At 64.0% G+C, this 227,998-nt stretch carries 208 protein-coding genes, 1 tRNA gene, 1 other RNA gene and 1 pseudogene (1 of these 211 only partly in view); 90 read left to right on the forward strand and 121 right to left on the reverse strand.

The genetic code is table 11. The features are described from left to right. Positions 1 to 92: 92 nt before the first annotated feature. From LB515_RS09835 to LB515_RS09850, 4 genes are all read right to left on the reverse strand, one after another. Positions 93 to 1,376: an O-antigen ligase family protein gene (locus tag LB515_RS09835; protein ID WP_224707570.1), complete on the reverse strand. Its 1,284-nt coding sequence runs from the start codon at positions 1,374 to 1,376 to the stop codon at positions 93 to 95. Positions 1,377 to 1,394: 18 nt separating this feature from the next. Next, positions 1,395 to 2,489 carry an acyltransferase family protein gene (locus tag LB515_RS09840; RefSeq protein ID WP_224707571.1) on the reverse strand — a complete coding sequence of 365 codons (1,095 nt, stop codon included), beginning with the start codon at positions 2,487 to 2,489 and terminating at the stop codon, positions 1,395 to 1,397. 116 nt (positions 2,490 to 2,605) lie between these two features. Beyond that, positions 2,606 to 3,784, reverse strand: coding sequence for a polysaccharide biosynthesis/export family protein (locus LB515_RS09845; protein ID WP_224707721.1), 1,179 nt, complete (start codon positions 3,782 to 3,784; stop codon positions 2,606 to 2,608). A gap of 184 nt (positions 3,785 to 3,968) precedes the next feature. Then, entirely contained in the window at positions 3,969 to 4,646 is a 678-nt protein-coding gene (locus LB515_RS09850) for a sugar transferase (protein WP_140544958.1), read from the reverse strand. 607 nt (positions 4,647 to 5,253) lie between these two features. Between LB515_RS09850 and LB515_RS09855 the strand changes: the two genes are divergently transcribed. Continuing rightward, on the forward strand, positions 5,254 to 5,526 hold the full coding sequence (locus LB515_RS09855; protein ID WP_140544959.1) for an exopolysaccharide production repressor exox: 273 nt from the start codon (positions 5,254 to 5,256) through the stop codon (positions 5,524 to 5,526). On the opposite strand, the gene LB515_RS09860 is transcribed toward LB515_RS09855, so the two are convergent. From LB515_RS09860 to LB515_RS09885, 6 genes are all read right to left on the reverse strand, one after another. Beyond that, a complete protein-coding gene (locus LB515_RS09860; protein ID WP_224707572.1) occupies positions 5,500 to 7,392 on the reverse strand; it encodes an ABC transporter ATP-binding protein in 1,893 nt (630 codons plus the stop codon). The two genes, LB515_RS09855 and LB515_RS09860, sit on opposite strands and share 27 nt — an antisense overlap. An 8-nt stretch (positions 7,393 to 7,400) precedes the next feature. Beyond that, positions 7,401 to 8,381 carry a serine kinase gene (locus LB515_RS09865; protein ID WP_318012619.1) on the reverse strand — a complete coding sequence of 327 codons (981 nt, stop codon included), beginning with the start codon at positions 8,379 to 8,381 and terminating at the stop codon, positions 7,401 to 7,403. After that, positions 8,378 to 10,288 (reverse strand): lasso peptide isopeptide bond-forming cyclase, encoded by a 1,911-nt coding sequence (locus tag LB515_RS09870; protein WP_224531383.1) that lies wholly within the window; start codon positions 10,286 to 10,288, stop codon positions 8,378 to 8,380. Before LB515_RS09870 ends, LB515_RS09865 begins: the two co-directional genes overlap by 4 nt. A 3-nt stretch (positions 10,289 to 10,291) precedes the next feature. Then, the gene (locus tag LB515_RS09875; protein WP_140845612.1) at positions 10,292 to 10,708 is read right to left on the reverse strand and encodes a lasso peptide biosynthesis B2 protein; all 417 of its coding nucleotides are present in this window, start codon (positions 10,706 to 10,708) and stop codon (positions 10,292 to 10,294) included. Then, complete coding sequence (locus tag LB515_RS09880) at positions 10,692 to 10,991, reverse strand: PqqD family protein (protein ID WP_095769315.1); 300 nt, start codon at positions 10,989 to 10,991, stop codon at positions 10,692 to 10,694. The genes LB515_RS09875 and LB515_RS09880 overlap by 17 nt, the downstream gene beginning before the upstream one ends. Before the next feature lie 156 nt (positions 10,992 to 11,147). After that, complete coding sequence (locus tag LB515_RS09885; protein ID WP_095769314.1) at positions 11,148 to 11,300, reverse strand: lasso RiPP family leader peptide-containing protein; 153 nt, start codon at positions 11,298 to 11,300, stop codon at positions 11,148 to 11,150. Positions 11,301 to 11,800: 500 nt separating this feature from the next. Between LB515_RS09885 and LB515_RS09890 the strand changes: the two genes are divergently transcribed. The 9 genes from LB515_RS09890 to LB515_RS09930 all read left to right on the forward strand — a co-directional run bounded on the left by LB515_RS09890 (position 11,801) and on the right by LB515_RS09930 (position 22,285). Beyond that, entirely contained in the window at positions 11,801 to 13,033 is a 1,233-nt protein-coding gene (locus LB515_RS09890; RefSeq protein ID WP_224707573.1) for a nucleotidyltransferase family protein, read from the forward strand. 22 nt (positions 13,034 to 13,055) lie between these two features. Continuing rightward, positions 13,056 to 14,066 carry a glycosyltransferase family 2 protein gene (locus LB515_RS09895; protein WP_224707723.1) on the forward strand — a complete coding sequence of 337 codons (1,011 nt, stop codon included), beginning with the start codon at positions 13,056 to 13,058 and terminating at the stop codon, positions 14,064 to 14,066. A 123-nt stretch (positions 14,067 to 14,189) separates the two neighbouring features. Beyond that, positions 14,190 to 14,567, forward strand: a complete 378-nt coding sequence (locus LB515_RS09900; RefSeq protein WP_224602429.1) for a hypothetical protein — start codon at positions 14,190 to 14,192, stop codon at positions 14,565 to 14,567. A 138-nt stretch (positions 14,568 to 14,705) separates the two neighbouring features. After that, positions 14,706 to 15,590, forward strand: a complete 885-nt coding sequence (locus LB515_RS09905) for a glycoside hydrolase family 16 protein (RefSeq protein ID WP_224707574.1) — start codon at positions 14,706 to 14,708, stop codon at positions 15,588 to 15,590. A gap of 128 nt (positions 15,591 to 15,718) precedes the next feature. Continuing rightward, complete coding sequence (locus LB515_RS09910) at positions 15,719 to 17,050, forward strand: UDP-glucose dehydrogenase family protein (RefSeq protein ID WP_224707575.1); 1,332 nt, start codon at positions 15,719 to 15,721, stop codon at positions 17,048 to 17,050. 88 nt (positions 17,051 to 17,138) lie between these two features. Then, positions 17,139 to 18,359 carry a glycosyltransferase family 2 protein gene (locus LB515_RS09915; protein WP_224707576.1) on the forward strand — a complete coding sequence of 407 codons (1,221 nt, stop codon included), beginning with the start codon at positions 17,139 to 17,141 and terminating at the stop codon, positions 18,357 to 18,359. A gap of 49 nt (positions 18,360 to 18,408) precedes the next feature. Further along, a complete protein-coding gene (locus tag LB515_RS09920; RefSeq protein ID WP_224707577.1) occupies positions 18,409 to 19,488 on the forward strand; it encodes a glycosyltransferase in 1,080 nt (359 codons plus the stop codon). Between the two features lie 143 nt (positions 19,489 to 19,631). Continuing rightward, a complete protein-coding gene (locus LB515_RS09925; RefSeq protein WP_224707578.1) occupies positions 19,632 to 20,822 on the forward strand; it encodes a glycosyltransferase in 1,191 nt (396 codons plus the stop codon). Beyond that, on the forward strand, positions 20,819 to 22,285 hold the full coding sequence (locus LB515_RS09930; RefSeq protein ID WP_224527084.1) for a lipopolysaccharide biosynthesis protein: 1,467 nt from the start codon (positions 20,819 to 20,821) through the stop codon (positions 22,283 to 22,285). The genes LB515_RS09925 and LB515_RS09930 overlap by 4 nt, the downstream gene beginning before the upstream one ends. On the opposite strand, the gene LB515_RS09935 is transcribed toward LB515_RS09930, so the two are convergent. Further along, on the reverse strand, positions 22,187 to 23,557 hold the full coding sequence (locus LB515_RS09935) for a polysaccharide pyruvyl transferase family protein (protein WP_224707579.1): 1,371 nt from the start codon (positions 23,555 to 23,557) through the stop codon (positions 22,187 to 22,189). The genes LB515_RS09930 and LB515_RS09935 overlap by 99 nt on opposite strands. 278 nt (positions 23,558 to 23,835) lie before the next feature. On the opposite strand from LB515_RS09935, the gene LB515_RS09940 reads away from it, so the two are divergent. The 6 genes from LB515_RS09940 to LB515_RS09965 all read left to right on the forward strand — a co-directional run bounded on the left by LB515_RS09940 (position 23,836) and on the right by LB515_RS09965 (position 31,412). Continuing rightward, positions 23,836 to 25,008, forward strand: coding sequence for a glycosyl transferase family 1 (locus LB515_RS09940; protein ID WP_224707580.1), 1,173 nt, complete (start codon positions 23,836 to 23,838; stop codon positions 25,006 to 25,008). A 26-nt stretch (positions 25,009 to 25,034) separates the two neighbouring features. Further along, positions 25,035 to 26,024 (forward strand): glycosyltransferase family 2 protein, encoded by a 990-nt coding sequence (locus LB515_RS09945; protein ID WP_224707724.1) that lies wholly within the window; start codon positions 25,035 to 25,037, stop codon positions 26,022 to 26,024. After that, positions 26,024 to 26,962, forward strand: coding sequence for a glycosyltransferase (locus LB515_RS09950; RefSeq protein ID WP_224707581.1), 939 nt, complete (start codon positions 26,024 to 26,026; stop codon positions 26,960 to 26,962). The genes LB515_RS09945 and LB515_RS09950 overlap by 1 nt, the downstream gene beginning before the upstream one ends. After that, on the forward strand, positions 26,952 to 27,938 hold the full coding sequence (locus tag LB515_RS09955; protein WP_224707582.1) for a glycosyltransferase family 2 protein: 987 nt from the start codon (positions 26,952 to 26,954) through the stop codon (positions 27,936 to 27,938). Before LB515_RS09950 ends, LB515_RS09955 begins: the two co-directional genes overlap by 11 nt. Before the next feature lie 28 nt (positions 27,939 to 27,966). Next, positions 27,967 to 28,863, forward strand: a complete 897-nt coding sequence (galU, locus tag LB515_RS09960) for a UTP--glucose-1-phosphate uridylyltransferase GalU (protein ID WP_095766145.1) — start codon at positions 27,967 to 27,969, stop codon at positions 28,861 to 28,863. 167 nt (positions 28,864 to 29,030) lie between these two features. After that, on the forward strand, positions 29,031 to 31,412 hold the full coding sequence (locus tag LB515_RS09965; RefSeq protein ID WP_224707583.1) for a polysaccharide biosynthesis tyrosine autokinase: 2,382 nt from the start codon (positions 29,031 to 29,033) through the stop codon (positions 31,410 to 31,412). Between the two features lie 62 nt (positions 31,413 to 31,474). Here the strand turns inward: LB515_RS09965 and LB515_RS09970 are convergent, their stop codons facing one another. The 4 genes from LB515_RS09970 to LB515_RS09985 all read right to left on the reverse strand — a co-directional run bounded on the left by LB515_RS09970 (position 31,475) and on the right by LB515_RS09985 (position 35,922). Next, on the reverse strand, positions 31,475 to 32,188 hold the full coding sequence (locus LB515_RS09970) for a metallophosphoesterase (protein WP_224707584.1): 714 nt from the start codon (positions 32,186 to 32,188) through the stop codon (positions 31,475 to 31,477). A 150-nt stretch (positions 32,189 to 32,338) separates the two neighbouring features. Continuing rightward, positions 32,339 to 32,704: a hypothetical protein gene (locus LB515_RS09975; RefSeq protein WP_224707585.1), complete on the reverse strand. Its 366-nt coding sequence runs from the start codon at positions 32,702 to 32,704 to the stop codon at positions 32,339 to 32,341. 121 nt (positions 32,705 to 32,825) lie between these two features. Next, positions 32,826 to 34,733 (reverse strand): propionyl-CoA synthetase, encoded by a 1,908-nt coding sequence (locus LB515_RS09980; RefSeq protein ID WP_224707586.1) that lies wholly within the window; start codon positions 34,731 to 34,733, stop codon positions 32,826 to 32,828. Positions 34,734 to 35,244: 511 nt separating this feature from the next. After that, a complete protein-coding gene (locus tag LB515_RS09985) occupies positions 35,245 to 35,922 on the reverse strand; it encodes an outer membrane protein (RefSeq protein WP_224707587.1) in 678 nt (225 codons plus the stop codon). Between the two features lie 229 nt (positions 35,923 to 36,151). On the opposite strand from LB515_RS09985, the gene LB515_RS09990 reads away from it, so the two are divergent. Genes LB515_RS09990 through LB515_RS10000 form a run of 3 tightly spaced genes read left to right on the forward strand, consistent with a single transcriptional unit; the run spans position 36,152 to position 37,847 of the window. Continuing rightward, entirely contained in the window at positions 36,152 to 36,439 is a 288-nt protein-coding gene (locus tag LB515_RS09990; RefSeq protein WP_095766141.1) for a PqqD family protein, read from the forward strand. Further along, the gene (locus tag LB515_RS09995) at positions 36,439 to 36,870 is read left to right on the forward strand and encodes a lasso peptide biosynthesis B2 protein (RefSeq protein ID WP_224707588.1); all 432 of its coding nucleotides are present in this window, start codon (positions 36,439 to 36,441) and stop codon (positions 36,868 to 36,870) included. The genes LB515_RS09990 and LB515_RS09995 overlap by 1 nt, the downstream gene beginning before the upstream one ends. Further along, positions 36,867 to 37,847, forward strand: coding sequence for a serine kinase (locus LB515_RS10000; RefSeq protein ID WP_224707589.1), 981 nt, complete (start codon positions 36,867 to 36,869; stop codon positions 37,845 to 37,847). The genes LB515_RS09995 and LB515_RS10000 overlap by 4 nt, the downstream gene beginning before the upstream one ends. 7 nt (positions 37,848 to 37,854) lie before the next feature. Here the strand turns inward: LB515_RS10000 and LB515_RS10005 are convergent, their stop codons facing one another. From LB515_RS10005 to LB515_RS10080, 16 genes are all read right to left on the reverse strand, one after another. Continuing rightward, on the reverse strand, positions 37,855 to 38,838 hold the full coding sequence (locus LB515_RS10005) for a formyltransferase family protein (RefSeq protein WP_224707590.1): 984 nt from the start codon (positions 38,836 to 38,838) through the stop codon (positions 37,855 to 37,857). Positions 38,839 to 38,845: 7 nt separating this feature from the next. After that, a complete protein-coding gene (locus LB515_RS10010) occupies positions 38,846 to 39,871 on the reverse strand; it encodes a nucleotidyltransferase family protein (protein WP_224707591.1) in 1,026 nt (341 codons plus the stop codon). Between the two features lie 266 nt (positions 39,872 to 40,137). Further along, complete coding sequence (dhaK, locus tag LB515_RS10015) at positions 40,138 to 41,124, reverse strand: dihydroxyacetone kinase subunit DhaK (protein ID WP_224707592.1); 987 nt, start codon at positions 41,122 to 41,124, stop codon at positions 40,138 to 40,140. 78 nt (positions 41,125 to 41,202) lie between these two features. Next, positions 41,203 to 41,634 carry a hypothetical protein gene (locus LB515_RS10020; protein WP_224545101.1) on the reverse strand — a complete coding sequence of 144 codons (432 nt, stop codon included), beginning with the start codon at positions 41,632 to 41,634 and terminating at the stop codon, positions 41,203 to 41,205. A gap of 7 nt (positions 41,635 to 41,641) precedes the next feature. Further along, a complete protein-coding gene (gene ptsP, locus LB515_RS10025) occupies positions 41,642 to 43,216 on the reverse strand; it encodes a phosphoenolpyruvate--protein phosphotransferase (protein WP_224707593.1) in 1,575 nt (524 codons plus the stop codon). 41 nt (positions 43,217 to 43,257) lie between these two features. Beyond that, positions 43,258 to 43,560, reverse strand: coding sequence for an HPr family phosphocarrier protein (locus tag LB515_RS10030; RefSeq protein WP_224707594.1), 303 nt, complete (start codon positions 43,558 to 43,560; stop codon positions 43,258 to 43,260). A 19-nt stretch (positions 43,561 to 43,579) separates the two neighbouring features. After that, the gene (dhaM, locus tag LB515_RS10035) at positions 43,580 to 43,969 is read right to left on the reverse strand and encodes a dihydroxyacetone kinase phosphoryl donor subunit DhaM (protein ID WP_224707595.1); all 390 of its coding nucleotides are present in this window, start codon (positions 43,967 to 43,969) and stop codon (positions 43,580 to 43,582) included. Next, a complete protein-coding gene (gene dhaL / locus LB515_RS10040; protein WP_224707596.1) occupies positions 43,969 to 44,568 on the reverse strand; it encodes a dihydroxyacetone kinase subunit DhaL in 600 nt (199 codons plus the stop codon). The genes dhaM and dhaL overlap by 1 nt, the downstream gene beginning before the upstream one ends. Before the next feature lie 10 nt (positions 44,569 to 44,578). Next, complete coding sequence (locus tag LB515_RS10045) at positions 44,579 to 46,219, reverse strand: dihydroxyacetone kinase subunit DhaK (RefSeq protein WP_224707597.1); 1,641 nt, start codon at positions 46,217 to 46,219, stop codon at positions 44,579 to 44,581. 60 nt (positions 46,220 to 46,279) lie between these two features. Further along, positions 46,280 to 47,293 (reverse strand): ABC transporter ATP-binding protein, encoded by a 1,014-nt coding sequence (locus LB515_RS10050; RefSeq protein WP_224707598.1) that lies wholly within the window; start codon positions 47,291 to 47,293, stop codon positions 46,280 to 46,282. Beyond that, entirely contained in the window at positions 47,286 to 48,392 is a 1,107-nt protein-coding gene (locus LB515_RS10055; protein ID WP_224707599.1) for an ABC transporter ATP-binding protein, read from the reverse strand. The genes LB515_RS10050 and LB515_RS10055 overlap by 8 nt, the downstream gene beginning before the upstream one ends. Positions 48,393 to 48,394: 2 nt before the next feature. After that, positions 48,395 to 48,598: a hypothetical protein gene (locus LB515_RS10060; RefSeq protein ID WP_224707600.1), complete on the reverse strand. Its 204-nt coding sequence runs from the start codon at positions 48,596 to 48,598 to the stop codon at positions 48,395 to 48,397. 214 nt (positions 48,599 to 48,812) lie between these two features. Then, positions 48,813 to 49,763 (reverse strand): carbohydrate ABC transporter permease, encoded by a 951-nt coding sequence (locus tag LB515_RS10065; protein WP_224707601.1) that lies wholly within the window; start codon positions 49,761 to 49,763, stop codon positions 48,813 to 48,815. Beyond that, positions 49,760 to 50,707: a carbohydrate ABC transporter permease gene (locus LB515_RS10070; RefSeq protein ID WP_140544131.1), complete on the reverse strand. Its 948-nt coding sequence runs from the start codon at positions 50,705 to 50,707 to the stop codon at positions 49,760 to 49,762. Before LB515_RS10070 ends, LB515_RS10065 begins: the two co-directional genes overlap by 4 nt. Positions 50,708 to 50,813: 106 nt before the next feature. Further along, the gene (locus LB515_RS10075) at positions 50,814 to 52,145 is read right to left on the reverse strand and encodes an ABC transporter substrate-binding protein (protein ID WP_224707602.1); all 1,332 of its coding nucleotides are present in this window, start codon (positions 52,143 to 52,145) and stop codon (positions 50,814 to 50,816) included. Positions 52,146 to 52,414: 269 nt separating this feature from the next. Next, complete coding sequence (locus LB515_RS10080; protein ID WP_224707603.1) at positions 52,415 to 53,080, reverse strand: PIG-L deacetylase family protein; 666 nt, start codon at positions 53,078 to 53,080, stop codon at positions 52,415 to 52,417. A 23-nt stretch (positions 53,081 to 53,103) separates the two neighbouring features. On the opposite strand from LB515_RS10080, the gene LB515_RS10085 reads away from it, so the two are divergent. From LB515_RS10085 to nhaA, 5 genes are all read left to right on the forward strand, one after another. Then, positions 53,104 to 53,994, forward strand: coding sequence for a DMT family transporter (locus LB515_RS10085; protein WP_224707604.1), 891 nt, complete (start codon positions 53,104 to 53,106; stop codon positions 53,992 to 53,994). A 55-nt stretch (positions 53,995 to 54,049) separates the two neighbouring features. Continuing rightward, the gene (hrpB, locus tag LB515_RS10090) at positions 54,050 to 56,512 is read left to right on the forward strand and encodes an ATP-dependent helicase HrpB (RefSeq protein ID WP_224707605.1); all 2,463 of its coding nucleotides are present in this window, start codon (positions 54,050 to 54,052) and stop codon (positions 56,510 to 56,512) included. A gap of 101 nt (positions 56,513 to 56,613) precedes the next feature. Next, the gene (locus LB515_RS10095; RefSeq protein WP_176476965.1) at positions 56,614 to 57,939 is read left to right on the forward strand and encodes an ActS/PrrB/RegB family redox-sensitive histidine kinase; all 1,326 of its coding nucleotides are present in this window, start codon (positions 56,614 to 56,616) and stop codon (positions 57,937 to 57,939) included. 293 nt (positions 57,940 to 58,232) lie between these two features. Next, entirely contained in the window at positions 58,233 to 58,796 is a 564-nt protein-coding gene (locus LB515_RS10100) for an ActR/PrrA/RegA family redox response regulator transcription factor (RefSeq protein WP_040993706.1), read from the forward strand. Positions 58,797 to 59,123: 327 nt separating this feature from the next. Further along, positions 59,124 to 60,314 (forward strand): Na+/H+ antiporter NhaA, encoded by a 1,191-nt coding sequence (gene nhaA / locus LB515_RS10105; RefSeq protein ID WP_224707606.1) that lies wholly within the window; start codon positions 59,124 to 59,126, stop codon positions 60,312 to 60,314. A 53-nt stretch (positions 60,315 to 60,367) separates the two neighbouring features. On the opposite strand, the gene LB515_RS10110 is transcribed toward nhaA, so the two are convergent. After that, entirely contained in the window at positions 60,368 to 60,868 is a 501-nt protein-coding gene (locus tag LB515_RS10110; RefSeq protein WP_224707607.1) for an MmcB family DNA repair protein, read from the reverse strand. A gap of 111 nt (positions 60,869 to 60,979) precedes the next feature. On the opposite strand from LB515_RS10110, the pseudogene LB515_RS10115 reads away from it, so the two are divergent. Further along, a pseudogene (locus LB515_RS10115) lies at positions 60,980 to 61,123 on the forward strand (transposase); the annotation flags it as partial. Between the two features lie 29 nt (positions 61,124 to 61,152). On the opposite strand, the gene LB515_RS10120 reads toward LB515_RS10115, so the two are convergent. Together LB515_RS10120 and LB515_RS10125 are read right to left on the reverse strand one after the other, a co-directional pair. Further along, positions 61,153 to 61,776, reverse strand: coding sequence for a hypothetical protein (locus LB515_RS10120; RefSeq protein WP_224707608.1), 624 nt, complete (start codon positions 61,774 to 61,776; stop codon positions 61,153 to 61,155). Positions 61,777 to 62,319: 543 nt separating this feature from the next. Further along, positions 62,320 to 62,571, reverse strand: a complete 252-nt coding sequence (locus LB515_RS10125; protein WP_140846498.1) for a hypothetical protein — start codon at positions 62,569 to 62,571, stop codon at positions 62,320 to 62,322. Positions 62,572 to 62,696: 125 nt separating this feature from the next. Between LB515_RS10125 and LB515_RS10130 the strand changes: the two genes are divergently transcribed. Continuing rightward, a complete protein-coding gene (locus LB515_RS10130; protein ID WP_224707609.1) occupies positions 62,697 to 63,167 on the forward strand; it encodes a nucleoside deaminase in 471 nt (156 codons plus the stop codon). Positions 63,168 to 63,180: 13 nt separating this feature from the next. Here the strand turns inward: LB515_RS10130 and cueR are convergent, their stop codons facing one another. Next, the gene (gene cueR / locus LB515_RS10135; protein WP_095766116.1) at positions 63,181 to 63,570 is read right to left on the reverse strand and encodes a Cu(I)-responsive transcriptional regulator; all 390 of its coding nucleotides are present in this window, start codon (positions 63,568 to 63,570) and stop codon (positions 63,181 to 63,183) included. A 227-nt stretch (positions 63,571 to 63,797) separates the two neighbouring features. On the opposite strand from cueR, the gene LB515_RS10140 reads away from it, so the two are divergent. Continuing rightward, positions 63,798 to 64,415 (forward strand): L,D-transpeptidase, encoded by a 618-nt coding sequence (locus tag LB515_RS10140; RefSeq protein ID WP_140802045.1) that lies wholly within the window; start codon positions 63,798 to 63,800, stop codon positions 64,413 to 64,415. Between the two features lie 158 nt (positions 64,416 to 64,573). Here LB515_RS10140 and LB515_RS10145 read toward each other — a convergent pair whose 3' ends face one another. The 3 genes from LB515_RS10145 to trpS all read right to left on the reverse strand — a co-directional run bounded on the left by LB515_RS10145 (position 64,574) and on the right by trpS (position 67,003). Beyond that, a complete protein-coding gene (locus tag LB515_RS10145) occupies positions 64,574 to 65,143 on the reverse strand; it encodes a NifU family protein (protein ID WP_095766114.1) in 570 nt (189 codons plus the stop codon). Between the two features lie 202 nt (positions 65,144 to 65,345). Continuing rightward, the gene (locus LB515_RS10150) at positions 65,346 to 65,837 is read right to left on the reverse strand and encodes a universal stress protein (RefSeq protein WP_095766113.1); all 492 of its coding nucleotides are present in this window, start codon (positions 65,835 to 65,837) and stop codon (positions 65,346 to 65,348) included. A 98-nt stretch (positions 65,838 to 65,935) separates the two neighbouring features. Next, the gene (trpS, locus tag LB515_RS10155) at positions 65,936 to 67,003 is read right to left on the reverse strand and encodes a tryptophan--tRNA ligase (protein ID WP_224707610.1); all 1,068 of its coding nucleotides are present in this window, start codon (positions 67,001 to 67,003) and stop codon (positions 65,936 to 65,938) included. Positions 67,004 to 67,237: 234 nt separating this feature from the next. Between trpS and LB515_RS10160 the strand changes: the two genes are divergently transcribed. After that, a complete protein-coding gene (locus LB515_RS10160; RefSeq protein ID WP_095766111.1) occupies positions 67,238 to 67,483 on the forward strand; it encodes a type II toxin-antitoxin system VapB family antitoxin in 246 nt (81 codons plus the stop codon). After that, on the forward strand, positions 67,483 to 67,887 hold the full coding sequence (locus tag LB515_RS10165; protein WP_095766110.1) for a type II toxin-antitoxin system VapC family toxin: 405 nt from the start codon (positions 67,483 to 67,485) through the stop codon (positions 67,885 to 67,887). The genes LB515_RS10160 and LB515_RS10165 overlap by 1 nt, the downstream gene beginning before the upstream one ends. Here LB515_RS10165 and murJ read toward each other — a convergent pair. Together murJ and LB515_RS10175 are read right to left on the reverse strand one after the other, a co-directional pair. Further along, entirely contained in the window at positions 67,862 to 69,469 is a 1,608-nt protein-coding gene (gene murJ / locus LB515_RS10170; protein WP_224707611.1) for a murein biosynthesis integral membrane protein MurJ, read from the reverse strand. The genes LB515_RS10165 and murJ overlap by 26 nt on opposite strands. A gap of 39 nt (positions 69,470 to 69,508) precedes the next feature. Next, positions 69,509 to 72,310: a [protein-PII] uridylyltransferase gene (locus LB515_RS10175; protein WP_224527011.1), complete on the reverse strand. Its 2,802-nt coding sequence runs from the start codon at positions 72,308 to 72,310 to the stop codon at positions 69,509 to 69,511. A 185-nt stretch (positions 72,311 to 72,495) separates the two neighbouring features. Between LB515_RS10175 and LB515_RS10180 the strand changes: the two genes are divergently transcribed. From LB515_RS10180 to LB515_RS10195, 4 genes are all read left to right on the forward strand, one after another. Then, on the forward strand, positions 72,496 to 75,000 hold the full coding sequence (locus tag LB515_RS10180) for a heavy metal translocating P-type ATPase (protein WP_224707612.1): 2,505 nt from the start codon (positions 72,496 to 72,498) through the stop codon (positions 74,998 to 75,000). Between the two features lie 41 nt (positions 75,001 to 75,041). Beyond that, positions 75,042 to 75,431 (forward strand): DUF305 domain-containing protein, encoded by a 390-nt coding sequence (locus LB515_RS10185; protein ID WP_224707613.1) that lies wholly within the window; start codon positions 75,042 to 75,044, stop codon positions 75,429 to 75,431. An 87-nt stretch (positions 75,432 to 75,518) separates the two neighbouring features. Further along, positions 75,519 to 76,364 carry an aldo/keto reductase gene (locus LB515_RS10190; protein WP_140846578.1) on the forward strand — a complete coding sequence of 282 codons (846 nt, stop codon included), beginning with the start codon at positions 75,519 to 75,521 and terminating at the stop codon, positions 76,362 to 76,364. A 32-nt stretch (positions 76,365 to 76,396) separates the two neighbouring features. Further along, on the forward strand, positions 76,397 to 77,206 hold the full coding sequence (locus tag LB515_RS10195; protein WP_224707614.1) for an MBL fold metallo-hydrolase: 810 nt from the start codon (positions 76,397 to 76,399) through the stop codon (positions 77,204 to 77,206). Positions 77,207 to 77,214: 8 nt separating this feature from the next. Here LB515_RS10195 and LB515_RS10200 read toward each other — a convergent pair whose 3' ends face one another. The 4 genes from LB515_RS10200 to mutS all read right to left on the reverse strand — a co-directional run bounded on the left by LB515_RS10200 (position 77,215) and on the right by mutS (position 83,070). Further along, positions 77,215 to 77,784, reverse strand: a complete 570-nt coding sequence (locus tag LB515_RS10200; RefSeq protein ID WP_224707615.1) for a TetR/AcrR family transcriptional regulator — start codon at positions 77,782 to 77,784, stop codon at positions 77,215 to 77,217. 64 nt (positions 77,785 to 77,848) lie between these two features. Then, positions 77,849 to 78,313, reverse strand: a complete 465-nt coding sequence (locus LB515_RS10205) for a DUF1348 family protein (RefSeq protein WP_224707616.1) — start codon at positions 78,311 to 78,313, stop codon at positions 77,849 to 77,851. Positions 78,314 to 78,491: 178 nt separating this feature from the next. Continuing rightward, a complete protein-coding gene (locus tag LB515_RS10210) occupies positions 78,492 to 80,261 on the reverse strand; it encodes an ATP-dependent nuclease (RefSeq protein WP_224707617.1) in 1,770 nt (589 codons plus the stop codon). Between the two features lie 79 nt (positions 80,262 to 80,340). Beyond that, positions 80,341 to 83,070, reverse strand: coding sequence for a DNA mismatch repair protein MutS (gene mutS / locus LB515_RS10215; RefSeq protein ID WP_224707618.1), 2,730 nt, complete (start codon positions 83,068 to 83,070; stop codon positions 80,341 to 80,343). A gap of 167 nt (positions 83,071 to 83,237) precedes the next feature. Here mutS and LB515_RS10220 point away from each other — a divergent pair, with 167 nt between their 5' ends. Both LB515_RS10220 and LB515_RS10225 read left to right on the forward strand, forming a co-directional pair. After that, positions 83,238 to 84,425: a glycosyltransferase gene (locus LB515_RS10220; protein WP_224707619.1), complete on the forward strand. Its 1,188-nt coding sequence runs from the start codon at positions 83,238 to 83,240 to the stop codon at positions 84,423 to 84,425. A 135-nt stretch (positions 84,426 to 84,560) separates the two neighbouring features. Beyond that, positions 84,561 to 86,840, forward strand: a complete 2,280-nt coding sequence (locus tag LB515_RS10225; RefSeq protein ID WP_224707620.1) for an NADP-dependent malic enzyme — start codon at positions 84,561 to 84,563, stop codon at positions 86,838 to 86,840. A gap of 102 nt (positions 86,841 to 86,942) precedes the next feature. Here LB515_RS10225 and LB515_RS10230 read toward each other — a convergent pair whose 3' ends face one another. From LB515_RS10230 to LB515_RS10240, 3 genes are all read right to left on the reverse strand, one after another. Continuing rightward, on the reverse strand, positions 86,943 to 88,106 hold the full coding sequence (locus LB515_RS10230) for a porin (RefSeq protein WP_140846668.1): 1,164 nt from the start codon (positions 88,104 to 88,106) through the stop codon (positions 86,943 to 86,945). Between the two features lie 380 nt (positions 88,107 to 88,486). Further along, on the reverse strand, positions 88,487 to 89,197 hold the full coding sequence (locus LB515_RS10235; protein ID WP_140846681.1) for an antitoxin Xre/MbcA/ParS toxin-binding domain-containing protein: 711 nt from the start codon (positions 89,195 to 89,197) through the stop codon (positions 88,487 to 88,489). Positions 89,198 to 89,459: 262 nt separating this feature from the next. Further along, the gene (locus LB515_RS10240; RefSeq protein WP_224603200.1) at positions 89,460 to 90,452 is read right to left on the reverse strand and encodes an adenosine kinase; all 993 of its coding nucleotides are present in this window, start codon (positions 90,450 to 90,452) and stop codon (positions 89,460 to 89,462) included. Positions 90,453 to 90,769: 317 nt separating this feature from the next. Here LB515_RS10240 and LB515_RS10245 point away from each other — a divergent pair, with 317 nt between their 5' ends. Together LB515_RS10245 and LB515_RS10250 are read left to right on the forward strand one after the other, a co-directional pair. Beyond that, positions 90,770 to 91,654, forward strand: a complete 885-nt coding sequence (locus LB515_RS10245; RefSeq protein ID WP_224707621.1) for an EamA family transporter — start codon at positions 90,770 to 90,772, stop codon at positions 91,652 to 91,654. A gap of 64 nt (positions 91,655 to 91,718) precedes the next feature. Next, positions 91,719 to 92,414 carry a sulfate transporter family protein gene (locus tag LB515_RS10250; protein WP_224603198.1) on the forward strand — a complete coding sequence of 232 codons (696 nt, stop codon included), beginning with the start codon at positions 91,719 to 91,721 and terminating at the stop codon, positions 92,412 to 92,414. Here the strand turns inward: LB515_RS10250 and LB515_RS10255 are convergent. From LB515_RS10255 to LB515_RS10275, 5 genes are all read right to left on the reverse strand, one after another. Beyond that, positions 92,411 to 93,217, reverse strand: a complete 807-nt coding sequence (locus tag LB515_RS10255; RefSeq protein ID WP_224707622.1) for an isocitrate lyase/phosphoenolpyruvate mutase family protein — start codon at positions 93,215 to 93,217, stop codon at positions 92,411 to 92,413. The genes LB515_RS10250 and LB515_RS10255 overlap by 4 nt on opposite strands. Positions 93,218 to 93,296: 79 nt before the next feature. Continuing rightward, on the reverse strand, positions 93,297 to 94,151 hold the full coding sequence (locus LB515_RS10260) for a hypothetical protein (protein WP_224707623.1): 855 nt from the start codon (positions 94,149 to 94,151) through the stop codon (positions 93,297 to 93,299). A 64-nt stretch (positions 94,152 to 94,215) separates the two neighbouring features. Further along, positions 94,216 to 94,875 (reverse strand): HAD family hydrolase, encoded by a 660-nt coding sequence (locus LB515_RS10265; RefSeq protein ID WP_224707624.1) that lies wholly within the window; start codon positions 94,873 to 94,875, stop codon positions 94,216 to 94,218. Beyond that, positions 94,876 to 95,361 (reverse strand): dUTP diphosphatase, encoded by a 486-nt coding sequence (dut, locus tag LB515_RS10270; protein ID WP_224707625.1) that lies wholly within the window; start codon positions 95,359 to 95,361, stop codon positions 94,876 to 94,878. Positions 95,362 to 95,680: 319 nt separating this feature from the next. Then, on the reverse strand, positions 95,681 to 96,151 hold the full coding sequence (locus tag LB515_RS10275) for an Lrp/AsnC family transcriptional regulator (protein ID WP_095766090.1): 471 nt from the start codon (positions 96,149 to 96,151) through the stop codon (positions 95,681 to 95,683). A gap of 115 nt (positions 96,152 to 96,266) precedes the next feature. Between LB515_RS10275 and LB515_RS10280 the strand changes: the two genes are divergently transcribed. From LB515_RS10280 to LB515_RS10295, 4 genes are all read left to right on the forward strand, one after another. After that, positions 96,267 to 96,521, forward strand: coding sequence for a DUF6356 family protein (locus LB515_RS10280; protein WP_040994452.1), 255 nt, complete (start codon positions 96,267 to 96,269; stop codon positions 96,519 to 96,521). Between the two features lie 16 nt (positions 96,522 to 96,537). After that, positions 96,538 to 97,338, forward strand: a complete 801-nt coding sequence (locus LB515_RS10285) for a class II glutamine amidotransferase (RefSeq protein WP_224707626.1) — start codon at positions 96,538 to 96,540, stop codon at positions 97,336 to 97,338. A gap of 148 nt (positions 97,339 to 97,486) precedes the next feature. Then, entirely contained in the window at positions 97,487 to 98,287 is an 801-nt protein-coding gene (locus tag LB515_RS10290) for a class II glutamine amidotransferase (RefSeq protein ID WP_224707627.1), read from the forward strand. 126 nt (positions 98,288 to 98,413) lie between these two features. Continuing rightward, positions 98,414 to 99,787, forward strand: coding sequence for an amidase (locus LB515_RS10295; protein ID WP_224707628.1), 1,374 nt, complete (start codon positions 98,414 to 98,416; stop codon positions 99,785 to 99,787). A 29-nt stretch (positions 99,788 to 99,816) separates the two neighbouring features. Here LB515_RS10295 and LB515_RS10300 read toward each other — a convergent pair whose 3' ends face one another. Beyond that, on the reverse strand, positions 99,817 to 100,854 hold the full coding sequence (locus LB515_RS10300; protein WP_224707629.1) for an NAD(P)/FAD-dependent oxidoreductase: 1,038 nt from the start codon (positions 100,852 to 100,854) through the stop codon (positions 99,817 to 99,819). Between the two features lie 62 nt (positions 100,855 to 100,916). After that, positions 100,917 to 102,731, reverse strand: a complete 1,815-nt coding sequence (locus tag LB515_RS10305; protein WP_224707630.1) for a winged helix-turn-helix domain-containing protein — start codon at positions 102,729 to 102,731, stop codon at positions 100,917 to 100,919. 203 nt (positions 102,732 to 102,934) lie between these two features. Here LB515_RS10305 and LB515_RS10310 point away from each other — a divergent pair, with 203 nt between their 5' ends. The 4 genes from LB515_RS10310 (at position 102,935) to LB515_RS10325 (ending at position 105,786) form a co-directional block, all read left to right on the forward strand. Further along, complete coding sequence (locus LB515_RS10310) at positions 102,935 to 103,216, forward strand: DUF4242 domain-containing protein (RefSeq protein WP_140843940.1); 282 nt, start codon at positions 102,935 to 102,937, stop codon at positions 103,214 to 103,216. A gap of 15 nt (positions 103,217 to 103,231) precedes the next feature. Further along, the gene (locus LB515_RS10315) at positions 103,232 to 103,747 is read left to right on the forward strand and encodes a hypothetical protein (RefSeq protein WP_140843938.1); all 516 of its coding nucleotides are present in this window, start codon (positions 103,232 to 103,234) and stop codon (positions 103,745 to 103,747) included. 71 nt (positions 103,748 to 103,818) lie between these two features. Beyond that, positions 103,819 to 104,070 carry a DUF1127 domain-containing protein gene (locus tag LB515_RS10320; RefSeq protein WP_181174834.1) on the forward strand — a complete coding sequence of 84 codons (252 nt, stop codon included), beginning with the start codon at positions 103,819 to 103,821 and terminating at the stop codon, positions 104,068 to 104,070. A 123-nt stretch (positions 104,071 to 104,193) separates the two neighbouring features. Beyond that, positions 104,194 to 105,786: a peptide chain release factor 3 gene (locus tag LB515_RS10325; RefSeq protein ID WP_140843934.1), complete on the forward strand. Its 1,593-nt coding sequence runs from the start codon at positions 104,194 to 104,196 to the stop codon at positions 105,784 to 105,786. 163 nt (positions 105,787 to 105,949) lie between these two features. Here LB515_RS10325 and LB515_RS10330 read toward each other — a convergent pair whose 3' ends face one another. Further along, on the reverse strand, positions 105,950 to 106,417 hold the full coding sequence (locus LB515_RS10330) for a VOC family protein (RefSeq protein WP_140843932.1): 468 nt from the start codon (positions 106,415 to 106,417) through the stop codon (positions 105,950 to 105,952). A 271-nt stretch (positions 106,418 to 106,688) separates the two neighbouring features. Between LB515_RS10330 and ilvD the strand changes: the two genes are divergently transcribed. Then, entirely contained in the window at positions 106,689 to 108,533 is a 1,845-nt protein-coding gene (gene ilvD / locus LB515_RS10335) for a dihydroxy-acid dehydratase (RefSeq protein WP_140843930.1), read from the forward strand. Positions 108,534 to 108,726: 193 nt separating this feature from the next. Here ilvD and LB515_RS10340 read toward each other — a convergent pair whose 3' ends face one another. Further along, entirely contained in the window at positions 108,727 to 110,481 is a 1,755-nt protein-coding gene (locus tag LB515_RS10340) for an ABC transporter ATP-binding protein (protein ID WP_140843928.1), read from the reverse strand. Positions 110,482 to 110,657: 176 nt separating this feature from the next. Here LB515_RS10340 and LB515_RS10345 point away from each other — a divergent pair, with 176 nt between their 5' ends. Next, the gene (locus LB515_RS10345) at positions 110,658 to 111,938 is read left to right on the forward strand and encodes an amidohydrolase family protein (protein ID WP_224707631.1); all 1,281 of its coding nucleotides are present in this window, start codon (positions 110,658 to 110,660) and stop codon (positions 111,936 to 111,938) included. 395 nt (positions 111,939 to 112,333) lie between these two features. Further along, positions 112,334 to 113,254: a DMT family transporter gene (locus tag LB515_RS10350; RefSeq protein ID WP_140843924.1), complete on the forward strand. Its 921-nt coding sequence runs from the start codon at positions 112,334 to 112,336 to the stop codon at positions 113,252 to 113,254. 83 nt (positions 113,255 to 113,337) lie between these two features. Here LB515_RS10350 and LB515_RS10355 read toward each other — a convergent pair whose 3' ends face one another. Beyond that, the gene (locus LB515_RS10355; RefSeq protein ID WP_140843922.1) at positions 113,338 to 114,240 is read right to left on the reverse strand and encodes a phosphotransferase family protein; all 903 of its coding nucleotides are present in this window, start codon (positions 114,238 to 114,240) and stop codon (positions 113,338 to 113,340) included. 96 nt (positions 114,241 to 114,336) lie between these two features. On the opposite strand from LB515_RS10355, the gene LB515_RS10360 reads away from it, so the two are divergent. After that, positions 114,337 to 114,969, forward strand: a complete 633-nt coding sequence (locus LB515_RS10360) for a class I SAM-dependent DNA methyltransferase (protein WP_224707632.1) — start codon at positions 114,337 to 114,339, stop codon at positions 114,967 to 114,969. A gap of 11 nt (positions 114,970 to 114,980) precedes the next feature. Here the strand turns inward: LB515_RS10360 and LB515_RS10365 are convergent, their stop codons facing one another. Together LB515_RS10365 and LB515_RS10370 are read right to left on the reverse strand one after the other, a co-directional pair. Next, positions 114,981 to 117,434 carry an FAD-dependent oxidoreductase gene (locus tag LB515_RS10365; protein WP_224707633.1) on the reverse strand — a complete coding sequence of 818 codons (2,454 nt, stop codon included), beginning with the start codon at positions 117,432 to 117,434 and terminating at the stop codon, positions 114,981 to 114,983. Further along, the gene (locus LB515_RS10370) at positions 117,431 to 118,315 is read right to left on the reverse strand and encodes a phosphotransferase (RefSeq protein WP_224707634.1); all 885 of its coding nucleotides are present in this window, start codon (positions 118,313 to 118,315) and stop codon (positions 117,431 to 117,433) included. Before LB515_RS10370 ends, LB515_RS10365 begins: the two co-directional genes overlap by 4 nt. A gap of 387 nt (positions 118,316 to 118,702) precedes the next feature. Here LB515_RS10370 and LB515_RS10375 point away from each other — a divergent pair, with 387 nt between their 5' ends. Further along, complete coding sequence (locus LB515_RS10375; protein WP_095766071.1) at positions 118,703 to 119,467, forward strand: DeoR/GlpR family DNA-binding transcription regulator; 765 nt, start codon at positions 118,703 to 118,705, stop codon at positions 119,465 to 119,467. 20 nt (positions 119,468 to 119,487) lie between these two features. On the opposite strand, the gene LB515_RS10380 is transcribed toward LB515_RS10375, so the two are convergent. After that, positions 119,488 to 120,384, reverse strand: a complete 897-nt coding sequence (locus tag LB515_RS10380; RefSeq protein WP_224707635.1) for an NAD(P)/FAD-dependent oxidoreductase — start codon at positions 120,382 to 120,384, stop codon at positions 119,488 to 119,490. Next, positions 120,374 to 120,823: an RrF2 family transcriptional regulator gene (locus LB515_RS10385; RefSeq protein WP_224707636.1), complete on the reverse strand. Its 450-nt coding sequence runs from the start codon at positions 120,821 to 120,823 to the stop codon at positions 120,374 to 120,376. Before LB515_RS10385 ends, LB515_RS10380 begins: the two co-directional genes overlap by 11 nt. 90 nt (positions 120,824 to 120,913) lie before the next feature. Here LB515_RS10385 and LB515_RS10390 point away from each other — a divergent pair, with 90 nt between their 5' ends. The 6 genes from LB515_RS10390 to LB515_RS10415 all read left to right on the forward strand — a co-directional run bounded on the left by LB515_RS10390 (position 120,914) and on the right by LB515_RS10415 (position 128,029). Next, on the forward strand, positions 120,914 to 121,825 hold the full coding sequence (locus tag LB515_RS10390) for a LysR substrate-binding domain-containing protein (RefSeq protein WP_224707637.1): 912 nt from the start codon (positions 120,914 to 120,916) through the stop codon (positions 121,823 to 121,825). Positions 121,826 to 122,110: 285 nt separating this feature from the next. Continuing rightward, entirely contained in the window at positions 122,111 to 123,265 is a 1,155-nt protein-coding gene (locus LB515_RS10395) for an ABC transporter substrate-binding protein (RefSeq protein WP_140843908.1), read from the forward strand. Positions 123,266 to 123,443: 178 nt separating this feature from the next. Next, entirely contained in the window at positions 123,444 to 124,442 is a 999-nt protein-coding gene (locus tag LB515_RS10400) for an ABC transporter ATP-binding protein (protein WP_224707638.1), read from the forward strand. Between the two features lie 223 nt (positions 124,443 to 124,665). Beyond that, entirely contained in the window at positions 124,666 to 125,631 is a 966-nt protein-coding gene (locus LB515_RS10405; protein WP_140843904.1) for an ABC transporter permease, read from the forward strand. Continuing rightward, a complete protein-coding gene (locus LB515_RS10410) occupies positions 125,621 to 126,436 on the forward strand; it encodes an ABC transporter permease (RefSeq protein WP_224707639.1) in 816 nt (271 codons plus the stop codon). The genes LB515_RS10405 and LB515_RS10410 overlap by 11 nt, the downstream gene beginning before the upstream one ends. Before the next feature lie 165 nt (positions 126,437 to 126,601). Next, positions 126,602 to 128,029 (forward strand): gamma-aminobutyraldehyde dehydrogenase, encoded by a 1,428-nt coding sequence (locus LB515_RS10415; protein ID WP_224707640.1) that lies wholly within the window; start codon positions 126,602 to 126,604, stop codon positions 128,027 to 128,029. A gap of 182 nt (positions 128,030 to 128,211) precedes the next feature. Here the strand turns inward: LB515_RS10415 and LB515_RS10420 are convergent, their stop codons facing one another. The 10 genes from LB515_RS10420 to LB515_RS10465 all read right to left on the reverse strand — a co-directional run bounded on the left by LB515_RS10420 (position 128,212) and on the right by LB515_RS10465 (position 138,450). Continuing rightward, the gene (locus LB515_RS10420; RefSeq protein ID WP_224631302.1) at positions 128,212 to 128,526 is read right to left on the reverse strand and encodes a hypothetical protein; all 315 of its coding nucleotides are present in this window, start codon (positions 128,524 to 128,526) and stop codon (positions 128,212 to 128,214) included. Positions 128,527 to 128,568: 42 nt separating this feature from the next. Next, positions 128,569 to 128,931: a nuclear transport factor 2 family protein gene (locus tag LB515_RS10425; RefSeq protein ID WP_027166011.1), complete on the reverse strand. Its 363-nt coding sequence runs from the start codon at positions 128,929 to 128,931 to the stop codon at positions 128,569 to 128,571. Between the two features lie 85 nt (positions 128,932 to 129,016). Beyond that, on the reverse strand, positions 129,017 to 129,490 hold the full coding sequence (locus tag LB515_RS10430) for a carboxymuconolactone decarboxylase family protein (RefSeq protein WP_224707641.1): 474 nt from the start codon (positions 129,488 to 129,490) through the stop codon (positions 129,017 to 129,019). A gap of 109 nt (positions 129,491 to 129,599) precedes the next feature. After that, entirely contained in the window at positions 129,600 to 131,153 is a 1,554-nt protein-coding gene (locus LB515_RS10435; protein WP_224707642.1) for an alpha/beta fold hydrolase, read from the reverse strand. A gap of 113 nt (positions 131,154 to 131,266) precedes the next feature. Beyond that, positions 131,267 to 131,578 (reverse strand): formate dehydrogenase subunit delta, encoded by a 312-nt coding sequence (locus LB515_RS10440; protein WP_224707643.1) that lies wholly within the window; start codon positions 131,576 to 131,578, stop codon positions 131,267 to 131,269. Next, the gene (gene fdhD, locus LB515_RS10445) at positions 131,568 to 132,398 is read right to left on the reverse strand and encodes a formate dehydrogenase accessory sulfurtransferase FdhD (RefSeq protein ID WP_224707644.1); all 831 of its coding nucleotides are present in this window, start codon (positions 132,396 to 132,398) and stop codon (positions 131,568 to 131,570) included. The genes LB515_RS10440 and fdhD overlap by 11 nt, the downstream gene beginning before the upstream one ends. 3 nt (positions 132,399 to 132,401) lie before the next feature. Further along, positions 132,402 to 135,314 (reverse strand): formate dehydrogenase subunit alpha, encoded by a 2,913-nt coding sequence (gene fdhF, locus LB515_RS10450; RefSeq protein ID WP_224707645.1) that lies wholly within the window; start codon positions 135,312 to 135,314, stop codon positions 132,402 to 132,404. Positions 135,315 to 135,324: 10 nt separating this feature from the next. Continuing rightward, positions 135,325 to 136,881, reverse strand: a complete 1,557-nt coding sequence (locus LB515_RS10455; protein ID WP_224707646.1) for a formate dehydrogenase beta subunit — start codon at positions 136,879 to 136,881, stop codon at positions 135,325 to 135,327. Continuing rightward, positions 136,878 to 137,357: a formate dehydrogenase subunit gamma gene (locus tag LB515_RS10460; RefSeq protein ID WP_224707647.1), complete on the reverse strand. Its 480-nt coding sequence runs from the start codon at positions 137,355 to 137,357 to the stop codon at positions 136,878 to 136,880. The genes LB515_RS10455 and LB515_RS10460 overlap by 4 nt, the downstream gene beginning before the upstream one ends. Positions 137,358 to 137,550: 193 nt before the next feature. Beyond that, a complete protein-coding gene (locus LB515_RS10465; protein WP_095766056.1) occupies positions 137,551 to 138,450 on the reverse strand; it encodes a LysR family transcriptional regulator in 900 nt (299 codons plus the stop codon). A 158-nt stretch (positions 138,451 to 138,608) separates the two neighbouring features. Here LB515_RS10465 and LB515_RS10470 point away from each other — a divergent pair, with 158 nt between their 5' ends. Together LB515_RS10470 and LB515_RS10475 are read left to right on the forward strand one after the other, a co-directional pair. After that, positions 138,609 to 139,250, forward strand: coding sequence for a DUF47 domain-containing protein (locus LB515_RS10470; protein ID WP_095766211.1), 642 nt, complete (start codon positions 138,609 to 138,611; stop codon positions 139,248 to 139,250). A 3-nt stretch (positions 139,251 to 139,253) separates the two neighbouring features. Further along, a complete protein-coding gene (locus LB515_RS10475) occupies positions 139,254 to 140,258 on the forward strand; it encodes an inorganic phosphate transporter (protein ID WP_224707648.1) in 1,005 nt (334 codons plus the stop codon). A gap of 29 nt (positions 140,259 to 140,287) precedes the next feature. Here LB515_RS10475 and LB515_RS10480 read toward each other — a convergent pair whose 3' ends face one another. Next, on the reverse strand, positions 140,288 to 140,665 hold the full coding sequence (locus LB515_RS10480) for a VOC family protein (protein ID WP_224603149.1): 378 nt from the start codon (positions 140,663 to 140,665) through the stop codon (positions 140,288 to 140,290). 207 nt (positions 140,666 to 140,872) lie between these two features. On the opposite strand from LB515_RS10480, the gene LB515_RS10485 reads away from it, so the two are divergent. After that, positions 140,873 to 142,051, forward strand: a complete 1,179-nt coding sequence (locus LB515_RS10485) for an Mrp/NBP35 family ATP-binding protein (protein ID WP_224707725.1) — start codon at positions 140,873 to 140,875, stop codon at positions 142,049 to 142,051. Between the two features lie 18 nt (positions 142,052 to 142,069). On the opposite strand, the gene LB515_RS10490 is transcribed toward LB515_RS10485, so the two are convergent. Then, complete coding sequence (locus LB515_RS10490; RefSeq protein ID WP_224603147.1) at positions 142,070 to 142,519, reverse strand: SRPBCC family protein; 450 nt, start codon at positions 142,517 to 142,519, stop codon at positions 142,070 to 142,072. A gap of 150 nt (positions 142,520 to 142,669) precedes the next feature. Between LB515_RS10490 and LB515_RS10495 the strand changes: the two genes are divergently transcribed. Beyond that, a complete protein-coding gene (locus tag LB515_RS10495) occupies positions 142,670 to 144,475 on the forward strand; it encodes an IlvD/Edd family dehydratase (RefSeq protein WP_224707649.1) in 1,806 nt (601 codons plus the stop codon). 131 nt (positions 144,476 to 144,606) lie between these two features. Next, the gene (locus LB515_RS10500; RefSeq protein ID WP_224707650.1) at positions 144,607 to 145,005 is read left to right on the forward strand and encodes a hypothetical protein; all 399 of its coding nucleotides are present in this window, start codon (positions 144,607 to 144,609) and stop codon (positions 145,003 to 145,005) included. A gap of 152 nt (positions 145,006 to 145,157) precedes the next feature. On the opposite strand, the gene LB515_RS10505 is transcribed toward LB515_RS10500, so the two are convergent. The 3 genes from LB515_RS10505 to LB515_RS10515 all read right to left on the reverse strand — a co-directional run bounded on the left by LB515_RS10505 (position 145,158) and on the right by LB515_RS10515 (position 148,715). After that, positions 145,158 to 146,747 (reverse strand): trimethylamine methyltransferase family protein, encoded by a 1,590-nt coding sequence (locus LB515_RS10505; RefSeq protein ID WP_224602692.1) that lies wholly within the window; start codon positions 146,745 to 146,747, stop codon positions 145,158 to 145,160. 220 nt (positions 146,748 to 146,967) lie between these two features. Continuing rightward, positions 146,968 to 148,461 (reverse strand): PLP-dependent aminotransferase family protein, encoded by a 1,494-nt coding sequence (locus tag LB515_RS10510; protein WP_095766049.1) that lies wholly within the window; start codon positions 148,459 to 148,461, stop codon positions 146,968 to 146,970. A 104-nt stretch (positions 148,462 to 148,565) separates the two neighbouring features. Next, entirely contained in the window at positions 148,566 to 148,715 is a 150-nt protein-coding gene (locus LB515_RS10515) for a hypothetical protein (RefSeq protein WP_224707651.1), read from the reverse strand. Between the two features lie 197 nt (positions 148,716 to 148,912). Between LB515_RS10515 and pgi the strand changes: the two genes are divergently transcribed. Both pgi and LB515_RS10525 read left to right on the forward strand, forming a co-directional pair. Further along, the gene (gene pgi / locus LB515_RS10520; RefSeq protein WP_224707652.1) at positions 148,913 to 150,556 is read left to right on the forward strand and encodes a glucose-6-phosphate isomerase; all 1,644 of its coding nucleotides are present in this window, start codon (positions 148,913 to 148,915) and stop codon (positions 150,554 to 150,556) included. Positions 150,557 to 150,562: 6 nt separating this feature from the next. After that, positions 150,563 to 151,288: an HAD family hydrolase gene (locus tag LB515_RS10525; protein WP_224707653.1), complete on the forward strand. Its 726-nt coding sequence runs from the start codon at positions 150,563 to 150,565 to the stop codon at positions 151,286 to 151,288. A gap of 26 nt (positions 151,289 to 151,314) precedes the next feature. Here the strand turns inward: LB515_RS10525 and LB515_RS10530 are convergent, their stop codons facing one another. The 6 genes from LB515_RS10530 to LB515_RS10555 form a co-directional block, all read right to left on the reverse strand. Beyond that, a complete protein-coding gene (locus tag LB515_RS10530; protein ID WP_224707654.1) occupies positions 151,315 to 151,869 on the reverse strand; it encodes a CGNR zinc finger domain-containing protein in 555 nt (184 codons plus the stop codon). Between the two features lie 12 nt (positions 151,870 to 151,881). Next, positions 151,882 to 152,778 (reverse strand): DMT family transporter, encoded by an 897-nt coding sequence (locus tag LB515_RS10535; protein WP_224707655.1) that lies wholly within the window; start codon positions 152,776 to 152,778, stop codon positions 151,882 to 151,884. Positions 152,779 to 152,788: 10 nt separating this feature from the next. After that, positions 152,789 to 153,115: a hypothetical protein gene (locus tag LB515_RS10540; protein ID WP_224707656.1), complete on the reverse strand. Its 327-nt coding sequence runs from the start codon at positions 153,113 to 153,115 to the stop codon at positions 152,789 to 152,791. 40 nt (positions 153,116 to 153,155) lie between these two features. Continuing rightward, entirely contained in the window at positions 153,156 to 154,034 is an 879-nt protein-coding gene (locus LB515_RS10545) for an alpha/beta fold hydrolase (protein ID WP_224707657.1), read from the reverse strand. A gap of 162 nt (positions 154,035 to 154,196) precedes the next feature. Beyond that, positions 154,197 to 154,898, reverse strand: a complete 702-nt coding sequence (locus LB515_RS10550) for a class I SAM-dependent methyltransferase (protein ID WP_224707658.1) — start codon at positions 154,896 to 154,898, stop codon at positions 154,197 to 154,199. After that, on the reverse strand, positions 154,895 to 156,853 hold the full coding sequence (locus tag LB515_RS10555; protein ID WP_224707659.1) for a long-chain fatty acid--CoA ligase: 1,959 nt from the start codon (positions 156,851 to 156,853) through the stop codon (positions 154,895 to 154,897). The genes LB515_RS10550 and LB515_RS10555 overlap by 4 nt, the downstream gene beginning before the upstream one ends. 457 nt (positions 156,854 to 157,310) lie before the next feature. Between LB515_RS10555 and LB515_RS10560 the strand changes: the two genes are divergently transcribed. The 5 genes from LB515_RS10560 to LB515_RS10580 are packed head-to-tail and all read left to right on the forward strand — an operon-like array spanning position 157,311 to position 162,549. Beyond that, positions 157,311 to 158,909 carry an ABC transporter substrate-binding protein gene (locus LB515_RS10560; RefSeq protein WP_224707660.1) on the forward strand — a complete coding sequence of 533 codons (1,599 nt, stop codon included), beginning with the start codon at positions 157,311 to 157,313 and terminating at the stop codon, positions 158,907 to 158,909. Between the two features lie 51 nt (positions 158,910 to 158,960). Beyond that, the gene (locus tag LB515_RS10565; protein WP_140629740.1) at positions 158,961 to 159,968 is read left to right on the forward strand and encodes an ABC transporter permease subunit; all 1,008 of its coding nucleotides are present in this window, start codon (positions 158,961 to 158,963) and stop codon (positions 159,966 to 159,968) included. Continuing rightward, positions 159,969 to 160,877, forward strand: a complete 909-nt coding sequence (locus LB515_RS10570) for an ABC transporter permease subunit (protein ID WP_140843856.1) — start codon at positions 159,969 to 159,971, stop codon at positions 160,875 to 160,877. After that, positions 160,877 to 161,728, forward strand: a complete 852-nt coding sequence (locus LB515_RS10575; RefSeq protein WP_095766041.1) for an ABC transporter ATP-binding protein — start codon at positions 160,877 to 160,879, stop codon at positions 161,726 to 161,728. Before LB515_RS10570 ends, LB515_RS10575 begins: the two co-directional genes overlap by 1 nt. Continuing rightward, entirely contained in the window at positions 161,725 to 162,549 is an 825-nt protein-coding gene (locus LB515_RS10580; protein ID WP_095766040.1) for a dipeptide ABC transporter ATP-binding protein, read from the forward strand. The genes LB515_RS10575 and LB515_RS10580 overlap by 4 nt, the downstream gene beginning before the upstream one ends. Positions 162,550 to 162,757: 208 nt before the next feature. Here LB515_RS10580 and LB515_RS10585 read toward each other — a convergent pair whose 3' ends face one another. The 5 genes from LB515_RS10585 to LB515_RS10605 all read right to left on the reverse strand — a co-directional run bounded on the left by LB515_RS10585 (position 162,758) and on the right by LB515_RS10605 (position 167,980). Beyond that, positions 162,758 to 164,044, reverse strand: coding sequence for a cysteine desulfurase-like protein (locus LB515_RS10585; RefSeq protein ID WP_224707661.1), 1,287 nt, complete (start codon positions 164,042 to 164,044; stop codon positions 162,758 to 162,760). 43 nt (positions 164,045 to 164,087) lie between these two features. Continuing rightward, the gene (locus LB515_RS10590; RefSeq protein ID WP_140629246.1) at positions 164,088 to 164,762 is read right to left on the reverse strand and encodes an amino acid ABC transporter permease; all 675 of its coding nucleotides are present in this window, start codon (positions 164,760 to 164,762) and stop codon (positions 164,088 to 164,090) included. A gap of 215 nt (positions 164,763 to 164,977) precedes the next feature. Beyond that, entirely contained in the window at positions 164,978 to 165,775 is a 798-nt protein-coding gene (locus LB515_RS10595; protein WP_140543112.1) for an ABC transporter substrate-binding protein, read from the reverse strand. Between the two features lie 73 nt (positions 165,776 to 165,848). Continuing rightward, on the reverse strand, positions 165,849 to 167,048 hold the full coding sequence (locus LB515_RS10600; RefSeq protein ID WP_224707662.1) for a pyridoxal phosphate-dependent aminotransferase: 1,200 nt from the start codon (positions 167,046 to 167,048) through the stop codon (positions 165,849 to 165,851). A gap of 158 nt (positions 167,049 to 167,206) precedes the next feature. Beyond that, positions 167,207 to 167,980 (reverse strand): HpcH/HpaI aldolase family protein, encoded by a 774-nt coding sequence (locus tag LB515_RS10605; protein ID WP_224707663.1) that lies wholly within the window; start codon positions 167,978 to 167,980, stop codon positions 167,207 to 167,209. A gap of 120 nt (positions 167,981 to 168,100) precedes the next feature. Here LB515_RS10605 and LB515_RS10610 point away from each other — a divergent pair, with 120 nt between their 5' ends. Then, positions 168,101 to 169,192, forward strand: a complete 1,092-nt coding sequence (locus LB515_RS10610; protein ID WP_224707664.1) for an LLM class flavin-dependent oxidoreductase — start codon at positions 168,101 to 168,103, stop codon at positions 169,190 to 169,192. Here LB515_RS10610 and LB515_RS10615 read toward each other — a convergent pair whose 3' ends face one another. From LB515_RS10615 to LB515_RS10675, 13 genes are all read right to left on the reverse strand, one after another. After that, entirely contained in the window at positions 169,193 to 169,588 is a 396-nt protein-coding gene (locus LB515_RS10615) for a RidA family protein (RefSeq protein ID WP_224707665.1), read from the reverse strand. A 29-nt stretch (positions 169,589 to 169,617) separates the two neighbouring features. Next, positions 169,618 to 170,766, reverse strand: coding sequence for an acyl-CoA dehydrogenase family protein (locus LB515_RS10620; RefSeq protein ID WP_224637886.1), 1,149 nt, complete (start codon positions 170,764 to 170,766; stop codon positions 169,618 to 169,620). Between the two features lie 231 nt (positions 170,767 to 170,997). Then, complete coding sequence (locus LB515_RS10625) at positions 170,998 to 171,810, reverse strand: enoyl-CoA hydratase family protein (protein ID WP_224707666.1); 813 nt, start codon at positions 171,808 to 171,810, stop codon at positions 170,998 to 171,000. Next, a complete protein-coding gene (locus LB515_RS10630) occupies positions 171,807 to 172,271 on the reverse strand; it encodes a MarR family winged helix-turn-helix transcriptional regulator (protein ID WP_224707667.1) in 465 nt (154 codons plus the stop codon). Before LB515_RS10630 ends, LB515_RS10625 begins: the two co-directional genes overlap by 4 nt. Further along, entirely contained in the window at positions 172,265 to 173,038 is a 774-nt protein-coding gene (locus tag LB515_RS10635; RefSeq protein ID WP_224707668.1) for an SDR family NAD(P)-dependent oxidoreductase, read from the reverse strand. Before LB515_RS10635 ends, LB515_RS10630 begins: the two co-directional genes overlap by 7 nt. After that, the gene (locus tag LB515_RS10640; protein WP_224707669.1) at positions 173,035 to 175,329 is read right to left on the reverse strand and encodes a bifunctional salicylyl-CoA 5-hydroxylase/oxidoreductase; all 2,295 of its coding nucleotides are present in this window, start codon (positions 175,327 to 175,329) and stop codon (positions 173,035 to 173,037) included. Before LB515_RS10640 ends, LB515_RS10635 begins: the two co-directional genes overlap by 4 nt. 192 nt (positions 175,330 to 175,521) lie before the next feature. After that, on the reverse strand, positions 175,522 to 176,121 hold the full coding sequence (locus tag LB515_RS10645) for a VOC family protein (protein WP_224707670.1): 600 nt from the start codon (positions 176,119 to 176,121) through the stop codon (positions 175,522 to 175,524). Between the two features lie 78 nt (positions 176,122 to 176,199). Next, positions 176,200 to 177,024 (reverse strand): ATP-binding cassette domain-containing protein, encoded by an 825-nt coding sequence (locus LB515_RS10650; protein WP_224707671.1) that lies wholly within the window; start codon positions 177,022 to 177,024, stop codon positions 176,200 to 176,202. Beyond that, the gene (locus LB515_RS10655) at positions 177,017 to 177,895 is read right to left on the reverse strand and encodes an ABC transporter ATP-binding protein (RefSeq protein ID WP_224707672.1); all 879 of its coding nucleotides are present in this window, start codon (positions 177,893 to 177,895) and stop codon (positions 177,017 to 177,019) included. The genes LB515_RS10650 and LB515_RS10655 overlap by 8 nt, the downstream gene beginning before the upstream one ends. After that, positions 177,892 to 178,740, reverse strand: a complete 849-nt coding sequence (locus LB515_RS10660; RefSeq protein ID WP_224707673.1) for an ABC transporter permease — start codon at positions 178,738 to 178,740, stop codon at positions 177,892 to 177,894. The genes LB515_RS10655 and LB515_RS10660 overlap by 4 nt, the downstream gene beginning before the upstream one ends. Next, positions 178,733 to 179,740, reverse strand: coding sequence for an ABC transporter permease (locus LB515_RS10665; RefSeq protein WP_224707674.1), 1,008 nt, complete (start codon positions 179,738 to 179,740; stop codon positions 178,733 to 178,735). Before LB515_RS10665 ends, LB515_RS10660 begins: the two co-directional genes overlap by 8 nt. A 68-nt stretch (positions 179,741 to 179,808) precedes the next feature. Continuing rightward, positions 179,809 to 181,338, reverse strand: coding sequence for an ABC transporter substrate-binding protein (locus LB515_RS10670; RefSeq protein ID WP_224707675.1), 1,530 nt, complete (start codon positions 181,336 to 181,338; stop codon positions 179,809 to 179,811). Between the two features lie 168 nt (positions 181,339 to 181,506). Then, complete coding sequence (locus tag LB515_RS10675) at positions 181,507 to 183,081, reverse strand: phytoene desaturase family protein (RefSeq protein WP_224707676.1); 1,575 nt, start codon at positions 183,079 to 183,081, stop codon at positions 181,507 to 181,509. 121 nt (positions 183,082 to 183,202) lie between these two features. Here LB515_RS10675 and LB515_RS10680 point away from each other — a divergent pair, with 121 nt between their 5' ends. The 6 genes from LB515_RS10680 (at position 183,203) to LB515_RS10705 (ending at position 190,521) form a co-directional block, all read left to right on the forward strand. Then, complete coding sequence (locus LB515_RS10680) at positions 183,203 to 183,994, forward strand: cyclase family protein (protein ID WP_224602771.1); 792 nt, start codon at positions 183,203 to 183,205, stop codon at positions 183,992 to 183,994. Positions 183,995 to 184,339: 345 nt separating this feature from the next. Continuing rightward, on the forward strand, positions 184,340 to 185,911 hold the full coding sequence (locus LB515_RS10685) for a phytoene desaturase family protein (RefSeq protein ID WP_224707677.1): 1,572 nt from the start codon (positions 184,340 to 184,342) through the stop codon (positions 185,909 to 185,911). After that, complete coding sequence (locus tag LB515_RS10690) at positions 185,911 to 186,393, forward strand: MarR family winged helix-turn-helix transcriptional regulator (protein WP_224707678.1); 483 nt, start codon at positions 185,911 to 185,913, stop codon at positions 186,391 to 186,393. Before LB515_RS10685 ends, LB515_RS10690 begins: the two co-directional genes overlap by 1 nt. Before the next feature lie 44 nt (positions 186,394 to 186,437). After that, positions 186,438 to 188,591, forward strand: a complete 2,154-nt coding sequence (locus LB515_RS10695) for an indolepyruvate ferredoxin oxidoreductase subunit alpha (RefSeq protein ID WP_224707679.1) — start codon at positions 186,438 to 186,440, stop codon at positions 188,589 to 188,591. Continuing rightward, positions 188,584 to 190,170, forward strand: coding sequence for an indolepyruvate oxidoreductase subunit beta family protein (locus LB515_RS10700; RefSeq protein WP_224707680.1), 1,587 nt, complete (start codon positions 188,584 to 188,586; stop codon positions 190,168 to 190,170). Before LB515_RS10695 ends, LB515_RS10700 begins: the two co-directional genes overlap by 8 nt. An 84-nt stretch (positions 190,171 to 190,254) precedes the next feature. Next, positions 190,255 to 190,521: a GCG_CRPN prefix-to-repeats domain-containing protein gene (locus tag LB515_RS10705; protein ID WP_224707681.1), complete on the forward strand. Its 267-nt coding sequence runs from the start codon at positions 190,255 to 190,257 to the stop codon at positions 190,519 to 190,521. 346 nt (positions 190,522 to 190,867) lie between these two features. On the opposite strand, the gene LB515_RS10710 is transcribed toward LB515_RS10705, so the two are convergent. From LB515_RS10710 to LB515_RS10750, 9 genes are all read right to left on the reverse strand, one after another. Next, a complete protein-coding gene (locus LB515_RS10710) occupies positions 190,868 to 192,106 on the reverse strand; it encodes a DUF1501 domain-containing protein (RefSeq protein WP_224707682.1) in 1,239 nt (412 codons plus the stop codon). Between the two features lie 19 nt (positions 192,107 to 192,125). Next, positions 192,126 to 193,583 (reverse strand): DUF1800 family protein, encoded by a 1,458-nt coding sequence (locus tag LB515_RS10715; RefSeq protein WP_224707683.1) that lies wholly within the window; start codon positions 193,581 to 193,583, stop codon positions 192,126 to 192,128. Between the two features lie 97 nt (positions 193,584 to 193,680). Next, complete coding sequence (locus tag LB515_RS10720; RefSeq protein ID WP_224707684.1) at positions 193,681 to 193,968, reverse strand: GCG_CRPN prefix-to-repeats domain-containing protein; 288 nt, start codon at positions 193,966 to 193,968, stop codon at positions 193,681 to 193,683. A gap of 108 nt (positions 193,969 to 194,076) precedes the next feature. Continuing rightward, the gene (locus tag LB515_RS10725; RefSeq protein WP_224707685.1) at positions 194,077 to 194,520 is read right to left on the reverse strand and encodes a periplasmic heavy metal sensor; all 444 of its coding nucleotides are present in this window, start codon (positions 194,518 to 194,520) and stop codon (positions 194,077 to 194,079) included. Continuing rightward, positions 194,517 to 194,966 carry a hypothetical protein gene (locus tag LB515_RS10730; protein ID WP_224545199.1) on the reverse strand — a complete coding sequence of 150 codons (450 nt, stop codon included), beginning with the start codon at positions 194,964 to 194,966 and terminating at the stop codon, positions 194,517 to 194,519. The genes LB515_RS10725 and LB515_RS10730 overlap by 4 nt, the downstream gene beginning before the upstream one ends. A 74-nt stretch (positions 194,967 to 195,040) precedes the next feature. Continuing rightward, complete coding sequence (locus tag LB515_RS10735) at positions 195,041 to 195,583, reverse strand: RNA polymerase sigma factor (protein WP_224707686.1); 543 nt, start codon at positions 195,581 to 195,583, stop codon at positions 195,041 to 195,043. A gap of 45 nt (positions 195,584 to 195,628) precedes the next feature. After that, the gene (locus LB515_RS10740) at positions 195,629 to 196,072 is read right to left on the reverse strand and encodes an EF-hand domain-containing protein (protein WP_224707687.1); all 444 of its coding nucleotides are present in this window, start codon (positions 196,070 to 196,072) and stop codon (positions 195,629 to 195,631) included. A 155-nt stretch (positions 196,073 to 196,227) separates the two neighbouring features. Then, positions 196,228 to 196,416 carry a YodC family protein gene (locus tag LB515_RS10745; protein WP_224707688.1) on the reverse strand — a complete coding sequence of 63 codons (189 nt, stop codon included), beginning with the start codon at positions 196,414 to 196,416 and terminating at the stop codon, positions 196,228 to 196,230. A gap of 1,511 nt (positions 196,417 to 197,927) precedes the next feature. Beyond that, positions 197,928 to 198,003: transfer RNA gene (locus LB515_RS10750), tRNA-Thr, on the reverse strand. 337 nt (positions 198,004 to 198,340) lie between these two features. On the opposite strand from LB515_RS10750, the gene LB515_RS10755 reads away from it, so the two are divergent. Then, complete coding sequence (locus LB515_RS10755) at positions 198,341 to 199,537, forward strand: hypothetical protein (RefSeq protein ID WP_224707689.1); 1,197 nt, start codon at positions 198,341 to 198,343, stop codon at positions 199,535 to 199,537. A gap of 162 nt (positions 199,538 to 199,699) precedes the next feature. On the opposite strand, the gene LB515_RS10760 is transcribed toward LB515_RS10755, so the two are convergent. Together LB515_RS10760 and LB515_RS10765 are read right to left on the reverse strand one after the other, a co-directional pair. Next, on the reverse strand, positions 199,700 to 201,301 hold the full coding sequence (locus LB515_RS10760) for a cisplatin damage response ATP-dependent DNA ligase (protein WP_224707690.1): 1,602 nt from the start codon (positions 201,299 to 201,301) through the stop codon (positions 199,700 to 199,702). 241 nt (positions 201,302 to 201,542) lie between these two features. Next, positions 201,543 to 202,553, reverse strand: coding sequence for a ligase-associated DNA damage response exonuclease (locus tag LB515_RS10765; RefSeq protein ID WP_224707726.1), 1,011 nt, complete (start codon positions 202,551 to 202,553; stop codon positions 201,543 to 201,545). 110 nt (positions 202,554 to 202,663) lie between these two features. Here LB515_RS10765 and LB515_RS10770 point away from each other — a divergent pair, with 110 nt between their 5' ends. The 3 genes from LB515_RS10770 to LB515_RS10780 all read left to right on the forward strand — a co-directional run bounded on the left by LB515_RS10770 (position 202,664) and on the right by LB515_RS10780 (position 204,708). Next, positions 202,664 to 203,608, forward strand: coding sequence for a methyltransferase domain-containing protein (locus LB515_RS10770; protein WP_224707691.1), 945 nt, complete (start codon positions 202,664 to 202,666; stop codon positions 203,606 to 203,608). Between the two features lie 136 nt (positions 203,609 to 203,744). Continuing rightward, positions 203,745 to 204,119, forward strand: a complete 375-nt coding sequence (locus LB515_RS10775) for a hypothetical protein (RefSeq protein WP_140843790.1) — start codon at positions 203,745 to 203,747, stop codon at positions 204,117 to 204,119. 58 nt (positions 204,120 to 204,177) lie between these two features. Next, entirely contained in the window at positions 204,178 to 204,708 is a 531-nt protein-coding gene (locus LB515_RS10780; RefSeq protein WP_224707692.1) for an AAA family ATPase, read from the forward strand. Here the strand turns inward: LB515_RS10780 and LB515_RS10785 are convergent. The 7 genes from LB515_RS10785 to LB515_RS10815 form a co-directional block, all read right to left on the reverse strand. After that, positions 204,705 to 205,646 (reverse strand): 2-hydroxyacid dehydrogenase, encoded by a 942-nt coding sequence (locus LB515_RS10785; RefSeq protein ID WP_224707693.1) that lies wholly within the window; start codon positions 205,644 to 205,646, stop codon positions 204,705 to 204,707. The two genes, LB515_RS10780 and LB515_RS10785, sit on opposite strands and share 4 nt — an antisense overlap. Before the next feature lie 40 nt (positions 205,647 to 205,686). Then, on the reverse strand, positions 205,687 to 207,315 hold the full coding sequence (locus LB515_RS10790; protein WP_224707694.1) for an ABC transporter ATP-binding protein: 1,629 nt from the start codon (positions 207,313 to 207,315) through the stop codon (positions 205,687 to 205,689). Then, on the reverse strand, positions 207,312 to 208,451 hold the full coding sequence (locus LB515_RS10795) for an ABC transporter permease (RefSeq protein ID WP_095766001.1): 1,140 nt from the start codon (positions 208,449 to 208,451) through the stop codon (positions 207,312 to 207,314). Before LB515_RS10795 ends, LB515_RS10790 begins: the two co-directional genes overlap by 4 nt. Next, positions 208,451 to 209,545 (reverse strand): microcin C ABC transporter permease YejB, encoded by a 1,095-nt coding sequence (locus tag LB515_RS10800; RefSeq protein ID WP_095766000.1) that lies wholly within the window; start codon positions 209,543 to 209,545, stop codon positions 208,451 to 208,453. The genes LB515_RS10795 and LB515_RS10800 overlap by 1 nt, the downstream gene beginning before the upstream one ends. A gap of 30 nt (positions 209,546 to 209,575) precedes the next feature. Beyond that, on the reverse strand, positions 209,576 to 211,453 hold the full coding sequence (locus LB515_RS10805; protein ID WP_224707695.1) for an extracellular solute-binding protein: 1,878 nt from the start codon (positions 211,451 to 211,453) through the stop codon (positions 209,576 to 209,578). Continuing rightward, positions 211,453 to 213,333, reverse strand: coding sequence for an extracellular solute-binding protein (locus LB515_RS10810; protein ID WP_224707696.1), 1,881 nt, complete (start codon positions 213,331 to 213,333; stop codon positions 211,453 to 211,455). Before LB515_RS10810 ends, LB515_RS10805 begins: the two co-directional genes overlap by 1 nt. Positions 213,334 to 213,586: 253 nt before the next feature. Further along, the gene (locus LB515_RS10815; RefSeq protein WP_224545213.1) at positions 213,587 to 214,258 is read right to left on the reverse strand and encodes a c-type cytochrome; all 672 of its coding nucleotides are present in this window, start codon (positions 214,256 to 214,258) and stop codon (positions 213,587 to 213,589) included. 193 nt (positions 214,259 to 214,451) lie between these two features. Here LB515_RS10815 and LB515_RS10820 point away from each other — a divergent pair, with 193 nt between their 5' ends. Continuing rightward, positions 214,452 to 215,180, forward strand: coding sequence for a 3-deoxy-manno-octulosonate cytidylyltransferase (locus LB515_RS10820; protein ID WP_224545214.1), 729 nt, complete (start codon positions 214,452 to 214,454; stop codon positions 215,178 to 215,180). Between the two features lie 9 nt (positions 215,181 to 215,189). Next, positions 215,190 to 216,053 carry a prephenate dehydratase gene (locus tag LB515_RS10825; RefSeq protein WP_224707697.1) on the forward strand — a complete coding sequence of 288 codons (864 nt, stop codon included), beginning with the start codon at positions 215,190 to 215,192 and terminating at the stop codon, positions 216,051 to 216,053. 256 nt (positions 216,054 to 216,309) lie between these two features. On the opposite strand, the gene LB515_RS10830 is transcribed toward LB515_RS10825, so the two are convergent. Genes LB515_RS10830 through LB515_RS10840 form a run of 3 tightly spaced genes read right to left on the reverse strand, consistent with a single transcriptional unit; the run spans position 216,310 to position 218,026 of the window. Next, entirely contained in the window at positions 216,310 to 216,612 is a 303-nt protein-coding gene (locus tag LB515_RS10830; RefSeq protein ID WP_140843772.1) for a Dabb family protein, read from the reverse strand. Positions 216,613 to 216,622: 10 nt separating this feature from the next. Continuing rightward, positions 216,623 to 217,564, reverse strand: a complete 942-nt coding sequence (gene nudC / locus LB515_RS10835) for an NAD(+) diphosphatase (RefSeq protein WP_224707698.1) — start codon at positions 217,562 to 217,564, stop codon at positions 216,623 to 216,625. A gap of 42 nt (positions 217,565 to 217,606) precedes the next feature. After that, on the reverse strand, positions 217,607 to 218,026 hold the full coding sequence (locus LB515_RS10840; protein ID WP_224545216.1) for an HIT domain-containing protein: 420 nt from the start codon (positions 218,024 to 218,026) through the stop codon (positions 217,607 to 217,609). Positions 218,027 to 218,209: 183 nt separating this feature from the next. Here LB515_RS10840 and ffs point away from each other — a divergent pair. From ffs to nikC, 9 genes are all read left to right on the forward strand, one after another. After that, positions 218,210 to 218,306, forward strand: an RNA gene (gene ffs / locus LB515_RS10845) — signal recognition particle sRNA small type. Positions 218,307 to 218,412: 106 nt separating this feature from the next. After that, positions 218,413 to 220,227, forward strand: a complete 1,815-nt coding sequence (locus LB515_RS10850) for a DNA polymerase III subunit gamma/tau (RefSeq protein WP_224707699.1) — start codon at positions 218,413 to 218,415, stop codon at positions 220,225 to 220,227. A 21-nt stretch (positions 220,228 to 220,248) separates the two neighbouring features. After that, entirely contained in the window at positions 220,249 to 220,572 is a 324-nt protein-coding gene (locus LB515_RS10855) for a YbaB/EbfC family nucleoid-associated protein (RefSeq protein WP_095765991.1), read from the forward strand. A gap of 217 nt (positions 220,573 to 220,789) precedes the next feature. Then, on the forward strand, positions 220,790 to 221,773 hold the full coding sequence (locus LB515_RS10860) for a cell wall hydrolase (protein WP_224707700.1): 984 nt from the start codon (positions 220,790 to 220,792) through the stop codon (positions 221,771 to 221,773). 201 nt (positions 221,774 to 221,974) lie between these two features. Further along, a complete protein-coding gene (recR, locus tag LB515_RS10865; RefSeq protein ID WP_224707701.1) occupies positions 221,975 to 222,580 on the forward strand; it encodes a recombination mediator RecR in 606 nt (201 codons plus the stop codon). Positions 222,581 to 222,771: 191 nt separating this feature from the next. Then, a complete protein-coding gene (locus LB515_RS10870) occupies positions 222,772 to 224,049 on the forward strand; it encodes a lytic murein transglycosylase (RefSeq protein WP_224707702.1) in 1,278 nt (425 codons plus the stop codon). A 268-nt stretch (positions 224,050 to 224,317) separates the two neighbouring features. After that, on the forward strand, positions 224,318 to 225,955 hold the full coding sequence (locus tag LB515_RS10875; RefSeq protein WP_140843760.1) for an ABC transporter substrate-binding protein: 1,638 nt from the start codon (positions 224,318 to 224,320) through the stop codon (positions 225,953 to 225,955). A gap of 18 nt (positions 225,956 to 225,973) precedes the next feature. Continuing rightward, a complete protein-coding gene (locus LB515_RS10880) occupies positions 225,974 to 227,041 on the forward strand; it encodes an ABC transporter permease (protein ID WP_140843758.1) in 1,068 nt (355 codons plus the stop codon). 196 nt (positions 227,042 to 227,237) lie between these two features. Next, positions 227,238 to 227,998, forward strand: the 5' portion of a protein-coding gene (gene nikC, locus LB515_RS10885; protein WP_224707703.1) for a nickel transporter permease. It continues 166 nt past the right edge of the window; only the first 761 of its 927 coding nucleotides appear in the window; its start codon is at positions 227,238 to 227,240; the stop codon falls past the right edge of the window.

Consider the following 227,998-nt stretch of genomic DNA (forward strand, 5'->3'; position numbering starts at 1 on the left):
CAGCAGAATGCCGACCTCATCGCAGGTCGCCGGCCTGTCGATTGTGGCTCATCCAGGCTGCGGTCGCGGGCGCCGCGGCGGCGTCGCACTGCTCAGACCGGGGCCGGCATACGGCCATTGGCAGGACTCTCGTCTTCGGCTGGAAGGGCCGCCCTGCGGCGCCGGAAAGCCGGCAATGGGTTCAGCTTGAACAGGCCGTAATAAACGATGAAGGATGCCATGAAATAGGGGCCGAGCATCTCGACCTCGAAGAAGGAGCGGATCAGCATCAGCCCGGTCGCGCCGGCAAGCACCACCGAATCGGCACTCCACCCGCCGAACACCACCTTCGATACATGGCCGTAGAAGGCGCGCAGGATGACCAGCGCCAGCAAGGTGACGCCGATGAAGCCGATTTCGACCAGCGTCTCGACATAGGTGTTGTGGAAGTGGAAGCCGGAACGCGTCGAGATATAGAATTCCGCCCACAGCCGCTCCGGATCGGCAAAACCCTGCACCCAATAGGCGGCATAGCCATAGCCGAGCAGCGGACGCTGCTGCGCTGCTTTCCAGCCCTGTTCCCACAGATAGGTGCGGCCGGTGAGCGTCGAATCCTTGCCGAAGATGCCGAGCACGACATCCAGCAGCCCGAGGTTGAGCGCTGCCACCACGCCCGTCACCAGCGCCCCGGCGCCGACGACGAACAGCACCCGGCGATAGCGTCGCGACAGCACCTTGGTCATGGTGAGCAGCATCACGATGCCGATCACCGCCGGCAGCGAGGCAACCGACGTCGCCGAATGGGCGATTGCCAGCATATAGACCGACAAAAGCATGATCGGCGCGGTCCAGACGAAGCCCAGCCAGTTGCGCCGGTAGAAGACAAGGAACGCCAGGCAGAAGAAGATGCCGAGCGAAGAGAAGAAGCCGACCTGGTTCTTGGAACCGAAGGCGCCGACGAAATTGACCGTGCCGTCGATCGTGTCGAGCGCGTAACCACCGACTCCGAGTGAATAGAGCAGCACGAAGAAGATGCCGATCAGCGACCCGACCACCAGCGTGCGCACGCTGATGGTGCGCGCCGCGACATAGGCGCAGACGATATGGGAGGAATATTGCACCGCCGCGCGCGCGCTGATGCCCGCCGCCTGCGACCAGAACACCGAGAGGCAGACATAGGCCGCAAGCAGAATGGGTAGCCAGGCGCTGGAGAGTTTCCAGGTGAAACGCCGGTAGTCGACGAACAGTAGCGGCAGCCAGACGGCGTAGTAGGCGAGGATCAGGATCTGGCCGAAATTGGGCGAGTAGGCGAAGGCGAGCGTGGAAACCGCGACGGCGAAAATGCCGTAGGTCTCGTTGCGATCGGGATCGATCAGGATGGATTTCGGAATCTTCATACCGGCTTTTGTCCCGCGCTAAGCCACGGCCCGGGCGCGCTGCATCTGCCGCTGCAGGAAGCGCCGCACCGGCTCGTCATAGACGCGCGTGGCGATGTCGGCGATGACGACAACCATCGCCGCCATCGCGATGCCGAACAAGGGATGATGCGCGAACGGATCGATCGAGAAGGCCTTGCCAGCCCCGGCGATGATCATCAGCATCGGCGTGTGGATGATGTAGATCGGGTAGGAAATCCGCCCGAGCCAGCCATAGACGCCTGACAGTCGCGGCGCGGTCGGCGCCACCGCGCCGGTCATCACCATGATCGGGAAGACGATGACGATTGCCGCGAGGTCGTAGGCAACGCGCGCGCCGCCGGCAGCCGGGGCAATGGCGAAGACGGCAAGCGTGAGCAGGATCGCGCCCTCGACCCAGAAGCCGCGCCGCAGGAAGCCGAAGCTGCCCTGCCAGCGCGCCATCGATCGGCAGAGCAGCACGCCAAGGAAGAACGAGAAGGTTACGCGTGGCAGCCCGCTGACGATGGTCTTCCCGGTCATGCCGAAATCGAGCGTGCCGGCGAAAACCGAGGCGACGACGAGCAGCACGAGGCTGGCGCCGACGATCCCCGTCAGCACCCGCCGCGACAAGAGCACGAAGACAGCGACATAGGCGATGTTGACGATGAGCTCGAAGAACAGCGACCACGATGCCGGGTTGAGAGGAAAGATCGTATGATAGGCGTCGCTGACCAGCGGTATGAACAGCATGCCGGTTGTCAGCTGCATGCCGATCTCGGACAGCGGCATATATTCCGCCGGCATCAGTCTGTTCTTGACCAGCAAATAGAAGAAGCCGAGCAGCGTGCCGGCTAGATAGAGCGGATAGAGCCGGATCAGGCGGATGGCCACGAAAGTGCCGAAGCCCATGCCGGTTTCGATCTTGCGGTCATAGGCATGCGCGATGACGAAGCCGCTGAGCAGGAAGAACAGATCGACCGCGAGATAGCTCGACGGCAGCACCTTGCCGTCGGCGAGGAATGGCGAGAAATGGTAGAGCATGACGCTGATCGCCGCCACGCCGCGGATGGCGTCGAGGTTCAGATACACGTGACGCTGGGCTGCGGGCTGCATGTTATGCCTTCAAGCGGTCCAAACAGATCGCTCGCCCGCGCTGCGCGCGAACGAGCCTGGCTTGTCCCTCCCGCCTCCGTTCCCGGTTCGCTTCGGACAAACGCGGGCCGGCGGCGTTATTGGCTGGCCGTCGGCGCCAGCTTCACCTTGATCACGTCGCCCGGCAGGATAGGCGTGTCTTCCTTGGCTTCGACCTCGCTGGTCTTGCCGTCGACGACGCGCACCAGCGAATAGAGCAGGGCTGGCTCTTCATTGCCGGTGTAGGCGGCAGCCGTTGCCGGATCCGATGCCTGTGCGATTAGGCCTTTCTGCATGCCGACCCTCAAGGCCGCCTCATTAAGGTTTGCTTCCGTTTGCTGCCGATCGGCGGTGAGGCTCGAACTCAGTGTGTTGCGGGCATCGATAGCGTCCTGCTCCGCCTTGCTGATCGACTGCTTGGCGGTGAGGATCGCCGTCTCATAATCCAGGATCTTGCCCTGCAGATCGGTGACCGACTGCTGCGAGGAAAGCAGGCGCGCATTGGCGACCAGGCCCTTCTGCGCCAGCGGACCGATGCTGTCGGCCTGCTTCGAGGCCAGATCGACCTGCTTCTGCTGGTTGGCGATCTTCTTCTGCAGCGATTCGATTTCCGACTGCAGAACACCCTTCAGGTCGTCGAGTGCGTCGAGCTTCAGCTTCAGCGATTTCTGGTCGGAGACCAGGATCGCCGTCTCGTCGGCGACGATGGTCGGCAATCTCGGATCGCCTTGAATTTCCTGAGGCACCTCGAAAGTCGTCTTCCCGGCGAGGTCGGCGTCGATGCGGGCTCGCTTGACCATCAGCCGCAAGCGCTGGTCGTCATAGATCTCATAGCTGCCCTTGGCGGTAATCAGATCCTTTTCGAGCTGCGGACCATAGTCGGCATTGCGCCGGATACCGCCAGCAATGCTGATTGCCTTGAGCACGGTCAGATCGGGCACGAAGGGAAACTGCCCGGGGTTCTGGACTTCGCCTGAAATGTAGAACGGCCGGAACTGCGCCATCTCGACCGAGGCTTCCGGCTTGTCGGGCAGCGCCAGCTTTCGTTGCAGGGCGAGCCCGATCGCTGAAGCGATCTCGGCCGTCGTCTTGCCGGCGGCCCGCATGTCGCCGACGAACGGCACCGAGAGCATCCCGCCCGGGCCGACCGAGTACTCGCCATTTAGGGCCGACCAATCGCGGAACGTGCCGTCGACCGTCTGCCATTCGGCGACCCGGATGTTGAGCTTGTCCAGCGGTCCAAGCCGATAGTCGCTGGCGGCAGCGACCTGCGGCATGACCAGCAACGCAGCAAGCAAGACGCCGCCGAAGCGGGCTGTGGTCCTGGATATGAGACTGCATGCGAAGGGCAGTCCGAAGAGGTCTTTTGTCAAATACGTTTTCCGATTCGCTTTGGCCCCATCCGCCCGATGAGATCACTGCCGGATGCCTGCCCCGAATCTGGCGGAGCAGGCCCGTCGGTCAATAGCTGCCGCGTGACATCCACACGGCAGGGACAGTCTTGAAGATGATGCGAATATCCCCGGACAACGACCAGTTCTCGACATAATGGCGATCGAAGGCGACGCGCGTGTCGTAGGATACGTCGTTGCGGCCGCTCACCTGCCACAGACCGGTGAGACCAGGGCGCGATTTCAGGTAATAGACCGCCGCGCTGCCGTAGATTTCCAATTCGTCGCGCACGACCGGGCGCGGGCCGACAAGACTCATGTCGCCCTGCAGGATGTTGAGGATCTGCGGCAGCTCATCGAGGCTGAGCTTGCGAAGCACCTGGCCGACGCGGGTGACGCGCGGATCGTTCTTCAGCTTGCGCGTCGCGATCCATTCGGCGTTGGCTTCCGGATTGGCCGCCAGATACGCAGCGAGCACGCGCTCGCCATCCGGCACCATGGTACGGAATTTGAGGCAAGAGAAAATCCTGCCGCCGCGGCCGATACGCTTGTGGCCATAGAAGATCGGACCATTATCCGAAAGCTTGACCAGCAGCGCGACCATCAGGAAGAGCGGGCTCAGCAAGATCAGCCCAGCCAGGGACCCAACGACATCGAAACTGCGTTTGAGCAGACCGCCGATGGGGGGTGGAAAATCAACGCCGGCCTGCGCAAAACTCGCATTTGCCGACTTGGCGACGTCCCTCATGCAGAAGCTCCATACGTTGAACGGATGGTTTACGGCAAGATACCAAAAAAATGCTGCAGCGCAACACACAATTTCCCATCGCGTTGAAATGTTCACGTCATGAATTGACTAAATAATAAACCTGCCTTGCCCAAATTTTCACCTTTGTGGCGCGTTTATGACAAGGTGAGAGAAAACCAGGAAAATGTAGTCCGCTTTTCGGGCCGTTTTTGGACAGTGCATTCTTTGCTGCAGAAGAAACGCGGTTGCAGGCCGCTGGAAGCACTCGCAATGGTAAGTTATTCACATAAAATACTAATCAAAGTCATGAGTTTAACTGAAGCGGCAGACGTCTCATTGAATAGCTATCGGAGCCAGAGTGTGCGGCGCAGCATGGCAGAGTCGATCTCGTAAAATCGTTGGAAACCATACCTGCACGGCCTTGCTCCGGCAGGCCGGCCTTAATAGAGTCGCAAATTGTTCCTGTCATAGTCTGCACGGGTAAGGAAGGTCGGAAGCAACCGGCCGGATTGGGCAGCCAGAAAGAGCTCTTTGGCGCAACGGGGAGTTACGCGGGTGGGTAAGTCGCAGCTTCTGCATGCTCGTCTCGGTTGAGAGGGCGGCGGTCATGTCTTTGCCGAAATTCATTGTCGGTATGATCTTCGCGCTCGCGATCGTCATCGGCTGGTCCTATTTCGATGGCGCGTCGGCGGGAACCATCCTGCTTCGCACCATCGTCTGCGCCGTCATTATCCAGGCTGGCTATTTCCTTCTGGTCTTTGCCATGATCGGGGGAGCCACGCCGACATCGGCCGACAAGACCCGTGAGGCGGACCGCGGCCCGATCCTGAGTAAGGTCGCCGAAGGCGAAAAGCTAAGCGCCAGACGCAGCCTCCACTGAACGTTCGACCGGCGCGGAGGTCAGCCCGGCCGCGATCGGTGGCGCGCTTTCGCGCTCCGCCTGCTCGCCGGACAGCATCCTTGCAAGCCGGCTGCCGGCTTTCGCCCTCAACCGCCGATATTGTCCGACCTCGACGATGCGTCCGTTCTCGATGGCCACGACCCAGTCGGCGAAGGCGATCATCGACGGCCGGTGCGCGATGGTCAAAATCGTCATCCGGCCGCGCAGCGCCTCGATCGATTGGGCGATCAGCGACTGATTCTGCCAGTCGAGCGCGCTTGTCGCCTCGTCGAGGATGAGCAGCGAGGGTTTGCGCAGCAGCGCACGCGCCAATGCGATGCGCTGCCGCTCTCCGCCGGAAAGGCGGACGCCGCGGTCGCCCACCACCGTATCGAGCCGCGAGTCCAGCCGCTCCACGAAATCGGCCGCATGGGCGTTTCGCAGGGCCGCCCACAATTCTTCGTCGCTGGCCTCAGGCGCCGCAAGGCGCAGATTGGCGGCGATTGTGTCGTGCAGCAGGAACACATCCTGCGGCACATAGGCGACCTGATCGCGCCAGGCCCTGCGATTCTGCGCCGTGATCTCGACGCCGTCGGCCAGAATACGTCCTTGGGTGGGTTCAAGCAGCCCAAGCAGCATGTCGGCGATCGTGCTCTTGCCGGAACCCGAAGGGCCGATCAGCGCCGTCACCTTTCCGGCCGGCAGACCGAAGGTGATGTCGCTGACCACCGGTTCGCCGCCGCCCTCGCCATAGGCGAACGCCACGTCGCGGATGTTGAGGCCGGTCTCAAGCGACAACTTTGCGCCTTCGGTCACGTTCTCTTCCGGCTCGCGTTCGGCATCGAAGCGAGCCTGGAGACTTTGCATCGAAGCATAGGCCGGCAAGTTGATCAGCACCTGTTGGGTCTGAAGCTGCATGTCCATGAAGCGCGGCGCGACCCGCATGAAGACCAGCAGCAGCACGACGATCTCGGCCAGCGACAGGTGGAAGCGAACCAGCGCGATATAGATGAAGAGGCTCAGCCCGATCACGCTCGTAACCTGGAACAGAGCGGTGCCGAGCGAGCTGTTGCGGACGAAGGCGATGTTGTCGGCCTTCATCCTGTCCAGCGTCGCGCCGAGCTCGGCAAAATAGCTTGCCTCGACGTTCAGGCTCTTGGCGACCTTGATGCCGCCGAGGAACTCGGAGACCGTGCGGTATTGGTCCTGGCGATTGCCGGTCAGCGTGCGGCCATAGGCGCTGGCGCGCGCCCGGAACGGCTGCAGCGCAACCAGCAGCACCAGGCCGACAAGGATGGCGAAGCACGTCATCACCGGCGAGATGAACAGCGAGACAATGAGATAGCCGGCCAGGAGCAGTGTGGCTTGGGTCAGCATCAGCAGCGAGAAGGCCGCAACCTGCACCCGGTCGACGTCGCCGTTCAGCGCATGGTCGAGATCGGAGCTGCGGATGCGGGTGAAAACGCCCCAGCGCGCCTTGCCGACGCTCTCGAACAGGTCCATGCGCACGCGGTTGACGAAGTCATAGAGCAAGCGCGCCATGTAGACCGACTTGAAGCGGTTGAACATCGCTTGCAGCGCCACCAGCGCGACGAGCAGTGAGAGCGCGCTCGCGAGCGACAGCGTTCCGCCGGGCACCAGCCGATGCAAGGCCTCCGGCACCCGCACCGCATAGTCCTGGTCGGGCTTGCCGATCAGGCGCAGCAGCGGAACGAGCAGCAGGATCGAAATGCCTTCGGTGAGGCTCCCCAGGATCAGGAAGGCAAGCGCCGTCGCCGTGCGCCGTCCGCCGACATGCGCCACCATGGCGCCGAAACCGGCGATATCGCGCAAAAGCGACAGGCGAAACTTCGAGGACCAGCCCATACCCTGGATCACCTTGTTCCGGACGCCAGGTCGGATTCGATCGCGGCGACCGCTTCATCGAGCCTGGCGAGTCCGGCCGGCACTTCGAGGCGGTTGACGCCGATCAATCCGGCGATCTTAGCGCATTGGCTGAGATGCGCGGCGGCGAGATCGCCGGTCAACGCCTGCCGGCCGAAGCGCGTGATGTACGAGAATTTGATGATCGCCGGCAGCGCGGCGACACCGGCAAGCTGCGAGATCGCCGCGCGTTCGCCGCGCTCGAGCACATAGATGCGCGATACCGGCACCGCCTCGGCGGCAAATCCGTCGTGCAGCCGGTGCTGCGCCTTGTCGATTTGCGGATGCACCTGTGGGCGCACTTCCGCCTGCTCGAGGCGAATGGCGCCGGCCGCATCCGCGGCCAGCTTGAGCTGCGGAAATCCGGGCAGGATCACCGGTCGTCCAGGGTCGGACAAATCCAGCGCGACGACGTCGTCGGTGATCAGCCGATGGCCGGCGCGGATCATCGCGCCCGCCGTCGTCGACTTGCCGGCGCCCTTGTCGCCCATGAAGATCACGCTCTTGCCGTCGACGGCAATGGCGCTGGCATGCAGGACGAGCAGCCCGCGCCGATGCAGGACAAGAGCCATCACCGGCCCGAGCAGCGGAAAGGCAAGCAGCGGGTCGTCGATCCCCGGCGCCGGATCGACATCGATCCGCCTGCCGTCGCTGATCATGAAGGTGCCGACCGCCTGCCAGGAAAGATATTGGCGGGTCGCCTCGAAACGAAAGGCCGTGGCGCCATGCGATGCGCCGTCGGGAAAGTCGATCGGCCCGACCGCGATCTCCAGGTCCGGCGTCGCCGGCGCCGTCGGCGTCAGTTCCGGCAAGGCCACGTCCGAGCTGACGACCAGCCCGTACGCCCTGTAGAAATGGCGGACGCGTCCGCCCGGCGCCATTGTCCCGGTGGCGGGCCCCGGTCGCGCAAAGGAAGCGATCGGAAGATTCATGCGGGGCTTCCTTGGACTTGCCGCAGCCACAGCGACAGCGAAACCGAACGCCAGACATGCTGGACGTCGGGCAGCGTTGCCTGCTCGGGCTGGCTGAGCAGGCGCTCATAGACGGCGTTCACTTCAGGCAGGTTGACATAGGGCGCGATCCGCTCGCCGTCCGCTATCAGCAGCCTGTCCAGAAGCTCGCGGTGGTTGCCGAGCATGCCCTTGACCAGGTTGGCGGTGAAATCGATCTTGTCGCGTCGCCATTGCACGGCCGGCGGCAGAATGCCTTGCATCGCGCGGCGCAGCACGTGGCGGCCAAACCCGTCCCTGAGCTTTTCCTCGCCGGGCAGCGCCAGGCAGAACTCGACGAGCGGCTTGTCCCAGAACGGATAGCGGGGCTCGACGCCGGAATTGGCGGCGGCCTTGTCGAGCACTTCGAAGGCGTGCGGCACCAGCCCGGTGGACAGCAGCCAGCGATGCGTCAGCGCTTCGCTGGCGCTCACGGCGGCGGGCATGTAGCCGCTGCGATGGAAGCGCTCGGCAAGATCGGTGCGCCTGGCAAGGTCCGGATTGACCAGGCCCCGCCACGCGCGCGGCGCCGATGCTGGCCTCTGCCGCACCTTGCCGACAAGGCGTCTGGCCATCGATCTCATCCGGGCGATCCGCCAAGCGGGTCCGTAGATGGTCAGGAACTTGAAATAGAGGGAGAACATGCCCTCGCCATAGGTGTTGGCGGCGCTGTGCAATTCGCGCCACAGCTCCAGCCAACGGCCGGCATTGGCGAGTTCGTGAAGGTGTCCATGACCCTGCGAGACGACCTCGTCGCCGCCATGCCCGTCGAGAAGCACCTTGACGCCCTTTGCGCCCGCGGTGCGGTAAAGATCGCGGGTCAATGACAGACCGGGCGCCAGGAACGTGCCTTCCTGCTCCTCCAGGATACGCTCGAACTCGGCGAAGGGCGCGTAATTGCTCACTGCAATCAGCGTGGCGTCGAGCGGATTGCGGTCGAGCACCGCATCGATGAAAGGCTTCTCGTCCATCGACGAGCCTCTGTCGAACACCAGCGAGAAGGTCTTGAGCCTCGGGTTGCGCCTCGCCGCCGCGCGAAGACCGGCGACGCAAGCGATCGAGGAGGAATCGAGCCCGCCGCTCAGCATCGCGCCGACGGCCGGCGTGCCGCGCATCCTGTTCTCCACCGATTGCGCAAAGAGATGCCTGAATTCTTCGGCCGCGTCCGGGTGCGGCGGCCGCTGCGAAGGCTCGATCTGCCAGTAGCGCTGCAGCACTACCCGGCGGTCGGCGACCGTCATGCTGTGCCGCGCCGGCAGGCGGAAGATTTCGGCGTAGAGCGTGGCCTGCGGATCGTCCGTCAAGCCGGCCAGGAAACCGGAAATCTGGTGTTCGCTGAGCCGCCTGCCGACGTCGTCCAGCGCCAGGATCGGCCCAATCTCCGAGGCGAAGGCGAAGCGCCTGCCGGTCGAATGATAGTAGAAAGGTTTGACGCCGAAATGGTCGCGCGCGCAAAACAGCGCCCGGCGCTCGCCATCCCATATCGCGAAGGCGAAATCGCCCTGCAGATAGGTCGGGCAGGCCTCGCCCCATTTAAGGTAGGCGAGCATGATGAGCACCGCATCGGCGACCGACCGGTCCCGCATGCCGAGCCGCGCCAGAAGCTCGTCGCGATTGTCCAGCCGGCAGTCGGCGGTGATGGCGAGCTTGCCGCCGGCCATCGTCAGCGGGCCGGGGCCCTCCTCGCCGGTCGTGTCGAGCCAGGCATGGCCGAGCGCGACGCTGCCGTCCGCCCACCATGAGCTGCCGTCGCGGGCGCGGTGGCGCATGCGCGAAAGCATCTCTTGGATAGCGCCGGCCGCGGCGGGCCGGCCGTTATCGCTGAGCACGATTCCAGCGACGCCGCTCATCGCTCACGACCTATGGTCGACCAGATGGGCAAATCCTTTGATCGAGCCGCCAAGCACGATGTGGTTGCCGCTCATCAACCAGGCATGCGCCTTGAGCTCGCTGCCTGTCCCTCGTTCGATGCCGATGCTTATTTTCGATGCGCTGCCCTGGCGGGCGAGCAGATATTGTCCTGCCAGCGCTTGGGTCAGGCAGCTGGCGCCCGGCACGAGGCGCGCCGCGGCGGCGACGCCCCATGCGACACGCCGCAGGTCGGCGACGCTGGCGTCGCGTCTGGCGTGCATTCCCGTCACCAGGCTACGGACACGGTTATAGGAGGACAGCGTCAGCGCGAGCCGCACAACGCTCACCACCATCAGGCAGCGCGCCAGAAACAGCATTTCCCAGGCGCTCAGCGAGCGGAGCCTAGACCAGTTCCTCATTGTGGAGCCTCGCAAGCCCTGCTTCGCTCAGCCCCTTGAGCAAGCCCTCGACATCGGCCCTGCAGCGTTCGGCATCGACATTGTAGCGCGCAAGCACGGCGCTGCGGATATCGAGCATCGATCGCGGCTCCTGGATCTGCTCCCAGATGAAGGCGCCGACGCCGTTCAGGCTGTAATAGACATTGGATTTGAGGTGGAGCAGCGCCAGTCCGGCGCCGAATTCACAAGCCACCGCCTCGTTCGTCGCGACGACGCGGTCATGGTCCGAAGGGTTCCAGTGCATCCTAAAACCTCGTTGCTGGCCCGTCGCGCCCTATGGCTTCCACCGGGATCGGTTGCCTGCGATCCTCGGCAGGAATCCGGGGGACAACGCCCCCCGGCTCACCTGTTGGAGAGCATCCGGAGCCCCAACTCAGACACCCGGATACCTGTGTGAGTTTTAAGAGAAAGTCAGCTCGCCGACCGGCGTGTGCGCGGGAAAGCTCGCGTCGAGCGCCGTCGTGCCTGCACCGCCCTGCGTGATAGTTTCAATCGAACCGTGAACCGTCAGGCTGGGGGTTTCATACTCATGCTTTTCAACATTCTGTTCCATTGTACTCTCCAATTAAGGACTGGAAGCGGCTGCAGAATGCCGCCAACATATCGCTATGCTGCAGCGCAATTGCTGCATGGCAACATCCATGAGTCAAGCTTGATTTACCAAGCATTAATCAATTCTTGGTTGCGCTCGCATCCGTTGTTAATCAAGGCGTAGGCAGCGTCATCCTAAACCTCACCCATCCAGGAATTCAACCGTAGGTCCCTGCCGTTTAGATAAGCGATTGATTTATCTGCGATAATTTTTCAGGCGAAAAAGACATCTCGCAATTGCGAAGAATTTGTCACAAAAAATCGTCATTTTCCGGCCAGCCGGGACGCCCCCGGAATTGTCTTCAAAAGTGATTGAACGTGAAGCGATTTTAAACGCTGGGGTTGCGGTCAGGAGGCGACCTCAGCCGCTTTTGGCGTGAGCGCGTCAATTTTTCCGATGCTTTTCTTCGCAGGTGCAGTATAACCGCTTTGGGCGGCATTTTGCGGAGAACGACATCGGGCATGGCGGTGCAGGATGGCTCCTATGAAAGGCTGCGCGCCGCCGGCTGCGCCGATGAAGTCGCTTATGTGCAGGCCTGTCTGAGGCTGTTTTTCGCGCCACGAGCCAACATCACGGATGGCCGGGTCGATGTGCCAGCGCCGACGGTGTCGGCCACCCCGATCCCGGCGGCCCCAATTTCGGCAACCAACGTCGCCGACATCGCCAGGCTCAACAAGGTCGCCGTCTTCCTGCTCAAGGCGCTCGCGCGGGCGCCCGCGAATGCCGCGCCTGCGGAGTTGCCTGGCTGGCTCGACAGCTACCGCCGGCGAACCATGTCGATGAATGTCGCCTGCATTGGCGATTCGGTGGCCATCGCTCGTGTGCTGCGCGACAGGCAGGTCGATTTCGTCTTCCTCAAGGGGCCGCTCCAGCAGCATCTGCTTTATGGCGACCACTTCATGAAGCCATCCGGCGACGTCGACATACTGGTTTCGCCGACCGGTTTCGCCAAGGCCCGCGATGCGTTGCGCACGATGGGCTATGAGGTTGCCGGCAAGTCGCGCTCGGTCTGGTGGGTGCGCTTCCTCGGTGAGCAGCATATGGTGCGCGAAGACGGCGCGAGGGCCTCGACGGTCGACCTCCACCACCGGCTGCAGCAGCCGGGTTCGCCCAGCCCGCGCGACACCGACGGCTTCCTGCGCCGCAAGCGCGAGGTCGAGGTGGCCGGCGCCGCCATGCCGATCATCTCGGCCGCCGACACCTTGCTTTTGTCCGCGATCAGCGTCGCCAAGGCCTTTTTCAACCGCGAGCCCTGCGCCGGCTATGTCTGCGACGTCAGGGCCAGCGTCAGCCGCCTGAGCGAAGCCGAGCAGCGGAGGGTGCTCGACCACGCCGTCGAACAGGGCCTGGCGGATACGCTGCTCTTGGGATTGCGCGCCGCCGACGTGCTGCTCGGCGGCGACGGCACGCTGCTTTCGGATCGCGCCACCCGCATGCTGGCCCGCATCGACAACGCCGACCTCTTCCACATGGTCATGGCGCCGTGGCTCGCGTCCCTGCGCTGGCCGCAGCGCCGCCATGTGCTGTGGGAACTCTGCGGCCGCGAGCCGGTCCGCTACCTGGCTGAAGCTGGCTGGGCTGCTTCCGCCGACCTCAGCCGGCGCATCTTCGAGCGCCCGGCCACGGCCGGGCCGTCGCGGAGCGAAATGATCAGAATCGTGGGCGGGGCGGCCAATCATGCAAGCGAAAGGTGAGCCCATGCCCGTGACGACGCCCATAACGACCTCGGGGGTCTGCGTCATCATCGCCGCGCGCAATGCGGCGCGCACCATTCCCGGCGCCATCGCTTCGGCGCTGCGCGAGGCCGAAGTCGCCGAAGTCATCGTGGTCGACGACGCCTCCACCGACGACACCCGGGATGTGGCTTTGGCCGCCGACGATGGCAGCGGCCGGCTTGCCGTCATCCGTTTCGACGTCAATCGCGGTCCTTCCGCCGCGCGCAACGCCGCCATCCAGGCCTCCAAATCGCCCTTCATCAGCATTCTCGACGCCGACGATTTCTTCCTCGAAGGCCGCTTCCGCCGGCTTTTCGCCAGCACCGACTGGGACTTCGCCGCCGACAACATCATGCTGATCCGCGACGATGCCGCGACCGACCTCGCCAACGTCGCAGCGCCGCCTTTCGCGGCCGAGCCGGAATTTCTCGATTTCGAGCGCTTCATCGACGGCAACATCTCGCGCCGCCGTGTGCGGCGCGGCGAGCTCGGTTTCCTCAAGCCGGTGATCAGCCGGGCTTTCCTCGAGCGGCATGGGTTGAGCTACGACGAGAACCTCAGGCTTGGCGAGGACTACGAACTCTACGCGCGCGCTGTTGCTTACGGGGCTCGGTTCAAGGTCATCAAGTCCTGCGGTTATGGCGCGATCGTGCGCGCCGATTCGCTGAGCGGCCGCCACAGGACGCAGGATTTGAAGCGCCTTGCCGATGCCGATCTGGCGCTGCTCCAGATAGACAGCCTTCCGGAGCGCTCGAAGGCCGCGTTGCGGCGCCATGAGCGCCATGTCCGCGACAAATACCGGCTGCGCAACTTCCTTGATGTGAAGGCCGAGCGTGGGCTGGCATCGGCCGCGGCCTACGCTTTCGCAAGCCAATCGAATCTGATCCCGATCGTGCGCGGCGTCGCCACCGACAAGCTCGACGCGCTGTTCCGCCGCACCGGGATTGTTGCGCGGCAGCAGATGCCGCCGACGCGCTTCCTGATGGCGGCAACCAGCGCCGCAAGCGGGTGATCGCCCATTGTCCCGGAAGCCGCCGTCCCTCAAAAAATCGCATTCCGGAAACTATGATGTTGCCTAGTCGCTGCCGGAATGGCAGTCTATGTTGCAATGCAGCAATTTCGAAAGGCCGATAGGATGGCTTCGATTTTTAGCTTCAGATCCCGGGATCCGGCTCGCGACCGGCAGACCGACCTCCAGCGTTTCGACCGGCTGGCGAAGCTGTTCGACCAGATCGCGGCCGAGATTGAGGCGGAGAAAACCGGACTGGAGAATCGTTATAAGTCGACGGCTGCCAACGCCGCCTTTCTGGTCGAGGCGATGGAGAATGGTTCGGCGTCGGCCAGCAAGGGATCGGATGTCGCCGCGATGACCAAGTCGATCCTGAACTGCGAGCGGCGCATTGCGGAGCTCGTTCGCCAGAAAGGCCTGGTGAAGGAACTGCGTCATTCGCTCGACGCGATCGTCGAGGATGGTGCCGACCGGTCTGCTGCGCAGGCGACGGCAAGAGGCTGACGGCGCGTCAGGCGCCGTCAGCGGTACGAGACGTTACAGGACATTAGAGGAGTTCACAGGGCGGAAGATCGGAAGCGGCTCGCTCATGCGAACCGAGGATGACTTTGGGTTGGGCGGACAACACAAGGTGAGTTTGTTATGAACGCAGATCCGGACAACACCTCCACCGAGGCGGCTTGCGAGGTATCGCAGGCGCCAGGGAGCGGATTAACCAGCCTGAGGCTTAGCCTGGTCGGCGCCCTGTTTGCGGTCGCTGCGGCCCTTGCGGCGAGCCCGCATCTCGCGCATGCGCAAGCGGCGCAGCAAGAGCTGCAAAGCGCGCCGTCCTTCGTCGACGATTTCTCGAATTTCAACCAGTCCCGCTGGTTCGTCTCGGACGGCTGGACCAATGGCGCCCATCAGAACTGCACGTGGTCGAAGGATCTCGTACGGCTTTCCGACGGCGTGCTTTCGCTGGGCTTCGAAAAGCGCAAGCTGAAGGACCGCGAGTTCGCCTGCGCCGAGATCCAGACCAAGCAGCGCTACGGCTACGGCGTCTATGAGGCACGGATGAAGACCGGCACCGGCTCCGGCCTCAACGCCGCCTTCTTCTCCTATATCGGCCCGCAGGACAAACAGCCTTGGGACGAGATCGACTTCGAGGTCCTCACCAAGGATCCGTCCAAGGTGCAGGTCAACAGCTATATCCAGGGCAAGCCGAAGAACGGCAAGCTTGTCGACGTCGAAGGCGGCGCCGACAAGGGCTTCAACGATTATGGCTTCGTCTGGGAGAAGGATCGGCTGCGCTGGTACGTCAACGGCAAGCTCGTCCATGAGGTGACTAACCCCGACGAGTTGCCGAAGCATTCGCAGAAAATCTTCTTCAGCCTCTGGGGCAGCGACAAGCTGACCAACTGGATGGGCGCTTTTGTCGATCCCGGCAGCAAGGTGACCATGGAGGTCAAGCGCGTCGCTTTCACCGCTTTGGGCCAGCCATGCCAATTCCCGGAATCGCTGGCATGCAGCATAAGCAATTCCAACTAGGCATGATCCCAAAGTGGAACCGATTTTCGGATAGGATCATGCCGAACCAACTGGGCCGTTTGGCCTGGGGGACATCTGAACCGGCCGGACCGCTTTTGCGGCCCGGCCTTTGACAGGAATAGAACCAAATGAATTTGACGGTATTTGGGATTGGCTATGTCGGTCTCGTGCAGGCCGCTGTGCTGGCCGAGGTCGGCCATGAGGTGGTGTGCGTCGATATCGACGAGAAGAAGGTGGAGCGGCTCAACCAGGGCTTGGTGCCGATTTTCGAACCGGGCCTCGAGGCCCTCGTCAGGGAAAACCACGCGGCCGGCCGCATCCGCTTCACCACCGACGCGGCGGCGGCGGTCAGGCATGGCCAGATCCAGATGATCGCGGTCGGCACGCCGCCCGGCGAGGATGGCTCGGCCGATCTGAAATATGTGCTGGCCGTCGCCGAGACCATCGGCCGTGAGATGGACAGCGCCAAGATCGTCGTCGGCAAGTCGACCGTGCCGGTCGGCACTTGCGAGAAGGTGAAGGCCAGGATCGCCGAAACGCTGAAGAGGCGCGGCCGCGAGGATCTCGCCTTCGACGTCGCCTCGAACCCCGAATTCCTCAAGGAAGGCTCGGCGGTCGCCGATTGCATGAAGCCGGACCGCATCATCGTCGGCACCTCCAGCGAGGACACCGAGATGGTGATGCGCGAGCTCTACGCGCCGTTCAACCGCAACCACGAGAAGATGATCGTGATGGACGTGCGCAGCGCCGAATTCACCAAATACGCCGCCAACTGCATGCTGGCGACCAAGATCAGCTTCATGAACGAGATGGCCAATCTCGCCGAGCAGCTGGGCGCCGACATCGAGGAGGTGCGCAAGGGCATCGGCTCGGATCCGCGCATCGGCTACCACTTCATCTATCCCGGCCTCGGCTATGGCGGCTCGTGCTTTCCCAAGGATGTGCGCGCGCTGATCAAGACCGCCGAGGGCGTCAAGTTCGACGCCAAGCTGCTGCGCGCCGTCGAGGAGCGCAACAATGCGCAGAAGTCGGTCCTGTTCGACAAGGTCAACCACTATTTCAAGGGCGCGCTCAGGGGCAAGACGTTTGCCGTCTGGGGGCTCGCCTTCAAACCCAACACCGACGACATGCGCGAGGCGCCGGCGCGCACGCTGATGGAAGCGTTGTGGGCGGCCGGCGCCAAGGTGCAGGCCTACGATCCCGAGGCGATGCAGGAGTGCCAGGCGATCTACGGCCTGCGCGACGATCTGCTGTTGTGCGGCACCAAGGAAGCGGCGCTGCGCGGCGCCGACGCGCTTTTGATCTGCACCGAATGGAAGAGCTTCCGCGCGCCGTCCTTCGATGCGCTCAAGGATGCGCTGACGACGCCGGTCATCTTCGACGGCCGCAATCTCTACGATCCCAAGGTGATCGCGCGCTACGGCATCGAATACTTCTCGATCGGCAGGATGGCGGCATGACAGCTGATTGCCTCAAGGACAATGGCCGTCGCCATGGCTGGGGATTCATGCCGGCGAACGGAGCATCGGCAACAGTATGAGGTCATCAATGGCTGCGCAGCGCAAACCGACGGTCACCGTCATCGTCCCCACCTTCAACCGGCAAAAATTCCTGCCCGAATCCATCGGCAGCCTGCTGCGGCAGACCGTGATGCCGGATCAGATCCTGATCGTCGACGACGGCTCGACGGATGATACCGGCGCGGTGGCGGCCTCTTTCCCGGCGCCGGTGGAATACCACCGCAAGGAGAATGGCGGGAAATCGACGGCGCTGAATTTTGCCCTGAAGCGCTGCACAGGAGATTTCGTCTGGATATTCGATGACGACGATGTCGCGCACCCGACGGCGCTTGAGCGGTTTCTCGCCGCCTTCGAGCGCGAGCCGGCCGCCGATTTCGCATTCGGCGAATATGCGCGTTTCCAGCGTTCGGCCCAGATCGAGGAGCAGGATTACGAGATCGTCGCCTTCGGACATGTCAGCCAGGACAATTTCTTCCCGTCGCATCTCGAATATTGCCACGTCCACCAGCCGGGCCTCCTGGTGCGCCGCAAATGCTACGACGAGGTGGGTGGCTTCAACGAGACCCTGGTCCGGTCGCAGGACTACGAGATGATGTTGAGGCTTGCACGCCGGTTCAAGGGCATCAGGGTTGATGGCTTGATGTTCTTCCAGCGCCAGCACGACATGGTCCGCGGCAGCACCAAGGTGGTCATTTCCTACACCGACCGGATCAAGGCCTGGGGCGCGTACGACCGGGCGATCATGGAAGAGGTCTACAAGTCGGTCGATCTGCATGAGTATCTGGATCGCTCGGAGCAGGCCCTGCCGAGGACGGCCGATCTCGAGATGCAGGCGCTGCTGCAGCGGTCGAGCATCATGGCCAGGAAGGGTCTGTGGCATCACGCGGCCGAGGACATCCGCCGCTACGCCCTGCTTGCCGAACGAGCCGGAAAGACGTCGCTCAGTGACAAGGAACGCGCCATCGTGCGGCGTACGTTCGAAGCCTACGATACAGGTTTGGCATCTGCCCCGGCCGACGAATTCGTCTCGGCGGTGAAGGCATGGAGGTCGGGACCGCTGAAGGCCGACATCGTCAGGGAATACATGCATTCCTTCCCGCATTATCTGGCGCGGGACCTGAAGGCGGGAAAGGTGATCCCGGCTTCAAAATTGTTGCGGGAGTATTCGGCGCTGTCGCTTTCCGCTTCGCTCGGCCGGCTGTGTCGGGCGATGACGTCGAAGCTTCCCTTGGCGCGCGGCGCAAGCTGATGAGCCGTGGCTTGCGGATACTCGCCCGGGCCGAATTAGGAGCAGAACGATGAAAGTGCTTTTTGCAAGCGGCAACGGGTACATTCCCGAGTTCACCGGCGGCGTGCAATCCAACACGCATCACCTGGTCGAACAGCTGATCGAGCACGGCCATCAGGCGTCGGTCCTCGCCTCGCTGTTCGGCGACGGCATGTTCGGCCTCAAGGCGCGTGCCAAGATGAAGCTGCTGCGGCAGCCCGCGGTTGTCGACAATTTCCCCGGCTACCCGGTGATGCGCGCCTGGTTCCCCTGGGAGGCGGCCGGCTTCGCCGTCGAGAAGGCCACACCGGATGTCGCGGTCGTGCAGTGCCACAAATCCGTCCTGCTCGGAAAGGCGCTTCTTGCCGAAGGCGTGCCGCTGGTCGTCTATCTGCATAATGTCGAATTTCACGAACTCGCCGGCGATCCGCGCGAACTCAATTCGGCTTTGTACATCGCCAATTCGGAATTCACGGCGCGCACCTACAAGGAAAAATTCGGCATCGAGTCCACCGTTCTTCCGCCGACCATCAACGACGCGCTCTACTGCACGCATACGACCGGCGAATTCGTCACCATGATCAATCCCTATGAGGAGAAGGGGTTCGATCTGGCGGTGAGGATTGCGGCCGCCTGCCCGGAGATTCCCTTCCTGTTCGTGGAGAGCTGGAAACTGGAGGACGAGCATCGTGCCCGCATCGAAAAGACCATCGCGCCGCTCTCGAACGTCACGCTGGAAAACCGCACCGACGATATGAAGACGATCTATGGCCGCACCAGGATCCTGCTTGCCCCGAGCAAATGGGAGGAAGCCTGGGGCCGCGTGGCGTCCGAGGCGCATTGCAGCGGCATCCCTGTCGTGGGCTCGAGGCGCGGCGGCCTGCCCGAAGCCATTGGTCCCGGCGGCGTGGTGCTCGACTACGACGCCCCGCTTACCGACTGGGCGTCGGCGGTGACGCGCCTTTGGAATGATCGCCAGGAATACGAACGGCTTTCGGCCTCGGCTCTGGCCTTCTCCAAGCGCCCGGAGCTCGATCCCGCGCGGCAATTGGTGGTGTTTCTCGATCTGCTGGAAAGAGCGGCTCGGCAGGGCGTCCGCCACGCTGCGTAGCTTACAAGCAAGGAGAGGGAACCGTTTGCTGCACTGCACCAAAAATGTTGCGATGCGGCAAAAAACTGCAATAGGTTGGGCCGACAGGAGTCGAAGTTCATGCTGCATGCGTCAGGCCCTGCCGGCGATGTTTCCAGCCTGATTTGGGCGAGAACATCCTGCCGATGAGGATTTGCTTCGTAGTCGATAAATTTCCCACTCTGTCCGAGACATTCGTGCTCGATCAGATTGCCGGATGCATTGAAAGGGGAATGAAAGTCAGCGTCGTCTGCAACGAGATGGCTTTTGGCAAGGATAGCAATGTGGACGATGCACGTTGGCAGACATTGCCCGGCCCTGTCGTTTCCTGGTGGGGTGGCCTGAATCGCTACCGCTCACTGCTCCGGAAATGGTCCGGCAGATTTTGGGACAAGCTTTCGACCTTCATCGACCTGGCCAACGCACAAAAGCTGCGAAACGTCGATGTGATCGTGGCGCATTTTGGCCATAACGGCCTGCGCGTCGCCCGCGTCATGAAGCGGCGCAGGATTTCCGCGCCTTTAGTGACCATATTCCATGGCACCGATGTCGGCAGGCCGTTGCATGACGGCACTCTGGACCAGTACAGGCCCGTTTTCGAACAAGGGGCTCTCCAGCTCCCTGTGAACGCATTCTTCCGTCAGGCCCTGATCGATGCCGGTGCCGCGCCGGCACAAGTCGCGGTTCACCACATGGGCATTCGCCCAAGCGAGATCGAATATCGCTGGCGCTCCTGGCAGGGGCGTACGCTGTCTTTCATCTCGGTCTGCCGGCTGACCGAGAAAAAGGGAACCGAATATGCGCTTCGCGCCCTCGCTTGCCTGCCGCACCGCGATTGGACCTATTCCGTGATCGGCGGCGGGGAATTGCTGGAGGAATTGAAGCTTACCGCCGTCGACCTCGGTATTGCCGACAGGGTGACCTTCCTCGGACCGCGTCCGCACGGCGAGGTGAAGCAGCGCCTGCGCGACGCCCATGTCTTCCTTCTGCCAAGCGTCGCCGGGCGAGACGGCGATCTGGAAGGAATACCGGTTGCGCTCATGGAGGCGATGGCCGGCGGCTTGATCGCTGTCAGCACCTACCATTCGGGAATTCCGGAGCTGATCGAGGATCGCAAGACTGGCTTCCTCGTACCCGAAAGGGACGTCGCCGCGCTTGCCGGCAAACTCACCTGGATCGCCGAGAACCCGGGCCTGTGCGAGCCGATAGCGCTTGCCGCTCGAAGGAAGGTCGAGGCCGATTTCAATGCCGATAGCTTGAATGAACGCTTTGCGCAGATCGTTGCGCGGCTAGGGGAGACCGGATCCGTCACATGAATGCCAATCCGCCGCCCCCGCAATTTGGTCGCGTTGCCTTGCGCGGCGGGCTGGTCACGGCCGGCGCGCAAGGCTTCAAGATAGCGATCCAGTTCCTTTCGGTCGTCATCCTTGCCCGGCTGCTCGTCCCCGAGGATTTCGGCCTGGTGGCTTCCGTGGGACCGATCGTGGCCTTCGTCGGCCTGCTTCAGGATCTGGGCCTCCAGCAGGCGGTCATCCAGCGCAAGGAGATCGATCAACGGCAACTCAACCAAGTTTTCTGGCTGAGCGCGGTTGTCGGCCTGTGCGCCGGGGCGGTCGTGGCCTGCCTGGCCCCCGCCATTGCCGCTTTCTACGGTGATCAGCGAATGTGGGGGATAACACTTGCTTCCGCCGTGCCGCTGCTTTTTGGCAGTCTTGCCGCGGTGCCGCTTGCCCTGATGAACCGCCATCTGCAATTCGGCCAGCTTGCGCTCAACGACGCAGTCACCGCGGCCGTAGGGCTGCTCGCTACCGCAACCGCGGCGTATTTAGGGCTTGGCTATTGGTCTCTGGTTTTGGGTCCGGCTGTGTCGGCTGTCGTAGCGCTGGTTGCGGGCTGGCTGGTGACGCGCTGGACGCCGTCTTGGCCGAATCTGAAGGTCGACGCGGACATATTCAGGTTCGGGGCGAACCTCACGGGCTTCAACCTCGTCAATTTTCTGTCTCGCAACCTCGACAACATTCTCATCGGAAAATATTCCGGCGCGGTCGAGCTGGGCTACTATGATCGCGCCTACAAGCTTCTGCTGTTTCCGCTGCAGAACATCAACCAGCCGCTGACGCGTATCATGGTGCCGCTGCTCAGCCGCATCCATGAGGACAAGCAACGATTTCGAGACATCTATGTCCGGACAAACTGGCTGCTGGCCGTCATCACCATGCCCGGCATTGCGACTTTGACACTGACTTCGGAGCAGGTGGTCAGGCTTCTCTTCGGCGAGCGTTGGATGGCCGTGGCGCCGATTTTCGCCTGGCTGGGCATCGCCGGCCTGATGCAGTCCGTATCGAGCACCACGGGGTGGATATTCATCTGCCAGGGCAAGACGAAGACGATGTTTCATTGGGGCATCTATTCGTCTTTGACGACCGTCGCCTCCTTCATCGTCGGCCTGCATTGGGGCGCCATCGGCGTCGCGGCTGCCTATGCCATCAGCGGTTACGTGCTGCGCATCCCGGTGCTTGCCGCCCTGATCCATCGTGTCGGCCCGGTGACCGCCGGCGATTTTCTGGGCATACAGGGGCTCTTCATCGTCTCGTCCCTGCTCGCCTGGCTCTCATATCTGTCGCTGCCGGCGTTGCTGACCAATCAGTCGGACCTGCTCACGATCCTGGTGGCGGTCGTCCTAAACTACGGGTTCGCCTTGGCCCTCATGCTTGCTGTTCCGCAGTCGCGCAAGGCGTTGTTCGCCACTCTTGCCAACGTCGCCAGCAACATTGGGTGAGCGGTTGCCTATCAAGGAGGACAACGGCCTGGTTGCCGACATTGCCGACGCATGCTCTTCCAGCACGGCCTCGAGGCTTGCCCGGCGATAGTGGTCAAGACTGGCGATGAATCTGCCGAGTTTTTCGGCTGCTTCCGACGGCGTTACGGTATCGATGTCGAGCAGAAGGTCGTCGACACCGATGCGCTTGGCGACTTCCTTGGTTTTGAATTCATAGGCGATCGGCAGCACCGGCGTGCCGACGCAAAGCGACATGATCATCATATGCATGCGCGTGGCGACGACGAAGTCGCAATCCTTCACCAGCGCCATCAATTGGTCGGGCGTATGAAATGCGGCGTCGACATTGACGTGTTCGGCGATTTCCGGGTCGAGTTCGGCCACGATCGCCCGCGCAGTCCTGGCGTCGTCATGGGCATATTCCGGCACACCCTGGCAAGTTGAGATGAAGGTCACCTGCTTGCCGTGGTCCCTGACAAGAATTGTGGCGATCTCCCGGATCGAATCGAGATAGCGGCGCATGCCATCCTCACCGTCGCTGACGAAGCTCCAGTGGCGGACGGAAATAGCGACTCGGCCCGTCGGCGCCGGTGCGCTGCCGAGATGTTTCTTGATCCTGTCGGTATCAGCCAGGGCAAAGACGGCATCGGCGACCACATGGCATTTGCCGGGGTCTTTCACCAGATCCAGTATGTGATTTCTGGATCGCTCGTCACGCAGCAGGATGAGCGGAGCCCGGTCGAAGATCGGACCTAGCTCCTGGCGATTGTAGCTTTTCTTGAACGGGCCGAGCGATTGCGTGAAGAAGATCGGGTCCTTGCCCAAGATCGCATCGATGCGGAATTGATTGAGCCGCTTTTCAAGATCGTAGTTCTCGACGAGATAGGTTCCGCCTGTCGTGACCACCAGGTCGGCGCTCGCATAGGCCTTAAGGCCGTGGCGGTCGCTTCTGCTGAAGAACACGCTGCTGGCGCCGTTTTGGGCAAAGCGGCGCAAGGCGCGCAAGACTCCCCGATTGTAGATCGACTTGAGCCGGCCCTTTATCCCGCCGCCATGCTGATCCCTGAACAGGGATTCCGACAGCAGCTTGTGGAATTCGAGATCGGGGTAATCTTTCTTCGGGTAAAGCCTGGCCGCGACGTCGGGCTGACTGTCGAAAACCAGGAACTGCACATCGCCGCCGACGATCGATCTGAGAATATGGCGGATAGCCAAAAGGATCGCGGCATCGCCAGTGTTCAGACACACTGTGTTTTCGATCACGACTTTCATGGGGAACCTCGTTTCGCGTCCGTGGCCAGGCCACAGCGGTTAAACGGCATGTTTGCCGGAGTGCTGCCACGCGATCCGCGTCGCGATCTGGCGTGCTGCTCCGCGCTGATAGCCAACGCGAAATCCGGATCGACGCCAAGCAGGCTGAGAGTAGCTTATGATTTTTGCAGTGCAACAAAAAATGTGCGGGCGCTTGCTACGCCGCACCAAAATTGTTGCGATGCAGCAAAAGCTGTACTAGCATCCCCGATGGGTGGGCCCAACAGCGGTCGAGTTACATGCTGCATGTCTTGTACCTTGTGCATGACGTATCCGACCCGGCGGTGCGCCGGAGAATACAGATGCTCAAGGCAGGCGGCGCCAGGGTTACCCTGGCGGGCTTCCGCCGCACCACCAGCCCGGTCGCCGAGATCGAAGGCATCGAGCCTGTCGACCTTGGCGCGACGCGCGACGGCCGATTCGCGCAGCGCATCGGCGCTGTCGCCAAGGCAGCCATATCGATCGGCGCGAAGCTGGGCGCCGTGCCCAAGCCTGATCTCATCATCGCGCGCAACCTCGAAATGCTGGCGCTGGCCCGCCGCGCCAACGGCGCGCTCGGGGCGAGCGTGCCGATCGTCTATGAATGTCTCGATATCCATCGCCTGGTGCTGCGCGACGACTTCGTCGGCAGGACGCTGCGTGGCGCCGAACGCCATCTCGCGCGCGACGTGAAGCTTCTGGTGACGAGCTCGCCGGCCTTCATCGCCAATTACTTCGAGCCTTTCGGGCAGATCGTCGCACCTGTCGAGCTGATAGAGAACAAATATTTCGACGCAGCATCCGTTGTCGCCGCGCATTCTGTCGAGGACGACAGCCCGTTGCCGCCGCCCTGGCGTATCGGCTGGTTCGGCGCGCTGCGCTGCCGCCGCTCGCTGGAGCTGCTGGCCGATTTCACCCGCCGGCAGGCGGGCCGTTTCGAAGTCGTGCTCAGGGGCCGTCCGGCGCTGTCCGAATTTCCGGACTTTCACGGTTTCGTCGAGGCCGAGCCGTGGCTTTCCTTCCGCGGCCCCTACCGCAATCCGGAGGACATGGCAGCCATCTACGGTGAGGTGCATTTCTCCTGGGCGATCGATTTTTTCGAGGCCGGCCAGAATTCCGAATGGCTGCTTCCCAACCGCCTCTACGAGGGCTGCCGCTTCGGCGCCGTGCCGATCTCCATGGCGGACACCGAAACCGGAAGGTTCCTGAAGCAGCGGGATATCGGCGTGCTCCTGCCCGAAGCGACGCCCGAAAGCCTCGAGGCGATGCTGAGCCGGATGGATCAAGATGAATATCGCGGCCTGAGGTCGCGCGTGTCGGCGCGCAATCCGAAGACCTGGAGCTACGACCGCAGCGACTGCGCGGCCTTCGTCGACAAGCTGCGCGGCCTCGCCGCCGTGCCTTCGGCTTTTGCGACACAGGCGGCCGCGTGATGGCGCAACAGGGCGAACAAAAACCGATGGCGCAGTCCGCCTCATCGATCCTGATCGTCATTCCCTGCCTCAACGAGGCCGCCCATATCGGCGGCCTGCTCGACCAATTGCAGCCCGCGGCGGCCCGGCTCGGCGGCCGCATCGTCGTCGCCGACGGCGGCAGCACCGACGGCACGCAAGCCATCGTCGAAAACGTCGCGGCGAAGGATCCCCGGGTCATCCTGCTCGCCAATCCGAAGCGCCTCCAGAGCGCCGCCATCAATCTCGCGGTGACGGCCCTTGGCGAAGGCGCCGACTATCTCATTCGCATCGACGCGCATGGCGGCTATCCGGACGACTACTGCGACCGGCTGGTCGCGGAGACCCTTGCCACCGGCGCCGATTCGGTCGTCGTTTCGATGCTGACCGCCGGCACCGGGGCCGTGCAGAAGGCGGTCGCGGCGGCGCAGAATTCCAAGCTCGGCACCGGCGGCTCGAAGCACCGGCACATGTCCGAAGGCGAATGGGTCGACCACGGCCACCACGCGCTGATGCGCGTCGCCGCCTTCAGGCATGTCGGCGGCTACGACGAGAGCTTCAGCCACAATGAGGACGCCGAGCTCGACTACCGCCTGCGTCAGGCCGGCTACCGCATCTGGATGAGCGGCAGGACGCAGATGGTCTACTATCCGCGCTCGACGCTGAAGAGCCTCTATTTCCAGTATCTCGGCTATGGCCGCGGTCGCGCCAGGAACGTGCTGAAGCACCGCATGGTGCCGAAGGTTCGGCAGATGATTCCGCTGCTGGTTGCGCCCGTGGTGCTGCTCGCCCTGTTTTCCTTCGTCCACTGGCTGGCGGCGCTGCCGTTCCTCTTATGGGCGGCGGTGTGCCTCGGTTACGGCCTGGTGACGGCGATACGCCAGCGCAACGCCAGCATAGCGCTGGCTGGGGTTTCGGCGATGGTCATGCATTTCGGCTGGTCGGCCGGTTTCTGGCAGCAGCTTCTGGCGTCTCGATTGCAGCGCAAGGTGGCGTGATGACCGGGCGCTCGATCGACATCTGCATCTGCACTTTCCGTCGGCCGGAGCTGGCCGACACGCTGCGCTCCGTCGCCGCGCTGGAGAAGCCGGCGGGAGCCGAGATTGGCATCGTCGTTGCCGACAATGACGATGAGCCCGGCGCGCAGAAGCTGGTGAAAGCATTGGCCGAGGAATTGAAGCTGCCGGTCCGCTATCGTCACGCGCCGGCGCGCAACATCTCGATTGCCCGCAACGCCTGTCTCGACGCCAGCGTGTCGGACTTCGTTGCCTTCATCGATGACGACGAGACGGCGTCGCCCCGCTGGCTGGTCGAATTGATGGCGGCGGCCGATGCCACGGGCGCTGCGGCGGTGCTCGGTCCGGTGCGGGCGCATTACCGCCCCGACGCGCCGAACTGGATGCAGAAGGGCGACTTCCATTCCACCTTGCCGGTCTGGGTGCGCGGCGAGATCCGCACCGGCTACACCTGCAACGTGTTGCTCAAAATGGCCGACGCGAGCCTTCGCGGCCGGCGCTTCAGCCTGGCGCGCGGCCAGACCGGCGGCGAGGACACCGAGTTCTTCGATGCCATGGTCAAGGCCGGCGGCCGCATCGCCTTTGCTCCGCAAGCCTTCGTCGACGAGGTCGTGCCGCGTGCCAGGGCCGCGTTCGACTGGCTGCGCCGCCGCCGCTTCCGCTTCGGCCAGACGCATGGCCACCTGATAGGACACGGCGCCGGCAGGTTGCGTCGCGCCGGTCAGATCGGGCTCGCTTCGGCCAAGGCTGCCTACTGCTTCGGTATGGCTATTTTGACCGCCATCAGCCCGGTGCAGCGGAACCGCAGCGTGCTGCGCGGCATTATGCACGTTGGTGTCGTCAGCGGTTTGGTCGGCGTCCGTGAAATCCGCCAATACGGCCTCACGTCGCCAGAACAAGGGAACAAGCGTGCAGCCTGACGTCAGCTTCGTCATCGCCGCCTACAACGCCGAGGCGACTCTCGACCGCGCCATCGCCGGCGCGATCGCGCAACTCGGCGTGACCGTCGAGGTCATCGTCGTCGACGACCAGTCGAGCGACGGCACGCTGGATGTGGCGCGTGCTTATCCGCAAGATGTCGTCAAGGTGGTGGCGCTGCCCGCCAATCGCGGTCCGGGCGGCGCCCGCAATGCCGGCCTCGACCTGGCGCGCGGCCGCTGGGTGGCGGTGCTCGATTCCGACGATGCGGTCCTTCCCGGTCGCCTTGCCATGATGATCTCCCGCGCCGAAGCGGCGGGCGCCCAGATTGCGGTCGACAATGTGCAGATCGTGCGCGAGGACGGCACGCCCGATGACACCATGTTCCCGGCTGGCTATCTCGAAAGCTTGCGCGAAATCTCGCTGGCCGACTACATCGCCGGCAATCTGGTCTTCGAATCGCGCTTCAATTTCGGCTATCTCAAGCCGATCTTCCAGCGCCGGTTCCTCGACGACAACAAGCTGCGCTACGACGAGAAGCTGCGCATCGGCGAGGACTACATTCTGCTCGCAAGCGCGCTGGCCAGCGGCGGCCGTTGCGTGGTCGAGCCGACCGTCGGTTATGCCTACCACATCCGCACCGGCTCGATCTCGCGCGTGCTCGAACTGCATCACGTTGAGGCGATGACGCGCGCCGATGCCGTGTTCGCGGCGGCATATCCCATGGACAGCGACGCAAAGGCGGCTTTCGCCAGGCGTGGCCGCAGCCTCCGCAAGGCGGCGTCGTTCCTGTCCCTGGTTCAGCACATCAAGGCACGCGCCCCGCTCAAGGCGATCGGCGCGGCGCTCAGGGATCCGGCCGCCATCGGGCATATGTCGATGCCGATCGCGGTTCGGCTCAGAAGGCTTGGGGCGCAAATTCGCCGTGGGGGTGGGGAGATGAAGCATGCGGGCGATTTGATAGCCGGCGACAGGTAGAAATCTTTTCTCTCAGAAGGAAGAGCAGATGCAGAAAGTCAGGAAGGCAGTCATCCCGGTGGCGGGGCTCGGAACGCGGTTCCTGCCGGCGACCAAGTCGATGCCGAAGGAGATGCTGCCCGTCGTCGACAAGCCTGTCGTGCAATATGCCGTTGACGAGGCGTTCGAAGCCGGCATCGAGCACATCGTCTTCGTCACCGGCCGCAACAAGGCGGTCATCGAGGATTATTTCGACCTGCATCCTGAACTGATCGGCACGCTGGAGCAGACCGGCAAGAAAGCGCAGCTCGAAGCGCTGGAAAGCCTGCTGCCGGAGGCCGGCGCCACCTCCTTCATCCGTCAGCAGTCGCCGCAGGGCCTCGGCCACGCCGTATGGTGCGCGCGCGAGGTGATCGGCAATGAGCCTTTCGCGCTGCTGCTTCCCGACATGGTGTCCTTCGGCGCGCGCGGCTGCCTCGCCGAGACGGTCGATCTCTATCAGCGGACCGGCGGCAATGTGATCGCCGTCGAGCGCTGCGACCCGGCCGAAACCAGCAAATACGGCATTGTCGGCCGCGGCGCCGACGTGGCATCCGGCTTCGAAGTGACGGCGATGGTCGAAAAACCCGCGCCGGCCAATGCGCCGTCGAATTTCTACATCAACGGCCGCTACGTTCTGCAGCCGGAGATCTTTGCTCTGCTCGGCAATCAGCAGCGCGGCGCCGGCAATGAAATCCAGCTCACCGACGCCATGGTGCGGCTGGCCCAAAGCCAGTCTTTCTACGCCCGGCCTTTCGACGGCCGCATGTTCGACTGCGGCTCCAAGGAGGGCTTCATCGAGGCCACCATCGCCTTCGCCCTGGCGCGCGACGACATGAAGGGCCCTGTCTTCGAGATGCTGCAGCAATTTGTCCGGTCGCATGAGCGCCGGGAAGTGGCCGCATAATGCCCATCTTTCGGGTGCATATGCGGTTTCGCGATGGCGCGACAGCCACACCAGCGCCCGGGCCTTCCGGCCCGGCGCATCCTGGCAGCAACGTTGCGCGGTCTTTTCTGGTCACGACGCCGATCTACCAAGGCCGATAGCGCCTGCAACCTGGAATTGGACCGAAGATGAACTATGCCACCTTCCCCCTCGACAAGAGGATGCCGTTGCCCAGCACCGATCCGGAAAAGGGTGAAGACTTCATCGATATCGAGCGTCTGCTTGGCATGGCCGCCCGACAGGCCAAGGTGGTGGCGGTCTGCGCCATTATCGGTCTGTGCCTGGGCGTCATCTATCTGCAGACTACGCCCAAGCAGTATACGGCGGTCGCCAGCGTTTTGATTGATGAAGGGCTGAACAAGGTCGTCGACGACATCTCGGCTGCGAGCGCCACGGTACAAACGGACGCGACGATTCTCAGCCAGATAGAGGTTCTCAACTCCGCACGGCTGGCGTCTGTGGTGGTCGACAAGCTGAAGCTCGATCAAAACCCGGACTTCATGAGCCCGCCGCAGTCGGCTTTGGCCAAGGGTGTGGGGTTCCTGCGCAGTGTTGTCGGCTATTTCCGCGGCAGCTCGGCAAACGAGCTTCCCGGTATCGAGAATGTCGACGCCGCGACGCGCGAAGCCATGATCAAGACCGCGACCCACGATTACGCGGTTCTCATGCTGCAGACCGGGTTGATGGCGGATCGCGTCGGCCGTGCCAACGTCATCAGCATCGGTTATCAGTCGACAGATCCGGCACTCGCCACGGCCATCACCAAGGCCTATGCCGACGCCTATCTGGCCGACCAGCTCAACGCCAGCTTCGACGCCACCGAGCGCGCGGCCTTGTGGCTGCAGGGCCGGCTCACGGAGTTGCGTGAGAGCTCTCAGCGGGCAGCCTTGGCCGTCGAGAAGTTCAGGGCCGAACATGGATTGTCTGCCAACAGCGACGGCCAGCTCCTGAGCGACAAGCAACTCGCCGATCTCAACGCACAGCTCATCGTCGCCCAGGCCGATACCGCCAGAGCCAGCGCCCGCTATCAGCAATACAAGGCGATCGTCGAAAGCGGCTCCGAAAGCGCCTTCAACGATTCGGCCATCGGAGCCGACCAGCCGAGCAGCTCGGTCATCATCGCGCTCAAGACCCGCTATCTGGCCATTGCCAAGCGCCTGCAGGACGTCGAGACGAATTTCGGCAAGGATCACCCGCAAGCGGTCGCGCTGGCCAAGGAAAAGGCCGATGTCTCGGCGCAGATCTTCGGCCAGTTGAAACAGCTCACCGAAAGCTACCGCAACGATTTCGAGGTGGCGCAGGCGCGCGAAACGGCTTTGCGCGACAAGATTTCCACCGCCGCCGGCAAGAGCTCGATCGACAACCAGTCGCAGGTCAAGCTCAAGGAGCTCGACCAGCAGGCACAGGCGCTCACCACGCTCTATCAGACCTTCCTCAGCCGCTATGAGGAAGCTTCGCAGCAGCAATCCTTCCCGGTCGGCAAGGTCCGCATCATTTCCGACGCGACGATGCCGCTCGCGGCCTCCAGCCCGCGCACCTTGCGCGTGCTGGCGCTCTCGCTGGTGCTCGGCCTGATGCTTGGCGCCGGCTTCGGCGGCCTCAACGAGTTCAACGAGCGTTTCTTCAGGACGGGCGAGGACGTTCGCGACCGCGTCGGCCTGAAATTCCTCGGTTATCTGCCGACGATCGGCGGCGGCAAAGCCAAGGATACCAAAGCCGACGACCTGCCTGCCGACGGCAAGGTGGCCAGCCTCTCCGCGGCTGAGAGACGGGCGCGCATGCGCGTCAGCATCGACGCCCCGGCCTCGATGTTCGCCGAGACGCTGCGTAACGCCAAGATCGCCTTCGACGTGGTGATGGAAGACCGCAGCAGCCGGGTCATCGGCGTCATTTCGGTGCTGCCTGGAGAAGGCAAGTCGACGGTGGCCGCGAACCTCGCCGGCCTGCTCGCGGCCAACGGTGCCAAGACCTTGCTCATCGACGGCGACCTGCGCAATCCAGGCCTGAGCCGCAGCCTCGGCATGGAGGCCGAGCAGGGCCTGATGGAAGCGGTGGTCAACGGCCAGAGCTGGCAGTCCGTCGGCAAGGTCGATCGCCAGACCAAGCTGGCGATCATTCCCGCCGTGCTGCGCGGCCAGTTTTCGCACACCAGCGAGCTTCTGGGCTCGGCCGGCATGCGGCGCTTCATCGAAAACGCCAAGGAGACGTTCGAATACATCATCGTCGACCTGCCGCCGCTCGGGCCCGTCGTCGACGCCAAGGCCTTCGCGCCGCTGGTTGACGGCTTTGTGCTGGTCACCGAATGGGGCCGCACGCCCCGCAACATGGTGCGCTCGATGCTGGAATCCGAGCCCTATATCGCCAATAAGGTGATCGGCGCGGTGCTCAACAAGGTCGATCTGAAGAAGCTGGCGAAATACGGCTCGCTCGGCGGCTCGGAAAGGTTCTTCGACCGCTATTCGAGCTACTATCTGGAAAAATCGGAGCAGCGCCCCAAGCAGGCCGCCTGAGGCGTGTTTCCGTTCGGAAAGACAGAGATCGGGGGCGGTTCAGCCTAGGAGCGTGAACCGTCCTAATCCCGCGAAGACAGCAGCCGGCCGTATTTGCCGACGATCCTGAGCGCCGTCAGTCGTCCCGTTTGAAAGGCGCCGGTGTCGATGTCGAGCCGGCGTCCGTCGAGTGACGGAACATCCACGATCGTGTGTCCGTGCACCACCCAGCGGTCGAGACGGTGTGCCGCCTGGAAGAACTCCTCGCGGATGTTGAGCAGATCGCCCTCATCCTGCGCCTCGAGCGCGACGCCGGGACGGATGCCGGCATGCACGAAGACGAAATGCTCGGAGCAGACCATCGCCGGCAGCGTGCGCAGGAAGTCGACATGGCTGGCTGGAATGGCCTCGCGTATGCGCGCATCCGCCTGCTCGCTCGAACCGTAGAGGCTCATCAGCCGGTCAGGGTCAACGCCGTAGGAGAACAGGGTTTCGCGGCCGCCATAGCCGAGCCAGGTTTCGCGCGAGAGATGACCATCCAGATAGAGGAGCAGCGCGACTTCATGATTTCCCACGAGGCAGATGCGCTGGAAGCCCTTCGGCGGCGGCGCCATCAGATGGTCGATCACGCGCCGCGAATGCGGCCCGCGGTCGATATAGTCGCCCAGCATGATGATGATCTTGCGACCGCTGAAGCGCTGCGAATCGATCTGGATCTTTTGCTCCAGCGCGCGCAGTTCGTCGTGGCAGCCATGCACGTCGCCGATTGCGTAGACGACCATGTCGCGCATGTCCATGACGAGGCGCTCGCGTGGCGCGGGTCGAGGGCGTCTCGATCGTTGGAAAAGATTCACGGATTGAGGCTCGGCTACTTGCACTGATCTGCGCCTCGATATCATGCCGAATGCAAACAATTCCACACCGGCGCGCGATCGGCAGTCGCGTCGTCAGGCGGCCTTCAACCGATAGCGGAACAGCGAGTGGTCCAAGAGCAGCCGGATGCGCGGCTCGGCCTCGGTCGCGATCAGCCAGCTTACCGCGATCATGGCCGCGCCGACGGCGGCGATCGCTGCAAGATACGGCACGTCGGCACGCATCAGGGCGCCGAGCATCGCCACGCCGACGACATCATGGATGAGATAGAGCGGATAGATCATCGGCCCGATCGGCCGCCAGCCGGGCCAGGAAAGGTCGAGGCGCAGCGACAATGCCATCAGCGCGACAGCCGCCAGACAGTGATAGAACATCACCATGAAGGCGGCCGGCAATCGCAGTATGTCGACACCGCCGAATGTCGTCTTGTGCTGGGCCATGCCGTGCCTCCGGTATGGCCCCCCACGCAAATTTTAAAGATTATTGCTGCGCTGCACAATAAGCGATTGCAGTGCGGTACAAATTGGTAAATTGATCCTTAACGCGGTCGTCTGCCGGCGACTACACCCCGATGCCGCGTCCCTTCAGCGCCGCCGTGATCTCGTCCAGGATCGCCGGATCGTCGATCGTCGCCGGCATGGTCCATTCCTCCTTGTCGGCGATCTTCTGCATCGTGCCGCGCAGGATCTTGCCGGAGCGGGTCTTGGGCAGCCGCTTGATCGTCACCACGGTCTTGAAGGCCGCAACCGGGCCGATCCTCTCGCGCACCAGCCCGACAACCTCACTTTCGATCGTGCCGCTATCGCGCGACACGCCGGCATTGAGCACGACGAAGCCGAGCGGCACCTGGCCCTTCATGGCATCGGCAATGCCGATGACCGCGCATTCGGCGACATCGGGATGAGCCGCCAGCACCTCTTCCATGGCGCCGGTCGAGAGCCGGTGGCCGGCGACGTTGATGATGTCATCGGTGCGGGCCATCACATAGAGGTAGCCGTCCTCGTCCATCATGCCGGCGTCGGCCGTCTTGTAGTAGCCGGGGAACTCCTCGAGGTAAGCCTGGCGGAAACGGGCGTCGGCGTTCCACAGCGTCGGCAGGCAGCCGGCGGGCAGCGGCAGCTTGACCACGACATTGCCGAGCGTGCCGCGCGCCACCTCGTGGCCGGCATCGTCGAGGATGCGAATGTCGTAGCCCGGCATCGGCACGCCGGGCGAGCCGTATTTCACCGGCAAAAGCCCGAGCCCCGCCGGATTGATCGTCATCGGCGAGCCGGTCTCGGTCTGCCACCAATGGTCGATGACGGGACGGTCGAGCTTCTGCTCCGCCCATTTTATCGTTTCGGGGTCGGCGCGCTCGCCGGCCAGGAACAAAGTTCGGAACTTCGATAGGTCGTATTTCGGCACGAACTCGCCCCTGGGATCCTGCCCCTTGATGGCGCGGAATGCGGTCGGCGCGGTGAACAGCGCCACAACGCCATGCTCAGAGATCACCCGCCAGTAGGTGCCGGCATCCGGCGTGCCGATCGGCTTGCCTTCGAACAGCACGCTGGTGCAGCCATGCAGAAGCGGCCCGTAGACGATGTAGGAATGGCCGACCACCCAGCCGACGTCGGAGGCCGCCCAGAAGACTTCGCCGGGCTTGACGCCGAACTCGTTGTCCATGGTCCATTTCAACGCGACCATGTGGCCGCCATTGTCGCGCACGATGCCTTTCGGCTGCCCGGTCGTCCCGGAGGTGTAGATGATATAGAGCGGGTCGGTGGCTAAAACCGGCACGCAGTCGACATTGGCGCCGGCGGCGCGTTCGCGCGCAACCGCATCGGCATAGTCGAAGTCGTAATTGTCGTGCATCTCGCAGCGCAGCTGCTCGCGCTGCAGGATGAGGCAGGCGTCCGGCTTGTGCTTCGACATCTCGATCGCCTTGTCGAGCAGCGGCTTGTAGGCGACGACGCGGCCTGGCTCCAGGCCGCAGGAGGCGGTGATGATCAGCTTCGGCTTGGCGTCGTCAATGCGGGTGGCGAGCTCGTGCGAGGCGAAGCCGCCGAACACCACCGAGTGCACGGCGCCCAGCCTCGCGCAGGCAAGCATGGCGATAGCGGCTTCCGCCACCATCGGCATGTAGATGATGACGCGGTCGCCCTTGCCGATGCCGCGATGCCTCAGCACCGACGCCAACGCGACCACCTCGCGCTTTAGCTCCGCATAGGTGAATTTCCGCACCGTGCCGGTGATCGCGCTGTCGTGGATCAGCGCCAGCTGTTCGGCGCGGCCGCCCGCCACATGGCGGTCGATGGCGTTGAAGCAGGTGTTGCAGCTGGCGCCGACGAACCAGCGACCATAAACGCCGGCTTTTGGATCGAAGACACTTTCGGCCGGCCTATACCAGTCGATCGCCTTGGCCGCCTCGGCCCAGAACCCCACGGGGTCGCGTTTCCAGCTCTCATAGACTTCGCGGTAGCGTGAGGCCATCGACTTTCCTCCCCAGGAACATTCCGTCGTCTGGCCATAGCCTAAGCCGCTTCTCGCGGCCATGTCTCCCTGCATTTTGATCGACGTTGCTTGTCAAAGTTCCCCAGCGGCGTTTCGCTTGGGGCGCCGTTCTGCCGGTCGCGGATTGAAAGCCGGCTTAGAGCGGCAGTGCCGCCAGCATCAGCCCGACGCCGCCGGCGATCAGAATGGCGGCCGCCAATGCCTTGCGATGACGCTCGAAAGTCGTCGGAGCCCGATCCCAATTGTAACGCATGGCACTATCTCCAAAAAACCCGGCGACTTCACAGCTTATTTAAGGAAAGAAATGCAATCCCCGCTTTTGGTCAGCTAGACAACCATTCGATGACTGTCGTTTTGCGGCCATAGAGACGCTGGAGTCGCACTCCGTCGATTCCGTCAAAAGACAAAGCCAGCTTGGCTGAGCCCAGCAGGCTTCCCTTTTTTGATTGCGAAATACGCAGCAATAAGTGGCGTCACATGTTGTGGACCCTCAGAACTTGTAGGCGATGCCGATCCGAACGTCGTTGGTGGATAGATCAACATTCCAGTCCGTCCAGACTGGGTCGACGATGTGCTTATCGCCGAAGTCTGTGTAACGATACTCGACCCGCAACACTATATGCTCGGTCATCGCATAGTCCACACCGGCGCCTAAGGTCCAGCCGGTGAAGGTATTGGTATGAGAGTAGGGAACTCCTGCGGCTGTTTGGAAGTTCTCGTAGCGGCCGACGGCCAGCCCGCCTGTCACAAAAGGCAGGAATTGGCCTGCTGCATAGCCAAGCCGCCCGCGTAGCGAGCCAGTCCACTTGAGGTCGGATCCATAACTGAAGGTTGGATCGTTCACACCAGCACTGATACCGCGAACGCCCTTCGAGTCGATATTCGAAAAATTGAAGTCGCCTTCGACGCCCAGAACGACGCCGTTCGAAAGCTGATAGTTGTAGCCGGCATATAAACCGCCGAGCCAGCCCTTCGGATCGAGCGGTACGTTGTAGTCGATGCCGTCGAAATCTTGGGTGGAATTGCCCCAGCCATAACCGGCATCAGCGCCGACATAAATACCCGACCAATTATAGACGGCAGTATCTTGCGGCGCGAAGACGTCGGCAGCAAACGAAGTGTGAGCAAACCCCACCAGGAAAGTTGAAGAAAGGATGAGCCTTTTCATAGATGCCCCCAAATCCGAAGAATGCCAACGTCGAATACCATAGCCATCGCTTTTTGGTCATCGAAAGAACACCTTTTTGTCGCGATTGGTCAGGATTGTTGCCGGATTGCCACAAGCTGTCCGATGCATCCGCACAGGCTGCCAACTCCTGACGGCACCATGCGGCAATGGACAGCACTGCCTTGTCGCGCTACTTGCTCTGCGGCATTCTTGCTGGACTGGAGGGCGCATGGCTGAAATCGGCTCTGAAACGGTGCTGCGCATGGCGGACGATGCGTCCGTGCAGCATGTCGGCGATGGCGCGGTCGTGCTTTTGGCGCGCAGCGGTCAGCTTTACACCTGCAACGACACGACCGAGGCTTTTCTCGACAAGGTGAACGGCGCGCGCAAGCTCGACCAGATCGTCGATCTGCTGTCGGAGGAATTCGAGGTCGACAAGGCAACGCTCGATCAGGATATGGCCGAATTGGCCGCCGAGCTGGTGGCTGAAGGCATCCTCGCTGACCCGGACGCGTGATGGCCGACGGACCGGTCCTGCGCGCCTTGTTCCGCGTCCATTTGTGGCTCAGCGCCCGGCTGATGCCGGTGCTGGTCGGCCGGCGCGATTTCGAAAGCGTGTTGAAACTGGCGCCGCTGCAGTCACCCGCACCCTATCGCGACTTGCCCTGGACCTACATCGTCCATCGCGTCAAGCGGACGGTGCGACGCCCCTGGCTGATGCGCGACCGCAGATGCCTTCGCGAAGGTCTGCTCGGCTTCCGCTTTCTGCGCATGGCTGGTCTTAATCCAGAGCTGCATTTCGGCGTCGACGCCAGGTCGATGGACGAGCCTCGCCTGTCGGCGCATTGCTGGGTCTGCCTCGACGGCAAGCCGGTGGTGAGCGACAGCCAGCCCGGCATGGTGGAGATCTACCGCCACCCGGCCAGCATGAAGGCGCCAGCCGCTTGAGCGAGCAGACCTTCCGCTATGATCTCAACGGCCAGGTCATAGGCATCACCGCCGCGCGTGCCGACCTGTGGCCGAGCTTCGACCTGATGCTCGGCGCCCTGCGTGTGAACGAGCCTGTCCAGCCCGGTTTTCGCGTCGACATCGTCGAAACGCTTGAGTTGCACGAGAACCCCGAAGGAAAGCTGGCTTTCGACGGCGACGTGCCGCTGGACGGCCATTGCCGCATGATCGACGCCGGAAGCGTCTTCCATCTCGTCTTTCCGGGCCAGCAGACGCTATCGATCCACGACGGCGAGGGCCGGGCCAAAATCCGTCTTCATCCCGACAGCAAGATCAAGTGGACTTTGCTGATGATGGTGCTGGATGCAGCACTCGATGCGGACGGCCAGCATATGCTGCACACTGCGGGTCTCACCTTGCCTGGAAAGGACGGCCTGGTCCTCATCCACGCGCCAAGCGGCACGGGCAAGTCCACCACATCGCTCGCGCTTGCCTCGCGGGGCTTCGGCCTCTGCTCGGACGACGTGATGATCCTCAACGCAAGCCCGCAGGGCATCACGGCCTGGGGCATGCCGCGCAAGGTGAAGGTCCACCGTAACACGGCGGCGATGCTGCCCTTCGTCGCACCCTGCCTGGGCGAGAAGTGGGACGCCGAGGGCGAGCAATCCGTTTCGCTGGACCGCCTCGGCGACATCATCCGTGTCGAGGATGTGCGCGCCAGGCCCGTCACAGCGCTCCTGCACCTTGCACGCTCGGCAGACGCCGAGACCCGGCTGCTGCCGATGGCCAGGACAGACGCCATGGTGGCTTTGGCAACCGACAATGTAAGGACCGGCATGACCGGCCTGCTGTCGCTGCAGAAAAGGCGCATGGCGACGATCGCGATGCTGGTGAAGGCGGTGCCGACCTTCACGCTGGAAGTCGGGGCAAGTCCGGCCGAGGCGGCAGCGCTGATCCGCGCTGCGCTGCCAAGTTGACGCGTGCTCATTCCTTCGCGCCGAAACGCCGGATGTCGAAGGATGGCTGCTCTCGACCGCGGTGGCGGGGTTTTGACTGCCAACGCAAGAACAGCCGGGACAGTTTGTTGTAGACCAGATGCACGACGCGCGCGTCGGCGCAGTCGAATTCCACAAGTCCCCGTCGGCATTTCGCGGCTTCGCCGCTGGGTGGTCCCAGGCGGCGGATCGGCTGAGCGAGCCGGACCGGTCTGCCATTGATCAGGACACTGACCGGAACACTCGACCCGACGATCCGGCATAGCCGCGCGACATGCTCGCTTGAAAATTGTTTGCCGACGATAAACGGGCCGCGCTCGATGCGCGCCCAGACATAGGCCCCATCCGGCTGGGGCATTCCGGCAAGCCTGCCCCTGCAAAACTCAGGCGCAACATCCGTCGCGAGCACAGCCATTGCGTTGGCCAGGGCCTGGTTCACCGTTGCGGCCGAACGCCAATCCTCTGCTGCAAAGCTAACCTGCGCCAGGATATCGCCCGCATCGAAGCCGGATGTCATCTTGTGCAAGGTCACGCCGCCGTGGGCTTCGTGCATCTGGTCGATAATTAGCCGGTGCATTGGATGCGGGCCGCGATAGTGCGGCAGAAGCGCGGGATGCAGGTTGAGGCCGCCCTTCGGAAACAGCTCCAGTACGGTTTGCGGGATCAGTTTGCTGTATCCGAAACAGATCAAAAGATCGGCGCGGGCCGCGCTGAGCCGCGGCCCAAGCGCATCCCAGTCATGGGGCGGGCTGAATTCGATCAATGGGGGCATGGCGTGGCCGAGATGAGACCTCAACGCAAACCGTCGCCGCAGGCGGCGGCGCAGGGCACTGAAGCTGAAGCGCTTGCCGGCAAGTGGGCCCGGCACGACCACGGCAGCAACGCGATGGCCGTTATCTGCCCAGCGCGCAAGCATGGGCGCAGTGACGGACGAAATCTCGGTGATGAATACGGCCGAGAGCGGGTTCTCCATGCCGAGCTCAGACTGTATACGGTCGCGGCCGCGCCAGCCGCTGCACCCAGCGGAAGGCATCGCGACTGAGGCGCGAGCGCAGTTTCTCGCGGGAATTGACCCGAAGCAGCGTGTTGCCGGTGATCAGCCATTTCGCCAACCGTATCGAGAGGTCCGGCTTGATACGGTCGGCAAGCTCGATCGCGCGCGTTGCGCCGAACAGGCGTCCGGTGACGTTGAGAACCGTGGCCAACTCGAGCTCGATGCCGGTCATGCGGGCGGCATCGAGCAGCCGCGCTTCCTCTTGAGGCGATTTCAGCGCCCGCACCGCCTGCAGCACGTCGACGCAGAGCTGCAGGCGGTGGAACTTGTGGCCGCCGGCGGCATGCACGATGGCGATGGTGAGCAGCGCAGCCGGCGTGTCGGTTTCGCCGCCGTCGATCGCTTGCAACTCGCGGAAGCCAAACGACAGGCGTCTGCGCATGCCGGTATCGTGCACCAGATTGCCATGCAATTCGATCAGCAGGCTGGAGTTCTCTTTCTCCAGCCATTTGAATTCCTGCAGCTCGTACGATTTGGCCTCGTCGCTGCCGAGCTCGAAGCCGCATTCGCCGATGGTCTTGTTGGCCGCCTCGATGCTGGCGGGGTCGACGAGAATGTCAATGTCGGTGAAGGGACGGTCTGCAACCTGACTATAGAGCTTGCGCGCGAACACCGGCCCCTTGACGATCCGGGCCGGCACGCCCTTTGCCGCCAGCGCTTTCATGATGCGGTCGCCATGGTACTGCAGCAGCATCGATTGGCCGGTCGCCATCGTCGCCTCGTCGCGCAACTCCGACAGTCTCCGCTGCAGGATTGCGTCCTGGGGCAGTCGGGCGTCACCGATCTCCTTAAGTTTGCGCAGCATGATCGGCAGCACGCCGTGGAACTCCGCATTGGCGAGCAGCGCCAGCAGGGTTGCTGCCGCAAGGCCATCGCCAATGGCGGCCGATGCCTCTGGGTCGGCGAAGGTCAGCAGCAGTTTTTCATCGGCAGGCGCAAGAGAAGGCAGCATCAACCCGGACGGCGTTCGAACGATAGCAACAAGCCCATGCTTACAGAAAAGCACACTGGAAACCAATGCGCGGCGGCAAAGCCGGCTTGTGAGTTTGACTTTCCGCGCGGATCGTCCATTCTGTGGATTGATCCGGAGGGTGTTGGAAATGACGAAAAAGAAATATGAGGCGCCGTTGCTGCGCAAGGCTGGAAAACTCTCCAGCGTGGTGGCCGTGGCGTCAAAGACGCTTTGAGGCGTCGGGCTTCGGTTTTGGCTGAAGCCGGCTACATCCCCCAGCGCAGCGCCGCCGTGTGTACCGGCGCGTCCCAAAGTGCTGACGTTTCGTCGTCCAGCATGGTCAGCGTGATCGAGCACCCCGCCATGTCGAGCGACGTCACATAGGACCCGACGAGCGAGCGGACCACCGTTACGCCCTGCCTCTCGAACATTCTGCGGGCGCTGTTGTACATCAGATAGAGCTCCATCGACGGCGTGCCGCCGAAGCCGTTGACGAACAGCAGTGCCGGCCCTTTGGCGCGATCGCCGAAGTCGCCGGCAATCGCGGCGCAAACCTCCTCGGCGATGGCGTCGGCGCTCTTCAGCTTGTCGCGCCTCCGGCCGGGCTCGCCATGGATGCCGACGCCGAATTCCATCTCGGCGTCGCCTATCGCGAAGGTTGGCTTGCCGGCGGCGGGCACCGTGCCGCTGGTCAGCGCCACGCCCATCGAGCGCGTCGCGGCGTTGACGCGGTCGCCCAGCGCCTTGAGGTCGGGCAGCGGCATGCCTTGCTCGGCGGCGGCGCCGACGATCTTTTCCACCACCAGCGTGCCGGCGACGCCGCGCCGTCCGGTCGTGTAGGACGAGTTCTCGACCGCGACGTCGTCATTGGTCACCACCTGCAGCACGCCGTCCGCCATCTCGGCCGCCATGTCGAAATTCATCACATCGCCTTCGTAGTTCTTGACGATGAACAGGCAGCCGGCGCCGGTATCGACGTCCCGGACGGCCGCGAGCATCTGGTCGGGCGTGGGCGAAGTGAAGACCTGGCCGGGGCAGGCGGCGTCCAGCATGCCGTGGCCGACAAAACCGCCATGCAGCGGCTCGTGGCCGGATCCGCCACCCGAGATCAGCGCGACCTTGCCTGGCTTCAACGCCCTGCGTCGGATGAATTTGCGGTCGTCGCCAAGCACGAGGATGTCGGCATGAGCCGTCGCAAAGCCATCGAGGCTTTCGGCCAGGACCGTGTCCACCGAATTGATAAATTTTTTCATGGCAGTCCTCCCGACTGTCTTTAGTTTACGCAATCCCGAACGGAAAACCGCTCCAGACTTTCCGGGAATTGCTTTGCTTTAGCCGCTGCCCTTGCCGGCGATGCTGGTTATCTTCTGGATGAATTCGTTGATCGCCCGGTCGAGCGCGGCGTTCTGCCTGTCGTCGCCGAAATCCGGCACGATGAGTGAGACATGGCGTGTCTTGCGCGGCCCGGAGGCCGCGGGCGCCTTGCCGGGATGCGCCTGGTGATAGGCGGCCATGAACTGGTCGCGCTCGGCCTGGCTGAAATGGCAGACCGAAAAGATCGACGGCAGATGCTTTGACGGGATCGGGATCGAATACGCCGGACTGGAAATCTGGGTGACGAAGCTGCGGTGCTTGCCGAGCGCGTCGGCAAGACGCTGGCGCATGCCCGACGGACGCTGGTCGATCACCTGCGACAGGATCGTCTTGTAGGCGCGGATCGCCTCCTCCGAGCCTGTTTCCAATATCTTCTCGGTCCTGGCCATGCCGCGTCTACACTAGAACGTCCGCGATGGCCGCCTTGGCCATGGCGAGTTGCGCCGGCGCGACCGACAGGTCGCGCAGGCCCGCCGCGAGCAGGGCCGGGATGGCTGCCGGATCGCCGCCGGCATCGCCGCATAGGCTGACCGGAATATCTCTCTCCCGTCCGAAGGCCGTGATCGCAGCGATCAGCCGCAGCACCGCCGGGTTGGGGACGGCGTTGAGATGCGCGACCGCCGCATTGTCCCGCGCCGCCGCCATCACATATTGCGTCAGGTCGTTGGAGCCGATCGAGAAGAAGGCGACATCGGCGAAATCCTCCGGCGTCAGCGCGACGGACGGCACCTCGACCATGATGCCGAGTGGCGGAAGCCGGTGCGCGACGCCCTGCGCGGCAAGCGCAGCTTGTTCTTCCGCGAACAGCGCGGCGGCGTGGCTGTACTCCTCGGGCGTGGCGATCATCGGAAACATCACCTTCAGATTGCCGTGGATGGCGGCGCGCAGCAATGCCCGTATCTGCACGCGAAAAATGTCGCGCCGCTTGAGCGAAAGCCTTATGCCGCGCAGGCCGAGAAACGGGTTGGTTTCCTCGACGGTGAAACCCGGCACCGGCTTGTCGCCGCCGGCATCGACGGTGCGGATGGTCACCGGCTTGTCGCCTGCCCATTCCAGCACCTTGCGATACGCACGATATTGCGTCTCCTCATCCGGCAACGTCTTGCCGAACAGGAACTCCGTGCGCATCAGGCCGACGCCGTCGCAGCTTTCGATTTCGATGCCGTCGACATCGGAAGGGTAGGCGATGTTGACCTGGACGCGCACGGAGGTGCCGGCCTTGGTCACCGCCGGCTCCGTCAGGAATGTCTTCGCCGCGCCTAGCCGGTCGGCGAAGGTGGAGGCGGACTGCCGGAAGGCTTTGATCTCGGCCGGCGACGGCGAGAAAATGATCGCGCCGCGTTCGGCATCGAGCAGCGCGACACCGGTGAGCGTTTCAGCCTCGTCGCCAAGACCGACGACCATGGGCACGCCGCGCGAGCGCGCCAGCATCGCGACATGACTGGCGGTGCTGCCGCGCTTGAGCGCGATGCCGCCGCCCTCGCTCCAATCGGTTTCGAGGAAGCGCGTCGGCGCGATGTCCTCGCCGTAGAGGATCGCGCCCGGGGGCGCCGCGGCCTCGCTGTCCTCGCTCAGCGCGCGCAGCACCTGGTCGCGGATGTCACGCAAATCCGCGGCGCGGGCGCGGAAATAGTCCTGATCCGACGCTTCGTAGCCGGCGATCTCGCTGTCCAGCACTGCGCGCCAGGCGGCGTCCGCGGGCTGCCCGGAGCCGATCGCCGCCAAGGTCGGACCGCTCAATGCGTCGTCCTCCAACATGGCGATGTGGAATTCGAGGATGCCGGCGGCGTCGCCATTGGCGGTTTCGATCAACGCCGCCAGCCGGCCGACGGCCTTGCCGATTGCGCTCACCAATGCGGCTTGTTCTTCCTCGGCGCTCGCCTTGGCCTTGTAGCTGGCCGGAGGCTGGTCGAGGTCGAACAGCGGGCCTTCGGCGTAACCGGGAGAGGCAGGGATACCCTCAACCCGCATGGCTCGCGTTCCTAGCGGGCCTGCCGTCATGCAGGGCGGTCTCAAGCGGATCGGGCATGATCCGCGTCCTCGTCGAAGTCCCGCTGCACCAGACCGACCAGCGCTTTCACCGCCTGGGCCGCGCCGTCGCCCTTGGCGCGGATATGCAGCATGGTTCCTTTCGGCGCCTTGGCCGCCATCACCTTGACGATGCTCTTGGCGTCGAACCAGGGACCGTTGGCCGCCACCGCCACTTCCACCTCGGCCGCGAACGATTTGGCAAGCTTGGTGAACTTCACCGAAGGGCGCGCGTGCAGTCCCACCGCGTGGGTGATCAGGACCGTTGCTTCGGCGGATGCGGACATTCAATCGGTTCCCGTTCGTTCACGGCGGCGACAATTCATGCGCCGTCGCCACCACTTCCTTGAGCGAGGCGCCGCCGGAAGATTCGGTTGCCGCCATCACCGCGCCTTCGACGATCGGCGCGTTGCAGACCACGATCTTCTGCGAGCGCGGCTCGCCGATCATTTCGACCGCCATCTCGCTGTTGGTCTCGGCCCCGCCGAGATCGACCAGTATGGCGACGCCCGCGTCCGACCAGGCCTTGTCGATCGCGCCCATGATCGCCTCGACGCTGGTGCCGAGCCCGCCATGGCCGTTTCCGCCGCACCATGCAAGCGGCACTTCGTCGCCCACCATCTGGCGCACCATATCGGCCGTGCCCTCGGCAACCAAAGGCGAATGCGACACGATGACGATACCGACATTGCTCATCAATTGCCCTCTATCGCTTCCGCGACTGCGCGCACCAGCAGCGCGGTCGAGCGCGCCCCGGCGTCCATATGCCCGATCGAGCGCTCTCCCAGGAAGGAAGCTCGCCCGCGCAGGGCCTTCATCGGCACCGTGGCCTCGGCCGCCTTGTCGGCTGCGTCGGCGATCTCGCCAGCCGTCTTGCCTTGCGCCAATGCCTCATACACCGGCTGCAGCACGTCGAGCATGGTTTTTTGTCCCGGCTGCGATTTGCCGCGCGCGGCCATCGCTTCGATCGCCTTCCCCAATGCCGCCGCCAGCCCGTTGCGATCCGGGGCAGCGGGCAGCTCCTTGCCGAGCGCTATGAACAACGTGCCGAACAAGGGGCCCGAGGCGCCGCCCACGGTCATCACCAGCTTGGTGCCGACCGCCTTCAGCGCCTCGGGCAGCGGTTTCGCCGCGAAGGCGTCGGCCTCGGCGCGCACCGCCTCGAAGCCGCGCTTCATGTTCAGCCCGTGGTCGCCATCGCCGATCGCCTGGTCGAGCGCGGTCAACTCCTCGGCATGCGCTGCGATCGTGTCGGCGGCCGCCGCGATCAATCGGGAGAAATCGGCTGGCGCCATTTCCTGTCCTTCATGCCGGGGCGAACAGCGCCGCCACGGCGGCGAAAACCTCGGCGACCGCGAAGGCGCCGGGATCCGCTGTGTCAAGCTGCCTGCCGATATAGGCGGAACGCCCGGCCTTCGCCTTCTGCATCGCGGCGGTTGCCTCGGCGCCTTGCCGCGCTGCCTCTGCCGCTGCTTCCAGCCCGCTTGCGTCCAGGGCTTTCAGCGCCGGCTCCAGCGCATCGACCATGGTGCGATCGCCGACCTTGGCGCCACCATAGAAGATCATCCGGTCGAGCCCGGTGAGCAAGGCCTTGGGTAAAGTTGCGCCGAAACGCAAAGTCTGTGCGGCGGCGGTGAAGAAGATCGACAACAGCACGCCGCTGGAGCCGCCCATCGACGCACCCAGCGCATCGCCGATTGCGGCAAATGTCGCGGCCTTGTCGGCGAGCGGCAGCATCTCGATGCGCTCGAGAATGCTGCGCGCGCCCATCGCCACGGTCGAGCCGGTGTCGCCGTCGCCCGCCTTGGCGTCGAGGGCGTTGAGCGGCTCTTCGAGCGCGATCAGCTTCTGGCAGACGGCTTTGATCAGCGGCTCGGCGGCGACATCGCGGCTGGCGGGCTTCGTGGCTGCGCCGGTGGCGGGCTTGGCCATCGCGATAACGACCGGCTGACGAACCGGTTTTGCCGGCAACCAGGCATGCGGGCCGACGGGCGCCAGCAGTGCTGCCTCGCGTTCCGCATCCAGCTTGATCAGCGACAACGAAAAGCCGTTCATGTTGAGCGCGGTCATCAGGTGCCCAGGCCCGATCGTCAGCGCCACCGCCTTTGCCAGCGACGAAGACAGCACGGCATTCGCGATCAGTGACATTTCGAGCGGCGGTACCGAGCCGAGATTGTTGATCAGCAAGGCATAGCGGCCGCCAGGATCGAGCCGCGCCGCGAGGCGTTCGGCCATGACAGCGACGAATGCGCCGGCGCTCTGTAGCGCGATGCGCTCGACGCCCGGCTCGCCATGGATGCCGAGGCCGAGCTCGCCGTCATCCGCGCCGAAGCGCTCCTCATGCGCCTGTCCGGGGATCGAGCAGGAGGAAAGCGAGATGCCGAGCGAAACGATATCCTTGGCCGCCGCCCGTGCCGCTGCGGCAACCGATGCCAAGTCATGGCCGGCTTCCGACAGGTGACCGGCGATCTTGTGCACGAACAGCGTGCCGGCAACGCCGCGCGGCTGCGCGATGTCCGGAAGCGCGATGTCGTCGGCGACGATCACCATCTCGACCGCAAGGCCCTCGGCGCGCGCCTTTTCCGCGGCCAGTCCGAAATTAAGCCGGTCGCCGGTGTAGTTCTTGACAATCAGCAGGCAGCCGGCCGGTCCCGTCGTCGCGCGGATCGCCGCCAGCACCGCCTCGACGCTGGGCGAAGCGAAGATCTCGCCGGAGACGGCCGCCGTCAGCATCCCGGCCCCGACGAAGCCGGCATGCGAGGGTTCATGCCCGGCGCCGCCGCCCGAAACGATCGCCACCTTCGACTTGTCCCAGTCGGCGCGCAGCACGACCTTGATCTCGGGATAGCCGTCGAGGCGGGCCAGCGCGCCCGATCCCGCCGTGGCGAGGAAGCCGTCCAGCGCCTCGGTGACGATCGTGTCCTTGCGGTTGAAAAAGTGCTTCATGAATTTCGTCCCGTCCGTAATCTGCGGTCGTCAGTCGGTGTGCGATAAGCGCGTGGCCGGCTACATCAATCTTTGCCCGTCCGAGCCGAAATAGAGCGGCGCCAGGTAGCGGATCGTCACCTTATCCCCTTTGGCTAAAGGCGTGTCCGGATCGGTGAGCGTCACCAGCTTCTTCGGCCCCACCGTCACATGCAGGTGGTTCTGGTCGCCCAAATGCTCGACCCAGTCGACGACCCCGTCGGCATGGCCGTTCATCGCCTTCTCGATCGCGAGATGCTCGGTTCGGGCGCCGATCGTCGTCGTTCCGGTCGGGGCGCCGCCGTCAGGCAGCAGTCCGGCCGGCAAGAGGTTGATCGCCGGCTGGCCGAGGCGGGCCGCGACATGAAGATTAGCCGGCTCAGAATAGATCGTGCGCGGGGTGCCGATCTGCACCAGCATGCCGTCGGCGAGAATGCCGATGCGGTCGGCCATGGTCATCGCCTCGATCTGGTCGTGCGTGACATAGAGCATGGTGGCGCCGAGTTCGGACTGGATGCGCTTCAGCTCGAGCCTGAGATCGGCGCGCAGCTTGGCGTCGAGCGAGGACAGCGGCTCGTCCATCAGGTAGATCGCGGGCTTGCGCACCAGGGCGCGGCCGATGGCGACGCGCTGCATCTCGCCGCCGGACAGTTTCGTCGAGCGGTTGTCGAGCTTGTGGTCGATGCGCACCATGCGCGCGACTTCCTCGACGCGCCGCCGCACCGCCTCTTCCGGAAACCGCCGCGCCGGCGAGCGCAGCGGGAAGGCGAGATTGTCGAACACCGAAAGGTGCGGATAGAGCGAATATTGCTGGAAGACGAAGGCGGTGTCGCGTTCGGCCGGCGACAGCGCCGTCGCGTCATGGCCGCCGATGTGGATCGTGCCGCTGTCCGGCCGTTCCAGTCCGGCGATCAGCCTCAGCGTCGTCGTCTTGCCGGCGCCGGTCGGCCCGAGCAGCACGACGAATTCGCCGTCCTTGATCGTGAGGTCGAGATCGTCGATCGCGACGGTGTCGCCAAAGCTTTTGGTCACGCCCTGGATGTGAACGTCAGCCATGGCGCGCCTCCGCTGCCTGATCATGCATGGCGGTCCTGACCGCGCGGCCGGAACCCTTCTCGAACAGCGACAGCCTCGCACCGTTCAGCGCCAGCCCGACCTGTTCGCCGGGGCTGAGATGGATGCCCGCCGGCACGCGCGCCTTGATGATGCCGTCGGCCGTCTCGACGGCGACGATCTGCGTGGTGCCGAGATATTCGGTGCCGTAGATCGCGCCGCGCAGCTTCGAGCCATCGTCGAAGCGGATGTGCTCGGGCCGGATGCCGAGCGCCATGTCGGCGGGTGCCACATCCTCGCGTACCTCCGGCACCGCGACCTTGGCGCCCTGCACGACGATCTCCTTCGTGCCCCTGGCGAGCCCGCCGCCGAATTTCAGGAAATTCATCGGCGGCGAGCCGATGAAATCGGCGACGAACATGGTCGCCGGCCGGTCGTAAATCTCGCGCGGCGTGCCGAACTGCTCGATGACGCCATGGTTCATCACCGCTATCTTGTCGGCCATCGACATCGCTTCCATCTGGTCGTGCGTGACATAGACCGTCGTGGCATGGATGCGGTTGTGCAGCTCGCGCAGCTCATGCACCATCAGGTCGCGGAACTCGGTATCGAGGGTGCCGAGCGGCTCGTCCATGAGAAAACATTTCGGCCGCCGCACGATGGCGCGGCCGAGCGCGACGCGCTGGCGGTCGCCGCCAGCAAGGCCGGAAACGGACTTGTCGAGCAGATGGTCGATGCGCAGTAGCTTTGCTGTCTCCTCGACGCGGCTTCGGATTTCGGCCGAGGGCATGCCCTGCGCCAGCAGCGGGAAGCCGATATTTTTGCGCACATTCATGTGCGGGTAGAGCGCGAAGAGCTGGAAGACGAAGGCGATGTCGCGCTCGCGCGCCCGGCGCATGGTGACGTCCTCGCCGCCGAGCAGGATCTTGCCGCCGGTCGGCAGCTCGAGACCGGCGATCATGCGCAGCGTCGTCGTCTTGCCGCAGCCGGACGGGCCGAGCATGACGAAGAACTCGCCGTCCTCGACGACGAAATTGGAATCCTGCACGGCGACGAATGCGCCGAAGGCCTTCCTCAGATTCTGAACACGGATCTCGGCCATCGTTATTCCGGGAATTTCGAGACGATGATGAACATCACCGTGCCGGTGAGCATGGTGATGAAGGAATAGGTATAGAGCGACAGCGCGAAGGGCTGGAACAGCATCAGGAAGCCGATCGCGATGATCGCGGTCGCGATGTTTTCCATCAGGCCGCGCCTTGCCCAGACGGGCCAAGAGGAGCGCTTGGAGGCAACAGAGCGATTCATGCGTTCCTCCCTTCCTTCTCGTTCAAGGGGAGAGATGGTTGCCAAGTGGTTCCCCCACTCCGTCGCTGCTTCGCAGCGCCACCTCTCCCCCCTCCGGAGGGAGAGGAAGGGAACCTGGCTGAATGAAGTTCGCGCCCTTCCTCTACCCCGTCGATCGGGGGAGAGGTGTCGAGCGAAGCTCGACGGAGTGGGGGTCGACTTATTCCCACACTAGTCATTTGCGCACCGCGCCGAAGGTGATGCCGCGCAAGAGCTGCTTGCGGAGCAGGATGGTGAAGACGAGGATCGGCACCAGGAAGATGGTCGTGCCCGCCGCCACTGCCGGCCAGTCCTGGCCGCCCTCGCCGATGATGGTCGGGATGAAGGGCGGCGCGGTCTGCGCGGTGCCGGAAGTGAGCAGCGCTGCGAACGCATATTCGTTCCAGGCAAAGATCAGGCAGAAGATGGCGGTCGCGGCGATGCCGGTCGTGGCCTGCGGCAGCACGGTGCGCCAGAAGGCCTGCAGCCGCGTATAGCCGTCGATCATCGCGGCCTCTTCATATTCGCGCGGGATCTCGTCGATGAAGCCCTTGAGCAGCCACACGGCCAGCGAGACGTTGACCGCGGTGTAGAGCAGGATCATGCCGAGCGCGGTGTCGGACAGGCCGAGCTCGCGGTACATCAGATAGATCGGGATCGCCACCGCGATCGGCGGCATGAAGCGCGTCGACAGGATGAAGAACAGAAGGTCGTCGGCCAGAGGCACCTTGAAGCGCGAGAAACCATAGGCCGAGAGCGTGCCGAGGAACACCGCGCAGAAGGTCGAGCCGAAGGCGATGATCAGCGAATTGACGAAGCGCGGCAGGAAGTTCGACGGCCCGGCGATCACCATGTTGCGCTTGCGCACGGTCTCGTCGCAGAAGCCGGTCGCCGGTCCGAGCGACTGGATGTATTCCGGCGTCTGCCTTGTGCGGGTCGTGAATAGGTTGCAATAGCCCTCGATGCTCGGCTGGAAGACGATCTTGGGCGGATAGGCGATCGAATCCGGCGGCGTCTTGAAGCTGGTGGCGAAGATCCACAGCAGCGGCACGATCGAGATCAGCGCATAGGCTATGATGATCGTGCCGGCGATCAGCTTCGCGTTCGACGAGGGCGCGACGACGGAATGGGCGGTGGTCAGGCTCATCTCTGCTTCACCTTGTTGAGCGCCTTGACGTAGATGTTGGCCAGCCCGAACACGGCGACGAACAGGATGATGGCGAAGGCCGAGGAATAGCCGGTGCGCCAGCTCTCGAAGGCCTGCCGCTTCAGCGTGATCGAGGCGACCTCCGTGGTAGAACCGGGTCCGCCACCGGTGAGCAGGTTGACCATGTCGAACATCTTGAAGTTCTCGATGCCGCGGAACAGCACCGCCAGCATGATGAAGGGCAGCGCCATCGGCAGCGTGATCGACCAGAATTGCCGCCAGTTGGAGGCGCGGTCGACCTCGGCCGCCTCATAGATGTATTCGGGAATGGAGCGCAGGCCGGCGAGGCAGATCAGCATCACGTAAGGCGTCCACATCCAGGTGTCGACGATGATGATCGCCCACGGCGCCAGCTCGACATTGGACAGCATCTGCACATTCGTCGGCGGAATGCCGGTGACGAATGAGACGACATAGGAAAACAGCCCGATCTGCGGCTCGTAGAGGAAGCGCCAGAAATTGCCGACCACCGCCGGCGACAGCATCATCGGCACCAGGATGATGGTGGTCCAGAAGGCGTGGCCGCGGAATTTTCGGTCGATCAGCCAGGCCAGCGTGAAGCCGATGACGGTCTGCAAGAGGATCGTCCAGAACACGAAATGCGCCGTCGTCTGCATGGCGATCCAGATGTCCTGGTCCCCGAGGATGCGCTGGTAATTGGCGAGCCCAAGGTTCTTCACCGCCTCGTTCGGCCGGTTGGCGCGGAAATTGGTAAAGGAGAGATAGATCGCCCAGAACAGCGGGAAGATGTTGATGGCCAACAGCAAAAGGATCGTCGGCGAGATGAACAGCCAGGCGAGGCCCTTGTCGCTGATGCCCCGGATCTTCTTGGCCAACGGTTCCGGTGTTGCCCGGGCAACGTTGTCCGCAGTCCGATCGAGCATGGTAAGTCCTGCTTCGGTCACGGGTAAGTCTCGACTGTGGAATTTATCTGAACTGCGTCCCGTGCCAAGGGCGGCACGGGACGCGTGGATCAAGCTCGGGAGGAGCTTACATCTTGCCGTCGTCCTGGAAGACCTGCGTCCAGTCCTTGACCAGCCCGTTGAGCGCGTCCTTGGCCGAGCCCTGGCCGGCCACGACATAGTCGTGGAAGCGCTTCTGCGAGGCCTGCAGCAGCGGCGCGTAGCTGGGTTCCGCCCAGAAGTCCTTCACGATTGCCATGGAGTCGAGGAAGGCCTGAGCATAGGGCTGGCTGGACGGGAACTTCGGGTCCTTGACCACCGAGTTCAGGCAGGAATAGCCGCCGAGCGACCACCACTTGGCCTGCACATCCTTGTTGGCGAACCACTTGATGTATTTCAGCGCCGATTCCTGCTTGTCGGAATAGGAGACCACCGAAATGCCCTGGCCGCCGAGCTGCGCGAACTGGTCGCCGTCGGGACCCTTCGGATTGACGAAGTAACCGATCTTGTCGCCGCCGACATTCTCGTCCTTCTGCAGGCCGGGCCAGGTGAAGGCGAAGTTCATGTGCATCGCCACCTGGCCGGATTTGAAGGCGTCGACACCTTCGCCCATGTAGCTGTTGGAAGCGCCGGGCGGCGTGCAGCAATCGTAGAGCGCCTTGTAGAATTCCAGCCCCTTCACCGATTTCTCGGAATTGACGAAGCCTTCCATCTCGTAGGGCTTCTTCGGGTTCTCATATTGGAAGCCGTAGCTGTAGAGCACGTCCATGGCACCCATGGTGATGCCTTCCGAGCCGCGCTCGGTATAGATCGAGGCGCCATAGACGGTCTTGCCGTCGATCTGCCGCTTCTGGAAGAATTCGGCGATCTGCTTCAGCTGGTCGAAGGTGGTCGGCGGGGCGAGGTCCCAGCCATACTTCTCCTTGAATTCTTTCTGCAATTCGGGCCGCGAGAACCAGTCCTTGCGATAGGTCCAGCCGACGACGTCGCCCATGGCCGGCAGGGCCCAGTAGTTCGGCGTGTTCTTCGGCCATTCCGAATAGCCGACCACGGTCGCCGGCACGAAGTCGTCCATGCTGATCTTCTCCTTGTCGAAGAAGTCGTTCAGCTTGACGTAGTGGCCGTTCTCGGCGGCGCCGCCGATCCATTGGCTGTCGCCGATGATCAGGTCGCAGAGCTTGCCGTGCGAGTTGAGCTCGTTGAGGAAGCGGTCGGCGTAGTTGGTCCATGGCACGAACTCGAATTTCATGCCTATGCCGGTTTCCTTGGTGAAGTCCTTGGACAGTTCCACGAGCGCGTTGGCCGGATCCCAGGCCGCCCAGCACAGCGTCAGGTCTTCCGCATGCGCGACGTTCGAGACGGCTGTCGACGCAAAGATCGCCGAGGCCAGTCCCAACGCCAGTTTCCAGGTCGATTTCATGCCTTACCTCCCATTTGCGAAACGCGTCCGGATGACGGTTTCAAGAGCCCTCAACCCTCGCTCCTCCGAGGGCCCAAACACGGCGGGCAAATGCGCCGCCCGATGTTTAGTAATTTGTTTAGTGATGCGCTTTTTACTAAACAACGCAAGCGAATTCGTTGCTGCGCCGCAGCATGGTGAAATGCGCCGTTGAAATCATTGGGAAATGATCGCCGGACCTGGGTCCTGCTGACGTCAGCTGGCCGCGTTGGCGGGGCCCGGACCTGTCGTCACACCGGCCGGATCGGGGGCGCCGGCGGCAGGAGCGCACGTATGTCGGCGAAGGGGAAGGTCGGCTCGAAGCGGAAAGCCTCGGCCAGCGCGCCGGGTGCGCCGTTGCACTGTCCGGCGCGAAACTCGTTCTGGAGGCGCGCCCTGTGCACATAGTGCTCCGGACCCTGCGACTGGTGCGCGAGGATCGCTTTCGCCTTGATGTCCCAATGATGCGAAATCTCGACATAATGCGTCGGCGAAAAGCCTGTGCCGCCGAGCGTATCGGCATGCAGCACTGGTACTGCGAAGGATGCGGCGAGCCGTACGCCGTCGGACAAGGCGCGGTGGTCGCCATGATAATCGGAGGGCGCATGGGTGATGGCGAGGTCGGGCTTCACCTCGCCGATCAGCGCTTTCAGCGCGGCAATCAACGCGGCATCGGCGACGAGCTCCCCGTCGGGAAAGTCGAGGAAGCGCGGCTCGACGCCGAGCAGGCCTGCCGCCGTGGTCGCTTCCTTGCGCCGCAAGCGGGCAAGCGCCTTGGGGTCGCCCATGCCGCCTCTGGCACCATCGGTGGCTATGGCGAAAGTCAGCTCTGCGCCTTGCGCGGCATAGGCGGCCAGCGTACCGAACATGAATATCTCGATGTCGTCGGGATGTGCCCCCAGCGCCAGTATCTTCACGTCTCTCTCCCGGAAATGGAATCGTGCCGAACGGAATCCTGCTCGCCCTTCTCGCTTACGCAAACTATTCGTTCAGCGACGCCGTCATCAAGGGTCTGGGCGGGCAGTTCACCGTCTTCGAGATCGGCTTCTTCATGACCTTGTTTGCCGGCTGTTTCCTCTTCTTCACCCGGCCGAAGGAGGAGCGCTGGCGCGATTTCTGGCGCACCGGGCGGCCCTGGGCCGTGCAGGCACGCGCCTGGGCCGGCATCGCCTCGGGCGTGCTCAGCGTCTATGCCTTCACCACCATTCCGCTGGCGGAGGTTTACGCGCTGCTCTTCCTGGCCCCGTTGCTCGTCACCGTGCTGTCGACCGTCATCCTGAAGGAGGAGGTCGGTCCCTGGCGGTGGCTTGCCGTGATCGCCGGCTTCGCCGGTGTCATGCTGGTGGTGCGGCCGGGCTTCCGGGAATTGCATCTTGGCCATCTCGCCGCCTTCGCCAATGCCTTCGTCGCGGCGACCATCGTCATCCTGATGCGCTCGCTTGCCCAGCAGGAAAAGCGCACGACCATGTTGGGCTCGCTGATCGGCTATGGCCTGCTCTTCAACGGGGTCGGCGCAGTCGCGACGTCATTTACGCTCCCCAACCTGTGGCAATTGGGCTGGCTGGTCCTGGGCGGCCTGTTCACCGCCGGCGGCCAATTGCTGCATCTCCTGGCGGCCAAATACGCCCCGGCTAATCGCATCGCCCCGACGCATTATTCGCAGATCGTCTGGGCGGTCATTCTCGGCGCGATGTTCTTCAGGGAATATCCCGACGCGATGACGCTGGTCGGCCTTGCAGTCGTCGGCGCCTCAGGCCTCCTTACCATGGTGCGCGAGGAAGTACGGCTTGGCACCGTGCGCTGGAACCCGTTTACGCGTGCCCGGCTTTGACCGGCACGGGTCCGACACATTGCACGGCGACCGCGACCGCTGATATGCGGGCGAAATGACGACGAAACCCTTGCCGGAGCTTCCGGTCACTGCCGTGCTGCCGGCACTCGGCGAAGCGCTCTCGCGGCGCAGCAGCGCCGTGCTGGTGGCGCCGCCCGGCGCCGGCAAGACGACGCTGGTGCCGCTGGCGCTGCTCGACGCGCCTTGGCTCGGTGAGGGCCGGATCGTGCTGCTCGAGCCGCGGCGGCTCGCCGCCCGCGCCGCCGCCCGCCGCATGGCCGAATTGCTGGGCGAGGAGCCCGGCGGCACGGTGGGCTACGCCATGCGCATGGAGAACCGCGCCTCGGCGCGGACAAAGGTCCTGGTCGTCACCGAAGGCGTGCTCTCGCGCATGATTCTCGACGATCCGGAGCTGCCCGGCGTCTCGGCGGTGATCTTCGACGAATTCCACGAACGTTCGCTCGACGGCGATTTCGGCCTGGCGCTGGCGCTCGACGTGCAGGGCGCGCTGCGGCCGGACCTGCGTCTGCTGGTCATGTCGGCGACGCTCGACGGCGCGCGCGTGGCGAAGCTTTTGTCGGAGGCGCCGGTGATCGAAAGCGGGGGCCGCGCCTATCCGGTCGAGATCCGCTACGACGAGCGGCCGGCAGGCACGGCGATTGAGGACGCCATGGCCAGGGCCGTGCGCGCGGCTTTGGCCGGCGAGCCGGGCAGCGTGCTTGCCTTCCTGCCCGGACAGCGCGAGATCGAGCGCACCGCCGAGCGGCTCGCGGGCAACGTCGCCGCCGACACCGACATCGTTCCGCTCTATGGCCAGCTCGACAACAGAGCGCAGGACGCGGCGATCAGGCCGGCGCCGGCCGGCCGCCGCAAGGTGGTGCTGGCCACCTCGATCGCCGAGACCTCGATTACCATCGACGGGGTGCGCGTCGTCATCGATTCCGGCCTGTCGCGGCTGCCGCGCTATGAGCCGGCGAGCGGCCTGACCAGGCTTGAGACGGTGCGTGTCAGCAAGGCTTCGGCCGACCAGCGCGCCGGCCGCGCCGGCCGCACTCAAGCCGGCGTGGCGGTGCGCCTGTGGCGGGCCGAGCAGACCGCGTCGCTTCCCGCCTTCACGCCGCCCGAAATCCTCGAGGCCGACCTGTCCGGATTGCTGCTGGACTGCGCCGCCTTCGGTGTCGCCGATCCGTCGAGCCTTTCGTTCCTCGATCCGCCGCCGGCGCCCGCTCTCAACGAGGCGAGGATGCTGCTCAAGGCGCTGCATGCCATCGACGATGCCGGCAGATTGACCGAGGCGGGCGCCGCCATGCGCAAGCTGGCGCTGCCGGTGCGCCTGGCGCATATGGTGGCGGAAGCGGCGAAGAGCGGCCACGCGCTCGAAGCAGCGACGCTTGCCGTGCTTTTGACCGAGCGTGGGCTGGGCGGCGACAGCGCCGATCTGGAGCGGCGTCTGCTCCGGTTTCGTGGCGAGAAATCCCCTCGCGCCAATGCCGCCAGGCAGCTCGCCGAGCGTTTGGCCAGGCAGGCCGGTGGCGAGCAGAGCGGCGAGGCGGCCTCTGGAGGCGCCCTTCTGATCCACGCGTGGCCGGATCGCGTGGCAAGGGCGCGCGGCGAGCGCGGCCGCTTCGTGCTCGCCAATGGTTCGGGCGCCATGGTCGATGTCGCCGATCCGCTCGCCAATGAAACCTGGCTTGTGGTCGCCGACCTGCAGGGCAAGGCGCAGAACGCCCGAATCACCGCCGCCGCGCCGGTCGGCGAAGCCGATATCCGCGCCGCCCTGGCCGACCGCATCGAGACAAAGCGCGAGACGAGTTTCGACCGCGTTCGCCGCGCCGTGCGCATGCGCGAGACCGCGCGTCTCGGCGCCATCACGCTTTCCGAGCGCATGCTGCCAGCGCCGTCAGGCGCCGACGCAGACCGCGCCATTCTCGACGCCCTGAAAGAGCACGGCCTGTCTCTGCTCGACTGGGGCAAGGAAGCGGAGGCGCTGCGCCAGCGGCTCGGCTGGCTGCATCTCGGCCTCGGCGCGCCCTGGCCCGACGTTTCGGACGAAGCGCTTGTCGAGGGCCTCGATGATTGGCTCCTGCCGTTTCTCTCCGGCGATGCCTCTTTCGCCGCCATCAAGCCGGCGGCGCTGTCGTCGGCGCTGATGGCGCTGGTCCCGCACGACCTGCAGCGCAAGGTCGACGCGCTGGCGCCGACCCATTTCGACGCGCCGTCCGGCAGCCACGTTCCGATCCGCTATGATGGCGAGTGGCCGGTGCTTTCGATCCGCGTGCAGGAACTGTTCGGCCTCGACCGTCATCCGGCGATCGCAAACGGAACCGTTCCGCTGACCCTCGAATTGCTGTCGCCGGCGCACCGGCCGATCCAGACGACGCGCGATCTCCCCGGCTTCTGGCGCGGCTCCTGGACGGATGTGCGCGCCGACATGCGCGGCCGCTATCCAAAGCATGTCTGGCCGGAAAACCCGCTGCTGGCCGCCGCCACCAGCCGCCCCAAACCGCGCGGAACGTAATGCATGTCGCCCAAAAGTGCGCAGCGGTTTTGGGACAACGACATGCATCAGGCAAAGACGATGCTCTATCGTTTCCGCTCCTGCGGCTGTAATCCTTGGCAATGACCAACATCCTGCGCGCGCCCGATTCCCAGCAAAGCCAGCGGCTGCGGCTCAACACGCTGATCCGTCTGCGCTGGCTGGCGATTGTCGGGCAGAGCCTGACCGTGCTGGTCGTCGCCTATGGCCTGAAATTCCCGCTTCCGGTGTCGATGTGCTTTGCGCTGATCGCCTGCTCGGCCTGGATGAATCTGTGGCTCACCTTCCGCTATCCGGCGGCGCATCGGCTCACCCCGCTTTCGGCCTTCGTGATCCTCACCTTCGACGGCGTCCAGCTCACCGGCCTGCTCTACATGACGGGCGGCCTGACCAATCCGTTTTGCGTGCTGCTGTCGGTGCCGGTCGTCATCTCCGCCGCTTCGCTGCCGCTGCGGTTCACGGCCATCCTTGGCGCGTTGGTCATACTGGCGGCCACGCTTCTGGTGTTCTTCCATTTGCCGCTGCCCTGGTATGAGGGCTCGCCGCTGCCGATGCCCTTCATCTATGTCGCCGGCATGTGGATGGCTGTGTTTGCCTCGATCGCCTTCACCGCCATCTATGCCTTCCGCGTCGCTGCGGAAGCGCGCCTGCTCGCCAATGCGCTGGCCGCCACCGAACTGGTGCTGCAGCGCGAGCAGCACCTTTCGGCGCTGGACGGGCTGGCGGCGGCGGCCGCGCACGAGCTGGGCACGCCCTTGGCCACCATCACCGTCGTCGCCAAGGAGATGGAAAAGGCGCTCGGCAAGGATCCGAAATATGGCGAGGACGTGAAGCTCTTGCGCTCACAAAGCGAGCGTTGCCGCGAGATACTGAAGCGGCTGACCAGCCTTTCCTCGGAAGGCGAAGCGCATCTGTCGCGCATGCCGCTCACCTCGCTGGTCGAGGAGGTGACGGCGCCGCATCGCGATTTCGGCATCTCGATCCGGCTGCGGCCCGGCGAGCGCATCGGTCCCGAGCCGGTCGGCCAGCGCAATCCCGGCGTCATCTACGGGCTCGGCAATCTGGTCGAGAATGCCGTCGATTTCGCCCGCAACGCCGTCACCGTCAGCTGGAGCTGGGACGATGAGAAGGTCATCTTCTCCATCACCGACGACGGGCCGGGATTCCCCGCCGAGATCATCGACCGCATCGGCGAGCCCTATATGTCGACGCGCCAGGGCACTGAGGCCGGCGGCGGCCTGGGGCTCGGGCTGTTCATCGCCAAGACCTTGCTGGAGCGTTCCGGCGCCACCATCGATTTCCGCAATTCGAGCGGGCTCGGCGAAGGCGCAGTGGTGCAGATCTCCTGGCCGCGCGGCCTCTTCCTCAACCAGGAACAGGCCTCGGCCACCATGTTCGACAATGCCTAGCGCAATTCCAGAAAAAGTGCGCAGCGGTTGGGCTCGGCAACTTCGCCGCAGCTTTCCGTCCGGAATTGCGAAACGGTGAGAAAGCCTTGCAATTACCGCATGGCAGCTCTGTTGCCGGCTCTAAAAATTGGACATTGCCTTTGCAGGACTGTATCTGCGTAAAAGTGAGGCATGTCGCCTAAAACTGTGCAGCGGCTTGGGGAAGACGATATGCCCGGAAACAGGGATCGGACGGGCCTTCGCCAGGGTAGGTTTCGGCGCGGCGCGCCTCAGGTCAGTGGGATGCCGATAAGATGAGCGGAGACGAAACGACTGGCGCTATGGTCGAGGGCGAGGACACCTCGCTGCTCATCGTCGAGGACGACAAGCCTTTCCTCACCCGGCTTGCCCGCGCCATGGAGACACGGGGGTTTGTGGTCGAGACGGCGGAGAGCGTGGAAGAGGCGGTCGCCAAGGCGCGCGCCCATCCGCCGGCCTATGCGGTTGTCGACATGCGGCTCGGCGACGGCAACGGCCTCGATGTCGTCGCTGCCATCCGCGAGAAGCGCGACGACGCCCGCGCCATCATCCTGACCGGCTACGGCAACATCGCCACCGCGGTGACCGCCGTGAAGCTCGGCGCCGTCGACTATCTTTCCAAGCCCGCAGATGCCGACGACGTCTTCGCCGCGCTCACCCGCACCTCCGGCGAACGTGCGGCGCCCCCGGAAAACCCGATGTCGGCCGACCGCGTGCGCTGGGAGCACATCCAGCGCGTCTACGAAATGTGCGACCGCAACGTCTCCGAGACGGCGCGCCGGTTGAACATGCATCGCCGGACCTTGCAGCGGATACTGGCGAAGCGCGCGCCGCGTTAAACGAGTGTCGTCATCCTAGGGCGAAGCAGGAGCGAAGCTCCGTCGCGAAGACCCTAGGATCCATTCCGTGATCCCGGCCGCAGAACGCAGCGGAGCGGAATTCTGCACCGTTGGCACCGCTCCGATGTAACGGAATGGATCCTCGGGTCTGCGCCGCGTCGCTTCGCTCCTTGCTTCGCCCGTGGATGACGAAGAGACGGGCGTTTCGGCCAACTTCCGAAGCAGGCGATCTGTCAATGTGAACTCGAACGCTTGCTTCGCCAGCCGGGCTGCGCATCATACCTTATAGGTTCCGGCCGTCAGGTCGGGGTGACGGGCGGAGGGACCATGCAAGATAAGCGGCCGAATTCGATCCTGCGCGAGTTCCTGGACAGCGAGGCCGCCGGCGGCATCATCCTGATGGTGGCCGCAGCCCTTGCGCTGATCGTCGCCAACTCGCCTTTGGCCGAAACCTATTTCGCCGTCCTGCACGCCTATCTCGGGCCGCTCAGCATCTCGCACTGGATCAATGACGGGCTGATGGCGGTGTTCTTCCTGCTGGTTGGGCTCGAGATCAAGCGCGAGATGCTGGACGGACAGCTCTCGACCTGGCCGCGCCGCGTGCTGCCCGGCATCGCCGCCGCCGGCGGCATGGCGGTGCCGGCGCTGGTCTATGTCTTGATCAACCGCGACAATGCGGCAGCGCTCTCCGGTTGGGCGATCCCCACCGCCACCGACATCGCCTTCGCGCTCGGCGTGCTTTCGCTGCTGGGCAGCCGCGTGCCGGCGTCGCTGAAGGTCTTCCTCACCGCTCTGGCCATCATCGACGATCTCGGCGCCGTCATCATCATCGCGCTGTTCTACACCAGCGGCCTGTCGCTCGCTTATCTGGCCGCCGCCTTCGTCGTCATCGCACTGCTCGTCGTGCTCAACCGCATACGGGTCATGAAGCTCTGGCCGTATCTCTTGCTTGGCGCATTGCTGTGGGTGCTGGTGCTCAAGTCGGGCGTGCATGCGACGCTCGCCGGCGTGGCGCTGGCGCTCACCATCCCGCTGGTGCGGTCTCCCGGCATCAGCCGCGATCTCGAGCATTCGCCGCTGCACCGGCTGGAACACGGCTTGCACAGGCTGGTGCCCTTCCTCGTCATCCCGATCTTCGGCTTCGCCAATGCCGGCGTCTCGCTCGGCGGCCTGAGCCTTGCAGCACTGGTTGAGCCGCTGACGCTTGGCGTCGCCGCCGGCCTTGTGCTCGGCAAGCTGGTCGGCGTCTTCGGCTCGTCGGCGCTCGCGATCCGGTTTGGCTTCGCCGACCTGCCGGCCAATGCCGGCTGGCTGCACATGCTGGGCATTTCGCTGCTTTGCGGCATCGGCTTCACCATGAGCCTGTTCATCGGCCTGCTTGCCTTCGCCGGCGACCCGGCGCTGCAGGACGCTGTGAAGGTCGGCATCCTCGCCGGCTCGCTGATTGCCGCGCTGCTCGGCGCCGCCGTGCTGCTCATGGCCCCGGCGGGTAGCGGAGTGGAAGAGGAAATGGAATAGGTCAGACTGCAACGGCTATTTTCTCCCCCACCTTGTGCGGCGAGGAACAGACGCTACTCGCTCTCGCCATCCAGCGCCGGCACGGCGACGCCGGCAAGCTCGGCCGCCAAGAGCCGCGCGGCGCCCGCGCGGGCAATCCGCAACATCAGCGCCTTGCGTGTCGCTGCCGCCATGCGGTGTTCGGGCGCATCGCGCAGGATCTCGGCGCCGTAGCCGTCGGAGAGGATGAAACCGCATTCCTCGGGAAAGATGTCCTGTGGTACGCCGGGATGGGTGGCGAAGAAGAAGCGGTCGGAATGCAGCCGGTAGTCCGGCCATTTGCGGTCGACCCTGAAATCCTCGATCGAGGATTTGATCTCGATGATCCAGATATCGCCCTGCCTGGTCAGCGCCACGAGATCGGCGCGCCGCCCCGTGGCCAGGGAAAGCTCCGGCAGCACATGCGCGCCCATTTCGGTGAGCAGCCGCTGCACGCCGCGCCGCACCACCATGGCGCGTTCCGACTGGCGGCCGTCGATCAAGGGGTTGAGGGGAATCGGGGAAACGATGGGCATGGGAGGCACCATGCCAGATTTTGTTCACGGTTTGAACCCGTTTTTGGGCGGCGATTATCTGGCTCACAAACCCAAGCCGATCAGCGATAACGATTCCAAGGAGTTATCGCCATGTCCGTTTTGTCCCGTTCGGAATTCCATGACGAAGCCAAGGCTTTCGAGCATGTCGAATCCATACTGTGGCCGAACGGTCCCGTTGCCCCCAAATGCGGTAGCGTTGATCGCCACTACGCATTGAAGGGCGTCCGTACTAAGTAGCCAAGTTGAGATCACGCCTCAGCTGATTACGGCGGGGGCAAAATGGAGCGAATCTGACGACCCTTCAGTATCAACGCTCGTAACAACGATCTTTCGTGCGATGCAAACGGCTCACGAAGTGGATGATGTGATTTCAGTATAAGGTCCATCCTCCCGGCGATTTGCGCTACTTCGTGGCGAAGATCATCAAGGTCGGAAAGGCTCAGTTGAATTTCCATTATGCGGCCGTTGTGTCGGCCGGACGCATGGAGCATCCATATTTTGTTCTTCCAACTGGTGGCTAGCTTGCCATGGAGCAACAAGTTGCGCTTCCAATGGAATTTTGCGGCATCGTGAGTGAGATCGCTAAGGAATTTGGATACTTCCGGCATCGCAACGAGCGCGGTTACCATCTCATTTCGGAATAGATTTCTTCGCTTGCGAAAGTTCAATCTCTCCCAGCGGGGATGGCTGCTTCCGTTCACCGCAATCATTGTCGCGAGGAACTCATCAAACAGTTGCTCGAAATCAGACCACGAGACTGCTATGAATCCTACCAGCGGGAGGAAATTGTGGAAAATGCCTGGCTCACGAGCCGGCCATCTTAGCTTATCGAAGTCGAAAGTCATCCAGAAAGAGGATTCCGGAATGTCCTCTGGCAAATCAGACATGCAAACGAGCCCTGACCGCTACGGCGACAACGAAGCGGAAGACTGTTTTCGGCGACTACTTAAGTCAGCGTAGATACCCCGCCCGCTCCGCTAAGAGCTTGGCACCAATAGGTATGCAGGCGCAACAGAAGAAGCGAGGCAGGAAATCCAAGGGTGCCGCACCGAGTAAAGGCTAGCTTTTCCTAATCGCGTCTATCCCGGCGCAGTGCTTCGATGCTGTTTTCGATATTCTGGACATTCTCACTGTGAAGCCTGAGCACATCGTCGGAAGTGAAGACGAAGGACTTGCCGCAATTTTCGGGGCATCCGAATGTCAGATTCCTTTTAAGCCAATCAACCGATTTATAAAATTTTTTGCTGCACTGAGGGCACCTTAATGGGATCGGTGAGCTGAACTTATCAACTGGCTTTTTGGTCATTTTGCACTGCAAACCTCTCTTGCAGCCCATACTATTCCTAGCGTTGTGGTGTCAAGTATAATTAGGACTATTTTCCTATTTAGTTTATCAATCAGACAATTGCCTTTTGGGCTTCGCCGCACCTTTACTCCGAGTCCCCCGCTCGAAATTCATCCGCCAGAAGCCTGGCCAAGTGGTCGCGGCTCAGGCTCAATGTCTCTTTCAGGAACCACAGGAAATTGCTCGGACCGTCGGTCGGCAGGCCGTTTTCTTCGGCCTGGGTGATGACCGCGCGCTGGCGCTCGATCCGCTGTTCGATCTCGCGGATATGCTGCTCGACCCGTTCGATGTCCTCGTGGATGGCCATCCCGGCAATCTCATTGTAGGTGATCGTCAAAATAGCATCAAACCAGGAACGGGTGGAGCGCAAAGCCAAGTAGATGCTTGAGCCGTGGTTCAGAGAAGATTAGCCTTGCTGGTCATGCCTCATGGCAGCAATCTCGCCATGAAAGGAATTTTCCCATGACCCGCGACCAGATGCTCGCCCACCTCCGGTCCGCCGATGCCGTCGCGCGCGAGGCGGCGGCGCATGGGCATCATCCGTTCGGCTGCGTGCTGGTCGGGCCGGACGATCGCATTTTGATGCGGCAGGGCAATCTCGATACGGTGCGCCATGCCGAGACCGAGCTCGCCCGCCGCGCCGCGGCGGCCTATGAGCCGGAGTTCCTCTGGCAATGCACGCTGGTCTCGACCTTCGAACCGTGCGCGATGTGCGCCGGCACGATGTATTGGGCGAATATCGGGCGCCTGGTCTATGGGGTCGAGGAAACCAGCCTCCTGGCGCTCACCGGCAATCACGCGGAGAACCCGACCATGAGCCTTGCCTCGCGCGCCGTGTTCGCCTCCGGCCAGAAGAAGATCGAGGTCTTCGGCCCCTTTCCCGAAATCGCGGACGAGATGCTCGCTCCGCACCGCGATTTCTGGAAGCGCTGACAGAACTCCGCCCTTAGGCCGCGCCCGCCATGTCGTCGAGGATTGGGCAGTCCGGCCGGTCGTCGCCGTGGCAGGCGTGGATCAGGGTCTGCAGCGTCGAGCGCATCGACTGCAATTCGCGTACCTTCTCCTCGATCGCCCTGACATGGGCGGCGGCGATCTCGCGCACGTCATGGCTGGCGCGGCCGCGGTCCTGATAGAGCGCCATCAGCTGCCTGCAATCGTCGATTGAGAAGCCGAGATTGCGCGCACGGCGCAGGAAGGCGAGCCGGTGGATATCGTCGCGGGAGTAATCGCGATAGCCGTTCTCGGCCCGCGCCGGGCGGATCAGCCCGATTTCCTCATAGTAGCGAATGGTCTTGGCCGGCAGGCCGGAACGCTCCGCGGCATCACCGACATTCATGGCGCTCTCCTCGCATCGCAGGCGGCTTCCCAAGTCGCCCCATTGATTTTGCTTCATAATCCTGTAAGGCCTGTTGCGAAAATGCCGCAGTCGGGCACTTACCGGCGCGTAAGGCCTTGCATATAGGCAGTGCGCGCTTGGCAAGCAAAAGAAATGCCAGCATGAATGGTGGCAACAAAGCGGCCGACTCGTGCCGCTGGTATCGAGGCGGGGCGTCGGACCTTTTCATGCGCTTGAAGTCATTTGCAATCCTGGCCGCTCTTGCGCTGTCGACCGCGATCAGCGGGTGCAGCACCATCGGTGGGCAAATGTTCACCAACAACTATGGCGCGATGACCGATGCCGGCTATCAGCTGCCGCGCATCCCGATCGAGAAGGTCCCCGCCAGGTACCACCGCCAGGAAGTGCGGTACGACTCGTCGGAAAAGCCGGGCACCATCATCGTCGATACGCAGAACAAGTTTCTCTATTTCATCGAGGGCGACGGCATGGCGATGCGCTACGGCATCGGCGTCGGCCGCGAGGGTTTTGAATGGCACGGCACGGCCCATATCGCGCTGAAGCGCGAATGGCCGACCTGGACGCCGCCCTCGCAGATGATCAAGCGCCAGCCCGAACTCGCCAAGTTCGCCGGCGGCATGGAGCCGGGCCTGAAGAACCCGCTCGGCGCGCGCGCCATGTATCTCTTCAACAAGGGCGGCGACATGGGCTACCGCCTGCATGGCAGCCCGGAATGGTTCTCGATCGGCAAGGCGATGTCGTCGGGCTGCATCCGGTTGATGAACCAGGACATTATCGATCTTTACGACCGCACGTCGGTCGGCGCCAAGGTCATCGTGATGTGATCACGAAGGCCGAGGCCAAAAGCTTTCGCAAGCGGACCGTCTAGGCAACAACAAGACGTCCAAAAACAGAAAACCGGGCTGTTGGGGCCCGGTTTTTTGTTTTTGCGATCTTGGATCGGAATTCGCTTCGCCGCACGATGCGGCCGGCCAGTGGGTTCTCAGGCGACCTGCTCGACCTGCTGCACTTCCGGAACAAAGTGGCGAAGCAGGTTCTGGATGCCGTGCTTCAGCGTTGCCGTCGATGACGGGCAGCCGGCGCAGGCGCCCTTCATGTGCAGGAACACGGTGCCGTTCTCGAAGCCGCGGAAGGTGATGTCGCCGCCGTCCTGGGCGACGGCCGGGCGCACGCGCGTGTCGAGCAGTTCCTTGATGGTCAGCACCAGCTCTTCGTCGGCCTTGTCGTAGAACTCGCCGGTCTCGCCGGCTTCGCTCGCCGGAGCGGTCGCGGCCATGACCGGCGCACCGGACATGAAATGCTCCATGATGGCGCCCAGGATCGCCGGCTTCAGGTGCTGCCAGTCCGGACCGTCCTTGGTCACGGTGATGAAATCATAGCCGAAGAAGACGCCGGTGACGCCCGGGATCTCGAACAGGCGGCCGGCCAGCGGCGAGGCCTCCGCCGCGGCTTCGGCGTTGCGGAAATCGGCTGTGCCTTCGCGCAGCACTTCCTTGCCCGGCAGGAATTTCAGCGTCGCCGGGTTCGGCGTCGATTCGGTCTGGATGAACATGGGTATCTCCAGGCCCTTCCCGGGCCGATAGTTTGGAATAATTCTAAATAGGCTCTATCGGCTGGACATTCAAGCGAAACGCGTCGCTGGAACGGCTGGCTTGCGGAATGTTTTTTGGCTTTTATCACGAATGTCGAGGTGGATCGAGATTCGGGGCCAGGCGGCCATTTGCAGGCCGGCCTCGCCTGAATATCGAAGCACCTCAAGCCAGGCTGTCGATCTCTTCGTCGGACAGGTTCTGCGGCACCACCGTGACGGGGATCGGGAATGCGGCTCCCCGCCCCGCGACCGCGCTGACCAGCGGCCCTGGGCCTTCCTTGCCGGCGCCGGCGGCCAGCACAAGGATGGCGATGTCCTGATCTTCCTCGATCAGTTTGTGGATTTCTTCCGTCGGCTTGCCTTCGCGCACCACCAGCTCCGGCTCGATCCCCGCATGCTGGCGCACCTTGTTGGCGTAGCCGTCGAGCGCGGCGCGGGCTGTCGCTGTGGCTTCCTCGCGCATGATCTTTTCCACGCCCAGCCAGTGCTGGAAGTCGTCCGGCTCGATGACGTAGAGCAGCACCAGCACGCCGCTGGTGCTTTGCGCCCGCTTCGAGGCATAGGCGACGGCGCGCTCGCATTCGGGCGTGTCGTCGATGATCGCCAGGAACTTGCGGCGATGGCCGGCTTCGCGGCTGAGGCGTTTGGAGACCATGTCTATCTGCTCGGTATGGTTCGGTCGCAATCTGCCACTGCCGCGAACCGGCGGCAAGCCGCCGGTCGGCGCGGCAATGGTCCGAGGAGGTCGCTGGATCAGTCCTGCAGAAGGCCGATAATGTCGCGCACCGTCTTCATCGTGCCCTCGGCGATTGCGCGGGCCCGGTCGCCGCCATCCTTGAGCACGGCGTCGACATAGGCGCGGTCGCCCTCGATGCGGCGCATCTCGGAAGCGATCGGCGCCAGCTTCTCCACGGCAAGATCGGCAAGCGCCGGCTTGAACACGGAAAACTGTTGCCCGCCATACTCCTTCAGCACCTCTTCCTTCGAGATTTCCGCGAGGCCGGCATAGATGCCGACGAGATTCTCCGCTTCGGGCCGGCTTTCCAGCCCGTCGACCTCGCTCGGCAAGGCCTCCGGATCGGTCTTGGCCTTGCGGATCTTCTTCGAGATGGTGTCGGCATCATCGGTAAGGTTGATGCGTGACAGGTCCGACGGGTCCGACTTCGACATTTTCTTCGAGCCGTCGCGCAGGCTCATGATGCGCGCCGCCGGGCCGCCGATCACCGGTTCAGTAATCGGAAAATAGCCGTTCACCGTCTCTTCGCCGACCTGCATTTCGACGCCGACGCCAAGGGCTGCGATCTTCTCGGAGAAGTCGTTGTTGAATTTCTGGGCGATGTCGCGGGTCAGCTCCAGATGCTGCTTCTGGTCCTCGCCCACCGGCACATGCGTTGCGCGGTAAAGCAGGATGTCGGCGGCCATCAGGCTCGGATAGGCGAGCAGGCCGAGCGAGGCGTTCTCGCGGTCCTTGCCGGCCTTGTCCTTGAACTGCGTCATCCGGTACATCCACCCAATGCGCGCCACGCAATTGAAGATCCAGGCCAGCTCGGCATGCTGGATGACCCGCGACTGGTTGAAGACGATGTGCTTCTTGGGGTCGATGCCAGAGGCCAGGAACGCTGCGGTGATCGAGCGCGTCTGGTCGCCCAGGTCCTGATACACGAGCTGCGCCGTCAGCGAGTGCAGGTCTACGACGCAATAGATGCAGTCGGACTGTTCCTGGAGGGCGACGAATTTCTTGATGGCGCCGAGATAGTTGCCGAGATGCAGGTTGCCGGTCGGCTGGACGCCCGAAAAGACGAGTGGCTTGAAGGCGGACATGAATTCCTCATGGCTTGTGGAGGGCCGTCTAAGCATGATTCCAAAAAGTTGCAGACTTTTTGGAGCCAATCATGCGGCTGGAAACCGCGCGCGGCGAAAGTCTTGCGACGGCGCGCTTATGGACGAAGCCCGTTGCGGGATCAAGAGGCCCGGACGAGCTGGCATGGGGCATCGGTACGTTGACATTTGCCGTGCATAGGCTACATATTTCTAACTACATAAAGGAATGTAGCCATGACCATCAACATCAACAATAAGGAAGCCGACAGGTTGACGCGCGCTTTCGCCAAAGCTGAAGGGGTCGGCATCACCGAGGCAATCGTGATCGCCATGCGCGAAGCCTTGGAGCGGCGCCGCAATCGCGAGACGCCGCTGGAAACGGCGGCACGACTGCGAGCCGAGTTTGGAATCAAGCTTAGCGAACAAGCGCGCAAACCGCTGCCGCAGTCCGTTTATGATGAACTTTCCGGCGACGACTGATGTTTGTCGACGCCGCAGCCATCGTCGCGATCCTAAGCAACGAGACGGAAGCCGAGCGGTGCGCGCAGGCCGTCATGAAGGCATCGGCACCGTTCACGTCGGCGATAGCCGTTTGGGAGGCAGCGATGGCGCTCGCGCGACCAGAAAAGCTGGCGATTCCGGTCGCCAGAAGCGCGGAGATTGTAGACCGCTTTCTGGAAGAGCGGGCAATTGCCTTGCACGAGCTTCCGCCTGCATCCGAGGCAACATCCCTATCCGTCGAGGCCGCTGCGCGGTTTCGCAACAATGCTATCCGCCTAAATATGGCGGACTGCTTCCACTACGCTTGCGCCCGATACTACGCCGTTCCGATACTTTCTACGGCCAACGAATTCCGACTCACGGATCTGGAGACTGTTCCCTGACGGGCGGTAGCGCCTTGGGTGAACGACGCTTGACGTTCCTCCGAAGCATCCCGAAATCGGCGCCGCCGGTGCCGAAGGCGGCGATGAAATAGAGTGCGGCGCCCCCGGCGACCAGCCCAAGCACCGTCGTCGCCTTCACCACGAGCGGCGAGCCAGGCCCAATCTGCGCGGCAAAGTGGCGCTCCGCGAAGTAAAGCGCCACGGCCATGATTACTGCGGAAAGCACCAGCCGGGGAATGCGTCGCAAGAGCGGCATGTCGCGGCCCCAATGCCCGCGCCTGATCAGCATGGCGAGCAGCATCAGCGCGTTGACCCAGCCGGCGACTGCCGAGGCGACCGCGATGCCCGGCGCGCCCATCGACGGGAACAGGCTCAGCGCCGTCGCGACATTCACGCCGACCGAGATGGCGGCAAAAATCATCGGCGTGCGCGTGTCCTCGCGGGCGAAATAGCCGGGCGTGAAGGCCTTGATCAAAACGAAGGCGGGCAGGCCGAGGCCGAAGATCGCCAGAATCGAGGCGACGATCGGCGTCGAGTGGTTGGCGGCGAAGGCGCCGCGCTCATAGACCAGCCGCACGATCGGCTCAGACATCACCCAGAGCGCCGCGGCGGCGGGCAGCGTCATGAACAAGGTGAACTCGACCGAGCGGTTCTGCAGGTTGGCTGCCTCGACCAAATTGCCCGATTTCAGCGCCCGCGACAGTTCCGGCAACAGCACGATGGCGACGGCCACACCGACGACGCCGAGCGGCAGCTGGTAGATGCGGTCGGCATAGGCGAGCGACGACACGGCGCTGTTCTGCGCCGAGGCGATCGCCGTGCCGATCAGCTGGTTGATCTGCGTGATGCCGCCGGTGATCGCCGCCGGCAGCGCCAGGATCAGCAGCCGCTTGACGTTGGGCGTCATCTTCGGCCGGCGGAAGCCGATCGAGATGCCGGCATTACGCACCGCGATCCAGACGATGGCGAGTTGCACGATGCCTGCAGCCAGCACGCCCCAGGACAGGCCGAAACCGACATCATGCGCGTCCAGCCCGTGATACCAGGCATAGGCGAGCACGCCGATCAGGATGATGTTGAGGAAGGCCGGCGCGATCGCCGCCGCGAAATAGCGGCGCAGCGAGTTCAGCATCCCGGCCATCATGGCGCCGAGCGACATGCATATGAGATACGGGAACATGATTGTCGCAAGCCGGACAGTCGTCTCGAACTTGCCTGGAATGTCGGCAAAGCCCGGCGCCACCAGGTAACGCACGATCAGCGGCATCGCCAGTTCCATCGCGATGGTCAGCGCCAGAAGCGCGGAGAACAGGACGCCGAACACTTCCTCCGAGAAGCGCTTGGCGCCGTCGGTGCCATGCTGCTCGATCTCCTTGGCGAACAGCGGCACGAAAGCGGCGTTGAAGGCGCCCTCGGCGAACAGCCGGCGGAAGGTGTTGGGAAACTGGAAGGCGGCGTTGAAGGCGTCGGCGACCGGTCCGGTGCCGAGCGCCGCCGCCATCAGCATCTCGCGGCCGAAGCCCAGCGCACGGCTCATCAGCGTGCCGGAGGCGACGGTGGCGAATTTCTTGACTAGACTCATGCTGGGAACGACTGCCAGAAAAATTGCGTCAAATGGATGTCACTCGGCCGCCGCCTTGGCCTTGCCGTTACGTTCGGACGAATTGCCTTCAAGCGTATCGATCAGCCGCTTGTGGATGGTGGCAGTGCGCGTCGGGCTGTCGATCTTCTGTCCGGTCAGGTCGGTGACGTAGAACGTGTCGATGACCTTCTCGCCGAACGTCGTGATATGCGCCGAGGCGATGTCGAGCGAAAGGTCGGAGAGCGTCCCGGTGATCTCGGACAGCAAGCCCGGCCGGTCCAGCCCCTCGACCTCGATCACCGAAAAACGGTTCGACAGCGTGTTGCGGATCTCGGCGCGCGGCGGAATCCGGAACGCCTTGGCGCCGCGCTTCGGCTTGGTGCGCTTCTCGATCATCTCGGGCAGCCAGCTCTTGCCGGACAGCACGTCCTCGATCAGCCGGCCGACGCGCTCGGCGCGGCGGCGCTCGTCCTCGTCGCGGTCGAACTCCCTGGAGATCAGGATGGAGTCCAGCGCGCGGCCGTCCGAGGTGGTGAAGATCTGCGCGTCGACGATGTTGCCGCCCGCCGCGGCGCAAGCTCCCGCAATGATCGAAAGCAGGCGCGGATGGTCCGGCGCCAGCACGGTGATCTCCGTCACCGCCTCGAACTCATGCGTCTTGACCATGGTGGCAAGCTTCTTGCCGGCCGCATCCGCCTCGCGGATGAATTCGGCATGGCGAAGCTGGTCGGCAAGGTCAACCGCCAGAAGGTAATTCTCGTAGTGCTGCGCGACATAGCGCTTGCGCTCCTTCGCCGGCCAGGCAGACAGTGCCTCGGCCAGCCGCTCGCGCGCCGCGGCCGTGCGCTCGGCGCGCGAGACTTCCGAAAAGCCGCCCGTCAGGAGCAGTTCGGTCTCATAATAGAGCGTGCGCAGCAACTGCCCCTTCCAGCCGTTCCACACGCCCGGCCCGACGCCCCTGATATCGCAGACGGTGAGGATCAAAAGCAGCTTCAGCCGCTCGGCCGATTGCACGATCGAAGCAAAATCCTCGATCGTCTTGCGGTCGTTGAGGTCGCGCGTCTGCGCTGTCATCGACATCACAAGATGGTTCTCGACAAGCCAGGCGACGGTCTCGGTGTCGGCGGCCGACAGCCCCATATGCGGGCAGATGCGCCGCGCGATCCTGGCGCCGGCTTCCGAATGGTCTTCGGGCCGGCCCTTGGCGATGTCGTGCAGCAGCACCGCGACATAGAGCGCCTCACGGCTCTTTCTCAGGCCAGGCATCAGCGTGTGCGACAGCGGATGCACCTTCGCGCCGTCGCCGCGCTCGATCTCGGCCAGCACGCCGATGCAGCGGATCAGATGCTCGTCCACCGTATAGTGGTGGTACATCGAGAACTGCATCATGGCGACGATCTTGCCGAAGTCCGGGATCAGTCTGCCGAGCAGCCCCGCCTCGTTCATGCGCCTGAGATTGAGCTCGGCATTGCGGTCCGACGTCAGGATGTCGAGGAACAGCCGGTTGGCCTCCTCGTCGCGCCGGAGCGACTTGTTGACGAGCCCGAGCGAGCGGGTGAGCAGCTTCAGCGCATCGGGGTGGAATTCCAATCCGTGCTTGTCGGCGAACCAGAACAGCCTCAGCAGGTTGACCGGGTCGCGCTCGAACACGCTGTCGTCGGCGATGTTGATGCGGTGGTTGTCGACGATGAAGTCGGAGGTGCCGGCAAGCTTGCGCTTGCGCCGCTGGAAGGTGAGGAAGATGCGGTTGAAGCCCGGCACATGCTTGGCCTGCTCTTCCTCGAGCGCCGCACAGAAGATGCGGGTGAGGTCGCCGACGTCCTTGGCGACGAGGAAATAGTGCTTCATGAAGCGCTCGACCGCCGACAGGCCGGGATGCGTCGTATAGCCCAGCCGCTCGGCGATCTCGCGCTGGATGTCGAAATGCAGCCGCTCTTCCGCCTTGCCGGTGAGGAAATGCATGTGGCAGCGCACCGCCCAGAGAAAATCCTCGGCCTTCTGGAATTCGCGATATTCGGCCTCGGTGAAGACGCCCTTCTCGACCAGTTCCTCGCCGGTGCGCACGCGGTAGAAATATTTGCCGATCCAAAACAGCGTCTGCAGGTCGCGCAGGCCGCCCTTGCCGTCCTTGACATTGGGCTCGACCAGATAGCGGCTTTCGCCGGCCTTGGCGTGGCGCTCATCGCGCTCGGCGAGCTTGGCCTGCACATATTCCGGCCCGGTCGTGCGCACCACTTCATGGTCGAAGCGGGTGAGCAGTTCTTCATAGAGCTTCTGTTCGCCCCACAGGAAGCGCGCCTCGAGGATCGACGTGCGGATGGTGATGTCGCCGCGCGACAGCCTGAGGCACTCGTCGATGTTGCGGGTGGCGTGGCCGACCTTCAGCCCCATGTCCCACAGCATATAGAGCATGTATTCGACGATCTGCTCGCCCCATGGGGTCTGCTTGTAGGGCAGCAGGAAAAGCAGGTCGATGTCGGAACCCGGCGCCAGCGTGCCGCGGCCGTAGCCGCCGACGGCAACGACCGCCATGCGCTCGGCCGCGGACCGGTTCTTGACCCGATAGACATGGGTGGCGGCGAAATCATAGAGCGCCCGGATCAGTTCATCCATCAGATGCGACAGCCGCTCGGCGCAGGCATTGCCGCCGCCGTCCTGCTTGAGCATCGTCTCGGCGATCTTTCGCCCTTCGGCCATCCTGGCCTTGAGCAGTTGGAGGACGGCCGTGCGGGCAGCCGGTCCTGAACCGTCGCCGGCGCTCGCCGCCGTCAACGCGGTCAAGTCGCGGCGCAACGCATCGCCATCGATGATTTCGTCGAGTTTCAGGGAGATCTTTGCCATTCGGCGGCGTCTATAGCCTGTTTTCGCGGCGCTGTGTATGGGGCAGGCGGCCGCGATTGCCATCGCGCAGAAGCGTAATCCGCAATCGCCCGGCCGATTTTCGCAAAAGTCGAAACCGGCTCTTGACCTTCCAGTTACTGGAAGGACTACCTCCGCCTCAATTCGAGAATTCCGAGGTATTGCTGATGACCCATTCCGACCACCCCCACCATCATGCGCATGGCGGCGGCTGCTGCTCTGCGAAGAATGTCGCGCCCGACACCGAAGCGGTGCTTCGCGACCCTGTCTGCGGCATGACGGTCGATCCGGCGGCCGGCAAGCCGACGGCCGAGCATGGCGGCCGCACCTTTCATTTCTGCAGCGAGCGCTGCCGCACGAAATTCCAGGCCGAGCCCGAGGGCTATTTGACGGCCACCGATCCCGTCTGCGGCATGAGCGTCGACCGCGCGAGCGCGAAGCACTTCGTTCGCCATGAAGGGCAGGGCTTCTATTTCTGCTCCGCCGGTTGCAAGGGCAAATTCGAGGCGGAGCCGGCAAAATACCTCGCTGGCCGGCCCGAGCCGCAGCCGATGCCCAAGGGCACGCAATACACCTGCCCGATGCATCCCGAGATCATCCGCGACAAGCCCGGCTCCTGTCCGATCTGCGGCATGGCGCTGGAACCGATGGGCGTGCCGACAGGCGAGGAAGGCCCGAATCCCGAGCTCGTCGATTTCACCCGCCGCTTCTGGGTCAGCGCGGTGCTCTCCGTGCCGCTCCTGATCATTGCCATGGCGCCGATGCTGGGCTTCAGCTTCGAAACCCTCATCGACGGCCGCACGAAGACCTGGGTGGAACTGGCGCTGGCGAGCCCGGTGGTGCTGTGGGCGGCGTTTCCGTTCTTCCATCGCGGCTGGGAATCGATCCTCAACCGTAGCCCGAATATGTGGACTCTGATCTCGCTGGGTGTCGGGGCCGCCTACCTCTACAGCGTGATCGCCGCCCTGTTCCCGGACGTCTTCCCGCATCAGTTCCGCGGTCATGACGGCGCCGTCCCGGTCTATTTCGAGGCCGCCGCCGTCATCGTCGCGCTGGTCTTTCTCGGCCAGGTGCTGGAACTCAAGGCCCGCGAGCGCACCGGCTCGGCCATCCGCGCCCTGCTCGACCTTGCCCCGAAGACAGCGCGGCTGATCGGCGCCGACGGCTCCGAGAAGGACGTGCCGCTCGACAGCGTCAAGTCCGGCGACCGCTTGCGCATCCGCCCCGGCGATGCCGTGCCGGTCGACGGCATCGTGCTCGAGGGTCGGTCGGCGATCGATGAATCGATGATCACGGGCGAACCGCTGCCGGTCGAGAAGACGGAAGGCGACACGCTCACCGGCGGCACGCTGAACAAGAACGGCTCGCTGGTCATGCGCGCCGAGAAGGTCGGCGCCGAGACCACGCTGTCGCGCATTGTCGAGCTGGTCGCCAAGGCGCAGCGCTCGCGGGCGCCGATCCAGGGTCTCGCCGACCGCGTGTCCTTCTATTTCGTCCCGGCCGTCGTGCTGGTGGCGGTCCTGGCGTTCATCGCCTGGTCGATCTTCGGCCCCGAGCCGAGCCTGATCTTCGCCATCGTCTCGGCGGTGTCGGTGCTGATCATCGCCTGTCCCTGCGCGCTCGGTCTTGCGACGCCGATGTCGATCATGACCGCGACCGGGCGCGGCGCGCATGCCGGCGTGCTGATCAAGGAAGCGGCGGCATTGGAACGTTTCGCCTCGGTCGACACGCTGATCGTCGATAAGACCGGTACGCTGACCGAGGGCAAGCCGCGGCTTACCGATGTCGTTCCGGCCGCGGGCATCGGCGAGAACGAGCTGCTCGGCCTCGCGGCCGCGCTGGAAAAGGGCTCCGAGCATCCGCTGGCCGAGGCGATCGTCGAGGGCGCTGCCGCGCGCGGCCTGAAGCTGGCCGACGCGGTCGATTTCGAAGCCATTACCGGCAAGGGCGTTTCGGGCACGGTTTCGGGCAGGAAGGTCGCGCTCGGCAATGCGGCGATGATGGCGGACCTCGGCGTCGCAACGTCGGCTGCCGATACCGAGGCGCTGCAGGCCGAAGGCAAGACGGCCATGTTCGTGGCTGTCGAGGGCAGTTTCGCCGGTATCGTCGCTGTCGCCGATCCGGTAAAGACTACGACGGCCGAGGCGATCAAGGCGCTGCACGACAAGGGGCTGCGCATCATCATGGCGACAGGCGACAACGAGCGCACGGCACGAGCGATCGCCGGCAGGCTGGGCATCGACGAGGTCCGCGCCGGGTTGCTGCCGGATGAGAAGGGCGCGCTAGTCGAGGAACTGCGTGCCAAGGGCGCCGGCGTCGCCATGGCCGGCGACGGTGTCAACGACGCGCCGGCGCTGGCCGGCGCCGATGTCGGCATCGCCATGGGCACCGGCGCCGATGTCGCGGTCGAAAGCGCCGGCATCACGCTGGTCAAGGGCGACCTCAACGGCATCGTCAGGGCACGCACTCTCGCCCAGGCGACGATCCGCAACATCCGCCAGAACCTGTTCTTTGCCTTCCTCTACAACGTGCTCGGCGTGCCGGTCGCGGCCGGCGTGCTTTATCCGCTCACCGGCACGCTGCTGTCGCCGATGCTGGCGGCGGCGGCGATGAGCCTGTCATCGGTCTCCGTGATCGGCAACGCGCTGCGGCTGAGAACGTTGAAACTCTGAGCAAATCCCCCAGATACGAAATCCAACAGAAGGAGACTTGAATGACCCTGGTCAAGAAAATCGTGCTGCTTTTGATGGCGGCCGGAATGCTGCTCGCCGTGTTCCTCGAAAGCGTGCCGGCCTCGTCAGAGGAGATGAAGCACGACATGTCCAAGATGGCGATGGGCGCCCAGAGCCCGGCCACCGTCGGCTACGAGAAGGCGATGAAGAAGATGCATAAGGACATGACGATCAAATACACCGGCAATGCCGATGTCGATTTCGTCCGCAGCATGATCCCGCATCATCAGGGCGCCATCGACATGGCCAAGGTGGTGATCGCCAACGGCAAGGACCCGGAGATACGCAAGCTCGCTGAAGGCGTCGTCACGGCACAGGAAGCCGAGATCAAGCAGATGCAGGACTGGCTCGCCAAGCATCCGGCGAAATAGTCACTGCGGGAAATCCGCGGCCAGCCGGCGTCGGTCTGGATTTCCAGCTGTGGCTGTGCTGCGATCCAGCCTTACGCGGAGAACGCCATGCCCTCGTTGATCAGAACCTTGAAGCTGCCGTCGGGCGAAACCGTCCCGGTGCTGGGCCAAGGCACCTGGAAGATGGGTGAGGATCGACGGCGCCACGCCGATGAGGTCGCGGCGCTGAAGCTTGGGCTGGACCTCGGCATGACGCTGATCGACACGGCCGAAATGTATGCCGATGGCGGCGCCGAGGAGGTGGTGGCGCAAGCCATCGCCGGGCGCCGCGACGAGACCTTCCTGGTCTCCAAAGTGCTGCCCTCCAACGCCTCGCGCGCCGGCGTGAAACGGGCCTGCGAGAGCAGCTTGAAGCGCCTCGCCACCGACCGCATCGATCTCTATCTGCTGCATTGGCCGGGCAGTGTGCCGCTTTCCGAAACCGTGCAGGCGTTCGAGGCGCTGAAAACGGAGGGCAAGATCCGCCACTGGGGCGTCAGCAATTTCGACACGGACGAGATGGAGAATCTAGTCAGTCTGCCGTCCGGCGGCAATGTCCAGACTAACCAGGTGCTTTACAACCTGTCGCGGCGCGGGCTCGAATTCGACCTTGCGCCGTGGAGCCGGCAGCGCCGCATACCGCTGATGGCCTATTCGCCGGTGGAGCAGGGCGCGCTGGCCCGCAATGCGCGGCTAGAGGCGGTCGCCGCCCGCCACAACGCAACGGCCGCGCAGATCGCGCTTGCCTGGATAATGATGCAGGACGGCGTCATCGCGATCCCGAAGGCCGGCCGCCAGGAGCATGTGCGCCAGAACGCCGCCGCGCTCGACATCGCTCTGACGGCGGAAGACCTTGCCGAGCTCGATCGCGCTTTCCCGCCGCCGACGCGCAAGCGCGGCCTGGAGATGATCTAGCCGAAAAACCTCGATCGGGCGGAGAGCAGGCATTGAAACGAATTTCAGCCGGACCTCATTACGCGACCTATAAAATCGGCGACTTGACGGTCACCTCCCTGCGCGACGGTTACGTCGACATGCCCGTCCGGAGACTGCGCCAGCCGGGAGACAAGCCTTTCGGCGACGATCTGCCGCCGCAGGTGCCGCTCTTCGACGGCGCGCTCCGATTGTCGGTCAATGCCTTTGCCATCGACGACGGCGAAGACATCACGCTGATCGATACCGGATCCTCGAACGCCTGGCGCCCGACGATGGGCTTTCTGCCGCAGGCGCTGAGCGAAGCGAAGATCGCCCTCGATCGGATACACACTGTCGCCTTCACCCACACCCATCTCGACCATATCCAAGGGCTCATCCTTCCGGATGGCAGGGACGGTTTCCCGCAGCTCTCCCGCTTGCTTGTCCCTCGAGCCGAGCTCGACATGTTCCGGTCGGAAGCGAGGTTGAGCCGCTTCCATGACCGAGCGCAGCCTCTGGATCCGGGACAGCACTTGAGTGCGAACATCGAGGCGATCGCCGCGCCGGGTCATGAAATCGGCCATACCTGCTTTGGTGTTGCGAGCCACGGCGAAACATTGCTGGCCTGGGGCGACCTTGTGCACGTGCCGTCGCTTCAGTTCGATCGGCCGGACATCACATGGGAATTCGACGCCTATCAGGAGCAGGCGCGGATAACCCGGCTGCACATATTGGCCCTTGCCGCCGACAATGCCTGGTGCGTTGCAGGAGCGCATCTCGATTCACCGGGCGTCGGCCGGATTTCCCGAACCGAGACAGGCTACCGCTTCGAACCTCTGTAGGACTGGGGCTAGGTCTTGGCCGACAGCCCGAGCCGCCTGCGCAGCCGGCGCAGCGTACGGGAGAATACCCCGGCATCGTCAGCGGCACGGGCAAGGGTGAGCGCGCCCTGGATGGCGGCGACGGTTTCCTCCGCCAGTTCGACGGCTTCGGTTTTCCCATGCCCAAGTCGCGCCAGCGCATCGGCGAGTTGCGCGACCCAACGGCCGAAATAGTCCCTTATCTGGCTGGCGAAGAGGTCGCGGGATGCCTCCAGTGCGAAGGCGCCGATGAGACAGACCCGGCGCCCGGAGCGGAAGTAGCTGTCCGTCGCCGCGAGCATCTGCTCGATCCCGGCCGACGGATCGCCGCCGTCGCGCAGCGGCGCAAACACATTGTCCTCGAACCAGCCGTCGATATGGGCAATGACGGCCCTCGCCATCTCTTCCTTGCCGCCCGGAAAGAAGTGGTAAAGGCTCCCCTTGCCGAGCCCCGCCGCCTCGCCGATCAGGGCCAGGCTGGCGCCCTCATAGCCGTGCTCGCGGAAAACCTCGGCCACGATCGCCAGCAACTGGTCGTGGTCCGGAGCGATGCGGCGCATGTTTAGTGTTCTTGTTCGAGCATGATCTTTTCCAAAACCGCTACACACTTTTTGGGGTCATGCTCTAAAGCCCGAGTTCCGAAAGGCCGGGATGGTCATCCGGCCGGCGGCCGAGCGGCCAGTGGTATTTCCGCTCGCGCTCCGTGATCGGCAGGTCGTTGATGCTCGCCACGCGCCGGCGCATCAGCCCGGCCTCGTCGAATTCCCAGTTCTCGTTGCCGTAGGAGCGGAACCAGTGGCCGCTGTCGTCGCGCCATTCATAGGCGAAGCGCACCGCGATGCGGTTTTCATTCCAGGTCCAGACCTCCTTGATCAAGCGATAATCCAGCTCGCGCGCCCATTTGCGCTTGAGGAAATCGACGATCTCGCCGCGACCCGAGATGAACTCGGCCCGGTTGCGCCATCTGCTGTCCTCGGTATAGGCGAGCGAGACCCGTTCCGGGTCGCGGCTGTTCCAGGCATCCTCGGCGAGGCGCGTCTTTTGCGCCGCTGTCTCGGCCGTGAAGGGCGGCAATGGCGGACGGCTCATGAAAATCTCCTGTCGGTTACGGTCGTCGATAACCGACATTGTACCGATCGGTACAATGAGTCAACACAACAGCTCCTGCTCCTTACCGCGCGTCAGGCGACTAGACTTATCGAACCTCGGCTCTCAGCCTTTCAAAGGCATCCCGGACATATCCTGCCCACGTAGAGGTGATCTAAGGCTAGGTATTTGCCCTTCGTATCATAGAAATCAATTCATCTACTCGCTTCTTCAAGTCCAGAATATCGAAATTAGCCGGCTTCTCGCAAACTAACTTTGCGACTTTAACCTTGTCCACCTTTTCCACGATTGAAGAAGGGCGGGCGGCTGCAACAGAACTTCGGTGGCCCCTTCTGCTCGAAGGTAGGCGATGGAAGAAAAGAGCGTGGTCGAATGGCCCACCGGCCGCGGGGTTCCCGTAAACCTGTGGATAAATACCTTTAATGGCCTGTTGGAGTTCCAAATGGTCAATGTAATTCTCTATCTCGCGGCCCTTTGTAACCCAGCAAATGGCGAGACCGGCCTCCAACTCCCTTTTTAGACGCTTTTTTGTCTCGTTAATGGCAGCTTGCCGGCTAGGTTTGTCACTGTCAATTACCACAGCTAGATGCTGATTCAACGAGCGAAGCGCTATAAATTCGTCGAGATCTTCCGAGTCGGCACTTAAATGACTAAGTAATCGACCGCCATAAAACATTATGGAATAGTGAATTCCTTCAATAAACTTGGGTTCTCTTGCCGATATCCAGTGACGTACATATATCCGGTCCGACGGACCCTCAACCCAAATCACTGCGTTAGACTGGACGATATCCGACGCCTTGTACCCGAGGTCAACACAGATATTATGGCGCTCGTTTCGAAGGATTGACTCGCGAACGCTGGTCTGTTCGCCATCGTTTGATACGTGAAATATGGCCGCGCCAGGAGTGTCTATGAAGCTGGCAGAGTGCGTAGCAATAAAATACTGATTGCTGGTAAATTCCCTTAAATAAGAGATTAGCTTTCTCTGCAAAAGAGGGTGAAGGTGTATCTCTGGTTCCTCAATACAAACAATCTGGCTTTCAGTAATCGTACAAAAGGCCGCAATCATTATAACTTCATGGATACCCATCCCGAGCGATGAGATCGGCAATACCTTGCCGTCCATGTGAACAAGTATATGCTCTCGGTTGTGAGGTATCTCGATTGTTGCGTTCTGCTTACCAGTTACGTTTTGCAGGAATGAGTTAACTCTATCGAAGAGAATTCGTTCGTGCCTCATATCGTGATCGGGGCTTTGTATCTCCGCTAGCCTATCAATCAATCCGACGCCGCTGAAGTCGTCAAATTTTGACCCGCTCTTTCCAATTTGCCGTAGTGCGGGGATCAGCTTCACAGCTGGCAAGGAAACATTTTGGGCGCGTATCAAAGCCCTCAATGATTCTGGAATCCAATGTTGCTCAAGCCCTCCTCGGCCTTGATCAGTGAGATAGTTCCAAAACTGAGCCCATTGTTCGCTGTTCGCCGCCGCCAACCATTCACGAGTATCGGGTTTAAAATCCAAACCCCAAGGCTCGTTTGGATTGTCTTGTCGACGCAACCATATGAAATTATTGGTCGACAATTTAGAAGCGATCGCGTCGATGATCGACTTGGAATTTTCTCTCTTATAGTCATCTTTTATGGTTTGGAGCGCAGCGGCGACGAAATCGTCTTTTTGCACGCCGATGGATATCGAGAGCTCGCCCGTGGTTTTTCCCCGGTGTTGCTCTAGTGGCGTTTGTGCCCGCATTTTGCGAGCGGATGTATCAAAAGGCATGTAGTCAGATATGAAACTTAGTACCGTTGATTTTCCCGAGTTATTAGCGCCGATGAAGAAGTTAAAGTCCTTAAAAGGACCCATTCTTTGAATATCCGCACCGATTCCACGGTAAAATTGAAGGCTGAGGCCTTTCAAAAAAATCGCCATCTAAGCTGCTCGCGGAAGGAATCGAACTGTGCGTCTCATTCTGGAAATGAGGATGAAACGCGAGGATTATTCTATCGCATTAAGTGCTCGCCAAATTCTTTAACAGATAGAGCGCCTCCAGCGCCTCGCGCGGCGTCATCTCGTCGGGATTGATCGCGCCGAGCGCTTCGCCCAGCGCATCGCTTTTGGCGGGTTTCGGCGCTTCGCGTTTCACCGCCACCGAAAACAGCGGCAGGTCGTCGACGAGCCGATTGGTCTTCCCCGAGACTTCGCCCTCTTCGAGCTGGTGCAGCACTTCCTTGGCGCGGGCAACGACGGCTTCCGGCAGGCCGGCGAGCCGCGCCACCTGTACGCCGTAGGAGCGGTCGGCCGCGCCCTTGCCGACCTCGTGCAGGAAGACGACGTCGCCTTCCCATTCCTTCACCCGCATGGTGACGTTGTGAAGCCGGGGGAGCTTGCCCGCCAGCGCCGTCATCTCATGGAAATGCGTGGCAAAAATCGCCCGGCAGCGGTTCTTCTCATGCAGATATTCGACCGCCGCCCAGGCGATCGACAGGCCGTCGAAAGTTGCCGTGCCGCGGCCGATCTCGTCGAGGATGACCAGCGCCCGCTCGCCGGCCTGGTTGAGGATCGCCGCGGTCTCGACCATCTCGACCATGAAGGTCGAGCGGCCGCGCGCCAGGTCGTCCGAGGCGCCGACGCGCGAGAACAGCCGGTCGACGACGCCGATATGGGCGCTTTGCGCCGGCACGAAGGAGCCGGTCTGAGCGAGTATGGCGATCAGCGCATTTTGCCTGAGGAACGTTGACTTACCGCCCATATTCGGGCCGGTGAGCAGCCAGATTGCGCCGGCCTTGGCGCCGCCCTGGGGCGACAGGTCGCAATCATTGGCGACGAACGGGCCTTCGCCGGAACGCCTGAGCGCCTGTTCGACCACTGGGTGGCGCCCGCCGGCAATTTCGAAGGCGAGGCTCGAATCTACCAGCGGTCGGCACCAGCCCTCGCTTTCTGAAAGCAATGCCAGCGCCGACGAAACATCCAGAGCCGCAAGCGCGTCGGCGCCGGCGCGGATCCGTTCGGCCTCGCCCACCACTTCCGCGGTCAGCCGGTCGAAAGCGGCGAGCTCGATGCTCAGCGCCCGGTCGGCGGCGTTGGCAATCTTCGATTCCAGCTCAGCCAGCTCGGTCGTGGTGAAGCGCATGGCGTTGGCCATGGTCTGGCGATGGATGAAGCGCGCCTTGGCGGCGTCGCTGCCGGTCATGATCGAATGGTGATTGGCGGTGACCTCGATGTAATAGCCGAGCACATTGTTGTGCCGGATCTTCAGCGAGCGGATGCCGGTTTCTTCGATCAGCGAGCGCTCCAGTCCGGCGATCACCTTTCGCGATTCGTCGCGCAGCGCCCGCATCTCGTCGAGCTCGGCATTGTAGCTCGACCGCACGAAGCCGCCGTCGCGCTTGATCAGCGGCAGCTCGTCGTCGAGCGCTTCGCTGAGGTGGCGGGCAAGCGCCTCGGGCAAGGCCTTGATCGCGGCCAATGCCGCAGCGAGCTCGGCGGGCAGATCGGCCGCCGCGAACAATTCGGCGATCGCGCCGGCCGCCTCGAAGCCGGCGCGCAGCGCGCCCAGGTCGCGCGGTCCGCCGCGGTTGAGCGCCAGCCTGGACAGCGCGCGCGGCATGTCGGCGACACTTTTGAGGCTCGCCCGCAGGCCCTGGCAGAGCCGCATCTCGGAACGGAAGAACGACACCGAATCCAGCCTGGCCGCGATTGCTGTTGGATCGGTCAGCGGCGCCATCAGCCGGTCGGCGAGCAATCGCGCGCCGCCCCCCGTCACAGTGCGGTCGATCGCCTTGAACAGCGAGCCGTCGCGGCTGCCGGACAGCGTACGCAGCAGTTCCAGGTTGGCGCGCGTCGCCGGATCGATGAACAGCGTCGAGCCCTGCTCCTCGCGCTCGGGCCGCGACAGCGGCGGCCGCTCCGCTTTCTGCGTTTTTTCGACATAGGCGATGGCGCCCGAGATCGCCGATAACTCGGCGCGCGAGAATGTGCCGAAACTGTCCGGCGTCGCGACCTCGAAGAAGCGCGCGATGCGTCCGGTGGCTGAGGCCGAATCGAACAGCGACGGCGGCTGCGGATTGGCGACGCGGCCCAGCACGTCGAACACGGGCCTGAGCTCCGGATCATGGAAAACCGGCTCGGCGACGATCAGCTCGCGCGGGTCGACGCGGAAGATGTCGGCAAGCAGCCGCTCGACGCTCGTCTCGGCAACGCGGAAAGCGCCTGTCGAAATGTCGATCCAGGCCAGCGCGAAGCCGGCTTGGCTGGTCGCGCCCCCCTTCACGCGGCCAAGCGCCATCAGGAAGCTCGATTCCGAGGGCGCGAGCAGCTTGTCCTCGGTGATGGTGCCTGGCGTGACCAGCCGCACCACGTCGCGGCGCACCACCGATTTGGAGCCGCGTTTCTTGGCTTCGGCCGGGTCCTCGATCTGCTCGCACACGGCAACGCGAAAGCCTTGCGCGATCAGCTTCTGCAGATAGTCGTCCGCCGCATGCACCGGCACGCCGCACATCGGTATGTCATTGCCCTGGTGCTTGCCCCGCTTGGTCAAGACGATGCCAAGCGCCTGACTCGCCTTCTCCGCGTCGTCGAAGAACAGCTCGTAGAAATCGCCCATGCGGTAGAACAGCAGCGAATCCGGGTTCGCCGCCTTGATCTCGATGAACTGCTCCATCATCGGCGTGACGCCGGCCGTGACAAACTGTGCCGGTGCCGCCGTGGCGTTGTGTTCTTCCGGGGTACGCATATCCATCCCGGCACGCTAGCAGATGTGGGCGGGCGGTTTAATGCCGGCGGTTGCAAAAACGGGGGACGAGTGGGCGGTTGCCGCCATCAGCAGTACGGGCGCACGGGGGCGTGTTGCCTCATGCCGCCGGCCGACATATGGATCGTTCGGGGTCAGGAGAAGATAGCGGGGCGATGAAGAAGGACGGACACGAGACGTTCGAGGAGATGGTCGGCCCGGTCGGCTCGCCGCTCAGGCGGGTGCGGCTTCTTGCCACCAACCGCGCCAACCGTACCAGAACCAAAATCAGGGCGTGGGTGCGGACACGGTTTCCCTTCATCCTGCCGACGCGCGGGCCGCTCTCCGGCCTCGATGGCGGCATCGACATACCCGTCCATGTCTTCAGTCGCGATCCGTTGATCCACTACATACCTGTCGGCGGCCGGCGCCCGCTCTACGCACTCGCTGCCCTCTGCCGGCGCATGGTGCCAGCGCGCGCTACCTTCCTTCTGATGCCGAACTGGACGCTGGAGAGGCCCACCGTCGTCGAGCAGATACGCAAGGATCTCGCGTGGTTCGCCGCGGTCTGCCCCCACCATGACCTGATCTTCCTCTGCAACACAGAGGAAGAGCGCCGTCTGATTGCAGGCGTTGGCGGCACAGCGATCTTCTCCAATCACAATCTGATGATTTCGGAAGACGTCTTCCGGCCGCTGCCGGACGTGCCGGTCGAGTACGATGCCGTCTACAATGGCCGTATCTCGCACACCAAGCGGCACCACCTCGCCTTCGAGATCGAAAGACTGGTCCATGTGACGTCCTCGATCGGCGAATTGCCGCCGGCCGGCGACCGCGCCTTCATCCGCCGGCTGCAGGCGCAATCGCCGCTTCACAGCATCGCCAATCCGCTTGTTGACGGCCTGCCCGGGCGGATGCCGCCTTACGAGGTCAACCGCGTCTATAACCGGGCCGCGGTCGGGCTCTGCCTGTCGGCGGTGGAAGGGGCGATGTATTCCAGCATGGAGTATCTGCTGGCCGGCCTGCCGATCGTCTCGACGCCGAGCATCGGCGGCCGCGACGTCTATTTCGATCCGGACTATTGCCTGATCGCCGAGCCGGAGCCGGCCGCAATCCGCCGCGCGGTCGAGCGACTTCGCGACCGCGCCATCCCGCGCGAGGAGATTCGTGGCCGCACGCTGGAAAGGGTGCGGGCGCAACGGCTGGAACTGATGGCCTATCTCTCGGCGCTTAAGCAGCGCATGGGAAGCAACGATCCGCCTTTCTCCGAATGGCCGTTCGCCGGCACCTCGGGGCTGACGCGGTGGGCCCCGGTACGCGAGCACCTGCGCGAGATTGCCGCGATCTCATCGGGCAAGATTTGACAGCTTGTCTCTGCCAACGGAGGAACAAAATCGCTGGATCGCTTGGCGGTTTACAGCGGCGGCGTGTAGCCTTAAGCGGGTAATTCAAAACAATGCGCCTCAAGAGCGCGAAATGGTGGGAGAAGCGTCAGCAACATGGCCAGGAAAACGGAAAGCAGCGGCCCCTCCGTCAGTCCCGAGGAGGCGCTGGAGTTCCACGCCATGGGACGGCCCGGCAAGCTGGAGATCGTCGCCACCAAGCCGATGGCGACGCAACGCGATCTGAGCCTCGCCTATTCGCCGGGCGTCGCCGTTCCCGTGCGCGCCATCGCTGAGGATCCGAGCCGCGCCTTCGACTATACGGCGCGCGGCAACATGGTCGCCGTCATCTCCAACGGCACCGCCATCCTCGGCCTTGGCAATCTCGGCGCGCTGGCCTCGAAGCCGGTGATGGAAGGCAAAGCGGTGCTGTTCAAGCGCTTCGCCGATGTCGATTCGATCGACCTCGAAGTGGCGACCGAGGACGCCGACGAGTTCATCAATTGCGTGCGCTTCCTGGGGCCGTCCTTCGGCGGCATCAATCTCGAGGATATCAAGGCGCCCGAGTGCTTCATCATCGAGCAGCGGCTGCGCGAGCTGATGGACATTCCCGTCTTCCATGACGATCAGCATGGCACGGCCATCATCTCGGCCGCCGGGCTGATCAACGCGCTGGAGATCACCGGCCGCGACATGAAGACCACAAAAATGGTCTGCAACGGCGCCGGCGCCGCCGGCATCGCCTGCATCGAATTGATGAAGGCGATGGGTTTTTCGCCCGAAAATATCATCCTATGCGACACCAAGGGCGTGGTCTTCCAAGGCCGCACCGAAGGCATGAACCAGTGGAAGTCGGCGCATGCGGTCAAGACCGAGGCGCGCAGCCTGGCCGAAGCGCTGGACGGCGCCGACGTCTTCCTTGGCCTGTCCGCCAAGGGCGCGCTCACCACCGCCATGGTGCAGTCGATGGCCAAGAACCCGATCATCTTCGCCATGGCCAATCCCGATCCGGAGATCACGCCGGAGGAAGTGGCCGAGATCCGCACCGACGCCATCATGGCCACCGGCCGCTCCGACTACCCAAACCAGGTCAACAATGTTCTGGGCTTCCCCTATATCTTCCGCGGCGCGCTGGATGTGCGCGCCACCACCATCAACGACGAGATGAAGATCGCGGCCGCCAGGGGGCTTGCCGAGCTGGCGCGCCAGGACGTGCCGGACGACGTTGCCGCCGCCTATCAGGGCAACCGGCCGAAATTCGGCCCCAACTACATCATTCCGGTGCCATTCGATCCGCGCCTGATCTCGGCGATCCCGCTGGCGGTGGCCAAGGCGGCGATGGAATCCGGCGTCGCCCGCAAGCCGATCCTCGATCTCGACCGCTATGCGCAGGAACTGTCCGCGCGCCGTGACCCGATCGCCTCGACCTTGCAGCGCATCTACGACCGTGTGCGCCGCCAGCCCAAGCGCATCGTCTTTGCCGAGGGCGAGGAGGAGCAGGTGATGCGCGCCGCCGTCTCCTATGTGAACCAGAGGCTCGGCACGGCGATCCTGCTCGGCCGCGACGACGTCATCAAGGACAATGCCCGCAATGCCGGCATCGACCTCAACAAGCCGGGCATCGAGATCATCAACGCCAGGCTGTCGCGCCGCAACGGCATCTACACCGACTATCTCTACGAGCGCATGCAGCGGAAGGGTTTCCTGTTCCGCGACTGCCAGCGGCTGATCAACAACGACCGCAACCATTTCGCCGCCTGCATGGTGGCGCTGGGCGACGCCGACGGCATCGTCACGGGTGTGACCCGCAACTATTCCACCGCGCTCGACGACGTGCGCCGCATCATTGACGCCAAGCCGGGCCACCGCGTCATCGGCGTCTCGATCGTGCTGGCGCGCGGCCGCACCGTGTTGGTCGCCGACACCGCCGTGCACGACATGCCGAACGCCGAGCAGATCGTGGACATCGCCGAGGAGGCGGCCGGTTTTGCCCGCCGCATGGGCTACGAGCCAAGGCTCGCTATGCTCGCCTATTCCACCTTCGGCCATCCGCAGGGCGAGCGTTCCGAGCGCGTGCAGGAAGCGGTGCGCATCCTCGACAAGCGCCGCGTCGATTTCGAGTATGACGGTGAGATGGCCGCCGACGTGGCGCTGAACCCGCGCGCCATGGCGCAGTATCCTTTCATTCGCCTGACGGGACCGGCCAATGTGCTGGTGATGCCGGCATTCCACTCGGCCTCGATCTCGACCAAGATGCTGCAGGAGCTCGGCGGCTCGACCGTCATCGGCCCGCTGCTGGTCGGCCTCAACAAGCCGGTGCAGATTGTGTCGCTGAATGCCAAAGACAGCGACATCGTCAATATGGCGGCAATTGCAGCTTATACGGCGGGCAACTGACGAAGGCGTTTGCTGACGAGGCGTTTGCCCACATCGCCAACGTTTGGAATTGGAAAAGGCCCGCGGCGATGCCGCGAGCCTTCCCTGAGATCGCCAGTCCGATCAGAAATTGCGCTGGAAGCGAACGATGCCGCCGACGCTGTTCTTCTTGTCGGCCTTGGTCCAGTCGACGACATTGGTGTCACCGATCCCATCGTCAAACCTGCCGAAATGGTCCCAATCAACTTCGCCTGTGATCGTGAAGCCCGGAACGATGCTGTAGGCGATGTTCGCAGCCACGGCGTAGTTCTTGTCGTCGTCAGCCGAAGCCTGGAGGTTGAACGAAGTCTTGGCGTCGAACTTGTAGGTGCCGCCACCCCAGACAGCCCAGTTGCCGCCCCACGGCTTGTAGAAGCCGCGGCCATGGGTGTTGATGGCGTTACCCGCGTCGCGGAAGTTATCGTCCGTACCGTAGCCGCCCATGATGAACAGCGTCAGTTCCTTGGTGACATTGACATCCAGGCGAACCTTGCCGGCCACTTCTTCGTAGTTGCTGTCATAGGCAACGACGCCGGTGATCGCACCCCAGTCGCCCTTATACTTCAGACCGCCGACGACATGCGGAACGTAGCTGTCGATCGTGCCTGCGATAACGCCCGTACCCGTGCCGGTAGCAAGACCTGTAACGTCCGATCCTTCTTCAAGGGAGATCACGCCCGAGAAGCCGCTGCCAGCATCGAAGTAGTAGCTGACGACATTGGTGTCCTTTATGCCGTACGGGATGGTCGTGTCCTGGATGACGTTGCCGGCATAGCCGATGAACGAGTCATAAGGCGTCTCGTCCTTGCCGACGCGCAGCCCGCCGAGCTGGATCCAAGCGAAGTTCAGCGTTGGCGTGCTCGTCGGGCCACCATTCTTGAAGTTGAAACGCGTCTCGGTATAGGTCTTCAACGTGCCGAGCTCGGTCTCCTGGCCGGTCCAAGTCTTCAGGTTAAAACGGGCGTTCTTGTTCCAGCTGTTCTGCGAGTCGCCGTCCTGAACGTCGGTGGTCTTGCGGCCGTCGAAAGTGCCGACGTCGCCGAAGCCGGCGTCATAGCGGATGTAGCCGCCGACGCGCAGGCAGGTCTCGGTGCCGGGGATGTAGAAATAGCCGGCGCCATAGACGTCGCAGATCTTCACGTATTCGGCCGGTTCCGGCTCGGCGACGGTGACCGCGTCGGCGGCGCGGGCGCCCGAAACTGCGATCAGAGCCGCAGCGGAGCCGAGTAGAAGGCTCTTGATGTTCATTTTCTTGAATCTCCAGTCAAAGGTTCAAGACAGGCCTGACGTGCCGTTCGGCTTTGCCACCCCCGTCCCCATCGTTGAAAAAGCACGCGCACCGGCGCCGCTTCTTCGCCTTGGACATGGCCTAATCGTTGGCCTCACACAACAGGGGTTGTGTCGGAAAGGCGGCTTTTTGAACTCTTGTAGAAGTCTTGTTGCGTAAATATCACGTCACATAAATGCAAAGATGGAACATTCTGAACAATAAGTACAATCGGAACGTCAGGTAACCTGCACAATGTGCCAAATGTGCCAATTATTACAGTTTTATGACAAGCGATTTGCCGGACAAGTTTTCTAAAAATCCAGATAAGCATAGAAAAATCGACTCCGCGAAACAGGAGTCAGGATAGAGTACGTGTCGCGCGGAGCACGTCCTCGACCATGTCTTCCCGTAACATCTCGATGGGGATGCGGCCGTCGAGCTCGGGCGAGGGTCGGGTCAGCCAAAACCAGGCAAGTCTCGGATTGGCGATCGCCGAAAGCACGTCGCTGATCCCGGGAACCGGCCTGCCGTCGACGAATTGGGCTAATGGGAAGACATGCTTGCGGCCGCCCTTGCGCAACGCGACGACCTCGCCGCGTCTTTGCCAGCGATGCAGCGTGGAACGCGGGATGCGGAGCTTCTCTTCCAGATAGGTCGAGCCGGCGACCTCGCCGGCCCAATCCTCGATCAGCATCGATTGGAGCTCCGCGGCCCGCTCGGCGATCGGCTGCGCCGCAGGCCTCTCTGTCTCCGATTTCGGCGGTGAGCGCTCAAGAGCGCGGCCGGATATGGCCGGGCCGTCGCTCGCGGCCTTGTTCGTCATCGCACGAAAGAAGTCGGAGGCAAGGTCGGTCCACTCACCCTTGAAGGAGCTGATGGCAAGGCGCTGTGCTTGCGGCAGGAAGGGCAGGGCGGCAGCCACATGGCCCGCGATCTTGCTTGCTGAAGCAAGCGCCTCGGCGCCCAGCATGACGCCCTGCTGCGTCAGCGCCTGCTGCACCGCCTCGGCGACCAGGCCTGCCAACGCCTCTTGTGAAATCCCGTCGGACGAGTTCTGGAATCTGGTCATGAATCTGTCTTGCGGCCCGCGCTCCTCCCAGGCGCCGGCCGATGCTGAAATTCTTATTGCGGAAAGCAAAAACTGCGGCGGCAACGAACGCCGCGGCCCGGCAGGTTGCTGGCACGCATCTTCACACCCCTGGTTTGGCGTGCCGCAATGTCAGTCGCAGTACGCCTCAGTTTGCGTGTAGGAGCGCTCTATGACAGGGGCGCGACAGAGAAGCCGGTTTTGACCCTGTTGGCGGTAACGCAACGGTACTTATTGGGCAGCTCTAAAGCAGCCCCACTTGCTCGGCTTCGCGACGCAGATTCTGGCGCGGGCGCGGGCCGATCTGCTGGATCACCAGCCCGGCCGACAGCGAGCCGAGATCGCCGCAGTCCTTGAGGCTGCGGCCGGTCGTGTAGCCGTAGAGAAAGCCGGCAGCGTAGAGATCGCCGGCGCCGGTCGTGTCGACCAGCTCCTTGATCTTCGTCGCCTGGATGATGACGGTCTCGTCGCCGCGCACGATGACCGAACCTTTTTCAGAACGAGTGACGGCGGCTATTCTGCAATCCTTGCGGATGGCGGCGAGCGCCTCCTCGAAGGAGGCGGTCTGGTAGAGCGACTTGATCTCGTGGCTGTTGGCAAAGACGATGTCGACGGTGCCCGAACGCATCAGCTCGAGAAACTCGTCGCGGTAGCGGTCGACGCAGAAGGAATCCGACAGCGTCATCGACACTTCGCGGCCCGCCGCATGCGCCAGCTTCGCCGTCTGCCGGATGGCTTCCTTGGCGCGCGGCGGATCCCACAGATAGCCTTCGAAATAAGTCACCTTGGCGCCGGCGGCCTTGTCGGCCTCGACATCCTCGGGGCCAAGCTCGACGCAGGCGCCGAGATAGGTGTTCATCGAACGCTCGCCGTCGGGCGTGACGAAGATCATCGAGCGCGCCGTCGGCGGTTCGCCCTTGAGCGGTGCGGTATCGAAGGCCACGCCCTGGGCGTGGATGTCATGGGTGTAGATCTCGCCCAGCGCGTCGTTCGACACCTTGCCGAAGAAAGCGGCCCGTCCGCCGAGGCTGGCGACGCCGGCCGCGGTGTTGCCGGCGCTGCCGCCGGAAGCCTCGATCGCCGGACCCATGCGGCTGTAGAGCAGTTCGGCGCGCCTGGCGTCGATGAGGTTCATCGCGCCCTTGATGATGCCGTTGGTCTCGAGAAAAGCTTCGTCGCACTGCGCGATGATGTCGACAATGGCATTGCCGATGCAAAGCACGTCATATTCCGGCATCAAAATCTCCGCCAAGGGCTGCCCGGCTATCTGGCATGCCGGCCGGGCGCGGGTCTAGCGACTTGGCATTGCTTTGCCTACCCCGAAAATCGCCATTGTTTGCGAAGCGCCGGCTGCGGCAGCGTTCGTGTCGAACTGGCCCATATCGACCGCGGCCTTCGCCGCTATGGTTTCGCGGCGATCGAAACATTTCCGCGCCGCCATGGGCTAGAAGCAATTCCAGGAAAAGTGAGTGGCGGTATTCCGTCAGCAATTGCGTAACAACAAAGCGGATCGTTCCCGCAGCAGAAGGCGCAGAAATGTCCCAGAAGAGCGAAATGTCCACCGAACTGGCGCTGCTCGGCGTCCTGGCGGTGCTGTGGGGCGCTTCCTACACCTTCATCAAGGTCGGCGTCGAGACGATCCCGCCTGTGACCTTCATCGCCGCCCGGACCTTGATCGCCGGGGGCATTCTCTTCACCATCATCCGCTGGCGCGGCCTTGCCATGCCGGCCGATGCGGCAGTATGGCCCCGGTTCGCCTTCCAGGCCTGTCTCAACAGCGTCGTGCCCTTCACGCTGATCGCCGCCGCCGAGCGCTCGGTCAATGCCGGCCTCGCCACCATCCTCAATTCGACGTCGCCGATCTTCACCTTCCTGCTGACGGCATTGATCACGCGCCATGAGCCCGTAACGGCGCGCAAGCTGCTCGGCGTCGGCGCCGGCATCGTCGGCATCTGTCTCATCATCGGCACGCAGGCGCTTGGCGGGCTTGGCCATCAATTGTGGGCGCAGCTTGCGATCGTCATCGCGACGGTCTCCTATGCCGGCGCGGCGATCTTTGGCCGTGGCTTTAAGGGCCTCGATCCGATGATACCCGCCGCGGGTTCGATGCTTTGCGGCGCCGCCATCCTTGTGCCGCTGAGCCTGGTCGTCGACCGGCCATGGACGCTTGCGCCGTCGGGCGCATCGATCCTGGCCCTGCTCGGCCTGTCGGTCTTCTCGACGGCGCTGGCTTTCGTCATCTATTTCCGCCTCATCCACACGCTGGGCTCGGTCGGCACCACCTCGCAGGCCTATCTGCGCGTGCCGATCGGCGTCGGCATCGGCGCCGTCTTCCTCGGCGAAAGCCTCGGGCCGGCGGCCTGGCTCGGCATGGCCTTCGTCGTCGCCGGCGTCGCGGCGATGACCATTCCGGCCAGGCGGGCCAGGCTTGCGCAATAGTTGCGCCTGGCATCCAGCCTGCTTATCTGCGAAGCGTCTTTTTCGATGAGGGGTTGAAGACGCTGTGATCCTCGACGCCGCCCGCGCCGCCGCCAGCCGGTTGTTCTCTCCCGAATTCCGCTCCGTCTTTCTAAAGACGCTGGGGCTGACGCTGCTCGCTCTGCTGGCGCTCTGGGTCGGTTTGGAGAGCCTGCTCGAATGGCTGGCCTGGCCATGGCTGCAAACGCTGCTTCCAGGCCTGCCGTCCTGGGCCGGGTGGCTGGGCGGCATCATCGCCGGCATCGTTCTGGCTGTGGGGTTGGCCTTGCTCATCGCGCCGGTGACCGCGATCGTCGCCGGCCTGTTCCTCGATGATGTCGCCGAAGTGGTCGAACGTACCGACTACCCCAACGATCCGCCCGGCCGCGCCGTGCCGGCGCTGCATTCGCTTGCGCTGGCCGTCAAATTCTTCGGCGTGGTCGTCCTCGGCAACATCGTCGCGCTGCTGCTGTTGCTGGTGCCGGGCATCAACATTGCCGCGTTCTTCATCGTCAACGGCTATCTGCTGGGCCGCGAATTCTTCGAGTTCGCCGCCATGCGGTTTCGTCCCGAACCCGAGGCCAAGGCGTTGCGCCGCAAACATGCCGGCACGGTGTTCCTGGCCGGGCTGGTCATCGCTGTGTTTCTTGCCGTGCCGCTGCTCAACCTTCTGACGCCGCTTTTCGCGGCTGCCATGATGGTGCATCTGCACAAGGCGGTTTCGGCGCGGGAACTGCTTTAATCGGTGCCGCCGCGGAACAGCGCCTGCAGCTTGCCGAACGGCATCGCCGCCCGGGCGAAGCCGAAGGTGCCGTCCTGCTGGATTTCGCGCGCCGCCGTCTCCAGCATGCCATAGGCGAAATTGGTCAGCCACGGTCCGAGCGAGATGCGCTTGGCTCCGGCCATGGCAAGGTCGGCGATGGTGAAGCCGGGTCGGGCCATCACATTGACCGGCCGGCTCACCGACGAGCAGATCGTGCGCACCATTTCGACGTCGCCGATGCCCGGCGCATAGAGCACGTCCGCGCCGGCTTTCTCGAAAGCCTGAAGCCGCTTGATGGTGTCGTCGAGGTCGGTCTTGCCCCACAGGAAATTCTCGGCCCGCGCGGTGAAGACGAAATCATGCTTGAGCGCCCGGGCCGCCTCGACAGCGGCAGCGACGCGCTCCGTCGCCAGCGAGAAATCGTAGATCGGATTGCCAGGGTCGCCGGTGTGGTCCTCGATCGAGCAGCCGGCGAGACCGGCGGCTTCGGCCGCGAAGATGGTTTCGGCCGCCTGTTCTGGGCTGTCCCCCTTGCCGCGCTCCAGATCGGCCGAAACCGGCAGCTCCGTCGCGGCCGTCACCTCGCGGCAATGATGGATCATGGCGTCGAAGGTCACGGCGCCGTCCGGCAGGCCGCGCGAGAAGGCGAAGCCGGCGCTGGTCGTCGCCAGCGCCTTGAAGCCGAACGAAGAAAGAAGCTTTGTCGTGCCTATGTCCCAGGGATTGGGCATGACGAAGGTGGAGGCGTGCAGATCGCGAAAAATCTTGCCCTTGTCGTCCATGGCAGGTCCTCAATCATGAGTTGGGTCGTGCGGGGAATTTATAGCGACCGCTTGAACCGGGCAAACGAATGCTTCCGGCTCAGAAACGTTTGGCGTTTTCTGCTGACAATTTCTCGAAAGCGTCGGAATTGCTTGCGTAACGCGATCTGGCTTTATTCCAGCGATAGGTGACGGAAATGTCGTGCGAGACCGCCTTGGGCGCCGGCTCCTCGCAACTCTCGCCGCTCGGCTTGGTGGCATCGGTCACCGTCACTTTGATCGCTGCGTAGGGTTTGTCGCCGCCGAGCGTCCGGAAGGACAGGTCCTGCGTGCGCTTGTAGGCGCAGACATTCTCGTCGAACGTGTTGATCTGGTCGATAGGCTCGAAGCGGTCGTCGCGGACGAGGATCAGGATCGTGCCGACATAGCCCTGGTTCGAATTGAAATGTGTGCTCATGGTGATGAGCGCGTCGTCGCCCGCACTGATCGGGAGTTTTCCTGGATCGCGAAAATAGGTGCTCCGGTCGGTTCCGACATTGACGGCGTCGAGCAGCCTCGGCTTGCCGGTGAGATCGTAGAGCGCCAGCGCGGCAAACCCTTCGGCGCTGTCCTGCGCCTGGCCGAGGTCGAGAAGCATCGCCAGCCGGTCCTTGCCGCCGGCCTTGATGGCCAGCACCGCCGCATTCGGCAGGTTGACGGCCTCGGGCGGCGATCCGCCGTCGTCGCTGCCGAGGATGTCGCGCATCTCGATCGGCGCGCCGCCTGTGTAGAAACCGTCGCCGCCGGACTTGAGATCGGGCACGATCATTTTGGCGAGGTCGAAATAGGTGACGTCCTGATGCCCTGGAACGGCGCTGTTCAACTCCGGAAAGCTGACGGCCTGCGCCAGCGCAGCTGTCCACAGGCATGGCAGCAGCAGGCAGGCAAACATGAAACGGCATAGGGTGGAAATCATAGGACCGCGCCCCTCGGATGCGCTCACGCTAGCACGGCCGGTTGCGGTGCGCAGCCGGATGCGATCAGCGGATCGGCACGAGCCCGGCAAGGTCGCGCATGTCGTCAAACAATATGCCGCCGGCCGCCGCCAGGCCGTCGCGATCGGAGAGCGGATCGGCGTAATAGGAGAACACCCGCATGCCGGCGGCAATGCCGGCTTGGGTACCGGCGACGCTGTCCTCGATGACGATGCAGTCGGCCGGCGGGAAGCCCATCGTCCTTGCTGCATGCAGAAAGAGGTCCGGGAACGGCTTGCCTCGGCTGACCATGGCGGACGAGAACATCGCATGCTCGAACAGCGGCAGCAGCCCGGTCTGGCCGAGCGTGATGTGCATCTTCGCGACCCGCGCCGAGGAGGCGACGCAATAGGCGATGCCCGCGGCCCGCACCTTATCGATGAAGTCGCGCACATAGGGGATTGCTTCGACCCCGTGCGAAAAAAGGTCCGGCAGGCCGGCATTCCAGCGCTCGACGAAGTCGGCGCCGAGCCGCACCTCGGTCGTCTCTTCGATCTCCTTCTGCACCGAGGCCATGCTGCGACCGGAGAAGTTCTTGCGGCAATATTCGAACGTGGTCGTAAACCCGGCGACGGTCAGCCATTCGGCGAGGCGCCTATTGGCAAGGTTCTCAGTGTCGACCAGGACACCGTCGCAGTCGAAGATAACGAGCTTGGGGATTGCCATTCAAGCGGTGCCGGTCGACCCGAAGCCGCCTGTGCCGCGCGCCGTGCCGCCGGCCAATGCTCTTTCCTCGACCGCAACCTGGGTCACGGCCGCGAAAACGATCTGGGCAATGCGCATGCCGCGCGTCACCGAGAAATCCTCGTCGCCGAGATTGACCAGCAGCACCTTCACCTCGCCGCGATAGTCGCTGTCGACGGTGCCGGGCGTATTGAGGACGGTGAGCCCATGCTTGAAGGCAAGGCCCGAGCGTGGCCGCACCTGGCCCTCCATGCCTTCCGGGATTTCCAGGACGAGCCCGGTCGGCACCAGCGCGCGTTTTCCTGGCAGGATGAGCAGCGGCCGGTCCTCCGGCACCGCGGCGCGCAAATCCATGCCGGCGGCGCCTGAGCTCTCATAGGCAGGTAGAGGCAGGCCTTCGCCATGCGGAAGCCTGACGAAACCGACGGTGGGGCCGATGACGGAGGAAGAATGGACAGCCGTGCGCATGAAATCGATCCTATCGGCGCGTGCGGCGATTCGGTCAACTCGCCCGCCATACTATCAACGGCTTTCTTTCTGGCGTGACTATGGCCTCGCGGTCTACTTTGGCGATTGGCGAAAACACTCGTCACTTCGTCATCCACGGGCGGAGCAAGGAGCGAAGCGACGCGGCGCAGACCCGAGGATCCATTCCGTGACCTCAAAGCGTCGCAACGGTGCAGAATTCTGCTCCGCCGCAGTCTCTGATCGAGGTAACGGAATGGATCCTCGGGTCTCCGCGTCCGCTTCGCCCGTGGATGACGAAGTCGCGGAGGCCTCGGCCTATCTAGCGCAGTTCCACCGGCACCACGGTCGTCTCCTTGATCTCCTCCATGACGAAGGAGGCCGAGACGTCCGACAGCGCCACTTTGGCGATCAGCCGCTGGTAGAGGCGGTCATAGGCCTTCACGTCGGCGACGCGGGCCCTCAGCACATAGTCGAGGTCGCCCGACATGCGGTAGACGCCGGTGATCTCGGCAAAGCCGGTAACCGCCGCGCGGAATTTCTGCAACCAGTCCGGGTCATGGTTGGAGGTGCGGACCAGGATGAAGACGGACAGCCCAAGCCCAAGCTTGTCGGCATCGACCAGCGCGACGCGGCCGGTGATGACGCCATCCTCCTCCAGCCGCTTGACACGCCGCCAACAGGCATTGCGCGACAGCGCCACCCGCTCCGACAGCTGGTCGACCGACAGCGTGCCGTCGCGTTGCAGCTCAGCCAGCAATCTTCGATCAATCTCATCGATTTCCGTCGCCATGTTGGGATGAATGTCCCACAAAACATCGAAAAGCAAGGACCATTTGGGACCAATGAACCAAAGCCGTATGGCACGATACTCATTATCGGGACTCATCCCGGCAGGAGGGATCACCATGACGACACGGTTTACGGCACTGTTCACGGCTCACCCGGAGAAGGTCGGCGAGACCTATTTCGGCCATATGGCTTTCGCCGCCTGGTTCTGCTCGCGCCTGTCGATGGCGGCGGGCGCCGCGCTCGTTCACGCTTTCTTGCCATTTCTGTTCGAGACTACGGCCAGCCGAATCGTTCGCGAGCTCTATGAGCGCACGCACAACAGGGGCTCGCATGCGGTGAAGGAGCCGAAGGCTCTCCTGGACCGCGCCTGATAGATGGTGGAAAGCGATGTGCCGGTGGGCGGCCTATCTTGGTGAAGCGGTCTTCCTCGAAGACATCATCACCGCGCCCTGCCATTCGCTGATCGCCCAGAGCCACTGCGCCCAGGAAGCCAAGTCGCCGACCAATGGCGACGGCTTTGGTCTGGCCTGGTATGGCGACCGGCCCGAGCCCGGACTCTACCGCGACATCCTGCCGGCATGGTCCGATCCCAACCTCAAGAGCCTCTGCCGGCAGATCAAGTCGGGCCTGTTCCTCGCCCATGTGCGCGCTTCGACCGGCGGCGCCACCAGCCGCATGAACTGCCATCCCTTCGTCTCGGGCCGCTGGTCGTTCATGCATAACGGCCAGATCGGCGGTTTCGAAAGGATCCGCCGCGCGCTGGAGAACTCGCTCTCCGACGAAGTCTTCGACCAGCGCGATGGCACCACCGATTCCGAGCTCTTTTTCCTCTTGATGATCGACCAGGGACTGGCGAGCGACCCGCAGGGCGCGGTCTCGCGGGCAACCGGTCGCGTCATCGAAGCCTCGCGCCGGGCCGGCATCGAGCCCTCCTTGAAACTTACGGCGGCCTTTTCGAATGGCGAGGCGCTGTACGCCGTCCGCTATGCCACCGACGGCCATGCGCCGACGCTTTATACCGGCGCCTTCGCGAAGCGCGAGGGCCATTGCATCGTCTCGGAACCCTTCGACCGCGACGGCGGCGAGTGGCGGGCTATACCTCCGGCGAGCTTCGTCACCATGACGAGGGACGGCACCGGCATCCGGCCGTTCGCGCCGGCGGCGGCCCCGCTGGCGCTGGTTGGCTGAAGCAAGATCCAGGCTGCCGGATTCAGGCAGAGATCAGCAAAACGTAAGCGCGGCGTAAGGACACCCAGGCTTCCTCCTGTCATCCGTGGCGCTCGACGGATCGCGAATCCATTCGCGCGCCCAGAACGCATCGACAGAGGATCAAACAATGTGCAGGTGGGCAGCCTATCTCGGCGATGCGATCTTCCTCGAGGACGTCATCGCCGCACCCTCCCATTCCCTGATCGTTCAGAGCCATGGCGCGAAGGAGGCGAAATCGCCGACCAATGCCGACGGCTTCGGCGTAGCCTGGTACGGTGACCGGCCGGAACCCGGCCTTTACCGCGATGTCCTGCCGGCCTGGTCCGATACCAATCTCAGGAGCCTTGGACACCAGATAAAATCCGGCCTGTTCCTGGCCCATGTGCGCGCCTCGACAGGCGGCGTCACCAGCCGCGCGAACTGCCATCCCTTCGTTTCGGGCCGCTGGTCGTTCATGCATAACGGCCAGATCGGCGGCTTCGAGAAGATCCGTCGCGCGCTCGAGAATTCCCTCTCCGATACGTTGTTCGACCAGATCGAAGGCAGCACGGATTCCGAACTGTTCTTTCAGCTTATGATCGGCGAAGGCCTGGCGCAGGACCCGCAAGGTGCGGTGTCGCGCGCCACCAGTCGCGTCCTTGAGGCTGCGCGCGGTGCCGGCATCGAACCGTCGCTGAAGCTGACGGCTGCGTTCAGCGACGGTCGGGCGCTTCACGCCGTTCGCTACGCCACCGACGAGCATGCTCCGACGCTTTATACCGGCGCCTTCGCCAAGGGAGTAGGCCGCTGCATCGTCTCCGAGCCGTTCGATCGGGAGGGCCGGACCTGGCACGAGATTCCGCAGTCGAGTTTCGTCACCATGACCCGCGACAGCACTAGCATCAAGCCTTTCGCGCCGGCGGCCGTCCGGTTGGCTCTGGCAGGGTGAGGGAAATCGGCACTTGGCGCAATTTCGATCAAGCGCTCGCGAGCTTCGGATGCTGAATTCGGCTTGAAGCCGCGCCCTCATCCGCCATGTTCAAGGCGAAGCGCGGCAAGCAGCCGGAGTGTGCACATGGATATCGGGTTTTCGTCGACTGCCGAGCTCGCGGCAGCCATTGCCCAGCGAAAAATTTCGGCGATCGAGGCGCTCGATGCGCAGCTTGCCCAGATCGACCGGCACAACGGGGCGGTCAACGCTGTCGTCATCTTCGATCGCGAACAGGCGCGGGCACGTGCCCTGCTGGCCGATGCGGCAACGGCGCGCGGCGACACGCTCGGTCCGCTGCACGGGGTGCCGTTCACGCTGAAGGATGCGCACGAGACGGCGGGCATCAGGACCACCGTCGGCTTTCCACCCTTCGCCGACTACGCGGCCAATCAGGACAGCCCTGTGGTTGAAAGGCTTAAAGCAGCCGGCGCCATACTGGTCGGCAAGTCCAATGTCCCCACTATGCTGGGCGACTGGCAGTCCGACAATCCGCTGTTCGGGCGCACTCGCAATCCGTGGGATCCGTCGCGCACGGCGGGCGGCTCAAGCGGTGGCGCGGCCGCGGCAGTCGCGACAGGCATGACGCCGTTCGAAGTCGGCACTGACATGCAGGATTCCATACGCTTGCCCGCTGCTTTCTGCGGCGTCTATGGCCTGAAGCCGACTGAACATCGCGTGTCGCTGGCCGGCGCCTTTCCCGATCCCGGCGGCATGCCGCGCAGCGTGCGGCTGATGTCATGTGTTGGCCCGCTTGCTCGCAACACCGAGGATCTGGCGCTGATCTATCGGATCATTGCCGGACCGGACCGCGCGGACACCGACCTGGCGCCCGTGCCGGTTGAGCCGATGCCGAAACTCGAACTCAAGTCGTTGCGCATCGCCGTGGCCGAATCTTTCCCGGGCTTCCCGGTTGCCACCGAAATCCGTGTCGCCGTCGAAAGCCTGGCCGCGAAGCTGGCCTCGGCGGGCGCGGTTGTGGAGAACGCGAAATTGCCGAAGCTCGACCTGCACGACGATTTGTCCGAAGGCGGTGCATTGATCGGCATGATGTTGGAAGCCGCGCAGCCGGAACCGCCGGAGCAGCCGACGCCGGTGTCGCGCTGGTTCGCCGCGCTTGCCCGCCGCGACCGGTCGATCTTTGCCTGGGAGCGGTTCTTTGACAGCTGCGATGCCTTGCTCTGCCCGGTCGCCATGACCACGGCCTTCCCGCACTGCAAGCCGGGCAGCCCTCTCAAGGTCAACGGCAAAGAGGAGAGCTACTGGATGCTGCCGGCCTATGGCGCGGTGTTCAACTATTCCAGCCATCCGACGCTCGCGTTCCCTTGTGGGCAGGACCGCGACGCCTTGCCGATCGGCCTTCAATTGGTCGGCAGGAAATGGTCGGAAGCGCGGCTGCTCGGCATTGCAGCCGCGATTGCGTCGCTCACCGGCGGGTTTCACCGGCCTCCTGGCTACTGAGCGAAACGCGACAGCGCGTAGGGTTCAAGCTACGCATCGCGCTCGTCGTCGAGGATTTCGCCGGCCGCAAACAGGCCTATCGCCGGCGCCAGGGTGATGCCGGAATGGGTGACGGCGACGTAGAGGCCGCCGACGCCTTCCGCCCGGCTGACGATTGGGAAACCGTCGACCGGCGTCGGACGGTAGCCGATCGTGTGGAAGTCGAATTCCAGCCCGCTGGCGTCGCGCAGCATCGCTTTCGTCGCGGCGAACAGCGCCTGCGCGGCGGCCGCCGGATTCTCGCCCGGATCGCCGCCGCCGAAATCCGAGCCGGCGATGATACGGCCGTCGGCGGTTTGGCGCATATGCAGTCTGTCGGCCAGCACCAGCCCGTTGAGCAGCTTTGGGTGCGGTCGCGAATGCACGATCAGACCGGGCGGAGTCTCGATCGGCAGCTTGATGCCTGCCGTCGCGGCGATCGCCGGAGCGCCGGCGCCCGCTGCGATCACCACCTCGTCGGCGGCGATGATCTCGCCCGAAGCGACGACGCCCGTGACCTTGCCGTTGACCAGCGCCAGCCTGTCGACGGTTCCCGTGACGACCCGCGTGCCGCGCCGTTCGGCGTCGGCCAGCAGCGCCTTCGTGGTCGCCACAGGCTCGGCCACGCCTTCCTGCGCGACATAAAGCGCAAACTCGGGAAGCTCCGCCAAATTGGGCTCGATGCGCGCCGCCTGTTCGCGCCCGACCCGTTCGATGCCATAGCCCCAGGACGAATGCTCGGCCGCATAGGCCTCGAGCCTGTCCGCGGGCAGGTCGAAGCACAGGCCGCCGCACCACGCGACCGGCAGGCCGGGCAGGTCGTTCGCCAGCCGTTTCCATTCGGCCATGGCGCGGATGCGCAGCCGGAAATAGGTTTCCGGATTGCCCCAGCTTGCATTGATCCAGGCAAAGGAATTCGGCGTGGCGACACCGCCGGCGCCGCTTTCCGAAACCACCGTCACCCGCGCGCCGGCTTTCATAAGATGCCAAGCGATCGAGGCGCCGATGATGCCGGCGCCGATGACGATGACTTGCTTTGCGCTGCTCATGCCGGACCTTTGAGAGAGATTTCCCTCTCATGCCACCGCGCCGAGCAGACCTCAAGTGAGAGCTAGACGCTGCCCGCCGCTACCGCCTGCGCCCCGGCAATCAGGCCCTTCAGCTCGTCGCAGCGCCGCATGAGCCGTGAAGAGTCGACTTTCTTCGCAATCGCGAGCGCGGTGCCGAGCTCCAGCTCAGCGCCGGAACGATCGCCCATCCTGATGAGCAGCGCCGCGAGCGACAGCCGGGCGTCAGCGACATTGATCGGCGAGCCTATCTCGTTCCAGTGCGAGCATGCGATCTGCAGCTCCCGGGCAGCCTCGGCGGGGCGCTCTTCCTGCATGAAAAGCTCCGCTTTGGCTTCCGCGGTCAGCGCCTGGATGGAGGCCATCGGCCAGCGCTGCGGCTGGGTCTCCAATTCGGCGATCACCTCTTTCGCACGCTCGCGCCGATTGGTCCGCGCCGCCACCTTGGCGAGCGTGGCAAGCACCATGCCTCGCCGCTGCAGGGTCGGCCAGCCATTGCCCACCAGGGAACGTTCGAGAGCGCTGAAAGCGGCCTCCGCCTGCCCTTGCTCGAGTTGCAGCAGCGCAAGTCCGGGCTGCGGATCCCAGCCTGCTGCGTGCGATGCGCGGTAGGCCGTTTCGGCTTCCGTGAATTCTCCGGCCGCCAAGTGAATGTCGCCCAGCACGCGCAAGGCGTCGCCGGTCGCCCAGGGCGCGTCGAGTGCGAGCTGGTCGAGTGCCGCGCGCACAAGCGCTTCCGCCTCCTTCAGCGTGCCATGAACGCCGAGCACTTCGGCGCGATGCAGCCGGCACGAGCCCGAAAGGTCTTCCAGCCCGTGTCCCCTGCACCAATCTTCGTAGCCGAGCGTCCATTGGTTGGCGCGCGACCAGTCGCCGAAATTCCGGCAAGCCCACAGAATGTTGCAATAGAGGATCCCGCCGACGACCGGGTCGACATCGCTGGACAGGCCGAGCGCGGCGGCAAGGTCCTGATCCTCCTGCCCGGCTTTGGTTTCACCGAGACACAGCTTGAAGAAGCCGCGATAGATAAGGCCGAGCGACTCCACCACCGGATCGTCGAGGTGCCTGCCGACCGCGAAGGCTTGCTCAGCCAGCGCAAGCGCCTGTTCCGGCTCGGCTTCCGCGCCCATGATGCGCGCGCCCATCCAGCACCAGAGACCGTGCTCCCTGCTGTCGGAAGCGGTATCGATCAACTGCGCGGCGCGCTTGTGCCAGCCCTTGGCGACGGCAAGCTCGCCTCTCTCGAGATGGATCCTGGCGAGGGTGATTGCGGGGGAAGCCGCGCGCAGTCGCTCGCCGGCCACGCCGTAAGCCGTCACCGCGCGCGCCAGAAGCGGAATGGCTTCGGCCGGCCGGCCCATGCATTCCAGCGCCAGCGCCCATTCCTCGAGATCGGCCGTCAGCAGCTCGTCGGCGGCATCCGCTTGCGTGAAAGAGGCCGCGGCGTCATGCCATTTCCTCGCTGCAACGGCAGCCCGCGCCGACAGAATTGACAGGCCGGGGATCGAGAGCTTGCCGCCCGCATCGGCCGGCGCCGGCCTGGTTTGCAAGGCGGCCGGCTGATCGAGGCAAATCCGGTAGCCGAAGCGGGGCAGGTTGCGCAGCGCCGTCTCCATGCCGCCCTGGCGAAGGATGCCGCGGGCAAGGCTCGCCACGCGCTGCAGCGAAGCCTCGGTCACCGTCACGTCGGGCCACAGCGTCTCAAGCAATTCGTCCTTGCTCAAGGCGCGCTCCTGATGGCGCAGCAGGACGGCGAAGAAATCGAAGACCAGGGGCTGCACCTCGATCTCGCTTCCGGCGAGGCGAAGGGCGCGGGACTCCTCATTGAGTTCGAAGTCGCCGAAGCAATAAATTCCCATCGGCAGCAATCCCTGTAACGACAATAGGCAAAGGATCAGAATAAGATAAGGGCGGCGTAAGGACTGTTGGCCGCCTCTTTCGTAATTCTCCGTCTGCCTGGCGGGCCAAGCTGCAGTTTAGCTCAGCGGCCCCCGGGATGTCACGGGCACCGACCCGGTCGGGCGCCCGGTGGCATTTGAACCCAGATCAAGGAGATTATGATATGCACAAATACATCATCGAACGCGAGATTCCCAAGGTCGGCACCTTCGAGCGCGAGCAGCTTCGCGATGCGTCCAAGGCCTCAAATGCCGTTCTGGCCGAGCTTGGCCCCGACATCCAGTGGGTCGAATCCTTCGTGGCCGACGACAAGACCTTTTGCGTCTATCTCGCCAAGGACGAGGCGATCATCCAGCGTCATGCCAAGATGAGCGGCTTCCCGGCAACGAAGATCACGCAGGTCAAGCGCCTGTTCGATCCGACGACGGCTTACGCCGCAGCCTGACGGGGAGGATCGATCGTGAAGCGCTTTGCCGAAATTGTCCTTGCCGTCGGCGCCTCCGCGCTGTTTTGCGGCACCGCGGTCGCCCACGACATGCCCGATCCGGTGCTCAACCGGTCTCGGGAGATGGCGGCCAAGTATTTCGACATCGAGGTCGCCAAGGCGGACGGCTATCGGCAACTGTTCGAATGCACGACGCATGACCAGCACGGAACGATGGGCGTCCACTTCATCCATCCCGAGCGGGCCGGCGACGGCAGGCTCGTGCTCGGCGAGCCGGATGTGCTGACCTACGAGCCGGAGGCCGATGGCTCGATGCAGCTCGTCGGCATGGAATACATCGTCTTCGAAAAGGACTGGAAGGGCAAAGGTGTACCCGAATTCCTCGGCCGCACCCTGCAGCGCAAGACGACGGTGGGAGTCCATCCGGTGGACCCGTATTACGAGCTCCATGTCTGGCACTGGCGGCACAACCCGGCCGGCATGTTCGCCGACTGGAACCCGTATGTGAGCTGCGAGCACGACCGGTCCTGACACGCGCAGCGTCTTCGGGAGGGCCTGCACGGCCCTCCCGATCCCTTCGTTCAAACAAAAGGAAGATGATCATGCCATCCCTTCGCATGGGAATGAAGCCCGTCGCCCGCTCATCCGTTAACGGGCGTTTCTTCGCGACAGCCGTCGAAATATGCCGTTCCGGCCTGCGCGTCCTCGCGCGGATGGTCCGCATTCGCAGGGATCGCGCCTGGCTGGACGAGTTGCCGGACTACCTGTTGCGCGACATCGGTATCAAACGCTTGGAAATATCGTCGGTCACCAGATACGGCGGCAAGACCGATCGCGACGGAATGTGGAATTGAGGACCAAGGTCTTTTGCCGACGGCACGTCTCTCTGCTGCGCCGGTCGAACCGGTCTCTCCAAAACCGTCGACACGCCGGACAAGCGCTGCTAGAAGCCCGCGCCACAGACAGGATTCCAGAAATTGGCAGAAGACATCGAACAGGCGGTATCGCGCCGCCGCACCTTCGCGATCATCGCGCACCCTGACGCCGGCAAGACCACGCTCACCGAAAAGCTGCTGCTGTTCGGCGGCGCCATCCAGCTCGCCGGCGAGGTTAAGGCCAAGAAGGACCGCATCCAGACCCGGTCCGACTGGATGAAGATCGAGCGCGAGCGCGGCATCTCGGTCGTTACCTCGGTGATGACCTTCGAATATGACGACAACGTCTTCAACCTGCTCGACACGCCCGGCCACGAGGATTTCGCCGACGACACTTATCGCACGCTGTCGGCGGTGGATTCGGCGGTCATGGTCATCGACGCCGCCAAGGGCATCGAGCCGCGCACGCTGAAATTGTTCGAGGTCTGTCGGCTGCGCGACATTCCGATCATAACCTTCGTCAACAAGATGGACCGCGAGAGCCGCGATCCGTTCGAAATCCTCGACGAGATCGAGCAGAAGCTGGCGCTGGACACCGCGCCGGTCACCTGGCCGATCGGCCGCGGCAGGACCTTTTCCGGCACCTACCATCTGGCGCTGAACGCGGTGCGCAAGGGCGACGCGGAAAAGGAGCGCACGCCGGTCAACGGGCCCGATTCCAACCGCGTCGCCGGCCTTTTGCCCGAAAACGAGCGCGAGGCCTTCATCGAGGAACTGGAACTCGCGCGGGAGGCTTGTCGTCCGCTCGACGTGGAAGCCTTTCGCGAAGGCCACCTGACGCCGGTCTATTTCGGCTCGGCGTTGCGCAATTACGGCGTGCGCGACCTGATCGAGGCGCTCGGCGCCTACGGCCCGCCGCCGCGCGCCCAGGAAGCCGACGAGCGAACTGTGGAGGCGACAGAGGAGAAGATGACCTCCTTCGTCTTCAAGATCCAGGCCAACATGGATCCGAACCACCGCGACCGCATCGCCTTCGTCCGCGTCTGCTCGGGTAAGCTTGAGCGCGGCATGAAGGCCAAGCTGGTGCGCACCGGTAAGCCGATGAGCCTGTCGGCGCCGCAGTTCTTCTTCGCCCGCACCCGCGTCACCGCCGACGAGGCTTTCGCCGGCGACGTCGTCGGCATCCCCAACCACGGCACGCTGCGCATCGGCGACACGCTGACCGAAGGCGAGGAGATCCTGTTCCGCGGCGTGCCGAACTTCGCCCCGGAAATCCTGCGCCGCGTGCGCCTCGGCGACGCCATGAAGGCCAAGAAGCTGAAGGAAGCCCTGCACCAGATGGCCGAGGAAGGCGTCGTGCAGCTGTTCTCGCCCGAGGACGGCTCGCCGGCGATCGTCGGCGTCGTCGGCGCGCTGCAGCTCGACGTTCTGAAGGAACGGCTGAACATCGAATACACGCTGCCGGTTGATTTCGAGATGTCGCGTTTCTCGATCTGCCGCTGGATCTCGGCCGACGACAAGGCGGAAGTCCAGCGTTTCATCGAGGCGCATCGCGGCGACATTGCCCGCGACCTCGACAACGATCCGGTCTTTCTCGCCCAGCACGCCTTCTCGCTGAACTACGAAGCCGAGCGTTGGAAAGCGATCCGCTTCACCGCGGTCAAGGATTACCAGGTGCGTGATAAGGCGGCGTGAGTGTTTCTCCCTTCCCCCTTGTGGGGGAAGGTGGCCGCGGAGCGGCCGGATGAGGGGTGTTCCAGGGAACACCGACGTCTCGCTCCGCTGGAACACCCCATCCGTCTCGGCGCTGCGCGCCGATCCACCTTCTCCCACAAACAAGGGGAGAAGGAAAAAGTGCTCACCCCTTCGCCGCTTCCTCGATCTTGGCGATGTCGATCTTGCCCATCTGCATCATCGCGGACATCACGCGGCCGGCTTTCTCGCGGTCCGGATCCTGAAGCAGCCGCGGTAGTTGCTCCGGCACGACCTGCCAGGAAACGCCGAATTTGTCCTTCAGCCAGCTGCAGCGTCCCGGTTCGCCGCCTTCGGTGAGCCTGGTCCAGAAATGATCCACCTCTTCCTGCGTCTTGCAGTCGATCGACAGCGAGATCGCTTCGGTGAACTTGTATTGCGGCCCGCCGTTGAGGGCCTGGAACTGCACGCCGTCGAGCTCGAACGAGGCGACCAGCACCTGGCCTTCCTGGGGATGGCCCTTGGGCCAGCGCGTCACGCTCAGCACCTTCGAATTCTTGAAGATGGAGATGTAGTGGTTCATGGCCTCCTCGGCCTGGTCGTCGAACCACAGGAAGGTGGTGATCTTCTGCATGCCTTGCTCCTCGGGCTTCATGTTGGCTTCGTTGTCAAACGGTTCGGTGGCGATTTCGTGCCATTTCGATGCCGTCTGCCTCAAGGACGCTTCAGCGAGGCGTCATCCGACAGCGGCAGCAAAAATTTCCTGAAAAGCGCAAACTTGCCGAAGCATGCTGGCGCAGCGCAAAATGGTGGTCATGCCGGAACATGGCCGCTATAACCGCTGCCGACTAAATTCGAGCGCCGCCCGCCGCGCATCGGTGTGGCCAGCCAGCAAGGACAATCGAATGCCCGCCTATCGTTCCCGCACCACCACCCATGGCCGCAACATGGCCGGCGCTCGCGGCCTCTGGCGCGCCACCGGCATGAAGGATTCGGATTTCGGCAAGCCGATCATCGCGGTGGTCAATTCCTTCACCCAGTTCGTGCCGGGCCATGTCCATCTGAAGGATCTCGGCCAGCTCGTCGCACGCGAGATCGAGAAGGCCGGCGGCGTCGCCAAGGAGTTCAATACCATCGCCGTCGACGACGGCATCGCGATGGGTCACGACGGCATGCTCTATTCGCTGCCGTCGCGCGAGCTGATCGCCGATTCCGTCGAATATATGGTCAACGCGCATTGCGCCGATGCCATGGTCTGCATCTCCAACTGCGACAAGATCACCCCCGGCATGCTGATGGCCTCGCTGCGCCTCAATATCCCGACCGTCTTCGTTTCCGGCGGTCCGATGGAGGCCGGCAAGGTGGTGCTGGCCGGCAAGGCGCAGGCGCTCGATCTGGTCGACGCCATGGTCGCGGCCGCCGACGACAAGATCTCCGATGAGGACGTCAAGGTCATCGAGCGCTCGGCCTGCCCGACCTGCGGCTCCTGCTCCGGAATGTTCACCGCCAATTCGATGAACTGCCTGACCGAGGCGCTGGGTCTGTCGCTTCCGGGCAACGGGTCGACCTTGGCCACCCATGCCGACCGCAAGCGCCTGTTCGTGGAGGCCGGCCATCTCGTCGTCGATCTCGCCCAGCGCTATTACGAGCAGGACGACGAAACGGCACTGCCGCGCAGCATCGCCTCCAAGGGTGCCTTCGAGAACGCCATGGCGCTCGACATCGCCATGGGCGGTTCGACCAACACGGTGCTGCATATCCTTGCCGCCGCGCATGAAGGAGAGGTCGACTTCACCATGGGGGACATCGACCGGCTGTCGCGCAAGGTGCCGGTGCTTTGCAAGGTGGCGCCGGCCAAGTCCGATGTCCACATGGAGGACGTCCACCGCGCCGGCGGCATCATGGCCATCCTCGGCCAGCTCGACGAGGCCGGTCTGATCAATCGCGACCTGCCGACAGTGCATACGGCGACCCTCGGCGAGGCCCTCGACCACTGGGATATTTCACGCACCTCTGCCGAAAACGTCCGCGACTTCTTCCTCGCCGCTCCCGGCGGCGTGCCGACGCAGGTCGCCTTCAGCCAGGACCGCCGCTGGGACGAACTCGATCTCGACCGTGAGAAGGGCGTCATCCGCTCGGCCAGGACGCCGTTCTCGAAGGATGGCGGTCTTGCCGTCTTGAAGGGCAATCTGGCGCTCGACGGCTGCATCGTGAAGACTGCCGGCGTGGATGAGTCCATCCTGAAATTCACCGGCCCGGCCCGCGTCTTCGAAAGCCAGGACGCCTCGGTCAAGGCGATCCTCGGCAACGAGATCAAGGCCGGCGACATCGTCGTCATCCGCTACGAGGGACCGCGCGGCGGCCCCGGCATGCAGGAGATGCTCTACCCGACCAGCTACCTGAAGTCGAAGGGCCTCGGCAAAGCCTGCGCGCTGATCACCGACGGCCGCTTCTCCGGCGGCACGTCGGGCCTTTCCATTGGCCACGTCTCGCCGGAAGCCGCCGAAGGCGGCACGATCGGCCTGGTCCAGGAAGGCGACACGATCGAGATCGACATTCCCAACCGCAAGATCAATCTCGCCGTCAGCGAGGCCGAGCTCGATACGCGCCGCAAGGCGATGGCGGCCAAGGGCACCGATGCCTGGAAGCCGGCCGAGAAGCGCAAGCGCAAGGTGACGACGGCATTGCGTGCCTATGCGGCTTTCGCCACCAGCGCCGACAAGGGCGCGGTGCGCAAAGTGCCGGAGTAGGGCAGGTTTCCCCTTCTCCCCTTGTGGGAGAAGGTGGATCGGCGCGCAGCGCCGAGACGGATGAGGGGTGCTCCAGCGGAGCGAGACGCTCGCAAATTCCGACTGGATGAACGGCGCCACCAAGCTGGAACACCTCTCATCCGTCGCCTTCGGCGACTCCTTCTCCCGCAGGGGGAGAAGGAGAGGCGCTGCGTCACGGCATCAGCTGATATTCATAAAGCTTCTGGTAGAGCCCGCCCTGCTTGAGCAGCGTCTTGTGCGGGCCGCTTTCCACCACCTTGCCCTTTTCCAGCACCACGATCGTGTCGGCCTGGTGCACGGTCGACAGCCGGTGCGCGATCACGATCGTCGTGCGCCCGACGGTAAGCTGCTGCAGCGCGTCGCGGAACAGCGCTTCCGATTCGGCATCGAGCGCGCTGGTCGCCTCGTCGAGCAGCAGGATCTCGGCGTTCCGCAGCATGGCGCGCGCGATCGAAATGCGCTGGCGCTGGCCTCCGGACAACAGCGAGCCGTTCTCGCCGACCTCCGTATCGTAACCCTTGGTCATGGCGCTGATGAAGTCATGCGCGTTGGCGGCCTTGGCGGCGGCGACCACCTCTTCGTCGGTCGCGTCCTCGCGGCCGAGGCGGATGTTGTGCATGACGGTGCCGGCAAACAGGAACGTGTCCTGGCTGACATAGGCGATCTTGCTTCTGAGCGAATCGAGCGTCGCGAACGAGATGTCCTGGCCGTCGAACATCACCTTGCCGGTCTGCGGATCATACATGCGCATGATCAGGTTCAGGATCGTCGACTTGCCGCTGCCCGACGGTCCGACCAGCGCCGTCATCTTGCCGGCGTCAAGCGTCAGGTTGAATCCTTCGAACACCGGAGGGCTTTCCGGATAGGCGAAGCTGACATTGTCGAAGCGGATTTCGCCCGGACCGGGTTGGAGCGGCGTGGCGCCGGGTTTCTCGGCCAGCGTCAGCGGCCGGTCGGCGAGCTGGAACATCATGCGCACGCCGACAATGCCCGTCTCCAGCGAGATGCGGACGCGGGCCAGGCGCTTTGCCGGCTCATAAGCCAGCAGCAGCGCGGCGATGAAGGCCATGATGTTGCCCGGCATCTGGCCGCCCTGCAGCACCAGCAGGCCGCTGACCAGCACGGCGCCGGCAATCGCCAGCCCGGCCAGCGTTTCCATCACCGGGCTGGTGGCGGCTTCCAGCGTGGCGATGTTGTTGGCCCGGGTTTCGACGTCCGACACCGCCTTGTGCATACGCTTGCGCATCGCGGCTTCGAGATTGAAGGATTTGACGACCCGCACGCCGATGGCCGTTTCCTGCATCACATGCACGATCTGGCCGAGCGAGATGAATTCCATCGCCGCGATCTTGCGGACGCGTCTCAGGATGCGGTTGACGCCATAGATCGCCACCGGTCCGACGACGAAGCAGATCAGCGACAGCGCCGGCTGTTGCCAGACCATGACCATCACCAGCACAACCAAAGTCACCAGGTCGCGCACATAGGACGTGACGACGAGGTCGAGCACGCTGCGCGCCGCCTGCGCGTTGTTGGTCATGCGGGTGATCAGGTCGGAAGACGAGGTCGAATGGTAGAATTCGATACCTTGCGCCAGGATACGGTCGTAGATCTTGCGCTGCCGGTCGGCAATGATGGCATTGCCGACGCGGCTCATGAAATAGGTCTGGACGAAGGTCGCGATGCCCTTGAGAACAAAGATCGCCGCCACACCCCCGGCAATCAGGTTGACGCGGTCTATCCGCTTATAGACCACGAACTCGTTGGTGATTTCGCGCAGGATCCAGGCGCTTGCCCCCGTCATGAGGGCGACCACCAGCATCGACAATATGGCCGCGCCATAGCCGAACTTATGGTCATGGAAGGATTCTCTTACCAGCCTCGCGATGAGGCGTTGGTTTTCCGTCGAGCGGAAGAAGCGAAACAACGGCCGATCCTATGGCTGGCTGTGAGAAATTCGGATTCGCCACAAGGGCGCGTGGCGGCTTATAGAGCGAGTTGAGGCCGGATGGAACCTTTCGCCGTCGAGGGAAAGAAAAGGCTGCGGCAGGCTGTCTTTTCGGTCACGATAGCAGCCGATTCTGGTATTGGGGACGACGGCAGATGGATTTCGACTTGATCGTGCGCGGCGGCACGCTGCCGGATGGCAGGATTGCCGACATAGGGATTGCGGGCGAGGCCATCGTCGCGATCGAACCAAAGCTCCCGGGTTCGGCGCCGGCCGAAATCGACGCGAGCGGCAATCTCGTCTCGCCGCCTTTCGTTGATCCACATTTCCATATGGACGCCACGCTCTCCTACGGCATTCCGCGCATCAATGCGTCGGGCACGCTGCTCGAGGGCATCGCGCTCTGGGGCGAGCTGAAGCCGCTTTTGACGCATGAGGCCGTGCGCGAGCGCGCGCTCGCCTATTGCGACTGGGCCGTGTCGATGGGCCTGCTCGCCATCCGCAGCCATGTCGATGTCTGCGACGACCGGCTGCTCGCGGTGGAAGCCCTGCTCGACGTCAAGAAAACCGTCGCGCCTTATATCGACCTGCAACTGGTCGCGTTTCCGCAGGACGGCCTCTACCGCTCGCCGAATGCTCATGAAAACACCACCCGCGCGCTCGACATGGGCGTCGACATCGTAGGCGGCATCCCGCATTTCGAGCGCACCATGGCCGAGGGCGCCCGCTCGGTGACGGAGCTTTGCGAGATCGCGGCCAAACGCGGCCTGATGGTCGACATGCATTGCGACGAGACCGACGATCCGCTGTCGCGCCATATCGAGCAGCTGGCCTACGAAACGCAGCGCCTTGGGTTGCAGGGCAGGGTGGCCGGCTCGCACCTCACATCGATGCATTCGATGGACAATTATTACGTCTCGAAGCTTTTGCCGCTCATCGCCGAGGCCGGTGTATCGGCAATCCCCAATCCGCTGATCAACATCATGCTGCAGGGGCGCCACGACACCTTCCCGAAGCGGCGCGGCCTGACCCGTGTCAAGGAGATGCAGGCGCTCGGCATCCGCGTCGGCTGGGGCCAGGATTGCGTGCTCGATCCCTGGTATTCGCTGGGCACCGCCGACATGCTCGACGTCGCCTTCATGGGCCTGCATGTCGCGCAGATGTCGAGCCCGGCCGACATGGCGCGCTGCTTCGACATGGTGACCAACGTCAACGCCGCCATCATGGGGCTCGATCATCTGGGCCTTGCCGTCGGCAAGCGGGCGAGCCTCGTTGTGCTCGATGCCGGCAATGCGATCGAGGCCGTTCGCCTGCGCCCCGAGCGTCTCTGCGTCATCGCCAGGGGCAAGGTGGTGGCTGAGCGGACCAGGCAGGAAACGCGGCTGTCGATCGCGGGACGGCCGGCGCAGGTCAACCGGCGGCATAAGACAGCGTAGGTCTCCGCTCCCGGTTCGACCACTCGCGTTGGTGGCGCTTTCGCCAATCCAGGTCAGCGATCTGCTTTGTTGGGGCAGAACATCACGGTTTGCACTTGGCCGGAACGCTCGTGACCTCGTCATTCTATGGCGAAGCAAGGAGCGAAGCGACGCAGCGCAGACCATAGAATCCCGTTCCGTGATCTACGAGCTTTGCGGCGGTCCAGAATGGCCTCCGTCCTGCGCCGCGTTTCGCTCTTCGCGCGAGGTCACGGAATGGATCCTCGGGTCTGCGCGTCCGCTTCGCTCCCGCTCCGCCCGTGGATGACGAAGTTCCAGCGCTTCGGCCAGCCTCGATTTCCGCTGGTCTTACGGATTTCCCTCGTCAAGCCGGCCTCTTGCGGCTAGGGAGCGGCATGGCCTTGCTCGCCCGAAATTTCACGATCAGGAACATGTTGCTCGCCGGCATCCTGTTGATGCTGGCCGGCGACTTCATGTTCGCGCTGAACGACGCGATGGGCAAATGGCTGGTCGCCTCGTTCTCGGTCGGACAAGTGGTGCTGATCCGCTCGATCGGCGCCTTCATCGTGCTCGGCCCGATGATCGCCAACCAGGGCACCGGCAAGCTGTTCCATATGGACCGGCCGCTGTTGCAGGTCCTGCGCGTCGTGGCCACCACGACTGATACCGGGCTTTTCTACGCCGCAGTCGTCTACCTGCCGCTGGCCGACGTGATGAGCTTCTACATGGCCGGGCCGATCTACGTCGCGGCGCTGTCGCACCTCTTGCTCGGCGAAAAGGTCGGCTGGCGGCGCTGGCTGGCAATCCTGGTCGGCTTCTGCGGCGTGCTGATCATTCTCAAGCCGTCCTCGGCGGCCTTCTCGCTGTCGTCGGCCTTTGCGCTGGTGGGCAGCATCGCCTTCGGCTTCGCCATCATCCTCGGCCGCCTCCTGCGCGGCACCAGCGACACGACCTTGGTCACCTGGCAGACGATCGGCACGCTGATCGTCGGCGGCCTGCTCACCATCGGCGCCTGGCGCACGCCGTCGGCGCTCGATTTCGGCGCCATGCTACTGCTCGGCGTCGTCTCCTGCGCCGCGCATCTGATGATCACGAGGGCGCTGAAGCTGGCGCCGGCCTCGACGCTGGCGCCGCTGCACTACAGCCTGCTTCTGTGGGCGGTGGTCTTCGGACTGGCCTTCTTCGGCGACATGCCCAGCCCGCGCATCCTCGTCGGCGCCGCCATCGTCGTGCTTGCCGGCATGTTCATCTTCCATCGCCAGAAGGTGGTGGAGACCGAGGTGCCGCCGGAGAACGTGCCGAAGGGCGTGAATTAATGCATGTCGCGCAAAAGTGTGCAGCGGTTTTGCGATAACGACATGTATGAAAACAAAAGCTTGAAGGCTTGGCTTTCCGGTGCCTAACCCGCGCGCACGGCGGCGAGATGCCGCGAAAATTCCGCGGTCTCCATCAGCGCCTTGCAGCGGACAAAGCGACCGTCGGCATAGGCGCGGAAATCGTCGGCCGGATTGTCGTTGGCGAGCTGGATCAATCCCCAGAGCGTCCATAAAAGGTCGCACATCGCCTTGTAGATGACGATACGTCCGCGCGCCGCCGGCCTCGCCTCGCCGCCGAAATAGGCGCGCATCAGTTCCTCGTCCTGGGCCGCATCGAACCTGCCCTCGACCGAAAGGTCGCCGAGGTCCCACAGCGGATCGTTCATGCCGGAATATTCCCAGTCGACGATCCACATCCGCTCGCCCGTATCAAGGAAATTTTCGCACAGCGGATCGCAATGGCAGGCGGCGAGCGGGATAGGGTGCGCGGCGAGCGCGGCGCGCACCGCGCCTGCCTCGCGCACCACGTCGTGATAGCCGGCGGGCAGCGCCACGTCCTTCGTCGATAAGACCTTGAGATAGTCGTCGATCATCGCGAACAATTCGAAGCGGAAGGGGAACACCGCGCCCGAAGCATGCAGCTTGCGGAAGGCGTAGCCCGCTCGCGCGGGGCTGCCCGACCGCGCCTTGAATTTCTCCGGCGACATCGTCTCGGCGCCGGCGATAAAGCGCGTCGCCATCAGGCCGGACGCCGGATCGGCATAAAGCACCTCGGGGCTGACTCCGGCCTTGGCCGCCTCGCGCGCCGCCACCGCCTCGTTGGCGCGGTTGATATATTCTTCCGTGCCCTTGCCGGGAATGCGCAGACACGCTTCGCCGGCCCGGTAGACCTTGTTGGTCAGGCCGGCCAAACGCTCCAGCGGCCCGTCATAGCCTGCCAGCGCCGGAATGGCGGCCAACGCGGCGCGCGCCTCGTCCATCGTCATCCCCTTTACCATCACACGATGTTTTACAGCGGAACGGTTCCACAGTTTTTGCCGCTTGGCTACCATTGCGGGTACGAATCGGCGGCGGGAGCAGAAATGGCGGACGGCAAGCACAGCAACGCGCTAAGCGCGGCCTACGCCGCCAAGCGGCCGGAGGAAGTGGCCGCGGTCTATGACAGTTGGGCCGAGACCTATGACGCCGACATGTCGTCCGCCGGCTATCGCCACCCGACGATCTGCTTGGCGCTGCTTACCCGCCACCTGCCGCGCGGCGCCGAACCCTTGCTCGATGCCGGCGCCGGCACCGGCCTGATCGGCGAATGGCTGGCCATCACCGGCTATCCGACGGTCGAGGCACTCGACATCTCGCAAGGCATGCTGGACAAGGCCGGCGCCAAGGGCGTCTACACGGCGCTGCATCGCCTGGCGATGGGCGATGCTTTGCCCTTCGCCGACGGCGTCTATGCCGGCATTGTTTCGGCGGGCGTCTTCACTTCGGGCCATGTCGGAATCGAGGGGCTGGACGAGTTGATCCGCGTCTGCCGTCCAGGCGGGATCATCGTGCTGACCGTCAAGAACACGCTGTGGCAATCGGGCTTCGCCGAGCGCATTGCCGGATTTGAGGCTCAGGGCAGGTTGAAGCGCGTCGAGGAAACGGCGCCTTATGCCTCGATGCCGGGCGAGTCCGATACCGTGCCGAGCAGGGGGCTTGTGCTGCGCGTCAGCTGACCGTTCCTCGATCAGGCCTTTATCCTTGCCCCGGCCGGATCGTACATCGCCTCGATCTGGATTTTTGCCGGCGTGCGCTCCATCGCCACGACAAGCTCATAGTCGCCCGAGGCCAGAAAATCGTCGCTGACGCCGTCGGCATCGCGCACATAGCCGTAGCCGATATTCTTGCCCACCGTGTAGCCGTAGCCGCCGCTGGTCAGGTAACCGACCGGGTCGCCATTGCGCAGGATCGTCTCGCGTCCGACCAGCACGATCTCCGGGTCGTCCACCGTGAAGCCGGCAAAGCGTTTCGTCGGCGGCTTGCCGGCTGCCTTCTCCAGCGCCCGGCGTCCGACGAAGTCGGTATTCTTGCGAAGCTTCACGGCCCAGCCGAGCCCCGCCTCCTGCGGCATATCGTTCGGCGTGATGTCGGAACCCCAGGCGCGATAGCCCTTCTCCAGTCGCAGCGATTCCAGCGCCCGGTAGCCGACCGGGCGAATGCCATGCGCATTGCCCGCCGCCATCAGCGCATCGAAAACCTCGCCGGTGGCGGCGATCGGCACATGCAGCTCCCAGCCGAGTTCGCCGACATAGGTGACGCGCAGCGCCCTCACGCTATGGCCGACAATCCGGATTTCACGCGCATGGCCGAAGGGGAAGGCGGCGTTTGAGACATCGGCGTTCGTCACCGCCGACAGCACGTCGCGAGCGCGCGGCCCCATCAGCGACAGCGTGCCGAAATCCTCCGTGACGTCGGTCAGCCTGGCGTCGAGGCCGGGGCCTATATGGTCGCCGATCCAGGACAGGTCATGCGTGCGGAAGCCCGTGCCGGTGACGATGTAGAACCGGTCCTCGCCGAGCCGCGATACGGTGAGGTCGGCCTCGATGCCGCCGCGCGTATTGAGAAGCTGCGTGTAGGTCAGCCGTCCGACCGGCTTGTCGACATCGTTGGCGCAGATCCAGTCGAGCGCCTTCAGCGCATCGCTACCGGTCAGCTCGTATTTGGCGAAGGAGGACTGGTCGAAGATGCCGACCTTCTCGCGCACATGACGGTGCTCGTCGCCGACCGGGCCGAACCAGTTCTGGCGGCCCATCGAATAGACGTCCTCGGCGGCCGCGCCGTCCGGCGCGAACCAGTTCGGCCGCTCCCAGCCAAGCTTGGAGCCGAACACGGCGCGATGCATCTTCAGCCGCTCATAGAGCGGCGAGACGATGCGAGGGCGTCCGGAGAGATATTCCTCGTGCGGGAAGCCGATCGTGTAGTGCTTGCCATAGGCCTCCAGCGTGCGGTCGCGGACCCAGTCGCGGTCGCGGTGCAGGCCGGAGAAGCGGCGGATGTCGACCACCCACAGGTCGAGCGGCGCCTCGCCGTCGGCCACCCATTGCGCCAGCACCCAGCCGGCGCCGCCGCCTGAAGCGATGCCGAAGGCATTGAAGCCGGCGCCGACGAACATGTTGGCGCATTCGGGCGCTGCGCCGAGGACAAAGTTGCCGTCCGGCGTGAAACTCTCCGAACCGTTGATCATTTGCTTGACGCCGGCGGTTTGCAGCGCCGGAACGCGCGCGATCGCCTGGGCCATGTGCTGCTCGAAATGATCGTAGTCGTCGTCGAAGAGACGGAACTCCCAGTCGTTCGGGACATCGCCGCCGGGAAGTCCGGTTGCCCAGGCCTGCGGATTGGGCTCGTAGCCGCCCATCACCAGCCCGCCGACCTCTTCCTTGAAATAGGTGCGGCGGTCGGGGTCGCGGATTGTCGGCGCGTCGGTCGCAAGGCCCGCGATCTTCTCGGTGATGATGTACTGGTGCTTGACCGGCTGCAGCGGCACGTTGATGCCGGCCATCGCGCCGACCTGCCTTGCCCATTGTCCAGCGCAGTTCACCACCTTGTCGCAGGCAATGTCGCCTTGTGAAGTCTTCACCGCCGTGATGCGGCCGTCCTTCATCGTAAAGCCGGTGACGCGCACGCCCTCGAACAGTTTCGCGCCATGCATGCGGGCGCCCTTGGCGAGCGACTGGGCGATGTCGGAGGGGCTCGCCTGTCCGTCGGTCGGCAGCCAGGAAGCGCCGACAAGGTCGCTTGTCTCCATCAGCGGCCACATGCGCTTCACCTCCGCCGGCGACAGCAGCTGCATATCCATGCCGAAGCTTTTGGCCGTCGTCGCCAGCCGCTTGAACTCGGTCCAGCGGTCGGCATTCGTCGCCAGCCGCAGACAGCCGGTCATCTTCCAGCCGGTCGCCAGGCCCGTCTCGGCCTCCAGCCCCTTGTAAAGCTCGACCGAATATTTGAGCACGCGCGTGATCGAGGCGGAGGAGCGCAGCTGCCCGACCAGGCCGGCGGCGTGCCAGGTCGAGCCAGAGGTCAGCTTGCCCTGCTCGAGCAGCACCACGTCCGTCCTATGGTCGCGCGCCAGGTGGTAGGCAGTGGAACAGCCGATGATGCCACCGCCGATGACGACGATTTCGGCATGGCTGGGCAAGGTCATGATCTGGTTCCGTATTTCGTCCGGTAGTTGTCCAGCGCCGCGTCGAGCCGGACGAGGTTTTCCTCGCTATAGGCGACATAGTCGATGCCGGGCGCGTCGAGATAAAGCTCGGACACCATGCTCCACATCGCTTCGCGCAGCAGCGAGGCGCATTGCATGGCGGCATGCGAGCGGCGGATTTCGCCGTCCGGCTCCTTCATGAAATAGGCGGTCATGAAGGCGAAGGATTCGTCATCGCTCAGGCTGGCGTTCGAGGCGGCGCCGGCGAGGTCGAACATTGCCGTGTTGAAGCCGGCATACTCGAAGTCGATCAGCCACAGTCGCTTGCCGTCGTCGAGGATGTTTGCCGGCAAAAGATCGTTATGGCCGAAGACGATGGGCAGCAGTTTTTGCGCCCGCTCGAGCTCGTCCGCCAGGGCCAGATAACGTGGCAGCTCAGCCCTCTTGCGGCTGCCGCCCTCGTCCAGCGTGCGCGCATAGTCGCGAATGACGTGGAACACCCAGAACATGAAGCCGGCGCCGGAGACATGCTTCGGCATCTCACGGTGAAAGCCGCGCAGCAGCGCGGCCACGCGGCCGAGATTGGCCCGCACATCCTCTCCCAGGAAGGTCTTGGCGCCGAGAAATTCCGTCACCAGGATGCCGGGCTCGGCATAATGCACGGCCGGCGCGAAGCCTGCCGCATGCGCCGCCCGTGCCGTCATCACCTCGCGCTCGCGAAAGACATGGTGGAAAGGGAAGTCCTGACCGAAGCGCACGACATGCCGCCCGGCCGCGTCGGTGACGACAAAATTGGCGTTGCTGAGGCCGCCCGGCAGCGGCTCGATCTCGATGCCGCCGTTCCAGCACGGCAAGGCGCGGATGAGGTCTTCGGCACTCACGGCTTCGCTCCGGCCCCAACCGGTCTCGCGGAAAACAAGGCTGGGAGAACATGAAAAAGCCTCGTCGGTGCGAGACGCCAGGATCGGTATCCCGCACCGCACCGACGAGCCCCTTGGCCAGGTATGATATCCCGGCATCCGCCCCCGCGGATTCGATAAAAGCTCGCGCCTGGCTGGTTCCAGGCGATCTGGTCACTAGGTTGCGGCTCTGCCATCACCCTCCCGCGGCAGTTCCGAGCCTGTCACAAGGTCAATGTCACGCCAGCGTGGCAGCGCTGTCAATCCAAAAGCTGTGACCTTTTTTGGGTGTTTTGCCCGAAAATATAAGCCACTCCTTTCAAAGCGTGGGCAAAGCCTTAAATTCGGTCAAAATTCCCGGACGCCCCGATGATCCATTCGAAACGGCATGGCGAAATCCTGCGGCTCCTCAGCGAGGAGGGCACGATCACCATAGCCAGCCTTGCCGAGCGGCTCGGCGTCTCGCTGGAAACCGTGCGGCGCGATGTCAAGCCGCTCGCCGATGACGGGTCGGTGCTGAAGATGCACGGCGCCGTGGGCCTTGCCTCGATTGTGGGCGAGGCGCCGTTCGAGCGGCGCATGCGCGAAAATGCCGAAGCCAAGCGCCTGATCGCCAGGATGGTCGCGGCTACGATCCGCGATGGCGAGGCGATCATGCTCGATACCGGCACGACCACCTCCTTCCTCGCGCGCGAGCTGCTCGGCCATCGCCGGCTGACGGTGGTCACCAATTCCTCCGACATTGCCCGCACGCTGGCGACGGTGAACGGCAACAAGGTCTACATGGCGGGCGGCGAGCTGCGCAGCGATTCGGGCGCGGCTTTCGGCATTTCGGCGATCGAGTTCGTCAGCCGCTTTTCGGTCGATCATGCGGTGATCTCGATCGGAGCCGTCGATGCGGCCGCCGGCCTGACCGACTATGATCTGGACGAGGCGGAGTTCGCCCGCATGGTGCTGTCGCGCGGCCAGCGCTCGCTGGTCGTCACCGACCATTCCAAGTTCGGCCGGCAAGGCCTGGTCCGGGTCTGCGGCTTCGACGGCTTTTCCGAGCTTGCCACCGACCAGCCGCCGCCGCGCGATATAGCCGCAGCGCTGAGCCAGGCCGGGGCCCGGGTCAGTATCGCCGCGGCCTGACGTCGCCCAAGGAATAAGAGCTAGCCGAACACCAGCGACTGGTGCGCCGCAACCCCGGCCATCGCGCCGCCCGACACCGCGAAGGCGATGTTGTGCATCAGGCGCGCGGCGTCTCCTGCCGCGAAGACGCCAGGCACCGATGTCTGCTGCTTGTCGTCCACGACGACCGCCTTGCCGAGCGGGCCTTCGTTGAAGGCGCAGCCAAGCTGTTCGGCAAGCGGACTTGCCATCACGTTGCGCGGCGCGGTGAACAGCGCCCGCACGCTCGCGCTGCGATTGCCGTCGAACCTGACGACCAAGCCGCCGGACCCGTCGTTCTGCACTTCGCTCACCTTGCCCGGCTCGAACCGGACGTTGCGCTTCTCCAACGCCCTTGCCTGGTCCGCATCCGGTTCGAACAAACCGTCGGCGAACAGCGTGACATCGCCCCAGTCGGAGATCAGCTCGGCCTGGTGCAGCGACATCGGTCCAGTCGCCAGCACGCCGAGCGGCCCGCCGGCCACCTCGTAGCCGTGGCAATAAGGACAATGCAGCACCGTCTTGCCCCAATGCGCGGCCAGTCCGGGAACGTCCGGCAGGATGTCCCGGACGCCGGTGGCGAGCACCAGCCGCGTCGCGCCGAAACCCTCGCCGTCGTCCATCCGGACCTCGAAGCCGGTGTCGGTGATTGCCGCCCGCTCGGCGCGGCCCTCGATCACCGTGACGACGGGATAGGCGAGCAGCTGTGCCCTGGCCTCGCCGAGAATGTTTGCCGGCGCCCGTCCGTCCTGCCCGAAGAAGCCGTGCGAATGTTCGGCAAATCGATTCCGCGGCTCGCCGGCATCGATCACCAACACCTTGCGCCGCCCGCGCGCCGCATACATGGCGGCGGACAGGCCGGCAAAGCTGCCGCCGACGACGATCACATCATACTGCATGGCTGGATACTCCAATGAGGTCATGACGGCGGCGGAAATCGGCCGTCAGGTCGGCCAGCGTGATATGGCTGAGCCGCTCAGTGAGCAGCCGTTCCGCCTCCAGGCGAAAATCGTCGAGCACGGCGATCACCGCCTGCTCGACCAGGCATCCGGGACTTTCCGGTTCGGTGCTGAACGGCAACAGCGTCTCGCCGAGCGCGCCGCTGATCTCGGCCAGCGAGATCTTGTCCGGCGCGCGGCCGAGTTGCCAGCCGCCGCCATGGCCGCGCGACGAGGTGACGATGCCGGCCTCCCGCAGCCCGGCGATGGTGCGGCGCACCACCACCGGGTTGGTGTGGATGAAGCCGGCAAGCTGTTCGGAGGTCAGTGCCCGCTCGGGGGCGTCGGCCATATGGACCAGGATATGCAGGGTCGAGGACAGTCGGCTGTTGCGTTTCATGTAACTTAGTTAGTTACGAATCGGAAGGTGGTCAAGTTTCGGAGCTTGCCCCACTTCCCAACGCCACGTTGGCCGGTGTTTAGTCCGGCCATGGCTTTCACCATCCGCCAATTGCAGTTCTTCGTCGCCGTTGCCGAGCAGGGGACCGTCTCGGGCGCCGCGCAGAACCTGTCGATTTCCCAGTCCTCGGTCACCGAGGCGATCAAGGAACTGGAGAGCGATCTCGGCGTCGAGCTCTTCGAGCGCCATCCACGTGGCCTCAACATCACCCACAAGGGCCACCAGTTCCTGCGCCACGCGACCAAGATCCTGGCCGACGTTTCCGACGCGCGCCGCTCTTTCTCCAGCGAGCAGGCCGCCGCTGGCGGCCGTCTGCAGCTCGGCGTCACCTCGCTGGTCGCCGGCTATGTGCTGTCCGACCTGCTCGCCCGCTACCGGCGCGCCTATCCCGGCGTCGAGGTCTCGGCAATCGAGGACAATGGCGATTATCTCGAGCACCTTCTGGTCGGCGGCAAGCTCGACATCGCCGTCATGGTGACGTCCAACCTGCGCGACCGCACGGCGCTGCAGTCGGAAATCCTGGAAGTCTCGGCCTACAGGCTGTGGATTCCACTCAGCCACAGGCTCGCCAGTGTCGACATTATCGGGGTCAATGACATCGTCTCCGAGCCGCTGATCATGCTCACCGTCGACGAGATCGAGGAGAACACCGGCAAGCTGCTGTCGGCGATCGGCGCCAGGCCGCATGTCGCCTTCCGCACCCGCTCGGTCGAGGCGGTGCGCAGCCTGGTCGCCACCGGCGCCGGCGTGGCGCTGCTGCCCGACCTCGTCTACAGGCCCTGGTCGCTGGAAGGCGATCGCATCGAATCGCGCGACGTTTCCGGCTCGCTGCCGGTGGTCCAGGTCGGCACGGTCTGGCGTCGCGGCTCCGCCCTGCCGCAGGCGGCTCGCGATTTCATCGGCCTCGCGCAGTCGCAGCGCATGGTGCGCCAGCGGCCGTAATCACGCAATTCCAGGAAAAGTGTGGAGCGGTTGGGTTCGGCGACTTCGCCGTAGCCTTCCGTCCGGAATTGCGTCAAACAAAGTATCGGTAAAACCGATATCGGCTTTCTGATAAATGAATTTGCGAAACCGGATTTTTCACCGCACTTTCGCTCAGGGAACAAAGCTGCGCCCCGAGAGCGCTGCCGTCGGAGCATGAAGCTCCGACCCTTTGGAGTTTGCGCATGATCCTTTCCGAAAACCGAGCCGGTTTTCGGGGTCATGCGCCAAAATGGGAGATCGACGATGAATGCATTCCTGAAGTCGTGCACGGCGCTGACTGTCGCGCTGACTTTTTCCGGTCAGGCCATGGCCCAGGTCAAGGAACTCGGCAAGGGCGAGGGCGAGGTCAACATCGTTGCCTGGCCCGGCTATATCGAGCGCGGCGAGACCGACAAGAATTACGACTGGGTGACGGCTTTCGAGAAGGAAAGCGGCTGCAAGGTCAACGTCAAGACCGCCAACACCTCTGACGAGATGGTCTCCCTGATGAACGAGGGCGGCTTCGATCTGGTCACTGCTTCGGGCGATGCATCGCTGCGCCTCGTTGCCGGCAAGCGCGTGCAGCCGATCAACACCGATCTCATCCCGAGCTGGAAGACCGTCGACGACCGCCTGAAGGACGCGCCCTGGTTCACCGTCGACAAGGTGCATTACGGCGTTCCCTACCAGTGGGGCCCGAACATCCTGATGTACAACACCGAAGTCTTCAAGGAAGCGCCCAAGAGCTGGAACGTCGTCTTCGAGGAAATGAAGCTGCCCGACGGCAAGTCGAATAAGGGCCGCGTCCAGGCCTATGACGGGCCGATCCATATCGCCGACGCCGCCAACTATTTGATGTTCCACAAGCCGGAGCTCGGCATCAAGGACCCTTACGAGCTCAACGAAGACCAGTACAAGGCGGCGCTCGAACTCTTGCGCACGCAGCGCACACTGGTCGGCCGCTACTGGCATGATGCCGCGATCCAGGTCGACGACTTCCAGAACGAGGGCGTGGTCGCTTCCGGCTCATGGCCCTATCAGGTCAATACGCTGGTCGCCGCCAAGAAGCCGGTCGCCTCGACCGTGCCGGAAGAGGGCGTCACCGGCTGGGCCGACACCACCATGATGGAAGCCGACGCCGCCCATCCGAACTGCGCCTATATGTGGCTCGAGCATTCGCTGTCGCCGAAGGTCCAGGGCGACGTTTCGGCCTGGTTCGGCTCGCTCCCGGTCGTGCCCGCCGCCTGCAAGGGCAACGAGCTGCTCGGCGACGAGGGCTGCAAGACCAACGGCTACGATAATTTCGACAAGATCAAGTTCTGGAAGACGCCGGTGTCGAAATGCGCCAGCCAGAACGACCAGTGCGTGCCCTATTACCGCTGGGTGTCTGACTATATCGGCGTCATCGGCGGCCGGTGAGTTCCCTTACCCTCCTCCTTGTGGGGAGGGTCGACGCGTAGCGTCAGGGTGGGGTCAGCATGGACGTTGGCGCCAACCACCCCCACCCGCGGCTTCGCCGCGACCTCCCCCATCGAGGGGAGGCAGGGCGCCGTGCGAACTCGCCTTCGTTTAACCGGCAACTGAACTGACTGGACCCATGACCTCTGCCGTTTCCTTCAAACAAGTCTCGCGCCATTTCGGCAGCGTGCGCGCCGTCGACGCTGTCGATCTCGACATCGTGCCCGGCGAGTTCTTCGCCATGTTGGGTCCGTCCGGTTCCGGTAAGACGACGTGCCTCAGGCTGATCGCCGGCTTCGAGCAGCCGACGACGGGCTCGATCTCCATCTTCGGCGAGCGCGCCGAAGGCGTTCCGCCCTATCGCCGCAACGTCAACACCGTCTTCCAGGATTATGCGCTGTTTCCGCATTTGAATGTGCTCGACAACGTCGCCTACGGCCTAATGGTCAAGGGTGTCGGCAAGGCCGAGCGGCTGAAGGCGGCTGAGGAAGCGCTTTCGCTGGTGCGCCTGCCGGGCTACGGCGCGCGCCGTCCCGGCCAGCTCTCCGGCGGCCAGCGCCAGCGCGTTGCGTTGGCGCGTGCGCTGGTCAACCAGCCCAAGGTGCTTTTGCTCGACGAGCCGCTCGGCGCGCTCGACCTCAAGCTGCGCGAGAACATGCAGGAGGAGTTGAAGTCGCTGCAGAAAGTGCTCGGCATCACCTTCGTCTTCGTCACCCACGACCAGGGCGAGGCGCTGTCCATGGCCGATCGTATCGCCGTCTTCAACGACGGCAAGATCATGCAGGTCGGCACGCCGGAGGATATCTACCAGCGGCCGAACACGCGCTTCGTCGCCGATTTCGTCGGCTCGTCCAATGTGCTGCCGCCGGATTTCGTCCAGCGCTATTCCGGCCAGCACCGTTGGGGGAGCTTGCGCCCGGAGTCGATCCGCGTTTCAGGCGCGGCAAGCGGCGACGGCGTTGCTGCCCGCCTTGTCGGCACGAATTATCTCGGCGCGACGACGAGGCTCGCGCTCGATGCCGACGGGCTGCGGCTGCATGCCATGGTGCCGGCGGGAACGGCGCTGCCGGCGGAGGGTGAAGCGGTGGTGCTGACCTTCAACCGCGACAGCCTGCATCTGATGGACGAGCCGGCATGAGCAAGGTTTGCGCGAGGCGCCCCCCTTTGGCCTGCCGGCCATCTCCCCCTCTAGGGGGGAGATCAGCAGTTTCTCGGCCTCGCCAATCCTGTCACGTTGGCAATTGGCGAAAGCGGCCGCGACATCCAATCTCCCCCATAGAGGGGGAGATGTCCGGCAGGACAGAGAGGGGGGCGAAGGATCGCGGCCTCTCCCCTGATCCCGCTCGACACGCGGCGACGCCATGACCATCGCCGCTGTTCAATCCAACCCCACACCCGCCATCCTGCCAGGCAGCGGCGGCATGCGCGGCGCGTTCTCCGACCTCTTCTGGCGCCGCCCAAAACTCCTGCTGCTGCTCATGCTGCTGCCGCCGCTTCTCTGGTTGGGCATTGTCTATATCGGCTCGCTCTTTGCGCTGCTCCTGCAGAGCTTCTTCTCGATCGACGAGTTTTCCGGCCTCATCAACCGCGAGTTCACGCTGAAGACCTATGGCGACCTGTTCCAGGCCGCCAATCTCGACATCATCCTGCGCACGGTGACGATGGCGGCACTGGTCACGCTTGCTTCGGCAATCATTGCTTTCCCCATCGCCTATTATGCGGCGCGCTATGCGCGCGGCCGCTGGAAGGCGCTGTTCTATCTCGGCGTCATGCTGCCGCTGTGGTCGAGCTACCTGGTCAAGATCTATGCCTGGAAGCTGATCCTCGCCAAGGAAGGCATCCTCACCTGGCTGCTCGCCAAGCTCAACCTGCTTTGGCTGCTCGACGGCTGGCTGTCGCTCCCCGTTGTCGGCGGCAACTCGCTGTCGGTCTCCTTCACCGGCACGTTCATCGTCTTCGTCTATGTCTGGCTGCCCTTCATGATCCTCCCCGTTCAGGCCGCGCTCGAGCGCGTGCCCGGCAATCTGGTCGAGGCTTCGTCCGATCTGGGCGCCTCGCCGGGCCAGACCTTCCGCAATGTGCTGTTCCCGCTGGCGCTGCCCGGCATCGTCGCCGGGTCGATCTTCACCTTCTCGCTGACGCTCGGCGACTACATAATCCCGCAGATCATCGGCACCTCGCGCCTCTTCATCGGCCAGGCCGTCTATTCGCAGCAGGGCACCGCCGGCAACATTCCTTTGGCCGCCGCCTTCACCGTGGTGCCGATCGTCATCATGGGCTTCTATCTCTGGGGCGCCAAGCGCATGGGGGCTTTCGATGCGCTCTGACCGTGGTCAATCCGCTCCGCTCGGCCTGAAGATCGCCGCCGCCTGTGGCCTGCTCTTCCTGCATTTGCCGATCCTTTTGATCTTCGTCTACGCCTTCACGACGGAAGAGAAGAGTTTCGTCTGGCCCCCGCCGGGGCTCACCACGCAATGGTTCGCCGTCACCTGGAACCGGCCGGATGTCTGGGAGGCGCTGTCGCTGTCGGTCCGCGTCGCTGCCATCTCGACGGTGATCGCGCTGGTGCTCGGCACGCTCTGCGCGGCCGCCGTCTCGCAGACGCGCTTCTTTGGCCGCGAGGCCATCTCGCTGCTGGTCATCCTGCCAATCGCGCTGCCCGGCATCATCACCGGCATCGCGCTGCGCTCGGCCTTCGCGCTCGCCGATATCCCGTTCTCGTTCTGGACGATCGTGCTCGGTCACGCGACCTTCTGCGTGGTCGTCGTCTATAACAACGCCGTCGCCCGCTTCCGCCGCACCTCGGGCTCGATGATCGAAGCGTCGATGGACCTCGGCGCCGACGGTTTTCAGACCTTCCGGCATGTCGTGTTGCCGAACATCGCTACCGCGCTGCTTGCCGGCGGCATGCTCGCTTTCGCGCTGTCCTTCGACGAGGTCATCGTCACCACCTTCACCGCCGGCCAGCAGCAGACCGTGCCGATCTGGATGCTGGAAGAGCTGATCCGCCCGCGCCAGCGCCCGGTCACCAATGTCGTGGCCATGGTGGTCGTGCTGGTGACGCTGCTGCCGATTTTGCTTGCCTATTACCTGACCCGTGATGGCGATCAGATTGCGGGCAGTGGAAAATGAAGCGGGTGAGTAGTGAGTAGTGAGTAGTGAGTGGTGAGTAGTGAATGGTGAATGGTGAATAGTGAGTCGTGAATGGAAGAACAATGGGTGGATTCTAATCACTACTCACTAATCACTACTCACTACTGACCATTCACCATTCACTTCCTTTCAAGGAGGAACCCAATGAACACCCAAATGCTGATCGGCTCGAAATTCGAGAAGGGCACCGAGGCCGAGGAGCCGATCCTCAATCCGAAAACCGGGGCGACCATCCTCAACCTGCCGGAGGCGAGCCCCGCGCAGATCGAGGCTGCCGTTAGTGCCGCCGAACGAGCGTTCGTCAGTTGGTCGCGCACCACGCCGGCGCAGCGCTCCGGCTACATGCTCAAGATTGCCGACCGCATCGAGGCCGAAGCGAAGGAGTTCGCAGCGCTCGAGGCGCTGAACTGCGGCAAGCCGATCAATGCCGTGCTCAATGACGAGATTCCGGCGATCGTCGACTGCTATCGCTTCTTCGCCGGCGCGATACGCTCGATGCCCGGCCAGGTCGCGGGCGAATACCTGCCTGGCCACACCTCGATGGTGCGGCGCGATCCGATCGGCATCGTCGCCTCCATCGCGCCCTGGAATTATCCGCTGATGATGATGGCCTGGAAGCTGGCCCCGGCGATCGGCGGCGGCAACACGGTGGTCTTCAAGCCGTCGGAGCAGACACCGCTGACGGCGCTGAAACTCGCGAGGATCCTTTCCGAGATCCTGCCCGAGGGCGTCGTCAATGTGGTGCTCGGCCGCGGCGACAGCGTCGGCAACACGCTGATCAACCACCCCAAGGTCAACATGATCTCGATCACCGGCGATGTCGCCACCGGCAAGAAGGTGCTGCAGGCAGCCGCCAAGTCGGTCAAGCGCACGCATCTGGAGCTCGGCGGCAAGGCGCCGGTCATTGTCTTCGACGATGCCGACCTCGGCGCCGTTGTCAACGGTCTGCGCGCCTTCGGCTACTACAATGCCGGCCAGGACTGCACGGCCGCCTGCCGCATCTATGCCGGCAAGAAGATCTACGACAAGCTCGTCGCCGACCTCTCCTCCGCGGTCTCGACCATCAAGTACAACCAGCCGGACGATACGGACAATGAGATCGGACCGCTGATCTCGCGTCGCCAGCGCGACCGTGTGTCGAGCTTCGTCGAGCGCGCTTCGGAACTGAAGCACATCGAGATCACCACCGGCGGCAAGCCGGGTGAAGGCTCCGGCTGCTATTATCAGCCGACGGTCGTCGCCGGCGCGCTACAGGAGGACGAGATCGTGCGCCGCGAGGTGTTCGGTCCGGTCGTTTCGGTCACCCGCTTCGCGGATGTCGATGAGGCAGTGAGCTGGGCGAACGACAGCGACTACGGCCTTGCCTCGTCGGTATGGACCAAGGACATCTCGCGCGCCATGGCGACCGCCGCCCGCCTGCAATATGGCTGCACCTGGATCAACACCCACTTCATGCTGACCAACGAGATGCCGCATGGCGGCCTAAAGCAGTCCGGCTACGGCAAGGACATGTCGCTCTACGCACTGGAGGATTACACCGCCGTGCGGCATGTGATGGTGGCGCACGGGTAGGCTCCTTTTACCTCTCCCCTTGTGGGAGAGGTCGGATTGCCCCGATTTGCTCTTCGCAAATCGGATGGCAATCCGGTGAGGGGTAGCTTGGCGCCAAGCTGGAGCACCCCTCATCCGTCTCGGCGCGGCGCGCCGAGCCACCTTCTCCCACAAGGGGAGAAGGCCGGGCGGTGCTCAGGCCACTACTCCACGATCCGGAAGATCGTCCATTTGCTGGTGCCCGACACCACATAGGGCTCCAGCTCCTTGCCCCATTTGGCATGCGCATCGATCTTGGCGATCTTGGCGAAGAACTCCTCCAACTGGGCCAGGCTATCGACCTGGTGGTGCGCCTCGATCGTCGCTTCGCGCGCGCCCACGGAACCGGTCATGAGCTGGAACTTCATGTCGGCGAGCCCGACCTGCGACCCGATCTCACGCTCCCATTTGCGCATCAGCTCGAGCGCGGTCTGCTTGTGACCGAACTTGGCGTCGATCTGCCATCTGGCACTGAACATTTTGGTTCTCCTCCCTGATTTGCGGTTGAGCCCGCGGTTGATCTATTCGTCCCAAGCCTGCACGACGGTCTGGCGTGCGATACGGCCGTTCTTCAATTCCAGCATCGCCGCGCAGAACACCTTCGTGCCGTCCGGATAGGCGCAGGCCTGGGTGAAGGCGAGGCTGTCGCCCTCGGCGATCGTGGTGTCGACCTTGTGGGTCATCGCCCGGCTGCAGATGTCGTCCCAGAAGGTGCTGATCGCCGCCCGGCCGCGGATCTCGCGCGGCTTGCTCGGCGGATTGTTGCGGTCGATCACCCGCACCAGCGCGTCGTCATTGTAAAAGCTCGACAGGAGCTTGCCGTCACGGCCTTCGATCGCCTTCTTGATCGCCGCGCCGTCCACTGTCTGTGTCTTGGTCAGCATGTCATCCTCCATGTGCCCGTCTTCTCGATCGGGCTGTTGACGAGGGAAGGACTGCCCGGCGATCATCGTCGGGCAGGGATTTCGTTCACTGCGACTTGGCCTTGACGGCCGCGAACACGTCGTCTGTCTGTTTCTTGAAGGTCGCCAGGTCGACCTGGCTGCCATTGAGCATCGTCGACCAGTGGCGCACGATCGCCGCCATGGCCACCGCCTCCTTGATCTCCTCGTCGCTCGCGCCGTTGAGCTTGGCGGCCTCGGTGTGGAAATAGATGCAGTACTGGCAGGGGATCTGCGCGGCGACCGCAAGGCCCATCAGCTCCTTGGTCTTGCCGTTGAGCGCGGTCTTGGGATTAAGCTGCACGCCCTTGATCTCGGCCCAGGCGCCGGCGACCGCGACGTCCGGCAAGGTCTTGAACATGTCGGGCACCGAGCCGAGGGTGGCCTGGATGTCCTTGTAGGCGGCGCTGGCCGAAGCGTCTTCGGCATGCGCCGGGGCCATCGCCAGCAATGCGCCCGCGGCGAATGCCAGCAATTCGATCTTGCGATTGAGTTTCAGCATTTCATCCTCCATTTCGCAGCGCCCTTTCGGCGACATCGCCCGGCCTGCATGGGGAGAATTGGTATCGCTTGTGGCAGCCCCGGCGCTTCCCTCGAAAGCGCCATGGCTCTCATGGCCCGTCCGGGCCAGTGTGCCTCGCCGAAAATGCCGCCGCCGCCGCCCGCGACGGCAGATCGAGCTTCAATAGAATGTTGGCGACGTGCCGCTTGACCGTGTGCTCGCTGAGGCTGAGCTCGGCGGCGATCGCCGCATTGCTCTTGCCATCGGCGATCAGGTTCACCACCTCGCTCTCGCGCGCCGTCAGCGCGGGCGGCTCGGCCGGCCTGGCCCTGGGCCGGCAGGCGGGCTCCAGATGCTGCTCCGACGTCGCCAGAACCGCCGGCATGGGCTCGTCCAGCTCGTCGAGGCTGACGCGGCCGGCATCGACGAAATGCAGGCCGGACCCTGTTGCGAGATCGGCGACCAGCCGCGAGGCGAGGATGTCGCCGCGTCCGGCATGCGTGGCGAGCTGCATCGTCACCCGCGCCGTCAGCCCGACCGGCTGGCCGCGTATTTCGATCTCGCCGACATGCACGCCTTGCGCGCTTGCCACGCCGATCTGCTGCGCCGCCTCGCGCAATGCCGCGGCGCAGCGCACGGCGCGCGCCGGCCCATCGAAGCGCGACATCATCAATTCGCCATGCGTGCCGGCCGTGCGGCCGCCATGGCGGCCGACCAGAAGCCGCCAGGTTTCCTGGAAGCGCTGGCTGCGCTCGCTCCACATGCGATCGCCGAGCCTGGCCGTGTCGTAGATGCGCGTCACCAGCAGCGCCGCCAGCACGCGCTCGGTATCGGCCACCGCGGGCTCGCCGGTGAGGCATTCCTCGATCAGGTCGGCAACGCGATCGACATCGCCGGTCCAGATCGGATGATCGCGCCCGGCTATCTCGACCAGCCGGGCATGCGGGATCTTCTTCGCCAAGAAACGGCTGGCGTCAGGATCGACACGGACGTCGTTGCGGCGATGGATGATCAGCGTCGGCGCGCTGATCATCGCCAGGATGCCGCGCACGTCGATGTCGGCGTTCATGCGGGCAAGCGCCGCCGCGGCGGTCGGGCTCGCCGACAGCCGCTCGAACCGGGCCCACCACTGGGCGAAATGCGCATCGTCGACCCGGCCAGGCGCGAAATTGGGCAAGGTGGCGCCGGTGCCCCACGACGTCTCCGCCGTCTCGATGAAGGCCTCCAGCCGCTCCGGCGGCATCACCCATTTGTGGAAATGCGCATAGCCGCCATAAAGCACCAGCGCGCGCGTCCGCTCCGGATAGGTGGCGGCGAACAGCATCGCCATAGGCGCGCCTTCCGAGGCGCCGAGGATCGCCGCCCGACCGCTGCCGGCCGCGTCCATCACCGCGCGCACGTCGTTCATGCGGGCCTCTAAGCTGGGCAGATGACGGGCATCGACACGGTCGGAGAGCCCGGTGCCGCGCTTGTCGAACAGGATGAGCCGCGAGAAAGCCGAAAGCCGTTTCAACAGGCGGCTGTAGCCTTCGTCTTCCCAGTGCAGGTCGAGATTGGAGATGAAGCCCGGCACGAACACAAGATCGAGCGCGCCTTGGCCGACCACCTGATAGGCGATCCGCACGTCCCCGCTGCGGGCATATCGCGTCTCGATCGGCCTCACGAGTTCTTCCGCCCGGCCCGACGATTTTCCGATCGTCAAACATAGCAGAGCCGCGCAGCTAGCGGCAGCTTAAATTTTAGCAGAAAGAAATGTAAGGCAGCCCGGTTGCTACGCTATTTTTGCGAAGCGGCGATATCGGCCGGGAACGCCGTAAGCCCAAGCTTCATGTCGGCCTCCGCGGGGCTGATCGGCCGCTTGATCTTGGCCGAGGCAGCGACCACGAGCTCGTCGAAATTCTCGGTGCCGGCGTCGAGCATCTCGAAGAACTGGCGCCGCATCCGCGGCTCCCAGAACTTGTTGATGTGCTCGGCAACGCCGGCAATGCCTTCCTCGCGCGGTTTCGAATGGAAGAAGGTGGCGATCTGGTTGGCCATGCGCACCAGCTTCTCCCTGGTGCTGGTGATGTGGTCTTCGTCATGCGACATGCTTGGCAACTCCGGAAGCCACTCGTTCGGGGTGGGTGAAAATATCGAAATCGTCGCCGCGAACCAGCGCCACCAGCGTCATGCCGGCGGCGTCGGCCGTGCGGATGGCGAGCGCGGTCGGCGCCGAAACCGCCATGATGATCGCGGCGCCGATGGCGGCCGTCTTCTGCACCATCTCCACCGAGACGCGCGACGTCACCACGACGGCGCCGCTCGCACCGTCGATGCCGGCCCTGGCCAGCGCGCCGGCCAGCTTGTCCAGCGCGTTGTGACGGCCGACATCCTCGCGCGCCATGACGATGCCCTTGCCTGGAACGTAGAAGCCGGCGGCATGCACTGCGCCGGTCTCTTTGTGCAGCGGCTGCTGCTTCGACAGCAGGCGGACGGCGCTTGTTATATCGTCAGATTGAAGCGTAAGTCGCGATGCACCAACGGCGTCGACCGAGCGCATCGCCTCCTCGATGGATTCGATGCCGCACAGCCCGCAGCCGACCGGCCCGGCCAGCCTGCGCCGCCGCGCCTGGAAGCGCGTGTTGGCCTTGTCCTTGAGCCGTATCTGGATGTCGATGCCGGCGCCGAGATCCTCGACCTCGATCGCCTCGATCTCTGCCGGGCCGGCAATGATGCCTTCGGTCAGCGAGAAGCCGAGCGCGAAATCCTCGAAATCGGCGGGGCTCGCCATCATTACCGCATGGGTGGTGCCGGCGAAGGAGAACGCCACCGGCGTCTCTTCAGGCACCATGCGGTTCGCGGCCGCGGTGCCGCCGGCGCGATGCGCCAGCCGCGAAATTTGAGTCGTGGCTTTGCGCCGCGCGGTCAAGAACTACTCCGCCGCCTGCAGCGGGGCGATGCGCCGGCTCTGCTTGGCCTGCTCGTTATAGTCCTTCTGCCAGTCGGTCGGGCCGTTGGATGGCGCCACCTGCACGGCGGTGACCTTGTATTCCGGACAGTTGGTCGCCCAGTCCGAGAAGTCGGTCGTGATGACGTTGGCCTGCGTGTCGGGGTGGTGGAAGGTCGTGTAGACGACACCGGGCGAGACGCGGTCGGTGATCAGCGCGCGCAGCGTCGTTTCGCCCGAACGGCTTGCCAGGCGCACCCAATCGCCTTCATGCACGCCGCGGACTTCGGCGTCGTGCGGATGGATCTCCAGCCGGTCCTCGGCATGCCATGCCACGTTTTCGGTGCGCCTTGTCTGCGCGCCGACATTGTATTGCGAAAGGATACGGCCGGTGGTGAGCAGCAGCGGATAGCGCGGACCGGTCCGCTCGTCCGTCGCCACATATTCGGTGCGGATGAACTTGCCCTTGCCGCGCACGAAGCCGTCGACATGCATGATCGGCGTGCCGAGCGGCGCCTTCTCGTTGCACGGCCACTGCACCGAGCCGACGCGGTCGAGCAGCTCGAACGAGACGCCGGCGAAGCTCGGCGTCGTCTGGGCGATCTCGTCCATGATCTGCGAGGGATGGGTATAGTTCCAGTCGAGCCCGATGGCGCGGGCAAGCTCCTGCGTCGCTTCCCAGTCGGCATAGCGCGCCTTCGGTTCAATGACCTTGCGCACCATGTTGATGCGGCGCTCGGCATTGGTGAAGGTGCCGTCCTTCTCGAGGAAGGTCGAACCCGGCAAGAAGACGTGCGCGTAGTTCGCCGTCTCGTTGAGGAAGAGGTCGTGCACGACCACGCATTCCATCGCGGCGAGGCCGCCGGCGACATGCTTGGTGTCGGGATCGGACTGCAGGATGTCCTCGCCCTGAATGTAGATGCCCTTGAACGAGCCGTCGACGGCGGCGTCCAGCATGTTGGGGATGCGCAGGCCCGGCTCATCGTCCAGCTTCACGCCCCACAGGCTCTCATAGATGTCGCGCACCGCTTCGCCCGAGATGTGGCGGTAGCCCGGCAATTCATGCGGGAACGAGCCCATGTCGCAGGAGCCCTGCACGTTGTTCTGGCCGCGCAGCGGGTTCACGCCGACGCCCGGACGGCCGATATTGCCCGTGGCCATGGCGAGGTTGGCGATGGCGATCACCGTGGTCGAGCCCTGGCTGTGCTCCGTCACGCCGAGGCCGTAGTAGATCGCGCCATTGCCGCCCTTGGCATACATGCGCGCGGCACCCCGGATCAGTTCCGGATCGACGCCCGAGAGCTTGCCGACGGTTTCGGGACTGTTTTCCGGCAGGGCGACGAAGGATGCCCAGTCCTGGAACTCGGCCCAGTCGCAGCGCTCGCGGATGAACGCCTCGTCGAACAGGCCTTCGGTGACGATGACATGTGCCAGCGCCGTCAGCACCGCCACGTTGGTGCCAGGTTTCAAGGGCAGGTGGTAGTCGGCTTCGATATGCGCCGACTTGACCATTTCGGTGCGGCGCGGATCGAGCACGATCAGCTTGGCGCCCTGGCGCAGCCGCTTCTTCAGCCGCGAGGCGAAGACGGGATGGGCGGAAGCCGGATTGGCGCCGATGATGACGGCGACATCGGTGAACTCGACCGAATCGAAATCCTGCGTGCCGGCCGATGTGCCGTAGGTCTGGCCGAGCCCGTAGCCGGTCGGCGAGTGGCAGACGCGCGCGCAGGTGTCGACGTTGTTGTTGCGGAAGCCCTGCCGCACCAGCTTCTGGACGAGATAGGTCTCCTCATTCGTGCAGCGCGAGGACGTGATGCCGCCGATTGCCGTGCGTCCATACTGATACTGGATGCGGCGGAATTCCTTCGCCGTATGGGCGATCGCCTCTTCCCAGGTCACTTCGCGCCACGGATCGGAAATCTTCTCGCGGACCATCGGCGACAGGATGCGGTCCTTGTGCGTGGCATAGCCATAGGCGAAACGGCCCTTGACGCAGCTATGGCCGTGGTTCGCCTTGCCGTCCTTGTAGGGCATCATGCGGATGACCTCGTCATCCTTGACCTCGGCCTTGAACGAGCAGCCGACGCCGCAATAGGCGCAGGTGGTGACGGCCGAGCGCTCCGGCATGCCCTTCTCGAGCACGGTCTTCTCGCGCAGCGCGTCGGTCGGGCAGGCCTGCACGCAGGCGCCGCAGGACACGCATTCGGAAGCGATGAAGTCCTCATGCATGCCGGCGACCATGCGCGATTCGAAGCCGCGGCCCTCGATGGTCAGCGCGAAGGTGCCCTGCACCTCCTCGCAGGCGCGCACGCAGCGCGAGCAGACGATGCACTGTGCCGGATCATAGGTGAAATAGGGATTGGATTCGTCGCGGGCGATGTAGTCGACCGCCAGCGAGCCGTGGCCGGGCGCGACGCCGCCTTCTTGCTTGACGTGGTTGCGGCCCTCGACGCCGTAGCGGTTCTCGGTGAGGCCGACCGACTTCGCCACCGCGTCGAACTCGCTGGCGCCGGTTCCGGCCTTTTCGTTCCAGCCCATCGGGTGGTCGGAGACATAGAGTTCCATGACGCCGCGGCGGATGGCGTCGAGCCGGTCGGACTGCGTGCGCACCACCATGCCTTCGCCGACTGGCGTCGTGCAGGAAGCCGGCGTGCCGCCGCGCCCTTCGATCTCGACCAGGCAGACGCGGCAGGAACCGAAAGAGTCCAGCATGTCGGTGGCGCAGAGCTTCGGGATCTCGACGCCGCCTTCCATGGCCGCGCGCATGATCGAGGTGCCTTCCGGCACGGTGATGCTTTGCCCGTCGACTGTCAGGGTCACCTGCTTCGTCGCTTTCGACTCCGGCGTGCCGTAGTCGATCTCTTCGATGAGTGTCGGGAAGTCGGCCTTGATGTTCATCTGCCAGCTCCTATTCAGCCGCCACGCGCGCCGGCGCGGGCTTGAAATCCTCGGGGAAATGCGTGATCGAGCTCATCACCGGGTAGGGCGTGAAGCCGCCCAGCGCGCAAAGCGATCCGAACTTCATCGTGTTGCAGAGATCGGTGACAAGCGCGAGGTTCTTCTCCGCCTCGATGCCGGCGGCGACCTTATCCAGAACCTCCACGCCGCGCGTCGAGCCGATGCGGCAGGGCGTGCACTTGCCGCAGCTTTCGATGGCGCAGAACTCCATGGCGAAGCGCGCCTGCTTCAGCATGTCGGCGGTGTCGTCGAACACGGTGACGCCGGCATGGCCGATCAGCCCGTCGCGCTTGGCGAATTCCTCGTAGTCGAACGGCGTGTCGAACAAAGCCCGCGGGAAATAGGCGCCGAGCGGACCGCCGACCTGCACCGCCTTCACCGGACGCCCAGTGGACGTGCCGCCGCCGATGTCGTCGACGATCTCGCCCAGCGTCAGACCGAAAGCCGTCTCGAACAGGCCGCCATGCTTGACGTTGCCGGCTATCTGGATCGGGATCGTGCCGCGCGAGCGGCCCATGCCGAAATCCTTGTAGTAGGCAGCGCCCTTGTCCATGATGACAGGCACCGAGGCCAGGCTGATCACGTTGTTGATCACCGTCGGCTTGCCGAACAAGCCTTGGATCGCGGGCAGCGGCGGCTTGGCGCGCACCACGCCGCGCTTGCCCTCGAGGCTGTTGAGCAACGAGGTTTCCTCGCCGCAGACATAGGCGCCGGCGCCGACGCGGATTTCCATGTCGAAGGCGTTGGGCGAGCCCAGCACGTTGACGCCCAGCACGCCTGCCTTGCGGGCGATAGCGACGGCCTTGTTCATCGTCGCCACCGCATGCGGATATTCCGAGCGGATATAGACGAAGCCCTTGGTCGCGCCTGTGGCGATGCCGGCGATCGCCATGCCTTCGATCAGCACGAAGGGATCGCCTTCCATGATCATGCGGTCGGCGAAAGTGGCGCTGTCGCCTTCGTCAGCGTTGCAGACGATGTATTTTTGCGCGCCCGCCGTATCCAGCACCGTCTTCCACTTGATGCCGGTCGGGAAGCCGGCGCCGCCGCGGCCGCGCAGGCCGGATTCGGTCACCTGTTTCACGATGTCCGCGGGCGCCATCGCCACTGCATTCTGCAGGCCGTTCAGGCCGCCATGCGATTTGTAGCTGTCGAGTGACAGCGGATCGATGATGCCGCAGCGCGCGAAGGTCAGCCGCGTCTGTTTGGCGAAGAAGGGGATCTTGTCGGGGGAGCCCAGCCAGCGCTTGTGATGGCCGCCCTTGAGGAAGCCGCTGTCGAACAGGCTCTTGACGTCGGACGGCTTGACCGGCCCGTAGGCGACGCGGCCCTCAGCCGTGGCCACCTCGACCATCGGCTCCAGGAAATAGGCGCCGCGCGAGCCGTTGCGCACGATCTTGGCTTCGACGCCGCGCTCCTTGAGCTCCTTCTCGATCGCTTTGGCGACCTTTTCTGCGCCGAGCGCCAGCGCGCCGGAATCTGCCGGGACATAGATGCGCGGGATCATGAACGTACCTCCGCGACGATCTCTTCAATCTTCTCGTCATCGAGCCGACCGATGACTTCGCCGTCGAGCATCGCCGACGGCGAGCAGGCGCAAAGCCCGAGGCAATAGACCGGCTCCAGTGTAACCGATCCGTCGCGCGTGGTCTCGTGGAAATCGATGCCCAGCAACCGCTTGATCTTGGCCGCGACGGCGTCCGAACCCATCGACTGGCAGGCTTCGGCCTGGCAGAGCTTCAGCACGTGCCGCCCGGCAGGCTTGGCGCGGAAATCGTGATAGAAGCTGACCACGCCGTGCACCTCGGCCCGCGATAGGTTCAGCCCATCGGCGATCACCGGCAGCGCGTCTTTCGGAACATGCCCGAACTCTTCCTGTATGCTGTGCAGGATCGGCAGCAACGGGCCTTCGAGGCCCTTCATCTCGTCAATGATCGCCGCCGTGCGCGACGCGATCTCGGTACTTGCGGCCTGCATGCTCACGCAGCGCCCTCCCTAGTCGTGGCGGCCAATGTATGTCACCCCGGAATATAGAGCGGTTTCGGGGCAACGACATGCATGGGGCGCAATATCGCTAAGTCCTTAGGAAATCAGAGGAAACCTCCGAAATCAATAAAGCGCTTTCGTCGCTTGATAGAAATTTTCTATCAAGATCCGGCGGCTCGCATTGTCTAACCTAGCGGTGGGCGCGGAAATCGTCCGCCAGCGCCATCGCCTCTCCCAGAAGCGCCTGCACCAGCGGCGTGTGCGGCTCGCGCGGCGCCGCCACCAGCCCGACCGTGTGGCTGGCGTCCGGCTCGACGATCGGGATCGCCCGGATGGGCTCGGAAAAGCCGAACGTTTCCGCAAGGTTGAGCGGCATGATCGATGACCATTTGCCTGTGCGGATATGCGAGAACAGCACGATCATCGAATTCGATTCCAGCGTCGGCCGCACCTGCACGCCGGCTTCCGCCAGATGCTGGTCGATGATGCGCCGGTTCTGCATATCCGGCGTCAGCAGACAGAGCGGCAGCTGGCTGATCTCGGCCCACGACACTTTGTCGCGGTCGGAATAGGGGTTCCCGACCGCCGTGATCAGCTGATAGCGCTCGTCATAGAGCGGCACGCTGGTCACGCGCCCGAGCGGCTCGTTGTCGAGATAGGTGATGCCGGCATCGACATCGAAATTGCCGAGCAGCGACAGCACTTCGATGGATGTGCGCGACAGCACCGAGAAGGTGACGCCCGGATGCTTTTCGCGGAATGGCGTCGTCAGCCGCGCCACCATGGCGAGCGCCGTCGGGATCGCGGCGATGCGGATGCGCCCGGACAGGCCGTGGCGCGCCGCCCGCATCTCCTCGCGCATCGTGCGGGAGTCGCCGACGATGCGGCGCGCCCAGCCCAGCACCTGCGTGCCCTCCGGCGTCAGGCCCTGGAAGCGCGAGCCGCGCAGCACCAGCATGACGCCGAGCTGTTCCTCGAGCTGCTTGATGCCGGCCGATAAGGTCGGTTGGGTGACACCGCACACTTCTGCGGCCCGGCCGAAATGCTCCTCCTTGGCGAGAGCGATGAAGAATTCCAGTTTGTCGATCATGCCGTCCGATCCGCCGCGGTTTGCCCAAGGTCGGGGAAATCGCCCTGCTTCGCAAGACGCATGCGCAATCGGCCTCGTCCACATTTTTGAGCCGGCTATCTGTTTTCCCGCGCCGCGCGTGGCGTTATGTGGGATAGGTGGAAGCAGGGAGGGACGACATGCTGGGTTGGTTTCGCAAGCTGTTGCCGCGCGAGGATCGCTTCTTCGACCTGTTCGAGCGGCATTCGCGCACCGTGGTCGGCGGCGCCGAAGCCCTTGAGCAGCTTCTCCAGGGCAAGGACATCGACCGCTGGTGCCAAAAAATCATCGATCTCGAAAACGAGGCTGACGGCATCACCGCCGAGGTCCTGCTTGCCGTCAGGCGCTCCTTCATCACGCCCTTCGACCGCGGCGACATCAAGGATCTGATCCAGTCGATGGATGACGCCATCGACATGATGCACAAGACCGTCAAGACGGTGAAACTGTTCGAAGTGAGGGAATTCGATCCGCTGATGCGAGAAATGGGCGGCGTCATCGTCCAGGCCGCCCGGTTGGTCGCCGAGGCGATCCCGCTGCTCGGCAAGGTCGGCGCCAACGCAGCGCGTCTCAACGCCATCGCCGAGGAGGTCATGCGCGTCGAGGGCCGCGCCGACGATCTGCACGAGCATGGCCTGAAGGATCTGTTCAAGCGTCACGGCCGCAGCGACGCCATGGCCTATCTGATCGGTTCGGAGATTTATGGCCAGCTGGAGAAGGTGGTCGACCGTTTCGAGGATGTCGCCAACGAGATCAGCGGCATCGTCATCGAGAACGTTTAGGCGATGGACGCCACGATCGCCTTTCCCCTGCTGGTCGGCCTCGTTGCCGTGGCGCTGTTCTTCGATTTCCTCAACGGCCTGCACGATGCCGCCAACTCGATCGCGACCATCGTCTCCACCCGGGTGCTCAGGCCGCATTACGCGGTGCTGTGGGCGGCTTTCTTCAATTTTATCGCCTTCCTGTTCTTCGGCCTGCATGTCGCTGAGACGGTGGGAAAAGGCATCATCGACGCCAGCATCGTCACGCCGGCGGTGATTTTTGCCGCACTCGTCGGCGCCATCGTCTGGAATATCGTCACCTGGGTCGCCGGCATTCCGTCGAGCAGCTCGCACGCGCTGATCGGTGGGCTGGTCGGCGCCGGCGTCGCCAAGGCAGGCCTGGGCGCCATCGTCTGGTCGGGGCTCGGCAAGACGGTCGCGGCCATCGTGCTCTCGCCTGCGACGGGATTCGTGCTGGCGCTCGTCCTGGTACTCATCGTCTCATGGCTGTTCGTGCGCCAGACGCCATTCGCGGTCGACAACAGCTTTCGCGTGCTGCAGTTCTTTTCCGCCTCGCTCTATTCGCTGGGACATGGCGGCAACGACGCGCAGAAGACCATGGGAATCATCGCCGTGCTGCTCTTTTCGCAGGGCGCGCTCGGCCCGACTTTCCATGTGCCGCTGTGGGTGGTGCTCACCTGCCAGTCGGCGCTGGCGCTGGGCACGCTGCTCGGCGGCTGGCGCATCGTCCACACCATGGGATCGAAGATCACGCGGCTGAACCCGATGCAGGGTTTTTGCGCCGAGACCGGCGGCGCCATTACGCTCTTCGCCGCCACCTGGCTCGGTGTCCCGGTTTCGACGACGCATACCATCACAGGCGCCATCATCGGCGTGGGTGCCGCGCGCCGCGTCTCCGCCGTGCGCTGGGGCATCGCCGGCAACATCGTCGTCGCATGGGTGATCACCTTGCCGGCGACGGCGGCGATTTCGGCGTTTACCTATCTCGCCACAAGGCTGGCCGGATGACGGGTTCCGGCTCCGCCTGAGAGCGGCCGCTATTTGCCCACCAGGTTCAGGATGTTGCCGTCGGGATCCTTGAACCAGGCCACCTTCATGCCCGAGCCGACATGGATGTCGCCTTCGAGCGACAGGCCGGGCATATCATAGTGCTCGAAGGTGATGCCCTTCGACCGCAGCGATTTGACGATCGGCTCGATGCGGTCGCCTACCGCCCAGGTTGCGGCCGTCGCCTTGTTGGTGCCGGCGAATTGCGAGCGATAGACATTGAGGAGCGTGTCACCGCTTTTGTAGACGATCAGCTCGCCATCCATGTCGTCCACTTGGCTGAGGCCCAGCGTGCCCTCGTAGAACGCCCTTGCCTTGGCGATGTCCTTCACCGCGAGATTGGCTGTCACATTGCTGTTTTCAAGCATGACCGTCTTCCTTCCCCGGTTGTCGTGATGGCGATGGAGATAGCGCGGGCGCACCGTTTGGCTATGACCGGGCCCGAACCTGCGCCGCGGCCCTGGCCAAATCCGACACCATCCGTCGCTTTCCGGGGCACGCCAGGCGAGCCGTTGCGCCACGGCTTGGTTCCGCCGGCAAACTGCACTATCTGGAACGCCAAACGCCGAGGAAAGATCATGACCGTTACCAAGGAATCCGTCATCGAGCGCCTGAAGACGGTGAACGGGCCGGACTTCACCGGCAACATCGTCGATCTCGGCATGGTCTCGGAGATTTTCATCGCCGATTCCAAGGTCTTCTTCTCGATCACCGTGCCCGCCGCCCGCGCCCAGGAGCTAGAGCCGTTGCGTGCCGCCGCCGAGCGCGCGGTGAAGGCTATCCCCGGCGTCGCCAGCGCGGTCGTCGCGCTGACGGCGGAGAAGAAGGGCGGCGGCATGGAAGCGCCGGTTCCGCCGCGCCCGTCTGCCCCGCAGCGGCCGACTCCGCAGCCGGCGCCGCAGCGCCCCGCGCCGCATGCGCCCGCCTCGCAGAGCCATGGCAGGCGCGGCGTGCCCGGCATCGACGCCATCATCGCCGTCGCCTCCGGCAAGGGCGGCGTCGGCAAGTCGACCACCGCCGTCAACCTGGCGCTAGGGCTTGCCGCCAACGGGCTGAAGGTCGGCGTGCTCGATGCCGATATCTACGGCCCGTCCATGCCCAGGCTGCTCAACATCCACGGCCGGCCGCAGACCGTCGACGGCAAGGTGCTGAAGCCGATGCAGAATTACGGCCTCAAGGTGATGTCGATGGGCTTCCTCGTCGATGAGGAGACGCCGATGATCTGGCGCGGCCCGATGGTGATGTCGGCGCTGACGCAAATGCTGCGCGAGGTCGAATGGGGTCCGCTCGACGTGCTGGTGGTCGACATGCCGCCCGGCACCGGCGATGCCCAGCTCACCATGGCCCAGCAGGTGCCGCTCGCCGGCGCCGTCATCGTCTCGACGCCGCAGGACTTGGCCCTGATCGACGCCCGCAAGGGCCTCAACATGTTCAAGAAGGTCGACGTGCCGCTGCTCGGCATCGTCGAGAATATGAGCTACTTCCTCGCGCCCGACACCGGCAAGCGCTACGACATTTTCGGCCATGGCGGCGCGCGCCGCGAGGCCGAGCGCCTCGGCGTCACCTTCCTCGGCGAGGTGCCGCTTGAGATGGGCATCCGCGAAAGCTCGGATGCCGGCATCCCGGTCGTCGCTTCCAAGCCGGAGGGCGCCGAAGCAAAGATCTACCGCGATATCGCCAGCAAGGTCTGGGAACGGGTCCAGGAAGAGCGCGGCGCCGCTGAAGCCGCCGTGCCGAGCATCGTGTTCGAATAACGCCCCTTCCTTTGAGGGTCAGGCGCCGACCTTCTCGCCGAACGTCGAGAAGAACTGCCCTGCCAATTTCTTCGATGTCGATTGGATCAACCGGCTGCCGAGTTGCGCGATCTTGCCGCCGACCTCGGCCTTGGCGGCGTATTTGAGCACTGTCGAGTCTGCCCCGTCGGCGGTCAGCGTCACGTCGGCGCCGCCCTTGGCGAAGCCGGCAACGCCGCCCTTGCCTTCGCCCTGGATGGTGTAGGAATGCGGTGGCTTGAGGTTTTTCAGCGTGACTTCGCCGTTGAAGGTCGCCTTGATGGGGCCGATCTTGAGCACCACGGTCGCAGCCATGGCGGTGTCCGAATTCTTCTCGAGGCTCTGGCAGCCGGGAATCGCCACCTTCAGGATCTCCGGGTCGTTAAGGGCTTCCCACACTTTCCCGATGGGTGCGGCGATCCGCTCCTCGCCTTCGATCACCAAAGCCATCAAGACCTCCCGCATTGCTGATGCCGGTTGGTCGTAGCGCGCGGCCCGAAACAAGTCTATCGCACCAAAGTCCGGGTTCCGGCCGCGCCTGCCTCTTGCCTGCATGGACGCATTGTCCTATCGATTTGTCATACAAATACGGAGACCACCATGGCAGGCGCCCCCACCAAGAAAAAGAAATTTCGCTCGCAGGAGTGGTTCGACAATCCCGACAATCCGGGCATGACGGCGCTCTATCTCGAACGCTACCTCAATTACGGCCTGACGCGCGCCGAGCTGATGTCGGGCAAGCCGCTGATCGGCATCGCGCAGACCGGTTCCGACCTTTCGCCCTGCAACCGGCATCACCTCGAGCTTGCCAAGCGCGTGCGCGAGGGCATCGTCTCGATGGGCGGCATCCCATTCGAGTTCCCCTGCCATCCGATCCAGGAGACCGGCAAGCGCCCCACGGCCGCGCTCGACCGCAACCTTGCCTATCTCAGCCTGGTCGAAGTGCTCTACGGCTATCCGCTCGACGGCGTGGTGCTGACCATCGGCTGCGACAAGACGACGCCTGCCTTGCTGATGGCGGCGGCCACCGTCAACATCCCGGCGATCGCGCTTTCGGTCGGCCCGATGCTGAATGGCTGGCACAAGGGCAAGCGCACCGGCTCCGGCACCATCGTCTGGGAATCGCGCCAGCGGCTGTCTGCCGGCGAGATCGACTATGAGGAGTTCATGGACATAGTCGCCTCCTCGGCGCCGTCGACCGGCTATTGCAACACCATGGGCACGGCGACCACGATGAATTCGCTGGCCGAGGCGCTCGGCATGCAACTGCCGGGCTCGGCCGCTATCCCTGCACCGTACCGCGAGCGCGGCCAGATTTCCTACGAAACTGGCAAGCGCATCGTCGAGATGGTGCATGAGGATCTGAAGCCGTCCGACATCATGACCCGCGAGGCGTTCGAGAACGCCATCGTCGTCAACTCGGCCATCGGCGGCTCGACCAACGCGCCGATCCACCTCAACGCCATCGCCCGCCATCTCGGCGTGCCGCTCGACAATGACGACTGGCAGAAGATCGGCCTCGACATCCCGCTGCTGGTCAACCTGCAGCCGACGGGCGAGTATCTCGGCGAGGACTATCACCATGCCGGCGGCGTGCCGGCAGTCGTCGCCGAACTGATGAAGGGCGGCCTGCTGCCGCATCCCGATGCCGTCACCGCCAACGGCAGGTCGATGGGCGACAATTGCCGGGATGCCGTCAACGAGAATCACGACGTCATCCGCAGCGCCGACAAGCCGCTCAAGGCCAATGCCGGCTTCATCAACCTCAAGGGCAATCTGTTCGATTCCGCCATCATGAAGACCAGCGGCATCTCGCCCGAATTCCGTGAGCGCTACCTCTCCAACCCGAACGACCCGGAGGCCTTCGAGGGCAACGCCATGGTCTTCGACGGGCCGGAGGATTACCACGCCCGCATCGACGATCCGGCGCAGGGCATCGACGAGCACACGATCCTGTTCATGCGCGGCGCCGGTCCGGTCGGCTATCCGGGCGGCGCCGAGGTGGTCAACATGCAGCCGCCTGCCTACCTGATCAAGAAGGGCATCCACGCCCTTGCCTGCATCGGTGACGGCCGCCAGTCCGGCACGTCGGGCTCCCCGTCGATCCTCAATGCCTCGCCTGAAGCCGCGATCGGCGGCGGGCTGGCGCTGCTCAAGAGCGGCGACCGCGTCCGCATCGACCTGAAAAAGGCCACGGCCAATATCCTCGTCAGCGACGAGGAGATCGCCAAGCGGCGCGCCGCGCTGCAGGCCAATGGCGGCTATCACTATCCCCAGCACCAGACGCCTTGGCAGGAGATCCAGCGCGGCATGGTCGACCAGTTCTCGGCCGGCATGGTGCTGAAACCGGCGGTGAAATACCAGGACGTCGCCCATACCAGCGGCGTGCCGCGCGACAATCACTGAGCCTATATATTCGGCCGATCAAAAGGGGCGGCTTGCCGACGGCGAGCCGCCCTTTTCTGTTGCCCTTGTTTCATCTCCAGGGAACCCACAGATAAGCTCGACCTCGGCAGCTCACGAAGGGACAGATCATCGTGGCGAAACGGCGCTCTTCCCTCGGCTTTCTCGGCATGTTCGGCCGCTCCGGCGATCTGCGCCAGCTCGACGACGCGTTGCGTGCGGCCGACCTGCATCCGGCGCTGGTACCAGAGGGCGTGAAACTCACCATCGTCAACCTGATGAACGACCGCTGGCCCGATGAGCCGCCGGCGGACGCCTATGCATCCGTGGCGCAGCTCTGCGGCTATTGCGTCGCCGGACGCCATGTATTCGAGCAGGTCAACGGCCGCGAGCTGACATTGCAGGTCGAGCGCCGCATCGAGGCGGCGCTGGAGGCCGGCGACAGTTTCGACGCGCAGATCGTGCTGATGACGCTGCACGCCAAGCTGATCAACGCCGAGGTCGTCGAGCGCTATGAGTTGAGGGCTGACTGACTGGCCAGGTAAGAGACGTTGAGATTCAGGTCAGGCCGAGTCGAAAATGGCGGTTTCCGAGAACCGGAGCGGAGCGTACTTGAAGTACGTGAGCACCGGAAGCGCAGGAAACTGCCGTTTGCAGGCCGGCCTCACCTGAATATCAATGCCTCCTAGCCGCCCATCTTGCTGCGCGGCAGCTTGATCATCTCGCCGAAGCGGGCGCGCAATTTGTCGTCGAGCAGGCGCGAGACGTGGCGCGGGAAGCGCTCGGCAAGCACGCGCTTCTTCTCCGCGATTGCCCGCGACAGGATGTCGGGCCGGCCCTTCTCGTTCCATTCCTTGGGCGAGAAACGGTCGCCGACGGCGGGATAGAAATACTCGGTCTGCATCAGCTTCAATGTCTGATCGTTGCCGAGATAGTGCCCGGGACCCTTGAGGCAGACATCGGCGATCGTGTCGATCGATAGCGCGTCGTCGGTCACCTCGATGCCGCGCACGCAGCGCAGGCAATGGCCGAGCATGTCGTTGTCGATGATCAGGCTTTCGAGGCAGAAGCCGAGCAGCGAGGCATGCATGCCCGCCGATTCATAGACCAGGTTCAGGCCGGAGAGACCCGCCATCACGTTGGTGATGCCCTTCTCGTAGCCGGCCTGGATGTCGGGCAGCTTCGAGTCCGACATGCCGGCAGCCGAGCCGCCGGGCAGGTCGTAATATTGCGCCATCTGCGCGCAGGCCGCGGTCAAGACTGCTTGCTCGGCCGAGCCGCCGGACATGGCGCCGGTCCTGAGATCGGAGACGAACGGCCAAGTGCCGAAGATCGCCGGATGTCCAGGCTTGACGGCATTGACATAGACCAGGCCCATCAGCACTTCCGCCACCGCTTGCACGACGGCGCCGGCAATGGCGGCAGGTGCCGTGGCGCCGGCCTGGCCGGCCGACAGAAGCAGGATCGGAATGCCGCCTTCGACGCAGGCCTCCAACACTCCGCAGGCGTCCTCGGCGAACTTCATCGGCGGCACGACGAAGCAGTTCGAGTTCGACACGAACGGCCGCGCCCGGAAATTCTCCTCCCCGCCGGCGATCGCATAGAGCATCTCCAGCGCCGGCTTGACGTTCTCGCGCACGGTGAACGAGGTGCCGACATGCTTGGACGTCCCCATCACGCAGGCATAGAGCGTGTTGAAGTCCATATCGAGCGGGTCAGGAATATCACGCGGCACCATGGTGCGCTGGAAGAAATGGATGTTGTCCAGCCCATCGACGAGACGGGCGGCGTCGTAGAGGTCCTGCAGCAGCGATTCGCGATATTCGCGCTTCTCGACATCGACCAGATGCACCGCCGCACCCGCCGTGCCGTAATGCACGCGTTTGCCCTGGATCAGCATGTCGTGCTTCGGATCCTGGCCATGGAGGGTGAAGTTGCGCGCCGCCTTTTTGATCGTGTCCAGCACCAAGGCGCGCGGCAGCCGAACGCGGCCGTCATCGCCATGGATGCCGCCGACCCGGGTCAGCGCCTCGATGCAGGACGGGATGGCATTGGCGAAGCCGACCGTTTCCAGCAGCGTCAGCACCGCTTCGTGGATGCGTTCGCGGTCGTTCTGGCTCAATGGGCCATAGCTGCCGCCTTCAAGCCCCGGCCGCACCGGACGGATGTCGTCGGCCAAGGGCGCTGCCCGCATCGCGCGGCGCGCTTCGCGCCCGCCGGAACGCCGCGAACGCTGGTCCGACGACGATTCCTGCTTCTCGAGAGCCACTGACATGGAAGCACTCCACCTTTTGTCTTTTTCTGCGCGGCGAACGCGGCGGTTGGTCCACCATCGGCTGCCTCGTCCCCTTCTGGCTCCGACTATGCCGCCGGCATTGGCACAGCCTATGGGCCAAGCAATCCCGTCGAATATGCCAGAGTGCTAAAGCGGCAAACATGCGCCCAAACAAAAAAAGCCGGCGCGGCGCCGGCTTTTTTCAGGAGGTCTGCGGCGATCAGGCGGCCGCGGGCCTGCGCCCGGCGGCGGTGGCAAGTTCGCGGATGCCCGGCTCGATATGCTGCAGCGAGATCGAGGAGATGCCCAAGCGCATGAAACGAGAGGGCTTTTCGCTGCGATCGAAGAACCGGTCGCCGGGTTCGATGATGACGCTGCGCGAAGCGGCCGCTTCCGCAAGGCCGCGTGAATCGGTACCGCGCGGCCCTTCCAGCCACAGCGATGTGCCGCCCGCCGAGTCGGTCGAGCGCCACTCTGGCAGGAAAGCGGAAATCGCATGGACCAGGCGCTTGCGCCGTTCGTCGAAGGCGGTGGAAAGCCTGCGCACCAGCGCCTCGTGATGGCCGAGCGACAGGAACAGCGCGACGGCGCGCTGGTTGTTCGCCGGCGGGTGCCTGAGCATGAAGCGGCGCAGCGCGCGAAGCTCGGCGATCAGCCCGGCCGAGGCCACGATGTAGCCAAGCCTGAGACCCGGAGCCAGCGTCTTCGACATCGAGCCGACATAGATCACGCGGCCGGAACGATCGAGGCTCTTCAGCGCCTGCTGCGGCGCCTCATCGAGCAGCTGGCTGTCATAGCCGTCCTCGATAATGATCTGGTTGTTGCGGTTGGCGCGCGCCAGGAGATCCTGCCGCCGCTCCGCCGACAACGGCACCATGGTCGGGCAGTGGTGGCTGGGCGTGACGAAGACGAAGCCGGAATCGCTGGGGATCGCGGAGGTCACGATGCCCGACTGGTCGACCGGAACCGGCTGGATATCGGCGCCGGCCAGCCGGAAGATCGAGCGGGCGTCAGGATAGCCCGGGTCTTCCATGGCCACCTTCGAGCCCTTGGTCATTAGCAGCGACGCAAGCATGTAAAGTGCGTTCTGCGCGCCCAGCGTCACGATGATCTCGTCCGGATTGGCGAAGATACCGCGCCGCGGCAGGAGCCTGGCCTGGATCTGTTCGATCAGCAGCGGATCGTCGCGGTCCACCATGTCGGACGCCCAGTTGCGGATCTCGAGCACCGCCAGCGCCATGCGGTTGCACTCGCGCCATTCGGCCGTCGGAAACAGCGCCGGATCGAACTGGCCGTAGACGAACGGATAGGAGGACTTGATCCAGTTGTCGTGCTTGGCCGGCGGCGGCATGTCGCTCGCCGCGATCTGCCGGCGCGCCTTCCAGTCGATCTCATTCTGCTGGTCGGGCGCCTTCTGGTGCGGCTTGGCGGGAGTGGCCAGCACGTCCGGGTTGACGAAATGGCCGCGCCGTTCGCGCGCCACCAGGAAGCCCTGGTCGACCAGCTGCTGGAAGGCGAGCACCACCGTGCCGCGGGCAACCCCGAGTTTTTCCGCAAGAATTCGGCACGACGGCAACGGCATCGAGGCGGCGATCTGTCGGTCGAGAATGGCCGCGACAATCGCCTGGCGGATCTGCGCCTGGAGGGTTTGGCCGGATTCAGCCGAAATCCGGAACAGGCCGGACCATATGGCCGTGTCATTGCGCTGTGGCATGGGAAATCTTCCTCGGACGGCCAGCTGTTTTCACTTGGCTGGACCAGTGGAGTGTATGGGTGGCATAAGGGGTTGCGCCAATCAATTTTTCTGATCGCTGGGATTTATGCCAGTGATCTATCAAGCGCGACGCGAAGCGTCGTCGCCGCGCGTTCAGGCGCGATGCGCAGCATCGTCGCCCTCGCGATGCGCAGCATCAAAGCGCGATGCGCAGCATCATCGCGGCACTGTCCCAAGGCGCGATGCGACAGCATCGTCGCCCTCCGCCCAGCGCCCCGCCGCGAATTCCCGCACCTCACCATCCAACACCGCCTCTCATCAAAGCGTGAATGCGGTGCGGCAAAGCCGCGCTTGAACGAAATGGAAATCGGCTCGATAGAATGACGCGCCGACACGCGCCGGAAACATCCGGCCTGTTAAAATGGTCTAAAAACCCGCCAGGAGCCCGCCAGTGGATCAGTCAGCCTTCGACAAGCAGGTCACCGCTCTGCGTGAGCAGCGCGCGGCGGCCAGGGGCACAATGCGCGAGGCCTTCGCCGCCGATCCCAAGCGCTTCGAGACATTCTCCGCCACCGATGGGGACCTTCTGCTCGACTGGTCGAAATGTGCCGTCGACGCAAACACGATGACGATGCTGGAAAAGCTCGCCGCCGCCGCCGACCTCGCGGGACGTCGCGCCGCCATGTTCGAGGGCGAGAAGATCAACATCACCGAGAACCGCGCCGTGCTGCACACCGCGCTGCGCAACCTGACCGGCAAGAGCGTGATCGTCGACGGCCAGGACACCAAGGCCGATGTGATCGCCGTGCTCGACTCCATGGGCGCCTTCGCCGACGCCATCCGCTCCGGCAAGGCGGCCGGCGCCACCGGCAAGAAGATCACCGACATCGTCAACATCGGCATCGGCGGCTCCGATCTCGGCCCGGCGATGGTGACGCTGGCGCTCGCGCCCTATCATGACGGGCCGCGCGCGCATTACGTCTCCAATGTCGACGGCGCCCATATCCACGACACGCTGAAGGGTCTGTCTGCCGAGACGACTTTGTTCATCATCGCCTCCAAGACCTTCACCACGGTCGAGACGATGACGAATGCGCAGACGGCGCGCGATTGGGTTCAGAAGGCGTTGGGCAAGGAAGCGGTCGGCAAGCATTTCGCCGCCGTCTCGACCGCCCTCGACCTGGTGGCGAAGTTCGGCATCGAACAGGACCGCGTCTTCGGCTTCTGGGACTGGGTCGGCGGCCGCTATTCCGTCTGGAGCGCCATCGGCCTGCCGGTGATGATTTCCGTCGGTCCGCGCAACTTCCGCGCTTTCCTCGACGGCGCGCATGAGATGGACGAGCATTTCCGCTCGGCGCCGATGCAGAAGAACCTACCGGTGCTTCTGGGGCTGATCGGCTGGTGGCATCGCGTCGTTTGCAAATATCCGGCCCGCGCCGTCATCCCTTACGACCAGCGCCTGTCGCGCCTGCCGGCCTATCTGCAGCAGCTCGACATGGAATCGAACGGCAAGAGCGTCACGCTGGACGGCACTGCGGTCGCCACGCCGACCGGCCCGCTGGTCTGGGGCGAGCCCGGCACCAACGGCCAGCATGCCTTCTTCCAGCTCCTGCATCAGGGCACCGACTTTATCCCGGTCGAATTCCTCGCCGCCGCCGTCGGTCACGAGCCCGAATTGAAACACCAGCATGATCTTTTGCTCGCCAACTGCCTGGCGCAGTCGGAGGCCCTCATGAAGGGGCGCACGCTGGAAGAGGCGCGCGCCCAGATGCTGGCCAAGGGCATGAAGCCGGCCGACGTCGACCGCATCGCGCCGCACCGTGTCTTCTCGGGCGATCGCCCCTCGCTGACCATTCTTTACAGAAAGCTCGACCCGCGCACGCTCGGCCGGCTCATCGCGCTTTACGAGCACCGCGTCTTCGTCGAAGGCACGCTGTTCAACATCAATTCCTTCGACCAATGGGGCGTCGAACTCGGCAAGGAACTGGCGACAGGCCTGCTGCCTGTCGTGGAAGGCAAGGAGACTGCCGCAAAACGCGACGCCTCGACTGCCGGGCTGGTGGGACATATCCACCAATTGCGCGGCGCGGAGTAAACGGGATTGGCGGATATCAAGGGAATATTGTTCGACAAGGACGGCACGCTTGTCGACTTCAACGCAACCTGGCTCGGCGTCGCCGACTTCATGGCGATGGATGCCGCCGAGGGCGATCGCTGGAAAGCCGATCGGTTGCTCGCCGCCGCCGGCTTCGACTTCGTCACGAAACGCTTCAAGCCGGATTCGATCTTCGCCTCCGGCTCGAACATGGATGTCGTCGAGCTCTGGTTCCCGCGTCTGTCCGAGGAAGATCAGATGCACGCCGTTTCCCGCTTCAACGAGATCACCTCGGCGCAAGGTTCGGCCATGGCGGTCGCGCTGCCGGGCGTCGTCGACTCGTTGCGGGCCTTGCACAAACGATCCTATCGCATGGGCGTCGCCACCAACGATTCGACCAGCGGCGCGGAAAGGACGCTGGCCACGCTGGGCATCGCGCAGCTCTTCGATGCCGCCTTCGGCTATGACGCCGTTGCCAATTCCAAGCCGGCGCCCGACACGGTCGTCGCTTTCTGCGACCTGACCGGATTGAAGGCGAGTGAGATAGCCATGGTCGGCGACAACCGCCATGACCTGGAGATGGCCCGCGCCGGCGGCTGCGGCCTGGCGGTGGGCGTGCTCTCCGGCACCGGCACGCGCGACTCGCTGGCCCCGATGGCGGACGTCGTTCTGGACTCGGTCGCCGACCTGCCGGATTTTCTGACTGCGCGGGTGAACGTGCCGGCGGGTTAGACCGGGCGCCGTCCCAGGAAGACGCCTCAATCAGCCATTCTCCGATGCGACTGCTTCTTGGCCCGATTGCCGCAGCTGTTCATCTCGCACCACCGTCGCGAACCGTTCTTCGTGCGATCTATGAAAAGCCAGCGGCAGTCGTGCGGCGGGCATTGTTTGAGACGCGATAGTTCGTCGCCGCGAAGCAGGTCGAGAGCCGACCACGCGATTGCCCCGGTGATGCGATTGGCGCCTCGGAAATGCAACGACACCGGCGATCCAGCGAGCGCGGCGGTTCTGAGCGCTTCGGCCGCGTATTTTCTGATGGTATCGAGCGCGGCAGCGGGAGGTTCGTCGCCGTGAGCTATTGCCGAGCCGGCGTCGCTTACGGCGCGGCGAAGGGCGAGAACGTCTTTGACCAAAGCTTTGTGGTCGACCGAAGGAAGGGCGAAATCATCGTCGATCAGGCCCGTTTGCCTTGACCACGCCAGGATGTCCGCCGCCGTCGCGAGATGGTCGATTTCCCGGTCGGTGCCGCGCCGACTGATGGTGTTGGCGAGGTCAAGGGCCAGGTTGCCGGCGATACGATGGGGAAGTGACATTGGCGACGGCTTTCATTTCCTCGCTGCGTTGGGGCGGTCGCGCCCAAACAACGCCAATCCTGCGGCTACCAACAATAGCGCGGCGCCGCCAATCTCGGCCGCTCCGACCTTTTCGCCGAACAGCCAAACGCCTACGGCCAGTGCAACGATGGGCGAGATGAAGGCATAGAGCCCGGCGCGGGCGGTGCCCCATTGTTCAAGCAGGCGCAGATAGATCGTGTAGGCTACGATGGTTCCGAGGAGGGAGAGGAACAACAGGCTTGCCGCAGCCGGAGCGACATCGATCCTTCCCGGCAGCGTTGCCGAAACCTCGCCCAAAAGGAATGAGACGACGATCAGCGCCGCGCCGCCGAGAACGGCGTGGATCGCGGTGAGCGTCAGGGGTTTGATCGGGCCGATCAGCGGCCTCGCAATAACGCTCCCCATGCAGTAGCACGCCGTGCCGCCCACGATAGCGGCAAGCCCCAATCCGTTTCCGGATTCCTGCTCGACAAGACGCGTCCAGAAGAGGCCAAGCAGACCTGTGCAGCCGAGCGCCAGAGCCAGGCCGTGCCGCCAAGTGGGCCGCTCTTCTCCGAGCAGCACTGCCAAGCCAAACAGAAGCACCGGAACCAGCGCGAGATTGACCAAGCCGGATAGGCCGGAGGGGACCGTTTGCATGCCCCAGAACAGCAGTCCGTAGGTTCCGGCATTCGTCAGCAGGGCCGATATGATGACTCGCATCGACCGGCCTTCCGCGAATGCCGATAAGGCTCCATGTGTCCAAAATGCCAGGATTCCCGCAGTCAGCAGATAGCGCAGCCCCGCCAGAAGGATCGGGGGAACGCCGGCATCCAGGCCGATCTTGACTGCCGCCCAGGTCAGCCCCCAGATCAGTGCCATGAGGCCGAACAGGGCGAGGTTGCTCATGACGGCAACGTCAGCGCAGATCCTGGTCGTCGACGAGGATGCGATGGATCTCGATGCGCTCGGGCAGTTCGATCAGAAATTCGGGGTCGCGGTCCAGATGATGGACTTTGATCGGGTCGCCCTTGGTGAAAGCGGTCATCGCCTCGATATCGGGCCAGTAGGAGATGGTCGTGAACCAGGTCTCCTCTTCCCGGTCCTCGCGAAAGAGCTGGACGCCGAGCGCAACCCGCTGAAGCGGAGGAATGCCTTCTGCCTTCAAATAGGTTTCGTAGCTGTTCGCGACGTCGCGACGGGTGCGGCCGCGCCAGATGCGTGCGATGGTTGGTTTCGTCGCCATGTTCGTCTCCTTGGGTTCCGGGTTTCACAGAGAGCCGTGCTTACGGCAGCGTTCGCGAGAGGAAGTCGCGCACCAGCCGCAGGGCTTCCTCGAAATGTGTTTCCAACAGCCAATGGCCGGCCTCGTCGAGGATGTGCAGTTCTGCATCCGGGAGGTCGCGCCGATAGGCGAGCGCCGACTGCTCGGGCATGTAGTCGTCCTGCGGTCCCCAGACGATGAGTGTCGGCGGACGGTGCTCGCGCAGATAGGATTGGTATCGCGGGAACCATTCGATGTTCTGCTCGAGCTTTTCCATCAGCCGGACCGACACCGCCTTCCGGATCGGTGTGTTCATGAGCGGCCAATGCAGCTTCCATAGATCCGGAGGGACGCGGCTGGCGATGTCCTGAGAGACCTCGCCGATGAACTCCTTGCGGAATCCCTCCTCGCTGACCGCCTCCTCGAGTGGACGGTGTCTCTCGACCGATTTATCCGCCCACCAGGCTTTGATCGTCTCGTATTTCGGCCCGAGCACGTCCTCGTAGATGTCGCCGTTCTGTATGATCAGCGCCGCGATCCTGTCGGGATGCGCTATCGCGTGACGGAGGCCGATCTGAGAACCGTAATCGTGGAGCCAGAGCGCATAACGCTCCAAATGCAGCGCATCGGCAACGTCAGCGAGAACGCCGGCATAGGCATTGAAATCATAGTCGAACTCGGCGGGGTCCGGTGTGTCGCTGTAGCCGAATCCAGGCCAGTCGAAGGCTACTGTCCGCCAGCGGTCGGCCAGGCCCGGCATCAGGCGTCTGAACTGGTAAGACGAGCACGGGTAGCCATGCGGCAAAAGAAGGACGGGAGCATCGGGCGGCCCTGCTTCCCGCAGAAATATCGTGTGGCCGCCGATCTTTAATCGACGGTGATTTGTGTCGTGGATTTCCATGACTGCTCCGTCTCTTCGTTCTATCCGTTAGAACTGGTAAAACGGGTTTAGCTGGTCCCTGTTCCGAGCTTTGCTCTCGGAACGATGAATAAGAAAGTGCTGTATGACCCGTGGCGCCCGATGTGAGGCGAGGGGCGATTGCTGGGCTCCTCAGCCACCCTTTTATCGGACAAAGGCGAACACCGCGCTGGGCCTGGGTTCGCTGCCGCCGTTTCCGCCGACATCCGGCACGTGATATTCGCCGAGCAGGCAAAGCCGCGGTCTGGGCAGCCAGGCGCGGCCGGGATCGCCGACCAGCACATCGATGCCGGCAGCGAGGCAGCGATCGAGGAACGGCATCATCCGCTGCCCGACGTCCTGCGCGTAAAAGACATCGCCAGCGAGCACCAGGTCGACCGGCGGCGGCGGGCCGTCGGTGAGGTCCTCGTCGCGTGTCTGGATGGCGACGCCGTTGGCTTGCGCATTGAGGCGGAGCGCCACGATGCCGTTGCGGTCGATCTCCGCCGCGATCACCGCGCGCGCTCCGGCTTTTGCCGCGGCAATTCCGACCAACCCCGAGCCGGCGCCGAGGTCGAGCACGCGTTTGCCGGCTACGATTGACGAACGGTCGAGGATATAGCGCGCCAGCACGGTGCCGCCGGCCCAGGCATAGGCCCAGTAAGGCGGCTGTGGCTCGGCCGCGATCTCGTCGCTCTCGTCTTCCGGTTCGAGCAGCCGCCGCAGTCCGCTGCCGGGATGCGCCTGGTAGAGCCGGACCTCCGGCACTGACGGCACCGGCGCCAGCCGCATGTTCGCCTTGATGAATTCCGCCGGATCGAGCCGCTTGTCTCGCTCCCATGCCTTGCCGGCGGAACAATCGCTCAAACCTGGTCCCGCAGCGCCCGCCGCAGGATCTTGCCGACCGGTGTCTTCGGCAACTCGGTGCGGAATTCGATGAATCTCGGCCGCTTGTAGCCGGTCAGGTTCTCGCGGCAATAGGCCATCAACGTCTCGACGGTGAGCGCCGGATCCTTCTTCACCACGAACAATTTAGGCACCTCGCCGGAATGCTCGTCCGGCACGCCGATGGCCGCTACTTCGAGCACGCCGGGGTGATGCGCCACCACCTCTTCCAGTTCGTTGGGATAAACGTTGAAGCCGGAGACCAGGATCATGTCCTTCTTGCGGTCGACGATCTTGGTATAGCCCCGCTCGTCCATGAAGCCCATGTCGCCGGATTTGAAGAAGCCGTCCTTGGTCATTGCCTTGGCGGTCTCGTCGGGCCGGTTCCAGTAGCCGGCCATAACCTGCGGGCCGCGGATACAGATCTCGCCCACTTCGCCGAGCGGCACGTTGTTGCCGTCGTCGTCCCGAATGGCGATCTCGGTCGAAGGCAGCGGCAGGCCGATCGTGCCGGTGAAATCGGCCGAGCTGAACTTGTTGGCGGTCGCCACCGGCGAGGTTTCGGAGAGCCCATAGCCTTCGCTCACCGGACAGCCGGTCAGCGCCTTCCAGCGCTCCGCCACGCCCTTCTGCACCGCCATGCCGCCGCCCAGCGTCAGGATCAGCGGCTTGAAGTCCAGCTTGCGGAACTCCTCATTGTTGAGCAGCGCGTTGAACAGCGTGTTGAGGCCGGGGAAGATGTGCATCGGGTATTTCGCCAGTTCCTTGACGAAGCCCCGGATGTCGCGCGGGTTGGGGATCAGCACGTTCTGCGCGCCCTGCTGCATGCCCATCAGCGCGTTCACCGTCAGCGCGAAAATGTGATAGAGCGGCAGCGCGCAGATGAAGTTGAGATGCGCCGGCTTCGGCTTGACCGTATAGGCGTCCTCCACCCACAGCGAATTCTGCGCGACGTTCGAAAGCACGTTGCGATGCAGCAGCACCGCACCCTTCGAGACGCCGGTAGTGCCGCCCGTATATTGCAGGAAGGCGATGTCGTCGCCGGAGACCGTCGGCGGCTTGAAGGCGATGCTCGCGCCGGTCTTGAGCACGGCGTTGAATTTGACATGGCCAGGCAGCGACCATGCCGGAACCATCTTCTTAACCCGTCGCACCACGAGGTTGACGATGGCGCCCTTGAGCCCGCCCAGCATGTCGCCCATGGCGGCGACGATGACATGCTTCACCGGCGTCCTGGCGATCACCGCCTGCAGCGTGCCGGCGAAGTTCTCGAGGATGACGATCGCCTGCGCGCCGGAATCCTTCAGCTGGTGTTCCAGTTCGCGCGGCGTGTAGAGCGGGTTCACGTTCACTACCGTATAGCCGGCGCGCAGTATGCCCATCATCGCCACCGGATATTGCAGCACGTTCGGCATCATCAGCGCCACGCGCGCGCCCTTCTCCAGGCCTCTCGCCTGCAGATAGGCGCCGAACGCGGCCGACAGCCGTTCGACCTCGGCATAGGTGATCGACTTGCCCATGCATACGAAAGCCGGCCGCCCGGCGAATTGCTTGCAGGCGCCGACGAGGAACTCGCCGATGGACTTGTAGGGCAGGGCGCCGATCTCGGCCGGCATGTTCTTGGGATAGCTTTTCAGCCACGGCTTTTCCGGCAGGCCGACGGTGAGCTCGGTGATCGCCTTCGGCAGGCTCTTCGAGGCAGGCTTCGCGTTGCCTGTCGCTGGCGCCGTCTTCGCGGCGGGCGACTTCGCGGCCGCTTTTCCGGCCTTTGCCGCTGCGGGCTTGGCAGCGTCCGGCTTTGGGGCTGATTTTGCGGGTTTTGCAGTCGTCTTCGCCTTCGCTGTGGCTGCGGCCTTGGCAGTCTTGGGTGCATCGCTTGCGGCGGCGCCCTTGGCCTTTGCGTTCACCGGGGCTGTCGTCTTGGCTGCTTTTGCCACCTGTCTCTCCCTGTCGCCTTCGATCTCGGCGCCCGCTTCCAGGGAAGCGTCCTCCACGCCGTCGCGGATTTTCGGGAAATCCCGCCCATAGTCTATGTATTGCCTCTATCGGCGACGGTGCAAGCCTTGCCCCTGCGGCAGGGCGGGGAAAGATTTGCCGTCGAAATCCGATGATCCGGACACTTCCGCAGCATGTCCGGCGGCGGGCAGATCTCCGGCAGCCGGGGCCTGTCGGCTCGTTTTAACAGGTGGGCGATCAATAAAAAAATGCCGTCGTTAATAATGTTGTGAGCAGAAAAAACTACTCATTTTTTCTGCGGTTTGAGCAAACGCTAGATTCTTTTCCTGCTTCCCATGGGGTACGCAAACGAGGTGTTCCAAAGGCGAAGAAACGGTGCTTATATGCGCCCTTCGCGAGCCTGATAGAGGGGCTTGAGAGAACATCAGGGAGTGGTCAATGAAAAAGACAATGACTTTTGCAGCCGCGTTGCTGGCTGCAAGCGTCCTCAGCGGCATGGCCAGTGCTAAGACGCTCGTTTATTGCTCGGAAGCGTCGCCGGCCAATTTCGATCCGGGTACGACGACCGGCGGCAACGACTTCGACGCGTCTTCGCGCACCGTCTATTCCCGCCTGGTCGAATTCAAGCATGGTGGCACCGAGATCGAGCCTGGTCTGGCCGACAAGTGGGAAATCTCCGACGATGGCCTGGTCTATACTTTCCATCTGCATCCGGGCGTGAAGTTCCAGACCACCGACTATTTCAAGCCGACGCGCGACCTCAACGCCGATGACGTCGTCTTCTCCTTCGATCGCCAGTTCAACAAGCAGAACCCGTGGAACGGCGACAAGTATCTGCCGAACCTCACCTGGGACTATTACACCGGCATGGACATGCCGAAATACGTCGCCAAGTGGGAGAAGGTCGATGACCTCACCGTCAAGCTGACGCTGACCGAGCCGAACGCGCCGATGCTGGCCAATCTCGGCATGGATTTCGCCTCGATCGTGTCGAAGGAATATGCCGACCAGCTCCAGAAGGACGGCAAGATGGCCGACTTCTCGACCAAGCCGGTCGGCACCGGTCCGTTCCAGTTCGTCGACTACCAGCTGGATTCGGTCATCCGCTATGCTGCCAATCCCGACTATTTCAAGGGCAAGGAAAAAATCGACGATCTCGTCTTCGCCATCACGCCCGACGCGACCGCCCGCATCCAGAAGGTGCTCGCCGGCGAATGCGACGTCGCGCCCTATCCGAACCCGGCCGACATCGCCACCATCAAGACCAACAAGGACGTGACACTGATGGATCAGGCCGGCCTGAACATCGGCTATATGAGCTACAACACCACCATCCCGCCGCTCGACAAGCCGGAAGTGCGCCATGCGCTCAATCAGGCGATCGACCGGGAGGCCCTGATAAAGTCGCTGTTCCAGGATGCCGGCGCGACGCCCGCCGAGAACCTCATCCCGCCGACCATGTGGTCGTGGAACAAGGACGTGAAGACCGATAGCTACAATCCGGAAGCGGCCAAGAAGGTTCTCGCCGATGCCGGCCTGAAGGAAATCCAGCTCTGGGCTGCCGACCGCGTTCGTCCTTACAATCCGAACTTCCAGCGCGCGGCTGAGCTGATCCAGGCCGACTGGGCCAAAGTCGGCGTCAAGGCGAACATCGTCAACTACGAGTGGACGAAGTATCGCGAGGAAGGCAAGAAGAAGGACCGTCCCGGCGCCTTCCAGATCGGCTGGACCGGCGACAATGGCGATCCGGACAATTTCTTCGCCACTCTCTTCGCCTGCTCGGCCATCGGCGTCTCGAACTACTCCAGCTGGTGCGACAAGGATTTCGAGGACCTGATCCAGAAGGCCAAAAAGACCAGCGACCAGGCCGAGCGCACCAAGCTCTATGAGCAGGCGCAGGTGATCTTCGCTAAGCAAGCGCCCGCTTTCCTGCTGGCTCACAGCCAGGTTTACGCGGTCGTTCGCAATAATGTCACCGGCTTCAAGATGGACCCGCTCGGCATTCACCGTTTCGACGGCGTTGACAAGTCCGAGTAATATTGCGAACGGGGCGGCGCAACTTCCAGCGCCGCCCCGTTCCATTTGATGATGCTCCGATATCTTCTCAACAAAATCGCCCTCCTGATTCCGACCCTGGTCGGCATCACCATCTGTGCCTTCGCCTTTGTCCGGCTGCTGCCGGGCGATCCGATCCTCGCCATGGCCGGCGAGCATGGCGTCGCCCCCGCCCGCTACGAAGAGCTCAAGCAACAGTTCGGCTACAATCTGCCGATCTGGGAGCAGTATGCGCGCTATGTCGGTGAGGTCGCCACCGGCGATTTCGGCGTTTCCATCTCGTCCAAGCGGCCGGTCCTCGAGGAATTCAAGACGCTCTTCCCGGCGACGCTGGAACTGTCCTTCTTCGCCATGATCTTCGCCATGGTGATCGGCATTCCCGCCGGCATTTTTGCCGCCGTCAAGCGCGGCTCATGGTTCGACCAGTCGCTGATGGGCACGGCCCTTGTCGGTTATTCCATGCCGATCTTCTGGTGGGGCCTGCTGCTCATCATCTTCTTCTCGGGCTATCTCGGCTGGACGCCGGTCTCGGGCCGCATCGGCCTGCAGTTCTTTTTCAAGCCGATCACCGGCTTCATGACCGTCGACAGCCTGCTCTATGGCAAGTGGGATGCATTCCGCTCCGCGCTTAGCCATCTCGTCCTGCCGGCGATCGTGCTCGGCACCATTCCGCTGGCGGTGATCGCGCGCCAGACGCGCTCGGCCATGCTCGAGGTACTGGGCGAGGACTATGTCCGCACCGCGCGCGCCAAGGGCCTTTCGGCAGCGCGCGTCATCGGCGTGCATGCCCTTCGCAACGCGCTTATCCCGGTCGTCACCACCATCGGCCTGCAGGTCGGCACGCTGCTTGCGGGCGCCATCCTCACCGAGACCATCTTCGCCTGGCCGGGCATCGGCAAATGGATGGTCGATTCCATCTTCAAGCGCGACTATGTCGTCGTGCAGTCGGGTCTGCTTTTGATCGCGCTCATCGTCATGGCGGTGAACCTCATCGTCGATGTGCTCTATGCCGTCATCAACCCACGCATCAGGGCGGCATAAATGACCCAGACCGAAATCGCCCCGATGGCCGCCGGCAGCCCGGATCGGCTCACAGGCCTCAAGACCTTCTGGCACTATTTCTCGGTGAACCGCGGCGCCGTGATCGGCCTGTTCGTGTTCATCCTTTTGGTGCTCGCCGCGCTTTTCGCGCCGCTGCTCGCGCCTTATGCACCCGACGTCCAGGATAAGACCGCGTTTCTCAGGCCACCGGCCTGGCAGGCCGGTGGCAGCACGCAATATCTGCTCGGCACCGACCCGGTCGGCCGCGACATCCTCTCGCGCCTGCTCTACGGCGCGCGCTTCTCGCTGCTGATCGGCGCCGTGGTGGTCACGCTGGCGCTCACCGGCGGCATCACACTCGGCCTGCTGGCGGGCTATTTCCGCGGCTGGGTCGACGTTGCGATCATGCGCGTCATGGACCTGATCCTGGCCTTTCCGTCGCTGCTCCTGGCGCTGGTGCTTGTCACCATTCTCGGCCCGGGCCTGTTCAACGCCATGCTGGCGATCGCATTGGTCCTGCAGCCGCATTTCGCCCGCCTGGTGCGTGCCGCCGTGATGGCCGAGAAGAGCCGCGAATATGTCGTGGCGGCAAAGGTCGCCGGCGCCGGCCATCTGCGGCTGATGCTCGCCACCATCCTGCCCAACTGCCTTGCGCCTTTGATCGTCCAGGGCACGTTGTCCTTCTCCAACGCTATCCTGGAAGCCGCAGCCCTCGGCTTCCTTGGTCTCGGCGCCCAGCCGCCGACGCCGGAATGGGGCACCATGCTTGCCACGGCGCGCGAATTCATCCTGCGCGCCTGGTGGGTGGTGACCTTCCCGGGTCTCGCCATCCTCATCACCGTGCTTGCCATTAACCTTGTCGGCGACGGCCTGCGCGATGCCCTCGATCCCAAGCTCAGGAGGTCGTGATGGCGCTGCTCGACATCCAGAACCTCGTCGTCGAATTCCAGACCGCGTCCGGTCCGTTCCGCGCCGTCGACGGCGTCTCGCTCCATGTCGACGAGCGCGAGGTGCTCGCCATCGTCGGCGAATCCGGCTCCGGCAAGTCGGTGTCGATGCTGGCGGTGATGGGCCTGCTGCCATGGACGGCGACCGTCACCGCCGACCGCATGGCCTTCAACGGCCGCGATCTGTTGAAGATTGACCCGGCCGACCGCCGCAAGATCATCGGCAAGGACATTGCCATGATCTTTCAGGAGCCGGTCGCCAGCCTCAATCCCTGCTTCACCGTCGGCTTCCAGATTGAGGAAGTGCTGCGCTTCCACATGGGCATGGACAAGGCCGAGCGCCGGGCGCGCGCCATCGAGCTTTTCAAGCAGGTCGGCATTCCGGAACCGGAGGAGCGGCTGAATTCCTTCCCGCACCAGATGTCGGGCGGCCAGTGTCAGCGCGTCATGATTGCCATGGCGATCGCGTGCAATCCGAAGCTGTTGATCGCCGACGAGCCGACCACCGCGCTCGACGTCACCATTCAGAAGCAGATCCTCGACCTGCTGGTCTCGCTGCAGGCCAAATACGGCATGGGCCTGATCATGATCACCCACAATATGGGCGTGGTGGCCGAAACCGCCGACCGCGTCATCGTCCAGTACAAGGGCCGCAAGATGGAAGAGGCCGACGTGCTGTCGCTCTTTGAATCGCCGAAGAGCAATTATACGCGCGCGCTGCTCTCGGCGCTGCCGGAGAACGCCGTCGGCGACCGGCTGCCGACCGTCTCCGACATGCTGTTCGAGCCCGCACCTTCAGGAGCCGGCGCATGACCAAGGTCGTCGAAGGCAAGGACATCAAGCGCGACTACCATGTCGGCGGCGGCCTGTTCCGCGGCGCGCGCACCGTCCATGCGGTGAAGGGCGTGTCCTTCAGCGTCGAGAAGGGCAAGACGCTTGCCGTCGTCGGCGAGAGCGGCTGCGGCAAGTCCACGCTCGCCCGCATCATCACGCTGATCGATCCGGCCACCTCAGGCGAGCTCTTCATCGACGGCAACAAGGTCGATATCGCCAGGGACGGGCTCACTAAGGAAATGCGCCGCAAGGTGCAGATCGTGTTCCAGAATCCTTATGGCTCGCTCAATCCCCGCCAGAAGATCGGCGATGTGCTGGGCGAGCCGTTGCTCATCAACACCGACAAGCCTGCCGAAGAGCGGCGCGACCTGGCGATGAAAATGCTGAAGAAGGTCGGGCTGGGACCGGAGCATTACAACCGCTATCCGCATATGTTCTCGGGCGGCCAGCGCCAGCGCATCGCCATTGCCCGGGCGCTGATGCTGAACCCGAGCCTGCTGGTGCTGGACGAGCCGGTCTCGGCGCTCGACCTCTCCGTGCAGGCGCAGGTGCTGAACCTGCTTGCCGACCTGCAGGACGAATTCCAGCTGACCTATGTCTTCATCAGCCACGACCTCTCGGTGGTCCGCTATATCGCCGACGACGTGATGGTCATGTATTTCGGCGAAGCCGTCGAATACGGCCCGCGCGACGAGGTCTTCTCCGACCCCAAGCACGCCTACACCAAGACGCTCTTCGCCGCGACGCCGCGCGCCGACATTGCCAGCATCAAGGCGCGGCTGGCGAAGAAGGCGGCGTAGGCCTCCTGCTTCGTCATTCTAGGGCGGAGGGCCGCGAAGCGGCGCCAAGACCCTAGAATCCATGCCGGTACCTCAGCCGAAGAATGCAGCGGAGTAGAATTTCTGCACCGTGAGCGGCGCTCTCACGTCACGGAATGGATCCTCGGGTCTGCGCGCGTCGCTTCGCTCCTTGCTTCGCCCGTGGATGACGACGCGGAGGTGGTCGGGATCACCGCAACTTCGCAATAATCGCCCGCAGCGCTTCCCCAAAACGGTGCACCTCTTCCACCGTGTTGTAATGCACCAGCGAGGCACGAATGGCGCCGCTGTCCATCGACAGATTCAGCCGCTTCATCAGCCGCGGCGCATACATGTGGCCGTCGCGTATGCCGATCTGCATGGCGGCCATCTCCTCGACGATCCGCTGCGGCGACAGCTTGCCGATGTTGAAGCAGAAGGTCGGCACGCGCTCGGTGATGCGCGCCTCGTCAGCGACGCCGTAGATCGTGGCATTGCAATCCCTCAGCACCTTCAGCATTGCGCGCGCCAGCATCAGCTCATAATCGCGGATGGCGTTCATGCCGGCGACGATGTTGTCGCGGCGCGAGCGGTTGTTTTCGGGAAGGAAGTTGCGGCCGATCGATTCCAGATAGCGCACCGCCGCGTCCATGCCGGAGACGTTCTCGTAGATGAAGGTGCCGGCTTCGACCTTGTAGGGCGGCTCGTCGGGAATGAAGTCCTCGCGGAAGGTCGGCAGCCGCTTCAGCGTGTCGAAGCGGCCCCATAGGAAGCCCATATGCGGCGAGAAATTCTTGTAGCCGGAGCAGACGAGATAGTCGCACTGCCAGGCCTGCACGTCGATCAGCCCATGCGGGCCGTAATGCACGCAATCCAGGAACACTTCGGCGCCGGCCGCATGCGCGATCCTGGCCACCGCGGCGACGTCGACGATCGAGCCGATCGAGTGCGCCGTCACCGTGCAGGCGACGAGGCGCGTGCGCTCCGACACCAGCGGCTTGAGGTCGTCGACATGCAGATTGCCGTCCTCGCGCATGCGCCACCATTTGAACTTGGCGCCGGCGGATTCCAGCGTCAGCCAAGTGGCGATGTTGGCGTCGTGATCCATGTCGGTAACGACGATCTCGTCGCGCCCCCCAGGATCTTTCGCGAGCATCTGGCCGATGCCGAGGCTGACCAGGCGGATGAACGAGGTGGCGTTCATGCCGAAGCAGATTTCGGACGGACTGTAGGCATTGATCAACAGCGCCACACTCTCGCGTGCGTCGGCGACCGACTGATCGACGGTGACGCTGCGGCCATAGCGGCCGCCGCGCTGCACATTGTGTGAAACCAGATGATTGGTCACGGCGTCGAGCACGCTTTGCGGGATCTGCGCGCCGGCGGCATTGTCGAGGAAGATGAAGTCGCCCGCCTGTTGAAGCGCCGGAAACATGGCGCGGATCTTCTCGACCGGGAACGCGGCGGCGTTGGTATTGTCGGACTGGTGCTTGTTCACGGGCAGGCTCCTGCGGGGGACTTGGACGATCGGTGGACGGGGTTCAGCGCGTCTTCTCGGTCTGGAAGCGGCGCTCGAGCAGGCTGACGAGGCGCACCATCGGCCAGAGGAAGATGAGGTAGACAAGCGCCGCGCCGATCAGCGGCGAGGGATTGGCGTAGAGCGACTGCGCATTGGTCGCTTCCTTGAGCAGCTCCGGCAGTGCCACGGTCGAGGCGAGCGAGGTGTCCTTGAACATCGAGACGCAGTTGCTGGTCATCGGCGGGATGACCACGCGGATCGCCTGCGGCAGCACGACCTTGCGCAGGGTCAGCATGAACGGCAGGCCAAGCGCCTGCGCCGCCTCGAACTGGCCGCGCGGAATGCTTTCGATGCCGGAGCGAAATACCTCGGCCGAGTAAGCCGACATGATGATGGCGAAAGCCGTCACGGCGGAGGCCCAGGACGACAGGCGTATGCCGAGGAACGGCAGCGCGTAGTAGATCAGGATCAAAACCACCAGCACCGGCAAAGCGCGAAAGATGTCGGTGTAGCCGACTGCGAGCAGCCGCAGCGGCTTCGGCGCATAGAGCCGCACGAGGCTGATCGCCAGCCCCGCCGCGATGCCGATGACGATGCTCATCACCCCAAGCAGCAGCGTGTTGAGAAAGCCGCGCAGCAGCGCCGGCAGGCTCGATGCAATAACGCCGGGATTGAAGAAGGTGTCGATCAGCGACATGGGAGCGTTCCCGAACCGTTTTGCGTCCAGAGCAATTCCACGAAAAGTGCGAAACGGCTTTTCGTCCGCAATTGCTCAAATCAAGGAGACAGACGCCAGAGCCGCGCACCGACACCGATTTTGCCGCACCGGCTTCGGCGATGGCAGGGCTCGTGGGTGAAAAAACGGACGTGCCGGCCTCTCGCGCCGGCACGTCCTGTTGTGTTCGTCGCCGCTCAGGCCTTGGGCAGCGGCATTTCCTTGACCGTGGAGGAGTCCGCCGGAGCATCGCTGTCGAACCACTTCTTGTGGATCGCGGCCAGCGTCCCGTCCTTCTTCATCGCCGTCAGCGCGTCGTTCAGCTTGCCGAGCAGCGGGTGGTCCTTGGTCATCATCAGGCCGTATTGCTCGCCGGTCTTGATGCGCTGCTTGACGACGAGGTCCTTCATCTTCTTGAAGGAATATTGCATGCCGGGGATATCGCTGACGGCGGCATCGACGCGGCCGGCGCTGAGGTCGAGCAACAGGTTCTGCTGCGTGTCATAGCCCTTCACGTCGCTGAAGCCGTCGGCCTGCTGATGGTCCTTGACCCAGGTTTCGCCGGTGGAACCGGAAAGCACGCCGACGACCTTGCCCTTGAGGTCCGCCTCGGTGCTGATCGGGCTGTCGGCCTTGGTGGCGATGCCCATGTCGGAGTCATAATAGGGCTGCGTGAAGGACTGCGACTTCAGCCGCTCCTGCGTGATGGTGATCGAGGAGATGGCGACGTCGATGCGCTTGGAGGTGGTAGCGGCGAACAGCGCCTGGAACCCGAGATCGGCGATGTCGGTGGTCATGCCGATGCGCTTGGCCGCCTCGTTGACGATGTCGACCTCGAAACCCTCGAAGGTGCCGCTCTCGTTCTTGTATTCGAAAGGCGGATTGGTCGGGTAAGCGCCGACATTGAGCACATCCGCGGCGTAAGCGGTGGCGGGGCCGGCGGCGATGCCGATAGCGGCGGCCATGAGAAGCAGGTTGCGACGAGTAAAGCTCATTTCTGTTCCCTCTGTTGTTGAACGGGCGGGTTTTCCCCGCACGGCTTTTTGCCGCCCCGCTTCCGGCAGGGCGTCAATTCATTGCGGCGGTCATGCGTTGAAGCGCCGTTTCTATCTGGTTGCTGTCGCGGCACACGCACATGCGCAGGAACGCCGCCGCCGAAGTTCCGAACAGGTGACCGGGCGCAAGCCCGACCCGCGCCGTCTCCAGAATGCGGGCGCAGGCGCGGCGCGCGTCGTTCTCGCCCTCCAGGGCGAAGAACGCATACATGCCGCCGCGCGGCTTGGTCGGCAGGATGGTGCCTGGGATTTGCGCCAGCCGCTCATAGGCGAGGTCGAGGCCTATCCTGATCCGCTGCCTGATTTCCTCGACCAGCGGCTCGCCCTGGCGGATGGCGGCGACGGCGCCGGCCTGGATCGGCGCGGCGGTGCCGCTGTTGACATATTGCGTCATCGCGCCGAGCTGGTCGGCAACGCCCGACGGATGGGTCAGCCAGCCGATGCGCCAACCGGTCATCGCCCAAGCCTTCGAGAAGCTGTTGACCGACAGCGCCCTGTCGCCGTCCTCGGCGATCTGCAGGATGGAAGGGGCGACGTCGCCGTCGAGATAGAGCCGGCCGTAGACCTCGTCGGAGATGATCCAGATGCCGGTGCGCCTGCTGAAGTCGAGCAGCGCCTGCATCTCCTCGCGCGTCGCGGTCCAGCCGGTCGGATTGGACGGCGTCGACAGGAAGATCGCGCGGGTGCGCGCATCGCAGCTTGCAAACAATCGGTCGAGATCGAGTTGCCAGTCGCCCTTGAAGTCGAGCGAGAACGGGCGCGGCTCGCCGCCGATCAGATGGATGGCGTTGTGAATGTTGGGCCATTGCGGCGCGACATAGACGACGTTGGTGCCGGTATCGACCAGCAGTTCCAGCGCCAGATAGAGCGCCTGCATGCCGCCCGGCGTCACCGTGGTCCGCGCGATCGGGATCGAGCGGCCGTGGATGCGCGTCTGGTATTCTGAAAGCGCCTCGTTCAGCGGGCCGTGCCCGCGCATGTTGGGAACGTAGAAGGTCAGGCCTTCGTCGAAGGCGGCCTTCGCCGCGTCGCGGATGAAGGCTGGCGTCACCATATCGCCTTCGCCGTACCAGAGCGCGATGACATCGCCGAGTTCCCGCGCGCGAACCGCAAGGTTGGCGATGTTTTCGGTGTGCAGATCGCGAATCTGGGCACGCACGCCATCGAAGGCATAGCGCGCGCTGGACGATGAATGGGGCAGTATGAACGACAAGGACCGAACCCCTCTCACCCGGAACACTGCGATGGACCGGAAAAGCCCCTCCAGCCGGACAGTCGCGATCTTGATGCTATCCAAAGTACGGCGCTTTTCAAGGCGAAAGTTTTAAGCTTAAAGTTTGGCGACCCTCTGCCTTGCCGATATGCTCTCGCCTAGCCGGCCCCAGACGCCAGTTCGGCGCGGGCGGCGGTGCCGTTGGCCGCGGCCCCGGCACCGAGAAACATCGTGTCGCTGGCCAGCACGAAGAAACTCGCGCCGATGGCTGCCCATCGGCTGACGGTCTGGGGGCTGGCGCAAAATATGCCGGCAGTCCTGCCATGTGCGATCGTTACGCGAATGATTGTTCCGATCGCCTCGGAGAGCTTGTCCGCGCCTGCCGGGCCGATCGCGTCGATCGACACCGAGAGATCGCCAGGGCCGACGAAGACCACGTCGACGCCGTCAACCGCCGCGATCGCTTCGATATTGGCCAGTCCCTCCGATGTCTCAACCTGGATCGCGACGATCGTTCGGTTGTTGGCGGAGGCAAGATATTCGGGAATGCGATAGCCATAGCCCGCGGCCCGGCCGGGACCGACACCGCGCGCGCCTTGCGGCGGATAGCGCGAGGCCTTCACCGCCATCGTGGCCTGCTCCGCTGTCGAGACGCGCGGCACGAGCACCCCTTGCGCGCCGCTGTCCAGCGCCGCCTGAATGGCTTCCGGCGCATGGCCGGGAACCCGGACCATCGCCGGCACGCGATGCACGTCGGCTGCTCGCACCATGGCCTCGATCATGTCGCGCGAGATCTGCGCGTGCTCCCAGTCGATGCAGAGGAAATCGAGGCCGGACAGCGCCATGACCTCGACGGCGACCGGATGGGGAATGGCGGCGAATGACCCGATAAGGTTCGTCTTGCCGATGCACTTCTGGCGGAACTCGCTCATGCCATCCCCTTTTTGAGTTGCCCAATGCATACCCGCAAATGACGGCGAGGCGAAGCTATTTCAGGCTTGAAATATTTTCTCGCCGGCCTAGCGTGTGGCGTCCCGCCGCGAGTTTCCGAGATGATCAAAGCCCATCCCCTGCACGGCCCGAACAGACTGAAGCTCGGCGTCTTCTCGACCAATGCCGATGGCGGGCTTGCCATCACCGACGTGCCGGAACGCTGGACGGCGAGCTGGCGGGATAATCTGACGGCCGCGCAGATAGCCGACCGCGCCGGCCTCGAATTCATGTTGCCGATCGCGCGCTGGCGCGGTTTCGGCGGCCGCAACAAGGTCCGCGAATTCTCCTTCGAGACCTTCACCTGGGCGGCGGCGCTCGCGGCCGTGACGGAGCAGATCGGCCTGTTCATGACAGTGCATGTGCCGCTGGTGCATCCACTCTACGCCGCCAAGGCGCTGGCGACGGTCGACCACATCAGCCAGGGCCGCGCCGGGCTCAACATCGTTTGCGGCTGGAACCCGAAGGAATTCGGCATGTTCGGCACGCCGTTGGTCGAGAAGGGCTATGACCAGGCGGCGGAATGGATTGAAATCCTCGAGCGGCTCTATGCATCGAGCGAGCCTCTCGACTACGAAGGCGCTTATTATCGGCTGAAGGAGGCGGTGAGCCGGCCGGCCAGTCTTCAGGTTCCGCGTCCGGTGACGATGAATGCCGCTTTCGGCGGCCCGGGCCGGGATTTCGCCGCCGCCAGATGCGACTATCTGTTCACGACCTTTTCCGAGATGAACGATGCCGGCAAGCATGTCGCCGACATCGGTGAGCGCGCCGACAAGGCGGGCCGCGATGTCGGCGTCTATACGGTTGCGCATGTCGTCTGCCGCCCGACGGTGGAAGAGGCGCAGGCCTATTACACGCGCTACGCCGTCACGATGGCCGATCACGAAGCCGTCGACGCCCATATGGCCGGCAAGAAGGAATTCTCCCAGTCGCACGATCCGCACGCCTATGATCTCTATCGGCAGCGCTTTGCCGGCGGCGCCGGCACTTATCCTTTGATCGGAACCCCTGAAAAGATTGCCGCCGATATGGTCGCCATCGCCGGGCATGGTTATCAGGGCATCGCGTTGTCCTTCGTCAACTACACCCAGGAACTGCCCTATTTCTGCGACCATGTTCTGCCGCTGCTGCGGCAGGCCGGGCTTCGCGAGTAACTACTCGGGGATAACAGCCGTCGCCTGAATCTCAACCTTGGCACGGTCCTCGACCAGCGCCACCACTTGCATCGCCGCCATCGCCGGGAAGTGTCGGCCGATCACGTCGCGATAGGCCTCGCCGATGCCCTTGAGGTTGCCGACATATTCGGCCTTGTCGGTAAAGTACCAGGTCATCGAGGTGATGTGCTGCGGCTCGCCGCCGGCTTCGGCGAGCACGGCAACGATGTTGGCGAGCGTCTGGCGCACCTGGCCGACGAAGTCGTCGGTCTCGAACCGGCATGCGGCATTCCATCCGACCTGGCCGCCGATAAAGACGAGCCGGCCATGCGCGGCCACACCATTGGCGTAGCCGATCGGTTTGGCCCAGCCTTCCGGCTGCAGGATGGTGTGCATGTCCAGTTCCCCCTGGTTCAAACTCGTTGTCACGCCCCGCCCATCACCTGCCTGGCGATGACCACCTTCTGCACGTCCGAGGCGCCCTCATAGATGCGCAACGCCCGGATCTCGCGATAGAGGCTCTCGATGATGTGTCCCTTGCGGACGCCATCGCCGCCATGCAATTGCACCGCCTTGTCGATCACCTCCTGCGCCTTGTCGGTGGCGAAGAGCTTGGCCATCGCGGCCTCGCGCGTCACCCGCGCGGCGCCCATGTCCTTGGTCCAGGCGGCGCGGTAGATGAGGAGCGCAGCCGCGTCGACATCCAGCGCCATGTCGGAGAGGTGACCCTGCACCATCTGCAGTTCCGCCATCGGCGCGCCGAACAGTTTTCGCTCGGCCGCGCGTTTGATGCTTTCGTCCAGCGCGCGCCGCGCGAAGCCGAGGGCCGCCGCGCCGACCGTCGAGCGGAACACGTCGAGCACCGACATGGCGACGCGGAAACCGTCACCCGGCTCGCCGATCAGGCCGGAAGCCGGAATGCGGACATTATCGAAGGAGAGCCGCGCCAGAGGGTGAGGGGCGATGACCTCGAGCCGCTCGGCGACGCTGAGCCCCTTCGTCTCCGCCGGCACGACGAAAGCGGAAATCCCCTTGGCGCCGGGCGCCTCGCCGGTGCGGGCGAACACCACGTAGAGGTCTGCGATGCCGCCATTGGAGATCCAAGTCTTTTCGCCCGAGAGCAAATAGTCGCCGCCTTCGCGGACAGCGGTCATTTCCATATTGGCGACATCCGACCCCGAGCGTGGCTCGGAGAGCGCAAAGGCGGAGATCGCTTGGCCGGTCCGCGTCTTCTCCAGCCAGCGCTGCTGGTCCGGCGTGCCGAACAGCGTGATCGCGCCGGTGCCCAGCCCCTGCATGGCGAAGGCGAAATCGGCGAGTCCGTCGTGGCGGGCAAGCGTCTCGCGCGTGATGCAGAGCGTGCGCACATCGAGCGGTCCGGGTTTGGCCGGGTCGAGCGCCGTCGGCTTCAGCCACCCGTCGCGGCCGAGCATCGCCACGAGATCGCGGCAGGCGGCGTCGACATCGTGGTGGTCGACGGGAAGGTTTTGTTGGCACCAGGCTTCGAGACGCTCGGCAAGTTGGCGGTGGCGATCTTCGAAGAAGGGCCACGAGAGGAAGGTGCGGTCAGGCATTTGCACCTCCGCAGTGCTTAGGGCGTTGCGCTCTACGGCGCCCCCCTCTGTCCTGCCGGACATCTCCCCCTCTAGGGGGGAGATTGGCAGTTTTGGCGTCCCGCTCAATCCTGCGTCGTTGGTGGTTGGCGAAAGCGGGGGCGACATCCAATCTCCCCCCTAGAGGGGGAGATGGCCGGCAGGCCAGAGGGGGGCGCTGTCCCGCCAACCTCTCCAAGAACACACCCATCCTCAACTCCCCTCGAACACCGGCTTTTCCTTCGCGGCGAACGCCTTGTACGCCCGCTCGAAATCGCCGGTCTGCATGCAGATCGCCTGTGCCTGCGCTTCCGCCTCGATCGCTTGCTCGAGGCCCATCGACCATTCCTGGTTAAGCTGCGTCTTGGTGATGCCATGCGCGAAGGTCGGGCCGGAGACGATGCGCGCGGCCATGTCGAGCGCGTCGGCCTCCAGCGCCGCCGGTTCGACCAGCCGGTTGTAGAACCCCCAGCGCTCGCCTTCGGCGGCGCTCATGGTGCGGCCGGTGTAGAGCAGTTCGGCGGCGCGGCCCTGGCCGATGATGCGCGGCAGGATCGCGCAGGCGCCCATGTCGCAGCCGGCCAGCCCGACTCGGGTGAACAGGAAGGCGGTCTTTGCCTCCGGCGTGGCGATGCGGATATCGGAGGCCATGGCGATGATCGCGCCGGCGCCGACCGCGACGCCGTCGACGGCCGCGATGATCGGCTTGCCGCAGTTGAGCATCGCCTTGACGAAATCGCCGGTCATGCGCGTGAAGGCGAGCAGCGCCTTCATGTCCATCTTGACCAGCGGCCCGATGATGTCGTGGACATCGCCGCCCGAACAGAAATTGCCGCCATTGGGCAGGAACACCACGGCATCGACGTCGTCGGCATAGACGAGCTCGCGAAACGTGTCGCGCAGCTCGGCATAGCTGTCGAAGGTCAGCGGGTTCTTGCGCTCCGGCCGGTCGAGCCGGATCTTCGCGACCTTGCCTTCGACCTGCCAGAGGAAGTGCTTCGGCTTGAGCTTGGCCATGGCGCTCATTCGCGTCCCTCCCAATTGCTGCGGAACGATTTCAACATGCCGGTCAGCTGCCGCGCCTCGTCCTCGCTGACATTGCCGAGCAGCTCGCCGACCCAATTCTCATGCGCGGCGGCGATCGCGGCGAAAGACTTCGAGCCTTCCTCGGTCAGCCGTACCATCGAGGTGCGGCGGTCGCCATTGCGGCGCGCCCGCGTCACCAGCCCTTCGGACACCAGCCGGTCGACGATGCCCGTCACATTGCCGTTCGACACCAGCAGAAAGCGCGACAGGTCGCTCATCAGCATGCCTTCCGGCGAGCGGTAGAGCGCCGCCATCACGTCGAAGCGCGGCAGCGTGGTGTCGAACTCCTTCTTCAAACGCTCGCGCAGCTCCGACTCGATGGTGCGCGAGGCGCGCAGCAGGCGTATCCACAGCCGCAGCCTGTCCTTGCCCGGTCCGGCGGAAGTCGGTCCCGCTACCATGTCTCGCCTCCCGAAATCGAAATGGCCTGCCCGGTGATCGACCGCGCGGCGTCGCTGCACAGCCAAAGCACCGCCGCCGCGACTTCTTCCGGCTCGATGAAACGCCCTTGCGGGTTCGTCGCCGCAAGGCTCGCGCGCGCCTCGTCGGTGGAACGTCCGGTCTTCTCGACGATGCGCTGGACGGACTCCTCAAGCATCTCGGTTTCGACGAAGCCCGGGCACACGGCATTCACGGTGACACCGGATTTGGCGGTCTCGGCAGCCAAGGCCCGCATCAGGCCGACAACGCCGTGCTTGGCCGCGACGTAAGGTGCGACATAGGCATAACCCTTGAGGCCCGCGGTCGAGGCAATGAAAATGATCCGGCCTGTCTTTCGCGCGAGCATTCCGGCGAGCGCCGGCTTCACGGTCAGGAACGCGCCGGTGAGATTGACGTCGAGCGTGCGCTGCCAGTCGGCCAGCGCGGTCTTGTGCGCCGCCACGCTGCCCGCCATGCCGGCGTTGGCCACGACGATGTCGAAGGGTCCGCGTGCGGTTTCCGCCTTCTGGTACACGTTAGCCATGGCGGCCTCGTTCGTGACATCGGCGGTGACGGCAAAGATGCGGTCGTTTTCCTTTGTAACCTCAGCCAGCGTCGCTTCGCGCCGCCCGCATATGGTGACGGCCACACCTTCTGCCGCCAGTGCTTGCGCAATGGCTTTGCCGACGCCGGAGCCGCCGCCGGTGACCAGCGCGTGCTTGCCGGCAATTTCGCGCACGGCGCTCATACTTTGAGCCCCGCAGCCGCTTCCCGCTCGGCCAGGCGGTAGATCTGGTCGCGTCCCGGCAGATAGGGATCGGGCCATTTGACGCCGCGGTCGCCGAGCGTCACCGCCGCATGCAGGGTCCAGTACGGATCGGTGAGATGCGGCCTGGCCAGCGCCACCAGATCGGCGCGGCCGGCCATCAGGATCGAGTTGGCATGGTCCGGCTCATAGATGTTGCCGACCGCCATCGTCGCCATGCCGACCTCGTTGCGGATGCGGTCGGAGAACGGCGTCTGGAACATGCGGCCATAGACCGGCTTGGCGGCGATGGTGGTCTGCCCGGCCGACACGTCGCAGAGATCGATGCCGGCCTGATGCAGCAGCCTGGCGATCTCGACCGCGTCGGCCGGCGTCACCCCTTCGATGCCGACCCAGTCATTGGCCGAAATGCGCATCGAGATCGGCTTCTCGGCCGGCCACACTGCGCGCACCGCATGGAAGATTTCCAGCGGATAGCGCATGCGGTTTTCCAGCGAGCCGCCATAGTCGTCGGTGCGGCGATTGGTCAGCGGCGTGATGAAGGCTGACAGCAGGTAGCCATGCGCGGCATGGATCTCCAGCATATCGAAGCCGCAGCGTTTGGCCATCTCGGCCGAGGCGACGAACTGATCGCGAACCAGATCCATGTCGGCGCGGTCCATCGCCTTCGGCACCTGGTTCTTCGGCGACCATGGCACGGCCGAAGGCGCCATCACCGGCCAGTTGCCGTCCGGCAGCGGCACGTCGGTTCCTTCCCAGCCCACCCGGGTCGAGCCCTTGGCGCCGGAATGGCCGATCTGGGCGCAGATCTTTGCCTCGGTCTCGGCATGGACAAAATCGACCAGCCGCTTCCAGGCAACCTCGTGTTCAGGCTTGTAGAAACCGGTGCATCCAGGCGTGATGCGCCCTTCCGGGCTGACGCAGGTCATCTCGATATAGACGAGCCCCGCGCCGCCCTTGGCGCGCTCGGCATAGTGGGCGAAATGCCAGTCGGTCGGGCAGCCGTCGACCGCCTTGTACTGCGCCATCGGCGAGACGACGATGCGGTTGGTGAGCGCCATGTCGCGCAGCTTGAACGGCGCGAACATCGGCGCGCGGCGTAAGCTGTTGCCGCCGGCGCCGGCCTTGCGCTGGAACCACTCCTCGGCGCCCGCCAGCCATTCGGCGTCGCGCAGGCGAAGGTTTTCGTGGCTGATTCGCTGCGAGCGGGTCAGCAGCGAATAGTTGAACTGAACTGGATCCAACCCGAGATATCGTTCGACTTCTTCGAACCATTCCAGCGAATTGCGTGCCGCCGATTGCAGCTTCAGCACCTCGGTGCGTCGCGCATCCTCATATTTGCGGAAGGCCGCATCGAGGTCCGGCTCGGACTCGACATAGTCGGCGAGCGCCACCGCGCTCTCCAGCGCCAGCTTGGTGCCGGAGCCGATCGAGAAATGCGCTGAAGCCGCCGCATCCCCCATAAGCGCCAGGTTCTTGTACGACCAGCGCTCGCACAGCACCCGCGGGAAGTTGATCCACGCCGAACCTCGAATGTGGTTGGCGTTGGTCCTCAGCGGGTGGCCGCCGAGATGCTTTGCAAAAATGCGTTCGCAGACCGCGATCGATTCCTGCTGCGTCATCTGGCCGAAGCCGAACGCAGCCCAGGTCGCTTCGCTGCATTCGACGATGAAGGTCGCGGTCTCGCTGTCGAACTGGTAGGCATGCGCCCACACCCAGCCATGCTCGGTCTTCTCGAAGATGAAGGTGAAGGCGTCGTCGAATTTCTGCGTGGTGCCCAGCCAGACGAACTTGCATTTGCGGGTGTCGATGTCCGGCTTGAAGACGTCGGCGAACGTGGCGCGGGATTTAGAGTTCAACCCGTCGGCGGCGACCACCAGGTCATGCGTTTCCATAAAGGGTTTCGGGTCGGAAATATCGGTCTCGAACATCATCTTGATGCCGAGCTCGCGGGCGCGCCGCTGCAAGAGGATCAGGAGCCGCTTGCGGCCGATGCCGCAAAAGCCATGGCCGGAAGAAACCGTGCGCACGCCGTCATGGATGACGGCGATGTCGTCCCAATAGGCGAAATGCTTCTTGATCCAGACGGCGCTGACCGGGTCGTTCCTGGTCAGGTTCTCCAGCGTCTCCGCCGACAAAACCACGCCCCATCCGAACGTGTCGTCGGCGCGGTTGCGCTCATAGACCGTCACCTCATGCGCGGCATCGCGCAGCTTGAGCGAGATGGCAAAATAGAGGCCGGCTGGTCCGCCGCCGAGAACCGCAACCTTCATGTCTTGCGATCTCCTCTAGGGCAATTCCAGGAAAAGCGCGTAACGGTTTTCCGTCCGGAATTGCATGAAACGCTCTAAAGCATCGGGAACGCCGGCAAGCCGGCGACCCAACTGTCAGTATCGCGCTGGCCGGCCATTATTTCAAGCTTAAAGTTTTATAATTGAATGATCGACGCCAGCCTGTTTGATTAGTCACTTGGTCGGATCCTTTGGGCTCCACAGCACCGTCTCGGCGCCCTTTTCATACGCCATCCCTTCGGGGTAGCTGATCGCCTCGAGCTGCAGCCCCCACGGCGCCTGGAAATAGAGGATGGTCTGGCCTGCAGCCGGCCCTTCCTTTACCGGCAGCGGCCCCATCCGGGTCTTCACGCCCTTGGCCTCGAGATAGGTTTTCGCGGCGGCGACGTCGTCGACATAGAAGGCGATGTGGAAGCCACCGATATCGCTGTTCTTCGGTGTCAAATCCTTCTGGTCGGGCGCGGTATATTTGAACAGCTCGATGTTCGATCCGTAGCCGCAGCGAACCATGGTGATCTCTTCGATCACCGCTTTGGGATCGACGCCAAGCAGGTCCTGCATGAAGGTGCCCTTGTCGTCGGCGAACGGCCCGAACGACATCGCCTTCTTGCAACCGACGAAATTGGTGAAGAAGTCGACGGCCTGCTTCATGTCGGGCACGGTGATGCCGGTGTGGTCGTGCCCGCGCATGCCGGGGATTGAATCCGCGGAAGCCACTCCCATTGCGCCGAACAAAGAGACCGCGAGGATCGCCGCCTGGATTACGTATTTCATGTCACCCTCCGTTGGCGGGCTGACTTGTCCTTGCGCACATCCGAGGCCCGCTGGTCGGCGTGCGGATCAAAACTCACGTCATGCCGACGCCTTGGGCCGCAGCCAGTCCGGGTCGATTTCCGGCAGCGGAATGGCGGCGAGCAGGTCGCGCGTGTAAGTCTCCTTCGGGTTCTCGAACAGCGCGTCCGTGGCGCTAGCCTCGACGATCCTGCCTTCGCGCATCACGATGACCTGCTGGCAAAGCCGCCGGATCACCGACAAATCGTGGCTGATGAAGGCCACCGTCAGCCCCATCTCGGCCGCCAGCTTTTCCAGCAGCGTCAGGATCTGCGCCTGCGTCGAGACGTCGAGGCCGGAGACGATCTCGTCGGCCAGCACGAATTTCGGCGATAGCGCGAGCGCTCGTGCGATACCGACACGCTGCCGCTGGCCGCCCGACAATTCGTGGCGGTAGCGGCTGGCAAAATTCTGCGGCAGGCCGACGCGCTGCAGCGCTTCCGCGACGCGTTCCTTCAGCCGGTCGCCAAGGCCGTTCTGCCGCAAGGGTGCGGCGATGATGTTGAAGATCGTGTGGCGCGGGTTGAGCGAAGACATCGGATCCTGGAAGATCATCTGCAGGTCGCGGCGCAGCGGCCTGAGCTCGGTTTCCGAAAGACGGCTGATGTCGCGCCCCTCGAAGCCGATGGAACCCGCGCTAGGCTCGATCAGCCTGACCAGCGCGCGACCGAGCGTCGACTTGCCCGAGCCGGACTCGCCGACAATGCCGGTGACAGATCCCTTTGGCAGGTCGAAGTCGAGCCCTCTCAGGATTTCGGCCAGCGGCGCGCGGCCGATCATCGGCTTGCGAGTCATGTCGGGCAGCGCCACCTTCAGCCCGCGCACGGAAATCAGCGGCTCAACCATGGCCGGACCTCCAGTCCTTGTCGGCGGCGGCGATCTCTACGGCCAATCCGGCAAGCACGTTTTCGTCCACCGGCTTCAGCGAGGCGTATGGGTCGGTGTAGCGCGGTGTCGCCGCCATCAGCGCGCGCGTATAGGGGTGCTGCGGTGCCGCAAACAGCGCCTCGGTCTCGGCCTCTTCGACCACCTTGCCGGCATAGAGCACCGACACTTTCTGGCTGATCTTGGCAACCACGCCGAGGTCATGGGTGACGAACAGGATCGCCGTGCCATGATCGCGCTGCAGTTGCGCGATGAGCCGCAGGATCTGTTTTTGCACCGTTACGTCCAGCGCCGTCGTCGGCTCGTCCGCGACAATCAATCGGGGCTCCGCCGCGAAAGCCGCCGCGATCAGCACACGCTGACGCATACCGCCGGACAATTCATGCGGATAGCTCTTCAGCACGCGCTCGGGATCGCGGATTTGCACCTCGTCGAGCAACTGCCATATGCGCTGGCCCGCCCTCTCGCCGCTCCAGCCGAGGATGCGCACCAGCCGGTCGGTCATCTGCGGGCCGATGCGGCGCGACGGGTTGAGCGCGGTGAGCGGATCCTGCGGGATCAGCGCCGTGCGCGCGCCGATCAAGGTCCGCCGCGCCTTGGCATCGAGGCGGCCGAGGTCCTCGCCCTCGATCAGCATCTCGCCTTCGACGATGCGCACGCTTTTCGGCAGCACGCCGAGCACCGCCTTGCCGATCATCGTCTTGCCGGCGCCGCTTTCGCCGACCAGCGCGCGCACCTCGCCCGGCTGGACGACGAGCGACACGGAGCGCAGCACGCGCTGGCCGTTGGGCAGCACGGCGCTCAAACCGCGGATTTCCAGGCACGCGCTCATCGCAGCACCGGATCGAAGCGCGCCTTCAGCGCTTCGCCGAATTGGCTGAAGGAGAGCACTGTCAGGATCAGCGTGATCAGCGGGAACACCAGCACCCACCAGGCCTGATGGATCGACAGCCGACCCTCGGCGATGATGCTGCCCCAGGTCGGGTCGTCGGTCGAGATCGACAGATTGACGAAGGAGAGGATCGCCTCGACGATCACGGCGATGCCCATTTCGAGCGACAGCAGCGCCATCACCGACGGCAGCACATTGGGCAGCACTTCGCGCAGCATGATGCCCATGCGGCCATAGCCGGCAATGCGCGCGCTCTCGACATAATCCATGCGCGCCTGACTCATCGCCTCGGCGCGGATCACCCGACAGAAGCGCGTCCAGTCAATGATCGCAATCGCAAGGATGACGGAACTCAAGCCGGTGCCCAGCACCGCTACCAGCAGGATCGCGAACAGCACCGGCGGGAAGGCCATCCAGACATCGACGATGCGCGAGATGATGCGGTCGGGCCAGCCGCCGAAATAGCCGGCGATCAACCCTAGCGCGGAGCCGAGCAGGCAGGCGGACGTCGCCGCCGCGAAGGCGACGATGAAGGCGATGCGGCCGCCGAAGATCAGCCGCGACAACAGATCGCGTCCCAGGCTGTCGGTGCCCAGCCAATAGCCGGGCTCGGCGCCGTCCAGCCAGAAGGGCGGCAGGCGCTCCAGCATCAAATCCTGCGCCAGCGGGTCCTGCGGCGCGATCAATGGCGCGAAGATCGCCGCGAGCAGCGCCAGCAGCAGCCAGCCGCCGGCCAGCCACAGCCTCGGAGCCAAACCGCGTCGGGCGATGCGCGCCTCATCCATGGCGCAGCCTCGGGTTGAGCAGCGCATATGTCATGTCGACGGCGAGGTTGATCAGCACGAAGAGCAGCGCGAACACCAGCACGATGCCCTGGATCAGCGGCAGGTCGCGGTTGATGACGGCGTCGATCGCCATGTTGCCGAGGCCTTCATAGGAAAACAGCCGCTCGACGATGACGGTGCCGCCAATAAGGAAGGTGAACTGAACGCCGACCAGCGTCAGCGTCGGCAGCGCCGCGTTCTTCAGCGCCTCGCGCAGGATCACCTGTGTCTCCGAAAAACCTTTCACGCGCGCCAGCACCACATAGTCGAGATCGAGCACTTCCTTCAGCGACTGTTTGAGCAATTGGGCGATGATCGCCGCCAGCGGCAGCGCCAGCGCGACGGCCGGCATCAGCATGTGTTTCAACAGGTCCCATGTCAGGTCGAAACGAAGCCTGAGGATGCTCTCGACCAAGTAGAACTGGGTGGCGAAGGGCAAATCGAGCTGCGGCGACACGCGGCCGGAAATGTCGAAGACGGGGACCAGCACGCCGAACAGCAGAATCAGCACTAGGCCCCAGAGGAAATCGGGGATGGAGAGCGTCGCGCCGCTGGCGACGTCGATGCCGGCCTCTATCGCCGTGCCGCGTGAGCGCGCGCCGAGGATCGCGGCGGTAGTGCCGATCGCGATCGCCATCAGCAGCGCCACGGTCGCGAGCTCCAGCGTGGCCGGCAGCCGGTTGAAGACGAGGCCGAGCACGTCCTGACGCAATGATATTGACGTGCCGAAATTCCCATGCAGCACGCCGCCGAGCCAGATGAAGAATTGCTGCACGATGCTCTTGTCGAGCCCGTAGAGCGAGCGCAGCCGGGAGATGTCGTCATCGCTGGCGCCGGGCGGCAGCATCATCGCGATCGGATCGCCGGGCGCGACGCGGATGACGACGAAAACGACGACGGCGACCCCGAACAGCGTCACCAGCATCGTCAAAAGACGAACGAGGAATCTTTGCAGCAGCATGCGCCCATATGTCCGGATGAAAATGCGCGCCGTCTTGCGGACGGCGCGCGGCAATCCAGAACCGTTGATCAGGCGGCCGGGGTCATCAGCGCCGGCAGCAGCGCGCCGGACACATGCTGCACGACATTCACCTTCTTCGAATGCACGATCGGCTGCGCATATTGGATCAGCGGCAGCACATAGGCCTGCTCCGCGATGTATTTGTCGACGGCCTTCCAGCCGGCGATGCGCTTGGTCTCGTCCTTCTCGCCCCACAACGGGTTGATCATGTCGACAAGGTCCTTGCTGTCCCAAACCGAATGCGGGCTTGGGCCATACATGGCGAAGCCGGTCGAGGTGGTCGGGTCGCCGATCGAGTTGCCCCAGTTGTAGAAAGCGGCCGGAGCCAGCTTGTCGGCGGCGCGCAGCTCGTAATGCTTGGCGATCTCGTAGACCTCGATATTGGCCTCGATGCCGACCTTGCGCCACATGCCGACGATCGCCTGGATCATCTCGTAGTCCTTGGGCTTGAAGCCCTTGGTCGTCTGGATGGTAAACTTGACAGGCTTCTTGGGCGAATAGCCGGAGGCGGCGAGCAGCTCCTTGGCCTTCTCCGGATTGTGCTCGACTTTGATCGATGGATCGAAGGCGGCGTATTCCGGCGTCTCCAGCGTCGCGATCGGCTGGCCGTAGCCGCGCAGCAGCCGCTTGACCAGAAGCTCCTTGTCCACTGCCATCACGGCGGCCTGGCGGACGTTCTTGTCCAGCATCGCCTCGATGTCGTTGAAGAAGATCATGCCGATGTCGGAAACATTCTTGATCGAGCCGGCAAGCCCGTCCTTGGCAATCAGCCGGTCATATTCCTCATAGGGGATTTCGAGCGTCACCTGCGACGAGCCGGATTCGATCTCGGCGACGCGGCTTGCCGCGTCTGTGACGAATTTGATCGTCACGTTCTCGAAGGCGGGCTTGGTGCCCCAATAATGTGGATTGGCCTTCAGCCGCAGGAACGCATTGCGCTCGAACTTGTCGACCATATAGGGACCGGTGCCGATCGGCGCCTTCTCGAAGCCTTCCGCGCCGACCTTCTCGTAATAGGCCTTCGGCAGGATGTAGCCGGTCAGGAACGACATCCACTTGAAATAGACCGGGTCGAACTGCACCACGTCGCCGGTGATCTTGTTGCCGTCGATCTTGAAGTTGTTCACGTTCTTCCAGACGAACTGGATCGGATTCCCGGTCTTCTCGTCGCCGGCCCGCTGCAGCGACCACACCACGTCCTCGGCCGTGAAGGGCGAGCCGTCATGCCATTTCACGCCGTCACGCACCGTCATCGTCACCTTGGTGCGGTCGTCGTTCCAGCCCCATTCGGTAAGCAGGCCCGGCGTGAAGGATAGATCGGGCTTCTGTCCGATGATCTGGTCAAACACCGATTGATAAAGGCCCTGGATGGTCGGATTGACTGCCGAGGGTCCGGTCGTCGGATCCCACGAGGGCAGGTTGACATTGTAGGCGATGGTGAGTTCGTCCGCCGCCTTTGCCGCCCTCGGCAGGCCAAACGTGGCGGCACCGAGCGCCGCTGCGCCATACCCAAGCAAGTCACGTCGGTTGATGGTCATGGTCGTTCCCCTTGTTGGTTGTCTTTAATTTGCGCGGCGTTTTCGTTCGGTGGTGGGCAACCGCGCCTTGTCCATTCCCGGAATTGTAGCTCTTTATTGGAGCATGATCTTTCTCCGAAAACCGGTTCGCACTTTTGCGTTCGCTGACCTTCGGTTCGGGATCATGCTCTAGTTCCCTCCCAGCTGTTGGGCGAGCATGAAGCCGGAACCTGCGCCCGTGCCGGCGCCGGGCCATGTCGCCGCGCCGGTGAGAAAGAGGTTCGAGACCGGCGTGTTCCAGCGCGCGAAGCCCCGCGCCGGACGGAAGAGGAAATTCTGCGCCAGGTGATGGCTGCCGCAGATCTGGTCGCCGCCGACGAGGTTCGGGTTCTCGCGCTCGAGGTCGACCGGCGAGAAGATCGCACGGCCGAGAATCTTTTTGCGCAATCCCGGCGCATAGCTCTCGATGATGTCGAGAGCGCGCTCGGCATAGGCATCCTTGACCGCATCCCAGTGCGCCGGCGCGATCTTGCCCTCGGCATCGCCAAGGATTTCGGCCGGCAACATGCGCACCTGCACCCACAGCACATGCTTGCCTGGCGGCGCGCGCGACGGATCGACGGCCGTCGGCTGGCCGACGACCAGCACCGGCTGCTCCGGCAGTTGGCCAGCGATCGCCTGCTGATAGACGCGCGACATGGCGTCGAGCGACGGCGCCAGATGCACATAGGCGAACTGGCGAAGCTCGGCGCCGGCGCTCCAGTCGGGCAGGTCGTCCAGCGCCAGATGGATCATCATCGTGCCCGGCGCGTGGCGGAATGTCTTCATCGCCGCATCGAAGCCGGCGTCGCCAGAACCGTTGGGCAGCAGCCCGCCCGCCAGCGCCTTGGGTGCGACGCCGGCAATGACCGCCTTGCTTGCAGCATGGGTTTCTCCGGATGCCAGCCGAACGCCGGTCGCCCTGCCGCCGGCGACCATGATCTCCGCGACCTCCGCGCCTGTTATGATCTTGCCGCCAGCCGCCTTGAGCATGCCGGCAAGCGCCAGGATGATGGTATCGGCGCCGCCTTTGCCGAGCACCATGCCGAAACTCTGGTTGGCCATCGATTCCAGGTAAGGGAACACGGCGCCGCCGGCGATGTCGGGCGCGAAATCCAGATGCATGCCCCAGGCCGCAAGTGTCGTGCGCACATGCGGCGTCTCGAAATTCTCCTCGAGCCACGCGCGCGGCGATGACAACAGCAATCGAGCCGTATCGAGCGCGCCGGAAAAACCCTTCTTGCGCCAGAGATTCCAGCCTGTGCCGGCCAGCGCCCTTGCGCTCATCGGCGAACCCAGCAGGCGGAACAGATGTTCGGCCTCACCCGGGAAGGCGGCGACCAGTTTCCGCCATGTGGCCGCGTCCGCCGCGGAGAAGGCGGCCAACCGCGATGCGGTCCTTTCGAGGTCGTTGCTGACGCCGAACCATTTGCCGTCCGGGAAGGCGCTGGCGAAACAATCGGCCGCGGGCGCGAATTCCAGTCCGTGGCTTTTCAATTCATTTGCATATTTCCGGCGGAAGGCCGAGCCGGCGAAGAGGCTCAAATTCATCGCGCCGAAATCGTGCCGGAAACCGGGAAGCGTGTACTCGGCGGTCCGTACCGCGCCGCCGATTGCCTCGCTGCGTTCGAAAATCGCTATTTTCCAGCCTTTGAGCGCCAGATGCGCGGCGCATGCCAGACTGTTGTGGCCCGCCCCGACAAAGATGGCGTCGAACTCGCTCACGCCCTGCCCCAAAAATGCTTTATGCTTAAAGATAATTGCAGATGCATATGTTTTCGTCTAGTAGGTATATTAAGGGCCGCAACGAGCCTTGAAGGTCACGAACAAGAGGGAACAAAAGACCATGGACACGCAAGAACTCCTCGGCGAGGTCGCCGGCCAGCTGCTTTCGGGCGCCATCAAGGTGGTCGATCTGACGGCGCCGCTCGGGCCGAACACGCCGCTGATCAAGCTACCGCCGGAACTCGCCGTCGACACGCCGAAAGTCGAGATCCACGAGATCTCCAAATACGACAAGAACGGCCCGTGGTGGGCATGGAATTGGCTGAAGCTCGGCGAGCATTCGGGCACGCATTTCGATGCCCCGCAGCACTGGATCACCGGCAAGGATTATCCGGACGGCGCCACCGACACCATTCCGGCGCAGAATTTCATCGGACCGGTCAACGTCATCGACTGCTCGAAGGAAGCGGCCGCCGATCACGATTTCCTGCTCACCGTCGACCACATCAAGGCCTGGGAAGCCAAGCACGGCGCCATCAACCCCGGCGAGTGGGTTGTGATGCGCACCGACTGGTACAAGCGCAACGGCTCGGAAGCCGAGTTCCTCAATGCCAACGAGACCGGCCCGCACACGCCGGGCCCGACGGCCGAGGCCATCCAGTTCCTGATAGCCAAGGACATCAAGGGCTGGGGCTCGGAAACGATCGGTACCGACGCCGGCAAGGCCGGCGGCATGGAGCCGCCGTTCCCGGCCCACACGCTGATGCACAAGGCCAACCGTTATGGCCTGGCCAGCCTCTGCAATCTCGACCAGCTGCCGCCGAAGGGCGCGATCCTGATCGCCGCCCCGCTCAAGATCGAGCACGGCACCGGCAGCCCGATCCGGGCATTGGCGCTGGTGCCGGGCAAATAGGCGAGGCGACGGTCTTCGGGAGAAGATCATGCTTGCGGGCGATGGAGTGATGACAGCGAGAGGGCGGCAGCCTGGCAAGGCCAGCGCTCTACGGCGCCCCCCTCTGTCCTGCCGGACATCTCCCCCTCTAGGGGGGAGATTGGATGTCACCCCCGCTTTCGCCAATCTCCCACGTCGCAGCACGATGTGGGGCGCCAAAACTGCCAATCTCCCATGTCGCAGCACGATGTGGGGCGCCAAAACTGCTGATCTCCCCCCTAGAGGGGGAGATGTCCGGCAGGACAGAGGGGGGCGCGAAGGAACTCGGCTTCGCGCGATTGACGCCCTCGTACCCGCGAGCCTCCAATGACCGCCCCCGATCACATCATCGTCGGCAGCGGCATCAACGCCCTGGTCTGCGCGGCGATGCTAGGCGCCAAAGGCGCCAAGGTGCTCGTGCTCGAGCGCAACGACCGCATCGGCGGCTGTATGCGCACCGAGGAGATCACGGCGCCAGGCTTCGTCCATGATGTGATGGCCACGACCTTCGTGCTGTTCATCACCTCGCCGGCCTTCGCCGCGCTCGGCAAGGACCTTGCGCGGCACGGGCTGGAGTTTTGCCACACCGCCACGCCGACAGGCGTGCTCACGCCCGACGGCAGCCATGCCGTGCTCACCACCGACCGTGCCGCCAACATCGCGGCGCTGAACCGGATCGCCTCCGGCGACGGCGACCGCCACGGTGGCGATGTCAGCGGCATCGAGCGCAATGCCGGGCTGCTGTTCGGCCTGCTCGGCGGCGCACTGTGGTCCTATCCGACGACCAAGCTCATCGCCGGCGAGGCCTGGCGGCGAGGCCCGCGCAACCTTGCCGCCTTCATGGGCGAGGCGCTGGTGCCCGCGCGCGGCTGGCTGGAAACGACCTACGCATCCGACATCCTCCGCGCACTGTGGGCGCCGTGGGTGCTGCATGCCGGGCTCGGGCCGGAGGACGCCTTCTCCGGCCAGATCGCCAGGGTCATCGCCTTCGCGCTGGAGGCGGCCGGCGCACCGATCGTCAAGGGTGGCGCCAAGAACCTGCTTGCCGCCTTCGAGGCGCTGATCAAGGAGCGCGGCGGCGAGATCCGCGTCAACGCCGACGTCGCCTCGATCGTCCAGACCGGCGGCCGCGCCAGCGGCGTCCGGCTCGCCTCCGGCGAGGTGCTGACACCGGCGAAAAGCGTCATCTGCTCGGTCACGCCGACGCAGCTCTATAGCCGCCTGCTCGGCGACGCGGCTCCGAAGCGCGACGTCGAAGCGACGCGCGTTTATCGCTATGGCAAGGGCAATTTCCAGGTCCACTATGCGCTGGACAAGCCGCCCGCATGGCGCGGCGAGGGCCTGGACAAGGTGGCGCTGCTGCATTTGACGCCGGGTTTGGATGGCGTGTCGAAAGCCTGCAACGAGGCGGTGCGCGGCCTGCTGCCGGAAGTGCCGACCATCTGCGTCGGCCAGCCGCATGTGCTCGACCCGTCGCGCTGCCCCGAGGGCAAGGCGATCCTCTGGCTACAACTGCCGGAGGCGCCGCGCCACATCAGGGGTGATGCTGCCGGCAAGCTCGAAACGCCCGCCGACGGCCGCTGGACCGAAGCGCTGCGCGAGGCCTATGCCGACCGGGTCGAAGCGATCCTCGCCAACCACATCGACGGTTTCCGCGAGACGGTCATTGCGCGTCGCGCCTATTCGCCGGCCGACCTCGAAGCCATGAACATAAACCTTGTCGGCGGCGATCCCTATGGCGGCTCGTCGACCATCGACCAGTCCTTCCTGTGGCGGCCGTTCAAGGCGAGCCGCAACCACGAGACCGGCATCAAAGGCCTCTACCATATCGGCGCTTCCACGCATCCAGGCGCCGGCCTTGGCGGCGGTTCTGGCTTCCTTCTGGCGGGGAGGCTGTGATGGAACAGAAGCTTCCGGAAAGGCGCCAGCGTATCTCCACCCTCGGCCAGATCGGCCTGCAGCAATTCGCGCCCTATCTGATGAACCGTATCATGGGCCGCTACAATGCCACGCTTCGCGACAACTTCCGCAAGCAGGGCCTGACCATCCCGCAGGTGCGAACGCTCGCCGTGCTGTCGGTCGCTGACGGCGTCACCGTCAACGATCTCTCGGTCTATACGGTCATCGAGCAGTCGACCTTGAGCCGCACGCTCGATACACTAGAAGGCCATGGCCTTGTGCGGCGCGAGCAGGGCGTCACCGACAGCCGCATCCGCCATGTTTTTCTTACCGATGACGGGCGAGCGCTGTTCACGCGCGCCTGGCCCGCAATGCATGACGCTTTCGAAGCCATGTTCGACGGTATCGACGATGCCGAATACGCCGCGCTGATCGCGACGCTGCAAAAAATGCTGAAGAACATCCGCAAGCACGAGATCTAGATGTACGCGCCGCCCGTGGAAGGCGGCAACGGAAGGAGGCGGAGATGGCCGAACGGTCTTTTGCCAAGGAAGTCGAAAAGCTGAGGCTTGGCGCCGGCGAGGAATTCGCCGGCGAGGGCATCCTCGCCATCACCAAGGCGCTCTTGCAGTGCGGCGTCGGCTATGTCGGCGGCTACCAGGGCGCGCCGATCAGCCATCTGATGGACGTGCTGGCCGACGCGCAGGACATTCTGGGCGAGCTCGGCGTGCATTTCGAGGCGAGCGCCTCGGAGGCAACCGCCACCGCCATGCTGGCCGCCTCCGTGCATTATCCGATCCGCGGTGCCGCCACCTTCAAGTCGACGGTCGGCACCAATGTCGCTTCCGACGCGCTGGCCAACCTTGCGTCCGGCGGCGTCACCGGCGGCGCGCTGATCATCGTCGGCGAGGACTATGGCGAGGGCTCCTCGATCATGCAGGAGCGCAGCCACGCCTTCGCCATGAAGAGCCAGGTCTGGCTGCTCGACCCGCGCCCGAACCTGCCGTCGATTGTCAAGGCGGTCGAGGACGGCTTCGAGCTGTCCGAGGCGTCGAATACGCCGGTGATGCTGCAGGTGCGCATCCGCTGCTGCCACGTCCACGGCCACTTCATCGCCAAGGACAACAAGCGCCCGCCAATGTCTGTCGCCGATGCGCTGTCTGCGCCGCGCCGCGACACCGGCCGCATCGTGCTGCCGCCCGCCTCCTTCCTGCATGAGAAGGAAAAGGTCGCCAAGCGCTGGCCGGCGGCTGTCGATTTCATCAAAAACCGCAAGATCAACGAGATCTTCGGCTCGGACCATGGCTCGGTCGGCATCGTCATGCAGGGCGGCATGTATAATTCCGTCATCCGGGCGCTGCAGCGGCTCGGCCTTGCCGACACCTATGGCGAGACCGACGTGCCGCTTTACGTGCTCAACGCCGTCTACCCGCTGGTCGACGATGAGTTTCTCACCTTCTGCGAAGGCAAGCAGGCGGTGCTGGTCGTCGAGGAAGGCCAGCCCAACTATATCGAGCAGGCCTTTGCCGCGATGCTGCACAAGGCCGGGCGCGGCACCAGGCTGGTCGGCAAGGAACATCTGCCTATGGCCGGCGAATATACCGGCCAGGTGATGCTCGACGGCATCGGCTCCTTCCTGCGCGCCAATGCCCCGCATCTGCTGCCGGGCGAGGTGCGCGCGCCGAACAAGGCGGGCGAGGGCGTCGACACGGCCGACCTCATCAATGTCGTTCCCGGACGGCCTCCGGGCTTCTGCGTCGGCTGTCCCGAGCGGCCGATCTTCGCCGCGACGAAGCTTGTCGAGCAGGAGCTCGGCAAGCACCACATCGCTTCCGATATCGGCTGCCATCTGTTCTCGATCATGCCGCCTTTCGAGCTCGGCGCCACCACCATGGGCTACGGGCTCGGGCCGGCCTCGGCCTCCGCCTTCAATTCGCCGGAGGCAAAACGCCGCTCGATCTCCTTCGTCGGCGATGGCGGCTTCTGGCACAACGGCCTGACCTCCTCGATCGGCAATGCGGTGTTCAACAAGAATGACGGCGTCATCGTCATAGTCGACAATTTCTACTCCGCCGCCACCGGCGGCCAGGACATCCTGTCCTCGCGCGCCAACAACCGCACCAAGTCGACCAAGCATCCGATCGACGAAGCGGTGAAGGGCATGGGCGTCAAATGGCTGCGCCACATCGACCGCACCTATGATGTCGGCAAGATGCAAGCCGCGCTGCGCGAGGCGCTGACCACCGAGGAGAAGGGTCCGAAGGTTATCGTCGCCTCGTCCGAGTGCATGCTCAACCGCCAGCGCCGCGAGAAGCCGCTGGTCGACAAGGCGATCAAGGGCGGCGAGCGCGTGGTCAAGCCGAAATTCGGCGTCGACGAGGACATCTGCACGGGCGACCATGCCTGCATGCGGCTGTCCGGCTGCCCGTCGCTGTCGGTGAAGTCGCTCGACGATCCGCTGCGCGACGATCCGGTCGCCTCGATCGATCAGAACTGCGTCGGCTGCGGCAATTGTGGCGAGGTGGCGGACGCCGCCGTGCTCTGCCCATCCTTCTACCGCGCCGATGTCGTCCACAATCCCGGCCGCTGGGACCGTTTCCTAGAAAGCGCGCGCCGCGCCGCGATCGGCCTTCTGCAGCGCCGCCGGGAGAGCCGCCGCTTGATGTTCGCCGATGCTTGACCAGGCTTCTCCCCTGCGCCCGAAGGCGGGCGCCTCTGACGACGAGCGGGTGATAAAACTCGCCGTGCTCGCCGTCGGCGGCCAGGGCGGCGGCGTGCTCGCCGACTGGATCACCGACGTCGCCGAGCGCAACGGCTATATCGCCCAATCGACCTCCGTGGCCGGCGTCGCGCAGCGCACCGGCGCCACGATCTATTATATCGAGATGGCCCGCGACACCGGCCGGCTGCCGGTCTTCGCGCTGTCGCCCTCGCAGGGCGATGTCGACATATTGATCGCGGCCGAGCTGATGGAAGCCGGCCGCGCCATCATCCGCGGTTTCGTCACGCCCGAGCGCACGACGCTGATCACGTCCTCGCACCGCATCGCCGCCGTCTCGGAAAAGATCGAGCCGGGCGACGGCCGCGCCTCGTCGGAAAAGGTGCACGCGACGGCGCAAGCGGCGGCCAGGCGCTTCATCGCCTTCGACATGGAAAAGATCGCCGCCGACAACGGCACCATGATCTCGGCCAGCCTGCTTGGTGCGCTGGCCGGCTCCGACGCGCTGCCCTTCACCCGCGAAACTTACGAGCATGCGATCGGCGCCGGCGGCCGTGGCGTCAAGCCGAGCCTCGCCGCCTTCGGCGCGGCCTACGACCGCGCGCGCGGGATCGCGGCAGCGCCGGCCGGGGAAAAGGCGGCGGCGGAACCCGCCGTTGCCCAGCCCAGGCCAACGGCGAAGGTCAGCGGACCGGAAACCCTCCTTAAGGGCTGGCAGGGGCTTGTCGCTCGCGTCGCGCTGCTGCCGGAACCGCTGCGCGACATGGCCGAGCGCGGCCTGAAGAAGGTCGTCGATTATCAGGACATCGCCTATGGCGGCGAGTATCTCGACCGGCTGGATAAAGCGGTGGCGCTGGACAATGCGGAGCGCGGCTACGCGCTGTCGATCGCCGCGGCAAAGCATCTCGCCAACGCCATGTGCTACGACGACATGATCCGCGTCGCGGATTTGAAGACACGCTCGACGCGAGACAGGCGAGTGCGCAAGGAGGTCGGCGTCAAGGAAGGTTCGGTCCTGCAGGTCACCGAATATTTCCATCCGCGCATCGAGGAATTCTGCGGCACGCTGCCGGCGGGGCTCGGCAGCTACATCGAGAACCGCCCAAAACTCGCCGCCTTCCTCGACCGCCGCATCAATCGCGGCCGCCACATCCGCACCGACAGTTTTACCGGCTTCGCCATGCTCTGGTTCATCGGCGGCCTGCGCCGCTGGCGCCGCCGCCTGCTGCGCCACAGGGTCGAGATAGGACATCTCGAACGCTGGTACGGCCTGGCGCTCGGCTATGTGCCGCAGGACTACGCGCTTGCCACCGAAATCCTGAACTGCCGCCGGCTGATCAAGGGCTACAGCGACACCCACGCCCGCGCCCAGTCGAAATTCGACCGCGTGCTGTCGGCGCTGCCGATGCTCGAGGGCAGGGAGGACGCCGCCGACTGGATCCGCCGCCTGCGCGAGGCGGCGCTGAAGGACGAGAAAGGCGACATGCTGGACGGCGCGCTGAAGACCGTGGCGACGCTCAACGAAGACGCCGCACGCTAACGAAGACGTGATCCGCACCGCTCCGACGGAATTCGGCCCTGTCCTCCGTTTCACGGAGGTAGGGACGAATTACGGAGACAACGCATGTTCGCAAAATACTTTCTGCCTCTCGCCATGGCTGCCGGCACGTTGATGCTGTCCAGTACCGGCTCGCAGGCCATGCCGATGGCCAAGCCAGGTGCTTCGCCGCTGCCCATCGAAACCGTCGGCTGGCGCTGCGGTCCCGGCTGGCACGTGAACCGTAGGGGCAGATGCGTGCCGAACCGCCGCGTGATCATACGGCCGGCGCGCCATTGGCATCCCGGCTTCTGGTACCACCACCGCTGGCACCCCGGTTATTGGAGCTGGTGATCGCTCTCGGATCGCCGTCGATGCCCGCGCTGGCAACGGCGCGGGCGGTTTGGCTAAGGTCCCACGCACAGGTTCGAAACCTCCGCGCCAGCGTTGGTGATTGGCCGAGGCTCCTCAGCCTCGTCATCCACGGGCGGAGCAAGGAGCGAAGCGACGCAGCGCAGACCCGAGGATCCATTCCGTGACGTTCAGGCGTTGCCACGGTTCAGAATTCTGCTCAGCAGCACCCACGATCAAAGTCACGGAATGGATCCTCGGGTCTCCGCGTCCGCTTCGCTCCCGCTCCGCCCGTGGATGACGAACTGACTGGCGCCGCCAGCCTATCGCTGACCGGCAAACTCACGGCTCACGCCACCAGATCCCGCATCGGCTTCACCGCCGCCGACTCCGGAAACACCTTGTCGCCAAGCACGGCCGGCGACAGCCCGAACTGGTCGGCCAGCAGCCCCTTCAGCACCGCACGCACATCGCTGGTCGGCGCGAGGTCGCGCTGTTCGTAGAGCTGCGCCGGCTTCAACCCCGGCCAGTCGGCGATGACGCGGCCGCCCTTGATCGCGCCGCCGGCGAGCAGCACCACTGTGCCGGTGCCATGGTCGGTGCCGACCGTGCCGTTGATGCGGGCCGTGCGGCCGAACTCGGTGATGGCGACGACCGCGGTGTCGCGCCAACGCTCGCCAAGCCCCTTCTCGAACTCCTCGAACGCCCCGTCGAGGCCGCCGAGCAGATTGGCGAGCCGCCCTGTGGCGCCGCCTTCGTTGACATGGGTGTCCCAGCCGTCGAAGGCGAGCGCTGCGATGCGCGGCCCGTCGTCGGCGGCCATCAGCCGCGCCGCGCCTTGCGCCGATTGCCGCATGCCGGCGGCGTTGTCGAGGCCGCCCTTAGGCTTCATCGTCGTGCCGTCGAGTTGGTCGCCCAGCGCCATGCGGTCGGCATCGAGCCCTTTCTGAAGCGCGGCCGCCAGCACCGGATCGCGATGGTTGTAGAGATCGAGCACACGCTCCGCCAGCGCATCGCCGGGCGTCGGCAGCGCCTGCGGTGCCCAGCCGAGCACGGGCGCGGCGCCACGGATCACCAGCGGCGTCGACGGCCCGACCGCCAGCCCGCCGAGCCTCGCCACGCGCTCGCCCGCCGGCAGGCTGGCTAAAGCCCGGTTGAGCCAGCCGGTGGTGGCGTTGCCAGGGCCCGGCAGGCCGCTTTCCAGCACGTCCTGGCCGTCGAAATGCGAGCGGTCGCGATAGCCGGTCGCCGCCGCATGCACGACCGCCGCCTGGCCCGCCTTGAACAGGCGCGCAAACACCGGCATTGCCGGGTTGACGGCGAAGAAACCGTCAAGCGGCAATGCCGGGTTGGCGCCTGAGAGCGAAAGCGCGATATCGCCGTGCAGCCCGGCATAGTCCGGATCGCCGACCGGCCCGACGGTCGACAGCCCGTCCAGGGCGCCGCGCAGCACGATGACAATCAGGCGCGGGTCGCGCTTGTCGGCTGCGCGCGCGAAGCGCGGCAGATAGGCCCAGGCAAACAGCGAGCCGCCGGTCATCAGCACCGCGCGCCGGGACAGGCTGGGGGTTTCGCAAAGAAGGCTCATGGCCGCATCTCCATCCCTGTTACCGGCGCTGAAATTCCGGCGCCATCAACAGCAGCGCCAGGCCTTGCTGCCTGGACTCCGCGCGGGAAATCGCCTGCCGCGTCTCGGCCGAGACGGAGGTGCCGATCAGCGACGCCAGCATCTCGTCTGGATCGCCGATATCGTCCGCCTGCTTCGCCGCCTGCCAGGCGATGTCCAGTCGCGTCTTGAGGCCCTCGGCGGAAACCCATGCGTCCGTCCGGTCGGAAAAGCCGTTCGGCCCCGGCGGTCGCCACAACGGTTCGCCGAGCACGCTCAGCCAGCGGAGCGATCGTTGCGGTTCGTTGCCGGCGGTAGCGCCGACCGCCCGCCGCAGCGCCACGACATAGTCCAACGGCGAGCGCAGCTTCGTGAGCGGCGTCGACCAGGCTTCTGGCATGTCGACCAGCGCCAACGCGATCGCTCGCAGGTCGCCGTCGGTCTTGGTGAAGACCGTGGCCAGGCGGGCGACCGCCGCTTCGGGCGGATCGTCCGCGATGAAATGGCGGGCAAGCTTGCTGGCGATGTGCCGCGCGGTGGCCGGGTGGCGGGCAATGTCGTTGAGCGCGGCCTCCGCCTGGCCCATGCCGCCATCGGGATAGGTCTTGCCGAGCAGCACCGCCTGGCCCGGCTGATGCGCATTGGCGTTGAAGACGAAGCTTCCCGGCTCGCCCAGCCGCCCCTCGCGGCCCGCCATCGTCCAGCCGGTCAGCATGTTCGCGAAACTGGTGACGTCGGCCTGGGCATAGCCGCTGCCGACGCCCATCGTGTGCAATTCCAGGATCTCGCGGGCGAGGTTCTCGTTGAGGCCGCGTCCGCGTCGCTTGCCGGCGCGGGAATCGGGGCCGATGGACTGCCGGTTGTCGAGATAGAACAGCATGGCCGGATGGTGCTCGACGGCCAAAAGCATGTCGGCGAAGCGGCCGAGCACGAAGGGGCGGATCGCCTCGCGCTCGAAGGCGCCGGCGCATGCCCGCACGACGGGTGCCTTGGCGACGGAAACGCAGAAATGGTTCGACCAGAAGCCGACCAGGCGCTCCACGAAGCCGGGCGCCGCAGTGAGCGCCTTGTCGAACCGGGCCTGCGCTTCGTCGCGATAGATATCGGCCTCGACACGCGGCACCGCGGGTTTGGCTTTTGCCATGGCCGGGCCGGCTGGATCATCCGTTGCCATCGGCTGCATAGCGGCGGCCGCCGCCTCGGCGCGCGCCGCCTTGCGCTCCATGGCTGCCGCCATGCTGGCCTGGATCGCCGCAGTGCTGTCCAGCAACCCGGCATTCCGTGGGTCGTCGGGGGAAATGAGCGCGATGTTCTGCTGCTTGAGCTCGGCCTCGAGGTAGCCGCGCGGATCGGCGGCGATCTTGCCAAACTCGTCGCCGGGTTTTGCGCCGAGGCCGAAGCGGTTGAGCGCCACCAGGGCGGGGGCCGGCGAGACGGAATTTGCAAACGGTGCGGCCAACAAAGCCTCCGTTGGACCCGACGCCGATCGCGTCGGTTTCATGGATCATCGGGGATCCTCACGATGCCGGCCGCAGCACCGGCATCGTGAAGGATTGTTACCAGCGGCGCCAGTGGTGCCAGCGATGGTAGGGATGCCAGACCGGGCCGATATAGACGCGCGGTCCGCCCCAATAGTAATAGCCGGGATAGATCACGCGGCGATTGGGCACGCAGCGGCCCCAGTGGTTGGGATGCCAGCCCGGGCCGCAGCCCCAGGCGACGTGCTCGACAAGCGCCGGTGAGGGCGCAACCGGTGCGATCGGCATCGCAGAGGCGGCGCTTGCGGCGGCCGTTCCGCCGAGGGCGAGGGCAGCCGCGATCGAATATTTTGTCAGACTGTTCATGCGATACTCCCGAAAGTTTCGAGGTTGAAGAGAACCTGCCGCCAAAGGCGGTCGCAGGCCTGTCCCTCTTCCCCTTGAACGGAGCGTGCTCGCCGTTTCCGTCGCCGCCTATGGCGATTTTTTTGCAGGCGGCGGCTGCCGGCCGGCGCGTCGCAACAAGGCATCCGCCAGCAGCCGGCGGTCCTCCGGCGAGCCTGATGCGGCAAATTCGATGATGCGCTGTTCCAGCCTGGTACGAACGGTAAGATCGGCATTGCGCGCGCGCTCCAGGGCGGCGGCAAGCGCATTGGTGTCGAGAGTCGGCTGTTGCAGAAGGTTCGCCGCCTCGCGCCGCGCGGCCTGTCCGTCGAGGATCACGTCACGCGACTGCCGGCGAACGTCGCGCAACGCCTGGCGGAAGACCTTGCGGTCGGCGGCCGGCAACCTGCCGCCGGCCGATTCCAGCGAGTAGCCCGGATTGGACTTGCCGATTAGCCAGCCCGCTCCGCCCGCAAGCGCGCCGATCAGAAAGACGTTAAGCACCAGCGATGCCGCGACAAGACGGGGGTTCATAGATCTTCCTCGTAAGGATCGGCGTCGGGACCGGCATCGCCGAACGACGTCGCATTGGCATCCATCACATAGTGGTCGGGCTGGATATCCGGGTTGACGACGGTCACCAGCGCGAGGCCGGCCACGGCGCCGGCCAGCCCGACACCCGCAAGCCCGAAGCCCAGCCACCAGAACTGTCGGCGGCGGCTCTGCCTGACCTCGGCCGCTGCCCGGGCGACAATGGCGCGATGGAGCGCCGGGCTGGGTGCTTCGACCCGATGCCGGTCGAGCATGGCGTCGAGCCTGCCGGCGCGCGCCAGGATAGCTCGGCCCTCGTTGGTGTCGGCAAACAGCATCGCGGCCGCCTGTTCGCCCGGCGGCCAGCGGTGCAAGGCGCCGCCATAGGCATCTGCCAGTGCAGCGAAGCGCCCGGCATCCATCCGCCCCTTCGTTCTCTTCTCAGCCATCCCGTTCCCCCTTCCGCCATCCCGACCTGGCCCCCCACGTCCTTGCCCGCAACGCCGGCAATGCCTTTGCTGTCTCAGTCATCGCCATCGTTTCCAATGAGCATGGCATGCAAGGAGCGCCGGCCTCGCGCGAGCAGGCTTTCCAGCGCATCGACGCTGACCTGCATGGCGCCGGCGGCCTCGATGTTGGACAGCTCCTGATAATACACCAGCACGATGGCCTCGCGCTGGCGTGGCGCGATCCGCTGCAGCGCTTGGTTGACCCTGCGCTCTTCGTCGCCCGGCATGACATCGGGAAGCGGCGCCTCGTCCGCCACCTCCGGCAGCTCGTCCGTCGTCCATTCGCGCCGGCGCCGCAGCCGGTCGTAGCAGAGGTTGAGCGCGACGCGGTGGACCCAGGTGTCGAAGCGTGCATGCCCCTGGCGCCAGCCCGAGGCATGGCGCCAGATGCGCACGAAAGTCTCCTGGGCGACGTCCTCTGCTTCCGCCGGGTCGCCAAGCATCCTGGCGGCCAGGGCCAGGATGCGCGGCAGCTTGCGCGCCACCATCGCCTGCACCGCGGCGGTGTCGCCGGCGCCGATGCGGCGTACCAGGTCCTCGTCCGGATCGGCGCCCATCACGTCGGGCGCTCGCAGCTGTCATTGTGCGGCATAGCCTCTTGGTCATTGCTCCTGATTGGGAGCGGTTTTATGGCCCGGCCTCTCGTCGGCGCCGAGCACGCCGTCGCTATTCTTGTCGAGCCTGGCGAAGCGCTCGGCGAGAAAGGCGTCGAGCTCGCCCCTGTCGACGAAACCGTCCTTGTTGGTGTCGATGCGCGCGAAGGATTTGGCCGGATCGCCCTTGGCCTTGCGCGTGGTCTGGAAAGCGGTCCATTCGGTGAGGCTGACCTTGCCGTCATTGTCTGTGTCGGCCCGCATGAACGCCCTTTCCCGGCGCGCCTCGAACTTTTCCAGCGTCAGGCCGGATTTGGGTTGGTCAGACTTGGCGGCCGGAGCCGGGCTGCTCGGCGCCGTCTGGGGCGGGGCAGGGGCCGGCGTCGTTGTCTGGGCGACCGCGGCCGCGGTCTGCAGGCCAAGGGCAACGACGAATATGGTTGGGCGGATCATGCTCTCGTCTCCGGTTGGGCGCGGCCATTGGCGGCCACGCTTCAGCCATTGAACGCGAGACAGAGCAAAATCCGTCGGTCTTTTTCGACCCGACACCAACCTACCGGATCCGGCGCAGCCGGATCGAAGGATTGCTAAGGACAGGAGGGCGACGACTATCTCGGCTGGGCGACCGCCACCAACTGGTCCTGCTTGAAACCTGCATGTTGCGGCGTCCAGACGTCGCCCTCGCGGTTGAACCAGTGGCACAGATACGTGCCGGAAGCCGCCCCGTCGCTGACGGTCATTTCGGGGCCTCCGGACTTCAGCCTGACGACGTCTCCGGTCTTGAAACTATTGGGCATTTCGACCTCCCATGCTGACAAAGGGAGTTTCCCACCAACAGCTGTTCCCGACAATGGCCGAGATGCGCCGATCACGTGGTGCAGGGGGAAGGCGTGAGAATGACGCCGCTTGTGAGACACGCCGGGTAGCACCGTAGGCGTGGCCAGATCATCTCGAGGTTCTGGAGCTGAAGCGTGCGGCCCGATCGCTCCTTGGGTTCAATCGGTGTCGCGCAGTGGGGCCGGCGGCTGTGCCGATTGGCTGTCTTCTGCAGCCGGGCGGACGGTCATGGACTTTTCATGGGGCCACAATGCTTGTGCCTTCATCACCGCCGCCAAAAGATTGTCTGCTTCAACGCTTCCGATTTTAGTTAGAAGCGGTCTGCTGCCCTCTGCTCTGAAATCGACGTGATAGACCGTCCAACTCCTCATTACATTTCCGACAAATTGCGTCTCGGCACGGGCACGCGGATTGAAGCCCGGCTCGCTTTTGTGGTTAGGATTTTGAGGTCCGCAAGCCGGGCATGCACCGACCGATAGGGCGGGGGGCTTGGGGTTATCAGCCGGTGCGATCGCGAGACTGTCTGATTTGCCCGCCAGCCCACAATCGACCGAGGTCCATCCTGCCGAACGCATTGGTCCGAAAGGACCAAAGATATAGCCCCTTATTCCGTTGGGGCAGGTTGCCCCCGCCGGTGACTTTTTGTCATCCGCCGATGGCCCATGGTTCACGGCAGACCGCTCAAGCGCTCGGCCTCCGCTAATGCGCCTGGGCAGAGATGGCGGGGACCGGCGAATCGCGGGACGTGAACCGCTGGACCTCACAGGCCCAGCATTTCGCCGGAGCCTGTGAGGAAGATCCGCCCTAGCCCCCGTTAGCAGGTGCCGGTGCCGGTTTGGCGGGAGCGGCGGGCTTGGAGACGGACGGTGCGGACGGCGCCTCAACCTTGGGCGTGTTCACGCTAACGTTCACATCCTTACCTCCGCCCCCATTTATGTTTATCACCCCCGTGAAGAATAGTAGCGCAACAACTGCGATGATGCCAAGGATTATCGCAACGGCTGTTCCGCCACCACCAGAGTTTACGACTGTAGGGCCGTCAGACATGGCTTTTCTCCTTTTCTTGAGTTCTCACTCGGAAGAAAAGAGAACTTTGTGGTATTTGTTCCGCACTCGGGCCACAGTCTTAAAGTACATACGACCGAAGTCCATTGACTGGAATGCCCAGACGGTTGTCGCCGAGCTGTAACAGAATGAAAAAACCCGCCGGCCGAAGCCAGCGGGTGAAGGTGGTTGGGCTCGGCCCCGCTAGGACCGAGCGCCCTATCATGTGCACACGGCCGAACTGGTCGCGCCTACAAATGTTAGGGCTAAAGGAAATTCCGAAGCGCGGTCTAGGCGAGCAGGGAGAAAGTTAGCTGATCAGACGGTGAAGTTCGCGGTCGCTCAGGTCTACAGCCTTCGGCATCAGGTGTTTCTGTGCGGTTTCTGTACAAATCCGGCGAGGCGATCGGCTAAGTTATTGGATTTTTGGTGCCGCTTGCGTGACTCGAACACGCGACCCCATCATTACGAATGATGTGCTCTACCAACTGAGCTAAAGCGGCCCGGGAAGCGCTGAGCTTCCAGAATGGGCTGGGTGATAGACTCAACCGCTCGCTAATTCAAGATGGGCAGCGGTGAATTCCGGCCTCGCCGGCGGCAATTCCGATCTACGGTGATCGCGCGACGGGCGCCGGCGCGGCCCGCGGCGGCGTGCGGGTAAGCGGTCCTTCGCATCCGGCTGGCCGGCGCGGCTGCAGCCGCGGTGACGAAAAATGTTGATTCTTCAACAAAAAATGCCGAAATGGCTTTGGCCGGCAAGGCGGCCGCTCGCCGTTGATCGATTGGTCGTCTGCGGCCGACGACCAGACAACCGGGAGCGAACGCGCAGAGGGAGCTCGCTTGGACCCCATCGAGAAAGCGATCCGCAATGCCTTCGAGAAAGGCAATGCCGAGGACCGGGCGTTCCGCGAGAGGGTCTATCGATCCGCTTTTGCCGCGCTCGACCGCGTCCTGCAGGCCAATCCGAACGTTACGGTTGAGGCCGCCATCGGTCGCCGCAAGGCAGTCCAGGCCAAGATCACCGAGATCGAATCGGAGTTCCTGCCGGCTGTGCCAGAGGTGACGCTGCCGCCGGAAAACGTAGCGCCCACCGGCAATGGCGCACCGGCCCCCCGCGTCGAAGCGCCGTCCGAATCGGCCGCGCCGTCTGTCGACGCGCCGCTGCCGCCGTCGCAAACCGCGCCCTCGCCCTCGATCACCGTCGACGGCCCGGTCCAGCCCGACGCGTCGGACCGGCCGCGTGCGCGTGTGCTGCCGCGCGTGCCCGACATCATGCCGGATGAGACAGCGCTTCCCGATGCGCCCTCGCTCGATGATTCGCCGGGTGCTCCCGTCGGCAATGGCGCCCAGGTCGCGCCCGACCGCGACGAGCGGCGCATCAGGGGCCGGCGCTTGCCGCTCACCGCGATCTTCGTCGTCGCGACATTGCTCGCGGCCGCCGGTATCGGCCTCTATTTCGCCAAGCAGACCGGTGTCTTCAAGACGGCGGCCGAGCTCAACACCGGCCCACCGGAGCCGGCGCCGGCGCTTGACGACGAGGACTCCTCGCAGCCGACCGAGCCAGGCTCGCCGCAGAAACCGGGCGAGGCCGACCAGTCGAAGAACTGGATCAACGTCTTCTCGCCCGCCGACCCGACCCATGTCAGCGCGCCGTCCGACGCCGCCGCCGAGGTGATGAAGGACGACACCGGCCAGTTCCTGCGCATCCGCTCGGGCGCGTCCGGTTCGGCCATCGCCTTCGATGTCGGTCAGGGCGTGCTGGAGAAGCTTGCGGGCAAGCATGCCATGTTCGACATCGTCGCGCGTTCGGAAGAAGGCAAGGAGACGCAGATCTCGATCGACTGCAATTTCGGCGATCTCGGCGATTGCGGCCGCAAGCGCTACGCGGTCGGCCACGAGCGCAACGAATATCTGTTTGACGTGCAGTTCCCGAACAAGCATCCGGGCGCCGCCGGCACCATCGCCGTCAATTCCGATTTCGACCAGAAGGGCAAGTCCGTCGATATCTACGAGATACGCGTCTCGATAGCGCAGTGATCGCGCCACTCTATCCGCCAACGCCGGCGCTGCACCCCACCCGCGCCTTCGGCGCGACCTCCCCATCAAGGGAGGTAGAAGGTCGCGCCACCCCCTGCTACCCCTTGATGGGGAAGGTCGGTGCGAAGCGACGGGTGGGGTGGAGCGCCCGGCGCTCGATCTTTAGCTATCCAGCAGCGCCTGCAGCGTCTCGATGCGGTCGGCTTCCGCCGCCGGCTTGTCCCAGCGCAGCCGTGAGATGCGGGGAAAGCGCATTGCGACGCCAGATTTGTGGCGGGTCGAGCGGTTGAGGCCTTCGAACGCCACCTCCAGCACCAGGCCGTTCCTGCGGTCGGCGCGCACCGAGCGCACGGGCCCGAAACGCTCGATCGTGTTGTCGCGCACATATTTGTCGATTTCTCTCAGCTCCTCGTCGGTAAAGCCAAAATAGGCCTTGCCGACCGGCACCAGCTCTTCCGAGCCCTCCGGGCCGGACCAGACGCCGAACGTGTAGTCGGAATAAAAGCTGGAACGCTTGCCATGGCCGCGCTGCGCATACATCAGCACCGCGTCGATGGTGTGCGGGTCGCGCTTCCACTTGAACCACGGGCCCTTCGGCCGGCCGGCAAGATAGGCCGAATCCCAGCGCTTCAGCATCACCCCTTCGATGATCGGATGCGGCGGCGCCTGACGCATCCGCTCCAGCGTCTCCCAGTCGGAAAACGCGACCAGCGGCGAGAGATCGAAGCGGCTCGGGTCGAGGGTTTTGACGAAAGCCTCAAGCCGCTTGCGGCGCTCGGCGAAGGGCAGCGCGCGCAGGTCCTCGCCGTCGATCTGCAGCGCGTCGTAGCAGCGCATGAAGGCCGGATATTGCTGCTGGATCTTTGGCGACACGCTCTTGCGGTTCAGCCGCTGCTGCAGGTCGGAGAAGGTTCCGGTCGCCTCGCGCGGGTCGCCGACCAGCAATTCGCCGTCGAGCGCCGCCTCGAAATTCATGGCGGCGGCAAGGTCCGGGAAGGCGCCGGACACGTCGTCGCCGGTGCGCGAATAAAGCCGGCGCACACCGCCTTCGCACACCCCCTGCACGCGGATGCCGTCCCACTTCCATTCCGCCGCATAATCGGCCGGGTCGAGCTTTTCGAGGTCGCCGTCGTCGACGGCATTGGACAGCATCACCGGACGGAACAGCGCCAGCGCGGCGCTCGTTGGCTTTTCCGCCCGGCCCTCGAGCCAAGCGAACAGCTCGGTGTAAGGCGGCGCCAGCCCGTGCCAGAGCTCCTCGATCTCAGCGACGTCGACTTGGCCAAGGTCGGCCAGCGCCTGCTTGGCGAGCCGCGCCGACACGCCGATGCGCAAGCCCCCGGTGACCAGCTTGATGATGGCGAAGCGCGCCGAGATGCTGGCGTCGTCGAGCAGCCGTGACAGAACCTTCGGCCCGTCGGAGCGGCTTGCCGCCTGCAGTCTGGCTACCACCTCGGCAAGCGTCGGCACATGATTGGGGATGTGCCCTTGTGGTTGCGGCCAGACCAGCGACACCGTCTCGGCGAGGTCGCCGACATAGTCGTAGGAATAGCCGAACAGCACCGGATCCATGCGCTCGACCACCAGTGCGCGCAGCATCGCCGGCTTCACCGCCGCGATCGAGAGATCGCCGGTGATGGCGGCGAGCGCCAGACCGCGATCGGGATCCTCGACGCTGCGGAAATAATCGGTCAGCAGCGTCAGCTTGCCGTTGCGCGACGGCGTCAGCACAAGGCGGTCGAGAAGCTCGGCGAAACGGTTCATAGGCGTTTGCGCTGCGCCAATTGCGAAAGCTGGCGCGAGGCCCCCCTCTCTGGCCTGCCGGCCATCTCCCCCACAAGGGGGGAGATTGGACGTCGCGTCCGCTTTCGCGAATCTTCGGCGCCGGGAGAGATGCGCCGGCGTTCAAGCTGCCAATCTCCCCCCTTGAGGGGGAGATGTCCGGCAGGACAGAGGGGGGCGCCGTAGAGCGCGGCGGTGGCGATTTTCCTGTGCGCGTACACCATCAATCGCCCTCATCCTCATACCCCACGAGATGCAGCGGCCGCGCCGCGATGCCCTCCAGCTCGCACCAGCGCACCAGCGCCTCCTCGCGGCCATGCGTGACCCAGATTTCCTCCGCGCCGGTTTCCCTGATCGTGATGATCAGCTCGTCCCAATCGGCGTGGTCGGAAATGATCAGCGGCAGCTCGACGCCGCCTTGCTTGGCGCGTTGGCGGATGCGCATCCAGCCTGAGGCGAAGCAGGAGATCGGGTCGGGAAAACGCCGCGCCCAGCGGTCGGCGAAGGCCGACGGCGGGCCGACGACGATCGCGCCGGCGAAGTCGGCCTTGCCGCGGCTTTCCACCGTCCCCGGCTCGAGCTTGCCGAGATCGATGCCTTGGCTCTGATAATATTCGCTGAGCTTCGCCAGCGCGCCATGGATATAGATCGGCCTGTCGTAGCCGGCGTCGCGCAACAGCCGCATCACGCGCTGCGCCTTGCCGAGCGCATAGGCGCCGATCAGATGCGAGCGTTCGGGAAATTGCGCCGCCGATTTGAGCACGCGCGCGATCTCGTCCTGGTCCGGCGGATGGCGAAACACCGGCAGGCCGAAGGTTGCTTCGGTGATGAAGACATCGCATTGGATAGGCTCGAACGGCAGGCAGGTGGCGTCCTTCTGCCGCTTGTAGTCGCCGGAGGCGACGATGCGCATACCCCCATGCTCGACGCAGATCTGCGCCGAGCCCAGCACATGCCCGGCCGGATGGAAGGTGACCGCGACGCCGTTGATGTCGAGCGTTTCGCCGATCGCAGCGGCCTGTGTCGTTCCGGCGAAATCCTCGCCGTAACGCAGCCCCATGATGTCGAGCGTCTCTTGCGTGGCCAGCACCGAGCGGTGGCCGGAGCGCGCATGGTCGGAATGGCCATGCGTGATCAGCGCCCGCCCGACGGGCCGCACCGGATCGATGAAGAAATCGCCGGGCGGGCAGTAGAGGCCCTCCGGCCAGGGCTTGAGCAGGTCGCTGGCGCGCATGGCTTTGAACATAGTGGCTAAATTTGCCTCGGGAAGCCTGTTGCAAGAGACTGCTGACTCGTCCTACAGCCCCTTGCCGGCTCCGCCTCGCCGGTGGGATTCTTCAAAATATGAAACCGCTCCAGGCCTCGTCATGCGATTTGAACGCCGACCGTCGCGCCGATTTCGCCGAGATGCTGTTCGCCTCGGGTGAGCCGGCTCAGGCGGCTGAGCTTCTGCTCGGCGCGATGGAGCTGGCGCCGCAATGGGCGGCGGGCTGGTTTCGCCTCGGCGAGATGCAGGAGGCGGCAGGCCTGCTCGACCAAGCCGCGCAGGCCTGGACCATGGCGCTGAAGCTCGAGCCCGCGGACCGCCTTGGCGCCGCGCTGAAGCTTCAACTGATCGGCAAGGCGCCCGCCGCCGAGGCGCCGCCCAGCGCCTTTGTCGAGACCTTGTTCGATCACTACGCCGACAGTTTCGAGGACTCGCTTGTCGGGAAGCTCGGTTATGGGCTGCCGGATTTTCTCTGGCGCGCCATAAGCAAGGCACGGCCCGGCCGGTTCCGGCTGGCCCTCGACTTCGGCTGCGGCACCGGCCTGATGGGCGAGAGGCTGCGCCCGTTCGCCGACCGGCTGGAGGGCTACGACATCTCGGCCGGCATGCTGAGGAAGGCGAAGGCCAAGGGCATCTACGACCGGCTGGCCAAGGCCGACCTCCAGCATTTCTCTTACACAGGCGCCAAGGCCGACCTCGTGGTCGCGGCCGACGTGTTCATCTATCTGGGCGCGCTCGAACGCATTGTCGGCGCGGTCGGGAACATACTTGCCGATGGCGGCCTGTTCGCCTTTTCGCTCGAGACGCTTGCCGGCGGCGGCGATTTCGCCCTTTTGCCGTCACGGCGCTATGCCCATTCCGAGGCCTATGCGCGGCGCGTGCTTCGCGCCAACGGGCATGCAGTCCTGTCGCTGGAAAGCACGGTTATCCGGCACGACCGGCGGGATCCGGTCGAGGGCCTGGCTATTGTGGCTGGGTTTCCCGCTGCAGCCGCCGAGCTGGGGAATCCGGCAACGGCATGAGGTCGACCTTGCTGCGAAAAAGCCCGAATGGCATGGTCCCGGTTTGCGCGGGGCGGATACCGAGTCTTTGTTTTTGCGCAATTCCGGACGGAAAACCACGAGGCACTTTTCCTGGAATTGCCCTAGGGAGATATCCATGCGCTGGACCATGGTTGCGTTGGCGTCTTGCCTGACGGTCTCCGGCTGTGTCGGCGGCACGTCGATGGCCGAGCGTCAGGACGAGGATGTCCAATCCTCATTGCAATATGACGATGTGCCTTGCGACCAGTTGCTGGCGCAGCGCAATCAGCTGGCGCGGCAGAACAATCTGCCCGTCACTGCCAAGCCGGGCTTCTCCAATCCGGCCATGGGCTTCGGCCCGTTCATGCCGGATATGCGCTCCAAGGCGCAGCGCGCCAGCAACAAGGCGAGCGGCGAGATCGACGCCATGAACCGCTCGATCGAACGCCGCGACTGCGGCAAGCCGAAGAAGAAGGAGACGCTCGGGCTGCCCGGCTCGAAACCTTCCTGAGCCCTGTTTGACGCTCGGATGGACCGGCGAGCGTTTGATCGCACTTGAAGACCACCCGATGAACCTCTCAGACCTCGGCGACCGCATCTGCATCCTGGGCCCGTCCAATAGCGGCAAGTCCACCCTTGCCGACGCTATAGCGCGCAAGCGCGGCCTGGAAGCCGTTCACCTCGATCAGCTCTTTCATCTGCCCAATACGGATTGGGAGCAGCGTCCGAGGGCCGAATTCATTGCCCTGCACGATGCCGCGATAGCCGGCGAGCGCTGGGTGATGGACGGGAACTATTCGGTTTGCATGCCGCAGCGACTTCGGCGGGCGACAGGCTTGATTCTGCTGGATATCTCCACGGCCGCGAGTCTTGTGCGCTATTTAAGGCGAACGCTGTTCGAGAAGGACAGGCTCGGTGCTCTGGAAGGCGGGCGCGACAGCATCAAATGGGACATGATCCACCACATCGCCGTCACCACGCCGCGAAACCGCAGGAAATACCGGGCGATGTTCGAAGCGCTCGATCTGCCGAAGCTGCAGCTGTCTTCGCTGCGGGCGATCAAGCAGCGCTTCCGCGACTGGGGTCTGACTCCCGATTAATACCCCGCCTTGCGGTCGACCAGGTTCTCGAGCTTCTCGCCGCACTCGAAGGCTGCCATCTGGCGAAGCATGATCGGCACCAGATGCGCCGGGTCCGACGTCGCCGCCGCATGCGGCGTGACGAACACTTTCGGATGACTCCACAGCGGGCTGGTCTTCGGCAGCGGTTCGACCTCGAACACGTCGAGGCTCGCTTCCTTCAGCGTGCCGTCGTCCAGCGCGCGCAAAATGTCGGCATCCTTCTGCAGGCGTCCGCGCCCGGCATTGATCAGCACGGCGCCGCCGAGCCCGTTGCGCCGGCGCAGTTCCTTGAGCAGTCCGTAATTGACGATGCCCTGGGTCTGCGGCGTGAGCGGCAGGAGCACAACCAGGATGTCAGTGGCATTGAGGAAGGGGATCAGCCCCGCCTCGCCGGCATAGGTCGAAACGCCCTTCATCCCCCGCTCGCTGCGCGACCATCCGTTGACGGCGAAACCGAGCGACAACAACGCCGAAGCCGCGGCGCGGCCGAGACTGCCAAGCCCCATGATGCCGACGGAGACGTCGCCCGCCACCCGTTGCGGCGGCTCGTGCCAGATCTTCTTTTGCTGCTGGGCCCGGTAAAGCGAGGCCTGCCGATGGTGGTCGAGCACGCGCCAGACTACATATTCGACCATGTGCTGGGTAAGATTGTCGGCGACGATCTTGACGATCGGCACGTCGGGCAGGCCTGGATCGGCAAAGACATGGTCGACACCGGCGCCGATCGAGAAGATGGCGCGCAGATTGGGCAGCGACTTGAGAAGGTTGGGCTTCTGCTTCCACACCACCGCATAGGTGATCGAAGGATCGTCGGCGCCGTTCGGCTCCAGCACGACCTCGCGCTCGGCCGAGAGCAGCTCGTGCCAGCGCTGCGGGTGGATGCCCGTGAGGGCAAGCAGGATTTTGCCTTTTTCCATTCTCGGATTTTTCTTCCCTGTTTCGCCGGTGCGGGTCCGGCTACTCGCTGACCACGCCGGTCGGCGCGGTCTCGATCTTGAAGGCCGCCGCCATCAGCGCCCGCGTATAATCGGTTTGCGGGCTGCTGAAAATCTGCTCGGAAGGTCCCGCCTCGACGATCCGGCCATTGCGCATGACGATGACATCATTGGCAAGGGCGCGGACGACCTTGAGGTCGTGGCTGATGAAGAGGTAAGCGAGATTGTGCTTGGCCTGCAGGCTGCGCAAAAGGTCGACCACCTGCGCCTGCACGCTCATGTCGAGCGCGGAGGTCGGCTCGTCGAGCATGACGAAGCGCGGGTTGAGCACCATGGCGCGGGCGATGGCGACGCGCTGGCGCTGACCGCCGGAGAATTCATGCGGGTAGCGATGGCGCGTTTCGGGATCGAGGCCGACCTCTTTCAGCACGGCGACCACCTTGTCGTCGCGCTGGTCGGCCGAGAGCTTCGGCTCGTGGATCTTCAGTCCTTCCTCGATGATCTCGGAGACCGACAGGCGCGGGCTGAGGGATCCGAACGGATCCTGGAAGACGATCTGCAATTCGCGCCGCAGCGGCCGCATGGCGCCGAAGGAGAGCTGGTTGATATCGCGTCCGTTGAAATTGATCGTGCCGGTCGAGGAGATCATCCGGGCGAGCGCCAGGCCCAGCGTCGTCTTGCCCGAGCCGGATTCGCCGACGACGCCAAGGGTCTGGCCGGCCCGCACCGTGACGTCGATGCCGTCCACGGCCTTCACATGGTCGACCGTGGTTCGGAAGAAGCCTTTCTTGATCGGGAACCAGACTTTGATGTCCTTGCCGGTCATGACGGATTTGGCGCCCGGGTCGGTTGTGGGCGGCTTGCCCTTCGGCTCGGCCGCGAGCAGATGCTTTGTATAGTCATGCCGCGGATTGGCGAAGATTTCCCTGGTCGGGCCGCTCTCCACGATCTTGCCCTTGGTCATGACGCAGACGCGGTCGGCGATCCTGCGCACGATGCCGAGATCATGCGTGATGAACAGCAGCGACATGCCCTTGCGGGCTTTGAGCTCCGCCAGCAATTCCAGGATCTGCGCCTGCACGGTGACGTCGAGCGCGGTCGTCGGCTCGTCGGCGATCAGAAGCTCCGGCTCGTTGGCCAGAGCCATGGCGATCATGACGCGCTGGCGCTGGCCGCCGGAGAGCTGGTGCGGATAGGCGTCGAGGCGTTTCTGCGGATCGCGGATGCCGACTTCGGTGAGCAGTTCCAGCGTGCGGGCGCGCGCGGCTTGGTCACGCAGGCCCTGATGCAATTGCAGCACCTCGACGATCTGCTGCTCGATCGTGTGCAGCGGGTTGAGCGAGGTCATCGGCTCCTGGAAGATCATGGTGATCTTGTTGCCGCGCACGCCGCGCAACGCCTTCTCGTCCATGGCGAGCAGGTTGGCCCCACTGAACAGGATCCTACCCGACGGATGGCTGGCTGCCGGATAGGGCAGGAGCTTCAGCACCGACAGCGCCGAGACCGATTTGCCCGAGCCGGATTCGCCCACCAGGGCCAGCGTCTCGCCCTTGGCGATGTCGAATGAGATGTGATCGACAGCGATCGCCTGCTTGCCGCCTTGCGCGAAGGCGACGCTCAGGTCTTGGACGGAAAGCAGGGCTTGGCTCATTTGAACGTCTTGCGCGGATCGAAGGCGTCACGCGTCGCCTCGCCGATGAAGACCAGCAGCGACAGCATCAGCGAGATCACGATGAAGCCGGAGATGCCGAGCCAGGGGGCGTTGAGGTTGCGCTGCGCCTGTTTCAGCAATTCGCCGAGCGAGGCCGAGCCCGGCGGCAGGCCGAAGCCGAGATAGTCGAGCGAGGTGAGCGTCGAGATCGAGCCAGAGAGCAGGAAGGGCAGGAAGGTCAGCGTCGCCACCATCGCGTTCGGCAGCAGGTGGCGGAACATGATGGTGAGGTTCGGCACGCCCAGCGCGCGCGCCGCGTTGACATATTCGAAATTGCGGGCGCGCAGGAATTCGGCCCGCACCACGCCGACCAGCGCCACCCATGAAAACAGCAGCATCAGGCCGAGCAGGATGAAGAAGCCGGGCGGCAGGATGGCCGATATGATGAGCAGCAGATAGAGAACCGGGATCGCCGACCAGATCTCGATGAAACGCTGGAAGAGAAGGTCGGTCCAGCCGCCGAAATAGCCTTGCACCGCGCCGGCCGCGACGCCGATCAGCGATGACCCGAGCGTCAGGATCAGGCCGAACAGAACCGAGATGCGGAAGCCATAGAGTACCCGCGCCAGCACATCGCGGGCCTGGTCGTCCGTGCCCAGCCAGTTCCAGTTGCCGACGGTGCAGTTGGCGTCGGCCTCGCCTTGCGGGTACTGGCTGCAGCGCGTCTTCTTGTCGTAAAGCCAGGACGGCTTTGCCGGCGCCGGTTCCGGAATTGCGTTGTTGACCGTCTGATAGGAGTAGCGGACCGGTGGCCAGATCATCCAGCCATTGGAGTTGATCTCGTCCTGGATCACCGGATCGCGATAGTCGGTGACGGCATAGAAACCGCCGAACTTCTCCTCCGGATAGGCGACCAGGACCGGAAACAGGATCTCGCCCTTGTAGGAGGCGACGATCGGCTTGTCGTTGGCGATCAGCTCTGAAAACAGCGACAGCACGAACAGCAACAGGAAGATCCAGAGCGACCAGTAGCCGCGCCGGTTGGCCTTGAAATTCTGCAACCGCCGCTGGTTGAGCGGCGACAGAAATGGCCTGCGGGGCCGAACCGGGGCGCTTTGGATCGCGGCCTCGGCCATCAGATGTCTCTCCGCTCGAAGTCGATGCGCGGATCGACCCAGGTATAGATCAGGTCGGACAGAAGGCCGACGAACAGGCCAAGCAGCGAGAAGATGTAAAGTGTGGCGAACACCACCGGATAGTCGCGGTCGATCACCGACTTGAAGCCGAGCAGGCCGAGGCCGTCGAGCGAGAAGATGTTCTCGATCAGCAGCGAGCCGGTGAAGAAGGCCGAGATAAAGGCGCCGGGAAAACCGGCGATGACGATCAGCATGGCGTTGCGGAACACGTGGCCGTAGAGCACCTTGTGCTCCGACAGCCCCTTGGCGCGCGCCGTCACCACATATTGCTTGCGGATTTCTTCGAGGAAGGAGTTCTTGGTGAGCAGGGTGGTCGTCGCGAAAGCCGAGAGCACGAGCGCCGTCAGCGGCAGCGTCATGTGCCAGAAATAGTCTGCGATCTTGGCGGGCCAAGACAGCTGATCCCAATTGTCAGAGACGATGCCGCGCAGCGGAAACCAGTCCCAGAACGAACCGCCCGCGAACAGCACCATGAGCATGATGCCGAACAGGAAGCCTGGGATGGCATAGCCGACGATGACGACGCCGCTGGTCCACACGTCGAAGGTCGAGCCGTCCTTCACCGCCTTGCGGATTCCGAGCGGGATCGAGATCAGGTAGGACAGAAGCGTGATCCACAGGCCGATGGAGATGGAGACGGGCATCTTCTCCAGGATCAGGTTCAGCACCGAGATATCGCGGAAATAGCTGTCGCCGAAATCGAAGCGGATATAGTTCCACAGCATCATGCCGAAGCGCTCGAGCGGCGGCTTGTCGAAGCCGAACTGCTTTTCCAGCTTCTTGATGAATTCGGGATCGAGCCCCTGCGCGCCGCGATATTTCGAGCCGACATCACCGGCCACGTCGAAATTGCCGCCGCCGGCGTCGCCGCCACCGCTGCCGAGGCGGTCGTTGCCGCCCTGGTTGGTCAGCCGGGCGATCACCTGCTCGACCGGCCCGCCCGGGGCGAACTGGATGACCGCGAAGGAGATCGCCATGATGCCGAACAGCGTCGGGATCATCAGAAGAATGCGGCGCAGGATATAGGCGCCCATCAGGCGACGGGCCCCGCGCGAACAGTGATGTCAGGCTTTGCCAATCTTTGCCGCCTTGCCCTTGTCGAACCACCACAGCGCCTCGACCGGAAAGCCGAAATCGGGTTTCTGTTCGGGAAAGCCGAACATGTCCCAATAGGCGCTTCGGTGATTCGCCAGATACCAACTTGGAATCCAATCGCGCCGCGCGCGCAAGGCCCGGTCCAACGCACGCATGGCGGTGGTCAGGCTTTCACGATCCTTGGCGGCGCCGACGGCATCGATCAGCGCATCGATTGCCGGGCTTGCAACGCCCGACAGGTTGCGTGAACCCGATACTGAGGCGCTGCGCGAATGGAAGAAAATTTCCAGATCGTCGCGGGTCGGCGTGGCGCTGAAATTGAAGGCGGCCGAGAGCAGGTCGAAATCGAATGTCGATTGCCTGAGCTGGTACTGCGCCGAATCCACCAGGCGGATCGAGGCATCGATGCCGATGGCTTTCATGTTGGCGACCCAGGGCGAATAGACCTGCACGAAGGTCTCGTCGTCGACCAGGAATTCGGCGGCCAGCCGCCCGCCCTTGTCATTGACCACGAAGTCACCGGAGCGTTTCCAACCGGCCTGAGCGAGCAATTTCAGTGCCGCGCTCAGGCGTTTGCGGTCCCGCCCGGACCCGTCCGACGGCGGTTGCGTCACCGCTTCGCCGAAGGTCTCCGGCGGCAGCTGGTCGCGCAGCGGCTCGAGCAGCGCCAGCTCCTGCGGCGTCGGCATGCCCGCGGCCCGGAAGTCGGATTTTTCGAAGCAGGATTGCGAGCGCTCATAGGAACCGTAAAAGAAGTTGCGCCGTGTCCATTCGAAATCGAAGCAGAGCGCGATCGCCTGCCGCACGCGTGGATCCTTGAACTGCTCACGCCGCTGGTTGACCGCGGTGGCCTGCATCGAGGGCACCGTTTCGGCGGGGAATTCGTGCTTGACCACTTTGCCGGCGATAAAGGCCGGAAAGTCGTAGGCCGTCGCCCAGACGCGCGACGTGAATTCCTCGCGGTAGAGGATCTCGCCCTTCTTGAAGGCCTCGAACCCGGCGGTGCGATCCTGGTAGAATTCGATGCGGATGCGCCCGAAATTGTTCAGGCCGCGATTGACCGGCAGGTCGTTGCCCCAATAGTCGGCCACCCGCTCATATTCGATCCAGGCACCCGCCGACCAGCGCCCGACCTTGTAGGCGCTTGAGCCGAGCGGCGGATTGAGCTGCGACGAATCGAACGGGTTGGCCGTAAAGAAGGCCTTCGAAAGGATAGGGAATCCGACGACGTTGAGGATGGTGCGGGCCGACTGCTTGCCCGAGAATTTGAGCTCGACCGTGTGGGTGTCCTTCGCCACGGCATCTTCCAGATGCGTCAGTGACAGCGCGTAGTCCGGATGCCCTTTGTCTTTCAGCAGCTTGAAGGTGAAGGCAACATCGTCGGCGGTGAGCGGCGTGCCGTCATGGAAGCGCGCCTGCGGGCGCAGCGAGAAGGTGAAGGTGTTGCGGTCGTCGGAGATCGTGACACTCTCGGCGATCAATCCATAGGCCGCATCCGGCTCGTCAAGCGCCCGCACCATCAAGGAATCGAAGCACATTTCCATGCGCTGCGGGGAATCGCCCTTGGGGACGAACGAATTCAGCGTGTTGAAGGTCTGCGGGCTCTGGTTGGCGCCCCAGTTGGGCGGCGAGAAGTTGAAGGTGCCGCCTTGCGGCGCATCAGCATTGACATAGTCGAAATGCGTGAAGTCAGGCTTGTATTTCAGGTCGCCGAAGGCCGACAGGCCATGCAGCTTGACGCCGGTCGGGGTGTCGGCAAAGGCCCGGCCCGGCAGCAACGCGGCCGCCGTGGCCGCGGCGCCGAGCGCCAGGAAGTCGCGGCGAGGAAGCAAAGTCCGCCGCTCCATCAATTGACGCCTTTGTACTTGGCGGCCAGCGCCTTTTCCCTGGCCGTGTCGATCCACCAGGAATCGATATCGGCGCCGCGGTAGCTGGGCTGCTTATCCGGCATGCCGAATTTGTTCCAGTAGGCGAGCCAAACCACCGCGCGATAGTATTGCGGAACGACGTAGTAGTTCCACAGAAGGACACGGTCGAGCGCATGGGTCGCGGCGACGAGGTCGTCGCGGTCGGTGGCGAAGATGATGCGGTCGACGAGCGCGTCGACGACCGGGTTCTTGATGCCGGAATAATTGCGCGATCCGGGCGTGTCGGCGGCCTTCGAACTCCAGAAATCGCGTTGCTCGTTGCCGGGCGATTCCGACTGCTGTAACTGGCTGGTGATGACATCATAATCGAAATTATTGACGCGGTTGATGTACTGCGTCTGGTCGATCATGCGCAGATCGGCGTCGACGCCGATCTTGCGCAGATTGGCGATCCAGGGACTGGAGATCACTTGATCGGTGTCGTTCCAGCCGAGGATCTCGAACTTGAACGGCGCGCCGGTCTTGGCGTTTACCATCTTGCCGCCCTTGATCACCCAGCCTGCCTGGGCAAAGAGGTCGACCGCCTGCTTCAGATATTTCCGTTCCGCCTGTGGCGAGTCATAGACCGGCAGCTTGAATTCCTGAGTGAACAACTCGGGCGGCAGCTTGTCGCGGTATTTTTCGAGGATCTCCAGCTCCGTGCCCTGCGGCAGTCCGCTCGACGCCAGCTCCGTGCCCTGGAAATAACTATGGGTGCGTGTGTTCGAATTGTAGAAGAGCGTGCGGTTCATCGTTTCGAAATCGAACGGAAGCGTCAGAGCCTCGCGCACCAGGCGGTCTTGGAACAGCGGTCGTCTCTGGTTGAGTATGAAGGCCTGCATGGGTTCCGGGGAGGTGGTCTTGAACACCTGCTTGACCACGTCGCCGGCGCTCACCGCTGGAAAATTATACGCCGTATTCCATCGCCGAGAGCTGTTTTCCGGCTTGATGTCGTCCAGCCCACCCTTGGTGAAGGCCTGCCAGGCGGCATTATCGTCAAGAATGTAGGTGAAGCGCTGGGTGTCGAAATTCTCGCGGCCGATCTTCACCGGCAGCTTGGCGCCCCAATAATCGGGGACGCGCTGCCAGACGATTTCCGAGCCCGGCTTGAAGCTGGCGATCTTGTAGGCCGCGGAGCCCAGCGGCGGCTCCAGCGTTGGGCGCGTGATGTCTCGCTTCTTGCCGCTGGCGTCAGTCCCTTCCCACCAGTGCTTCGGCAGCACGACCAGATCGCCCATGATCTTGGGCAACTCGCGGTTGCCCTTCTGGTTGAAATGGAATTCGACCTCGCGGTCGGAGATGGCTACAGCGTCGGTGACGTTCTCGAAATAGCGGTTGTATTGCGGGGCGTTCGCTTTCAGCACATTGAACGACCAGACCACGTCGTCGACAGTGATCGGCTGGCCGTCATGCCATTTCGCTCGTGGATCGAGCCGATAGGTCGCGGACGAATAGTCGGCGGGATATTTATAGGCCTCGGCGACCAAGGGGTGGCTGACGCTGCCCTCGTCGGTCGCCTGATCCATCAGCGTGTCGTAGAGCAGCCCGCCGCCGAAACCGACCAGCCCCGCGGCCGGCGATCCCTGCACGATATAGGGGTTGAAGCTGTCGAAGGTGCCGGTGACCACGGAGTTGTAGGTGCCGCCCTTCGGCGCATCTGGATTGACGTAGTCGTAATGCTGAAAATTCTCGCCATACTTCGAAGGTCCGATCAGCGACGACGTCGTGCGCCATTCATCGGCGAAGCCGGCCTGCAAGCTGGCGGCGAAGGCGAGCGCGAACGCCGATGCGAAAAGCGTGCGGAAACGGCCAACCTTCATGCGTTCTCCTCGTCGCGCACTCCAGAGCGGTTCATCGTTTCCCGGAAACGACAACCGCTCTATCGTTTTGTTTCGACGCAATTCCGGACGGAACCGGTTCTCCCTTCCTGAATTGCGCTGCCCACCCGCAATCTAGATCATTTGACGCGGGTGGAAACCGCAAGTGCCGCCTTTGTCGCGGTCCATGCAGCTTTCCTAACAGAAAAGCCGGGACGAACCCGGCTTTTCCAAGGAAGTCTCTATGACGAATTGTTTATTGAGCGGGCGCGGCGGGCTTGGCCGGAGCGGTTCCCTCGGCCGGCTTGGCCGGAGCGGTTCCCTCGGCCGGCTTGGCCGGCGCGGCACCTTCCGCCGGCTTGGCTTCCGCCGAAGCACCCGGCTGCGGCAGCGGCTTCGGATTGTCCGACAGCGTGCGCAGATAGGCGATCACATTGGCGCGGTCTTCATCCTTCGGCAGGCCGGCGAAGCCCATCGCCGTGCCCTTCACGAACTTCTTCGGCGAGGTGATGAAGTGGTTGAGATTGTCGTAGGTCCAGTGCTCCTGGCCGCCCTTGGAGAAATCCTTCATGCCGGCCGAATAGGCGAAGCCTTCATGCTCGGCGACGGGGCGGTCGACGATGTCCCAAAGATCCGGACCGACCTTGTTCGGACCGCCTTTTTCGCCGGAATGGCAGGCCTGGCATTTCTTGAAGATCGCGGCGCCCGCCTCGACATTGGCGGTGGCGAGCAGGTCGGCGATCGGCTTGGCTGCCGCCGCGGGAGCAGCCGGACCGCCTTCGGCCGGTTCCTGCGCTTCGATGGCGAAGCCGGGCTTTTCGGGCGTCGGGGAGGCGAACAGCCCGTCCGAGACGAGGCCTATGGAAAAGACGATGAAGCAGGTTCCAAGAAATCCGCCGAGCAGCTTGTTGACTTCGTTGGAATCCATACGCCCCTTGCTCCCTTTTCCGGCGGACCGTCCCGTCCACTCCGTCCGTCGGTATCGCGAACTGCCCTGAAAGGCCAGTCAAACCGCGCGGAAACTAGGTCTTTTGCTCTGGCGTTGCAACACCTATAAGGGCGCTTCCAGTGAGACCTTTTGCCACTTTTCCATCCGCTTTTTTCGGCTGCCCTGAAATCCGATGTCGACCTTGATCCTGATCCCCGCCCGCATGGCCTCCACGCGCCTGCCGGGCAAGCCGCTGGCCGAGATTGCGGGCGTGCCGATGATCGTCCATGTCGCCCGGCGCGGGGCCGAGGCCGGGCTTGGCCGTGTGGTCGTGGCGACTGACACGGAGGCGGTCGCGCAAGCCGTGCGGGCGCATGGTTTCGAGGCTGTCATGACCCGAGCGGATCACGAATCGGGCTCCGACCGCATCTTCGAGGCGCTGACGGCGCTCGACCCCGAAAAGCGGGTGCAAACGATCGTCAACATCCAGGGCGATCTGCCGACCATCGCCCCCGAAATCATCGGCGCGTCGCTGCGGCCGTTTGAGGACAAATCGGTCGATATCGCCACGCTCGGCGTCGAGATCGTGCGCGACGAGGAGAAGACCAATCCCAATGTCGTCAAGATCGTCGGCTCGCCGCTGTCGTCGACACGGTTGCGAGCCCTCTATTTCACCCGCGCCACTGCGCCCTGGGGCGAGGGGCCGCTCTACCATCACATCGGCCTCTACGCTTATCGCCGCGCCGCGCTGGAACGTTTCGTCGCACTGAAGCCGTCGCCGCTGGAGCGTCGCGAGCGGCTGGAGCAGCTGCGCGCGCTGGAAGCCGGCATGCGCATCGACGCCGAGATCGTCCATTCCGTGCCGCTCGGCGTCGACACGCCGCACGATCTCGAACGCGCCAGGCAAATCCTTTCAAAATGAGACATCAGCATGCCTGAAAAGACCAACAGAATTTCCTTCCAGGGCGAGCCCGGCGCCAATTCCGACACGGCGTGCCGCAACATGTTCCCCGCGATGGAGCCGTTGCCGTGCCCGACCTTCGAGGATGCCTTCAACGCGGTCGAGACCGGCAAGGCCGATCTCGCCATGATTCCGATCGAGAACACCATCGCCGGCCGCGTCGCCGACATCCACCACCTCTTGCCGGAATCGAAGCTGCACATCGTCGGCGAATATTTCCTGCCGATCCATTTCCAGCTCATGGTGCTGCCGGGCGTGAAGCGCGAAGAGATCAGGACCGTCCACAGCCACATCCACGCGCTCGGCCAGTGCCGCAAATATATCCGCAAGAACGGCTGGAAGCCTGTGGTCGCCGGCGACACGGCGGGTTCGGCCAAGATGGTGTCGGAGGTCAGGGACCGCACCATGGCCGCGCTGGCGCCGGCTCTGGCCGCCGAGCTCTATGGGCTCGACATCATCGAGAAGAATGTCGAGGACACCGATTCCAACGTCACCCGCTTCGTCGTGCTGACCAAGAACAAGCAATGGGTGGAGCGCCCCGCGCCGGACGCCAAGATGATGACCACCTTCATCTTCCGTGTCCGCAACGTGCCGGCCGCGCTCTATAAGGCCATGGGCGGCTTCGCCACCAACGGCATCAACATGACCAAGCTCGAGAGCTATCAGCTTGGGGCCTTCACCGCGACGCTGTTCTACGCCGACATCGAGGGCCACCCGGACGACCCCCTGGTCAAGCTGGCGCTCGACGAGCTGCGCTTCTTCTCGCGCGAAATGCGCATCCTCGGCGTCTATCCGGCCAGCGCCTCGCGCGAGCAGTGGAAGGTCGCGGATTAGGGAATTGTACCTGCGGGGTTAGCCGAAACGCTTAAGCTTCGTCATCCACGGGCGAAGCAAGGAGCGAAGCGACGCGCGCAGACCCGAGGATCCATGCAGCTACGCTGGAGCGCCGCCCAATGTTGCAGAATTCTGCTCCGTTGCGTTCCCCATTAAGGTCACGGCATGGATTCCAGGGTCTCCGCTACGCTCCGCCCTGGAATGACGAACCGATGGAGGTTCCGCGCTAACCTGCGACGTTTGTGCTCAACCCCTCTCAGCCAAATCCCAACGGCACGTAGTCGATCTCCATGAACTTCTCGACCTCAGGCACCCAGCGGTCGCGCACGAAGGCGACATGGTCGGGGTGCTCGTTGTAGCGCGTGTAGGCCGCCTGGTCGGCGAATTCCATCGAGAAGCCGAACTGGTAGTCGTTCTTCGGGCTCACCTGCCGCAACTGCTCGAAATGCGTGACGCCCTTGATCCCGGTCAGGATCTTCTTCGCATCGTGCAGGAAGCGCTTCGTCTCCAGCGATTGCAGCGGATGCTTCAGCGTGAACACGACGGTATGGCGGATCATGTCTCGTCTCCTATTCGCTGTCGACCCAGGCGCGGATGAGGTGATGGGCGATTGCCCCTTTCGGCGGTGTAATCAAGCCATCGGCATGCTGCCTGTCCAGCATCGTGCGCACCTCGTCGCGGAAGAACCAGCGGCAGTCCTCCAGCTCGTTGAGGTCGGCCTGGATATCCTCGTTAAGGGGCTCGCCGAAACAACCGATCATCAGCGAATAGGGGAACGGCCAGGGCTGGCTGGCGTGGTAGACGACGCGGCCGAGCCGGATGCCGGCCTCTTCGAGCGTCTCGCGCCGTACCGCCGCCTCGATCGTCTCGCCCGGCTCGATGAAGCCGGCAAGCGCCGAATACATGCCCGGCGCGAAATGCCTGCCGCGCCCCAATAGGCATTTCTCGCGCGTCACCGTCAGCATGATTGCCACCGGATCGGTGCGCGGGAAATGGTCGGTGCCGCAGGCAGGGCAATGGCGCCGGTAGCCGCCGGCGCGCATCTCCGAGCGGTTGCCGCATTTGGAGCAGAAGGCATGGCTTACGTGCCAGGCAAGCAGCGCCGCGCCTTGCGCCAGCGCGCCGGCCGCCGCCTCGTCGACCAGCCCTTGCATATAGACGGAACGATAGTCGATCGCCTTGATCGTCTCGGGCAGCTTTTCCGGCTCGATGCCGGCGGGCACGGCCAGCACCGGCCCGCTGTCGGAGAAGCCGAGCAGCACGCCGCGATCGAGTGCGGCTTCGAAAGCTCCACTCTCATCCGTCCTGAACCAGGGGTCGAACGTGCCATCCTCGAGTTTGAGATAGAGCCGGCCGGCATGCATCAGCATCAGCCGCGCTGCCTGGTCGGCCAGCGCTTTTTCGACCGCATCATCAGCCCGGTTCTCGGACTGCCGATCGATCCGGTTGCCGGCGAAACCGACGAATTGGCTGGGCTCGCGCAAGGGCGCGTCGAACAGGCGAAAGCTCATGGAAACTCGGGTGGGCTCGATGTGCGGATGGAACTGGTCAGCTTATAGCGCCGCCTTGATCGTTTCGGCAAACCGCCTGATATCGGAGCGCTGGTAGGGCTCGCGTATGCCATAGCCCCAGACCGGTCCCGGCCAGCCGGGATCGCCCTCCGAGCGGGCGACGACGTGGACATGCAGCTGACGCACGATGTTGCCGAGCGCGCCGGTGTTGATCTTGGTGCATCCGGTCACCCGCTTCAGCGCCTGCGCCACCATATTGGTCTCGAAGGTCAGCATCGCCTGGTCGAGCGGCGTCAGGTCGTGAATTTCCTCCACGCCCGGCCGCTGCGGCACCAGAACCAGCCATGGCCAGCGGCGGTCGTTCATCAGCCTGAGCTCGCAAAGGCCAAGCCACAAAAGCTGCTCGCTGTCCGCCTCCAGCCGGGCGTCCAGCGTGAATCCGGCCTCGAGGCCCGGCAGCATGAGCGTTTCCTTCGCTTTTGTTGCAAGCATTTTCCAAACCAGGAACGCTAGAGCGGCGGCAGGGTGGCTGCAAGCGATTCATTGACCGCCATTATCGATTTGAAGGACTTTCCGCCTTCGATGCGGTTGCGGGTTGCGGCTCGGCCCTTGCATTTCGCCGCTGAATTGCCGATATGGAGCGCGGGAGGTTGGTGGTGGACGATCCACTCGCCAACCGGGTCAGGTCCGGAAGGAAGCAGCCCTAACGAGCCCGGAACGGGTCATTGTTCCAGCCTCCCACCTCTTCGCCTTTCTCCCGCGACATTGACGGCGCCAAGCCGTGCGGGTGAGACTATGCGCAGGAATCGGCCGCCTTCCGTCGCGGTCCTGGGAGCTTTTGACGGCGAATGAGCGAAGCCGGAAATTTGGGGCCACAAAGCCTGGAGACTGGCAAGGCCGCCGCTTATCGCGTCCTGGCGCGCAAATACCGCCCTTCGAATTTCTCCGAGCTGATCGGCCAGGAGCCGATGGTTCGCACGCTGACCAACGCCTTCGCCACCGGCCGCATCGCCCAGGCCTGGATGTTGACCGGCGTGCGCGGTGTCGGCAAGACGACGACCGCGCGCATCCTGGCGCGGGCCCTCAACTACAAGACCGCGACCGTCGACCAGCCCTCCGTCGACCTTTCGATCCTTGGCGAGCATTGCCAGGCGATCATGGAAGGCCGCCATGTCGACGTCATCGAGATGGACGCCGCCTCACATACCGGCATCGACGACATCAGGGACATCATCGACCGGGTGCGCTACGCACCGGTCTCGGCGCGCTACAAGGTCTACATCATCGACGAAGTGCACATGCTCTCCACCCAGGCCTTCAACGGCCTGCTGAAGACGCTGGAAGAGCCGCCGCCGCACGTCAAATTCATCTTCGCCACCACCGAGATACGCAAGGTTCCGATAACGGTCCTGTCGCGTTGCCAGCGCTTCGATCTCCGCCGCATCGATGCCGGCGCGCTTGTCGGGCATCTGTCCTCGATCGCGGCCAAGGAAGGTATTACCGTCGACGACGAGGCGCTGGCGATGATCGCGCGGGCCGCCGAAGGCTCGGCGCGCGATTCGCTCTCCATCCTCGATCAGGCGATCGCCCATGGCAGCGGCACGGTCAGCGCCGAGGCGGTGCGAGCCATGCTCGGCCTTGCCGACCGCGCCCGCATCATCGACCTGTTCGAGCATGTCATGAAGGGCGATGTCGCAGCGGCCTTGGCCGAATTCCGCGCGCAATACGACACCGGCGCCGATCCGGCCGCCGTGCTTACCGATCTTGCCGAGTTCAACCACCTCGTCACCCGCCTGCGCTTCGTGCCGGCGGCAGCCGACGATGCTTCGCTTTCCGAGGATGAGCGCCGGCGCGGCGCCGAATTCGCCGGCACGCTTTCGGTGCGCGTGTTGTCGCGGACCTGGCAGATGCTGCTCAAGGGTATTCCTGAGGTGCAGTCTTCCAACCGCCCGGTCAGCGCCGGCGAAATGGTGTTGATCCGCCTGGCGCATGCCGCCGACCTGCCGACGCTGGACGAGGCGCTGAAATCGCTGGAAGGTGCGGCCCCGCAGTCGAATGTGGCGCCGCGCGCCAACGGAACACCCGCGGGGTCCGGCAATGGCAGCGCAACTGCTGTCGCGCAGACCCGGGTGCCAGCTTCCCCCGGCGGCGCGCAGACGATGCGCCTGGTCGAGGCGCAGCCTGTGCCGGAGACCTTCGTTCCCGCGCCGGAGCCGGTCGCCGAGGCGCCTGTCGTTCCAGTGAAATCGCTGGCCGACATCGTTGCGCTTGCCGACGCCAATCGCGACATGGCCTTCAAGGTGCTGCTGAAACGCTGCGTGCGGCCGGTTCGCATCGAGCCCGGCCGGCTCGACGTTGCCTTGACTAACGACGCGCCGAAGATGCTGCTCAACGACCTCACCGCCAAGCTGCGCGCCTGGACCGGGCGCAACTGGCTGGTGTCGCTGTCGAAGGAAGAAGGCGGCCAGACATTGGCCGAGATGGAGACGACGAAGCGCGAGAATGCCTTCTCCGACGCCAAGAGCGATCCCGTAGTCGCGGCCATTCTCGCCCGTTTCCCTGGCGCCAAGATCATCGATGTGCGCATCCCGGACGTCCCGGATGTGGAAGAGGCCGAGGCCGACCTGCCGGTCGAGCCGGCGGCCGATGACGACGAGACCTGAAACATTTATGAGGACCAACCGATGAAAGATCTTCTCGGCCTGATGGGCAAGGCGAAGGAAATGCAGGCCAAGTTCCAGGCCATGCAGGACGAGATCGCCACGCTTGAAGCCACCGGCCAAGCCGGCGGCGGTCTGGTCAGCATCACGCTGACCGGCAAGTTCGAAATGAAGACGCTGAAGATCGATCCGTCTTTGATCAAGGCGGACGAAGCAGAGATCCTGGAGGACCTCATCTTGGCCGCCCACAATGACGCCAAAAATAAGGTCGAGCAGATCATGCAGGAGAAGACCAAGGCGTTGACGGCAGGCTTGCCGATCCCGCCCGGAATGAAATTGCCTTTCTGAGGCGGTGTCCGCCAGTTAATTGATTATGAACGGAAATTGAGTCCAGCCTGCAATATTAACCATTTTGCCGGCAATGCTCACGGGCTCATTTCGCGGCATTCATAAAGTTTTACCCAAGTCCAGAAGTTGCTAACCTTCTAGCCATCTTTTTGCCTGAAAGAGTCTCATTCTTGCCACATCTCGGGGCGGGCTGGCATCTGGACATGAGGCTTTTTTGGTGATCGCGACGCGATGGAAGACGCCGCTGCTGCTTATCGGCATCGTCACTTCCCCCTTGCTCCTGGCCGGTTGCAGCCAGACCACTTCCTCCCATCGCATGTCGGTGTCGGGTCTGACCGGCGTCCTTACGCCGAGCTTCCTCAGCTCGCGCTCCTACACGATGAAGGACAAGGAATGCCTGCAAAGGGCGATGTTCTTCGAGTCCAACCGGTCGAGCCGTGACGGCATGATCGCCGTCGGCACGGTCGTGATGAACCGGCTGCGCTCGGGCCAGCATGGCAACACCATCTGCGAGGTCGTCGGCGAGAGGGGCCAGTTCGCGCCCGGCGTGCTGACGCGGCCGATGAACTCCAGGGCGCTGCCCGACGTCGAGGAAGCCGCGAACGCGGTGCTGAAAGGCGAGCGCAAGGCCAAGCTCAAGAACACAATGTATTTCCACACCGCCGGCCTGCGCTTCCCTTACAAGAACATGCATTACACCATGGTGGCCGGCGGCAACGCCTTCTACGAGAAGCGCGGCCGCAACTGGCAGCCGCTGCCGGACGAGCCGATGGTCGCCATGGCCTCCGACAAACAGCAGAAAATCGACCCTGCCGCCCCCGTGCTGGTGGCTTCCGCCGAGCCGGTGGTCAAGACGATCGTACGCCCGGATCCGGCCAAGCAGGCCGCGATGAATGCGGCCGAACCGACGCTTCCGGCCAAGGCGGCAATCGTTCCGGCCGAAGCGACCTATGTGACGGCTGCTGCTGCTCCTTCGCAGAAATCCGGCCGCCTCGCGCAGAAGCCGATGGTCGTGGCGATGCAGGAGCCGATGGCCGAGCCGGACGCCTCGCGTTTCGGCGGCACGCTCAAGGGCCGCCACGTCTCTTCGGTGCCCAGCGCGCCGCAGGAAGCGTCGATGGGCTTCCAGTCGACACCCGAGAACACCGACGCCATCGGCGCGATGATCGCCAGCCAAGATCGGCCGCTCGAAACCAACTGAGCCCGATTTGATCCAATACAGGGCCCGCCATGGCGCCATGGCAGGTCCTCTGCCCTTGCTGGCTGTTCCAAGCCGCTCTGAAAAATCCTGGATCAGTCCACCGTTTCAAGAAGCGGCGAACCGATCCATCTTTTCCCTTGCACGCAATTCGGGACGGAAAACCGCTTCGCACTTTTCCTGGAATTGCTCTAGATCAGGGCGATGTCGAAGAGAATCGCCGGTCCGGAAATCGAACGCCTGATCCAGCTCCTGGCCAAGGTGCCGGGGCTAGGGCCGCGCTCGGCCAGGCGCGCAGCGCTTCATCTCATCAAGAAGAAGGAACAGCTGCTCGAGCCCCTGGCTGCCGCCATGAGCGAAGCGGTCGACAAGGTGCGCATCTGCTCGACCTGCGGCAATGTCGATACCGCCGATCCTTGCATGATCTGCACCGACCCACGCCGCGACGCCGGCACGCTGATCGTCGTCGAAGACGTCTCGGACCTTTGGGCGCTGGAGCGCGCGGCGGCGATGAACGTGCGCTATCACGTGCTCGGCGGCACGCTGTCGCCGCTCGACGGTATCGGTCCCGACCAGCTCAACATCCGCTCGCTGGTCGACCGCGTTGCCGGCGGCGAGGTGAAGGAAGTCATCCTCGCCGTCAATGCCACCGTCGAGGGGCAGACGACGGCGCATTATTTGACGGATCAGTTGGCGGGTTCTGATGTGAAAGTGACGCGGCTCGCGCATGGCGTGCCGGTCGGCGGCGAGCTCGATTACCTGGACGAAGGCACGCTGGCCGCGGCGTTGCGGTCGAGGACGGCGTTTTGAGGGGACTGGAGAGGGCGCGCGTGACAGATGTTATTCCTCGAGATGCTGCGCTCCGTCACACCCCCCTCTGCCCTGCCGGGCATCTCCCCCGCAAGGGGGGAGATTGGCAGTTTCTTTGCCGGCGCTTTTATCCCCACGTCGGCGATTGGCGAAAGCCTGCGCGACATCTGATCTCCCCCCTTGTGGGGGAGATGTCCGGCAGGACAGAGGGGGGCGCGACAGAACGCCAGCCTTCCAGACGGGTCGTCCTTTCCTTTCTGACGGCGTTGATCGCTCTCTTCATTACCACCCCCACCCATGCCGCCCCCATCGACGACCAGTTCCAAGCCTGGCTTCAAACCGACCTCTGGCCCGAAGCCAAGTCCAAAGGCATCTCCAAGAAGACCTTCGACGCGGCCTTCCTCGGCGTGAAGCCGAACTTGAAACTGCCCGATCTCGTCCTGCCCAGCGAGAAGCCGACGACGCCTGAGAAGCAGCATCAGGCCGAGTTCGGCCCGCCGGCCAGCTACTTCGCCGAGAAGGTGGTTCGGGCCGTCACCTCGGGCGGAAGGACGCGCGAGAGCGCCAATGCCCGGACGCTCGGGCTGATCGAGAAGCGCTATGGCGTTCCGGGCGAGATCGTGCTGGCGATCTGGGGTCGCGAGACCGGCTTCGGCGCGGCCAAGATGCCTTACGACGCCTTCGAGGTGCTGGGCACCAAGGCGTTCATGTCGACCAAGAAGGATTTCTTCCGTACCGAGGTGCTGGCGGCGCTCGAAATCGTCGAGCGCGGGCTGGCGCCGGTCAATGCGATGAAATCGTCCTGGGCCGGCGCGCTCGGCCAGCCGCAATTCATGCCGACCTCCTTCTTGAAGCACGCCGTCGATTTCGACGGCGACGGCCGGCCCGATATCTGGAATTCGACGCCCGATGTGCTCGCCTCGATCGCCAACTACCTCGTCCATTATGGCTGGGTGAGGGGGCGCGGCTGGGGGGCCGAGGTGACGGTGCCGGCAAATGTGTCGTGCTCGCTCGAAGGACCCGACCGGGGCAAGAGGATCTCCGATTGGGTGGCGATGGGCATCAGGCGCGTCGACGGCAAGGCGTTTGCGGCGAGCGAATTGAAGGCCGAGGGCTTGCTGCTGATGCCGGCCGGGCGCAGCGGTCCGGCCTTCGTCGTGACGCCGAACTTCTATGTGCTGAAGCAATACAACAACAGCGATCTCTACGGCCTGTTCATCGGTCATGCCGCCGATCGCATCGCCAAGGGCGACGCCGCCTTTGTCGGCGGCTGGGGCGCGGTCGGCGATCTCCACCGCTCCGATATCGCCGTCCTGCAGCGGGCGCTGGAGGCCAAGGGCTACGATGTCGGCAGCGCCGACGGCCTGCCCGGCTTCAAGACCCGTCGCTCCATCGGCAGCTGGCAGGCAAAGAACGGCAAGCCCGCCACCTGCTTTCCCGATGCGGGCCTCGTCGCGCAGTTGAAATAGCGGCTGCCTCGCAAGGGATGGACCTGATAATTTTTTGCGGATTGGCGGCTTCAATTAGCCGGCGCATGGGTCGACTCATACGGCTCGACTGGTCCCCCAATATAGCGTCTCGCAAAATGTCCGTTGCCGGTTCGAGAACCGCTGAATAGGGTGTTGACCAACTGGACAAAAAACACGACGGTAAGCGGTCAAAGCCGCAGCCGGCCTTGCAAAGAACAATACAGCCCTGAGCCGGGAACTCAGGTCAACAAAACAGGGAACGATCACTATGATGCTGGAAAAGTTTGCTCTCCGCTCGCGCGCCTTGCTTGCCGGCGCCGCGCTGTCCGCGCTGCTCGTCGCGCCCGCTTTCGCGGTCACGCCCGCCGATACGCTGGTCGAGGGCTTTGCCATCGACGACATCATCTCGATGGATCCGGGCGAAGCGTTCGAGCTGTCGACGGCCGAGGTCACCGGCAACACCTATGATCTTCTGGTCCGCCTCGATCTCAACGACACCTCCAAGGTCAAGCCCGACCTCGCCGAGAGCTGGACCGTTTCCGATGATGGCCTGACCTATACGTTCAAGCTGAAGCCCGGCATGAAATTCGCCTCCGGCAATCCGATCACCGCCGCCGACGTCGCCTATTCCTTCGAACGCGCCGTCAAGCTCGACAAGAGCCCGGCCTTCATCATCAACCAGTTCGGCATTACCGGCGACAACGTCACCGAAAAGGCCAAGGCCGTCGACGACACCACCTTCCAGTTCGTCGTCGACAAGGCCTATGCGCCAAGCTTCGTGCTGAACTGCCTGTCGGCCACCGTCGCGTCGGTCGTGGATGCCAAGCTGGTCAAGGAACATGTCGCCGCCGCCACGCCGAGCGCCGACTACAAATGGGACAATGATTTCGGCAATGCCTGGCTGAAGACCGGCTATGCCGGCTCCGGTCAGTTCAAGCTGCGCGAATGGCGCGCCAACGAGGCCGTCGTCCTGGAGCGCAACGACAACTACAACGGCGAGAAGGCCAAGCTCGCCCGCGTCATCTACCGCAACATGAAGGAAAGCTCGGCACAGCGCCTGGCGCTCGAAGCCGGCGATATCGACGTCGCCCGAAATCTCGAGCCGAACGACCTTGATGCCATTGCCAAGAACGCCGATCTCACCACCACCAGCGCGCCGAAGGGCACGGTCTATTACATCAGCCTCAACCAGAAGAACCCGAACCTCGCCAAGCCCGAGGTGCGCCAGGCGTTCAAATATCTGGTCGACTACGACGCGCTCAGCACCACCATCCTCAAGGGCATCGGCGAAATCCACCAGTCCTTCCTGCCCAAGGGCGATCTCGGCGCCATCGACGATAACCCGTTCAAGCTCGACGTCGCCAAAGCCAAGGAATTGCTTGCCAAGGCCGGCCTGCCGGACGGCTTCAAGGTGACCATGGACGTGCGCACTGGACAGCCGACCACCGGCATGGCGGAATCGATCCAGCAGACGCTCGGCCAGGCCGGCATCAAGCTGGAGATTATTCCGGGAGACGGTAAGCAGACGCTGACCAAATACCGCGCCCGCAACCACGACATCTACATCGGCAACTGGGGCCAGGACTATTTCGACCCGAACTCCAACGCCCAGACCTTCGCCTCGAACCCCGACAATTCGGATGCCGGCAAGTCCCACACGCTCGCCTGGCGCAATTCGTGGGACATTCCGGACCTGACCAAGGAAACGGAAGCAGCGCTTCTGGAGAAGGACGCCGCCAAGCGCGCCGACATGTACAAGGATCTGCAGAAGAAGATCCTCGACACCAGCCCCTTCGTCATCATCCATCAGCAGCTGGAAGTGGCCGGCCTGCGCAAGAACCTCAAGGGCTTCGCGCTCGGCCCGAGCTTCGACACCAACTTCGTCGGTGCGGTCTCCAAGCAATAGTGTCTTCGGGCGCGCCGCGTGAGCGTAGCTGAAAACCAGGCGGCAGCGGGGCGCGGCAGCGCCCGCGCTGTTGCCGTCCTGTCGTCGCTCGGCCGCTTCCTGGTCGTCGCGGTGACGACCTATCTCGGCCTGCTCGCGGTGACCTTCTTCATCGGCCGCGTCATCCCGATCGATCCGGTTCTGGCCGTGCTCGGCGACCGCGCTCCTATTGCCGTCGTCGAGCGCACGCGCCGCGAGATGGGTCTCGACCTGCCCTGGATCGAGCAGTTCTACCTCTATGTCAAAAGTGCGCTGAGCGGCGACTTCGGCACGTCGGTGCTGACCACCAATCCGGTGATGACCGATATCCGCCGCGTTTTCCCGGCGACCATCGAGCTGGCGACGCTGGGCACGATCATCGGCGCTGTCATCGGCGTGCCGCTCGGCGTGCTGGCCGCCGTCAAGCGCGGCAGCCTCATCGACCAGATCGCCCGCATCGTCGGCCTCATCGGCTATTCCGTGCCGATCTTCTGGCTGGGGCTCCTCGGGCTGGTGCTGTTCTACGCCAAGCTGCAGTGGATCGCCTTTCCGGCGCGGCTCGATGTCGTCTACGAATACACGTTCACGCCGATCACCGGCTTCTACCTGCTCGATGCCGCGATCCAGGGGCAGTGGGACGTCTTCTACGACGCCTGGCGCCACATCGTCCTGCCGGCTTCGCTGCTCGGCTACCTGTCGCTTGCCTATATCAGCCGCATGACGCGTTCCTTCATGCTGAACGAGCTGGCGCAGGAATATATCGTCGCGGCCCGTGCGAAAGGCCTGTCGGAGACGCGCATCATCTGGGGCCACGCGCTGCGCAACGCCGCTGTGCCGATGGTGACGGTGATCGCGCTTTCCTACGCCAACCTGCTCGAAGGTTCGGTGCTGACCGAGACCGTCTTCTCTTGGCCGGGCATCGGCCTCTACATCACCAACTCGCTGCAGAACGCCGACATGAACGCCGTGCTCGGCGGCACCATTGCCATCGGCTCGGTCTTCATCGCCATCAATCTTTTCTCCGATCTGCTCTACCGGCTGCTCGATCCAAGGACGAAGACCGGATGATCGGAGCTATTGCCGTTTTGGGCTTGGCCGCGGCCAGCCACCCCCGCTCCGGCCCTTCGGGCCGCCTCTCTTCGTGCCCGGGGGAGAGGAAAAGCTGGTCGCATGCCAGGCGCCTTTCTTCTCCCCCGTCGAACGGGGGAGAGGTGGTCTGCGAAGCAGACCGGAGTGGGGGTCGACTATTTCAGGAGGCATTGTCATGACCGCCGCCGACGCCGGCGCCTTCTCCCGTCGCGCATGGCTGCTGAGCGACCGACCGGCCTCGCGCCTGCAGGCGAGGCTCGGCCGCGCCTATGTCGCCTGGCGCCGCTTCTCCGCCAATCGCTTGGCGCTGGTTGGCATGCTGATTATCATCGCGCTGCTGGTGGTCGCCGCCCTTGCCGATGTGCTGGCGCCCTATTCGCCGACCGTCGGCGATCTGAAAAATGCCCGACTGCTGGCGCCCGGCGCCGTGCACTGGTTCGGCACCGACGACCTCGGCCGCGACATCTACTCGCGCATCGTGTATGGCTCGCGCTGGACGCTTTATGTGGTGATCCTCGTCGCCATCATCGCCGCGCCCATCGGTCTTCTGGTCGGCACGATCGCCGGTTATGCCGGCGGCTGGACCGACACGATCCTGATGCGCATCACCGACATCTTCCTCGCCTTTCCGAAGCTTGTGCTGGCGCTGGCTTTCGTCGCGGCGCTCGGACCCGGCATCGAGAACGCCGTGCTGGCGATCGCCATCACCTCATGGCCGCCCTACGCGCGCATCGCGCGCGCCGAGACGCTGACGGTGCGCAATTCCGACTACATCAAGGCGGTGCAGCTGATGGGCGCCTCGCCCTTCCGCATCGTGCTGCGCCACATCATGCCGCTCTGCATCTCCTCGCTGATCATCCGCGTCACGCTCGACATGGCCGGCATCATCCTCACCGCCGCCGGCCTTGGTTTCCTCGGTCTCGGCGCGCAGCCGCC

The organism is Mesorhizobium sp. CA15 (assembly GCF_020165215.1).
In the GTDB taxonomy this organism is placed as follows: domain Bacteria; phylum Pseudomonadota; class Alphaproteobacteria; order Rhizobiales; family Rhizobiaceae; genus Mesorhizobium.

Coding starts and splice junctions, on each gene's coding strand:
- LB515_RS10225 (WP_224707620.1), top strand. CDS start 84,561: ATGGCCAGGAAAACGGAAAGCAGCGGCCCCTCCGTCAGTCCCGAGGAG.
- LB515_RS10610 (WP_224707664.1), top strand. CDS start 168,101: ATGATCAAAGCCCATCCCCTGCACGGCCCGAACAGACTGAAGCTCGGC.
- LB515_RS10705 (WP_224707681.1), top strand. CDS start 190,255: ATGTTCGCAAAATACTTTCTGCCTCTCGCCATGGCTGCCGGCACGTTG.
- LB515_RS09930 (WP_224527084.1), top strand. CDS start 20,819: ATGAATGCCAATCCGCCGCCCCCGCAATTTGGTCGCGTTGCCTTGCGC.
- LB515_RS10820 (WP_224545214.1), top strand. CDS start 214,452: ATGTCGACCTTGATCCTGATCCCCGCCCGCATGGCCTCCACGCGCCTG.
- LB515_RS10005 (WP_224707590.1), bottom strand. CDS start 38,838: ATGGAGAACCCGCTCTCGGCCGTATTCATCACCGAGATTTCGTCCGTC.
- LB515_RS10245 (WP_224707621.1), top strand. CDS start 90,770: ATGTCCACCGAACTGGCGCTGCTCGGCGTCCTGGCGGTGCTGTGGGGC.
- LB515_RS10815 (WP_224545213.1), bottom strand. CDS start 214,258: ATGGATTCCAACGAAGTCAACAAGCTGCTCGGCGGATTTCTTGGAACC.
- LB515_RS10145 (WP_095766114.1), bottom strand. CDS start 65,143: ATGTTCATCCAGACCGAATCGACGCCGAACCCGGCGACGCTGAAATTC.
- LB515_RS10110 (WP_224707607.1), bottom strand. CDS start 60,868: ATGCCCATCGTTTCCCCGATTCCCCTCAACCCCTTGATCGACGGCCGC.
- LB515_RS10065 (WP_224707601.1), bottom strand. CDS start 49,763: ATGAGCCTGACCACCGCCCATTCCGTCGTCGCGCCCTCGTCGAACGCG.
- LB515_RS10670 (WP_224707675.1), bottom strand. CDS start 181,338: ATGACCATCAACCGACGTGACTTGCTTGGGTATGGCGCAGCGGCGCTC.
- LB515_RS10420 (WP_224631302.1), bottom strand. CDS start 128,526: ATGTTCAGTGCCAGATGGCAGATCGACGCCAAGTTCGGTCACAAGCAG.
- LB515_RS10785 (WP_224707693.1), bottom strand. CDS start 205,646: ATGGAAAAAGGCAAAATCCTGCTTGCCCTCACGGGCATCCACCCGCAG.
- LB515_RS10570 (WP_140843856.1), top strand. CDS start 159,969: ATGACCCAGACCGAAATCGCCCCGATGGCCGCCGGCAGCCCGGATCGG.
- LB515_RS10810 (WP_224707696.1), bottom strand. CDS start 213,333: ATGAAGGTTGGCCGTTTCCGCACGCTTTTCGCATCGGCGTTCGCGCTC.
- LB515_RS10535 (WP_224707655.1), bottom strand. CDS start 152,778: ATGAGCAACCTCGCCCTGTTCGGCCTCATGGCACTGATCTGGGGGCTG.
- LB515_RS10440 (WP_224707643.1), bottom strand. CDS start 131,578: ATGTCGCATGACGAAGACCACATCACCAGCACCAGGGAGAAGCTGGTG.
- LB515_RS10700 (WP_224707680.1), top strand. CDS start 188,584: ATGCTTGACCAGGCTTCTCCCCTGCGCCCGAAGGCGGGCGCCTCTGAC.
- LB515_RS10060 (WP_224707600.1), bottom strand. CDS start 48,598: ATGAATCGCTCTGTTGCCTCCAAGCGCTCCTCTTGGCCCGTCTGGGCA.
- LB515_RS10710 (WP_224707682.1), bottom strand. CDS start 192,106: ATGAGCCTTCTTTGCGAAACCCCCAGCCTGTCCCGGCGCGCGGTGCTG.
- LB515_RS10740 (WP_224707687.1), bottom strand. CDS start 196,072: ATGATCCGCCCAACCATATTCGTCGTTGCCCTTGGCCTGCAGACCGCG.
- LB515_RS10790 (WP_224707694.1), bottom strand. CDS start 207,315: ATGAGCCAAGCCCTGCTTTCCGTCCAAGACCTGAGCGTCGCCTTCGCG.
- LB515_RS10425 (WP_027166011.1), bottom strand. CDS start 128,931: ATGCTGACCAAGACACAGACAGTGGACGGCGCGGCGATCAAGAAGGCG.
- trpS (WP_224707610.1), bottom strand. CDS start 67,003: ATGTCCGCCTTCAAGCCACTCGTCTTTTCGGGCGTCCAGCCGACCGGC.
- LB515_RS10830 (WP_140843772.1), bottom strand. CDS start 216,612: ATGATCCGCCATACCGTCGTGTTCACGCTGAAGCATCCGCTGCAATCG.
- LB515_RS10565 (WP_140629740.1), top strand. CDS start 158,961: ATGCTCCGATATCTTCTCAACAAAATCGCCCTCCTGATTCCGACCCTG.
- LB515_RS10140 (WP_140802045.1), top strand. CDS start 63,798: ATGCGCTTGAAGTCATTTGCAATCCTGGCCGCTCTTGCGCTGTCGACC.
- LB515_RS10150 (WP_095766113.1), bottom strand. CDS start 65,837: ATGGTCTCCAAACGCCTCAGCCGCGAAGCCGGCCATCGCCGCAAGTTC.
- murJ (WP_224707611.1), bottom strand. CDS start 69,469: ATGAGTCTAGTCAAGAAATTCGCCACCGTCGCCTCCGGCACGCTGATG.
- LB515_RS10295 (WP_224707628.1), top strand. CDS start 98,414: ATGGATATCGGGTTTTCGTCGACTGCCGAGCTCGCGGCAGCCATTGCC.
- LB515_RS10760 (WP_224707690.1), bottom strand. CDS start 201,301: ATGAACCGTTTCGCCGAGCTTCTCGACCGCCTTGTGCTGACGCCGTCG.
- LB515_RS10210 (WP_224707617.1), bottom strand. CDS start 80,261: ATGGCGATTTTTTTGAAAGGCCTCAGCCTTCAATTTTACCGTGGAATC.
- LB515_RS09860 (WP_224707572.1), bottom strand. CDS start 7,392: ATGGGCTGGTCCTCGAAGTTTCGCCTGTCGCTTTTGCGCGATATCGCC.
- LB515_RS09870 (WP_224531383.1), bottom strand. CDS start 10,288: ATGAGCGGCGTCGCTGGAATCGTGCTCAGCGATAACGGCCGGCCCGCC.
- LB515_RS09835 (WP_224707570.1), bottom strand. CDS start 1,376: ATGAAGATTCCGAAATCCATCCTGATCGATCCCGATCGCAACGAGACC.
- LB515_RS10400 (WP_224707638.1), top strand. CDS start 123,444: ATGACCTCTGCCGTTTCCTTCAAACAAGTCTCGCGCCATTTCGGCAGC.
- nhaA (WP_224707606.1), top strand. CDS start 59,124: ATGCAAGATAAGCGGCCGAATTCGATCCTGCGCGAGTTCCTGGACAGC.
- LB515_RS10180 (WP_224707612.1), top strand. CDS start 72,496: ATGACCCATTCCGACCACCCCCACCATCATGCGCATGGCGGCGGCTGC.
- LB515_RS09900 (WP_224602429.1), top strand. CDS start 14,190: ATGGCTTCGATTTTTAGCTTCAGATCCCGGGATCCGGCTCGCGACCGG.
- LB515_RS10405 (WP_140843904.1), top strand. CDS start 124,666: ATGACCATCGCCGCTGTTCAATCCAACCCCACACCCGCCATCCTGCCA.
- LB515_RS10480 (WP_224603149.1), bottom strand. CDS start 140,665: ATGCTTGAAAACAGCAATGTGACAGCCAATCTCGCGGTGAAGGACATC.
- LB515_RS10255 (WP_224707622.1), bottom strand. CDS start 93,217: ATGGACGACAAGGGCAAGATTTTTCGCGATCTGCACGCCTCCACCTTC.
- LB515_RS10410 (WP_224707639.1), top strand. CDS start 125,621: ATGCGCTCTGACCGTGGTCAATCCGCTCCGCTCGGCCTGAAGATCGCC.
- LB515_RS10280 (WP_040994452.1), top strand. CDS start 96,267: ATGACGACACGGTTTACGGCACTGTTCACGGCTCACCCGGAGAAGGTC.
- LB515_RS10775 (WP_140843790.1), top strand. CDS start 203,745: ATGCGCTGGACCATGGTTGCGTTGGCGTCTTGCCTGACGGTCTCCGGC.
- LB515_RS09980 (WP_224707586.1), bottom strand. CDS start 34,733: ATGGCCTCACGCTACCGCGAAGTCTATGAGAGCTGGAAACGCGACCCC.
- LB515_RS10020 (WP_224545101.1), bottom strand. CDS start 41,634: ATGGCCAGGACCGAGAAGATATTGGAAACAGGCTCGGAGGAGGCGATC.
- LB515_RS10540 (WP_224707656.1), bottom strand. CDS start 153,115: ATGGCGACGAAACCAACCATCGCACGCATCTGGCGCGGCCGCACCCGT.
- LB515_RS10770 (WP_224707691.1), top strand. CDS start 202,664: ATGAAACCGCTCCAGGCCTCGTCATGCGATTTGAACGCCGACCGTCGC.
- LB515_RS09910 (WP_224707575.1), top strand. CDS start 15,719: ATGAATTTGACGGTATTTGGGATTGGCTATGTCGGTCTCGTGCAGGCC.
- LB515_RS10825 (WP_224707697.1), top strand. CDS start 215,190: ATGCCTGAAAAGACCAACAGAATTTCCTTCCAGGGCGAGCCCGGCGCC.
- LB515_RS10635 (WP_224707668.1), bottom strand. CDS start 173,038: ATGAGCGCCGTGCGCGAAATTGCCGGCAAGCACGCGCTGGTCACCGGC.
- LB515_RS10265 (WP_224707624.1), bottom strand. CDS start 94,875: ATGGCAATCCCCAAGCTCGTTATCTTCGACTGCGACGGTGTCCTGGTC.
- LB515_RS10655 (WP_224707672.1), bottom strand. CDS start 177,895: ATGAGCGCGTGCCTGGAAATCCGCGGTTTGAGCGCCGTGCTGCCCAAC.
- LB515_RS10395 (WP_140843908.1), top strand. CDS start 122,111: ATGAATGCATTCCTGAAGTCGTGCACGGCGCTGACTGTCGCGCTGACT.
- LB515_RS10575 (WP_095766041.1), top strand. CDS start 160,877: ATGGCGCTGCTCGACATCCAGAACCTCGTCGTCGAATTCCAGACCGCG.
- LB515_RS10730 (WP_224545199.1), bottom strand. CDS start 194,966: ATGGCTGAGAAGAGAACGAAGGGGCGGATGGATGCCGGGCGCTTCGCT.
- LB515_RS09950 (WP_224707581.1), top strand. CDS start 26,024: ATGACCGGGCGCTCGATCGACATCTGCATCTGCACTTTCCGTCGGCCG.
- LB515_RS10475 (WP_224707648.1), top strand. CDS start 139,254: ATGGACGCCACGATCGCCTTTCCCCTGCTGGTCGGCCTCGTTGCCGTG.
- LB515_RS10470 (WP_095766211.1), top strand. CDS start 138,609: ATGCTGGGTTGGTTTCGCAAGCTGTTGCCGCGCGAGGATCGCTTCTTC.
- dut (WP_224707625.1), bottom strand. CDS start 95,361: ATGCGCACGGCTGTCCATTCTTCCTCCGTCATCGGCCCCACCGTCGGT.
- LB515_RS10355 (WP_140843922.1), bottom strand. CDS start 114,240: ATGACGATGGACGAGGCGCGCGCCGCGTTGGCCGCCATTCCGGCGCTG.
- LB515_RS10695 (WP_224707679.1), top strand. CDS start 186,438: ATGGCCGAACGGTCTTTTGCCAAGGAAGTCGAAAAGCTGAGGCTTGGC.
- LB515_RS10780 (WP_224707692.1), top strand. CDS start 204,178: ATGAACCTCTCAGACCTCGGCGACCGCATCTGCATCCTGGGCCCGTCC.
- LB515_RS10795 (WP_095766001.1), bottom strand. CDS start 208,451: ATGGCCGAGGCCGCGATCCAAAGCGCCCCGGTTCGGCCCCGCAGGCCA.
- recR (WP_224707701.1), top strand. CDS start 221,975: ATGTCGAAGAGAATCGCCGGTCCGGAAATCGAACGCCTGATCCAGCTC.
- LB515_RS10260 (WP_224707623.1), bottom strand. CDS start 94,151: ATGATTTCCACCCTATGCCGTTTCATGTTTGCCTGCCTGCTGCTGCCA.
- LB515_RS10720 (WP_224707684.1), bottom strand. CDS start 193,968: ATGAACAGTCTGACAAAATATTCGATCGCGGCTGCCCTCGCCCTCGGC.
- LB515_RS09990 (WP_095766141.1), top strand. CDS start 36,152: ATGGCTGAAATCGGCTCTGAAACGGTGCTGCGCATGGCGGACGATGCG.
- LB515_RS10870 (WP_224707702.1), top strand. CDS start 222,772: ATGTCCGGCAGGACAGAGGGGGGCGCGACAGAACGCCAGCCTTCCAGA.
- LB515_RS10855 (WP_095765991.1), top strand. CDS start 220,249: ATGAAAGATCTTCTCGGCCTGATGGGCAAGGCGAAGGAAATGCAGGCC.
- LB515_RS10320 (WP_181174834.1), top strand. CDS start 103,819: ATGCCATCCCTTCGCATGGGAATGAAGCCCGTCGCCCGCTCATCCGTT.
- ptsP (WP_224707593.1), bottom strand. CDS start 43,216: ATGCGGGTTGAGGGTATCCCTGCCTCTCCCGGTTACGCCGAAGGCCCG.
- LB515_RS09915 (WP_224707576.1), top strand. CDS start 17,139: ATGGCTGCGCAGCGCAAACCGACGGTCACCGTCATCGTCCCCACCTTC.
- LB515_RS10300 (WP_224707629.1), bottom strand. CDS start 100,854: ATGAGCAGCGCAAAGCAAGTCATCGTCATCGGCGCCGGCATCATCGGC.
- LB515_RS10310 (WP_140843940.1), top strand. CDS start 102,935: ATGCACAAATACATCATCGAACGCGAGATTCCCAAGGTCGGCACCTTC.
- LB515_RS10235 (WP_140846681.1), bottom strand. CDS start 89,197: ATGACCAGATTCCAGAACTCGTCCGACGGGATTTCACAAGAGGCGTTG.
- LB515_RS10275 (WP_095766090.1), bottom strand. CDS start 96,151: ATGGCGACGGAAATCGATGAGATTGATCGAAGATTGCTGGCTGAGCTG.
- LB515_RS10800 (WP_095766000.1), bottom strand. CDS start 209,545: ATGGGCGCCTATATCCTGCGCCGCATTCTTCTGATGATCCCGACGCTG.
- LB515_RS10285 (WP_224707626.1), top strand. CDS start 96,538: ATGTGCCGGTGGGCGGCCTATCTTGGTGAAGCGGTCTTCCTCGAAGAC.
- LB515_RS09865 (WP_318012619.1), bottom strand. CDS start 8,381: ATGAATCTTCCGATCGCTTCCTTTGCGCGACCGGGGCCCGCCACCGGG.
- LB515_RS09970 (WP_224707584.1), bottom strand. CDS start 32,188: ATGGACATGCGCGACATGGTCGTCTACGCAATCGGCGACGTGCATGGC.
- LB515_RS10690 (WP_224707678.1), top strand. CDS start 185,911: ATGGAACAGAAGCTTCCGGAAAGGCGCCAGCGTATCTCCACCCTCGGC.
- LB515_RS10385 (WP_224707636.1), bottom strand. CDS start 120,823: ATGAAACGCAACAGCCGACTGTCCTCGACCCTGCATATCCTGGTCCAT.
- LB515_RS10305 (WP_224707630.1), bottom strand. CDS start 102,731: ATGGGAATTTATTGCTTCGGCGACTTCGAACTCAATGAGGAGTCCCGC.
- LB515_RS10545 (WP_224707657.1), bottom strand. CDS start 154,034: ATGGAAATCCACGACACAAATCACCGTCGATTAAAGATCGGCGGCCAC.
- LB515_RS10580 (WP_095766040.1), top strand. CDS start 161,725: ATGACCAAGGTCGTCGAAGGCAAGGACATCAAGCGCGACTACCATGTC.
- LB515_RS10430 (WP_224707641.1), bottom strand. CDS start 129,490: ATGCTGAAACTCAATCGCAAGATCGAATTGCTGGCATTCGCCGCGGGC.
- LB515_RS10840 (WP_224545216.1), bottom strand. CDS start 218,026: ATGCTGCCGGGCCTCGAGGCCGGATTCACGCTGGACGCCCGGCTGGAG.
- LB515_RS09850 (WP_140544958.1), bottom strand. CDS start 4,646: ATGAGGGACGTCGCCAAGTCGGCAAATGCGAGTTTTGCGCAGGCCGGC.
- LB515_RS10515 (WP_224707651.1), bottom strand. CDS start 148,715: ATGCTGTCGCATCGCGCCTTGGGACAGTGCCGCGATGATGCTGCGCAT.
- LB515_RS10055 (WP_224707599.1), bottom strand. CDS start 48,392: ATGGCCGAGATCCGTGTTCAGAATCTGAGGAAGGCCTTCGGCGCATTC.
- galU (WP_095766145.1), top strand. CDS start 27,967: ATGCAGAAAGTCAGGAAGGCAGTCATCCCGGTGGCGGGGCTCGGAACG.
- LB515_RS10390 (WP_224707637.1), top strand. CDS start 120,914: ATGGCTTTCACCATCCGCCAATTGCAGTTCTTCGTCGCCGTTGCCGAG.
- LB515_RS09985 (WP_224707587.1), bottom strand. CDS start 35,922: ATGAAAAGGCTCATCCTTTCTTCAACTTTCCTGGTGGGGTTTGCTCAC.
- LB515_RS10505 (WP_224602692.1), bottom strand. CDS start 146,747: ATGTCAGTGGCTCTCGAGAAGCAGGAATCGTCGTCGGACCAGCGTTCG.
- LB515_RS09905 (WP_224707574.1), top strand. CDS start 14,706: ATGAACGCAGATCCGGACAACACCTCCACCGAGGCGGCTTGCGAGGTA.
- LB515_RS10495 (WP_224707649.1), top strand. CDS start 142,670: ATGGCAGGCGCCCCCACCAAGAAAAAGAAATTTCGCTCGCAGGAGTGG.
- LB515_RS09995 (WP_224707588.1), top strand. CDS start 36,439: ATGGCCGACGGACCGGTCCTGCGCGCCTTGTTCCGCGTCCATTTGTGG.
- dhaL (WP_224707596.1), bottom strand. CDS start 44,568: ATGGCGCCAGCCGATTTCTCCCGATTGATCGCGGCGGCCGCCGACACG.
- LB515_RS09965 (WP_224707583.1), top strand. CDS start 29,031: ATGAACTATGCCACCTTCCCCCTCGACAAGAGGATGCCGTTGCCCAGC.
- LB515_RS10630 (WP_224707667.1), bottom strand. CDS start 172,271: ATGGTAGCGGGACCGACTTCCGCCGGACCGGGCAAGGACAGGCTGCGG.
- fdhF (WP_224707645.1), bottom strand. CDS start 135,314: ATGAACATCAAGGCCGACTTCCCGACACTCATCGAAGAGATCGACTAC.
- LB515_RS09940 (WP_224707580.1), top strand. CDS start 23,836: ATGCTGCATGTCTTGTACCTTGTGCATGACGTATCCGACCCGGCGGTG.
- LB515_RS10010 (WP_224707591.1), bottom strand. CDS start 39,871: ATGCTGCCTTCTCTTGCGCCTGCCGATGAAAAACTGCTGCTGACCTTC.
- LB515_RS10490 (WP_224603147.1), bottom strand. CDS start 142,519: ATGGCTTTGGTGATCGAAGGCGAGGAGCGGATCGCCGCACCCATCGGG.
- dhaM (WP_224707595.1), bottom strand. CDS start 43,969: ATGAGCAATGTCGGTATCGTCATCGTGTCGCATTCGCCTTTGGTTGCC.
- LB515_RS10030 (WP_224707594.1), bottom strand. CDS start 43,560: ATGTCCGCATCCGCCGAAGCAACGGTCCTGATCACCCACGCGGTGGGA.
- LB515_RS10875 (WP_140843760.1), top strand. CDS start 224,318: ATGATGCTGGAAAAGTTTGCTCTCCGCTCGCGCGCCTTGCTTGCCGGC.
- LB515_RS10510 (WP_095766049.1), bottom strand. CDS start 148,461: ATGCCACAGCGCAATGACACGGCCATATGGTCCGGCCTGTTCCGGATT.
- LB515_RS10615 (WP_224707665.1), bottom strand. CDS start 169,588: ATGCACACCATCCTGCAGCCGGAAGGCTGGGCCAAACCGATCGGCTAC.
- LB515_RS10165 (WP_095766110.1), top strand. CDS start 67,483: ATGTTTGTCGACGCCGCAGCCATCGTCGCGATCCTAAGCAACGAGACG.
- LB515_RS10070 (WP_140544131.1), bottom strand. CDS start 50,707: ATGCTCGATCGGACTGCGGACAACGTTGCCCGGGCAACACCGGAACCG.
- LB515_RS10620 (WP_224637886.1), bottom strand. CDS start 170,766: ATGCCTGACCGCACCTTCCTCTCGTGGCCCTTCTTCGAAGATCGCCAC.
- ilvD (WP_140843930.1), top strand. CDS start 106,689: ATGCCCGCCTATCGTTCCCGCACCACCACCCATGGCCGCAACATGGCC.
- LB515_RS10205 (WP_224707616.1), bottom strand. CDS start 78,313: ATGAGCCGTCCGCCATTGCCGCCCTTCACGGCCGAGACAGCGGCGCAA.
- LB515_RS10745 (WP_224707688.1), bottom strand. CDS start 196,416: ATGCCCAATAGTTTCAAGACCGGAGACGTCGTCAGGCTGAAGTCCGGA.
- LB515_RS09845 (WP_224707721.1), bottom strand. CDS start 3,784: ATGCCGCAGGTCGCTGCCGCCAGCGACTATCGGCTTGGACCGCTGGAC.
- LB515_RS10765 (WP_224707726.1), bottom strand. CDS start 202,553: ATGCGCGCCAGCGACCTGCTCAAGCCCTGGCCGGAGGGCCTCTACTGC.
- LB515_RS10365 (WP_224707633.1), bottom strand. CDS start 117,434: ATGACCTTGCCCAGCCATGCCGAAATCGTCGTCATCGGCGGTGGCATC.
- LB515_RS09890 (WP_224707573.1), top strand. CDS start 11,801: ATGGCGGTGCAGGATGGCTCCTATGAAAGGCTGCGCGCCGCCGGCTGC.
- LB515_RS09935 (WP_224707579.1), bottom strand. CDS start 23,557: ATGAAAGTCGTGATCGAAAACACAGTGTGTCTGAACACTGGCGATGCC.
- LB515_RS10680 (WP_224602771.1), top strand. CDS start 183,203: ATGGACACGCAAGAACTCCTCGGCGAGGTCGCCGGCCAGCTGCTTTCG.
- LB515_RS10590 (WP_140629246.1), bottom strand. CDS start 164,762: ATGTCGCTGATCGACACCTTCTTCAATCCCGGCGTTATTGCATCGAGC.
- LB515_RS10380 (WP_224707635.1), bottom strand. CDS start 120,384: ATGCAGTATGATGTGATCGTCGTCGGCGGCAGCTTTGCCGGCCTGTCC.
- LB515_RS10735 (WP_224707686.1), bottom strand. CDS start 195,583: ATGGGCGCCGATCCGGACGAGGACCTGGTACGCCGCATCGGCGCCGGC.
- LB515_RS10130 (WP_224707609.1), top strand. CDS start 62,697: ATGACCCGCGACCAGATGCTCGCCCACCTCCGGTCCGCCGATGCCGTC.
- LB515_RS10530 (WP_224707654.1), bottom strand. CDS start 151,869: ATGTCACTTCCCCATCGTATCGCCGGCAACCTGGCCCTTGACCTCGCC.
- cueR (WP_095766116.1), bottom strand. CDS start 63,570: ATGAATGTCGGTGATGCCGCGGAGCGTTCCGGCCTGCCGGCCAAGACC.
- LB515_RS10160 (WP_095766111.1), top strand. CDS start 67,238: ATGACCATCAACATCAACAATAAGGAAGCCGACAGGTTGACGCGCGCT.
- LB515_RS10240 (WP_224603200.1), bottom strand. CDS start 90,452: ATGCCGGAATATGACGTGCTTTGCATCGGCAATGCCATTGTCGACATC.
- LB515_RS10625 (WP_224707666.1), bottom strand. CDS start 171,810: ATGAGCGCCATGGCCAAGCTCAAGCCGAAGCACTTCCTCTGGCAGGTC.
- LB515_RS10190 (WP_140846578.1), top strand. CDS start 75,519: ATGCCCTCGTTGATCAGAACCTTGAAGCTGCCGTCGGGCGAAACCGTC.
- LB515_RS09975 (WP_224707585.1), bottom strand. CDS start 32,704: ATGGCCCAGCACAAGACGACATTCGGCGGTGTCGACATACTGCGATTG.
- LB515_RS10230 (WP_140846668.1), bottom strand. CDS start 88,106: ATGAACATCAAGAGCCTTCTACTCGGCTCCGCTGCGGCTCTGATCGCA.
- LB515_RS10350 (WP_140843924.1), top strand. CDS start 112,334: ATGGCCTTGCTCGCCCGAAATTTCACGATCAGGAACATGTTGCTCGCC.
- LB515_RS10650 (WP_224707671.1), bottom strand. CDS start 177,024: ATGGTTGAGCCGCTGATTTCCGTGCGCGGGCTGAAGGTGGCGCTGCCC.
- LB515_RS10120 (WP_224707608.1), bottom strand. CDS start 61,776: ATGTCTGATTTGCCAGAGGACATTCCGGAATCCTCTTTCTGGATGACT.
- LB515_RS09875 (WP_140845612.1), bottom strand. CDS start 10,708: ATGAGGAACTGGTCTAGGCTCCGCTCGCTGAGCGCCTGGGAAATGCTG.
- LB515_RS10805 (WP_224707695.1), bottom strand. CDS start 211,453: ATGGAGCGGCGGACTTTGCTTCCTCGCCGCGACTTCCTGGCGCTCGGC.
- LB515_RS10605 (WP_224707663.1), bottom strand. CDS start 167,980: ATGAGCGAGTTCCGCCAGAAGTGCATCGGCAAGACGAACCTTATCGGG.
- LB515_RS10075 (WP_224707602.1), bottom strand. CDS start 52,145: ATGAAATCGACCTGGAAACTGGCGTTGGGACTGGCCTCGGCGATCTTT.
- LB515_RS09880 (WP_095769315.1), bottom strand. CDS start 10,991: ATGCACTGGAACCCTTCGGACCATGACCGCGTCGTCGCGACGAACGAG.
- LB515_RS10645 (WP_224707670.1), bottom strand. CDS start 176,121: ATGAAATACGTAATCCAGGCGGCGATCCTCGCGGTCTCTTTGTTCGGC.
- LB515_RS10220 (WP_224707619.1), top strand. CDS start 83,238: ATGAAGAAGGACGGACACGAGACGTTCGAGGAGATGGTCGGCCCGGTC.
- LB515_RS10200 (WP_224707615.1), bottom strand. CDS start 77,784: ATGCGCCGCATCGCTCCGGACCACGACCAGTTGCTGGCGATCGTGGCC.
- LB515_RS09840 (WP_224707571.1), bottom strand. CDS start 2,489: ATGCAGCCCGCAGCCCAGCGTCACGTGTATCTGAACCTCGACGCCATC.
- LB515_RS10595 (WP_140543112.1), bottom strand. CDS start 165,775: ATGAGCTTTACTCGTCGCAACCTGCTTCTCATGGCCGCCGCTATCGGC.
- LB515_RS09885 (WP_095769314.1), bottom strand. CDS start 11,300: ATGGAACAGAATGTTGAAAAGCATGAGTATGAAACCCCCAGCCTGACG.
- LB515_RS10290 (WP_224707627.1), top strand. CDS start 97,487: ATGTGCAGGTGGGCAGCCTATCTCGGCGATGCGATCTTCCTCGAGGAC.
- LB515_RS10465 (WP_095766056.1), bottom strand. CDS start 138,450: ATGATCGACAAACTGGAATTCTTCATCGCTCTCGCCAAGGAGGAGCAT.
- LB515_RS09945 (WP_224707724.1), top strand. CDS start 25,035: ATGGCGCAGTCCGCCTCATCGATCCTGATCGTCATTCCCTGCCTCAAC.
- nudC (WP_224707698.1), bottom strand. CDS start 217,564: ATGAGCTTTCGCCTGTTCGACGCGCCCTTGCGCGAGCCCAGCCAATTC.
- LB515_RS09855 (WP_140544959.1), top strand. CDS start 5,254: ATGTCTTTGCCGAAATTCATTGTCGGTATGATCTTCGCGCTCGCGATC.
- LB515_RS10850 (WP_224707699.1), top strand. CDS start 218,413: ATGAGCGAAGCCGGAAATTTGGGGCCACAAAGCCTGGAGACTGGCAAG.
- LB515_RS10345 (WP_224707631.1), top strand. CDS start 110,658: ATGGATTTCGACTTGATCGTGCGCGGCGGCACGCTGCCGGATGGCAGG.
- LB515_RS10455 (WP_224707646.1), bottom strand. CDS start 136,881: ATGATCCCGCGCATCTATGTCCCGGCAGATTCCGGCGCGCTGGCGCTC.
- LB515_RS10175 (WP_224527011.1), bottom strand. CDS start 72,310: ATGGCAAAGATCTCCCTGAAACTCGACGAAATCATCGATGGCGATGCG.
- LB515_RS10375 (WP_095766071.1), top strand. CDS start 118,703: ATGATCCATTCGAAACGGCATGGCGAAATCCTGCGGCTCCTCAGCGAG.
- LB515_RS10095 (WP_176476965.1), top strand. CDS start 56,614: ATGACCAACATCCTGCGCGCGCCCGATTCCCAGCAAAGCCAGCGGCTG.
- LB515_RS10330 (WP_140843932.1), bottom strand. CDS start 106,417: ATGCAGAAGATCACCACCTTCCTGTGGTTCGACGACCAGGCCGAGGAG.
- LB515_RS10685 (WP_224707677.1), top strand. CDS start 184,340: ATGACCGCCCCCGATCACATCATCGTCGGCAGCGGCATCAACGCCCTG.
- LB515_RS10100 (WP_040993706.1), top strand. CDS start 58,233: ATGAGCGGAGACGAAACGACTGGCGCTATGGTCGAGGGCGAGGACACC.
- LB515_RS10665 (WP_224707674.1), bottom strand. CDS start 179,740: ATGCTGCTGCAAAGATTCCTCGTTCGTCTTTTGACGATGCTGGTGACG.
- LB515_RS10640 (WP_224707669.1), bottom strand. CDS start 175,329: ATGAAGGTTGCGGTTCTCGGCGGCGGACCAGCCGGCCTCTATTTTGCC.
- LB515_RS10050 (WP_224707598.1), bottom strand. CDS start 47,293: ATGGCTGACGTTCACATCCAGGGCGTGACCAAAAGCTTTGGCGACACC.
- LB515_RS10725 (WP_224707685.1), bottom strand. CDS start 194,520: ATGAACCCCCGTCTTGTCGCGGCATCGCTGGTGCTTAACGTCTTTCTG.
- LB515_RS10360 (WP_224707632.1), top strand. CDS start 114,337: ATGGCGGACGGCAAGCACAGCAACGCGCTAAGCGCGGCCTACGCCGCC.
- LB515_RS10660 (WP_224707673.1), bottom strand. CDS start 178,740: ATGGATGAGGCGCGCATCGCCCGACGCGGTTTGGCTCCGAGGCTGTGG.
- mutS (WP_224707618.1), bottom strand. CDS start 83,070: ATGGATATGCGTACCCCGGAAGAACACAACGCCACGGCGGCACCGGCA.
- LB515_RS10185 (WP_224707613.1), top strand. CDS start 75,042: ATGACCCTGGTCAAGAAAATCGTGCTGCTTTTGATGGCGGCCGGAATG.
- LB515_RS10415 (WP_224707640.1), top strand. CDS start 126,602: ATGAACACCCAAATGCTGATCGGCTCGAAATTCGAGAAGGGCACCGAG.
- LB515_RS10560 (WP_224707660.1), top strand. CDS start 157,311: ATGAAAAAGACAATGACTTTTGCAGCCGCGTTGCTGGCTGCAAGCGTC.
- hrpB (WP_224707605.1), top strand. CDS start 54,050: ATGACGACGAAACCCTTGCCGGAGCTTCCGGTCACTGCCGTGCTGCCG.
- dhaK (WP_224707592.1), bottom strand. CDS start 41,124: ATGAAAAAATTTATCAATTCGGTGGACACGGTCCTGGCCGAAAGCCTC.
- LB515_RS09920 (WP_224707577.1), top strand. CDS start 18,409: ATGAAAGTGCTTTTTGCAAGCGGCAACGGGTACATTCCCGAGTTCACC.
- LB515_RS10045 (WP_224707597.1), bottom strand. CDS start 46,219: ATGAAGCACTTTTTCAACCGCAAGGACACGATCGTCACCGAGGCGCTG.